Below are 230,686 nucleotides of genomic sequence, written 5' to 3'. Positions count from 1 at the left end.
GGTCGGATTCCCGAAAAGCGAGGCATCCAGGGACATTGAACGCCTGGCGGCGAATTATGCCGATGTGCCATTCAAGGACAGCGGCACTGTCCATAAGGGTGTCAAGGGTTTCGTGCAGCGTTTTCTTAAGCGAAAATAGCCGTATCATGCGGACGAATATAACTGAGGTGTAGACATCTATGAGGGCTTTTCGTGTGCTGGTGGTTGATGATTCCAAATTCATGAGACAAATCATTACGGATTTGATCCAAAAGGATTCCCGATTTCAGGTCGTCGGAACGGCTGCAAACGGAATTGAGGCATTACAGAAAGTAAGAGAGCTGAATCCTGATCTCATTACCATGGATGTGGAAATGCCGGAAATGAACGGGCTGGAAGCGCTAAAGCGCATTATGCAGGATCAGCCAAAGCCTGTAATTATGCTGTCCGGTATTAATGAGCAGGGAATGAAGGAAACCATCCTGGCATTGGAGTCCGGCGCATTTGATTTCATACGCAAGCCCTCTGTCGTGCATGACCAGGACATCAATAATGTGGCCAAGGAGCTGAACAAGCAGCTCAGTGCAGCGATTCAGGCTAAAGAGCGAAGAGCGCTTTGGGAAGAGGAGCAGAAGGTAAAGGAATCCGGTGAGCCCCGGACGCAATCTTCTCGGAATGCCACTGGGACATTACCATCTATGGATGCAGGCCCTGGTATACCCGGGAAGGACCGGCAAGATAAGGCGCAGAGCGAGCAAGGCCGAGGAGCCGGCAGCCTGAAAGACATTGAATCAAAGCCGAAAGGTCAAGCAGTACGGAAGCCTCCTGAGGCCCGTCAAGCTGCTGAGCGTCATGAGAGCACTAACGCTGGCCGCGATCACTTCAAGCGAAGCAAGCCGAAACCGACGCAGCAGGCTGACCCAGCCGCAGCCCCGGAGACGACCAGGAAGGAACGGGGTCATCAAAGTAGACCGGGTGAGCCTGTGCTAGAACGAGGTGCAGGGAGTCAGCATAAGGCACATCAGACAAGTCCGGCCCTGGAGCATATTGTTGCAGTTGGCTGCTCTACCGGTGGACCGAGAGCTTTGAGAACGCTGCTAGAGCGGCTTCCGGCAAATTTCCCGGCACCGGTCGTTATTGTACAGCATATGCCGCCTAATTTTACAAAATCGCTGGCTGCACGTTTAAACACATTCAGCCCGTTACACGTGCAGGAAGCCGAGCAGGGGATGGTTCTAAAGCAAGGCTGTGCATATGTTGCACCGGGGGGACACCACATTCGAATTGTGGAGTCGGCCGGCGGAGAATGGATCATCAGGGTTTCTCAGGAAGAGCAGGTAAACGGCCACCGCCCATCGGTTGATGTCCTGTTTGAATCACTGCTCCCTTTTCAACATATAAAGCGTCACGCCGTATTGATGACCGGTATGGGCAGTGACGGAGCCAAGGCGATGAAAATGCTGTATGACTCGGGTGTGTCTTCAACCATAGCTGAAAGTGAAGAGACCTGTGTTGTCTATGGTATGCCTCGTTCCGCCGTTGAGCTGGGCTGCGTGAGTCATGTGCTCCCGCTTCATTCCATTCCGGACAAGTTGATTCAAGCAGTGAAAAACGGAAAGTGAACTCATGGAGGAGGTGTCTCGCAATGGACATGAATCAGTATTTAAGCATGTTTATTGATGAGTCCAATGATCATCTGCAATCGCTAAATGAAAATATGCTGCAGCTGGAAGCCAGCCCGGATGATTTGAGTATTGTTCAGGTCATATTCCGCTCGGCCCATACTCTTAAGGGTATGGCAGCCACAATGGGCTTTGAGGATCTGGCCTCACTGACGCACAAGATGGAGAATGTGCTTGATCTAGTGCGGAACGAGAAGCTCAAAATGCAGGATTATATTTTTGATACGTTGTTCAAAAGCCTTGATGCACTGGAGTCCATGGTGCAGGACATCGTTGAGGGCGGAGAGGGCAAGGCCGATGTATCGTCCATTGTGTCATCTCTGCAAGCGATTGAGCGCGGTGAGGTTGCCGTGGCCGCTCCTGCCGCAGCGGCCGTCCCAGACCATAGTGCAGCAGTAACAGGCATTGAGCTGGACGAGTTTCAATTCTCGGTACTGAGCCAATCGATATCAGAAGGGCATCAGGTGCTGTACATACAAGTCAAGCTGCGGGATGACTGCATGCTGAAGGCGGTTCGGGCTTTTATGGTATTCGAGCTGCTGGAGCGCTCCGGGGAGATCGTCAAGACGTTCCCGGATGTCCAGGACATCGAGCAGGGAGAATTTGAGCAGGGCTTTACGCTCTATATGATTACACAGAAGCAAGCAGGAGATCTTCAGGACCAGATCATGAACATTTCTGAAATTGAAATGGCTCAGGTCATCGCTTTGGATCAGGAATCGCTGCAGCAGATGAATCAACGAAACTTGGCCGCAGCTGAGACGGCGGCAGCACAAGCGCCCACTCTTCCTGCTGCTGAGGAGAAACCTGCTGTACATTCGCCGGTAAACGCTCCGCCTGCAGTCAAAGCACCGGCCAAAGCCTCCTCTGCAGCCACACCATCAAGAACGATTCGGGTCGACATTGAGCGACTGGACGTATTGATGAATTTGTTTAGTGAGCTGCTGATTGACCGATCACGGCTGGAGCAGCTGGCCAATGAAGCCAAGAATCAAGAGCTGACTGATACGGTAGAGCATATGAGCCGGGTCAGCAGCGATCTGCAAAACATTGTGCTTAAGCTTCGGATGGTTCCTGTGGACACCGTGTTCAACCGCTTTCCGCGGATGGTACGCGATCTGGCCAAATCATTAGACAAAAAAATAGATCTGGTCATCACGGGTGCCGAAACAGAGCTGGATCGAACCGTCATTGATGAAATCGGTGATCCGCTCGTCCATCTGCTGAGAAATTCAGTGGACCATGGTATTGAGTCACCTGCAGAGCGGCTTGCTGCCGGCAAACCCGAGACAGGCACGGTAAATCTGAGAGCTTTCCATAGTGGTAACCACGTATTTATTGAAATTGAGGACGATGGCAAGGGAATCATCCGTGAGAATATTGTCCACAGCGCGGTCAAGAAAGGCGTGGTCACGGAAGAGGAAGCCGCGGCAATGTCCGATTCTGAGGCTCATCAGCTGCTCTTCGCTCCAGGCTTCAGTACGGCTGAGGTGATCTCGGACGTATCTGGCCGGGGGGTCGGCCTGGATGTCGTAAAGTCCAAGATCAACGCGCTCGGAGGGAACGTAACCATCTATTCGACACCGGGAAAAGGAACCAATTTCTCGGTTCAGCTGCCGCTTACGCTTTCGATCATCGCTGCTATGCTCATCAAGATGGGCAGTGAGAAATATGCGATTCCGCTGAGCTCGATTGTGGAGACCGGCATTGTGAAGCAATCCAGTATTCGTACGGTGCATGGCAGCCGTATGATTCCTTTCCGGGAGCATCATATCCCACTCATTTCCTTGAGCCGGGTGTTCAGCATTCCGAGCTATAACGAGGCAGATGAGGCGGAAACCGAAATTGTCGTCATCCGAAAGGGAGAACGGCTCGCTGCGCTGGCCGTGGACGATTTTATTGGCCAGAGCGAGATCGTATTGAAAACGCTGGGTAAGTATCTGCCCGCTGTTCAGGGGATTTCCGGAGCTACGATATTGGGAGACGGCCAGGTAGCCTTGATTCTTGATCCGAACGCTTTTATCAAGTGAACCGGATCTTGCGGGTTCTCGTAAGGACTGGTTACTCATAAGGAGGGTATTAACATGGGAGAAGAAATAAAGGTTATTGTGTTTACGCTGGGCAGCGAGGAGTACGGAATTGAGGTAGACAAGGTTCAGACGATTGAGCGTATGATGCCGATTACCCGGGTTCCCAAAACCTATTCTTTTGTCAAAGGGGTTATTAACCTTCGCGGGGTTGTAATTCCTGTCATCGATCTTCGTGGCCGCTTCAGCCTGCCGGAAGTAGAGCCTACAGAGCAAACCCGTATTATTATTGTCGCCGTCAACGACATGCAGGTCGGCTTTATCGTTGACTCTGCCAGTGACGTGGTAGATCTGAACAGCGACAGTATTGATTCTCCACCAGAGGTTGTGGGTGGAATAAAGGCTAAATATCTCCGCGGTGTAGCGAAGCTCAGCGAAGAGCGCCTTCTGGTTATGCTGAACCTGTCCGAGGTGTTGAACAAGAGTGAAATTATTCAGCTAGAAGGGCTGGAGGAGTAGCCGTGGAACTATTTAAACACGGGAAAGATTTCAAAATGGATGTGCTGAAGGAGGTCGGCAATATCGGAGCCGGCAATGCGGCGACCGCATTGTCACAGCTTCTGAATAAGCCGATTGATATGGCTGTGCCGAAGGTTCAGCTGCTTCCATTCGAAGAGATCGCTGACTGTGTCGGAGGACCAGAGGCTATCGTTCTTGCCGTGTTCCTTCGCGTAGAGGGTGAAGCTCCCGGCAACCTGTTTTTCATTATGACGCCGGAGGCCGGCAAGAAGCTGCTGAAGCGTCTCGCCGGCATTGAGGTGGAGGAGGGCGACAGCTTCAATGAAATGGAGCAGTCGGCACTTAGCGAAATTGGCAACATTTTGGCAGGCTCCTATCTCTCATCTCTAGCTGATTTTACGAGGCTGTCCATGACTCCGACGGTGCCGGGACTGGCCATTGATATGGCCGGTGCTGTTCTGGGCTATGGCTTGCTCCAATTCGGAGAAATGGGCGATGATGCCCTGCTGATCAACACGACATTTTTAGAAGGCCAGTACGAAGTGGAAGGCCAGTTTTTTTTAATCCCGGACCCGCAGACTTTTGCACAAATATTTGAAGCACTGGGAGTGCCTCTAGAGCATGATTGAAGAAAAAAGCATTATTAAGGTTGGCATGGCAGATCTGAATGTGTCCACCTCTGGCGGAATATTAAGAACCACAGGTCTGGGATCCTGTGTGGGGCTGACATTATATGATCCGGTTCAAAAGGTTGGCGGGATGGCTCATGTCATGCTGCCCTCCTCCGCCATTGCAAGAGAAGGTCAACTTAATCTGGCGAAGTATGCGGATACGGCGCTTCCGATCCTGCTGAACAAGCTGAGGGAATTAGGCGCGTCCCCGCTGAGGCTTGTCGCTAAGATGGCCGGGGGGGCGCAGATGTTCACTTTTGCAGGCTCTGGCGACAGCATGCGCATTGGTCCCCGGAATGTCGAATCATGTAAAGAGGGACTGCAGCAAATGAATATTCCGCTGATCGGCGAGGATACTGGCGGAAATTACGGAAGAACTGTGGAATTGGACTGCACAACGGGTAAATTTACCATACGCAGTGTACAAAAGGAAATAAAGGAATTGTAGCCATGAAGGAAAAAATCCGATATTTTTTGTTAGCCGGAGCAGCAGGATTCATATTTACCTTTATTGTTAGCAGCGGGAACAATCTTTGGTCGACTGCCATCACCCGTGCTTGCCTTGCGTTTGTAGTTTGGGCCCTGCTCGCGGCTGTGTTAGGCGGAGTATGGTCGGCCGTGTTCCGGCCGGGGCAGGAAGCTGATGCTCAAGATGAAGAGCGAAGCGCGGAGCCTTTAAAGGGCGCAAAGCTGGATTTATCGACTATAGAGCAAGACGATCAGGAGCTGTTAAACCTGATGAAGAATGAGCAGGAGCCTCAGAGGCAGGAGAACGGATTCACTCCACTCTCCCCACCCAAGCTGGTCACGACGAAAAATCCTGAGGAACTGGCCAAGGCCGTTCGTCACCTGAGTGAAAAATAAGGATGGTGAGGGCAATTGGACTCAAAAAAAGCATCAGCCTTGAATCATGCAGAATTATGGACGGCATGGAAGGAAGATGGAGATCTTTCAGCGAAAAAACAGCTTATCGAGAAGTATTTGCATATCGTGGATTATGTTTCGGGGCGGTTGGCCATTGGCCTCCCCCGGAACGTGTCTAAGGGAGACTTGGCAAGCAATGGAGTTATGGGCCTGATTGACGCCATTGATAAATTTGATTATAAACGCGGCCTGCAATTCGAAACCTATGCATCCTGGAGGGTGCGGGGGGCGATTTTGGATTCTCTAAGGCAAGGTGACTGGGTGCCGCGCTCAGTCCGTGAAAAAGCGAAAAAAATTGAGACAGCATACCAGCAGCTGGAGCAGAAATATTTGCGTACCGTCAGCGATACCGAAATGAGTGAATATTTACAGGTATCTGAAAAGGAATTCCGCCACATGCTTCAAGAGGTTGCCGTGATGACGCTAAACTCTCTGGAGGATCCCATTCGGGAAGAAGAGTCGGAAACGAGAATGACGCTGCTTGTGGATGAGAAGGCCAAAAATCCAGACCATAAGGTACACGAGTTTTATCTAAAAGAGGCACTAATCAAGGGCATCGGTAAGCTTACAGAGAAGGAGAAAACCGTTGTTTCCTTGTTATATTATGAGGACCTGTCTTTAAGTGAAATTGCGGAGGTCATGTCTTTATCTCCATCGAGAATATCTCAGCTGCATTCGAAAGCCATTCTACGCTTAAGGGGGGCTCTTGAGAAAGACAAAGAGCTGTTAATGCACAATGAATAAGGCGTAAGATGGAGAGGGGGGAATTATAATGTCGGTCAGCTTTGCATTGGAGCAATTCTTTCAGATCACGATTTCAGACGACAAGGCAACGGCATATATCGAGCTGGTTAACTGGGAGGAGGACTTTCACTGTGACGTCGAAAGTATGGAAGCCCTCCTAGCTGACCACCAGGTTGTTCATGGCATTCAGCGTGAAGCGCTGGAAGGCATTGCTGCCAAGCCCGCGGGGTACCAGTTTCAAAAAATAGCTGTTGCATACGCTACCCAGCCGATTCCTGGAGAACACGGTAAAATTGTTAGCATGCTTCAGAGTAAGCCGGCCGATCATCGGCCGCTTGAAACCGATGACGGAAAAGTGGACTTTAAAGAAATTACACGGCTGAACAATGTCAGTAAGGGCCAGCTAATTGCGACCCGCATACCTCCTTCGCCGGGAAAGCCGGGGATGTCTGTCACTGGAGCAGAAATGCCTCCCAAGGCCGGCAAAGAAGCGCGCTTTAAAATTGGAAAAAATGTCGTTGTGGATGCAGAGCAGGTGCATATGTACGCCGCTATTGATGGTCTGTTAACCGTGACAGATAACGGAAAAATCAACGTGTTCCCGATCTACGAAATTCACGGCGATGTGGATTACAGCGTAGGCAATATTGATTTTGTGGGAACCGTCGTGATTCGCGGCAACGTGCTATCTGGCTTTCGCATCAAGTCTGCCGGCGATATTCGCGTCACAGGCTTTGTAGAAGGGGCGGATCTGGAGGCCGGCGGCTCGATCGTAATTAACGGCGGCGTGATTGGCTATCACAAAGGCTGCATTCAAGCGGCACAGCATGTGAAATGCGCTTTCGTGCAGGACGGGAACATCGTAGCAGGCGGAGACATTACAGTATCTCAGAGCATCATGCACTCTACCCTTCGGGCTGCACAGAGCATATATTGTAATGGCACAAAGGGATTGATTGTTGGGGGAGTTATTCAAGCTGGTGAGAAGGTCACTGCCAGAACCATCGGGAACAGCATGTCGACCGTTACAGTCCTTGAGGTCGGTGTACTGCCGGAGCTTCGTAATGAGCTGAAGGAGCTGAGAGCGCGTCAGCGGCAGCAGCTTGATCATGTCTCCAAAACAGAAAAAGCGCTGAATCTTTTGAATCAGCTTGCGGCTGCGGGCCAGCTGACGCCGGACAAGCTCGGGCTTCGGATCAAGCTGAATGCTACGCAAAAGTCTCATATGTCAGAGCTGGCGGAAACTAAGGAACGTATTTTTGAAATTGAACAGACTCTGGAGGATACCACCAAAGCTCGAGTCGAGGTTCTAAATTCGATTTATGGCGGCTCCAAAATCGTCATCGGCCGCTACACCCGATTTATCAAGGATGCGTCTCAAAGAGTAGTGTACACCTATATAGATGGTGATATTGCAATGCTTCCTATCACTTGAATGGACATTTATAATTCTGATGAGGTGATGCATCGTGAGCTTGAAATCTGTTGAGATGCAAATTGCAGTGCCGCGAACCACGGAGGCTGGAAAGATCCAACAGGAGCAGCATCAGCGCCCGTCGCAGGAGCAGCTGTTCTTGTCTGCGGAGCAGCTCAAAGACAGCAAGGAAGCCGCTCAGCGCAGTACTGAGGTGGATCAGTCGTCTGATGCCATTTTGCGTGATGGCGGCAAAGGCGGATCCCAGTCTCAATCTCAGAAGCAAGGGGAAGAACTTCCAAAGGATCACAAGCTCCCGGCGGCTGATCACCCCTATAAGGGAAGAAATTTGGACATCACGCTGTAAACTATATTGAATGATAAGAAGGAGTTAACCGGTATGGGCCCATGGATTTACGTCGCCATGCTGGGATTGGCAGCTCTCATCTATGCCCGGATGCTGCCACAGCAGAAGGAACCACAGAAAGCTTCGGACCAGATTGTGAAGGAAGTTGAAGCAACGCTAGAGCAATATGCGGCTGAAATTCAGATTGAAAATGAACAGCTGGTGGAGCTGGTAGCTCGAATGAAAGAGGAGCATTCCCGTACGCTGTCTCACCATGAACAGCAGCTTCAGAGTGTTAACAATCAGCTGAAGCAAGGGGAACAAGAGATGATTATGATGCGAGAGCAGCTAGCCGGACATGAGGCCCTATTCCTCCAGCTCCAGCAGCAGCTTGCGAAGGAAGAAGCACCACCTGAGCCCGGACTGGATCCCACGATCAAGGACAGATACAGCGAGCTGTTTGCCATGTATCAGAGCGGTAAATCCATAGACAGAATTGCGAAGGATACCGGGATGCAGAAAGGTGAGGTTCAGCTTATTATTCAGCTGGCGAAGCGGGAGGAGCTGTCATGATCAAGAACAAGAGCTTTCTAAACGGCTTGGGCCTGGGCCTTATTCTGGGTGCCGTGCTGCTGCAGCTCATGTTTCTGGGACAAGCGGCTTCAAGCACTGATGAAAGTAAAACGGAGTGGACCCGGGAGGAGCTGGAGCAGGCGGCAGACAGCATCAACCTGCGCGTCCTAGAGTCACAAGAAGAGCTGATGACGGAGGAAGAGTGGTCCGAGCTTCAGAAGCAGGATGAACAGCAGCAACCAACTGGTTCTGATAATCAGCAGGGCGGCGCTGCTGCACCAAAGGCATCTCCTGCTGATCAAGGCGGCAGCTTAGAGCCTGCTGCGCCTTCCCAGCCTGAGAGTCCTGAGAAGACCACAGCACCGGAGGCGAAAGCACCTGCCCCCGCCGCAGAGCCGGCGCCGCAGAAATCAGCCCCTCCGGCGGCGCCGGAAGCACCTAAAGCTGTCTATATTAAATATAGCATTCCTCCAGGAGCACATTTAAGTGATGTCGCTGCAGGACTGAAGCAGTCCGGGGTGATTCAGGATGCCGCAGCTTTTGTGACAGCCGCGACAGAGAAGAAGATTAACCTGTCAATTCAACAGGGCACCTTCACCTTCCGCAAAGGGGAAAGCTTCGGCTCAATTATGGAGAAGATTACAAGCAAGCCTCAATCCTGACGTCCGCGGCAGCCAATGCCCGGGCGTTTTTTGCAGCTTATGCAGCCGTCAGTGGAAGGGCTCGGAAAATAAATTGCATCCCGTCCAATGATATGTTATAGTAATTGACGGTGTTAAAACACACGCTTTGGGAATTTCGTTGAGGGTGCTTTCTATGGAAAGTCTCAGCGGGAGATGAACCGGGCGGAGGGCACACAAAAAACCAAACTTAGGAGGTGTGTGAAGATGGCAGTTATCTCCATGAAACAGCTTTTGGAAGCTGGGGTACACTTCGGTCACCAGACTCGTCGTTGGAACCCGAAAATGGACAAATTTATCTTCACTGAAAGAAACGGTATTTACATTATTGACCTGCAAAAGACAGTTAAGAAAGTCGAAGAGGCATACAATTTCGTGAAAGGCCTGAGCGCTGACAACGGAACTATTCTTTTCGTAGGTACTAAGAAGCAGGCTCAAGATTCCGTGAAAGAAGAAGCTGAACGCTGCGGCATGTACTACATTAACCAGCGCTGGCTCGGCGGAACGCTGACTAACTTCGAAACCATCCAGAAGCGGATTAACCGTCTGAAGGAACTGGAAAGATGGGAAGAGGACGGCACGTTTGAAGTGCTGCCTAAGAAAGAAGTTATCCTTCTTCGCAAGGAGAAAGATCGTCTGGAGAAATTCCTCGGCGGTATCAAGAACATGAAGGGCCTTCCAAGCGCGCTGTTCATCATCGATCCTCGCAAAGAGCGTATCGCTGTTGCAGAAGCACGCAAGCTGGGCATCCCAATCGTAGGCATCGTGGACACGAACTGTGATCCGGACGAGATTGACTACGTGATTCCGGGTAACGACGATGCAATTCGCGCTGTCAAGCTGTTGACTGGTAAAATGGCTGACGCAGTTGTGGAAGCACATCAAGGCGAAGAGACTACTGCTTAATTCAAGCAGGTCACATACTATGAATTAAATGAAAAGGGTGGTTGGTAGGTGGATAACCTTTCACTGCCCTTTTTTTAAGGAATAAAAGCCTATACTTAGTTGTAAATCAGGACTGAATAGTCATAATAACCATTGGAGGGATTTGAAATGGCAGTATCCGCTAGTGCTGTAAAAGAGCTTCGTGAAAGAACAGGAGCCGGTATGCTCGACTGCAAGAAAGCGCTCGACGAAACAAACGGTGATATCGACAAGGCCATCGCGCTGCTTCGCGAAAAAGGCCTGTCTGCTGCAGCCAGCAAAGCTGGCCGTGTGGCAACGGAGGGCGTTGTTGAATCTTACATTCACGGCGGCGGCCGTATCGGCGTCCTGGTTGAAATCAACTGCGAAACCGACTTTGTAGGCAAAACCGATCAGTTCAAGGAATTTGCGCGTGATATCGCAATGCATATCGCAGCAGCAAGCCCGAAATATGTTCGTCGTGAAGAGGTTCCTACAGAAGAGCTCGAGCAAGAGAAGGAAATTCTGAAGGCTCAGGCTCTGAACGAAGGCAAGCCAGAGAAGATCGTTGAGAAAATGGTTGAAGGCCGCATCAACAAGTACTATGAAGAGTATTGCCTGATGGAGCAATCCTTCGTGAAGGACCCGGACAAAACGATCAGCGTATTGCTGAATGAGAAAATCAGCACCATCGGTGAGAACATCTCTATCCGCCGCTTCGTACGTTTTGAGCTGGGTGAAGGCCTGGAGAAGAAGCAGGACAACTTCGTTGAAGAGGTAATGGCACAAGTTAACAAATAAGCTGCTTGCAGCTGACATAGTATAAAAGAGCCGGAACACATTGTGTTCCTTCTTTTATAAAGTGGAACCAAGACGGATGCGTCAAGCTGACGTTTTAAAGTGGAGGGTATACATTTGGAACAGCCTGTATTTAAACGTGTTATATTGAAGGTCAGTGGGGAGTCTCTGTCAGGTCAAAACGGTTACGGCATTGATGCTGAAACCATATCTTCCATTGCAGAGCAGGTTCGCGACGTCGTTGAGCTGGGTGTTGAAGTAGCCATCGTATGCGGCGGCGGAAACATCTGGAGAGGCATCGCCGGCAGTGCGAATGGCATTGACCGTGCAACGGCGGACTACATGGGAATGCTGGCCACCGTGATGAATTCACTCGCGCTTCAGGATGCTTTGGAGCAGATCGGCGTGCCGACCCGCGTACAAACCTCGATCTCCATGCAGCAGATTGCTGAGCCTTATATCCGCCGCAGAGCCATTCGCCATCTAGAAAAAGGACGTGTCGTTATCTTTGCAGCCGGTACGGGTAATCCGTACTTCTCAACGGACACTACCGCAGCACTCAGAGCGGCTGAGATTGAGGCAGAGGTCATCCTGATGGCGAAGAACAAGGTAGATGGTGTATACTCAGCGGATCCATTCAAGGATGCAACCGCAGAGAAATACGAGCAGCTGACTTACCTTGAGGTCTTGAATAAAAATCTAGGCGTCATGGATTCCACGGCATCGTCCCTGTGTATGGATAACAATCTTCCTCTGATCGTGTTCAATATTACGGAGCAGGGGAACATCAAGCGTGTGGTCCTGGGCGAGAAAATTGGAACCATCGTTAAAGGGAGTGTAGATTAATGCCGCAAACGGTCAAGAAAAATGCTGAAGAGCGCATGGAGAAAGCGATTCTGTCTTTGAAGCGCGACCTGGCCAGCCTGCGTGCCGGAAGAGCAAGCACCGCGCTTCTGGACCGGATTCAGGTGGAATACTACGGTGCTCCGACACCGGTAAGCCAGCTGGCGAACATTACGACACCGGATCCGCGTACATTAATGATTCAGCCCTGGGATAAAACCTCCCTGGGAGATATCGAAAGAGCGATCATGAAATCAGACCTGGGTCTCACACCGGCAAATGACGGCAGCCAGATTCGTCTGTCGATTCCGCCACTTACGGAAGAGCGGAGAGCGGAGCTCGTGAAAATGACCAAGAAATTTGGCGAAGAAGCCAAGGTTGCGATCCGTAACATTCGCCGTGATGCCAATGACGATATTAAAAAGATGGAAAAAACAGATATTTCTGAGGACGAGTCCCGGAGACATCAGGACGATATTCAGAAGACAACGGACAAGTTCATTGCCGAGGTTGACAAGGTGCTACTTGCCAAAGAAAAAGAGATTATGGAAGTATAGAGACTTTTGGCCCCTCCGTTAGCGGTGGGGTTTTGGTCTCTTTCAAGCAGAGTGATGCTGGAGGAAATAGAATGATCAAACGGGTTCGTTCGTGGTTGAATCGTGGGGACAGTCAGCCGGAGCTGCAGCTTGCCGCTGACAATATTCCAGAGCATGTCGCCATTATTATGGATGGCAACGGCCGATGGGCCAAGAAACGCGGTATGCCGCGCATTATTGGTCATCAGAATGGAATGAAGGCCGTCAAAAGAGCAGCGATTGCAGCGGATGATTTGGGGATCAAGATATTGACACTGTATGCTTTTTCAACGGAAAACTGGAAGCGTCCTAAGGAAGAAGTCGAATTCTTAATGAAGCTTCCGCAAGAATTTCTGGCTATTGAGCTGGAAGAGCTGATTGACAAAAATGTTCGCGTAACGATGATGGGACATCCGGAGGATCTTCCATCGCATACGCTGGAGGCAATGAAGGAAGCTGTAGCAAGAACGGCAGATAATGACGGAATGGTCTTGAATTTTGCGCTGAATTACGGCAGCCGCAAAGAGCTCACCCGTTGTATTCAGGAGATGGGTCAGGATATACACCGGGGAAGCCTTAAGCCGGAGGACATCACAGAGGAGATGATCGGCTCACGTCTGCTGTCAGGCAGTCTGCCAGACCCGGACCTGCTCATTCGTACAAGCGGAGAACTGCGTCTGAGCAACTTTATGCTATGGCAGCTGGCCTATAGTGAGCTCTGGTTCACTGATATTTTGTGGCCGGAGTTTACGGGTGCTCATCTTCAGGAGGCCGTGGCAGAATATCAACACCGAACACGCCGTTACGGCGGGTTGACCTAGTAATGGAGGTAGCTTCGGAATGAAAGAGCGGATCGTAACAGGTATTGTGGCCGGTGCCCTGTTTCTGGGGCTGTGCTTGGCTGGAGGGCTTTGGTATCATTTATTGATTTTGGCCATGTCACTGGTCGGTTATTATGAATTTGCCCGAATGGCAAAGCTTGCTCCTTTCGGTGCGACAGCCATCGTCGGTTATTTGGGAGTGCTATGGTTTGTGTTTCCTTGGTCTCTCCTTGAAATTCAGCTGCAGGTGTCATTCATCCAGATCATGTGGACATTGCTGCTTCTGTTCCTGCTGGTGACCGTATTTAGCAAGAACAAAACAGGGATCCAGCTGGTCTCAGTCATGTTTCTGGGGGTTGTCTATATTGGTACTGGCTTTTCCTACATTGCCGAATCGCGTGCTGCCGCTGACGGAAACGGGTTATTCTGGACCTTTCTCCTGTTTGCTTCAATCTGGGCCAGTGATGCCGGCGCCTATTTCGTAGGGAAAAAGATCGGCAGAACTAAGCTGTGGCCAGCGATCAGCCCGAACAAAACGATTGAAGGCGCGCTCGGGGGTGTGTTCATTGCGATCCTCACCTCACTTGTGTTCTCGGTATTCTCCGGCGGGATCCTGCCTGTAGGCCAGGCGCTGCTCATTGGTCTGGTTAGCGCTGTGATTGGACAACTGGGTGACCTGATTCAATCTGCTTATAAACGCGTGTACGGCATTAAGGATTCAGGCAGCATTCTGCCTGGACATGGCGGGATCCTGGATCGCTGTGACAGCTGGATCATTGTGTTTCCGTTTGTACATATTTGGGGGCTGCTGCCTTACTGAGAAAGGATAGATAACTGCTCATGAAGAAAATCAGCGTGCTCGGTTCCACGGGCTCGATCGGAACACAAACCCTGGATGTTGTCGCTAGCTACCCCGAGCATTTTCAAATCGAGGGCCTGGCTGCCGGAAACAATATTGAGCTGCTGCTGCGCCAGGTGCAGGAATTTAAACCGAAGAAGGTATCCGTATCCACGCAAGAGCTGGCTGATCGTATCGCTAACGATCTTCCGGCAGGCACCAAGCTCTATTACGGCAGCGAGGGTATGATTGAGGTGGGCGCCGGGAGTGAAGCGGATACGGTCGTGACCGCGGTGGTAGGCAGCATGGGGCTGCCTTCCACGCTGGCTGCAATTGATGCCGGCAAAAGCATCGGTCTTGCGAACAAGGAAACGCTGGTGACCGCAGGCCATCTTGTAACGGCACGGGCGCGAGAGAAGGGTGTGTCTCTGCTTCCTATTGACAGTGAACATTCTGCCATCTTTCAGTGCCTGAATGGCGAGCGGATGGAAGATATTGATTTCATCACCTTGACTGCATCCGGCGGCTCGTTTCGACATTTAAGCCGGGATGAGCTTAAAAATGTCACTGTGGAGGATGCGCTGAAGCATCCTAACTGGTCTATGGGCTCCAAAATAACGATTGATTCGGCAACGATGGTGAACAAAGGGCTTGAAGTGATCGAGGCGCATTGGCTGTTTGGACTGCCCTATGATTCGATCAAGGTGCTGCTGCATCCCGAAAGCATTGTCCACTCCTTCGTTCAATTCCGCGACTCCAGCATTATGGCTCAACTGGGGAATCCGGATATGAGAGTTCCGATTCAGTACGCCTTGACGTATCCGGAGCGCTGGCACTCAGCCTCGCCGCAGTTATCCCTGGCTGAAGCCGGGAAGCTGCATTTCAAAGAGATGGACTTCGAACGTTTTCCTTGCTTAAAGCTGGCCTATGAATGTGGTAGAATAGGGGGTACGGCAACGACCGTATTTAACGCAGCCAACGAGGTTGCGGTGTCCCGTTTCTTGAACCGCGGCATAGCCTTCCTTGATATTGAAAGAATCATTGAAGCTGTGCTGGATCAGCATGAATCCATTGCTGAGCCTTCGCTAGAGACCATTGCCCACAGTGATGCATGGGCCCGAAAAGTGGCTGCTGAAATCTAGAGGCACGGGCGGTGTACTCCGGTCATGTCCAAGTTTCCCCTAAAAAAGCTAAGCGTCTTTGATTCTCTTGTCCGAGACGTGAGAATAATGATAATCTAGAAGAACCTGCTGCGTTCTCAGATGAAAAGGGGGATGTCAATTTTGGAAATGGTTCAGGTTGTTTTTTTGACGGTGCTGATGTTTTTCGTCATCGTCACGGTGCACGAGTGGGGACATTATTATTTCGCCAAGCGCGCCGGGATATTGGTACGTGAATTTGCGATTGGTTTCGGTCCGAAACTGTTCTCGTATAAACGTAATGAAACTCAGTTTACGCTGCGGCTGCTGCCGTTTGGGGGCTACGCCCGCATGGCCGGGGAGGACCCGGAGCTGGTTGAGATTCAACCGGGGCAGACGATTGCCGTTCGACTGGACAAGGACCAGAAGGTAAAGCGGATTTATCTGGATCAGCTGGACACCCGCAAGAATGTGCTGCGCGGGGAAGTTCAATTCATTGATCTGGAGGAGCGCTTGTCGCTGCGTCTGGACGTAGACGGAGAGCTTCAGCAATATGAGGTGCATCCTCAAGCCATGATGGTAGCCAAAGGCACAGAGACGCAGATTGCACCAAAGAACCGTCAGTTTGGCAGCAAGACGGTGGGACAGCGATCGCTGGCGATCTTTGCCGGACCGCTGATGAACTTTTTGCTGGCCTTTGTGCTCTTTGCTCTCCATATCCAGATGGCAGGAATTCCGATTGAGAATCCGACATATGTACAGATCGGCGAGATTACAAAAGGGATGCCGGCTGACGAGGCGGATTTGCGTGAGGGAGATATCATTGAAACGATTAACGGTACGGCTATCGGACCCGATTACGCCAAGATGATCGAGCTGATTGCCGCATCGAAGGACAAGGCGATGGATTGGACCGTGCGCCGGGGGGATGAAGTGTTCAATGTGACGCTGACACCGCGCTCCATGGAAGGCCAGGAAGGCGGCAAAGTCGGCATCATACCAGAGCTTCCCAGCCGCTCAGCCGGCTTTGGCGAGACCGTTGGCGGGGCAGGAAATGCAATGGTGGATACCACCGGCATTATTTTTCAAGGGTTCCGCCAATTAATTCAGCAGTTTAATATGGATGATCTTGGCGGTCCGGTGCGCACCTTTGAGGTGACGGGTCAAATTGCGAAGCAGGGCATTGAGCAGCTGACCTATTGGGCAGCCATTCTCTCTCTGTACCTGGGCATCTTCAATCTGCTTCCGATTCCTGCGCTTGACGGAAGCCGCCTGATTTTTTTGGGAGTGGAGGCGCTGCGAGGCAAGCCGATTGATCCCAACCGGGAAGGCATGGTCCACTTCGTAGGCTTTGCTATGCTGTTCCTGTTGATGATTGCTGTAACCTATAACGATATTTTACGCCTGATTAACGGGTAGTGTAGATGTGCGGCTGGTTCGGCTTCGCCGTTCCGGCCGTCTTTTGTATTTATATTTGAGGGCCATATGGGAGGACAAGAATTCTTATGTCAAAGGATAAAGCGTTTGTGACCGAAATTACGCCGCAGGGAGAGGATTTTTCCCGCTGGTATATTGATGTCATCAAAAAAGCAGATTTAATGGACTACTCGCCGGTACGCGGCTGTATTGTCTTCAAGCCGGACGGCTACGAAATCTGGGAGCATATTAAGGAAGAGCTGGATCGCCGATTCAAGGAAACCGGTCACCGCAACGCATACTTCCCTCTTTTCATTCCCGAGAGCTTCTTTCAGAAGGAAAAAGAGCACGTTGAAGGCTTTAATCCGGAATTGCCTTGGGTTACAGAAGCCGGTGGCGAGAAGCTGGAGGAGCGCCTGGCAATTCGTCCGACCTCGGAAACGATGATCGGCCATATGTACTCCAAGTGGATTCAATCCTATCGTGATCTGCCGGTGCTCATTAATCAATGGGCCAACGTCGTTCGATGGGAGAAGCGGACAATGCCTTTCCTCCGTACGAGTGAATTCCTCTGGCAGGAAGGACATACTGCCCATGAAACCGAGGAAGAAGCGCGTCAGGAAACGATGCAAATGCTGGACATCTACACGGAGTTTGTGGAGAATATCCTTGCTATTCCGGTTATCAAGGGCCAGAAGACGCCGTCCGAGAAATTTGCGGGTGCTGTGGATACGTATTCTATCGAAGCGATGATGAAGGACGGACGTGCTGTTCAGGCGGGAACGTCCCACTATATGGGGACCAATTTCTCTAAAGCGTTCGAAATTCAATACTTGAACCGTGAGAACACACTTGAGTTTGCCCATACGACCTCCTGGGGAGTGAGCACGCGCTTGATCGGCTCTCTTATTATGGTGCACGGTGATGACCGCGGACTGGCATTGCCGCCGAAGGTAGCGCCAACCCAGGTCATTATGGTGCCGATCGGCCCTCCAAAAACCTGGGATGCTGTCGTCGAGCGTACGGACGAGCTGTATCGTGAGCTGAGAGCAGCCGGAGTGCGCGTTCGGGTCGACGATAATAAGGACGCTCGTCCAGGCTGGAAATTTAACGAATATGAAATGCGCGGCGTACCTGTTCGTCTGGAAATCGGACCTCGCGATATGGAGAACGGAGTCTGCGTTCTGGTCTCCCGCATTACCGGTGAGAAGAAAATCATTCAGCAAAGTGATCTGGTCCAGGAGGTTCAGGATATGCTGGAGCAGGTACATCAGGAAATGTTTGCACGTGCGAAGCAATTCCGGGAAGACCATTTCTATGATGTAGATACGCTGGATCAAATGAAGGAAAGCATGGAAGAAAAGCGGGGCTTTACGCTTGCCGGCTGGTGCGGCTCTGAAGCCTGCGAGGATACGGTAAAGCAGGAAACCGGAGCGACAAGCCGGAATATACCATTCCAAGCAGCTCAGCACAAAACACACTGTCTGGTTTGCAAAGAGCAGGCAAAACATACCGTCCTGTTCGCAAAAGCTTACTAGTATGTTAAAGTAGTAACTAAACGCATATCTTCCGGAAAGCTTCTGGATGGCATAACGCTCTGTAGGGTAGAGGAGCTTGCGGTGCTGCCCGGAAGCTTTTCATTTTTATAAGTAAGTGAACCAAGGATACAGCAGGGAGGGAGCCATGGGCACAGCGGACATAAAGGAAAAAAGAAACAGGTTTGAGCTATTGATGAGGCAGGGCGAGGTGCCGGCCGGCTTGGTGGATCCGTATTTTTTGGACGGAATCATTGAGAAGGTTGAGATCTCGCAAGAAAACCGGGAGTGGCTGATCACCTTGCACAAAGACAGCTTGGTGCCTGCTGAGGTATATCGGTCCTTCTGTCTTCGTATTCAGGAGAAGCTGAATCATATTGCAAAAATCCGGTTTCAATTCGTGTATCAGGGATCAGTAACACCAGCTGAGGTGATTCAGGAGTATTGGCGGCTGTTTCTGGAGTGGGTACACCGCCAAATCCCGTCCGTGAACGGATGGATGGCGCGGGCAAGCCATGAGCTGAATGACGGGCTGCTGACTGTTCAGATGCCCGATAGCATGGCGCTGGAGCTGGCACGGAAGAAGCAGATCGACGAGGCGCTGATGACCTTTTTCAAGCAATATTTCGCACTGGAGCTCAGGGTGAAGCTGCAGCTGGGTGAACAGCAGGATCAAGCCGCCCTGGCCGAGTTTGAGCAGAAGAAGCGGGAGGAAGAGCGGGAAGTCATTGAGCGCATGATGTCCACGCTGGAGGCAGACCCGCTGCCGGAGGAAGAAGAAGGAGAGGTAAGGCTGCAGATTGGCTATGACATTAAGGATCATCCGGTGTCCATTCAGAATATTCAGGATGAAGAGAAGAAGATTACGATTCAAGGTACCATCTTCGGGCTGGACCGTAAAGAGCTTCGTAATGGCAGCACACTGTTTACGTATAATGTGACCGACTTCAGCGACTCCCTCCAGATGAAAATGTTTGCCAAAACTAAGGATGACCTCAAGGTCATGAGTCTGCTGGAGAACGGCAAGTGGGTTAAAGCACGGGGACGGGTGGAGTATGACCGGTTTATGCAGGTGCCCGAGCTGGTCATGATGCCGTCGGATCTGGTGGAGGTGAAGGCTCCTGCTGCACGTAAAGATCAAGCGGAGCTCAAGCGGGTAGAATTTCATCTCCATACGACAATGAGCACGATGGATGCTGTTACTCCGATCGATAAGTATGTCAAAACAGCAGCAGCCTGGGGGCATAAAGCGATTGCGGTCAGCGATCATGGCGGGGTCCAGTGCTTTCCCGATGCAGACAAGCATGCCAAGAAGAATGGCATCAAAATGATCTACGGCATTGAGGCGAACGTCGTAAATGACGCGGTCAACGTAGTCGAGCAGGCCAAGCCTTTGGAATTGCATCATGCCACCTATGTTGTATTTGATATCGAGACGACCGGCTTATCCATCACGCAGAACAAAATTACGGAGCTTGCCGCCGTAAAAATGCAGGAGGGTAAGGAAATTGACCGCTATGCTACCTTCGTAAATCCGCACGAGAAAATTCCGTACCATATCCAGCAGCTGACGAACATTACTGATGAAATGGTCAAGGATGCTCCGGATCTGGAGCCTGTGCTGGAGGAGTTCGTGAAGTTCGTAGGCGATGCGGTGCTGGTTGCGCACAATGCGAGATTCGATATGGGCTTCATTCAGGCTTCCTTGAAAAATGCCGGCATGAATACGCTGGATAATCCGTACCTGGATACGCTGGAGCTGGCCCGGATGCTGCATCCCGGCATGAAGAACCACCGGCTGAACACGCTGGCTGACAAATACAAGGTGCTCCTCGAAAGTCATCACAGGGCCATTGATGACACTATAGCGCTCGCGGGTATCCTCAATGGATTGCTGTCTGATGTTGAGAAGCTGAAGGGCATCAAGATGCTGGACCGACTGAACGATTATGTCGGTACGGATCTAAGTAATACGAGACCGTTCCACTGCGGCATTTACGCCCAAAACATGATCGGGAAGAAAAACCTGTACAAGCTCGTATCCATGTCGCATACTCAGCATTTTAAGCGGGTGCCGTGCATTCCAAAGTCAAAGCTGGTCGAGATGAGGGACGGTTTGATTATTCTCTCCGGGTGCGAGAAGGGCGAATTTTTTGAATCGGTACTGAACAAGACTGTAGAGGAAGCAGAGGAGGTTGCCCAGTTCTATGATGTGCTGGAGGTGCAGCCGCTGACGATGTACATGCACCTTGTGGACAAGGGACTGGTCGGCAGTCCGGAAGAGCTGAAAACAGCGGTCCAAAAAATTATCGCCATTGGAGAAAAGCTGGATAAGCCCGTCATTGCTACCGGGAACGTTCATTATCTAGAGCCTCGGGACAAGCTGTTCCGCGACATTACGATCCATGGCATTACCGGCTTCAGCCCGCTGAAGGATCTTCGAAAGCCGGATGCCCATTTCCGCACGACCCAGGAGATGCTGGATGAATTTCAATATTTGGGAGCAGAGAAGGCCTTTGAGATTGTCGTCAAAAATACCAACGATCTGGCAGACCGCTTCGAAGAAATCGAGCTGTTTCCGAGCAAGCTGTTTACACCAATTCTGGACGGAGCAGACGAGGAAATCCGCAACACCTGCTATGAAACCGCGAAGTCTATCTATGGAGAGGATCTGCCGGAGGTTGTGGTCGCCCGTTTGGAGAAGGAGCTGGAGCCTATCATCAAATACGGCTTCTCTGCGAACTATCTAATTTCCGAGAAGCTCGTTAAAAAATCAAACCAGGACGGATACTTGGTCGGCTCCAGGGGCTCTGTAGGGTCCTCTGTAGTAGCTACCTTCCTAGGCATTTCCGAGGTTAATCCGTTGCCTGCGCACTATATCTGTCTGGATAAAGAATGCAAGCACAGCGAGTGGTTCCTGGACGGCAGTGTCCCGAGCGGCTTCGATTTGCCGGATAAGGCTTGTCCGAAGTGCGGAGGGCGATTGAAGGGCGAAGGGCAGGATATTCCGTTTGAGACCTTCCTTGGCTTTAAGGGAGATAAGGTGCCGGATATAGACTTGAACTTCTCCGGCGAATATCAGCCTGAAGCGCATAACTACACGAAGGTCATGTTCGGTGAGAAAAATGTGTTCCGAGCGGGAACCATTGGTACCGTTGCGGAAAAAACCGCCTTCGGCTTTGCCAAGAAATATGAGGAAGAGCATCAGAAGCGCTGGCGCGGCGCTGAGTTGAACCGGCTGGCCGGCGGCTGTACCGGCGTTAAGCGCAGCACCGGCCAGCATCCGGGCGGGATCGTGGTTGTGCCGGATTATATGGAGGTTGAAGATATTACCCCCGTCCAGTTTCCGGCGGATGACGTCAAGGCGGAATGGAAGACCACGCATTTCGATTATCATGCCTTTGATGCCAATTTATTGAAGCTGGATATTCTGGGCCACGATGATCCAACGATGATGCGGATGCTGCAGGATTTGACTGGCGTAGATCCGACAACGATTCCAATGAATGATCCCAAGGTTATGAGCATGTTTAACTCTACAGAAGCGCTGGGTGTAACTCCGGAGCAGATTCGCTCTCCGGTAGCAACCTATGGGGTGCCGGAGATGGGTACCAAGTTCGTTCGGCAAATGCTGATTGAATCGCAGCCATCAAGCTTTGCCGATCTGCTGCAAATATCAGGATTGTCCCACGGAACGGGCGTGTGGCTCGGCAATGCGCAGGAGCTGATCAAGAATGGAACTTGTAACATCAAGACGGTTATCGGCTGCCGTGACGATATTATGCTATTCTTGATTTACAAGGCAGGGATGGATGCCAGTCTGGCGTTTAAGATTACGGAAAGTGTACGTAAGGGCAAGGGATTGTCGCAGGAATGGATCGATGAGATGAAGCGCTGCAAGGTACCGCAGTGGTACATTGATTCCTGTCTTAAAATTCAGTACATGTTTCCGAAGGCCCATGCGGCCGCATATGTCATCTCGGCCGTGCGTACGGCTTACTTCAAGCTGTACTACCCGATCGAGTATTATGCCACGTATTTCTCAGTCCGGGCAGAGGACTTTGACATTGAGCTGTGCTGTCAGGGCTATGATGCCATTCACAAGCGGATTATCGAGATTGAGCAGCTGGGATTCCAGGCAAGTACCAAGGAGAAGAGCATGCTTTCCATACTGGAGATGGCTCTGGAAATGACGGCTCGCGGGTTCACCTTCAAGAACATTGACCTGTACCGCTCTGACGCACTTCGCTTTACGGTTGAAGGCGACTGCCTGATTCCGCCGTTCTCCGCCCTGCAGGGAATTGGTGATAACGCGGCCCGTAACATCGCTGCGGCTAAGGAGCAGGGAGAGTTCTTATCCATTGAGGATTTCCAGCAGAAGTCTAAGGCAAGTAAGACGGCGGTGGAGCTGTTGACACAGATGGGCTGCTTCCGCGGACTGCCGGAGAGCAATCAGCTTTCCCTGTTCTAGAGCTTTTCGGAGTGGATGATACAGCCACCCGACCATCCAGGCTAGTCAAGGACTCACACTTGTCACTATTGGCAGACTATGTTATAATTTTTTTGGTAATCATGGAGATAAAACCGTTGTGTAAAGAGTGGGGCAACCCACTCTTTACTCTTTGGTATATAGGAAATGAAGTGTTGGAGGTTATGTTCTTTGAGCACATCAAAGATTAAAAGTACTGTAGAAGAAATGGTGCAGCCGTATTTGGAAGAACACGGCTTTGAACTGGTAGATGTGGAATATGTGAAAGAAGGAAGCAATTGGTTTTTACGCGTATTTGTTGATAAGGATGGAGGCATCGATATCGATGACTGCGGCTTGATCAGTGAATACCTGAGCCAGAAGCTGGATGAGAACGATCCGGTTCCGACCGCTTACTTCCTGGAGGTGTCCTCACCGGGGGCCGAGCGTCCATTGAAGAAGAAAGAGGATGTCGCCAAGGCTGTGGGCAAGCATGTATTTGTCACGGTGTATGAAGCTCTGGGCGGCAGCAAGGAGTTTGAAGGCAAGCTCATTTCTTTTGAGAATGAGGAGCTTGAAATCCAAACCGCCAGAAAAACTTACGCGATTCCATATGATAAAGTTGCCAGTGCGAGACTGGCCATCATTTTTTAGACGGTATTTATGAAAGGGGGAACCGATTTTCAATGAGTATGGATTTTATTGAAGCGATGAACGAGTTGGAGAGAGATAAGGGGATCAGCAAGGATGTGCTGTTTGAAGCCATTGAGGCCGCGCTGATTTCCAGCTACAAGAGAAACTTCAACACGGCTCAGAACGTGAGAGTGGATATGAACCGCAATACGGGGGTAATCAAGGTATATGCCCGCAAGCTGGTAGTGGAAGAGGTTCTGGATCCGCGCACGGAAATTTCGCTGCCGGCCGCGCGTGATATTAACGCGCATTTCCAATTGGACGATGTGGCCGAGATTGAAGTCACACCTCGTGACTTTGGACGGATCGCTGCGCAAACAGCGAAGCAGGTCGTCACCCAGCGTATCCGTGAAGCCGAGCGCGGCTTGATTTACAGCGCCTTTATCGATAAGGAAGAGGATATCGTGACCGGTACGCTGCAGCGTCAGGATCTTCGCAATATCTACATTGATTTAGGTAAGATTGAAGCTGCCCTGCCGCTGACCGAGCTAATGCCGAATGAGAAATTCAAGCATGGCGATCGCATCAAGGCTTACATTACCAAGGTCGAGAACACGACCAAGGGTCCTCAGATTATTCTTTCCAGAACACATCCCGGCCTGCTGAAGCGCTTGTTCGAGCTGGAGGTTCCGGAAATCTTCGACGGTGTGGTCGAGATCAAATCGGTTGCGCGTGAAGCCGGCTTCCGTTCCAAGATCGCGGTATATTCCCGCAACGAAGAGGTTGATCCGGTAGGCTCCTGCGTAGGTCCCAAGGGCATGCGTGTACAGACCATCGTGAACGAGCTGCGCGGCGAGAAGATTGATATTGTTCGCTATTCCGAGAACGTCGAGGAATACGTGGCCAATGCGCTTAGCCCATCCAAGGTGCTGGAGGTACAGGTGTTTGAAGACGAGAAGATGGCACGCGTGATCGTTCCTGATTATCAGCTGTCGCTGGCGATCGGAATCAAGGGCCAGAATGCACGTCTTGCTGCCAAGCTGACAGGCTGGAAGATCGATATCAAGAGCGAGAGCCAAGCGGAGCAGGAGTACGGCAGACCCAAGACCTTGACCGGCGAGATGCATCAGGATTCCGTCTCCGTCGACTAGATTATAAGGGCGGGGGTGCAGGAAGTGAAACAGAGAAAAATACCGCTTCGCAAATGTGTAGCTTGTCAGGAAATGATGCCCAAAAAGCAGCTGATTCGTGTCGTTAGAACGCCTGAAGACGCAGTGCTGATCGACCTGACTGGCAAAAAGTCGGGAAGAGGCGCTTATTTGTGCGGAAAGCTGTCCTGCTTCAAGCTGGCACACAAGAATAAAGCGCTCGATCGTGCCTTGAAGGCGCCGGTGCACAGTGATATTTACGAGCAGCTGGCGCAGGATTTTACGCAGGTGGAAGAAGAATTTCTGGCACAAAAGGACCGTGAGCCTGATGAACAATAAAGCATTGTCCAGCTTAGGATTGGCGATGCGGGCGGGCAAAGTGGTTACCGGCGATGAGATCGTGCTCAAAGCCATCCGGTCTTCTGAAGCAAAAATAGTCCTTCTGGCGGGTGACGCCTCAGATAATACAAAAAAGAAGTTCCGCGATAAATGCGGTTCTTACAACATCCCTCTGGTAATCGGATTTGACCGGGAAAGTCTGGGCACAAGCGTAGGTAAACCTGAACGGGTTGTGCTGGCCGTTACGGATCAAGGATTCGCAGAAATGATCTCCAAGAAATTGGAGGTAATGTCGGAGGTGGAGTATATTGAGTAAACAGGAAAACAAAGACAATAAACTTCGTGTATATGAATATGCTAAATCGCTCAATATGAGCAGTAAAGAAATCATCACAATACTCAAGCGTTTAAACGTTCCGGTCAACAATCACATGAGCGTGATGGAGAATGACACCGTTTCGAAGGTAGAGCAGTTCTTCAAGGACATCAAGTCGAATGCGGCTGCAAAGCGTGATGGCTCCAATGCCTCTCGAGGAGAACAGTCAAAGCCGGCATCGGTTTCGGACCGCGGCTCCTCGAAGGCGGTGCAGCCACCTCGAAACGGTTCGGATAAAGTTATGGACGGCAGCCGGGGTGGGTCTGGCGGCAGCCGTAATCAAGGCCAAAAGGATTCATTGCAAACCCAGGATCAGGGCCAGACTCAAAAACAACAGGAAAAGCAGGTAGGTATGAATAGTAGAAACCAACAAACCCAAAACCAGGCTTCCGGTTCACAGCAGCGTTCAAGCAGCGGTCAGGATAACCGGAGGAATTCGTCGTCAAGTTCAAATTCGCAAGGTAACACGAATCAAAATCGCGGCAGCCGCACTGGCGGAGGCCAGCAAGGCAATCGTTCTCCGCAATCCGGTCAGCAGGGCACTCGTTCCACGCAACAGTCTGGCCAGCAGACAGGACGCAGCCAGCAAACGGGGCAGCAGCAAAATAGCCGTGGACCGCAAGGAGCAGGCGCATCAGGCGCACGTACAGACAGCAATCGCAATGCAGGTGGAAATGCAGGTTCTGCCGGCGGTCGCGGCGGCAACCGCAGCGGTGGCAATGGCGGTAATAATAGCAATGGCGGCGGTGGAAACAACAATCGCTCCAGCGGCGGCAAGCGCTTTGATGATAACAATCGTCAGGGTGGATTCCGTAATAACAATCGCGGCGGCAGAAATAACCGGGGACGCAATCAGAACAACCAGCCTCCTCGCGAGAAAATCGACAACACGCCGAAGAAAATTATCGTCCGTGGCAATATGACCGTCGGTGAAACGGCGAAGCTGCTGCATAAGGATGCTTCTGAGGTCATCAAGAAGCTGATTTTCCTCGGCGTGATGGCCACGATCAACCAAGAGCTGGATATCGATACGATTCTGCTTCTGGCCGGTGAGTTCGGCGTAGAGGTAGAGGTGAAGATTCCAGTGGAGGAAGACCGCTTTGAGACGGTAGAGGAAGTGGATGAAGCTGCCGACTTGAAAGATCGTCCTCCTGTAGTTACGATCATGGGCCACGTTGACCATGGTAAAACCACGCTCCTGGACGCGATCCGCTCTACGAATGTAACCGGCGGTGAAGCTGGTGGTATTACCCAGCATATCGGGGCATACCAGGTTGAAATCAACAGCAAGAAAATTACCTTCCTCGATACACCAGGCCACGAAGCTTTCACGGCCATGCGTGCCCGGGGAGCGCAGGTTACAGATATGACGATTATTGTTGTGGCGGCGGATGACGGCGTAATGCCTCAAACGGTGGAAGCCATTAACCATGCTAAGGCAGCGGGCCTGCCAATCATCGTAGCGGTCAACAAAATCGATAAGCCGGATGCGAATCCGGATAAAGTGAAGCAGGAGCTGACGGAATACGAGCTGGTCCCGGAAGAGTGGGGCGGCGATACGATTTTCGTCAATGTATCTGCGAAGCAGCGCATGGGTCTTGAGGATTTGCTGGAAATGATTCTGCTCGTCGCTGAAGTGAACGAGTACAAGGCGAACCCAGACAAGCGCGCACGGGGTACCGTTATTGAAGCCGAGCTGGATAAAGGAAGAGGGCCTGTTGCCCGTATTCTCGTACAGCATGGCACACTGAAGGTCGGCGACGCATTCGTAGCGGGTAACTGCTTCGGGCGGATCCGGGCTATGGTTAACGACAAGGGACGCCGTCTGAAAGAAGCCGGTCCTTCGACTCCTGTAGAAATTACAGGTCTGACTGAGGTTCCGGGCGCAGGCGATCCATTCATGGTATTCGAAGACGAGCGCAAGGCACGCTCCATTGCTGACAAGCGGGCGATAACTCAGCGTCAGTCTGAATTGAATTATGGAACTCGCGTCACGCTCGACGATCTGTTCAAGCATATTAAAGACGGTGAGATGAAGGACCTGAACGTCATCATCAAAGGTGATGTACAGGGCTCGGTAGAAGCATTGAAGGGCTCTTTGAACAAAATTGAGGTTGAGGGCGTTCGCGTGAAGATCATTCACAGCGGTGCAGGTGCGATTACAGAGTCTGATATTATCCTTGCTGCGGCATCCAATGCTATCGTGATCGGCTTTAACGTTCGTCCGGACACCCAAGGAAAGCAGACCGCCGAGCAGGAAAAGGTAGACATTCGTCTCCACCGGGTAATTTATAATGTCATTGAGGAAATCGAACAGGCGATGAAAGGCATGCTCGATCCGGAATACAAGGAGAACATTATCGGCCATGCCGAGGTCCGCAATACGTTCAAGGTTAGCAAGGTCGGAACGATTGCCGGCTGTATGGTAACCTCAGGCAAGATTGCCCGTAATGCGGAAGTTCGCCTGATCCGGGACAGCATTGTGGTTCATGAAGGCAAAATCGATTCCCTCAAGCGCTATAAAGATGATGCAAAAGAGGTCGCGCAGGGTTATGAATGCGGCATTACTTTGGCAAACTATAGCGACGTCAGAGAAGGCGACGTCATCGAAGCCTTCGTTATGGAAACCGTGGCGCGCTAAGCTAGAGAGGTGATCAGACATGGCAAAAATCCGCACAGGCCGGGTTGGGGAACAGATTAAAAAAGAGCTGAGTCAGCTTATCCAGACGGAGCTCAAAGACCCTCGGATCGGTTTTATTACCGTAACAGGTGTTGATGTTACCAGCGATTTATCGCAGGCCAAGATTTACTTGAGTGTGCTTGGAGATCAAGAGCAGAAGGCAGCTTCCTTAAAGGGATTGGAGAAAGCAAACGGCTTTCTCCGCTCCGAGCTTGGCAAGCGCATTCGGCTTCGGCACGTACCGGAGCTCATCTTCAAGTTCGATGAATCCATTGAGTACGGCAGCCGGATTGAGAAGCTGCTAGGTGAAATCGGAGAACAAGATTAACCGCTGGATTAATCGTTTCATAAAGGAGAGGGCGAATGCTGACCTATAAACAGGAGCTGCAGCAGGCAAAGCAATTTCTGCTGGAGCATGATGATTATTTGATCGTGTCGCATGTTCAGCCCGACGGAGATGCAGTCAGTTCCACCCTTGCGGTGGGCTGGCTTCTCTCGCGTTTGGGCAAAAAATACATAATGGTCAATGAAGGTGCCATTCCGAAGAGAATGAAGGTATTATGGCACGCAGATGAATTGATCAACATGACGGAGCAGCGTCCGGAAGGTGACTTCAATCATGTTATCTGTGTGGATTGCGCTGACTTTTTACGCGTCGGCCGGACCCGGGAGTTGTTTGCCGATGACGCACTGATTCTGAATATTGATCATCATCCGACCAACGACCGTTATGGACACGTTCATGTCGTTCTGCCGGAAGCAGCCGCTACCGCTGAAATTTTGTATGATCTGATTCATGAATTTGACGTAGAGTGGAATGCAGATATCGCAGCGGCGATTTATACCGGGCTTCTTACCGATACAGGGGGCTTTCGGTATTCTAACACCTCGCCTAAAGTAATGAGCATTGCTTCGAATCTGCTCTCTCACGGGGTGAATGGTCCAGAGCTTGCAGAATCCCTGCTGGAGGAAATGACTTTGCCGCAGATGAAGGTGCTCGTCAAAGCACTAAATACGCTGCAATTGTCAGAGGACGGAAAGGTTGCCTGGGTCTATGTCACCCCAGAGGATATGGCAGATACCGGCGCGATGAATGAGGACCTGGAGGGGATCGTCAATTTCCCCCGCAATATCCAGGGTGTAGAGGTAGGCATACTGTTTAAAGCGGTATCCCCGGATGCGGTCAAGGCAAGCTTCCGCTCTGCTGGCAAAGTGGATGTAGCAGCATTGGCCCAAGAGTTCGGAGGCGGCGGCCACGTCCGGGCAGCGGGCTGCCGCATTGAAGGTGGACTGGATCAGGTGATGTCACAAGTGATTAAAGCGGTGAAAAAGGCATTATGAGTGAATTTGATGGTGTACTTGCAGTGATGAAGCCGGCGGGCTGGACGTCACATGATGTCGTTGCCAAGACCCGGCGCATTTTAGGAATGAAAAGAATCGGTCATGCCGGTACGCTTGATCCGGAGGTAACAGGGGTGCTTCCGCTTTGCCTGGGTCGTGCCACTAGGGTGGTAGAGTATATGCAGGAGCTTCCCAAGGAGTATTATGCAGTGCTTCGTCTGGGCTTCTCCAGTGATACGGAAGATATTACCGGCACTGTGATCGATCAGGTTGATGAAGTGAATGTGACCCGGGAGGAAGCGGAGAAGACGCTGACCTCTTTCTTGGGAAGCATATCACAGGTTCCGCCGATGTACTCTGCCGTAAAGGTGAACGGCAAGAGGCTGTACGAGCTGGCGCGGGAGGGCAAGGTTGTGGAGCGCAAGAGCCGCACGGTGACCATCCATGAGATCCAAATGACCGGCTTTGAAGCGGCTGGCACTCACACAGACATCTCGTTCAGGGTGCTCTGCTCCAAAGGCACTTATATTCGTACCCTCTGTGTAGACATTGGCAAAGCGTTAGGTTATCCTGCCGTTATGGTCTCGTTAAAGCGAACCTTGTCTGCCGGGGTTGAGGCTTCGCACTGCCTCACGCTCGAAGAAATTGCGCAGAGGGTGGAGGCCGGAACGCTGGCCTCTTCCTTGATTCCGGCCGATGAAGCTGTGCGTCATCTAGCGGCGCATACGGTCATCGACGAGAAACGGTCTGCGGCCCTCCAGGGACAACGCCTTTCATCAAGAGCCGTTCAGCCGCCGGTGGAGCATAATGATGCTATCCGCCTGTATGATGGTCATCAGCAGTTTCTGGGCATTTTTCGCAGACAGGAAGAAACCGGTGCGATTGTGCCGGTGAAGGTGTTCCATTAAGACGCACGGGAGAATCTATTAAGTGAATTGCAGGTGAGAACCAGATGAAAATCGTTTCGCTGTCATACCCCCTTACCGAAGCACAGATTGCGGAATACGGACATCCCCAGACGGCAGCGATTGGTCAATTTGACGGGCTGCATCTGGGGCATGTCAGTGTCATACAGACCGCTGTGAATTCGTCGCGAAAGGCCGGGATCCCCGCAGCTGTTATTACCTTTTATCCGCATCCCAAGGAAGTCATGCGCAAGGGCAGCTACGACGGTTATCTAACCCCTCAGTCTGACAAGGAGGACCTTCTGGCGCAGCTGGGGGTAGATATTCTCTACGTTATTGAGTTTAATGAGTCGTTCTCCCGCATCACACCGGAGCAATTCGTAAAGGACATGCTGCTTCCGCTGTCACTGCACACCGTTGTGGTCGGCTTTGATTTCAGATTTGGCCACAAGGGCGCAGGGGATGCAGAAGATCTGCATGTGCTCGGGAATGGAGAGATTGAGGTTGTCATTGTTCCGCCGTTGCTGGTGGACGGAGAGAAGGTAGGCAGCTCCTCCATCCGCGAAGCACTCGCTGACGCCAGGCTGGAGGATGTCAACCGCTGGCTTGGCCGCAGGTACCGTATTTCCGGCACCGTGGTGCACGGTGAGAAGCGAGGGCGGCAGATCGGCTTCCCTACAGCGAACCTAGATCTTGAAGCTTCCTATGTGACCCCGTCACAGGGGGTTTACGCAGTACGTGCGAGATGCTCCTCAGATCAGGTTTGGCGCAGCGGTGTGATGAGCATCGGAATGAAGCCAACCTTTCACGAGGGCATGGCTGAACCGGTGTATGAGGTGCATTTGCTGGATTTCGACGGGGACCTTTACGGTCAAGTGATGACTGTGGATCTGGTATCGCACATCCGGGGCCAGCTCAAGTTTAATTCCATTAATGAGCTGATTGACAGGATCGGTCAAGATGCAGCAAAGGCGAGAGAACAGCTGTCCCATTTGTCTTAGGTAAATATCCAAAGTTCCGTTTTCTTTTTCAGGTAAAGTATGCTATACTCTTTAAGGCACTCGGGTTACGGGTGTAGAACCTTGGCTTGGTTATCCGATCTCACCGTCGGTGACGAGGCTAATGGCGATTATAATGAAGGAGGTGAACAGGATGGCATTGACTCAAGAACGTAAACAGCAGCTGATTGACGAGCACAAGACTCATGAGTCCGACACAGGATCCCCAGAGGTGCAGATCGCTATCCTTACGGAAAACATCACCAGCTTGACTGACCACTTGCGTACGCACAAGAAAGATCATCACTCCCGTCGTGGATTGTTGAAAATGGTCGGCCAACGCCGGAAACTGCTTGCATACTTGAAAAACAAGGATGTTCGACGCTACAGCGCGTTGATCGAGAAGCTTGGATTACGCCGCTAATTGCGATAAGGTGTATCGAAAAGCAGCCTGGTTGTCCACTGTCCTTCTTGGAACGACAGCGGCGCAGCCGGGCTATTTTTTTAGGGGATAAACAATTAGGGAATACTTAAGCAATGACTAAACTAATAACTCCTAGGAGGAGGGACTACATGGAACAACGTGTTGAAATGCAGCTGGGTGGAAGAAAGCTGGTACTCGAGACCGGCAGATTGGCCAAGCAGGCCAATGCAGCAGTCATGGTTCGGTACGGAGATACAGCCGTGCTTTGTACGGTAACAGCCTCCAGTGCTCCGAAGGACCTGGATTTTTTCCCGCTGACGGTGAACTATGAGGAAAGATTGTATGCTGTCGGCAAAATTCCGGGAGGATTCATTAAACGCGAAGGACGCCCCAGCGAGAAAGCCATTCTGGCAAGCCGCCTGACAGACCGCCCGATTCGCCCTCTGTTCCCTGAAGGCTTCCGAAATGATGTGCAGGTGCTTAATCTGGTGATGAGCGTGGATCAGGACTGCGAGCCTGAGATTGCTGCCATGATTGGTACCTCTGCCGCTCTCAGCATCTCCGACGTTCCGTTTAACGGACCGATTGGCGGAGTAGCAGTGGGACGCGTGAACGGCGAGTTCGTCGTGAATCCGACTATTGCACAGCAGGAAGCAAGTGATCTGTACCTGGTTGTAGCCGGTACCAAGGACGCTATTATGATGGTTGAAGCCGAAGCCAATGAGGTTCCAGAAGAAGTGATGCTGGAAGCAATTATGTTTGGCCACGATGAGATCAAGCAGATTGTGTCCACCATCAGTGAGCTTGTAGCTGCAGCCGGCAAGGAAAAGATGGAAGTCAAGCTGCACGCGGTTAACGAAACTGTAAACTCCGAGGTTCGGAAGTTTGCCGAGCAGCGTCTGGTAGAGGCTGTACGCATTGAAGAGAAGCATGCCCGCCAGGATGCCATCGATGCCATCAGCGATGAAGCATACACTGTATTTGAAGAGAAGTATTTGGAGACGCCGGAGCTTCTGAAGGATGTTAAGGAAGTGCTGCATGACATCGTGAAGGAAGAAGTCCGCCGCCTTATTACCCATGATAAGGTGCGCCCGGATGGCCGCGGTCTTTCCGAGATCCGTCCAATCGACTGTGATACTGGCCTGCTGCCAAGAACTCACGGATCAGGACTGTTCACGCGTGGACAAACCCAGGCTCTTAGCGTGTGTACGCTTGGCGCATTGGGAGACGTGCAAATTCTGGACGGTATTGATCTGGAAGAAACGAAGCGTTTCATGCACCATTACAATTTCCCGCCGTTCAGTGTGGGTGAAGCTCGTCCGCTTCGCGCACCGGGCCGCCGTGAAATCGGACATGGAGCTTTGGGTGAGCGCGCATTATCCAAGGTTATTCCGAATGAAGTGGAATTCCCGTATACGATTCGTCTCGTTTCTGAAGTTATCGAATCCAACGGCTCGACATCTCAGGCGAGCATCTGTGCCAGCACCCTGGCTATGATGGATGCCGGCGTACCGATCAAGGCTCCTGTTGCAGGTGTTGCCATGGGCTTGATCAAGGACGGAGAGCATGTTTCCATTCTGACTGACATCCAGGGGATGGAGGATCATTTGGGAGATATGGACTTTAAGGTTGCGGGAACCCAGCAAGGCGTTACGGCCATCCAGATGGATATTAAGATTGATGGCATCGACCGTAGCATTTTGCAGGAAGCCTTGGAGCAGGCAAGAGAAGGACGTATGCATATCCTGGGCAAAATGCTTGAAGCGATTCAGCAGCCGAGAGAGGCACTTTCTCCTTATGCACCAAAAATCATCACGATGCAGATCAATCCGGACAAGATTCGCGATGTGATCGGTGCCGGTGGCAAAATTATTAACAAAATCATCGAAGAGACCGGCGTGAAAATCGACATCGAGCAGGATGGCCGTGTATTCATCGCTTCATCCAATGCCGAAATGAACCAGAAGGCCCTGTCCATTATTGAGGGCATTGTGCGTGAGGTTGCGGTGGGTGAAATCTATACCGGAACGGTGAAGCGGATTGAGAAATTCGGCGCCTTCGTTGAGATTTTGCCGAACAAAGACGGTCTGGTACACATTTCTCAGCTTTCTACCGAGCGTGTGGGTAAAGTAGAAGATGTGGTAGCCATTGGAGATGTGATTACAGTGAAGGTTACCGAAATCGATCAGCAGGGCCGGATCAACCTGTCCCGTAAAGCTGTTCTGACGGCTGAAGCCAACTAATATTCTCTACATGAAGGACATGAAGGAAAGAGACAGATTGACTCTGGCTCTTTTTTTTATGCCGTATGCCTTGGTGAAGAGCAGGCTCTAGCACAAGGCTGTACATATTCTTCTCTCCCGGTTCATAAAATGGGACAAAGCTTATGGCTGTGGGGAGGGCGCAGGATGTTCGGAAGCGAAAGCAGGAAAAAAATAGCGGTGCTGACAGCTACGGTGGCTGGTGTTAGCAGTCTTGCGGTGATAACAGGGTCTGTGGATTATGTGAGACAGCTGTCTCATTCTGCTGTCATGTATGATGAAGTGCAGAGCACAGCGGTGGATGTTCAGCTTCTGGAACGCATTCAAGCCGAAGCGGCTCAGAACAGAGTAGAACCCATCGATGCTAAAGTGGATTCCGTATGGAAGGCCATCCCCGGCTATAACGGCCGTGAAATAGACGTGGAGGAAACCTACAGACGCGCTCTGAAAAGGAAAAGCGTTGAAGAAATTCCTTATGTGTACCGGGAAATTCCCGCCAAGGTGACCCTGCAGGACCTCGGTCCCCATCCCATTTACCGGGGGAATCCGAACAAGCCGATGGTGTCGCTCATGATTAACGTGGCTTGGGGCAACGAGTATATCAAGCCCATGCTGCATACGCTGGAGACGGAGGGCGTGAAGGCCACTTTTTTTCTGGATGGGAGCTGGCTGAGCAAGAATCGGGAGCTGGCGTTGGACATTGTGAACGGGGGGCATGAGGTAGAGAATCATGCGTATACCCATCCCAATATGAGCCAGCTCAGCGCCCCCCGTGCAGAGAGCGAGATTACGAGAACCCAGGAGCTGCTCAAAGAGAGCCTTGGCGTCACCAATACCTGGTTTGCACCGCCTTCCGGCGACTATAATCTACAAACGGTACAGCTTGCCCATGCCAGAGGCTTGAAGACCGTGCTATGGACACTGGATACGGTAGACTGGAAGCATCCTCCAGCTCAAGCGGTCGTCAATAAAATATCGGCTAAGGTCGAGCCGGGCTTCTTGATCCTGATGCATCCGACGGACTCCTCCTCGCAGGCACTTAAAGGTATGATTCAGGGAATCCGCGCAAAGGGACTGCATATCGGAACCGTATCCCAAACCTTGTCCCCGGAGCGTGTGCCGCCTGCTGAAAGTTGAGTGGATCTGGCAAGTTTGCTACAATGTGTGGATGGAAAGAATCATCTAATAGAACAATGGTGTCAAGTCAGGAGGGCCCCGCGTGAAAAAAATAGAGCTGTCGAACGGCCTGAGAATTGTGATGGAGCAAATTCCGACCTGTCGTTCGGTTTCCTTCGGGATCTGGGTCAAGACCGGATCGCGGAATGAGACGCCGGAATTGAACGGGATTACACATTTTATCGAGCATATGATGTTTAAAGGAACGGAGCGCTTTGATGCTCGGGCGATCGCGGAGCAGTTTGATGCCATCGGCGGGAATGTTAATGCGTTTACTTCCAAGGAATATACCTGCTATTATGCAAAAGTGCTGGATGAGCATTTGCCGATTGCGGTTGACGTCTTATCGGACATGTTTTTTCATTCCAAGCTGGACTCTGGCGAGCTGGAGAAAGAGAAGAACGTTATTCTCGAGGAAATCTCCATGTACGAAGATACTCCGGACGATCTGGTCCATGATTTGATGTCGATCTCGGCTTATGGCGACCATCCGCTGGCTTATCCGATTCTGGGCACGAAAGAGCGCCTGGAAGCCATGGACTCTGCGGCATTGAGATCCTATATGAATCGGCATTATACGATCGAGAACACGGTCATTGCTCTCGCAGGAAATATTGACGACTCCGTTATTGAGCTGCTGGAGCGTCATTTTGGCAAGTTCCAAAACCGGGGTGAGAACGATGTGCTGAGCGTCCCGGATTTTCAGGATGGCCTGCTGTTCCGTAAAAAGAAAACCGAGCAGAACCACATCTGCCTCTCCTTCCCGGGGAGCTCGATGCATGATGAGCTGCAGTATGCCATGGTGCTGCTCAATAATGCGATTGGCGGCGGTATGAGCTCGCGCCTGTTCCAGGAAATCCGCGAGAAGCGCGGATTGGCTTACTCGGTATATTCGTACCACAGCTCCCATGCAGACAGCGGTATGTTCACGATCTACGCCGGAACAGCTCCGAAGCAGACGAAGGAGGTCCTGGAGCTGACTCGGAATATGATGGCCGAGCTGGCTGAGAAGGGCATGTCGGAGGAAGAGCTGGCTAAAGGAAAAGAGCAGCTGAAGGGCAGCCTTATTCTGAGCCTGGAGAGTACGGGAAGCCGAATGAACCGGCTGGGCAAGAATGAGCTCATGCTGGGCAGACACTACAGCCTTGACGATATGATCTCAAGAATTGAAAAGGTGTCTATGCAGGATATGGATAAAGTACTGGACCGGATGTTTGCGGTTCCGTTCGCCCTGGCGATGGTGGGATCCAACGACAAGGCGCTGAATGGAATGAGGAGGGACGAGTTTGTTGCACTACGTACAAATTAAACGCATGCCGGGCTGCGAGGATATTCACCTCCCGGTAAAGATGACTGAGCTTGCCGCAGGATTCGATCTGCACGCTGCCTTGCAGGAGCCTGTCGTGCTAAACCCGGGGGAACGCACGCTGATTCCTGCCGGCTTCGCTATGGCGATGCCAGGCGGTCTGGAAGCGCAGATACGCCCGCGCAGCGGCCTGGCGTACAAGCATGGCATCACCTGTCTGAATACACCGGGGACCATTGATGCAGATTACCGCGGAGAGGTAAAGGTACTGCTGGTGAACCTGGGGCAGGAGCCGTTTGTCATTGAGCGCCATGAACGAATTGCTCAAATGGTGTTCCAAAGCCTTCCTCAGGTGGAGCTCCAGCAGGTCGAGGAGCTGTCCGATACGGTAAGGGGAGCCGGGGGCTTCGGTCATACCGGGAAGTAGAAGGAGCAGCATGTATGTGCTGTCATAGCTTCATCATAAGCTGCAGCCGTTCCGGACTATCCGGAACGGTTTTTTTGTCTTTCCTTGAGGTGCTGCACACCTCCGGCTGGGCCTCCGCATAAGATGCCGTATACTGCTATTGGAAAGGAGCGAGGCCCTGCATGCTGACAGGAATCCGGACGGTCTTGATTGGTGGCGATGCACGCCAGGTTGAGGTTATCCGAAAATTGGCGGAGATGGATGCTTCCGTAGCCATCGCTGGCTTTGACACACTGCAGGATTCCTTTCAGGGCGTACTCCGGGAGCCGCTTACTGCGAAGCTGCTGTCTGGCGCAGACGCTCTGATTTTACCTGTGGTAGGCTGTGACGATGAGGGATTGATCGGCGCTTTATATGCGGAAGGCTCGCTGAAGCTGGAGGAAGAGCATATCCAGGCGATGCCAAAGCATGGGGTAGTTTACACAGGTATGGCTAAGTCGTTTCTGAAATCACTATGTGCAAAGCACAGCATCAGGCTGGTGGAGCTGCTGGATCGGGACGATGTGGCGATATACAATTCCATTCCAACGGCGGAAGGCGCCTTGATGATGGCCATTCAGCATACGGACTTTACGATACACAAATCCACCTGCATGGTGCTTGGGATGGGTCGCACCGGCTTTACAATGGCCCGGAGCCTTCAAGGGCTAGGAGCCCGGGTCAAAATGGGCGTTCGCAAAAGCGAGCATTATGCCCGCGCCGAAGAAATGGGCTGGCAGCCTTTTATGATGAAGGATCTCGAGCAAGAGGCGGCTGACATTCAGCTCTTGTTTAATACGATTCCTGCCATGGTCGTGACGGCGCAGGTGTTATCCAGAATGCCGCGGGAGGCTGTCATCATTGATCTGGCCTCGGCACCTGGCGGCTGTGATTTCAGATATGCGGAGAAGCGGGGCATCAAAGCGATGCTTGCCCCCGGACTCCCGGGAATCGTTGCCCCCAAAACAGCGGGAATCATCATGGCCAATACACTGGTCGAGCTGATTTCGGAGCAAACCAAAAGTCGGGAGGAAGCTTGAGATGAACTGGAACGGAAAAACGGTCGGCTATGCCTTGACGGGCTCTCACTGTACGCTGGAGGAGGTTATGCCGCAGATTCAGCGGTTTGTTGATGGAGGTGCGCGTGTCGTTCCCATCGTATCCAATACGATCATGAATACGGATACCCGATTCGGATCATCGGAAAATTGGCAGAAACAGTTGAAAGAAATAACGGGGAATGATATTATTTCTACAATTGTTGAAGCAGAGCCGCTGGGTCCTTCCAAGCTGCTGGATGTGCTGGCGATCGCACCTTGCACCGGCAATTCCATCAGCAGGCTGGCCAATGCGATGACAGACAGTCCGGTGCTAATGGCCGCGAAGGCTCAGATGCGAAATGGGCGCCCGCTGGTGCTGGCGATCTCGACGAATGACGGGCTGGGACTTAATGCAGCTAATATCGCGAAGCTATTGGTAACCAAAAATATTTATTTTGTACCATTTGGACAGGATAATCCCCAGCAGAAACCGAATTCCCTCGTGGCCCGCATGGATCTGGTTCCGGAAACCTGCGAAGCGGCTCTGACGGGGATGCAGCTGCAGCCGATGATTATCGAACGGTTTCAATCAGCATGATTCTTAAAGCTTGACCAGAAGTTATTCATGAAGGGGAGACGTGTCAGATGAGCGAGCAAAAGTATAACGTAGCCGTTGTAGGAGCTACAGGAGCGGTAGGAGAACAGATTCTGAGCCTGCTGGAGAAAAGAGATTTTCCGGTAGCAGAGCTGAAGCTTCTGTCTTCCGCGCGTTCTGCAGGCAAGGTTCTTACATTCAAAGGACAGGACGTAGTTGTAGAAGAAGCAACCCCTGACAGCTTTAAAGGCGTGGATATCGCTTTGTTCAGTGCCGGCGGTGATGTGAGCAAGGAGCTGGCTCCACATGCAGTTTCCCACGGTGCCGTATGTATTGACAATACCAATGCATTCCGTATGGACCCTGACAAGGTACTGGTTGTGCCAGAGGTGAATCCGGAGAAAATTCAGGAGCATAACGGGATTATTGCGAATCCGAACTGCTCTACCATTCAGATGGTCGCAGCACTGAAGCCGCTCCATGATGCCTTTGGCATCGCCCGGATCATTGTGTCCACCTATCAGGCCGTGTCCGGAGCAGGACACAAGGCCATTGAGGAAATGCTGCGTCAGAGCAAGGAGATTCTCAATGGAAATGCTGACGTTCAGCCTGATATTTTGCCGGTGGGCTCCTTGCCAGTCAAGCATCAAATTGCATTTAATGCGATTCCCCAAATCGATAAATTCACAGACAATGGATATACATTGGAAGAAATGAAAATGGTCCGTGAGACTAAAAAAATCATGGGCGACGAATCTATCGAAGTGTCAGCAACCTGTGTCCGCATTCCTGTCATTAACGGCCATTCCGAATCCGTATATGTGGAATTCAAGAATGACTATGAGCTGGAGGAAGTAAAGTCGCTTCTAGAGAAGGCTCCGGGAATTACGCTGGTGGATGATCCTGCATCCCAAGCTTACCCGCTCGCTAGTGATGCGGTCGGTAAGCCGGATGTCTTTGTGGGACGTCTGCGCCGTGATCTGACTCATTCCCGCGGTCTCAATATGTGGATTGTATCGGATAATCTGCTGAAGGGCGCGGCCTGGAATGCTGTGCAAATTGCAGAAATTATCGTTTCCAACCGAAACGGCCGGGCTTAACAGCCGGCCGTTTCAGCCGCTCGGCGCCTGGTTTATCGTCTTGCGGTTCCTCAAACGGAGGAATCTTCATGCGCATCCTGGTTCAAAAGTTCGGTGGAACCTCGCTATCGACTCCGGAAGCAAGATCCAGAGTCATTCAGCACATCAGGCGGGAGCTGGAGCAGCAGCTTCATCTGGTAGTTGTAGTATCCGCTATGGGGCGGAAGGGAGATCCCTACGCTACAGATACTTTGCTGGAGCTTGCTTCGAGCAATAATGCCCTGCTTCCCGTAAGAGAGAGGGATCTGCTGCTCTGCTGCGGAGAACTTATATCAGCCGCAGTGCTGTGCGGCCAGCTATGTCGAGAAGGCATTGCTGCAACGGCGCTTACCGGCGCCCAGGCCGGTTTCATTACGGATGATCATCATGGCAATGCCCGTATTCTTTCGGTCAAGCCTGATCGTATATTACAGGAGCTTGAGGCTTCCAGGGTTGTTATCGTAACCGGGTTTCAGGGACAGAGCAAATCCGGAGAACTGACGACACTGGGAAGAGGCGGCAGTGATACCTCAGCGACGGCGCTGGGAGCCGCGCTCCACGCCGAGATGGTCGATATATATACCGATGTAAACGGAATTTTGACGGCAGATCCCCGGATTGTGGAGGATGCCCGGCCGTTAAAATACGTCAGCTATAGCGAGATTTGCAATATGGCTCAGCAGGGAGCGAAGGTGATACATCCACGGGCTGTGGAAATCGCAATGCAGTCGCAAGTCCCGCTGCGTGTCCGCTCTACGTTCTCTGACAATGAGGGCACATTGGTTACCCGGCCTGAGTCCTTCAAGGATGCTGCTGAGGCCGACATTGTGGATCGGTATGTAACCGGTGTAACCTACATGAGCCATATCACGCATATTTCAGTGGACTGTGCCTCGCTGCAGGATACGCCGCTTCGTATATTCCGAAGAATGGCGGAGCACGCCATTAGTGTAGACTTTATTAGCGTAACGCCGGAAGGCGTACGTTACACGGTGTTTGATGATGACGCACAGAAGGCGGAGCAAGCGCTCAAGGACTTAGGACTGAATCCTCACATTTCCAAGGGCTGCGCCAAGGTATCCATTATTGGCGGAGGAATCAATGGAGTGCCGGGGATCATGTCCCGCATTATAGAGGCACTGAGTGAGCATGGTATTCCAATTCTTCAATCCGCAGACTCCAACACGACGATCTGGCTGCTCGTCCGGAATGAAGATATGGGAAATGCACTTCGCTCGCTGCATAGCAAGTTTGAGCTTCACCGGTAATGTCAGCCTAGAGCTTTTGTGCCGGATAACAGTTAGGAGGAAACGATAGTGGACTTCGGAAGATTAATTACCGCCATGGTCACGCCCTTTGATGGAGATGGAAATATCCACTGGGACGAGACCGCCAGACTGATCAATTACCTGATTGAGGATCAGCTGTCCGACAGCCTAGTCATTGCAGGAACCACCGGGGAATCCCCGACCTTATCCGAGGATGAGAAGCTGAAGCTGTTCTCCTTCGCCGTGGAGAAAGCGGCTGGCCGGTGCAAGATCATTGCCGGCACGGGAAGCAACAACACCCATCATTCGATCGAGCTGACGAAGAAGGCAGAGCAGTGCGGTGTGGACGGCATTCTGCTGGTGGCGCCATATTATAACAAGCCTAGTCAGGAAGGGCTGTATCAGCATTTCCGGGCGATCGCCGAGAGCACAAGCCTACCTGTGATGCTTTACAATGTACCGGGACGTACGGGAATCAGCCTGGGAGTATCCACAACACTCCGTCTCGCAGAACTGGATAACATCGTCGCAACGAAGGATTGCGCGTCTCTGGACCAGCTGACCCAGATTGCATCCGCTGCACCTGCCGGATTTGCCGTATACTCCGGCGATGATTCCTCAGCGCTGCCGGCATTGTCTGTAGGAGCCTATGGGATCGTCAGCGTAGCGAGCCATGTTGCCGGAGCACTCATGAAGGATATGATTCAAGCGTATCTGGAAGGGCGCAACAGCGATGCTGCTGCCCTCCATCAGAAGCTGTTCCCGCTGTTCAAGGGATTGTTTGAGTGTCCTGAGCCGCTTCCAAATCCGTCTGCAGTGAAATTTGCGCTTGCGGAGCAAGGATTTCCAGTCGGCTCCGTGCGGCTCCCGCTGCTGAGCCCGAATGATCAGGAGGCCGAGTTCATCCGTAGTCTGCTGGCTTCCTTGTCCTCATAAATACAGCACTGACGGTGTAAGACAGCCGGCGCTTCTCCATTTGGAGAGCGCATCGGCTGTTTTTTTGTATTTTGCATGATCACACGCGATAAAAATTGAACTCAGCAGGGCATCCTATATCTCACTGGGTGGGCGACTTGTGTTTAACGTTTTTTTTCATGTATAATGGGTTCAAGAGACTGGGTGCGGTATATTTTAGTAAATTAATATAACATTGGTCGACGTCCAAAACCATAGGAGGGTTAGATACACTTGTCAAAAAAAAATAACAGCGATAAATTATCGATTTTTGCCCTGGGCGGCGTCGGTGAAATCGGGAAAAATATGTATGTCATTCAATATGCTAACGACATCGTTGTCGTGGATGCGGGATTGAAGTTTCCGGAAGAGGACATGCTGGGAATTGATATTGTCATTCCTGACATTTCTTATTTGACAGAGAATCGTGACAAGGTGAAAGGCATTGTGCTGACTCACGGACACGAGGATCACATCGGCGGCCTGCCATACGTGCTGAAGCACTTGAACGTTCCTGTTTACGGTACCAAGCTGACGCTTGGGCTGGTAGAGAACAAGCTGAAGGAAGCAAATCTTCTTGGCGAAACCAAAAGAGTGCTGATCCATGCCGATTCCGAGATCAAGCTCGGAGAAACACTGACAGCCACCTTCTTCAGAACCAATCACAGTATTCCGGATTCCGTCGGCGTATGTATTGATACACCAGAGGGAAGCGTGGTTCACACCGGTGACTTCAAGTTTGACCACACTCCGGTAAATAACCAATATGCAGACCTGCAGCGCATGGCGGAGATCGGCAGTAAGGGTGTACTCGCACTGCTGTCGGACAGCACCAACGCAGAGAAGCCAGGCTTTACGCCATCAGAGAAGAATGTAGGCGTGGTGCTGGAGGATATTTTCCGCAAGGCGGAGCAGCGCGTGGTAGTAGCCACCTTTGCTTCGAACGTTCACCGTATTCAACAGGTTGTGAATGCAGCCGAGGAGACGGGCCGCAAGGTAGCTGTAATTGGACGCAGTATGGTAAATGTTGTGTCTATCGCTTCGGAGCTTGGATACCTTCACGTGCCTGAAGGCATGCTGATTGAGCCGGAGGAAGTAAACCGCATGGCAGCAGACCGGGTCGTTGTGCTCTGTACCGGCAGCCAGGGTGAGCCAATGTCTGCGTTAACACGCATGGCCCGCTCGACTCACCGTAAAGTGGATATTCTGCCAGGCGACACTGTAATTATTGCAGCCACACCGGTGCCGGGAAATGAGAAGTACATCGGCCGGACCATTGATGAGCTGTTCCGTCTCGGGGCAGAGGTCATCTACAGCGGTTCCAATTCCGGCGTACACGTATCCGGCCACGGCAGCCAGGAAGAACTAAAGCTGATGCTGAATCTGATGAAGCCCCAGTTCTTTATTCCTATCCATGGTGAATACCGGATGCAGCGCAAGCATGCACTGCTGGCAGAGACCGTCGGTGTAGAGCCTGACAACATCTTCATCACGGATTTGGGAGAAGTGGTTGAGATTCAGAACGGCTCGGCTCGGAAGGCTGGTAAAGTGACAGCTGGCAATGTACTGATCGATGGACTCGGCGTCGGTGACGTCGGTAACATTGTCCTGAGAGACCGTAAGCTGCTGTCTCAAGACGGTATTCTGGTCGTTGTCGTGACTCTGAGCAAGCAGAATGGCTCCATTGTTTCTGGACCGGACATTATCTCTCGAGGGTTTGTATATGTTCGTGAATCCGAAGGGCTGCTGGAAGAAAGCAACCGCATCGTTTCCAGTACGCTGCAGAAGCTCATGAGTGAGAACGTAAACGAATGGGCTTCCTTGAAGACCAGCGTGAAGGATGCGCTGGGTCGCTTCCTGTACGAGCAGACTCGCCGCAGACCGATGATCCTTCCGATCATCATGGAGGTATAGCCGCGATACCGTTTCATTCATAAGGCACACAGTCGCCCTTTTCCGCGAGAACGTTGGACGGTTCTTGCGGAAAAGGGCTTTTTGCTGCGTTTAAGGATGCCAAGGATGATTCAGCATGCTTTCTGACATAATAGCTAGGAGGAAGGTAACCAAGCAGAAGGGCAGGGGACATGCATGAGTATGAAGCAAAACGAAATTGCACGCAAAACAGCCGGCAAGGGTGAGAGTATGCCGGAGGCTGATATGCCAAGTGAAGAGCACAAGAAGCAGGCATCTTTAGAAGCGGTTCAACAGCTTGGCCAGACGGGTGTGGCGACATCCGGAGAATCCAATATCTTCTGTATGACCATTATCGGCCAGATTGAAGGACATACCGTTTTACCACCGCAAAATAAGACGACCAAATACGAGCATATGATTCCACAGCTGGTGGCGGCGGAGCAAAATGCTAAAATTGAAGGACTTCTTATTATTCTCAATACGGTTGGCGGTGATGTTGAAGCTGGTCTGGCCATTGCAGAAATGATATCCTCATTGACTAAGCCGACGGTGACAGTGGTGATTGGCGGAGGTCACAGTATTGGTGTTCCGATCGCCGTTGCGGCGGATTACTCTTTTATTGCCGGCAGTGCGACCATGACCATACATCCCATTCGCATGAGCGGATTGGTGATCGGTGTTCCGCAAACCTTTGAATATATGGAGAAAATGCAGGAGCGGGTCGTCCGATTTGTAACTCAGCATTCCGGCATTACAGAAGCCCAGTTCAAGGATCTGATGTTCAAGACGGGAGAGCTGAACCGGGACATCGGGACCTCGGTGTCGGGAGCCGATGCGGTTAAATACGGCTTGATGAACGAGGTTGGCGGTATTGGCCAGGCACTGGCGAGACTAAACGGCATGATTGGAGAGCGTAAGACCCTGGGGGCAGGAGGGCTTACACAATGACCTTATATACAGTAATGCCACTGGAGATGGTGTTCTCTGGAGGAGAGCCTGCCGCAAAGGATTCACCGCTTGTGATCGAAATGCGGCTTAACGGCGTTCTGCTGGAGGCGGAGATCATCGACCATCAAAGCGCCAGGATCGTAAGGCTGCTGGATTGCCAGCTGTCGGATTATTTAAATCCGGCGTATATGCCTGGCAGCCAAATATCTTTTATTCCGGTCCTCCATGCATAAGGGGGGCCGTTTTTTTGACACCTGGCGAATGCCAGAGTGCACAGCTTTTTAGCGCCACCGCATTTATTTTTGCCCGCGAAACAGAACATAGGTACGCCATGGTAATGTATGCTATAATATGGCTTCGGGGGTGACATTATTGGCAAAGCGTAAGCGGAAGAAGAGGGCTGTATTTGCCTCGGTGCTGAAATATGAAATTTATGGAATTATATTGATGACCTTATCGGTTATCGCATTATCGGGAGAAGCACCGGTAGGACGTTCACTATCCAAGATGTCGGGCTACGTGCTTGGTAAATATTATTTTGTCATACCCTTGATCGGCATTTACTACGGATTAATGGTGATGATTCACCGAAAATGGCCCAAGGTCTGGAACAGCCGCCGAACCGGCGTGCTGCTGCTGCTGCTGGCACTTACACTTATGAGCACCATCAGCGCTATGGAAGCCAAGCTGGCACCGATTGGGCAGTTTACTTCCGGCAATGTGCTGTCTCAAATACATAATGATTTACAGGGTGAGCTGCTTTATGCAGAGAGTGATGGAAACCATCCTGTTCTGGGCAAGGATATCGGAGGCGGCTATGTGGGAGCTTTGCAGCTTTCAGCACTGCTGCTGTTCTTCGGAGCCGTTGGAGCACGCCTCATTATGATTGTTATGCTTATCATCAGCTTTATGCTGATCACCAACTTGTCATATGTTGAGCTGATGAGAATGCTCCGCACGAGAGCGGTAAGAGCAAGCGGCTTGCTTCAGAAAAGAATGCAGTCGTACAAGTCTGCCAAAGCCTCCGGCGTGCGTAAAGGAAATCCTCGGCTTCCTGATGATGACGATGATCTGGACGATTTGGAGGAGCCAGAGCTCGCTTCCCGTCCGGGGCGGCCCGTGTTCTTCCAGCTTTTTAATCGGGAGGGCAAGGATCAGCATTCCGGAAAAGGATCACAGACAGAGCTGCAGGATGAGGAAGCCTTCGGGCCCCAGGATATTTTGTACGGAGGGGATTCGCTGAATACTGACGATCAGGAAGCATTGCAGGAAGCATTGCAGGATGGGGCAGCCAGACACGAGACCGCAGAGGCGCCCGGCGGTGCACCGATCATCCGGGATTTCTTTGAGCATGTGAAGTATGAGGATGCCCGGGAAGAGGATGAGCTTCACGATCATGATCCATTGCCGATCCAAGACGCATTGACTCCGCTGCATGCGGAAGGCCAGTCCCAGGACGTAAGCCTGATGGATACCAAGGCGGATTCTATGGATAAGGACAGTAACGGGGAGGGTGCCGAGCCTGCGTTGTCTGCAGACGTAGAGGGTCAGCCCGAGGCGCCGCTGGCTCCGCCGAAGCCACCGCCGAAGCCTTACAGGCTGCCGCCGTTCCGCCTGCTCTCGAAGCCTGCCGGAAGCGGAAAGCCTGGAGATCAGAATGATTACAAGCAGACCGCCCGGAAGCTGGAAGCTACGATGGAGAGCTTTGGCGTTCGCGCCAAGGTGCTGGAGGTCGTTAGAGGGCCTTCTGTGACCCGCTACGAAATCCAGCCGGATATCGGAGTAAAGGTCAGCCGGATTGTCGGTCTTACGGATGATATCGCGTTAGCGCTTGCTGCGAAGGATATCCGTATGGAGGCACCCATTCCCGGAAAGTCAGCAATCGGCATTGAGGTGCCGAATCACGAGGTGTCCATTGTGACGATGCGAGAGGTGATGGAAACGCCGCTGTTCCAGGATGCGGAGTCCAAGCTGTCCATTGCCTTTGGCCGCGATATTTCAGGTCAATCCATTGTTGGAAATTTGGCGCGGATGCCCCATCTCCTCGTTGCCGGTGCAACCGGCTCCGGTAAATCCGTGTGTATTAACGGCATTATTACGAGCATTTTGTATAAGGCGAAGCCCGATGAGGTCAAGTTTCTCATGGTCGATCCCAAGATGGTGGAGCTTAACGTATACAACGGCATTCCTCATCTCATGGCTCCGGTAGTCACGGATCCTAAGCGAGCCTCATTGGCCCTGAAGAAAATTGTAGTGGAAATGGAAAAGCGATATGAGCTGTTCTCGAAATCCGGGACACGGAATATTGAAGGCTACAATACTCTGGTAAAGGATAATCCTTCCGCTGTACTGCCCTATATTGTAGTCATTGTGGATGAGCTGGCTGATCTAATGATGGTGGCCGCGAACGACGTGGAAGAGGCGATTACCCGTCTTGCGCAAATGGCCCGTGCGGCGGGCATCCATCTGATTATTGCGACTCAGCGCCCATCTGTAGACGTAATTACCGGCGTCATTAAAGCGAATATCCCATCCAGGATTGCGTTTGGTGTTTCGTCTCAGGTGGATTCAAGGACGATCCTCGATATGGCCGGCGCGGAGAAGCTGCTGGGACGCGGAGATATGCTGTTTATGCCGATGGGGGCGTCGAAGCCCATCCGTGTTCAGGGAGCTTTTATGAGTGATCAGGAAGTAGAGAACATCGTCAATTTTGTGCGGGATCAGGGTCAGGCGGAATATGATGATTCGCTTGTGCCGGAAGTGGAGGACACGATCTTAGGAGAGGATGATACCCTGGACGAGCTGTATGACCAGGCTGTATTGATTATTCTGGAAGCCAAGCAGGCTTCGGTCTCTCTGCTGCAGCGGCGAATGCGTGTTGGATATACGCGTGCGGCACGATTGATTGACTCGATGGAGGCGAGAGGCGTGATTGGTCCATATGAGGGCAGCAAGCCCCGCGAGGTCATCATGTCTCTGGAGCAGTATCAGCAAAGCAAGATCAGTTCATAATGCAGAAGAGGCTGTCCCACAAGATCTAGGATCTTGCGGGATGGCCTCGTTTGTTGTTGCGAGATGCTCGGCGTACGAAACGTTCCTCCCCTCGCTGTTGCTCCCAAATTTCTTTGAATGATTCTAGCAATGGACCGCCCTTTGGCAGAATGGAAGTGTCTAGCAGCCATCTAAAAAGGAGCGCTTCATGGCAGTGCTGGGATCGCGATCCATCGTTATTCCTCCTGCGGCAGTCGATACAGCTTGCGGTACTGGCTTGCGGTCATCTTGATCGTTTTCTTAAAGGTGCGGTCAAAATGGGTCAGGCTCTCAAAGCCGGTTTGCTCTGCGATATCAACGATCTTCGTGTCAGTCTCGCTGAGCCTTCTCTGCGCCTCCCGGATTCGGGTGAGATTGACATACGAGATGATGGTGAAGCCGGTCACTTCCTTGAACATCCGGCTTAAATAGTAAGGACTGATGTAGAAGGTATCGGACAGCAGCTCCAGCGTTATTTTGTTCTGAAAATGCTGATGAATGTACTGCACGATGTCCATCATCTTCTCATGCAGCGGATTGATCGGATAGGCTGCAGGCGCTGAAGGGCGCTGCTTGAAGCGAGAGATGAGCAGCAGCAGCTCGGTCAGCAGCAGCTGGAGATAATCCTGATAGCCGTCCTTTTGTAAGGTAGCCTCCTGAGACATTTTATTGAAAATCTGCAGGGTCTGTGCCTGCTCCTGGGGCTGCAGTGGAACGACCGGATCGCCCTGCGAGAACAGTGGCAAGGCAGTCTGCCCACCGGAAAGAGCAAACGACTCATCAAAATTGATGACTATCCGCTCATGCTCAGGTCCGCCGCTCATAAAGCTTTTATGCACATCGTATCTGTTAATCATAACCAGGCAGCCTGGCTGAATCCGATACAGCTTCTCCTTGATGAAGTAATTCCGTTCTCCGGACATGAGATAATATATCTCATACGTGCTGTGATAATGGTTATTCCGCTCGAACGGGAGCCGGCGCCTTATATGATCGAAATAGAATGAGGATTCCTCATCCCCGTAACTGGCGAGCGGCAGATCCTCTGGGTGAGCCATGGATGCTTCCTCCTCTGCGAAAAGCAAGATATGTCCTATTATAACGGAAATGAGCAATAAATGAGAAGAAAATAAACCAATGATGCTTTATGATAGAACCAAACTACAGAACTGGCGGTGAGCTTTTATGAAACCTTTTATGGATGAACATTTCTTGCTCAATAGTGAAAGTGCTAAAACGCTGTATCATGACTATGCCAAACCAATGCCCATTATCGACTACCATTGTCACCTGAGCCCGGCAATGATTCGCAGCAATCACCGGTTTCAGAACCTGACTGAGGCCTGGATTAACGGAGATCATTATAAATGGCGCGCGATGCGTGCAAACGGTGTGGAAGAAGCTTATATTACGGGCGGTGAAGGGGTCAGCGATTATGACCGTTTCCTGGCTTGGGCAAGAACGGTGCCTATGACGGTTGGCAATCCGCTCTTTCACTGGTCCCATCTGGAGCTGCGCCGGATATTCGGGATTCACCATCTGATCAATGAGCAAAATGCGGAGAAAATCTGGCAGGAGGCCAATGAGAAGCTGAAGGAAGACAGCTTTACAACCCGCGGGTTGATTCAAGCCAGCAACGTTGAGGTTGTGTGCACGACAGACGATCCGGTGGATTCCTTAGAGGATCACATTGCTTTGGCGAAGGAGCCGGGCGTTCCGTTCCAAATGCTCCCTTCCTTCCGTCCGGATAAAGCGCTGGAAATTAACCGAAATACGTTCCTTCCTTGGCTTGATAAGTTAGGGCAGGTTTGTGGAAGTGACATTCGCAGCTATGAGGATTTGCTTACAGGATTGAAAAAGCGCGTGGAATTTTTCCATCAGGCTGGCGGACGAGTGTCTGACCATGCACTGGATTATGTGCCATATCATAAAGCTACCCGGGAAGAGGCAGCGGCAATCTTTATGAAAGCGCTCAAGCAGGAGAAGGTGTCCCATACCGAAGAACAGCAATACAAGACCTATACACTGCTGTACCTGGGCAAGCTGTATGCCGAAAAGGGCTGGACGATGCAGTTCCATATGAATGCGAGCCGAAACAACAATGCTTTAATGATGCAGCAGCTGGGACCGGATACGGGCTATGACAGCATCGGTGACAGTCCGGTTGCGGCTCCATTGGCTTCCCTGCTGGATGAGCTGGAAACGGCAGGGGCCTTGCCGAAGACGATTTTGTATTCCTTGAATCCGAATGATAATGACATTCTTGCGGCGCTGATTGGAAGCTTCCAGGGCGGTGGTATTCCAGGCAAAATTCAATTTGGCTCGGCCTGGTGGTTTAATGATACGAAGGATGGCATGATTGCGCAGTTGAGCAGCCTGGGCAATATGGGACTGTTGAGCCGTTTCGTCGGAATGCTGACGGATTCGCGGAGCTTCTTGTCCTACACCCGGCACGAATACTTCCGCCGAATTCTATGTAATCTGCTCGGCGAGTGGGTAGAGCAGGGCGAAGCGCCGGCTGATATGCAGTGGCTTGGAGGAATTGTACAAGATATTTGCTACGGCAATGCAGAGCGCTACTTCCAATTCGGGGGAGCCAAGGGAGGGACTTCGCATGGATAATGTGAAGCAGGCAAGCCTCTTATCTCTGGAGCAGCTCCAGGATTCAGAAAAAAAGCAGGCCGAAGCGTTGAGAGAACAGCCGGTCAAGGTGCTTCAATTCGGTGAAGGAAACTTCCTTCGGGGCTTTGCAGACTGGATGCTGCAGCATTCCTTCAAGCAGGGACATTTTCGGGGCACGGTGGCTGTAACTCAGCCCCGCCCTACCGGACGTATGAAGCTTGAGCGGCTGCGAAGCCAGGACGGGCTGTATACACTGCTAACCCGGGGGGTACAGAATGGGGAGCAGGTTGATCAGCAGGAGGTTATATCGGTCATCAGCCGTATGATTGATCCTTATGAGGAGTGGAATGATTTTCTGGCGCTGGCAGAGCATCCGGAGCTGGATATCATTATCTCCAACACGACAGAAGCGGGACTGACTTACACACCGACTCCTTATTCCCTGAATGAGCCTATGCTGTCATTTCCGGCGAAGCTGACGCTGCTGATGTACTGCAGATATCAGTTTTTCGAAGGGGCAGGGGATAAGGGATGGATGCTGCTTCCCTGCGAGCTGATCGAGCGCAATGGAGAGCGGCTGCAGGAGATTGTGCTGATGCACGCCCGCGACTGGAAGCTGGAGGAAGGCTTTATCGCATGGGTGCAGGAGCATAATCTGTTCTTGAATTCACTAGTGGACCGGATTGTACCGGGCGCTCCTTCGGATGCCGCAAGCTGGCAGGCTCAGCTCGGCTATCAGGACCAGATGCTGAATACGGCTGAGCCGTATCATCTGTGGGTGATTCAGGGCCCTGCTTCTCTGGATGAACGCCTGCCGCTTCAGCGGGCAGGACTGAATGTACATTGGGTAGAGGATCTGGCACCTTATCAGCTCCGCAAAGTGCGTCTCCTGAATGGTACCCATACCTTGATGGCATCCATCGGATTGGTGCATGGCTGTCAGAGTGTCCGGGAAATCGCTGAGCATGCCGAATGGGGAGCAGAGGCCCGCAAGGCGATGCTGGAGGAAATGGTTCCCGCTGTGCCACTGCCCGCGCAAGAGATGCAGGTGTATGCAAGCGAAGTGTGGGAGCGGTTCCTGAATCCGTTCGTAGAGCACCGGCTGGGCGATATTTGCTTGAACAGCATGTCCAAATTTCGTGTTCGGCTGTTGCCGACCCTAAAGGCCTATCACGAGCAATTTGAGAAGCTGCCTGAAAAGGTTGTGAAGGCACTGGCATGCCTCATCTTTCTGTACGATGCACAGGAGCAGGACGGAGGATGGTCAGGCCGGACACTGGATGGCGCAAGGGTTAAGCTTTCGGATGATGAAGGCGCACTCCGCTTTATGCAGAGCAGCTGGGACGAATACCGAAACGGTGCGGTCAGCCGCTCCGGGCTCATCCAGCGTATTCTCGGCAATGAAGAGCTATGGGGTGAAGATCTAAATGAGATTTCAGGACTGCCTGAGGCCGTTTGGGCGGAACTGGAGGAATTGGAGCTGAGTCAGTCATGAGTCATGTCATACTACTACAGGACACCGATAATGTTGCAGTAGCACTTCATCCGCTGACTGCCGGCAGCGGTGCAAACTACCGTCTGGACGGCAAGGAGCATGGTCTGGAGGTGCTGAATGATATTCCGAAGGGACATAAGCTGGCTGTACGCCTTATCAAAGCGGGCGAGCCTGTAATGAAATATGGATACTCTATTGGCGTTGCTGTGTGCGATATTCCGGCAGGCACATGGGTTCATTCCCATAATTTAAAGACGGGACTGGGCGACGTTCTAGAATACCAATACGAGCCGTCAGCACCTGCACAATGCTCAGCCGAACCCGCAGCACCTCTATACTTTGAAGGGTACACACGTGAAAATGGCGAGGTCGGCATCCGCAATGAGATCTGGATTATTAATACGGTCGGCTGTATTAATAAATCCTGCGAATTGCTGGCCAAGCTGGCGCATGAACGCTACCGCGGTCAAGGGGTAGACGGGGTGTATCACTTTGCTCATCCTTACGGCTGTTCCCAGCTGGGCGATGACCTGTCTTATACGCAGACTCTGCTGGCCTCTCTGGCTCAGCATGGTAACGCTGGAGGGGTGCTCGTGGTCGGTCTCGGGTGTGAGAACAACCAGATCGAGTCCTTCAAGGAGCTGCTGGGAGATCTGGATCCCGATCGGGTGCGCTTTCTGAAATCGCAGGCGGTAGAGGATGAGATTGAAACCGGACTTGAGCTGATTGATCAGCTGGTGTCCCGTGCCTCGCGCTATCAACGGGAGCCGCTGCCGTTCAGCAAGCTGAAGATCGGCCTGAAATGCGGCGGATCGGACGGATTATCAGGAATTACAGCCAATCCGTTAGCGGGACGCATCGCGGATACGATTACGAATCAGGGAGGAACCGCTCTGATGACGGAGGTGCCGGAGATGTTTGGTGCCGAAACCATCTTTATGAACCGCGCAGTAAATAAAGAGCTGTTCCAGCAAGTATGTCATCTGGTAAATGATTTCAAGCAGTATTTCGTGGATCATAACCAGCCGATCTACGAAAATCCTTCACCCGGCAATAAGGACGGCGGGATAACGACACTGGAAGAGAAATCGCTTGGATGTACGCAAAAAGGCGGTCAAGCCCCCGTTACCGGGGTACTGAAATACGGAGAACGTGCGAGTCTGCCGGGCTTGAATCTGATTCAGGGTCCTGGCAACGATCTGGTATCCGTTACAGCATTGGCCGCTTCCGGGGCTCACCTGGTGCTGTTCACCACCGGCAGAGGCACCCCCTTTGGGGGCCCGGTCCCGACGGTGAAGATTTCCACCAATTCCGAGCTGGCCAAGCGCAAAAAGCACTGGATTGATTTCAATGCAGGCACGCTCCTGGAAGGTCAGAGCATGGATGAGCTTCATCAGGATCTGCAGGAATATATTGCAGCACTCTGTTCTGGCAAAGTGGCGGCTGCCAATGAAAATAACGGCTTCCGTGAAATCGCGATCTTCAAGGACGGAGTTACCTTGTAATACAGACCGTTTTGGTCGCCATGGATCAACGATGTGTCTATTCATTCATCATTGCACACGAAACACGAAGCCGGGCTTATGCTGCCCGGCTTCTTCCTGCTTCCTTGGCGGAGCTGCTTGAAATTGCCGTTTATGGTGCATAGGAACGCAGCGCCCTTGTCATAATAAGGTCAGCGAGCATTGCAAACCACCATAGAAAGGTAGAGTGCAGCATGAACAATACCAAGGTATGGCTGCTGATCGGCATTGCAGTCATTGTATCCGCCGCCGTATTCCGCACCGAGCCGGCAGACCAGCCTGCTCCTACTCCTATAGCGCAGGTCCCATCTATGCAGGAAGAGCAGGAGCTACTGCCTGTGTTTAGCCAGGAGGCTGTGAAATACGGCTCCACTGGTGAGGATGTCTATGAGCTGCAGGGCAGATTAAAGCATCTGGGTTTCTATAACGGCAAGATTGACAGTGTCTTTGGGCCTGACACCCTGAAATCGGTGAAATGGTTTCAGTCTAGGTTCGGCATGAAGGTTGATGGCATTGTAGGCCCGAAGGTCAAGCTGAAGCTGTACAATGCTACGAAGGACTTCCGTCCGACTGAGCCGAAGCTGCATGAGAACGACGGCAAGAGTGCAGGTGAGCAGGAGCAGGGTGGAGCCGCCAGCTTGGCCTCTGGCAATACAATGGGCCTTTCAGACAATGAGCTGAAGATTATGGCGAATGCTGTTTATGGAGAAGCCCGCGGCGAGCCCTTTGAGGGACAGGTTGCTGTCGCGGCAGTAATCCTGAATCGGGTCAAATCGCCCACCTTCCCGAATACGCCATCCGGCGTTATTTTCGAGCCCCGGGCCTTTACTGCGGTAGCAGACGGACAAATCTGGCTGGAGCCGAACGAGCAGGCCAAGAAGGCGGTGATCCAGGCGCTGAACGGCTGGGATCCTACGGGCGGCTGCACCTACTATTTCAACCCGGAAACGGCCACATCACCGTGGATCTGGACCCGGCCTCAAGTAAAAACCATAGGCCAGCACATCTTCTGCATGTAATGGTTTGAGTGAGAGCAGCCGAGGCTTGTCTTCGGTTGCTTCTTCTCTTTGAAGTGGGTTAGAATGGAAGTTAACGATATGCCAATGAAATAAGAAATCTACGTGGTAAGGGAGTTTTGGACGTTGACGACAATAACGGGATTTGAACACGGCCAGGTCGGCGGAATACGGATCCATGTGCTGCCCACCCGGCGCTTTAAGACTTTTGCCATCTCGCTGTATGCCGGTACTTCCCTATCGGAAGAAACTGTGACTTCCACTGCCTTGACTCCATTCGTGCTGCGCCGCGGGACGGTCAGCTATCCGGAAACCCGGGCTTTCCGTGAGCGTCTGGAGCAGCTGTACGGAGCCGGCTTCGGCTTTGACGTCTATAAACGGGGCGACCATCAGATTGTTCATTTTCGGATGGATACGATTAATGATTCATTCGTGCAGAGCGAGGAAGGCCTGCTGGAGTCTTCCTTCGCCTTTCTAGGGGAAGCATTGTCCTCTCCGGTGCTGGAGCAGGGAGTGTTTCGCAGCTCCTATGTGAAGACAGAGCGTGACACCGTGCGGAAGAAGCTGGAAGCGATTATTAACGACAAGATCCGTTATGCCGCTGAACGCTGCGTGGAAGTGATGTGCAGTGATGAGCCTTACCGCCTTCATCCTTTGGGTCAGCGGAGCGATCTGGACAGCATCACACCGGAGAGCTTGTACGCAGCATACACACAATGGCTGAAGAATGCTGTCTTTGATTTATACGTGGTTGGCGATACCGATCTATCGCAAGTAGAGAAGCTCGTTGCGGAGCATTTTCAGATAAATCGCACTGAGTCTTCCCAGTATGAGTCCTCGGTCGTGACGACAAGATCCCGGGAGCCGCAGACCGTGGTAGAGAAGCTGGATGTCAACCAGGGCAAGCTGAATCTCGGGCTGCGAAGCACAATCACATACCGCGATGAGGATTACGCTGCTGCACTCATGTATAACGGAATACTAGGCGGTTATCCGCACTCCAAGCTGTTTGTGAACGTCCGTGAGAAGGCTAGTCTGGCGTACTATGCATCCTCCCGTTACGACGGTCACAAAGGGATTGCTACGATTCAGTCCGGCATAGAGATTCCGAATTATGAGAAGGCTGTGGAGATTATTAAACAGCAGCTTCAGGATTTGGCCTCCGGGCAAATTACAGAGATGGAAATGACGCAGACCAAGGCGATGATCCGCAATGTCGTGAAGGAAATGCAGGATTCTGCATTTGAGATGATTGCTTATGATTTTAACCGGGTCATTTCCGGAAAAGAACGCACGGCCCAAGAGCTGCTGGAGCAGGTTGAGTCCATTTCTGTAGATGATGTTCAGCGCGCCGCGAGCTCTTTTCAGCTGGACACGATATATTTCCTGAAGGGTCAAAAGGAGGAGTAGCCGGTGGAACGCATACAATACGACAACCTGCAGGAGACACTGTATTACGAAGTGCTGGATAACGGATTGCATGTTTATGTGCTGCCGAAGCCCGGCTTCCAGAAGACCTATGCCACCTTTGCCACGAAATACGGATCGGTCGATAACCGATTCCAGGTGCAGGGCCAGGAAGAAACCTCGGTGCCGGATGGCATTGCACATTTCCTGGAGCACAAAATGTTTGAAGAGCCGGAAGGCGGTGACGTCTTCGCCAAGTTCGCATCCAAGGGCGCATCGGCGAATGCGTTTACGAGCTTTGATCAAACGGTTTATCTGTTCTCGGCTACCGAGCATGTCCTGGATAATCTGGAGACCTTGATTGACTTCGTGCAGACTCCGTACTTTACGGATGAAAATGTAGAGAAGGAGAAAGGTATCATTGGCCAGGAAATCAATATGTATCAGGATAATCCGGACTGGCGTTTATATTTCGGTTTAATTGAAGCGATGTACAAGGTGCATCCAGTTCATATTGATATTGCAGGAACGATTGAGTCGATCGGAACGATTACGAAGGAAGATCTGTATACCTGCTACAATGCCTTTTATCACCCTAGCAATATGCTCTTATTCGTCGTGGGCGGGGTAGACCCGGAGCAGACCATTGCGATGGTCAGAGAGAACCAGAGTCGGAAGTCGTACCCGCCGCAGGGTCAGATTCGGCGTATTTTTGACGAAGAGCCGCAGGCGCCGTTCCAGGAGCGGAAGGTAAGCAGATTGGCTGTCTCGCTGCCTAAATGCTTGTTTGGCTTCAAGGAGAAGGTCACGGGACTTGGGGCCGAGGAGCAGCTGCGAAGAGATCTGAGCAGCAAGCTGATGTTGGATCTACTATTCAGTCCCAGCACGGAGCTGTATCAGAAGCTGTATGATGAGGATTTAATTTCGGATAATTTCTCTCACGAATTCAGCAGCTCGGTACAGTATGCATTCTCTGCGGCCGGCGGGGACACGAGAGATCCGGAGCTTCTGCTGAGCCGGATTCGTCAAGAGCTGGAGTCTCTGAAGGCAAAGGGATTTCATGCTGAGGATTTTGAACGGGCCAAAAAGAAAAAAATGGGCGGGTACCTGCGCATGCTTAACTCGCCGGAGAACATTGCGCATGAGTTTACCCGCTACCAATTCCGGGGCGCAAACCTGTTTACTGTCTTGCCGATCTATGAATCCATTACACTTGAGGACGTTAACCAGCGGCTTCAGGAGCATGTGCAGTGGGATCAGCTGGCCGTATCTCTGGTACTCAGCCCGGAATGATCTCACGGGCAGAGGTGAAGCCGATCGGGGAGATGACGGTGCTGGTAACGGGGGCCAGCCGGGGCATCGGGGCTGCAATTGCGGAGCGGTTTGCTGCGGTCGGCATGAATATCGTCATCCATTATTCAGCCTCCCATGAAGCGGCCAATGAGGTCGCGCGCAAATGCATGGCGAGCGGTGCGAAGGTGCTGACGGTCTCTGCCGACCTAAAGGATAAAGAGCAGATTCTGCGAATGAAGGAGAAGCTGCTGGACCACGGGATGGAGCCGGATATTCTAGTGAATAATGCCGGCATTGCCCATTATGGCCTGCTGTCAGACGTTTCCGAAGAGGAATGGGATGAGCTGATGGCTGTCAATCTGAAGGGGCTGTTTCTGTGCGCTCAGGCTTTTATGGGCCGCATGGTTTCCCAGCGCTATGGACGCATTATTAATGTGTCCTCGGTCTGGGGACAGTCCGGGGCAGCCTGCGAGGTGCTGTACTCCACCAGTAAAGGCGGAGTGAATGCATTTACGAAAGCGCTGGCCAAGGAGCTGGCTCCTTCAGGTGTTACCGTGAATGCGGTGGCCCCGGGCGCAGTGGATACTTCAATGCTGGATCATCTTCAGGGAGACGATTTGAAGCTGCTGGAGGAGGAAATTCCTGTCGGGCGCCTGGCCCAGCCAGATGAAATCTCTTCGCTGGTGTACTTTCTGGCCCTGCCGGAATCCGGTTATATTACAGGGCAAGTCATTAGTCCGAACGGTGGCTGGATGACCTGATCCATCAAGGTGAAGCATGACTTGGATGCTGCGGGTGGCGGATTTACCCACGCATAGCTGAGGAAGAGGGCGGACATATTAGTATTGTTCATCCCTAACACCCAATGCGAAATCACAAGGAGGCTTACATCATGTCATCCGTACTCAAGAACTTCGATTCCTGGAAAAAGTTTCTCGGCGAGCGTGTCGTTCAGGCCGAAAAAGCAGGCATGGACGAGAACACCATTTCTCAGCTGGCCTATGAAATCGGTGATTTTCTAGACGAAAAGGTCGATCCCGGCAACCATTCCAACCGCGCTCTGAAGGAAATTTGGGATGTGGGCAACGAGGAAGAGCGCCGCACGATCGCGAAGCTGATGGTCAAGCTGGCCAAAAATAACGCCTAAATCACCGCTAAGACCGGTGCTTTGCAAAAGTCATGAAAAGCCCCCTTGCTTCAGGGGGTTTTTTTATCCCAGGTTACAGAGTTGTCCTTGCCTTTCATTTTCATTTTATATATCATTAACGTGACCCGTTTCTCGACTTTTTACCTTTGAAGTTTGTCGAAATGTGATGGGAAAGAAGCAATGATGAGGTGTAATTGTGGAACCTAAACAATGGTATATGGAGTACAAGATACATAAGAACCGGCCGGGCCTGCTGGGTGATATCGCATCCATGCTAGGGATGCTGGAGGTCAATATTCTGACCATTAACGGGGTTGAGGGACAGACCCGGGGCATGCTGCTCGAGACAAGTGATGATGAGAAAATCTCTCTGATGGGCCAGATGCTGAATAAAGTAAGCAACATTACAATTACTGCCCTGAGACCGCCTAAGCTGGTGGACATTCTGGCGGTTCGACACGGCCGCTACATTGACCGGGATTCGGACGATCGCAAAACGTTCCGTTTTACACGTGATGAATTAGGACTTTTGGTGGATTTTTTAGGAGAACTGTTTAAGAGAGAAGGCAATCAGGTGATTGGACTTCGGGGTATGCCCCGTGTCGGCAAAACAGAGTCTATTATCGCCGGCAGTGTCTGCGCGATGAAGCGCTGGACTTTTGTATCCTCTACGCTGCTGCGTCAAACGGTTCGCAGTCAGCTGTCGGAGGAAGAGCTGAATCCATCCAATGTTTTTATTATTGATGGGATTGTGAGCACGATTCGCTCGAATGAGCGGCACTATCAGCTGCTTCAGGATATTATGAGCGCCCCGAGCACGAAGGTGATTGAGCATCCGGATATTTTTATTCGGGAATCGGAATACAGCTATGATGATATTGATATTATTATTGAGCTTCGAAACAACCCGGGCGAGGAAATACTCTATGATACGTTTACCGGCACATATAGTGATGATCTATAGAGGGTGATCTAGCACCGTAAAATCCAAGGGGAGGTGATGGCATGTCCGAACTGGGACAACAATTGAGAGAAGCGCGTCTTCAAAAAGGAATGAGTCTGGATGACGTGCAGGAGATAACGAAAATACGCAAACGCTACCTGGAAGCCATCGAGGCTGGCGATTATAAGGTGCTTCCCGGCAGCTTCTATGTACGGGCCTTCATCAAAACCTACGCGGAGGCGGTGGGTCTGAATCCGGATGAGCTGATGGAGGGACATAAGCAGGATATGCCGAAGGCTGCACCGGAAGCCACGATGGAGCCCGTTATTCAGAAGCGCTCGAGCCGAGCTTCCTCGGATCGCAACACAAGCTGGCTTCCGACGGTATTGATGTGGACTTTTCCGGTATTAATCGTTGCAGTCATCGTATACTACGCTTTCCTCGCGAACAAAAGTGATCCGAATGAAGGCTATACAGCTGTGCCGCCTGCCCAAGAACAGCCAAGCGGCGAAGGCGCGTCCGGAGAGGGCGGCGGCGGGGAGCAGCCTGCCGAGCCATCGGATAACGGGGAAGCGGGAACAGATAATGCGCCTGTTGATGAGGAACCGGCTGAGGGCTCCGGAGAGGATGCTGAGGGCAACGGAGACGGTGCAGAGGACGGCAATTCGGAGGAAGAACCCGCCGAGGAGGAACCTGTGAATGTGTCTGTTACGCAGGACCGCTCGGAAGGAAAGTATACGATCTTTAAAGTGGCATCCCCTGCGGGTGCCGGTGTACCGGTTGAGATTACAGCCAGCGGAACGAGCTGGGTTGAAATTTACCGGGGCTATAATTCTCAGGGTGAGAATTTATATTATGGCAACATGAATGCGGGCGATGTTTTCACCGATGAGATGGATGCTCAGGGGCTGTACATCAAGTCAGCCTACTCTCCAGCGACAGTTATTAAAGTAGGAGGACAGGTCGTTACTGACGGCAAGTCCACCTCGAGACTGTTTTTTGAGCCTGTGGATGCTGAAGCTAGCGGTGAATGATCTCTCCGGTGATGATGGTGCTGGCAACGGGCTTGAATAAGGCTGGCATACACCGGGAAGAGTAATAGGTATAAGGTTTGCGATGCAGACCTGCCTGTACTCTCTTGGAAAAGGATGGCCTTGTTATGACTGTGAGCTGGATCGTTACGGGGCTGGGCTTCATTGTCAGCCTGTTAGGCTATTATCTGATCCCTTCGGATTGGGGCTACGGCATTCTGGGCTTCGGTCTTGCGCATATTGCGCTTGGTGTTCTGGATATGTTCCGTCAGCCTGCCCGCAGCGGCGAAAAGTCCTAAACTGCAGCAGCCCTGTTTCCGTTGAAGGAGACGGGGCTGCTGTTTATCTCTGTCCGTTCTGCTGTATATATTTAGGGGCATTAGACTTCATGCCTAAGAATCTCTTATAATAGATAAATATTATGTCGTTGAAAGGAATGGTCACAGCTAATGGCTTCAGAAAATTCGTTTGATATTGTATCCAAGATGGACATGCAGGAGCTGAACAATGCCGTCACTCAAACGGAGCGGGAGATTGAGAACCGCTTTGACTTCAAGGGCAGTAAGAGCAGCCTGAAGCTGGAGAAGGACGCATTGGTTATTGTTTCGGATGATGAGTATAAATTGAATGCGGTCATTGATATTTTACAGACCAAGATGGTCAAGCGCGGCTTGTCGCTGAAAAATGTCGAATACGGCAAGCTTGAGCCGGCCTCCATGGGCACGGTGCGTCAGCGTCTGTCCTTGAAGCAAGGAGTTGATCAGGAGAATGCGAAGAAAATTAACATTCTGATCCGTGATTCTAAGCTGAAGGTAAAGAGCCAGATTCAAGGGGACCAGATTCGTGTAACCGGCAAGAGCCGGGATGATCTGCAGGACGTTATGCAGCTACTGCGTAAGGCCGATCTGCCGCTGGACCTTCAATTTACGAACCTGAAATCATAATGTAGGCTCACACGGAAGAAACTCGTTCTCTTTTTGACACGGTGCAGTGCTTAATATTATACTGAAACTCGGCATTGAGGCATTCAGTAGGTTATGCATTTACATACAACTACGGCGCTGGAAGCCGATTCGCTTGAAGCTGACGGCACGGCTCGTTAGAAGAAGAACCCCATTGCAGGGAGGCTGTTTCATGAATTTACCGAATCGCATAACGATCGCGCGAATTTGCTTGATTCCCGTTATGATGATTTTTCTGCTCGTCGATTTTGATTTTTATCCGGAGCCGATTGTGTGGGAGGGCTTCTCGCTGCCCTTTAATCAGCTGATCGCAGCCTTGATATTTATTCTGGCTGCAAGCACGGACTGGATAGACGGGTACCTGGCCCGGAAGCACAATATGATTACCAACCTGGGAAAGCTGCTTGATCCGCTGGCTGACAAGCTGCTCGTTGCGGCGGTACTGATTTCTCTGGTCGAAATGGGCAAGGTAGAATCATGGATCGTGGTCGTCATCATCAGCCGGGAGTTTGCGGTTACAGGCCTGAGGCAGATTGCTTTGCTGGACGGCGCAGTAGTAGCTGCAGGAAATTCTGGAAAGCTGAAGACGATTGTTCAGATTGTGGCGATCTCGGCGCTGTTGATCAACAATTTTCCGTTCGTATTTGTCGGAATTCCGTTTGATCGCATTGCCATCTGGGCTGCAGCGATCATAACGATTTACTCCGGAGTCGAATACTTTGTAAAGAACAAGCATCTTTTGCGCGGTGTTGGCGCGTCATAGCAATAGGAGAAATCCTATTGCTTTTTTCTTCCATAAAGTGCCCATCGTATAGCTTTAAAATTTGAGATCACGACATACAGAGAGGCTGGGAGCTATGAAGGCTGAAATTATTGCTGTAGGTACAGAGCTGCTGCTGGGGCAGATCGTGAACACGAACGCACAATTTTTATCCAGAGAGCTGGCTGGAATGGGGATCGATGTGTATTATCAGACTGTTGTGGGCGACAACCTGTCACGTCTGAAGGAAGCGCTGCAGCTATCCAGCGCGAGAGCCGACATTGTCATTCTCTCCGGTGGACTGGGTCCGACCCAGGATGACTTGACGAAGGAAGCGGTGGCTGAATACTTGGGCACGAAGCTTCACTATGACCGTCTTGCGCTGGATAAGCTGGAGCGCTTTTTTCAGGATCGTAGCAAGCCGATGACGGAGAACAACAAGCGCCAAGCGCTAGCCATTGACGGCGGTACCCCGCTGGACAATGAAACCGGGCTTGCAGTAGGCAATGCGGTGTCTAAAGATGGCAGACATTATATAATGCTGCCGGGACCACCCAAAGAGCTGATCCCCATGTTTCAACAGGAGGTCAAGCCGTGGCTGCTGCAGCATGTTTTGACCGATGAGCTGCCTATTTACTCCAAGATGCTGAAATTCGCCGGCATTGGAGAGTCGGCATTGGATGACCGTCTTACAGACCTGATTACGGGCCAGAGTGACCCTACGATTGCGTTATACGCCAAAGATGGAGAGGTTACGGTTCGTATTTCCACGAAAGCAGACAGTGAATTGAAGGCGATGGAGAAGCTGGATCAGCTGCAGGCTGAGATTGAAGCCATCGTGCCGGATCACATGTATGCCAGCCAGGATGTGCCGATCGAGCAGGTGATCGTAGACCTGATGGCCGATCAGGGCCTGACACTGAGCGCTGCCGAAAGCTGTACCGGGGGGCTCGTTATGGAAACGCTGACGTCCATTCCGGGAAGTGCCACAATGCTGCGCGGAGGTGTGGTCTGCTACACGAACGAAATGAAGCATAAGCTGGTAAACGTACCGTTACATTTGCTGGAAGGGGAGAACGCGGCAGGAGCGGTCTCAGCGGAAACGGCCGAGGTGCTCTGTGAGCAAATCCGAATGATTACAGATAGTGATTTCGGTTTGTCGATCACAGGGGTGGCTGGTCCGGGATATGCGGAGCGCAAGCCGATCGGGCTTGTATATATCGGGATTGCCGAGCGCGGTAAGAAGACAGAGGTTCACGAGCTGCACATCAAGGGAAATCGGGAGACGATTCGGGTTCGGGCGACCAAAGCATTGCTGTATCGTTTGTGGAGACGCTTGAAAGCAACCGAGCAGTAAAATTTTAACATTTTACTTGCCGCATTCTCCTCAGACAGGTATAATGGAGATACGGAAGAACCGTGGCATTCTATAGAGGAAAGCCGCGGTTCTTATTTTTTTGTCACGTGCCGGGGCTCCTTGAGGGGGTAAACAGCGGCACACAAAAAAACGAATGTATGTTCGAAAAAAAGCTTGGCAAACGTATCAAAACAAGGTATTATTATGTTATCAACATTTGAAGGGTTGTGGATGAATTGTCAGATCGTCGTGCTGCGCTGGATATGGCGCTCCGCCAGATTGAGAAACAGTTCGGTAAAGGCTCCATCATGAAACTCGGTGAGTCTACTCATATGCAAGTTGAAATCGTGCCAAGCGGCTCCTTGGCGTTAGATATAGCTTTAGGTACAGGCGGACTTCCAAGAGGCCGTATTGTTGAGGTATACGGACCGGAATCCTCGGGTAAGACAACAGTGGCACTGCACGCCATCGCTGAGGTTCAGAAGGTGGGCGGACAGGCTGCATTCATTGATGCGGAGCATGCGCTGGATCCATCTTATGCAAACAAACTGGGCGTTAACATTGACGAACTGCTGCTTTCCCAGCCGGATACGGGAGAACAGGCTTTGGAAATTGCCGAAGCACTGGTTCGCAGTGGGGCGGTTGACATTATTGTCATTGACTCTGTAGCAGCACTGGTGCCGAAAGCGGAAATCGAAGGCGATATGGGTGATTCCCACGTGGGTCTGCAGGCGCGTCTGATGTCACAGGCTCTGCGTAAGCTTTCGGGTGCTATCAGCAAATCCAAGACCATTGCAATCTTTATCAACCAGCTGCGCGAGAAAGTTGGCGTCATGTTCGGTAACCCGGAAACGACGCCGGGCGGACGAGCTCTGAAGTTTTACTCTACGGTACGTCTGGACGTTCGCCGGATTGAGAGCATCAAGATGGGCAACGACGTGGTGGGTAACCGTACCCGTGTCAAGGTAGTCAAGAACAAGGTAGCGCCTCCGTTCAAGCAAGCGGAGCTGGATATTATGTACGGTGAAGGTATTTCCAGAGAGGGCAGCCTCATTGATATCGGCACGGAACTGGACATTGTGGACAAGAGCGGTGCATGGTACTCCTTCTCCGGTGATCGTCTGGGACAGGGCCGGGAGAATGCGAAGCAGTTTTTGAAGGAGCACCCGGAAATTGCTGAAGTGATCGAGAACAAGATTCGTGAGGCCAGTAACCTGACAACGAATGTTCCGGTGCAGAGCGATAGCGAGAAAGCACAGGAAGATATGGAAGAACAGGAATTGTTCAAGGCAGAATAATTGATCTCCTTTTCATGGTAGATCGTGTGAAAATCCCGCACCGTGTTGAAGAACACGGTGTTTTTTTTCATCTGTAACGTGGAGTCATGGTACAGCAAAGCTGGAAGGAGAGGACTCATGCATCGTTATCAACAGGAACAACAGCTGGAAGGAACGGATTTATCGGATTTTCCAGAGGGAGAGGACCTAATCATTACAGCTGTAGAAGCTCTTCGCAAGCCAAGACATCGCTATCTTATATGGTTTGGACCGTATAGTATGTCTGTGCATGAGGACGTGATGATCAAGTATGTGATGACGAAGGATGCTGTCTTCCATAAAGCAGAGCTATTGGACATCGTAATGGCTGACGAAGAACAGCGTGCCTATGTGGAATCATTAAAATTTCTGGAACGAAAGCCGAGAACGGCGAAGGAGATTCAGCAGCGGCTGATGCAGAAAGGAATGACCGAGGATGCCATTCAGAAATCACTGCAGCGGCTAAGCCAGGAAGGTCTCATTAATGATGCCTGGTATGCAAAGCAGTGGGCCGAGCAGCGGATATCCGGTCACAAGAAGGGCAAAATGTGGGTAAAGCAGGAGTTAAGACAAAAGGGCATTGACAGCGAGATCATTACGGAGGCCCTGGATGAAGTGGATGAAGAAGCAGAGCTGGAGAGCTGCTATATCATCGGACGAAAGAAGTGGCAGCAGAGTAAAGGGGAGATCTTTGAGCGCAAACGGAAGACTGGAGCCTTTCTGATGCGCCGGGGCTTCACGGGCGACCAGGTGCGCAAGACCGTGAATCGGCTGGTGCAGGAGGAAGGGCAGGATGAAGAACTGGAGGACGAGTCCTTTCATTGAGCAGCCGTTCGGGCAGCTGGAGGTTTCCCTGTGCTTTCCCTTGACAATATCTTTTCCTAAATACTAAAATAAATAGTGAATCGTTATCATTCATAAAGCCTTTTTCCTTCCCAAAAAGCGACTTTTATGAAAGATTCATATTCAACCAATTCATAGTGAAGTGCAATGCTGCCGCAAGGCAGGCTATGCACGGTGGTACGTCCGTGTGCTGCGTGGACGGCAGAGGCTTCTGCCGCAATTTTATGAATGAAGTTAAGGTGTTTTGACAACTGCACATTCCCAAGGAATGCCTTGGAGGAACCAACGAGGAGGTGACACAGATGCAGATGCCAGTATGGGGCTGGATCCTCGTTCTCTTGGTAGCCGCTATATTCTTTGGGTTCGGTTATTTTATTCGCAAATCCCTTGCAGAAGCTAAAATTTCCAGTGCGGAACATGCCGCCGTCCAGATCGTCGAAGATGCGAAGAAGGAAGCGGAAGCGCTGAAGAAAGAAACGGTTCTCGAAGCGAAAGATGAAGTGCACAAGATTCGAGCCGAAGCTGAAAAAGACACCCGCGAGCGCCGCAATGAAATACAGCGGCAGGAACGGAGATTGTTGCAAAAGGAAGAGTCGCTGGATAAAAAATTAGAATCTTTGGAACGTAAAGAAGAGCAAGTGGCGAACAAAGAGAAACGAATCGATGAAACCCAACAGCAGATTGATTTGATTTATAAGAATCAAGTCACAGAGCTGGAGCGGATCTCCAATCTGACGATGGAGGATGCTCGCAGCATTATTCTTAGCAATGTAGAACAGGAAGTTCGCCATGAAACGGCACAGATGATTAAAGAGATTGAGCAGCAAGCGAAGCAGGAAGCGGATAAGAAATCGCGTGAAATTATTACGCTGGCTATTCAGCGCTGTGCTGCCGATCATGTTGCAGAGACAACCGTTTCTGTAGTCACACTGCCGAATGAAGAGATGAAGGGCCGAATTATCGGTCGTGAAGGTCGGAATATTCGAGCACTGGAAACGCTGACGGGTATTGATCTTATTATTGATGATACGCCAGAGGCCGTGATTCTGTCTGGCTTTGATCCGATCCGGCGCGAAATTGCTCGCACCGCCTTGGAGAAGCTGGTCGCGGACGGACGTATCCATCCGGCCCGCATCGAAGAGATGGTGGAGAAATCCCGGAAGGAAGTGGATGAACGTATCCGGGAGTACGGGGAACAGGCCACCTTCGAGGTTGGCGTTCACGGATTGCATCCAGATCTGATCAAAATTCTCGGTCGCCTGAAATTCCGTACAAGCTACGGCCAGAACGTGCTGAAGCACTCCATGGAGGTCGCGTATCTCACAGGCCTGATGGCTGGCGAGCTGGGAGAAGATATTACTCTGGCGAAGCGGGCAGGCTTGCTGCATGACATTGGTAAGGCGCTGGATCACGAGGTGGAAGGATCACACGTGGAAATCGGTGTCGAGCTCGCGAAGAAGTACAAGGAGCATCCGGTGGTCATCAACAGTATCGCATCTCACCACGGTGATTGCGAAGCCACATCCGTGATTGCAATGCTCGTCGGAGCAGCAGATGCTTTATCTGCAGCGAGACCGGGCGCAAGACGAGAAACGCTGGAGACGTACATCAAGCGGCTGGAGAAGCTTGAAGGGATTACAGAATCCTTTGATGGCGTGGAGAAGTCCTACGCGATTCAAGCGGGCCGTGAGGTTCGCGTCATGGTTCAACCAGAGAAGATTGATGATGCGGAAGCATTCCGCCTGGCACGTGACATCACGAAGAAGATCGAGAATGAACTGGATTATCCAGGTCATATCAAGGTTACGGTCATTCGAGAGACGCGCGCGGTGGATTACGCTAAATAAGCAATGGACCCCTGAAGTGGCCGAGGAATTCGGCCACTTTTTTAAATGTCTGAGCTGAGACGTAAGAGATGAACCCACAAGGAGTGATTGGCATCAACGTATTATTTATCGGTGACATTGTAGGCAGCACAGGACGAAAAGCACTTCGAGCGACATTGCCGGCACTGAAATCCAAGTACAATCCGCATATTATTATCGTTAACGGTGAAAATGCAGCATCCGGCAGAGGGATTACCTCAGCCATTGCGAATGAGTTCTTCAATTGGGGCGTGCATGGCATTACGATGGGCAACCATACGTGGGATAATCGGGACATTTTTGAATTTATTGACGATGAGCCGCGTTTGATTCGCCCTGCTAACTTCCCGGCAGGCACTCCAGGTAGAGGCTACACGGTCGTTAAAGCTAACGGCAAGGAGCTGGCGATCATCAACGTGCAGGGAAGGACCTTTCTGCCGGCGATCGAATGTCCGTTTCGGACTACCGATGAGATTGTGGATGAACTGAAGCAGAAGCACAAGCATATCCTGGTGGATTTTCATGCCGAGGCGACTTCGGAAAAAATTGCTATGGGCTGGCATCTGGATGGACGGGCATCCATTGTCGTTGGAACTCATACGCATGTGCAAAGCAACGACGACACAATCCTGCCGGAAGGAACAGCTTATATTACAGACACCGGCATGGTTGGCTCCAAGGAAGGTGTGCTGGGAATGCAGCGGGACAGTGTGCTGTATAAATTCAAGACACAGCTTCCGGCACGCTTTGTGGTGGATGAAGGGAAATGGCATCTTCATGGTGTGTTCGTGAAGCTTGACGATGCAACCGGCCGTGCCATAAAAATTGAAAAAATCCGCCGTTACGAAGATGAATGGCAGATGGATTAAAATATTCTCCAGCGGTTAAAGAGTAAATAAGGGCAACTGGCAAAAAGAAGGAATTTTTTGGACATCCGCGAATAACATGGATATAAAATAAACTTTATTTTATATAAGCCATGAAGCCATGAAAGCCATGAAAGCAAACCATCACTCAACATTCCCAGGGGAGGTACTTACCATGGAAGTATTAAAAGTTTCAGCAAAATCCAATCCAAATTCAGTTGCAGGAGCGCTTGCAGGTGTGCTTCGTGAGCGTGGAGGTGCAGAGCTTCAGGCGATTGGAGCCGGAGCCCTGAATCAAGCCATTAAAGCCGTAGCGATTGCCCGGGGATTTGTAGCACCGAGCGGGGTGGATCTAATCTGTATCCCTGCTTTCACGGATATTGTTATTGATGGAGAAGACCGGACCGCGATTAAATTGATCGTCGAACCAAGATAAGGGACGGAATGTTGAGAGGATGAGCCTGTTTACATGAACTTGGTAAACAGGCTTTTTGCTATGACTAAAAGCTGTAAGGGGGGCGCATATGACAAAGGTTGTGGATTTTCACTGTGATGCACTGAGCAAGCTGTGGGAGAAGCCTGGATTGGCTTTTTTAGATGCTAAAGAGCTGGATGTATCCTTCAAAACGATGGAGCAGGGCGATGTAGCTCTGCAGGTGTTTGCGGTGTTTTTAGCCGAGCGGTTCGGCAGGCCCAGCTTTGAACGCGTTCTGGCTCAGCTGGACATATTCCGGAATAAGCTGGCCGCAGGACCTCTGGAGTGGCTGAAGTGGAAGGAACAGATTGCAGAAATCAGAAGCGGCAGGCAGCGCTTTGGCATGCTTTCGTTGGAAGGGCTGGACGGGCTGGAGGGAAATTTGTTTTATGTGCAGCTGTGCTATGAGCTCGGAGTGCGGTTTATGGGCTTGACGTGGAACCATGCAAACTGGGCTGCTGACGGGGTGATGGAACCGCGGGGCGGTGGACTGACACGCAAAGGCCAGGAGTTCGTTGAGCTCTGCCAGCAGCTAGGGATATTACTGGATGTGTCTCACCTTTCCCCTGCCGGCTTCTGGGAGCTGGCTGAGATGAGCCGGCGTCCGCTGATTGCCTCTCACTCCAACTGTATGTCGGTATGCAGCCACCCGCGGAATCTGAGTAATGAACAAATTCAAGCGTTAATCGCCATGGATGGCTTGATCGGACTGACCTTCGTACCCTGGTTTATCCGAAATGAGGCCAAGGTGGTTACTCCCGAGGATCTGCTTCCGCATATTGAGCATGTCTGCTCCTTAGGAGGCGCAAAGCACCTGATGTTCGGGTCGGATTTCGACGGAATTGATGAGTGGGTAAACGGGCTGGAGAATGCGTCTCGCTATCCGGAGTTTATCAACGTGCTGCTGAGGCATTATCCGGAGGAGCTTGTCAATGACTTCATTTCTGGCAACGCGCTGACCTTCCTGGAGAAGCATCTTCCATCACAAAATGGATAGCAGAACACAGCTAGAAAATATTTCTTGCCATTTTCACATTAAACCGATAAACTTTATCGTAATTAAAAAAAGCAATGGTGATATGACGCTTCAGAACTTATAATAGAACAAGTGCAGAACAGCTGCGACGCTGAGATGATGCATGGATTGGAAAAGGAGTGGAATTGTTTGATTAACCAGTTATCGTGGAAAATTGGCGGCCAGCAGGGTGAAGGTGTCGAGAGTACAGACCGGATTTTCTCAACAGCTTTGAATCGTCTGGGCTATTATCTTTACGGCTACCGTCATTTCTCATCCAGAATTAAAGGCGGTCATACGAATAATAAAATAAGAATCAGCACGGATCCCATTCGCTCAATCTCGGATGATCTGGATATTCTCGTGGCCTTTGACCAGGAAAGTATTGACCTCAATGCGCATGAGCTGCGTCCGGGCGGCGTAGTAGTAGCAGATTCCAAGTTCAATCCGACCGTGCCGGACGGTACCCAGATCCGCTTGTTCTCTGTACCCATTACGGCCATTGCTGAAGAGCTTGGAACGTCACTGATGAAGAACATGGTAGCTTCCGGAGCGTCGTGGGCGCTTCTGGGACTGCCGTTAGACGTATTTAACCGCGCGGTGGAAGAGGAATTTGGCAGAAAGGGCCCGGCTGTCGTAGAGAAGAACCTGGAGGCTGTGAAGCGAGGCTCAGACTATGTCCTGGAGCTGGCCGGAGGCCCGCTGGATGAATTTAAGCTGCTCCCAGCAGATGGTAAGCAGAAGCTGTTTATGATCGGCAACGATGCCATTGGACTTGGCGCGGTAGCAGCAGGCTGCCGTCTCATGAGCGCATACCCGATTACCCCGGCTTCTGAAATCATGGAATATTTGATTAAGCAGCTTCCTAAATTTGGAGGCACAGTCGTTCAAACCGAGGATGAAATTGCTGCGGTGACCATGGCGATCGGTGCCAATTACGCTGGCGTCCGGACGATGACAGCGTCCGCAGGCCCGGGCCTTTCGCTCATGATGGAAGGTATTGGTCTTGCAGGCATGACAGAGACACCGGTAGTTATTGTAGATACCCAGCGCGGCGGACCGAGTACAGGCCTTCCAACGAAGCAGGAGCAAAGTGATATCAATGCTATGATTCACGGAACACACGGTGAAATTCCGAAGATCGTGCTGGCGCCAAGCTCTATTGAAGAGTGTTTTTATGATACGATCGAGGCCTTTAATTTGTCGGAGAAATACCAGGTGCCGGTCATTCTGGTAACCGATCTGCAGCTGTCGCTGGGCAAGCAGTCCTGTGAGCCGCTGGATTACAGCCGGATTGTGATCGATAGAGGAAGCCTAGTAGCCCAGGCGCCGGAGCTGGAAGAGAAAGAGCTGTTCCCGCGCTATGCGCTGACTGAGAATGGAATTTCGCCACGGGTACTGCCAGGACAGAAGAACGGCATTCACCACGTGACCGGAGTCGAGCATGACGAAACCGGACGTCCGTCCGAATCAGCGATCAACCGAAAGAACATGATGGATAAGCGTCTTGGCAAGCTGTCGGGTCTTGAAGTCAGAGATCCGGTTCTGGTAGATGCGCCTTATGAGACACCGGACCTGCTCATTATTGGAATGGGTTCGACGGGAGGTACCATTGACCAGGGCAGAGAGCTGCTGGAGAAGGACGGCATCAGCACCAATCATTTGACGGTACGCCTGCTGCATCCGTTCCCGGTGGAGGAAGTGCTGCCCTATGTGGAACAAGCCCGACAGGTTATCGTGGTGGAGAACAACGCCACTGCACAGCTTGCCGGCCTGGTGAAGCTGCATTGCGGACATGGAGACAAGATCAAGAGCGTACTGAAATATGACGGGAATCCGTTCCTGCCATCCATTATTTATCATGAGTGCAAGCAGATCTGCACAGCAAGCAAGGAGCTGGTATAATGGCAACCTTTAAGGAATTTCGTAACAATGTGAAGCCGAACTGGTGCCCTGGCTGCGGAGATTTCTCCATTCAGGCTGCGATCCAGCGGGCCGCAGCGAACACAGGATTAACACCGGAGGAGCTGGCGGTAATTTCGGGCATTGGCTGCTCCGGACGGATCTCGGGCTACATTCATGCCTATGGCCTGCATGGTATTCACGGCCGTGCACTCCCGATTGCGCAGGGAGTCAAGCTCGCGAACCGAGACTTGACGGTTATCGCTTCCGGCGGTGACGGAGACGGCTTTGCGATCGGGATGGGTCACACCATTCATGCTATTCGCAGAAATATGAACATCACGTATATCGTAATGGACAATCAGATTTATGGCCTGACCAAGGGACAAACCTCTCCCCGCAGTGCAGAGGGCTTCGTGACCAAGAGCACGCCTAGCGGCTCGATCGAGACGACCTTGTCGCCATTGGAGCTGGCCTTGTCGGCTGGCGCTACGTTTGTGGCTCAATCCTTTTCCAGTGACATTAAGCAGTTAACGGCATTAATTGAAGAGGGCATCAAGCATGAAGGCTTCTCAATTATTAATGTATTCAGTCCATGTGTGACCTTCAACAAGGTGAATACCTACGAATGGTTTAAAGAGAATATTGTCAATCTGGACTCTTTCCCGGATTATGATCCGAGCAACCGGATCCAGGCAATGACGAAGCTGATGGAAACGGGTGGATTGCTGACCGGTCTGATCTATCAAGACCAATCACGCAAAAGCTATGAGAATCAGATTCAAGGCTTCAAAGAGACGCCTCTGGCCCAACAGGACCTGGCGTTAACCGAGGAGCAATTTGACCATTTGATGGCAGAATTCAGATAATTGTTTGAACAGGCAGTGCGGCTTCCGTGCTGCCTTTTTATTTTTGGGTAATAGAGAGTATAATGGACGTTGGCATGACAGCATATAGAGAAAAACAAGGAGTGAGACAGATGAGTAAAACTGTTCCGGTGGGGGTTTCCGCCCGCCACATTCATTTGAGTCAGGAGCACATCGAAGCATTATTTGGAGCCGGCTATCAGCTGACAGAATTCAAGCCGCTCTCGCAGCCGGGTCAATTTGCTGCCAATGAAACTGTAGCTGTGATCGGCACCAAGGGTCAATTTGACAAGGTTCGTATTTTGGGTCCTGCCCGCAAGGCATCCCAGCTCGAAATATCCCGTACCGATTCCTTCGCAATCGGTGTTAAGGCACCTGTTCGCGAATCTGGCTATATTGATGGTACGCCGGGGATTACAATCAAAGGTCCGGCCGGTGAGGTAACCCTGGAGCAGGGAGTCATCGTGGCCGCGCGCCATATTCATTTTCACACCTCAGATGCAGAAAAATGGGGGATACAGGATAAAGATCTGCTTAAAGTTCGCTTGGGTGGAGAGCGGGGCCTCGTTCTTGAACATGTAGTAGCCCGCGTATCCCCGGACTTTGCACTTGATATGCATATTGATACCGATGAAGCCAATGCTGCCGGTGCGTCCACTGGAGATACAGCAGAAATCATCGACTAGCGGTTCCCTGCGGTGCAGCCGCCTTGACCTAGAGCAAGCCTTCGGGCTTGCTGAGGCCGGGGCGGCTTTTTCATGTTAACGTGTGGAGTAAATAAGCAGCTGATGCTGTGGCGCAGCATGTTTGTCAGGGGCTCAAGAATAAGGACCCCGGCAGTAGCCGGATGGGGAAGATCATGATATAATCAGAGACAATGCCTTTATTGGCGGTAATGTCGTTTAAGGGACTTTTACGGATTTAAGGAGTGACCAGCTGAATGTCCAAGGAGAAGAAGGATTACTCCAAGTATTTTGATTTTTCCGATGCGAAAGTGCTCTCCGAGGATGAGCGCGGCAAAAGAATCCGCATTCGCGGCCGGGAGATTAACATACTATCGGAGCCTGATCATAGACAAGAGAAGCAGCGCGGGAAACAAGATGTACAGGTACTGTACAATACAGAGGTGCCTGAAGAGTTTAAACATATCGGCAAAGACAAGTACTATTTGGTATATACGTATGGCTGTCAGATGAACGAACACGATTCAGAGACGATCAAGGGGCTTCTGGAGCAAATGGGCTATATGCCGACAGAGGACCGCAAGCAGGCAGATATTATTCTGCTCAACACCTGTGCGATCCGCGAGAATGCGGAGGATAAGGTGTTTGGTGAGCTGGGGCATATGAAGCATCTGAAGGTGGAGAAGCCGGATCTGCTGCTGGGTGTCTGCGGCTGTATGGCGCAGGAGGAAGGCGTAGTCAAGCGGATTTTGCAAAAGCATGGCTTTGTGGATCTGGTCTTCGGCACACATAACATTCATCGCCTGCCACACCTCATTCAGGAGGCTCTGCTCAGCAAAGAGCTCGTTGTGGAGGTATGGTCCAAGGAAGGCGACATCGTCGAGAATCTGCCCAAGAAAAGAGAAGGTCTGCGCGGCTGGGTTAACATCATGTACGGCTGCGACAAATTCTGTACCTATTGCATCGTGCCTTACACCCGTGGTAAAGAACGGAGCCGCCGGCCGGATGATGTGATTGCCGAGGTGCGTGAGCTGGCCAGACAGGGCTTTAAGGAAATTACGCTGCTGGGCCAGAATGTGAACGCCTACGGGAAGGATTTTACGGATATTCAGTACGGTTTCGGAGACCTGATGGATGAAATCCGCAAAATTGATATACCTCGAGTGCGCTTTACGACCTCTCATCCGCGGGACTTTGACGATCATCTGATTGAGGTGCTGGCGAAGCGGGGCAATCTGGTGGAGCATATTCATCTCCCGGTTCAATCCGGCAGCAGTGAGATCCTGAAGAAGATGAGCCGCAAGTATTCGCGGGAGGTTTATCTGGAGCTGGTCGGAAAGATCAAGCGAGCCATTCCGGACGTTGTTCTGACTACAGATATCATTGTGGGCTTCCCGGGCGAAAGTGATGAGCAGTTCGAAGAGACGCTCTCCCTGGTCCGTGAAGTAGGCTTTGATTTCGCCTACACCTTTATCTATTCTCCGCGGGAAGGAACGCCTGCAGCGGTTATGGAGGATAATGTTCCGATGGCTGTCAAGAAGCAGCGTCTGCAGCTTTTGAACGATGCAATTCATGAATACAGCCGCAAGAGCAATGACCGGATGAAGGATGCCATTGTGGAGGTTCTGGTAGAAGGGGTCAGCAAGAACAAGGATCATATGCTGTCCGGGAGAACGCGCAGCAATAAGCTGGTCCATTTTGAAGGCACCGAGGATCTGATTGGCAGTTTGGTGCATGTTCGTATCACTGATCCAATGACCTGGTATATCAAGGGCGAGATGATGGAGCCTGTCATTCCTGCAAGCGATGCGGTTTAGGTTGTGCAAGTGTGGATTGATAATACTATGAATTGGAGCGATGAACGTGACTCAGGAACAGCGTGTAAATAATTACGGAATGGCTTCCTTTGACAGCCGCGACCTGGTAATCCGGGAAGATATTATGAAGAAAACGAAAGAGCTGGCAGAGCTCATTTCGACAAGTGAGGAAGTCAAAATGTTTCAGCAGGCGGAGGAGAAAATCCGCAGTCATGAGCATGTGCAGAAGCTGATTCAAACGATCAAGAAGAAGCAGAAGGAAATCGTGGCGTTTGAAACCTTCCAGAATCAGGACATGGTAACCAAAATCGAACGTGAAATTGATGAGCTTCAGGATGAAATTGACGCTATTCCTGTTGTGTCCGAGTTTCAACAGAGCCAAAGCGATATTAACTATTTGCTGCAGCTCGTGATGTCAGTCATTCATGATACCGTCTCGCAGAAGGTAAATGTCGAGACAGGTAAAGAAGCGCCACCGAGCAGCTGCGGCTAGAAAAGGTGCGGACCTGGGGTCCGCACCTTTTCTCTGTCTTTCCTTAACAACATGAAATGTAATGTCTAAGGGTATCGTAAGGAGCAAGGAATTCTCAGGAAGGGCTTGACAGTCCAGATTAGTATGTCATAATGATATTATCAAATTAAAAGTAATGGTGATCACATGACGCAAAATGCAGATCCATCTCAATCTACTACGAAGCGCTACCGGACTCCCGATGGCGTACCGGCCGATATTGTAATGTTTACCCTGACGAAGCGGGAGCGAAAGACCGTCACCAAGACCCTGCCGATTCGTGAGCTCAAGGTGATGCTGATCCGCCGTAAATCCTGGCCTTGTGCCGGCATGTGGGCGCTGCCTGGAGGATTTTGCCGGGAAAGCGAATCTATATATGATGCTGCGACACGAGAGCTTAAGGAAGAAACCGGAGTCGATGGCGGCCATCTGGAGTACCTTGGCGTATATAGTGACCCTGGGCGGGATCCACGCGGATGGATTATCAGCCATGCCTTTTACGCCTTAGTCGAGGAATGGATGCTGGAGCACCGGCAGGCTGCGGATGATGCGGAAGAGGTCGGACTTTTCACCGTGAGCCAGGCTCTGGATGAGCTGGAGCTCGCTTTTGACCACCGACGCATCATTCTGGATGCTTACCGCCAAATTCAGCAGCAAATGCTGCAGACGACGATTGCCAAGCAGTTCCTGCCGGAGGAGTTTACGTTAAGCGAGCTGTATCAGGTCATTCAGACGGTCGTGCCGGAATTTAAGGAGCCGAACTTTATTCGTAAGATCACATCTACACGCAGCCGCCAGGGAATTCTGGAGGAGGTGCGGAATGAGGACGGAAAGCCGGTGAGCTCCAATCAGTATTCCCAGCGTCCGGCACAGCTGTACCGATTCACAGACCATACACCACTGCTATCCATGTACACTTAATCTTTGGAAACTGAAACGTGCTGAGGTATCGCTATATCTTGTAGCGAGCCTGCGCAGAAGCAAAGTGCTTTTGAAATAAGGTGAATAAGGAGTGTGTATAGACATGAAGGCATTAATCGTAATTGATTTTACCCATGATTTCGTAGACGGCAAGCTCCCGGTAGGAGAAGCAGCTGTCGCGATCCAGCATACCGTGGCTGAGCTAACCCGCCGCTATGTGGAGCAGCAGGATTTTGTCGTCATGGCCGTAGATTTGCATGAAGAGAACGAAGCCTACCACCCTGAAGCCAAGCTGTTTCCGCCGCATAACCTTCGCGGGACCGAAGGCAGAAATCTCTTTGGTGCACTGGAATCGGCATATAAAGAGAACAAGGAACAGATCTACTGGATGGACAAGAGCCGGTACAGTGCTTTTTGCGGAACGGATCTGGATGTCAAGCTGAGAGAACGCGGCATTCGGGAAATCAGCCTGATCGGTGTCTGTACAGACATTTGTGTGCTGCACACGGCTGTGGATGCGTACAATCTGGGCTATAACATTACGGTATATAAGGATGCAGTAGCCAGCTTTAATGCTGCAGGACATGATTGGGCCTTAACACATTTTGAAGGAACTCTGGGCGCGAGGGTAATAAACAGCAACTAAAACCCGGGACCGGCTCTTGAACGAGGCACCGGGCAGCGGACGAAGGAGGAGCATCACATGAAGGCTGGACTGGCTTTGCATACGGATAAATATCAGATCAATATGATGTACGCACATTGGGTTAACGGCTCTCACGAGACTCGGGCCGTATTCGAGGCTTATTTCCGCAAGCTTCCCTTCGGCAACGGGTATGCTGTGTTTGCCGGCCTGGAGCGAATTGTTAACTATATTAATCAATTGCAATTCAGTGAAGAGGATATCGCTTACTTAGCCAAGCAGGAGGAGCAGTACGAGCCTGCCTTTCTGGAGGAGCTGCGTCATTTCCGGTTTCAAGGAACGATACACGCCATGAAGGAAGGCTCACTGGTCTTCGCCAACGAGCCTTTAATCCGGGTAGAGGGACGCATTATGGAAACGCAGCTGGTGGAGACAGCCATCTTGAACTTCATGAATTTTCAGACGCTGATTGCAACTAAAGCTTCCCGGATCCGCCAGGTTGCGAGCGGAGATACCCTGCTGGAGTTCGGAACCCGCCGTGCGCAGGAAGCAGATGCTGCCGTATGGGGAGCCAGGGCTGCATATATTTCGGGATTTCATGCTACCTCCAATATGCTGGCCGGTGAGCAGTTCGGCATTCCAACGAAGGGCACGCACGCGCATTCCTGGGTGCAGACGTTTCATAATGAGCAGGAGGCATTCGATATTTTTGCCCGGGTGATGCCAGATCAGGTGACGCTGCTGGTTGATACCTACGATACCTTGTCCAGCGGTGTGCCGAACGCAATCCGGACGGCGAAGAAGCTGGAGGCTCAAGGGAAACGAATGAACGCTATCCGCCTGGACAGCGGAGATCTTGCGTATCTATCCATCAAGGCGCGTCAAATGCTGGATGATGCGGGCCTATCTTATGTCAAGATTGTCGCCTCCAATGATCTGGATGAGAATACAATTCTGGATTTGAAGGCACAAGGTGCCAAGATTGATATTTGGGGCGTAGGCACCCAGCTGATAACGGCAGCGGATCAGCCTGCTCTGGGCGGCGTATACAAACTGGTGGAGCGGGAAGTAGATGGAGCCATGAAAGCCACCATTAAAATTTCTGCCAATCCGGAGAAGGTGTCCACCCCTGGCAAAAAGGAAGTGTACCGAATTATCTCCAAAGGGAGCGGGAAAGCCATTGCAGATTACATCTGCTTCCCTGAAGAGAGCATGCCGCCGGAGGGAGGCAAGCTGAAGCTGTTTAATCCGCTACATCCTTACATGCGCAAGAATGTCCGGGACTTTCAGGCGGTGCCGATGCTGACGCCTATATTTGACCAAGGCCAGCTCGTGTATGAGCTGCCGACACTGGAGGAGATCCGTGAGCATCATAATGGACAGCTGCAGCAGTTCTGGCCAGAATATCTCCGCAAGCTGAACCCCGAAATCTATCGTATTAATTTAAGCGAGCAGGTATGGGAGCTGAAGCAGCGCTTGATCGCGGAGTATATGGAGGAGCTGGGACAGGATCAACAGGATGAGGATTAAAGGTAGATGAGGAGGGACCTGCTGAGGCAGGTCTTTTTTTTGCGGCGTGCCCAGCTAAGCACGCATTCTCTAGCCGGTGAAAGTCCGGTCACAGGAGGGACCAAGCCCCTGTGTAGCTAGGATACCTGCGTATGGCGAAATCTGTGCGTAGAAGCGTATCGACATAAGTACCTGTCAGAGACAGGGCGAGCAACATACCAGGCTGTAACATAAAGTGAATCCTGCCGCGTCGTCAAAAAGGCCTCGCAAGAGGGGAAGAGGAAGCCGAGTCTCGCGCATATGGACGAAGGCCATGGAAGCTGTTCAGAACTTGGAACGACAGTGAAGAATCCTCCGGCGTAAGGGGATCGGCATGGTATGAAAGAGGATGCAGTGAACTGGGGAGGCCCTCCCCTGCACGTTTTTTTTTTGAAACCGTAAAGAGACGCTCTATAAGCCTAAAAGGTGAAGTGAACCGTCTGCAGGAAGGGAGTCCGAGGGGCTCATAGTACCGAAGAATGCAGGACAACACAACCTGCAGGAGGGAAGGAGCCCTGCTTTGTTCAAGTTTCTTAAGGAGGTACGAGTCAGTGAATGCCAAACGGCTAACAACACCAAAGGAAAACGTTCAACAACTCCAAGAGAAACTAGGTCATGCGGCCAAGGAAAACAAGAAGCGAAGGTTTCACGCGTTGTACGACAAGGTCTACCGGCTGGACATTCTTTGGGAAGCATGGCGAAGAGTACGAGCTAATAAGGGCTCGGCAGGAATAGACGGAGAGACACTGGCAGACATCGAGAAACAAGGAGAAACATGCTTTGTACACGAATGTCAACGGCTTCTTAAAGAAGGCGAGTATCATCCGCAACCCGTAAGGCGCTACTACATTCCGAAGAAGGATGGCAAAAAGCGACCGCTCGGCATTCCCACAGTGAGAGACCGCGTCATCCAGATGGCAGCGAAACTCGTCATGGAACCGATCTTCGAGGCGGATTTTCAGGAAACGTCATTCGGATTCAGGCCAAAACGAAGTGCAAAGCAAGCGTTAGATCGCATTCGGAAAGCATGCAACCGCAAAGGGAATTGGGTGGTCGACGTCGACATCCAAGGGTACTTCGACAACATTAATCAGGAGAAACTCATCAAGCTGGTAGAAATGCGAATCAGCGATAGACGAATTCTGAAGCTGTTGAGGAAGTGGCTAAGTGCGGGTGTCATGGAGGAAGGCAATGTCAGACGCTCAGATTTGGGTACACCACAAGGTGGGGTCATTTCACCACTGCTGGCGAATATCTACCTGAATTACTTTGATCTCCTGTGGGAACGGCATGGCAGTAAAATGGGGGAACTCACACGTTACGCGGACGATCTGGTGGTCATCTGCAAAACAAAGAAGGATGCAGATCGGGCGTACGAACTCATTAGAGTTATTATGGACCGCCTAGAGCTAACGTTACATCCAACCAAGACACGCATCGTTGGACTATGGACAGGAGAAGAAGGCTTTGATTTTCTAGGCATGCACCATCGAAAGACGAAAGCCGAGACATCCAAAGGCAAAGTATACTATACGACCCAGCAGTGGCTGTGTCGCAAGGCGGAAGAGCGAATCCGAGAGGTCGTGAAGGAGCGACTTGCTCCGCCGAATATGCGTCACAAGACTTTCCAGGACCACCTGGAATACTTAAACCCTAAAATACAGGGGTGGCGCAACTACTACTACACAGCTTACAGCCAAAAGAAGATGGCGAAACTGGACTGGTACATCCTCCAGCGACTAGCCAAATGGGTTGCCAAGAAACGTCAACGCACGCGATGGATGAGCTCATTACGCGAAGTGAAAGCACTGTCCTCACAATGTGGACTTAAAACGCTCTTGTGATCTGCATGCACATGAATGACGAACATCGGAAAGCCGTATGAGGGAAAACCTCACGTACGGTTTGATGAGGAGGGGCAGAATTTATCTGCCCTTTACTCTAGTAAAGGCTTTTAAAGCAGCAGCATGTAGATCATTATTTCTCGGGAAAGCGCAGAAGACGTCATTTCTCGGGAGCTTTACAGGCAATTCGACAGCTCACATTACCATCTTGAGAAGAACTGTACTACAATGGGTATATTAAAAATGAAAGCAAATGGTCAGGAGGAATTAGACATGGGGATACCTGAAGCTTTTCAAGCGTATGTGGTAAATAAGGATGAACAAGGATTTCGGGCTGGCGTGACACAGCTGGGTCCGGAGCAGCTGCCGGAGGGTGATGTATCGATCCAGGTCTCCTACAGCAGCGTCAATTACAAAGACGGCCTTGCTTCTATACCAGATGGAAGAATTGTGCGGCGCTATCCGTTCATTCCAGGCATTGATTTGGCGGGGACGGTGGTGCAGTCCAGTCATCCTGAATATGAAGCAGGCGATCATGTGCTTTGCACAGGCTATGACCTTGGAGTCAGCCATGAAGGAGGCTTCAGCGAATATGCGCGTCTGAACGGCGATTGGCTGGTGAAGCTGCCGGCCGGCTTGTCAGCGAAGGAAGCTATGGGCATCGGTACGGCGGGCTTCACTGCGGCACTGTCGGTTCATGCTCTGATTCATAATGGACTGAAGCCGGAGCATGGTCCGGTCCTAGTGACGGGTGCAACCGGGGGAGTAGGCAGCTTCGCAGTGTCTATCCTATCGCGGCTTGGTTATGAAATTGTGGCATCCACGGGTAAAAAAGAGAAGGAGGAGGCCTGGCTGAAAGCTCTCGGAGCGCATGAGGTCATCTCCAGAGACGAGCTTCCCCCGGAGAAACCAGGACCGATTTCCGCTGAACGATGGGCAGGTGCTATTGATCCGGTTGGCGGCGAGAGGCTGGCAGATACTTTGAAGCAGCTGAAGTATGGAGGCTCTGCAGCATTATCCGGCTTGACGGGAGGAACCGATTTCCCCGGTACGGTATATCCGTTCATCCTTCGAAATATCCGACTGCTCGGCATTGACTCGGTCTATTGCCCGATGTCTGTAAGAAAGGATGTCTGGTCTCTGCTGGCAGGACCATGGAAGCCGGAAAGTGTGCTGGCTGAGGGAATTCGCGAAGTAGGTCTTGCAGAGCTGCCAGCCACCCTGGGGCAGATTCTGCAGGGTCAGGCCGTCGGAAGAACGGTGGTTTCGATGTCATAGAAGGAGGATGCCTAAAATGATGAAATCTTGGGGTAAAGCGGCAGCGGCAGGTTTATTGGCCTTTGGAATTGCAGGCTGCAGCCAGGACGTTGTTGAGCGCGAGGTGGAGCAATATAACGGACAAGCCTTCGAGGAAGGAACGCAGGAAGCAGCGCAAGAAGGACGCGGATTGAATGGGAAGTTCCTGACGATCATGAAGGAGCGCTTTCAGGATGAAGGCATGGAGCTGACGAAAGAATCGTTTACTGAAGCTCAGGATGGAAGCATCCAGTATCAGTATCTGATTAAGGATGCAGAGGATCAGCAGATCAAGCTGTTCGTTTATCCGGATGAAGAGACACGTATGGCTCAGATGAAGGAGCTGTATGGCGGAGCTGTGGAAGAAGACGGTGAAGGCTTGGACGCCGTACTTGTCGAAGAGAAATCCTCAGCCTTCGTCTACTTGTCTTCCGGTGAGAATCAAGGCCAGTATGAGGAACAAATCAAAAGGATTGCGTCCGAGCTGTTGAAATCCAATGAGCTTCACGCAGGGGACCATATGAATGAGTCGGATGATAACAAATAATAACACCACAACAACGCTCCGGTATGCACCGGAGCGTTGTTGTGTTAAGTGAGAAATACAGGAATGCAGATATGCTTGGGTATTCAGCTTATGAGCTTATGATACCGGCTTTTTCAGCTCTCGCACAACGTGTCTGAGCTCGGGCAGCAAAATCTTGTCCATAGCGAGTCTAACGGCATTGACCGATCCCGGCATGGAGAAGATAGCCGTGTCCCCGATCGCCCCTCCCACAGCGCGGCTTAAAATCGCTGCGGAACCGATCTCCTGATAGCTGAGGAAACGAAAAACCTCCCCAAATCCGGCGAGCTCCTTACTCAGCATGGAAGCCACGGCTTCATACGTTGTATCTCTTCCGGAGATACCTGTACCGCCAGTAAGCAAGACGGCGTCAATGTCAGGACGGCTGGAAGCGTCATATAGAAGCTCGCGGACTTGTTCATAATCATCCTTTACGATTGTTCGTCCAGCCACGATATAACCTTGAGTCTCCAGGAGCTCACATATCAACCGACCGCTCTGATCTGTTTCTAATGTACGGGTGTCCGAGACGGTAATAACCATACAGCTGACCGAGGCCGGTGCCTCTTTACGATGTTCTTCTACTGAGTTCATGGTATGTACTCCTTTCTTGAATCAAACATTAAAAATATGAATCCTTGGTTGCTCTTCGTCTTTCACTTATAGTACACTCGCTAACAGAACGTGTGGAAAGGAAAGAGAACAATATGCGAAACAAGATGACTCCTGTATACATATTATCAGGTTTTCTAGGGAGCGGTAAAACGACTCTGCTGACTCGGCTGCTGCAGCATTGGAAGCAGGAGGGCCTAAAGCCTGCCGTCGTTATGAATGAGATTGGCGAGGTGAACATCGACAGCCTGGCGGCGGGGGCAGACGTCCCTACCTCTGAGCTGCTCAGCGGGTGTGTGTGCTGTACCATCCGGGCGGATTTTGCCGCGGAGCTCGGCATGCTGCTGCAGCGCGATCGTCCGGATGTCATCGTGGTGGAGGCGACCGGAGCCGCGAATCCGATGGAGATCCTAGACGGTGTCGCCGAGGCTTCCCTCTATTTAAATATTGAGCTTCAGCAGATGATTACGGTTGTAGATACTCCGCACCTTCTTCACCTTCACCGGGAGCAGCGGGCCAAAACCTATCGGCTGATGCAGGAACAAATTCGCTGCGCCAATGTGTTAATCCTGAACAAGACAGACCGGCTAAGCCAGGACGAATTGTCAGAGGTTACAGAGATTGTGGAGAAGTGGAACCGGTCTGCAGCCGCCTTCGAGGCTGTTCGATGTCATGTCGATCTGGAGCCGATGCTGAGTGCGGTTAGCCGTTCAGAACAAAGTGCCGCTGTACCTGAGGGAGCGGTGGATGATGAAATAATGAATACACCAGGCCGCAGCTTCAAAGGCGGAGCAGCTTCTCATGACACCCATGCTCATGTCATGTCCTATACCCATCATCTTCAAGGTCCGCTGGATAGCCGCAAATTCGAGGCATGGATTCGCGAGCTACCGCGTGATATATACCGGGCCAAGGGCATCCTGACGTTTCAGGATACGGCGAGCCGTTACCTGTTCCAATATGCCTTCCGCGAGACGGATTACACCCGGCTGCCACAGGAGGTGGAGCTGCGAGATGTGCTGGTCTTTATCGGGGAACAGTTTGATCGTACAGCATTGAAGCAGCAGCTGCAAAAACTGTCAGAGCCAACTTGATTCAGCGGCTTAGATTTTCGTTTAATACATTTTCATCAGACATTATCATGGGAGGTAAACATACATGAGTCAAGAATTACAGTATAAAGATTGTATTGAGGCTTGTTTTGAAGCCGTGAATGCCAGCAACGTCTGCTATGTTTCCTGCCTGAAGGAATATGATATTGCCATGCTGCGTGAATGTATTGAACTGACTCGGGAGTGTTCAGATATTTGTTCGTTTGCAGCGGATGCCATGAGCCGGATGAGCCCGTTTGCCTCGGACATTTGCAGCCTGACGATCCAGATTTGTGAAGCCTGCGCTGCAGAGTGTGAGAAGCATCCGCATCAGCATTGCCAGGACTGTGCAGCCGCTTGCCGTCGCTGCGTGGAGGTATGCCGCGAGATGTGCTGTGTCGCCTAATTTACAAATTAACTTCATCATCTAAAGCTTCACAACCTGAACTTGTCATGGCCAATGGACGGGTTTAGGTTTTTTTGTGATTGAAGGAGGGGGAATCTTCCTATACCATAGAAGGTGAACACGATAAACACGAAATAGCAGCGATGTATAGGAGGACTCTATGAATCAGACACGTTTGCTGGACAGCGAACACTCCAAAGAGCTGTTAACCTATTTCGGTTTGGCGGTCTATTATTCCCAGGCTCTGGAGCAGCAGTTGGCGAATTTGCTCATGCTGATCAAGCTGTCCAAGGGTCAGGTGCCTTCGGAAGAAGATTTTACGCAGCTGTATCAGCGTAAGCTAAGTAGCTCGCTAGGTCAGCTCGTTCAGGAAATACAGCACTATTTTCCTTTTTCCGAGGAAGAGACGGTTCAGCTGAAAGAAGTATGGAAACAGCGCAATTATATTGTCCATGATTATTTTAAAGAACGAATTCATGATACGTTTAGTCCGGCGGGCCGTTCCCGGATGATTCGAGAGCTGAATGCCTTCAAGGATCAGGCGCAGGCTCTGGAGCAGAAGCTTCAAGGCTATTCGGGAGAAATGTATATCAAGCTCGGTTTGGACGGGGATCGGCAGGATGAGTCAAGTCCGTCTTAGCTGCAGCCGGGAAACAAAAACGCGATAAACTGAAACATCTGGCTGCCCGATGGCGTCTGTAAGGTATAGGAGGTGCATATTATGAAAAAATCAACCAAGATGATCTCAGCGTTACTTATGTCATCCGCTCTGGTGGGCAGTATGTCAGCTTCTGCGTTTGCTTTTTCCGATGTGGAGGATAGCAGCCAGCTCGCCATCGTGAAGGATCTGCAGCGCGCCGGAGTGATTAATGGGATTTCAGAGGACCGATTTGCTCCGAACCAGTCTCTTACGGCCGCACAAGCGGTGCAAATGATCGTGAATGCGACAGAGCTTCAGGTATTTCCGAATTTCAGCGGTCAATCGTTCAGCTCAGTGCCGGACGGTGCCTGGTTCAGTGAAGCAGTGAACATTGCAGCGATGCACGGGCTGCCGGTCACGAACGAGATGGTGTGGAATAAGCCAATCAACCGGGAGACCTTTGCCGGATTGCTGCATGCCGCTGTACAGTCTACCGGTGATTATCCGATTATCGCGATCCATATAGAGGTTGCCGATGAGGAAAAGATCTCCGAGGAATTCCGGGGCGCGGTGCAATTTCTGCTCATTACGAACATGGCCGATTTGAATGACAAGGATGAGTTTCAGCCGAAGGAAACCTTAACGCGTATGGAAGCCGCCCAAATGGTGCATGCTGCAAGGGACTTTCTGAACGGCTTTCCGAATGAGAAGCCGCCTGTTGAAATTCCGCCTGTTGAGGGAGGAGATCAGGTCTCCAGCGATGTAATCAGGGTGGACGAGAATGTGAACAAGGTAGTCATTACGAAAAGCGATATGCCGCATCCTGGCTACGGCCTCATGGTATCCTCTATAGAGTTCGTAAGTGATTGGGAAGCGGTGGTGTATTACTCGGTCACTCCGCCGGATCCAGACAAAATGTATCTTCAGGTGATTTCAGAAGCGACGGCGGAAGCCTACGTTCCTGCACCGTATAAGGTTACCGTGAAAGAAGCACCGTCTTCACCGTAGATAACCACATCTAAATTGGAAAAGGGCTGTCCCAATAGGGACAGCCCTTTTCCGTTCAAACGAATTAGCTGTTTAGAGCTATTATAGCTTCACGGCTGCTTTTTTCATGATGGCCGGTACAGGTAGAGCTTCACGCTCACGCTGAATGCTGCCGCCCGCAGCCTCCGTTGAGCCTTGCTGCAGCTGATACATGTTAAAGTATTTGCCGCCCTGTGCCATCAGCTTATCATGGGAGCCCTGCTCCACAATTTCACCGCGATGCAGAACGAGGATCTGGTCTGCATTTCGAATGGTCGAGAGGCGATGGGCAATGATAAAGGTAGTTCGGCCCTGCTTCAGCACCTCCAGCGCCTGCTGAATGATCGCCTCGGTTTCGGTATCAATGTTGGCTGTGGCTTCATCCAGAATCAGGATCGCCGGATCGAAGGCGAGAGCGCGGGCGAATGAAATGAGCTGGCGTTGACCGGCAGAGAGCGTACTCCCTTTTTCGATGACGGGTTCGTCAAATCCGAGCGGGAGATGGCTCAGCAGCCGGTCGGCACCGACCGCCCTTAACGCCTGATCCACCTGTTCCCGGCTAATCCGCGGATCACCGAGACTAACATTGCTGGCAATAGTGCCTGTAAAGAGATAAGGGTCCTGCAGGACAATGCCCATATGCTGGCGGAGCCACTGCTTCGGAATTTCCGTGACCGGCTTTCCATCAATCGTAATGCTGCCCTTTTGCGGATCATAAAATCGGAACAACAGGTTAATAATCGAGCTTTTGCCGGAGCCGGTATGACCGACGAGCGCCACGGTTTGGCCCTTGGCTGCCTGGAAGGAAATATTCTTCAGCACGTAATCCTTTTTGTAGGCAAAGGAGACATCTTTGAATTCAACATCTCCCTGATATCTTGGCATGGAGCCATCCGTCACGGCTTCGCCGGGCTCATCCATGAGCTCGAAGGCTCTTTTGGCAGATACGATGGAGGAGTCCAGTGCAGCAAGCTGGTTGACCATTCCGGTAATCGGCTGGAACATCCGGCCCATCAGATCGACGAAGGCGTACAGCACCCCAATCGAAATGATTCCCGTTGACGACAAGGACGCAGACCCGAAATACCACAAGATGACGACGAGCGCGATGTTTCGTAAGACGTTAACCAGATTGTGCGTCGTCAAGGAGTTCAGATTCAGCATTTTATTCTGATGAGCCATATAATCGCGGTTGAGCTCCTCAAATTCCTCGCGGGTCGCTTTCTGGCGGCGGAAGACCCGAATGATCGGCATGCCTTGGATGGATTCATTAATGATGGCATTAATTTCACTTAAGCGCGAGCGAATTACCACATTGTAACGGGTGGCAAATTTCCGGTAAAGGACAATCCAGATGAGAAGCATCGGAATAATAAACAGGCTGATCAAGCCAAGACGCACATCCAGCAGGAACAAGGCAATGTACACACCGGTAATGTAGACGATGCCGGATGCAAAGTTAGACAGCACGGCAACGAACAGATCCTTCACGGCTTCAGTGTCATTGGTAACGCGGGATACGACCTTGCCGGCCGGCAGATTGTCGAAATAATGGACAGGCAGGCGCTGAATATGGGCATAAACGTCAGTGCGCAGCTTCTGAATGACACGGTTGGCTGCCGACTGCATCCAGAAGGTACGAGTAAAGACGGCCAGCATGGAAATGAATATGGCAATCATAAACAGTCCGACCAGCTTGTAAACGCCGGGCAGCTCCGGCTTGTAAAAGCTGAACAGCTCGCTTGTGCTCAGCTTGACGGCAGGATAGCTTTGTGTGGAATCGCCGTACGTAATGCTCATGATTCCGTCCTGAAAAGAGCGGCTGCCTTCGGCACGTTCTACAGGCTCGTTAATGAAATAAAAGCTCGTTCCGCTCTGCAGCAGCCGTACCTCTGCACCGCTGTTTTCTTCGGCGCTTAATCGGTCTGCTCTTTTATAGTAAGTGCCTTGATATAGTGCGGCTCCTTCCGGGGAGTCGGTTTCGTAATAGGGCTGTTCGATGCCGAGCACGTGCTCGTCGATCATCGTCTTGGCGATGAACGGTCCGGCCAGCTCGGCGGCGACACCGATTGCGAGCATGAGAAGCGCTGCGATAAACGTTGCCTTGGCTGTCAACGCGTAACGGAAGAGCCGTCTGGCTATTCCGGTCGTATTGGGTATGGATTGAGATTGGTTTCCGCTCAAGCAGAACACCTCCTAGGATGAAAGATGATTTTCGAGCTGCTGCCGTTCATATTGCTCCCGGTACCAGCCATTGGCTGCAAGCAGCATTTCATGCGTACCCTCTTCGGTAATGGCTCCGTCCTCCAGTACAACAATCCAGTCTGCATGTTGGATCGCAGAGAGGCGATGTGTGGAGATGAGAGTGGTTTTGCCGGAACGCTGGGTCCGGATATGTTCAATGATTTTGGCTTCCGTGCGGGCATCAACGGCGGATAAGGCATCGTCCAGAATGAGGATCTCCGGGTCTGCGATAAAAGCTCTGGCCAGAGACACGCGCTGCTTCTGACCGCCGGACAGCGCGACTCCTTTCTCGCCGACAAGCGTATCCAGCCCGTCGGATAAGGTGTGCAGATCCTGATCGAATGCTGCCGTTCGGATGGCTTCCATAATGGTTTCGTCATCGGCATCTTTTTTGCCAAATTGAATGTTCTGTCTCACGGTCTTGGAGAACAAGATCTGCTCCTGCGGGACATAGCCGATCCAGGCATGCAGCTGCTCCTTGGACAGATTCTCTACCGGTACGCCGGCAAACAGCAGCCTTCCCGTGCCAGCAGGATACTCATGCAGCAGCTGCTTGAGCAGGGTGGATTTACCACTGCCGGTCCGGCCGACAACGCCAAGGGTCTGCCCACGTTTCAGGGTCAGCGAGATGTCCTTCAAGTTATCCTCGCCAGAAGAAGGATAGCGGAAGCTGAGGTGGTCAAAGACGACGCTATCCGGTGTGCGGACATGCACAGGCTGCTCCGGCTCGGGCACGTCTGGCGGAACAGACAATGTGCTGTTCACACGGTCCAGGGAGGCGTTCCCCCGCTGCATAATGTTAATGAGCTCTCCGATGGCGAACATGGGCCAGATCATCATGCCCAGATACATGTTGAAGGATACCAGGCTGCCCAGCGTGATCTCGTTCTGGAAAACCATATAAACCCCGTAGGATAGACCGATCACATAGCTGAGTCCAATGGAGAAGTTAATCGTTGGCTCGAACAAGGCATCGACCTTGGCTACCGCCAGATTCTTACGGTAAACATCATCCGTAATGTCCTGAAATTTCTGCTGATCCTCACGCTCCTGCACATAGGCCCGGATCACGCGGACGCCGGCAACCGACTCCAGCACCTGATCATTCATCACGCCGAAGGCATCCTGGGCGGCAGTGTAGCGCTTGTGTATAGCTCTGCCATAGATAACCATACCGACGGCAATCAAAGGAAGCGGCAGAATGGCAGCTAACGTTAACTTCCAGCTGACCAGAAAGCCCATCGCAAACAGGATGACGACCAGGAAGAAGGTGGAGTCGGTCATGACGAGCATGCCAAAGCCCGCTGTAGCAGCGACAGAGCGCAAATCATTCGTGGCCTTGGCCATAAGATCCCCGGTCCGGTTCTTCTCGAAAAAGGGGGGCATCATGCCCAGCAAATGATTCATATAGCGGGTGCGCAGCAGGCGCTCCACCAGATTCGCTCCGCCAAAGATGCGGTGCATCCACACATATGTACAGAGATAAATGACGGCAACAAGACCGAGAATAAGCAGCAGATATTGAGTCAGCCCTCCCCAGGAAATGGAGCCTGTTACAATGTCATCAATGGCATTACCGAGCAGTAGAGGCGGCAGGAGCTCCAGGCCTCCGCACACAATGAGGAAAAACAATCCGACGAGATATCGTTTCTTCTCCAGCTGAAAAAACCAGCCTAAATTTTTTAAAACGGCAAACATATGATTGGTTCCATCCTTTCATCATCCAAATCAACAAGCTTCTGACGGGTATTTACAGCCAAAAAAAGCATATCCTCCGAAAACCGGATGATATGCTCGGTGTAAACCTATCATGACCACGGAAGTGTATCAACGTACCGCGGCGTCATCGTAGAAGGATACCAGGGCTAAACTGGCGACTTCCGAATGAGTGAAGCATGCAGCGGGGCGTTGTCAATATTCAATTGGTTCACTGTACGGCCAGGATGTGTATACATAACAATGACTGTGTTGAACACTTGGATCGCCCCTTTCTTTAAGATTTGACAATTATTTGAATTCATTTGGTTCGTCTGAATTTTATCACCATGTCTTTCAGAATGTCAAACTTATTTTTTAGCCGCATGACAGGGTCAGGCCTCCTCGCGGGTTCACAGCATGTCCTGAAGGCGCCAAAAACATTTGTAACCTCTACATAGAATGCGTTATGATAAACATTATATATGTCAGGTGAGATGGTCAAGGAGAGTGAAAGATATGAGGATCCAAGTCAGTCAAGAAGCCGCTTCCTGGTTTATTCGAGAGCTGGAGCTGCAGGCCGGAGCCAAGGTCCGATTCTTTCCGCGTTATAGTGCAAGCGGAGGGCTGCATCCCGGCTTTACATTGGGACTGGCTATAGAGGAGCCGCAGCATTCGGGCATCGACGCCAAAGTGAATGATGTTACGTTTTATATGGAAGAGCGGGACCTTTGGTACCTCCGCGGCTTTGACCTTGAGGTCAAATATGAGGAATCACAGGAGGACATTTCGTATACGTATACAGAAGAAGGCGCGGGGCATTAGAGAGCTGCTCTTACAATTCGCGCATTGAAGGGGCAGGGGAGGTTCCGGGTAATGAGCGTGTATAACCGAGATATTCGTCAATATATCGGCCGCAGTGTGGTGTTTAAGATCAAGGCAGCTGTCATGGCAAGGAATGAGGCTGGCGAGGTGTTGCTGCTGAAGAGGCCGGGGCGTGATGTGTGGGGCTTGCCGATCGGCGGGATTAAGCCGGGAGAGTCGATGGAAGAAGCGGCGGCCCGGGAGCTGTGGGAAGAGAGCGGACATCATGCCGGGGAACTGGAGCTGCTGGATCTGCTATCCGGACGGGATTATGTGAAGAAGCATGTCAATGGTGACGAGGAATATTACGTCATCGGGGTTTATGCTGCTCACGGGCTTAAGAGTGTCATCGATCTGCCGGAGGAAAGCGACACCTCGATGAAATATTTCGCGGGGGATGCGCTGCCCGTCACAGACGGCTTGACCACCCGTATTTTGCACAAGCTGTTAGGGCAGCCTGACGAAAGCTGAATGAAGGCATAAAAAAATCCCCGCAAGGGGAATTTTTTATGTGCTTGAACGCTTACACCTGAGCAGCATCGTCATCCAGGGCAAAGTCAAAATCGTCAATATCAAATACCTGTACAGGCACCTCGGCACTGATCATGCGCTGTATCAGCTCGTACTGATCGGTAAGCAGCGGCACAGAAAGCCGGGCAGCGGCGGCTAGCAGCTCGGTTTCCACCGGGTCAAACAATTCGCCGTAGGGTGCATGATCAATCGCATTCATGACGATCACGACCGTTCTTTCGCCGACAGGGATGGATGGACTCTTAGCCCAAGGCGTCTGCAGCGCTTTGTCTATTTTCTTCTTGTTCAGGGGCTCCTCAAAATAATGAATCAGTTCATTGATCTTGGTGCGCACATGCTGGTCATCAGCAGGCGTATGCATCAAAGGCTCATCGCTGCTGCTGAGCTCGTACAACTCCAAAATGGTGGTATAGGGTATGATATATTCTACCGGTCTGGGCGGGGTCAACAGCTGACCGTAAATGGCCAGCATCACCGCTTCCGTCACAAATATCGTGCTCATTCTCATCCTCCTGCGAAGCACAAGCCGTTTCCAACATGCTTTTTATGAAATACGTTTCCAAAATATCAAAGCATTGACGACGCCAAATGTCAACCTGTACAACCGGAATTCACAACCAGAAAGGGGCTGCCGACAGCATTTGAAAGCCTGGAAAATTTATTATCCCTTTGTAAAGCCTTATATCAAGTGGATTGTATTTACTTTGTTCATTGGCATGATCAAATTTACGATTCCGCTTCTGCTTCCCCTCATCATGAAGTATGTGGTGGATGACCTGCTCACCAATTCTGATATGACGCCGCAGCAAAAGATAGAGCAGCTTATGCTCATCCTGGCAGGTACACTCGTGCTGTTTATCGTCGTACGGGGACCCGTTGAATATGTAAGGCAGTATTTTGCTCAGTATATTACAAGCCGCATCCTGTTCGATATGCGTAATCGACTGTATGCCCATTTGCAGAAGCTGTCGCTGCGTTATTACCAGAATACCAAGGTCGGCGAGGCTATTTCCCGGTTCATTAATGATGTTGAGCAATCCAAGAACCTGGTTGAGGTCGGCATGATGAACATCTGGCTGGACATGTTTACACTGACGTTCGTGTTAATCGTGATGTTCTTTATGAACCCGGTGCTGACTCTCGTCTCCATTGCCGTGCTTCCACTGTATGCCATTGCAGTAAACCTGCTCTACAAGCGCTTGAAAAAGCTGACGAAAGACCGCTCGCAGGCACTCGCGGGCATCCAGGCGTACCTGCATGAACGTATTCAGGGGATCTCGGTCATTCGCAGCTTTACTTTGGAGCGTTATGACCAGCGCAAGTTCGAAGGCATCAACGGCAATTTTCTGAAAAAAGCAATGGCGCAGACGCGCATGAACGCCCTTACCTTCTCCATTATTAATACGTTAACCGACATCGCCCCGATCCTCGTCATCGGCTATGGCGGATACCGGGTTATTCAGGGAGATCTGACGCTCGGTACATTCGTCGCGTTCTTCGGTTATTTGGACCGTCTCTATGCACCGCTGCGCCGATTGATAAATTCCTCCACCGTGCTGACACAGGCTACCGCTTCTCTGGAACGGGTCAAGGAGCTGATGGACGAGCCTTACGATATTGTGGATCAGCCTCATGCGAAGACGCTTCGTACAGCCGGAGATATCCAGTTTGACCGGGTGTGCTTTAAATACAGCACCGGCACGGACTGGGTGCTGAAGGATATTAACCTGCACATTAAGCAGGGACAAACCGTTGCATTTGTCGGAATGAGCGGAGGCGGGAAGTCGTCGCTCATCGGGCTCATTCCCAGATTTTATGATGTACAGGAAGGCAGGGTGCTCGTCAGCGGGCAGGATATTCGGACGGTATCCCTGGAAAGCCTTCGAAGCTCGATCGGGATGGTGCTGCAGGATAATTTCCTGTTCAGCGGCTCGGTGCGGGAGAATATTATGCTTGGGAACCCGGAAGCCGATGAAGAGTCTGTCATGGCTGCTGCACAGGCTGCAAACGCCCATGAGTTCATCATGAGCCTGCCTTTAGGGTATGACACCGAGGTGGGAGAGCGGGGCGTCAAGCTGTCCGGCGGACAAAAGCAGCGGCTGGCGATCGCTCGGGTGTTTCTGAAGGATCCCGATATTCTGGTGCTGGATGAAGCGACCTCGGCGCTGGACCTGGAATCCGAGCATCTGATCCAGCAGGCACTGCAATCTCTGTCCAGTAACAGAACGACGCTGATCGTCGCTCACCGTCTGTCTACCATTACGCATGCCGATCAAATCGTCGTACTGGAGAACGGTCAAATTACAGAGCAGGGTACCCATTCCGAGCTCATGGAGCGCGAAGGCAGCTATGCCCGATTATATAATGTGCAGCATTTCGATACTGTAAGCTGATGTAAACCTGTTCATACGAAACAGCCTCCACCGCAGACATGATCGCAGGGTGGAGGCTGTTTTGTGATGCAGTATGATTCAGGATTTACCGAGAAACAGCGATAGCAGGCCGGCCGCAATGAGAGGACCTACCGGAACTCCGCGGAACAGCGCAACTCCCAGAACGGTACCGATCAGAAGACCGGCAACAATCGTGGGCTGCGTCCCCATCAGATGGGCTCCGCGCCCGCCCAAATAAGCAACGAGCATACCAATGCCGATGGCAAGCAGTGATTTCCAGCTCAGAAAGGATTGGAGGATGGTGTCCAGGCTGATCTTCCCGCTGGCTAACGGAGTCATGACGCCAATCGTGAGAATGATGATTCCGAGTGTCAAGCCATGCTTCTCCAGCCAGGGAAAGGCCTGCTGCAGGCCGCTTACCCGAAGCAGCAGCAGCACAATCATAGCGATCGTGATGGAGGTATTGCTGCTCATAATCCCGAGCGCCGCCAGTCCCAGCAAAATTAAAGCGGTCATGTCCATGAACCTTCAAGCTCCTCTCCTGGCCAAGGCCTCATGATTCCGCGGGATGGCCAGCAAGGTGCTCGGCGATGAGGCGGCCATGATATCGTCCGGTCTCAATGAATACTTCATTCGCGTTGCGACCTGAAGCAATGACGCCTGCCACGAACAAGCCCGGTACCGTCGTTTCCATCGTATCGGGATTGAACCGGGGCTTCTCCATTTCCTCGTCGAGTTTCACTCCGGAGGAGGCAAGCAGCTGCCGATCCGGCCGAAAGCCGGTTAGTGCCAGCACGAAGTCATTCTCAATGATCTGCTCTTTTCCTGACAGGGAAGAGATAGTCACCTGAGCCTCCTGGATGTCTGTTACGCTGGATTCCAGATGAAGCGCGATTTTCCCCTTATGCACCATGCCTTCAAATAACGGGCGTACCCAAGGCTTGATATTCGGCGAAATTTCACTGCCGCGGTAGACGACACTGACCTTGGCACCGACCCGGACGAGCTCCATAGCGGCATCGACGGCGGAGTTGCTGCCTCCGATAATGACCGTGTTCATGCCGGCATAAGGGTGTGCCTCTCTAAAATAGTGAGATACCTTGTCGAGGTCCTCCCCGGGGATTCCTATATAATTCGGGTGGTCAAAGTATCCCGTAGAGATGACGACATTTCGGGCCGTGCGGGTCCCCTCGGTGCCATTACGCTTGCGGGTGCTGACGATAAAGCTGTCGCCTTGCTTTTGGATAGAAAGAGCTTCTTCATACGGGGTGATCGCTAGCTGATAATGCTCGGCCACTCGGCGATAATATGCCAATGCCTCATCGCGGTAAGGCTTGTCATTCGATAGTGCGAACGGCACATCGCCAATCTCAAGCATTTCAGCGGTGCTGAAAAACTGCATATGCGTCGGATATAGATAGATGGAATGCACAAGATTATGTTTGTCAATAAGCTCTGCGGACAGTCCGCGCTTCTGACATTCGATCGCCGTAGACAGGCCGCAGGGCCCTGCCCCGATAATTAAAACGTCTAGCATATATGGCTGCGCCTCCTTATGTGGTTAGCTATGTGTGGAAACAGTATTATTTATCCTACCGCAAAAAGAGACCGAAATCCAACGGCATCCCTATAAAAATTTCAAGCAGTTTAAATTTTTTTGTCTTTCTATATATTGAACTGGGATTAGCTGGAATCAAATTGCATCACTAGATATGGATAAAGTTAGCACTATAAAGCATTTTTCACTGCGGATTGTTGCTCATTCGGGCCCGGTTTGTCCTGTTTCCAAGCGTTTAAGAGCCGGGAAGTACGGTTAAATAAAAAATACCCGCAGTCAGGAAATATTTTCCCTTCCTCCCCCGGTTGATGATCCTAATGTCGCTTTGAATGATGAATGAAAAAGTCAGGAGTGAGAGGCATGTCCATTGATCGTTTTATCTTAAGAAAATTGGGCACCTGTCAGGAAGCTAACACAACCTTCAACCTACTAAAGCTGTTTCAGATTCGTGTTCTTAAAGCTCAAGCCGAGGAGGAGCAGCGGATCCGCCATGCCTAGCACGGCGGTGACCGCCAGGTTCTTCTACACAAAAAAAGGCTATCTCTTAGAAAAGAGATAGCGCAAGAGAATCATTTTCGCTTTTGCTGTGAAGAATGGCCTCAGAGCCCTCGATCTCGATGCTGATCAGGGAGTTGAGGCATTTTTTCAGTGCCTTTTTCCCGTTATTGATTTTATCGTCCAGGGCGCTGGTCAACAGCTTTAGAACTTTTTGTACCGGCTGCTTATTATCCGTGGTGAAATATACAGGAACCGGTTTGTTTTGGAACATAATTAGCATTTTCATGTGATCACCTCACGAAAATATAGTTTCATGATAGTTGCATTATAAACGTCCAAACTTAAAATAACCTTAAAATGAGATATTTAATCACCAACCTATGGCTGTCCGTGACATTTTTGTGAATGAGCTGACAAGGAAGGAGCTGAATTTCAATAATATTGCATTTTTTTGCTATCTATATTGATTTATATAGTAAAATAAGGGTGAATGGATGAATATGGACTGGATTTCCCTGTTTCAATATCTGCGCTGGTGCTTTTGGACTAGGGTGTTCGAGGTCATATAGGGAGAAAGGAATATGACACAAATTGACAGGGTAGACTCACTGATGATATAGTTACAACAATGTAACCAATTAAATATAATGCAGAAGGGGTGGCATTCCTGCATGATTTTGACGGTAGTCAGCGGACGCAGAAGTGATGAGACCTTTGATATAGATGTACCTGACAGCTGTACCGTCCATCGTCTAAACGAGCTGCTCGGACTCCGGCTGTTCCAGGAGCTGCCCGAGCCGGGCGTACAATATATATTGGAAGCCAAATTTCCGGAGGGACTATGGTTTCAGGTTCAGGAAGGAAGTAGCCTCGTCGAGGCAGGCCTTCGGGAGGGCTCATACATCCGCCTGCAGCGGGCATTTTCAACAACGCTGGAAACCGCCCCGGTATACGGACGAAGAAGCTTGTTCCAGGAACCGTGAGGATGTAATGAAGCAGCTTACATAATGTGATATTGAGGAGGCGCCCCATGAACGTCTTGTATCAGAGATCTCCGCGGATTAAACCCGCTCTTCAGCAAGAGGATATGGAAATATTCAGGCCTCCCACAGAACCTAGCAAGCCATCATTTTCTATGATTTCGATCATCATTCCCGTCATTATGACTGCATTGATGATCGCATTTTATGTCTATATGAATATGTCAGGACGTATGGGCAGCGGCGGATTTATGATGTTTCAGATGATCATGATTCCGATGATGCTCATGTCCTATACCCTGCCCTTCTTTATGTATCTCAGCAATAAGAAGGTTTATCGGAAGCGGCTTGAAGAAAGAGACCGGATGTATCGCGCCCAGCTGGAGCTGCACCGGGAAGAGCTGAAGGAGCGTCAGCGGGAACAGGTAGAAACCATGTTTGAGATTCATGGTGATCCCGAGGTATGCAGCCAGATCGTCAAAAGCCGCAGCAGCAGGCTCTGGGAAAGATCTGTGGAGGATAGTGATTTTCTGGAGCTGCGGGCCGGAAAGGGTCAGGTCCCTTTCTTCGTCCACATCAAGCCGCCCAGATCAGATGGATACGAGAAAGATCCGCTTATTGAAGCGGCGGAAGTCCTGGCAGCTGATTTTGCGGTCGTTGAAGATGCTTCAATTACGCTGCCGCTGAATCAGTCCAAGGTGATCGGGGTGGTTGGTCAGCGGGAGCATGCTCTGAATGCCTTGCGCGTGCTTGTCGCTCAGATGACCGTGCGCCATTCGCCGGATGAGGTGAAGCTCGCGGCTTTTTACGAGGAAAAGGAAGCGGATGAATGGGACTGGATGAGATGGTTCCCGCACTGCTGGGATGATGACCGCTCTGCACGATATCTGGCAGATCGGCGCAGCACCGCTCATCAGCTGGCCGACGAGCTCTTCATGCAGCTCAATCGCCGCCGCCGAAGCGGCAGCGATTATGCCGCTCGCTCGATGAATATTCCGGCCTACATGATTCTGCTGTCATCCGCCCAGCTGATTGAGGAAGAGCCGCTGCTGCCGCTCCTCATGGAGGAAGCGGAGGCGGTGGACGCTATAACGATTGTGCTGTCTGACCGAAAGGAATCCCTGCCGATGCAGTGTCAGCTGATTTTGGAGGCGGGCAAAGACCGAGCCGTGGTTACGGTCAAGGAAGATGGAAAGGCGAGACAGCAGGGCTTTGATATCGATCATGTATCTCGGGACCAGATGGAGGCTTTGGCTCGATATATGGCTCCAATTCGACTGAAGCGCTCGTCCGCTTCAGACATTCCTTCCACCTTAACGCTATTTGAAATGATGGAGATTGAGACCATTGAAGAGCTGGATCTCCACCGCAGATGGCAGCAGAACCGTTACCCGGACTCACTGCCGGTAGCGATGGGTGTGCGGGCTGGCAGCAAGAGGATCAATCTGAATCTGCATGACAAAATTGAACGCGGCGGCCATGGCCCCCACGGGCTGATTGCCGGAACTACAGGCTCCGGCAAAAGTGAGGTTATCCAGTCCATAGTTGCTTCTCTGGCGGCAGAGTTTCATCCGCATGATCTGGCCTTTATGCTTATCGATTACAAGGGTGGAGGCATGTCGAACACCTTCCTTCACCTGCCTCATGTCGTTGGAACCATCACTAATCTGGATAACAACCTGATCGAGCGTGCAAAAGTGTCCTTAAAAGCAGAGCTGGTGCGCCGGCAGAAGCTGTTGAACGATGCTGGCAATCTCCAGCATATTGATGAATATTACAAGCTGCTCCGCAGCGGGCAGGGCGTACCCCTGCCGCATCTAGTCATTATTATTGACGAATTCGCACAGCTCAAGAAGGACCAGCCCGAATTTATGGATGAATTAATCAGTATTGCGGCAATCGGACGGACACTCGGCGTGCACTTGATTCTTGCTACGCAGAAGCCGGCCGGGGTTGTCGACGATAAGATCTGGAGTAATTCTCGCTTTCGAATCTGTCTGCGCGTCCAAAGTGAAGGCGACAGCCGGGACATGCTGAAAATCCCGAACGCTGCCTGGATCAATAAGCCGGGTCGCGGCTATTTTCAGGTCGGTAGTGATGAAGTGTTCGAAGAGATGCAGTTTGCCTGGAGCGGTGCGCCATATACAGTACATCAAGATGATCAGGATGCTGCTGTTCAGATCCGTGAGCTGCGCCTGAATGGGAAATATGAGCCGATGCTTGCGCCCTCGCAGGCATCGAAGGTGCATCAAGAAGAGCCCATGAAGCAGCTGCAGGTGTTCATTAACCAGGCAGCCGAGGCTGCAAGTGCTCATGGAATCTCACGGCTTCCGGGACCATGGCTCCCGCCGCTGCCGGAAACGCTGGAATTGGAGGAGGTCGAAGCCCTGGCTGCTCAGGAGGATCAGCTTGCTTCGGCAGGTAGTCTTCCTTTAACAGCTTCTGCGGGGCTTGTAGATGATCTGACTCAGCAATGCCAGCGGCCGCTCTTGCTAAATCTGGAACAGGGCCATTGGGTCATCTATGGCATGCCGGGACTCGGCAAGACCACGCTGATCCAAACGATGCTGATGTCCCTGGCCGCGCAATATCAACCTGACCAATGGCATGGATATATCGTGGATATGGGCCGGACGATGCGAGACTTTGCCGGACTGCCGCATATCGGTGCAGTGATGACGACGGAGGATGACGACCGGATCAAGCGGTTATTCCGTTTCCTGGCCCGGACCGCAGCCACTCGCAAGGAATGGATGGCCGAGGCCGGCGTCAAAACCGCGTCGTCTTACCGGCGTTCAATGTCAAGTGCTTTGCCGCAGCTGATCGTTGTGATTGATGGCTATCTTAATTTCAGAAATACGTATGCCGATGAAAATGATATGCTGGAGTATTTGCTTCGGGAGGGTGGAAGTCTCGGCATCACCTTTATCATCTCAGCGAACCGGATCTCCGATATATTTGAAAAGGTTCGCAGCAATATCTCGCATGCATTGAGTTTCGAGCTGGCAGATCCATCGGATTATTATTACGCAGTCGGACGTCCGACCAAAGCACCAAGTCAGCTGCCGCCGGGCCGCGGGCTGGTAAAGGGACAGGTGCCGCCGCTGGAATTCCAGTCAGCTCTTCCGGCCCCGGGCCGGGATGAGGGGGAGCGTTCGGCAGCGCTGCGTAAGCAAATTCAACAGCTAAGCCACTCCTGGAGTGGAGAGAAAGCACCCGCTATTTTGTCACTGCCGGAGAAGATCCAGCTGCATGAGCTGCTGGACATGGATCAGCCTTACAGTCAAGCCGCACATCAAGCGTCGCGTCAAGTGACGCTCGGTCTAACCACCGATGATTTGGATCCCTTTAACCTTTCGCTGGAGGAGGGCCCGCATTTCATCATTGGCAGTCCCATGGAGGGAGGAAAGACCTCCTTTATGCTGAGCTGGATGCTGTCTATGGCTCTTCATTCTTCTCCAGAGGAGCTGGAGCTATATACGGTAGATACCCGCTATGGGAGCCAGGGCCTTGCTTCTTTAAGTCAGCTGCCTCATGTCAAGGGGACTGCTTCAGATGAAGAGGAGCTGACGGCATTGATCTCCAAAATCTACGAAGCCGTTCAGCTGCGAACGAAGGAAGAAGAGCATAGACCCATTGTGCTTATGATTGATGATGCGGATGTGCTCAGTAAGCAGCTTAATGATTTCACAGTGAAGGATCAGCTGTCCTCCATTGTACGGCTGGGCAGAGACCGTAATGTTCATGTCATCATTTCCGGAGTGCCTGCTGATTTCCCGACATACGGCGTGGACTGGTTCTCGGATATTAAAGCAGCCCAAGCAGGATTTCTGTTTGGTACTTTGGACTCTAACGATTTGTCCTTCTTTAGAATTCCTTTTTCGGAATCCAACCATAGTGCTGGAGGACTAAAGCTCCTTCCTCCGGGACAAGGGTACTATATAAAACGTAAATTTTCCAGAATCAAAGGCGCAGTTCCTTTTACAGAGGTCTGGAATCCAGAAAAATGGGTCAAGGAAATTCGTGACCGATGGCATGTTGTAGTTTGAAGGGAGGTGACTCATAATGTTGACGATTCCTGCTTCTAAACAGGAGACGATTACACTTGATGATAAAGAGTTCTTTTTCCTAGCAGGTATTCTTGGCTCTGATCGCCTGCTCGGCGTCAAAGATCCTTTCAGTGGATACTTAACGGAAGAGATTGCGCTGGAATGGGAGTCAGCAAAAACCTCCTTGCTGGAGAAAAATTATTTAATATTAGAGGACACTGGAGAGCTTTCGATCCCTCCTGAGGTGTTTTCTAGGGTAGCTGTAGCCGGTCTTGCTGAAAGAGCGTGCTGGCTGAAATATGAACATCTGGGAACCAGCTTCGAAGGGTATCTCCATGTTGTCGGAGACCAGGTGATCCAGGTGTGTAAGTGCGGCGTAAACGACCAGCAATATGCCCTGACTGAGCTGGGCACCGTGGAAAGCACCTGCCAGAGACTGGTAAACGATTTAGCTCTCAGTGAGGCTCCTCTTGGTGAAATACCGGCCCTGCTTCTGAGCCGTAAAGAATTTAGTGATATATTCACATCCTCTGCGACGGCTTCCGGTGATGCGATTGCGGACCGGCTGGCCAAGCTTACAGATGATGCCGAAGGCTCATTGGCTCTCGCCAAGTGCATGAAGAACAAGGTCTCCTCGGGAGAGCTTCAATTGTCAGTTTGGAATGAATATCGCTGGGAGAGCCAGAATGCGGCCTTTATATCTGATGAATCCATGTGCTGGTTGCTGCGTATGAGTCTCCAGGGTGATCAGGACTGGCTGACGGCTGCGCCGGCAACCCGTGAACATTTTTATCAGATGCTAATGATGTGGTTAAAACAGTGAGTCAGCCCGAATGAAAGGTGAGGACCTATGCGTATTTCTGTCGAACCGGAACGGCTCCGGTCATTAAGCCGGCAGCTCCTGCACTCCGGTAGTCAATTTGCAGGGATGAGTAATCAGCTCGGTGAGGCCATGAATTCCCTCGTCTGGGAAACCTCGCTTAAGGCAGCAGTGATGGACGAGTGGCATCTCGCCCAGCGGTTGGGCATGCAAGTGGGTTCTCTGCTGGAAAGGCTGGGCCAGGAGCTGGCGGGAAAGGCCGATTTGTTTCAGGAGACGGATCATCAATACAATTCCGTGCTGAACCATGCCCTCGTAGGAGGAGTTTCGCCGGTTTCTCTTTTTGCAGCCTCCCGGCAGGAAATGTCCCGTTCCATTCTGGCTCCAGCGGGAAGCTCGCCCGATATTTCCAATCCAAGCTCTGTAGTTCAGGCGGTTGGCATGGCGACAGCGGAAGGCAAGGAATCGGCCAAGCAGGCGGCTCTTTCGGGACAGGGCTGGACCTTCGCAGATCCGTCACGCTTAGCGCCTGCTAATTAAATCATCCTGAACAGTTTCAAATATGGGTCATTGGTGGTAATTGGAAAATGGGTCGGATGACATTTTGATATTGAATGTGATCTGGGCTACGATGTTTTCAGCAGTTAAATATGCATTCATATTAAAGGAGGAAACATACATGGCAGGTCGTATTTTAATTACCCCGGAGCAAGTAGAGCAGGTAGCCAATCAATTTAAGCAGAGTGGTGATCAGAGCCAACAGATCGTCAACAGCCTGACGCAGTCCGTCAACAGCATGGAAGGTCAATGGGACGGTATGACGAAGCAGCGTTTCTTCCAGGAGTTCCAGGAGGCCAGCCGCCTTATGAACTCATTCGTTCAAACACTGGAAAGCATCAGCAGCGAGCTGAAGGCAATTGCGCAGAAGTTCCGTATGGCTGATCAGACACGCTAGTAGAAGTGAACCAAGCTATAGCATATCAGGATATGAAAGCAGAAACCGGGTGGTTATGGACTCCCGGTTTTTCTCTAATTTGATCTATGAAACAGAATCTTAATTTTGACAATAGAAAGGGGGAGCTGCAATGGGTTTTCAGCCTGCACCCGGAGATCAGATTACAATTAATAATACGGCGTACAGGGTAGGGCAGCATCCTGCGGCCCCGGGACTTGCATATGCACAGGCAGGAAGGCAGGGGATCGTTTACCAGCTGCTGCCTGTAAATGGCTCACCGTATGAAGCTAAAGCGCTGAAGGTGTTTTTTCCTAAATTTCGTATGCCGGCGATGGTCTATCAATCGGATCATATGGCTGGCTATAAAGAAATACCTGGTCTGCAGGTTTGCAGCCGAGAGGTGCTCACTCCCGAAAGAAACGGAGAACTGATAGCCCGGTATCCTGACCTGCTGTATGCTGTCATCATGCCCTGGATTCATGGGATGACCTGGTTTGATGTCATTAGCGACCAGCGAAGCCTGAGCCGGAGCGAAAGTCTGACGCTGGCCAAGGCACTGGCCGCGATCGGCTCCAGTATGGAGCAAAAGGGTCTTGCGCATTGTGACCTTTCCGCGCCTAATGTCATGCTTCCGTTTTTTTCGGAAGTGGAGCTTCCTGAAGGAGCCGCCGCTGTGGAGCTGGTGGATGTTGAGCAAATCTATAGTCCCAAGATGGACCGGCCAGACGTTCTGCTGGCAGGCTCGCCAGGGTATGCCGCGCATCGGGCGGTTCAGAGCGGTCTTTGGAGCTCTTACGCAGATCGCTTTGCAGGTGCTGTCATCGTTGCGGAGATGCTTGGCTGGAGCGATGTCGCTGTCGTAAGCAAGTCCTGGGGCGAAAGCTATTTCGACCAGCATGAGATGCAGACCGGCTGCGAGAGGTATTTCTTATTGAAGAAGTCGCTTGGCCAGCGGTGGGGGGCAGCCATTAGTGATCTGTTTACCCGAGCGTGGGACAGTCAGGATCTGAGCAGCTGCCCTACCTTTGGGGAATGGCTGGTTGCGTTATCCGCCGTTTCTGTTGAAGAGCCGGCTTCGGTGACGAAGCAAGACTCTGCCCACGAGGCGCCTGAGGCCGTTGCGGGAGCCGTTCGCAAGCCTGTCATTGATGAAGCGCTAGCGGCTCAGCATGCCCAGGATGCTGCTGCCAATCTGGGACTTCAGCCGGATACCGGCGAGGTGAATGATCATGTTGTCGCGCGGCTGTTTCATCAAGCCCGGGATCTGGAGGCCGCAGGCAATCTGACAGGAGCGCTGGAGATTTTCCGTTCGGCGTATCATTTTGTTCAAAAAGACAGTCCATTAGAGGTTGAGCTGGCGGCTGCTATTCATGATCTGGAGTCACAGCTCTATCCTCCACAGGAAGAGAAGAAGGGCTGGAGAGCCATCGCAAGCTCCAGGAAATTTATGATATCTACGGCTGCGGGCATTGCTGTCCTGGCTGGCTCTGTATTTACAGTGAACCAGATTCTGGCGGACCAATCAGAGGTCCGACAGCAGCAGGAAGCCTCAGCAGCCACGCAGCAAGAAGATGAAGAAAAGGAACGTGCAGCAGCAGAAGCCGCAGAAAAGGAAGAAGAGGCTGCCAGACTGGCTGCGCAAAAAAAAGCCGAGGACGCTGCTCGCCTGAAGGCAGAGGAAGAAGAGAAGGCGAAGCAGGAGGAAGCCGACAAGCTCGCTGCCGAGAAAGCAGCACTGCAGGAAAAGTATGACAAGCAGGCGAAATATGAAGCGTATCTCGCTCAGCTGGAGGCCAAAAAAGAAAAGCAGGCTCTGCAGGAAAAGTACGACAAGCAGGAGAAGTATGAACAGTATCTGGCTTTGCTTGAGGAGAAGAAGCAGCGGGAGGCTGAGGAGAAAGAGGCAGCAGCTGCCCGTGCCGCAGAAGAGTCGCGAGCAGCAGAGGCAGCCCGGACTGCAGAGGCAGAGCGCCAGGCGGCGGCCAAGCGGCAGGAGGAAGCTCGTAAGCAAGAGGCTGCTGCCAAGGCCGAGCAGCTCAAGAAGCAGAGAGCGGAAAATGTGGTGACTCTGATTGCTTACTATAACAAAGCTTATAACGCTCAAGTAACCGACAACTTACCGAGAGCAAGAAATTTCGCCCGGAGCTTTCAGACGATGTATCAGAAGGATGCGACCTATTACAATTCAGTCGGCTCCATGAAATCACGCAGCAGCAATATTAATTTATTCTTGAACAACAGCGGGTTCTGGCTGCCAAGCCTTTAACTTCAATGACATTGACGCAGGGGTGTATGAGGTGAATTATAGTATTCAGGCTTCACAGCGGACACCGGCACTCATCATTTATTTAATTGATATCAGTGCCTCTATGAATATGCTGATGGAGGGCAAGCGCCGCATTGATGTCGTCTATGACGCGCTGTCCCTGGCCATTCGGCAGATGGTATTTCGTTCTACCAAGGGAAATCGACTGACGCCTCGCTATCGCATTGCTATTCTGGCATACAGTGATGACGTCTATGATTTGCTGAACGGCATCAAGGGTATTGACGAAATTGCAGCGATTGGCTCGCTGCCAGACCTGACCCCGAAGCGGTTCTCGGATTCTGCCAAAGCCTTTCTGCAGGCCGAAAGAATCCTGAAGGCTGAAATTCCGAATATGCAGGACTGCCCGGCCCCTCTCGTTTGCCATATGACTGATGGTGTAGCCACGGGGGAGGATCCTGAGCCGATTGCGAAGCGGATCATGAGTATGAGTGTCCCGGATGGCAATGTTCTCGTCGAGAATATATGTATATCGGACCATTTGCTGAATCAGCCGGTAACAGAGCCGCGCCGCTGGAAAGGGATTCATTCCGACACTCCTCTTGAAGATGAGCATGCCCTGAAGCTCCGGGCTATGTCCTCCGTACTGCCGGACAGCTACCGGGAAATGCTGCTGGAGGCAGACTATCAGCTGGCGTCTGGTGCGCTTATGATGCTGCCTGGCACCTGTGCTGAGCTGGTGTCGATCGGATTCCAGATGTCAGCGGCGACCCCGGTTCGTTAACGCTATGCGATTATCACCAAACCGAAAGCTTGCCGGGAAACAAAAAACAGGGCCTGTTGATGGCTTCACGTATGTGAGTGGACAGCATGAGGAGCAGCCGGTCTCCAGCCTGAAAAGCAGGTTCAATTGCCGTTATGCCTATGGCCGAGCCTCGGAGACGGCTCAGCTGCAAGAGCAGGGTCAGGATTATATGGCCTTTGCCGTAGATGGAAGAACCTGCAGCTTCGTGCTGTGTGACGGTGTGAGCATGAGCTACCGCGGAGATTTCGCAGCTCGTTTTCTGGGAGAGGGTCTTCTATCCTGGCTGCGAACGGAGGCAGAGCCAAGCCGCCATCTGCTGCAAAAAAGGCTGGTGCAGCTGTCTCAAGCTGCCAGGCTGGAGGAGGAAGCTTTGTCTGTAGATCAGAATGCTCCGCTCTTGCTGAGAGACATCCTTCAGGAGAAGAAACAGAACGGCAGTGAAGCGATGTACTTATGCGGCCGGATTGAGCTCCCTGGCAAATTGGGGCGCAAAGGCCGGCTGTGGCTGGCATGGCAGGGCGATTCCCGGCTGCGTTTGTTTCAGCAGCAGGCCGAGGTGGCTTCACCCTTCTCGGGAACCTTTCGAACCGGTGATCGCTGGTCTACACGGACTGGACCGAAGGGCACACCGAATGTCTATGAATGCCGTCTTCACGCTGCAGGGGCTTATCGCTTGCTCTTGTACAGTGACGGACTCAGCGATCTCGATGGTATTTCCGAAGTGGTGCCTGATGAGGATCTTCAGGTGTTGATGGATGCGAGGCATACAGAAGGGCTGGAGGATGACGCTTCTTTTTTGGAAATATCATGGTAAGAGCTTACTGAACTGCAGATGCAAAATATAGGGACTTCTTTTCGGCTGCAAGCCGGAAGGGAGTTCTTTTGCTGTGGAATGATTATTACATCACGATTTGGGTAATCTTGTGACAGATGAAGCTTACTGCTCATTATATGAAAGGAGATGAATGGGATGAACCAGGAACCTAGTCGTTTTCAAGGAAAGACGGCCATTGTTACCGGAGCGGGCTCGGGGATTGGAAGGGCTACTGCGGTAAAGCTGGCCAAGCAAGGGGCCAATGTCGCATTATTTGATCTGGTGGATGAGCGGACACATGAGGCGGAAGTCGAGCTGAACGGGATTCGTGAAGGCTGTGCTAAATCCTATGATGTTGATACCTCGGATCCAAAGCGTGTGGAGCAGGCCGTGAAGGAAGCGGCAGAAGCGTTTGGAGGCATTGATATTGTGTTTGCAAATGCAGGCATTAACGGGGTGCTCTCACCAATTGATGAGCTAGAGCTTGAGGATTGGCAGAAGACGCTTCAGGTCAACCTGGACGGTACCTTCCTGACCATCAAGCATACCGTGCCCTATTTGAAAAAGCGCGGGAAAGGCAGCATCATCATTACCAGCTCAGTCAACGGCACCCGGGTATTCACAGGCTTCGGCATGATTGCCTACAGCACCACCAAAGCCGGACAGGTCGCTTTTGCCAAAATGGCAGCGCTGGAGCTGGCTCAATTCCAGATCCGCGTGAATGTCATTTGTCCCGGCGCGATTTCTACGAACATTGGACAAAGCACGAAGGTAAAAGGGCATGTGGATGAAATTACGATCCCGATCGAATACCCCGAAGGCGGTCAGCCGCTTCAGCACGGCTCGGGTGAGCCGGAGGATGTCGCTGATCTGGTAGCCTTTCTGGCCTCGGACGAGTCCCGGCACATTACCGGAGCACAAATCTTTATAGACGGCGCAGAGTCCCTGCTGCGCTAATCAGCCGAAACCATTCATGCAGAGAAGCGGACCTGACATCCGTGATCTCTGCATGATTTCGTTATAACAGGTTTAGCACATCCGGTGTCAGCATAACAGGCTCTTTAGGTACATGTTCCATGGAAAAAAGCGGAATCAGCTCTTGCGGGCTCAGCTCCTGAAGGCTGCCTATTAATCCGGTGATCCAGGCGAGCCAGCCGACAATTCGCCGGGGGCTCACCCCCCGCTGACGCAGCTCCCGTATACTGAGACCTTGTGTACGCTTAGCCAGGCGGTTGCCCTTTTCGTCCAGAAGCAAAGGAAAATGGGCAAAGCGTGGAGGTGTCAGTTCCAAAGCCTCATATAGCATAAGCTGCCTCGGCGTAGAATCCAGCAGATCAGCGCCCCGAAACACATCAGTGATGCCCATCGCGGCATCATCCACCACGACGGCCAGCTGATATGCGTAGATGCCGTCTGCCCGCCGAACCACAAAATCACTGCTTGCATAACCGTTGATCTCAATGGGTCCAAGAATATCATCCTGAAAGCCTGGAAATCTCTCCTTCACTTTGAAACGAAGAGAGGGCGTTTTGGTTCGGGCTTTAAGCTGCTGCTCGGATTGGCTTAAATGCCGGCAGGTTCCAGGGTAAAGAGGGCCTTCGGCACTCAAGCCATGAGGCGCGCTCGGGGCGGCCAGAATGTCTGCCCGGCTGCAATAGCAGGAATAAAGCAGCCCCTGTGCTTGCAGCTTATCCAGTGCTTCCCGATAAAGCTCCAGACGCTGGCTTTGAACATAGGGCCCGGCATGTCCGCCCGCGTCTGGACCTTCATCCCAATCCAGCCCGAGCCAGGTGAGGTCATGGACAATGCTGTCTGCAAAATGCTGCCGGGAGCGGCCAGTATCTACATCCTCCATTCGGAGCACAAAGGCTCCTCCTTGGCTGCGAAGCTGCAGCCATGACAGCAGGGCGGCCATGGCATTACCAACATGCATATGTCCCGAGGGGGTAGGGGCAAAGCGGCCCCTGGACAAGATATCTGATTCAGGCTGTAACACAAGCATCACCTACTCTAGCGAAATGATCTGTCATCCTTAAACCGATTCTTTGAAATTCATGCCTTCTATTGTAACGCAGACATTGTACAGAAGCTATTGATCAATAGTGATCCACCGTCTACAATATCTGCATGCCTGTTGTCAGCAGCATTACAAGCTTCCTCAGGCATGAATCTAATGAATAAAGTAAAGGAACAGGGACCACCTCATGAAATCGGAACAACTACCCATTGATCAAATACTGCCTACGCTGCTGCATCATTTCAGAGACAACACAAGCGGCGTTTTAATTGCAGAGCCAGGGGCGGGAAAGACGACACGCGTGCCCCTAGCTTTTCTTACGGAGACGTGGTCAAAAGGGCATAAAATTATCATGCTCGAGCCGCGGCGTCTGGCCGCCAGGTCTGCGGCTGCATTTATGGCGAATGCCCTTGGCGAGGCTGTCGGGGCCCGGATCGGATACCGGGTTCGAGCGGACTCCCGGGTCAGCCCGGAGACTGTTATCGAAGTCGTAACCGAAGGCGTGCTTACCCGTATGCTTCAGGAGGACCCGGAATTAACCGGTGTCGGGATGATTATCTTTGATGAATTTCACGAACGAAATCTTCATGGAGATCTGGGTCTGGCTCTGGCCCTGGAATGCCAGAGCGTGCTCCGCGAGGATCTGAGGCTGCTGGTGATGTCAGCTACGATGGAGGCTGAGCCGGTATCCAGGCTGCTGGGCGGGGCAGAAATCATAACTTGCTCCGGCAGGAGCTACCCGGTAGAAACGTTTTATATGCCTCCGCCTTCCGGTCAAGCGCTGGAGGTATCTGTCGCGGCCGCAATCATTCGCTCTTTGCACGAAACGTCTGGAGATATCCTCGTATTTCTGCCCGGCATGAAGGAAATTGAACGCACGGGCAGAGCATTGCGAAGTGCAGGGCTGCCTGAGCATGCTGTAGTGCGTCAGCTGCACAGCCGTCTGCGTCAGCCGGAGCAGGAGCTCGCGGTTGCACCGGACGCTGCTGGCCGCCGCAAGATCATTCTGTCCACCTCTATATCTGAGACGAGCCTGACAATACCGGGTGTAACAGCTGTTGTGGACAGCGGCTGGATGAGGACAGAGGAGTACTCCCGCCGTACCGGACTTCCGCAGCTCGTCACGCGCAGGGTATCCAGAGCATCTGCCGACCAGCGGCAGGGACGTGCCGGCCGTGTTCAGGCAGGAGCTTGCTACAGATTATGGAGTCCGGAGGAGCATGCTGCACTTCAAATTCATACGCCTGCCGAGATCCTGCGCAGTGATCTGTCCTCGTTGACGCTGGAGCTGGCTGTATGGGGAATTCAGGACCCGGCGGAGCTGCATTGGCTCGACGAGCCGCCTTCTGCTTCTATGGACGCTGGAAGAGAGCTGCTGTCTCTGCTGCAGGCCGTAGACGCCGCTGGCAAGGTGACACCGCATGGACGTAGTCTTGCAAAGCTCGGTCTTCATCCGAGGCTGGCTCATATGCTGATCAAGGGAAAGGAGCTTGGCCAAGGGTCACTGGCGTGCCTGCTGGCGGCTTTTTTGCAGGAAAAAGAGTCTGGTGCAGACACAGGCGGCAACCCGGATCTTGCCGTCAGGATAGAGCGGCTTATAGATCAGCTATCCAGGGATACGGCAGACTCCAGCCACAATGATGGAACTCCGTGGTCAGGAATCAGTCGGGAAATGAGACGTCTGATGAGCAAGCTGAACGTCAAGCCGGTGCTGCCCATGGATGCTGACGGAAGCAGCCTGCTGCTGGCGTTTGCCTACCCGGACCGGATTGCAGTACAGCGTGAACAGGGACATTTCGTGCTGCGAAGCGGCCGCGGTGCCGTGTTCCGAGGAGACACTCCGCTTGCGAGGCTTCCACTCATTACCGCCGCCGTTGTGGATGACCGGGGAACGACGGCCACCATTCAGGCTGCAGCGAGCCTGGAGCTCCATGTCCTGGAGCGGCATTTTAAGGAACAGCTGTACATGAAGAAAAGTGTTAACTGGCATGAAGAAGCAGGACGAATTAAAGCGGTTCAAGCTGTGATGCTGGGGCATCTAAAGCTGTCAGAGCGCATGGACCCGCATCCAGACGAAGCGGCTGTGATTCAAGCTGTGGTGGGCGCGGTTCGCAGGGAAGGCTTAGGACTTCTGTCCTGGAGCACGCAGTCATTGCAATGGAAGCAGCGTATGCAGTTTATGAGCAGTCATAACCCTGATTGGCCGAGCGTGGACGATGAAGCTTTACGGGATACGCTGGAGGAATGGCTGGCCCCATACTTAAGCGGTGTGCGAAGCAGGCAGGATCTCAAGAAACTGAAGGCGGGAGAACTGCTTGCCCATAAGCTGAGCTGGGACCAGCGGCAGAAGCTGGAGGAATGGGCGCCCACGCATATTCAAGTGCCGAGTGGATCCCGGATTCCGATTCAATATGAAGATCCGGCGGCACCCTATGTGGAGGTCAGGCTGCAAGAGGTATTCGGGCTGCAGCAGACGCCGCGTCTGGGAGCCTCCCGAACGCCGCTTACCTTTCATCTGTTATCTCCGGCACGGAGGCCGGTGCAGATTACGAAAGACCTGGAGAGCTTTTGGCAGCATGCCTATTTTGACATTAAAAAAGACTTGAAGGGTCGATACCCGAAGCACTACTGGCCGGAAAATCCGTTTGAGGCAGAGGCCACGAACAAAGTCAAGCCAAGAACGTCCCGTTAACGTTTGGCCAACTCCGGCGCGGGGTAATAGATGTCAGACTACACCCGAACAAGGAGGCGTTAACGATGGAAAAGCATGTCGTAGGGGTATTTGAAACCGAGCAAGAAGCGATCAAAGCCATTCAACAGCTGCAGGATCGAGGCGTTTCAGGGGAACGTATATCTGTATTATCGAAGGATAAGCAGGAGATGGAAACGGTATCGGAGGAAACCGGTACGAAGGCACCGGAGGGTGTTGCAGCGGGAGCAGCTACAGGCGGAATTCTGGGCGGCGTAACCGGCCTGCTGGCCGGAGCGGGAGCTCTTGCCATTCCGGGGATCGGCCCGATCCTGGCAGCGGGACCTATCGCGGCAACCTTAACAGGCGCTGCTGTTGGAGCCGGCGCAGGCGGCCTGGTGGGCGGCCTGATCGGCTTAGGTATTCCGGAAGAGGAAGCCAGGGAGTATGAGGGTTATATTAATGAGGGCCGGATCCTGGTATTGGTCGATGACGAGGAGCGGCATGACGATGTGCATGATATTTTTAACTCTAACCGCTCCCTTAATTCAGATCGGTATTCTCGTACAGATAGCCGGACTATTGACGGACTGCCCAATAACAACACTCTGCTGTAAAATAAGGCTTAACCCTAAAGAAGTGGCGGACGAAATCGTACCGCCGCTTCTTTTTTACTTCTGATAATACTATTTCAACATATGAAAAATTCACAAAAACAAACTCTAAAAATAATCGTGTTCATTTTACACGATGTAAATCCTTCTCCCGTTTCTAGAAGCAAGCAGGAGGTTTAAAAGGGAAAGTGAGGCGAGATTAGTCAAGCATAGGACAGATAGTATACAATATGAGACATATAGAGTGTGAAATGGGGGGAGGGGTCGAAAGATGGCCTTTATGATCGCTCAAAGGGCGTTTATCAAAGTGTATTTAATTACCATGGTAGAGCAGCAGCGGGGATACGGGTATCAAATGCTGGAAGAAATGCGGCAAGAGTTCAAAAGCCATGGCTATTCGCCGCCGCAGAGTGAAATCTATCGTGCCCTGCATGAGCTGGTTCAGGAGGGCGTTTTCTACCGGACCAAGCAGCTTAAGGGCAGTGATCCCAAAGTCGATTTTCAGGAGATCGTGCTGTATCACTTTACAAGTGATGGGGCGGAGAAGGCCAGGCTGTATAAGAAGCAGGTGAAGACGGATTTGGACCGCTGTCTGGGTATATTGAACAAAGCAGTAAGAGACAATTACTGACCTATAGCAAGGAGGTTTTTTTCCGTGAGCACGAAATTACGTTTTGGTATTATGAGTACAGCAAAAATTGCCCGGAATTCCATGATACCCGGCATCCTGAAATCGGATCGCTGTGAGGTCACTGCCATTGCCAGCCGGAATGCGGAGAAAGCCGCTGAGGTCGCTGAGCGTTTTGATATCCCGAGATCATACGGCTGCTATGATGAGCTGCTAAATGATCCCAATGTGGATGCTGTCTATATTCCGCTCCCGAACCATCTGCATAAGCCATGGTCTATTAAAGCCATGCAGGCGGGCAAGCATGTGCTGTGCGAGAAGCCGGCTGCCCTGAATGAGCTTGAAATTCGTCAGGTTGCGGAAGCGGCGCAGGAGCATAAGCGAGTATTTGCCGAGGCGTTCATGTATCGTTATCATCCGAAGCATGCCCGGGTACGGGAACTGATCGAAAGTGGAGAGATTGGTCAGATCCGCGGCATTCATGGAAGCTTCACCTTCAATAATGCCGGAGACAAAAGTAATGTGAGATACAGCCGGGAAATGGGCGGAGGCTCTGTGTACGACGTCGGCTGCTATCCGATCTCCGCCGCCCGCATGATCTACGGGATGGAGCCCAGAGCCGTCACTTGTCATGCGATGTTCTCCGAAGAGCATGATGGAGTCGATATGATGGCTCACGGCATGCTGGAGTTTGAAGAAGGGTTGGGCTTGACCTTTGAGTGCGGTATGTGGGCTTATTCAAGGTGCAGCCTCGAAATTGCCGGCACGGAAGGACGCATCGAGCTTCCATCTGCGTTCGGCTGGGAACGGATGGAAGACCAGGCTCAAATTCTGATTCATACGCCCCGGGGCACCCGGGAAGAAAAGCTGGGGGCGCATAATCACTTTGCGCTGCAGGCGGATGCTATGGCTGCAGCAGTGCTGGACGGAGTTCCGCTGCCCTACGGCATGGACGATGCCATTTATAACATGAGGGTCATTGATGCCTGTCAGCGGGCTATTCACACGTCAAGCCGGGTTCTTATTCCTTAACCTTCTTAGGGCTATGAAACATACGCAAACAGCCGGCAGATGGACTGCCGGCTGTTTGCAAGCCTTGAAATGTCATTATTTACGCCTTGCCTTCATTGTGGTAATCATCCTCACCGGGCTCGACATCCATCGCCGGCGAGGTCGCTGTTCCGTATTGCTCCACCGAATCCCAGGCCCCTGCATCATCGAATTTTCCTTCAGCCTGCTGGCGGTGAATACCTGCTCCGCCGGGAGGTGTCGTGATGACCTCTTCTTCGGCAGGGCGCCGGTCCGATCGATTCTGCTCCGGGGTATGCTCTACACAATAAGCGGTATATGGGATGGCTTCCAGCCGCTCATAAGGAATATCCTGTCCACATTCAGCACAAGTGCCGTACGTGCCTTCTTCCATACGCTCAAAAGCGTTCTCAATGTCATCCTGCTCCTGGGTCAAGCTTTCGTCGATCGCCAGATCCCGGCTGCGTTCAAAGGTTTCGGTACCGATATCCCCGGGATGATTATCAGCAGAGCTCAGTTCTCCTGTAGACTCTCTTAACGATTCATCAGACAGCCTCTCGTCCTGATCTCCTTCCTGCGGGCCGAAATGCTGCTCCAGCCGCTCTTTTTCTTCCTGAAGGCGCGCTTTTAACGTTTCCTGTTGTTTTTCGCTCAAATGGCTCATATCTATAACCTTCCCTTCCATATTATAATAAGAGGTGATGCCGGACTTTCATGTAGTCTCCTTACCCCGAGGAAGGGCAGTGCAATCATTCAGCGAAGAAAAGGCGTGGATACTCTATGAACGAGAGCAGATGGTCTACATAGAAAGCAAGCATGATTTTGATATGTTCTGGATCAGGTACAACAATGCTCGGGTACAGTCAGCAAGCTGTTCCCGAAAGTGGAGGGATTATTGATGGATGAACACATGAAACGAAGATTAGACAAGCAAAGAAAGCTGTTCCGTCAGCTGGGCATTCAGATGGATGCCCTGTCCATACACGAGAAGGAATTCAATACGAAGCTGAGAGGCTATGACGCTCAAGAGGTGGATACCTTTCTGGACGATGTCATTAAGGATTACGAACGCTTTTATGCAACCATCTCGGATTTGATGGATAAATGGCAGGAGCAGCAAATGATTATTCGTGATCTGAAAGCCGGGCTGCGTCCAGAGCAGGAGAAGCCGGGCATTGACCCGGCAGTGATGGAGGAGGCGGTGAGCCGCCTGGAGGCAGATCTTGCACTCCTCAAGAAAGTGATTCGACCCGAACCGAAATACTATATTGACTAAATGAGCAGATCGACATTACAGGGGGAGGCCAGTCCTTTGCCGCCGAATCGCCGTGCGTTTAATATCAGAGTAAAAATTATTATCGGCTATCTGCTGGTGATCGCCTGTCTGGGCGCATTCCTGTGGGTCGTCTCCGGCCGTATGGCCGTGCTGCATCAGGAGGCCGATTTTATCGGCCGCCATGACATTGAGGTGCACCGCCTCGCCCATGAAATCGAGAAAAGCCTGCTGGAGCTGGAGAATGGACAGCGTGGCTTCGTGATCACTGGAGATCCGGAATATCTGGAGCCTTATGAGGAAGCCTTGTCCACCTGGGAGTCGGATTATAACAAATTGATCCGGCTGATTGAGAACAATGACAATCAAATTAACGATCTTGCAGCGATCAAGAACAATATTGAGAAGTGGATTGAAACCGCAGGGCAGCCTGCCGTTCGGATCAAGCAGGCCGGACAGGATGAAGAAGCTCTGCAGTTCTTTATCAATGATCCCGGGAAGTCCACGATGGATGTGCTGCGAAATCAGTTTACCGTCTTTCGCACAGCTGAAAGAGAGCTGACGGCAGCAAGGGTGGATCAGATGAAGAGCCGCAACCTTGAGCTGCTGTGGACCATGTATGGCCTTTGGAGCGGGATCGCACTGGCTACCTTGGCCGGAGCTTTCATTATTTCCAGAACCATCGTGAAGCCGATCAACCAGGTGTCGGAGACGATCCGGGAGATCGCCAAGGGAGGCAATCTGTCCCGCAGAATTGTAGTTACGACCCGGGATGAGGTATACACGCTCGCCGAGGAAACCAATAAGCTGCTGGAAAGCGTAAGCCGTCAGGCCTGGATCAAGGATCAGGTGACCGCCATGACGACACTCCTTCAGAACGCCGACAAGCTGGACATGCTGACCCGGTTTTTTACGCACCGTGCAGCGAGAGTGCTTGGCGCGCCTTATGCCGCGCTTTTCCTGCAGCATGAGGATCAGCATCTCATGAAGGCGTCCGCGTTTGCCGATCCCGACGGCGAGCCCTGGAATAAAGTGAGAGACCGGTTCCAGCCGGGTGAGGGACTGGTAGGACAGTGCGCGGTGGAGAAGAGGATATTAACCTTTGAGGACGTACCGTCCAACTATGTCCGGATTGAATCCGGACTGGGGGATGCTGAGCCAAGCTGTTTGATCGTAGCGCCGATTATGACGGATGACGATGTGGAAGCCGTGCTGGAGCTTGCCTTGTTCAAGCCATTAGATGCCGCCTGCATGCAGCTTCTGGAGCAGCTGCTGCATGTGTTTGGACAAGCGCTGGGATCCATGAAGAGCAAGCTGGAGATTCAGAAGCTTTACCGCGAATCCCAGGCCCTGAACGAGGAGCTGCAGCTGAAATCGGAAGAGCTGCAGGCTCAAACCGAAGAGCTGCAGAGCCAAACCGAGGAGCTGCAGGTTCAGTCGGCCGAGACGCGTCAGCTGAACCATGAGCTGGAAGCGCAGAAGAACGCTGCCCTGTTTGCTGCCAGCGAAATTGAACGCTATGCGGAGCAGGTGGAGCAAGGGTCTAAATACAAATCGCAATTTTTGACAAACATGTCCCATGAGCTCCGCACTCCGCTGAACAGCATGATGATTCTGTCACAGATTCTGTCCGAGAACAAGAACGGCAATTTGTCGGAGGAGGAGCAGAACTATGCTTCGGTCATTCATAAATCAGGTACGGAGCTGCTGAATCTGATCAATGACATTCTGGACTTATCGAAGGTGGAGGCCGGCAAGCTGCAAATCGAGATGGATATGGTTAATGTAACGGAGCTGCCGGAAATGGTCGTGAACCAGTTCGGCAAGCAGGCAGAGGAGAAGAATTTGCAGCTGAGCGTGCATATTGAGCCTGATGTTCCCGATGCCTTTTGCTCGGATGGACTGCGGCTTCATCAAATTCTGCGGAATTTGCTGTCTAACGCCATTAAGTTTACAGAGTCCGGCGGGGTTGCGTTATCCATCGCAATGCTGGAAGAAACGGCAGCAGAAGGGTCGATGCCGCAGGGCAGGATGATCGCGTTCAAGGTTACGGATACCGGCATCGGAATTGCGGAGGAGAATCTGGCTCCGGTGTTCGAGGCGTTTCGTCAGGGAGATGAATCCACGGCCCGGAAATACGGCGGCACAGGGCTCGGGCTGACCATATCGCTTCAGCTGGCCCGAATGCTGGGTGGTCATCTCGAGGCGCAGAGCAAGGTAGGCGAAGGCAGTACATTTACGCTGCTCCTCCCGGCAAGGCCGCCGGCTCTGCTGGATCAGCAGATGTTCTCGCAGCCGGAGGCTGCAACGAGCCTGGAGAGCGGCAGTCCTCCTTCAGATTCTGAAGGGTCGGGGGATGAAGACGGAGAAGAAGGCTTCTCCGATGAGCCTGTAAATTACAGGTTTGAGGGACAAACCGTACTGATTGTGGATGATGACATTCGTAATGTATACGGGCTCGCGAACGCGCTGGAAAAGGCCAATTTGAACGTGCTTACTGCTCAGCATGGGGATGAAGGTCTGGACATTTTAGCCTCCGGCGAGCAGGTGGACATTGTTCTGATGGATCGAATGATGCCGAAGCTGGACGGATTACAGGCCTTAACGCGCCTCCGCCAGGTAGAAGCCTATGAACAGCTTCCTGTTATTATGCTGTCAGCGCGGGCAAATGATGAGGATGAGGCGCAGTGCAGGGCTGCCGGCGCGGATGCATACATTATGAAGCCGATTCAGCTGAGCGAGATTTTTGCAGAGATGCATACTCTCATGAAGCGTGCGGATTCCGAGATGCCTGGATTGGCAGATGGGTGACCATGTGGCGATCACCTTGGTGAGTGGCGTTGGACTTTATGAATCTCTTTCAGCCGATGGATGCTGCATAAATGAGCAGTACAATCAGTCCGGCACCGGCAATAATTAGATGAATCCAGCCCAGTGAACGCACGGCGGCTTTATCTCCCTGACTCTTGGTCGAGAGCAAATGTCTGTCAAACATAAATAACAATAAAGCACTGATCACAAGAATACCGACAATGTACCAGGGGTAATGTGTCTGGCTCATAAGAGGCCCATCCTTTCTTTGCAATACAGGTTCTATGAGCCAGTGTTTGTCGTTTTCCTTGATTTTATGTAGTTCTATGATATTCCGGAAATTCAGCGTCAGAAGGAGCGCTGGTTTCCGGTTTTTTTGCAGATTAGCCTTACTTGCCTAAAGACATAATAAGCTTCACAAGCCGTTACACTTTAGGCAGGAGGAATGAGCAGGATGAGCAACACAAAAGCAGCAGCAAAGCCCGGCGTCAAGGAAGACAAGCAAACCTTAAAGTGGTGGCAGCTTTCACTGCTTGGTGTTGCTTCTACGATTGGCACTGGATATTTCTTGGGCTCGAGCCTCGGCATCAAGCTTGGCGGACCATCCATCTTGATTGCTTTTCTGCTCGCGGCAGCCGGAACGTTTATTGTATTTGATGTGCTGGCCAGGATGACCGCAGAGGACCCGCAGGAGGGCTCCTTCCGATCCTATGCCAAAAAAGCATACGGCCGCTGGGCCGGCTTCTCTACAGGCTGGATGTACTGGTGCTCCGAGGTGTTAATTATGGGAAGCCAGATGACGGCGCTTGCGCTGTTCACAAGCTTCTGGCTGCCGCAGGTGCCGATGTGGATGTTCGCGTCCGGCTATGCGGTGCTGGGACTGCTCGTCATCTGGATCGGAAACAAGGTCTTTGATCGATTGGAAAATGTGCTGGCGGTGCTCAAGGTCGCTGCGATCGTCATGTTTATTGTGATCGGTGTTATTGCGCTCCTGGGCTGGCTATCGGGCGGCATCAAGCCTAATGTCCCGTTGTCAACAGCCGAGCTGTTTCCGACCGGAGGTCTCGGGCTGTGGTCCTCGCTTATTTTTGCCTTTTACGCCTTTGGAGGGATTGAGGTTATGGGCGTAATGGCGATCCGGCTGAAGGATCCTAAGGAGGCACCTAAATCCGGGCGTGTTATGATTATCGTGCTGACGATCATCTATATTTTCTCTTTGGGGCTGGCCTTAACATTGCTGCCGTGGAACCAGTTCTCCACCACCAAGAGCCCGTTCATCGTCGCTCTAGGGTCTTACCAGCTGCCCTTTGTCCCCCACGTCTTTAATGCGGTGCTGATTGTGGCCGGCTTCTCAACGATGGTGGCTTCTCTGTATGCAGTTACGACGATGCTCGTCACGTTGTCGGAGGATCATGATGCCCCTGGGCTGTTCAGCAAAAAAATGTTTAAGCAAAAAACGCCGCTCTATGCACTTAGTCTGACGGCTGGCGGACTCCTTCTGTCCATCGTGCTCTCTTTGCTGATGCCCGGCAAAATTTATGAGTACCTGACGACGGCTGCCGGATTAATGCTGCTGTACAACTGGTTCTTCATTCTGGTGTCGGCAGGCCGCAACTTGAAGCTGACCAAGTGGGGACAGGTCAAAAGATATACGGGCATGCTGCTCATACTGCTCGCTGTGAGCGGCTCTATTTTTCATCACACCAGCCGGCCGGGCTTCTGGATCAGCCTGGGCTTTATTCTGCTAATCCTGGCCGTTGTGCTTATCATGCAATCGGTATGGCGCAAGGCAGAGAAGCTCCAAGGGAAGGGGAAAGCAGCCTCGAAGCTGCGGGCCAAGCCGGTTCGATAGCCTTACCCAAACAGTGCTGCAGCTGCCCGCCAGCCGAAATACAGGCCAAAGCCGATAAGGGATAAACCTGAAAGCACTGAAATCCAGGTAATGGCCCGGTCACTTAGCATCTTGCGGAAGGAGCTGGCGATTGCGGCCATGACCACATCCCAGATCAATACGCCGAGGATGATGGCACCGCTGAAGAGCAGCAGGTCGCCGGTACCATGATCTGCAGCGGTCTTGACCATGACCGAGCCGTAGATGCCGAGCCAGAACAGAATGGTCATAGGATTAGACAGGGACATGATGAAGCCAGAGCGCACGGAGGCAAGCAGCGAATCGTCCTGATGATGGGCGCTGATGGATACCTTGCCGTCAGACAGAACACTTTCAATGCCGGTATACACCAGCACGAAGGCGCCGAAGGCCCATAAGAACGTCTGCACAAACGGCGTGCTTACAAAGTGAACGACACCCATATAGACCAGCACCATATACACAATATCTGCGAGAACGGCACCAACGCCGAGCAGCCAGGAATGCAGAAATCCTTTCTTCAGCCCTTTATCCAGCTGTGCGGCATTGATCGGACCAATCGGAGCGGACAAGGACAATCCAAGAAAAATATAGCTGAGCAACACACTCATGCGCTTCTCTCCTTCGCATTGACTAGAATAGGCTTGCCATTGACAGCCTGTACTCAATATATTCAGGATGCTGGCCACTCATTCTAGATTTGAAATGAAGAGAAATGCGTGCACGGTTTAGGAGGCTGATATTCATGATCTTTCGTATCGGGGTCGTGGCGGACACACATATGCCAAGAATGGCGAAGCAGCTGCCGAGCAGGCTGACAGAAGAGCTCTCCGCCTGCGACCTGATTATTCATGCGGGTGACTGGAGCCATCCTGACGTCTTTCAAGCATTATCCATGCTCGCTCCTGTGGAGGGCGTGATTGGCAACGCAGATCCCGAAGAGCTTAAGCAACAGCTGGGGCTCACCAAAGTAATTGAAGTGCAAGGTGTCGTGATCGGAATCGTTCATGGTCACGGCTCCAAAGGAACGACCGAGCAGCGTGCGCTGCAGGCCTTTAAGAATATGGATAACATTCAGTGCATTATCTATGGTCACTCCCATATTCCGGTTTTACGGGAAGAAAGGGGGATCCTGTTGATGAATCCCGGTTCGCCGACAGACAAGCGAAGACAGCCGCAGTATTCATGGGGGATCCTGGAGATTGAGGAGGGGGTGCTGTCCGGCAGGCTTGTTTTTCATGGGGACAAAAATTAACTCAGGCTGCTGTTCATTTTACATAGCGCTAATGCTGTGGTAACAGCCCTCCTGTATCGTACTGGTTAGATGCAAGTCTTAACCGTAGGGGGAATCAGGATGGCGGCTGAAGCCATAAAGGAGCTGGAAGACTTTCTGGAGCTGGTCAGCAGGCATGAGCGAAAAATCCGGGACCTGCTGGAGCGTTCCTACTTAACCGAACAGGAAATCCGGTTTATACTGGATCATACATTGGTCATTCCTGGGAATGGCGATAGTCTTTAAATGCATATGATGTGTCTAGCATGCCCGGGACCGGGCATGCTTTTTATTTGCTTGAGAAGTGAGGGCACAGTCAGCAGCTTTTGAAGTGACTGTAAAACGGTTAATATAAAATGAATTAGGACAAGGCAGGGAGTGAGGACCATGGAACAAGCTTCTCCGAGCCATATTCATATTGGCTTGTCCGGCTGGGGAGATCATGATGATCTGTACGAGGCGGGTACAAAGGCAGGAGAGAAGCTGGCTGTGTATGCCCGGCATTTCGACCTCCTCGAGATGGATAATTCTTTCTATGCAATCCCTTCACGGGAGCGAATGCAGAAGTGGAGCGCACTAACGCCGGACACATTCGGATTTATCGTCAAGGCTTACCAGGGCATGACCGGTCATGAGCGTGGAAAACATGACTACGATGATTCCAGATCCATGTTCACAGCCTTTCAGAACTCCGTAAACGTGCTGAAGGAGGAAGGTAAGCTTCGAACGGTCCTGTTTCAGTATCCGCCGTGGTTTGACTGTGATAAGAAAAATGTGGATATTCTAAAAAAAACCCGAGAATGGATGCAGGACTATCCGGTAGCGCTCGAGTTTCGGCATCAGAGCTGGTTTGCGCCGGAATTTCGCGAGAAGACACTTGACTTTATGAGGTCTGAGGGCTGGATTCATAGCATTGCAGATGAGCCGCAGGCCGGAACAGGCTCCGTACCGCTCGTGCTTCAACCGACTCAGGAGCATGCGGTCATGGTTCGGCTTCACGGCAGAGATCCTTCCGGCTGGCATTCCAGCGGGCAGGATAACTGGAGGGAGACCCGGTATCTATACCGTTACAGTCAAGAAGAGCTGGAGGAATGGAAGGCGCATGTGGAGCAGCTTCTGGGCAGCACCAAGGCCTGCTGGATTATTTTTAATAACAATTCCGGCGGAGACGCTGCTGCCAATGCCAAGCAGCTTCAGAAGCTGCTTCGGTTGCCTACAGGTCCTGCAAAGCTGGAGCAAATGCAATGGAATGTGTAAGAAGCCGTTATGGATTCATCTGTTTCCGAGATCAATATTATATAAAAGCGCTATTTTCGGACGGGATGCTATTTAGAGTATAATGTGAATGTAAAATGTTTAGGAAATTCCGTCCATAACCATCAAAATAATCTGACGGAGGGAGTCAGCAATGAAGACCCTTGACCGAACAGCAGAGGGACCCTGGGAGAAGTACCACGGTCCGAATTTAGGGTACATCCAAGAGCAGTATGAGAAATTTTTGGAGGATGCGGAGTCTGTAGATCCTGCTTACCGCGAGCTATTCGCGAACTGGGGACCGCCGCCATCCTTTGCAAAAGGTGAAAAGAAAGCGGATTCGCAGGCAACGGCAGCCGGCTTTAACCGTGAAATGCTGAAGAAAAGTGTAAATGCCGGGAAATTGGTGTGGAATATCAGAACGTATGGTCATCTGGCCGCAGACATTGATCCTATCGGGATCTCAGCCGAAGCGGATACTCGTCTTCTGCAGCCTGAAACCTATGGACTCAGTCAGCAGGACCTGACAGCACTGCCTGCGGAGGTGGTGTGGGAAGAAGCTCCAGAGGATGTTAAGAACGGCTGGGAAGCGATTCAGAGACTTCATCAAATATATACAGGCACCATCGCTTATGAATTCAGTCATGTGCATGAGGAAGAAGAGCGGAACTGGCTGAACAGCCATGCTGAATCCGTGGTGCATCAGATTGTCCTGAGCAAGGAAGAACGTCATCACCTGCTCAAGCGTCTGTTTGAAGCGGAGCAGTTCGAGGATTTCCTTCATCGTAATTTCGTAGGTGCTAAGCGCTTCTCTGTAGAGGGCAATGATGCTTTGGTTCCAATGCTGGATGAGATCGTTCGGGAAATGGCCCATGAGCATGTCGATTCTGTATTGATCGGTATGGCTCACCGGGGACGCCTGAACGTGCTTGCTCATGTTCTGAAGAAGGAATACAGCAAGATTTTCTCGGAGTTCATGCATGCTCCTACGAACAAGCATTTAGTGCCTTCTGAAGGCACAATGGGCATTAATTATGGCTGGACCGGCGACGTGAAGTACCATTTGGGAGCAGACCGCTTCGTGAAGGAAGGGGAAGCGCATGAAATGCGTGTTACCCTCGCGAACAACCCAAGTCACCTGGAATATGTGAATCCGGTCGTTGAGGGCTTCACCCGCGCTGCACAAGAAGACCGCACACAGCCTGGATATCCGAAGCAGGATGAGAACAAGGCCGTTACGATTATTCTTCACGGGGATTCTGCGTTCCCAGGCGAAGGCGTCGTTGCGGAAACATTGAACTTTAACAAGCTGCCGGGCTTCCGTAACGGGGGAACCATTCACGTCATCGTGAACAACCGGATCGGCTTTACGACAGAAGGCCGGGACTCCCGTTCGACTTACTATGCGAGTGATCTGGCTAAAGGCTACGAGATTCCGATTATCCATGTCAATGCGGATGATCCGGAGGCTTGTATTTCTGCTGCCCGTCTCGCAAGCGAATACCGCAACCGATTCAAGAAGGACATTCTGATCGACCTCGTGGGCTATAGAAAATACGGCCACAACGAGACCGATGATCCGGAAACGACGCAGCCTCTCATCTATCAGAAGGTGAAGAATCATGCCAGCGTCTCCAATCTTTATGTAGATACACTGATCCAGCAGCAAATGATTACTGCGGAGGAAGTCGATCAGCTGAAGGCTAAGGTTCAGAGCAGCCTGAAAGAGGCGTACGATATCGTGAAGAACAGCGAGTCTTCTGATCACGTGCTGCTGAACATCAAGCCGAGCGGAGACAAGAAGAAGCCGAAGGCGAAGACGGGCGTGGCTCTGGAGCAGCTGCGGGAGATCAACCGGGAGCTGCTGAACTGGCCGGAGGGTTTCACGGTCTATCCGAAGCTTAAGCGTATTTTGGAGCGCCGCAGCACGGCGCTGAATGAAGGCGAGAAGGTAGATTGGGGCCATGCGGAAACCTTGGCTTTTGCCTCTATTATTGCCGATGGCAATCCGATCCGGATTACCGGTCAGGACGCTGAACGGGCAACCTTTGCACACCGTAACCTGGTGCTTCACGATTCCGTGAACGGCTCAACATTCTGTCCGCTGCACCGCCTGCCGCAGGCGAAAGCATCGTTCGCTATTCATAACAGTCCACTCTCTGAGGAATCTGTACTGGGATTTGAATATGGCTACAACGTATATTCACCTGAAACGCTCGTCATCTGGGAAGCTCAGTATGGTGATTTCACAAACTGTGCCCAGGTCATTATTGACCAATTCATTACTTCCGGCAGCTCCAAATGGAGACAGAAGTCAAGCCTCGTTATGCTGCTGCCTCATGGCTATGAAGGTCAGGGTCCAGAGCATTCCAGTGCAAGACTGGAGCGTTTCCTGCAGCTGAGCGGTGAAGATAACTGGATGGTCGCTAATCTGACTACGGCAGCACAGTATTTCCATCTGCTGCGCCGTCAAGCCAGTCTGCTGAACACAGAGGATGCGAAGCCGCTCGTATTGATGGCTCCGAAGAGCTTGATTCGGAACCCGCGTGCAACCTCTGCTATCACAGACTTTAGCGAAGGCTCCTTCCAGGAAGTCATTCCGCAGCCGGGTCTCGGACAAACTCCGAAGAAGGTAGAGCGTCTGATCCTGTGCTCGGGTAAGGTAGCGATTGATCTGGAAGAAGCACTTGATAAGCAAGAGGGAGAAGATTTCTCCTGGCTGCACATTGTACGTGTAGAACAGCTGTATCCGTTCCCGAAGGAAGAGATTGCAGCCATGCTGAAGCCGTTGACGAGCCTGAAGGAAGTACTGTGGGTTCAAGAGGAGCCGCAGAACATGGGAGGCTGGAGCTATATGGAGCCGCGCATCCGTGAAGTTGCCGGCAAAGAAGTAGAAGTACGCTATAATGGACGTCCGGAGCGCTCAAGTCCTGCCAGTGGATACCAAGATGTGCATGCTTATGAGCAACAAAGCATCACGTCCTTTGCTCTGAATCGTAAAACTATCAATCATCAGATCTCATTGGGGAGGTAACGGCTGTGAGCGAAATTACTGTACCGGCTATGGGCGAATCAATCACTGAAGGAACAATTTTTAAATGGCATGTTAAAGAAGGGGATCAGGTTCAGGTAGGCGACGTGCTGCTGGAGCTGGAGACGGATAAGGTAAACCTTGAAATCAGCGCAGAAGACCAGGGCGTCATCGAGCAAATCCTCCGCCAGGAGGGTGACAATGTGACAATAGGCGAGGTCATTGGCCGCATTTCAGCGCAAAGCAATGACGCTGTGGCGCCATCCAAGCCTGCCGAGACCCAGGCTGCGCCTGAGGGTGCAGTGACGAAGGAAGCGGTAGAGAAGCCGGTTCAGCCGGCTGCTGCTGCTGAGCCTGCAGACAATAGCGGTTTGACCGCTTCTCCTTCAGCCCGCAAGCTTGCGAGAGAGCGCGGCATTGATCTGAACCAGGTTCAGGGACGCGATCCGAACGGCCGGATTTACCATGAGGATGTCAAGAACCACAATGAGTCCAGCAGCAAGCCGTCTGCATCTGCACCTAAACAGGAAAGCAACCCGGCTGCAGCTGCTCCAGCAGCTTCAGAGTTTGGCGGCAAGCCGGTCGAGCGCAAGCGGATGTCCCGCCGCCGTCAGACGATTGCGAATCGTCTGGTGCAGGCACAGCAGACCGCAGCAATGCTGACAACCTTTAACGAAGTGGATATGACTGCGATCATGGACGTCCGTAAGCGCCGGAAGGATGCTTTCAAGGATAAGCATGACGTGAACCTGGGCTTTATGTCCTTCTTCACAAAAGCAGTGGTTGGCGCCTTGAAGCGTTACCCTCTGCTGAATGCTGAAATTGATGGGGATGACATCGTAGAGAAGAAGTTCTATGATATCGGCATTGCCGTATCTGCTAAGGAAGGTCTTGTAGTTCCGGTTGTTCGCGATGCGGATCGGATGGGCTTCGCTGCCATCGAGAAGGAAATTGTGAATCTCGCGAATAAAGCGCGCAGCAACACCCTGTCCTTGTCCGAGCTTCAGGGAGGCACCTTTACCATCACGAATGGCGGCGTGTTCGGCTCTCTGCTGTCCACTCCAATCCTGAATGCTCCACAGGTCGGTATTCTGGGCATGCATAAAATCCAGCTTCGTCCGGTAGCCATTGATGCCGAGCGTTCCGAGAACCGCCCAATGATGTATATCGCTCTTTCCTACGATCACCGGATCGTAGATGGAGCAGAAGCGGTAGGCTTCCTCGTAACGGTGAAAGAGCTACTGGAGGATCCGGAATCTTTGCTTCTGGAAGGCTAAGATTTGAACTCATAAATATTCAATTTTTAAATACAGCCTAAATAAAGACCGTCCATGGCCATCCACTCCCTTTCTGTAACAAATCAGGGGAGTGGATAGCGGGACGGTCTTCTCTTTAAGATTACATAGCTCACGCCCCGAGAAATGTTCTCGGGGCGTGACAGGAACTTTATTCGTTGGTTGGGGAACTGGAGGTGTTCTCTTCGCTGCGCGGATTCCAGTTTTCTGCCTGCGGCTCGATGTCACTTCCGTTCTTCACTTTGTTGCGCTGCTCCTGGGAGTCGGTTTCCGTGCTTTGTTCATTTCTGACTTCTTCTCCAGATGGCTGATTCATGGAAAATTCCTCCTTCAAGGGTTATGATAACGTATGTCTGTACAGTCTGGTCAGTTTGATCCGATTCGATCCGAACCCAAAGTGTCCAGCCTGTATAGATGTACATACCCTGTCTGATCTCGCGGCAAACAGCAGCTGCATTGATTTTGAACGACGATGAAGTGTAACATAACATGAGAACAAGGAACGCGGTGAAGCCATAGCTTACGCGAAAGCTGAAAGGAGAACTTAACGATGATGAGAAATACAAGCAATGAAGGCAAGGTATTGGTGTTTACAGGTGCTTATGCTGAAAGCCATGAGACGGGAATATGCGTGTATGCGTTTCATCCTGAAAGCGGGGATTTAGAGCTGTTGGATCAGCAAGCAGGCATCAAGAATCCTACCTTTTTAAATGTAGATCCGAAGCGAAGACTGCTGTATGCCATTGGTGAGACGGAGCAGGATGGACAGAAGCGCGGCGAAGTGGTGACCTTTGCCATTGATGTCGACGCAGGTACATTGAAGCTGCTATCGCGCAGCAATTTCAGCGGCAGCTCCACCTGCCACATCCAACGAGATGAGAAGGGACAATACCTGCTGCTTTCCAGCTATCATGGAGGCTTTGTCGATCTGGTATCTCTGGATGAGAACGGAATTCCATCACAGCTATTGGAGGAGTATAGTCACACCGCTTTTCAAGCGACAGAGAATGACAAGCCTAAAGCTCACTCTGTCTTCTTCAGCCCGGACGAGCAGTACATTATGGCTCAGGATTTAGGGCTAGACAAAATCATGGTATCTCAGATTGATGCAGAGGCTGGTAAGCTGAGCAATCGTCATGTGGTTGATCTGAAGCAGGGAGCCGGTCCGCGTCATTTGGCATTTCATCCTGACGGGCAATATGCATACGTCATTAATGAGCTGAATTCTACAATCACAGCGTTCAGCTACAAGGCAGCAACCGGTGAGCTGACAGAACAGCAGACCGTTTCTACATTGCCTGCAGGGTTTGAAGGAGAGAATGGGTGTGCAGAAATTGCGGTGTCGAAGGATGGTCGCACCCTGTACGGCTCAAACCGCGGACATGACAGCCTGGCCGTTTATAGAATACACCCGGAAAACGGCAAGCTGGAGCTTCTTCAGCATATTTCTACGGAAGGTGGCCACCCGCGCCATTTCTGTATGCTGCCAGGTGAGAGCTTCTTGACCGTGGCGAATCGGGACGGCAATAACCTGGTTATGTACCAGGTGAATCAGGAGGATGGCACGCTTACCTATACTGGAAAGACTGTTGCTCAATCCAAGCCTGTATGTGTGAAGCCTGCGGTCTTTGAATGATCTGGACTATGAGAGTGATAGAGATTCTGAAATTGAAATGGTTTATGACCTAAATTATTAATTTTGATGGTCATTATTACAATTATTGTAAGATGACAGATTCAGAGAGCAAGCCCTTAGGGTATGTAATAACATGCTGTTGAAATGTTATGACTATCCAAGGAGGGTGTTGTACTCATGTCGTCAGAGAAACGTTTGGAAGGTAAGGTTGCCGTCATCACCGGCGCTGGCTCAGGAATCGGACGTGCAGCTGCCCTTCTCATGGCCAAGCATGGGGCTAAGGTATTGTTAATCGACATTAATTCAGATTCCGTAAAAGAGGTCAGAGAAAAGATCGTCTCTGAGGGTGGTGAAGCTCTGAGCGGAAATTGTGATATTTCGAAGCCGGAGTCCCTGGTGGAATGCTATAAGCAGGCCATTGAACAGTGGGGCGGCATTGATATTGTGTTCGCCAATGCAGGGATTAACGGAACCAAGAGCCCGATCGAATCATTGGAGCTGGATGAATGGGATCAGACCATTAACACGAACCTGAGGGGCACCTTTGCCACCGTTAAATATGCGATTCCTCATCTGAAAGATCAAGGCGGCAGCATCATTATTACGAGCTCCATCAACGGAAACCGGACCTTCACGAGCTTTGGCATGTCTGCCTATAGTACGACGAAGGCCGGGCAGGTTGCTTTTATGAAGATGGCTGCGCTGGAGCTGGCTCAATTCAAGATTCGGGTTAACGCGATCTGTCCGGGTGCGATCTCCACCAACATTGACGAATCGATGGAAGAGAAGCCCGAGGTTGAAGAGGTTCGAATTCCGATTGAGTATCATCAGCCGTTGGCGGAAGGTCCTGGTCAGCCGGAGCAGGTTGCGAAGCTGGTTCTGTTCCTGGCCTCCGATGACGCCTCCCATATTACCGGTACAGAAGTCTACATTGACGGAGCAGAATCGCTGCTTCACTAATGCTCTCTACACAAGCCTCCCCTTGCAGGAGGCTTTACCATTTCTAGATTTGACATTAAAAATCCCCCTACCTATAATGGGGGTGGTGATGTTATGGGAATTGTCATTGTAGAAATCTGTGATAGTAATCTGATGAGTGCTCTGGAGCTGGAACGGCTGGAAGAGCTGTACCCCGAAATCGCCGTCATGCGTGCAGACTGTATGAATCTGTGTGGACTATGCAAGCTCCGTCCTTATGCATTGGTCAATGGCAAAAGAGTCATTGGTGCAACCACGGAGGAATGTGTAGAGAACATCAAGCGTGCGATTGAGGGAGAGCTAGCCCTCTATCTGGAGCCATAAAAGAACAGGGATGTCGACCCGATCCGGGCTGACATCCCTGTTTTGAATGTATGTCCAGTGAATGAACCAGATTAGCCTGCGGCTACGGTTTCCTCACAGGATGTACTGCAGAAGCCATGATGCTGCTCTTCGCAGGCTTCACAGCAAATGTGCTGCAGATGGCAGGCATCGTTGGCACAGTTGATAAAGGTATCAGCAGGCTTGCCGCAGTGATGGCACTTGCCGACCACAACATCCTCATCCGTGTTATTAATGCGTACCGAAATTCGCTCATCAAATACATAGCATTTACCGTCAAACAGCTTGCCCTGGACCTCGGGGTCTTTGCCGTACGTTACAATGCCACCCTCCAGCTGAGCAACATCCTGGAAGCCCTCCTTCATCATGAAGCCCGTCAGCTTCTCGCAGCGGATGCCGCCGGTGCAATACGTAAGAATCGTCTTGTCTTTGAATTGCCCCATATTCTCGCGGATCCATTCCGGGAATTCACGGAAGGAGTCTACATCAGGCCGGATTGCGTTACGGAAATGACCCAGGTCATATTCGTAATCAGTGCGGCCATCGAGTACGATAACATCCTCGCGCTGCAAAGTCTCATAGAACTCCTTCGGGGACAGACGTTTACCGCTAACTACGTTAGGATCCAGCTCTTCATCGACACGGAAGGTAACGAGCTCTTCCCGGTGACGAACGAAAATTTTGCGGAAGGCGTGCTCCTCGGCAGGATCAACCTTGAATACCATATCGGCAAACAGCGGATTTGCCTTCATATGGCGCATATAAGCTTCGGTCTGCTCTACAGTTCCGGAGATTGTTCCGTTAATGCCTTCTGATGCGATCAGAATCCGGCCCTTGACGCCCAGCTCCTTGCAGTACTGAAGATGCTCATCCTTAAAGGACTCCGGATCCGGAATCGTTACAAACTTATAATACAGCAAAATCTGATACGGAGGCTGATGGCTTTGAGATTGTTCGTTATTCATCTATATCACCTGTTCTATGGTAGATTTCCTTCTTCTTGGCTTCGGTCTGACAGGCATGAAACATGCTCATAAAATTGTAGTGAAAATCCTGGTCTTAGTCAACTTTAATGTATAGAAACTTTGGGAGGGGATGCCTTTGAATCCCGCGGCTCAGCTTAGAAGCCGAAGTTACCCCCGTTTGAAAATCACATTGACGGAATCGGCGTTAAACCTTTAAAATGACTTAATAAACCGTTGTTCAAAACTTTTTTACGCGCCAATGCTTTGATTGATAAAAGCGTCTCAGCGGTGTCGCTTTTTGTCTTTCATGAAACAGGATAATGTAGAAGAGAGAGGGGTTCATTCACAATGAAAAAGAACAAGTTATGGTTATCTTTAAGCTTATCGGCTCTGCTGCTGACTGCAGTAGGCTGCGGTGACAAGCCGGATACAAGCAGCGGGTCCACTGATGAAGGCTCAAATGAGCAATCTTACAGCATCGCAATTTCCCAGTATGTAGAGCATCCGTCACTGGATGCAACCAGAGAAGGAATTCTGGCGGCGCTGAAAGACAATGGCATCACCGAAGACGATAACCTGAAGGTCGATATGAACAATGCGCAGGCGGACCCGACGAATAATCTGTCCATTGGTCAGAAGCTGAAGAATACGGACGCTGATCTTGTGCTTGCGATCGCTACACCATCTGCAATTGTCGTAAAGAAGAATGTTACCGACAAGCCGGTCCTGTTCGCAGCGGTTACTGATCCCGTGGATGCGAAGCTGGTTTCCGATCTGAAGCAGCCGGGCGGCAATGTTTCGGGCGCATCGGACACGAACCCGGAAGCAACAAAGCAGCTGATGACCTTTATCCATGATCATTTTCCAGAAATCAAAACGGTCGGCTTGATCATTAATGAGGGCGAGGCTAACGCGGTAGTCATGTCCAAGACTGCGGAGGAAGCCCTTTCGGAACTCGGCATGACCCTGATCAAGGCCCCGGTAACGAACACCTCGGAGGTGAAGCAGGCAGCCGAGTCGCTCGTAGGGAAGGCAGACGCCTTCTTCATTACACTGGATAACAATGTCGTCAGCGGTGTGGATACAATCATCCAAACTGCGAAGGAGAACCAGATTCCGTTCTTTTCCAGTGACCGCGATACCGTTGAGAAGGGCGCCATTGCTACGGTAGGCTTCAAATATTTTGACCACGGCTACCAAGTGGGATTAATGGCCGTTGAGGTGCTGAAAAATGGCAAGCAGCCGGCAGAGATGGAGGTTACCTTCCCGGATAAGCTGGACTTGATCCTGAACGTCAAGGCAGCAGCGGACTACGGAATTACGATTTCGGATGACATGAAGCAGGAAGTGAAGGATCCGGAGAATAACATTATTGAGTAAATAGTGAGGCGCGGGAGCTGAAACTGCCCGCGCCTTCCTTAATCCTGAAGGAGGTTTCCACATTTGTTTGACTTCATCTTTGATTTTATAAGCAACCTGGATGGTCCGATTGAATTGGGATTGCTGTATGCGCTTATGGCACTTGGCGTGTATATTACGTTCCGCATTCTTGACTTTCCGGACCTGACGGTAGACGGGAGCTTCACGACAGGCGCGGCCATCGCGGCGGTGATGATTACTCACGGTGTGAATCCCTGGATTTCGACGCTCGCGGCATTCGGCGGCGGCATGCTCGCCGGTGTCTGCACAGGGCTGCTTCATACGAAGGGTAAGATTAATGGACTGCTGTCCGGTATTATTATGATGATTGCCCTGTACTCCATTAATATGCGTATTCTGGGCAAGCCGCTGATTTCTTTAAGCGGCAGTGACGACATCTTTTCCACATGGGATCCGCTTTGGCTGATGCTGATCATTGTCGTCGCGGGCAAGCTTTTGCTGGATGTTTTTTTTCGGACGGATCTGGGCCTTGCGCTTCGCGCGACCGGGGACAATGCCCGGATGATCCGCAGCTTCGGCGTTAACACTGACATGACCAAGATTCTGGGCCTAAGCCTCTCCAATGGTCTGGTGGCGCTGTCGGGCGCGGTGGTTGCGCAGCAGTCAAGCTTTGCTGATATTTCGTCCGGCATTGGCATGATCGTGATCGGACTCGCCTCCGTCATCATCGGTGAAGCCATCCTGGGGACGGGATCGATCTTTCGCACTACGCTGGCGGTTGTGGTCGGCTCTGTGATTTACCGAATTGTGGTCGCTCTGGCCTATGAAATTGATTGGCTGGAATCGTCCGATCTGAAGCTGATCACCGCTTTGATCGTTATTATCGCGCTGGTAGTTCCAACCGTTCGCCGATCAATGAGGCAGCGCTCAATGGCGCGCAGGCGATCAGAAGAAATTCTGTCGGGTTCCGGCAATGGAGGTGCTTGATTGTGCTGAAGATGAATCATGTATCCAAGCTGTTTAATCCCGGCACTGTTGATGAAAAGGTGGCTCTGATGGACATCCGCCTGGACATGAAGCCTGGCGATTTTGTAACGGTCATTGGCAGTAATGGGGCGGGTAAATCAACGCTCATGAATATCATCTCGGGCGTGATGAAGCCGGATGCCGGTGAAGTAAGCATCGACGGACATTCAATCTCCCATCTTCCCGAGCACCGCCGAAGCCGCTGGATCGGCCGGGTGTTTCAGGATCCGATGGCGGGAACGGCGCCCAATATGACCATTGAGGAGAATCTGGCGATGGCCTACCGCCGCGGAGCCTCCCGGGGCTTCAGCGTAGGCGTTACCTCTTCCCGGCGAGCCATGTTCAAGCAGGAGCTGGAACGGCTTGGCATCGGGTTGGAGCATCGCTTGCGGGCCCGTGTCGGACTCTTGTCCGGCGGCGAGCGTCAGGCGCTCAGCCTGTTGATGGCTACCTTTACAAGACCTCAGATTCTGCTGCTGGATGAGCATACAGCGGCACTGGATCCTGCGAGAGCCGAGCTGATCACAAAGCTGACGAATGAAATTGTGCGAGATATGAACCTCACAACATTAATGGTGACGCACAACATGGAGCAGGCCATTCGTCTCGGAAACCGTCTGATCATGATGAACAAAGGAGAAATCATTCTGGATGTGGATGAAGAACGGAAGAAGGGATTAACGGTAGAGCAGCTCCTCGGCGAATTCGAGAATATTAGCGGCCACAAGCTCGCTGATGACCGCATCATGCTGGGAACCCAATAAGCACGCTCTAATCGTGGCCGGACTGGATCGTTTGGTCGGCACCTGGAAAATCCCGAGGATCGTTTTCGTGCAGCTCCCGGTTCTCATAATCAAAACGGTTCGGCGGCCGCTGCTCCTCACGCCAAGGCGTGCTTTTACCCATGGAAGGCTCAAGTGAAGATCCGTAAGGACCATCCGGAAACTCTTCAGCCACCGTATCATTGCGCTGGGATTCCACAGTAGAAAGATCGACATCGTAATGGGAGGATGTGTCTGGAATCTTTTTCATCATGTACCTCCTGTATTAAGCAGAGTTGTAGAAAGTATAGCCGGTATCCGGCATATTATTCAGAGGCTCTGCAGCAATCTGCTATGAGCTGTTGAAACCGCTCCTTGTCTTTGAGGGTCCCACACGACACTGCCCTCATATTGACAGGGGCGGTTTTTGGCGCTTTACCGACGATCTATGGTGTCCGGAGTAAAACATCTTCTTTTGGTTTAATGTATTAGGTAAAAAGTAGCGAAGGAGATGGAGATCAGAGATGAAGGACTGCATCATTGTTGGTGGCGGAATCGCAGGCCTCCAGGCTGCAATTCAGTTAGGGAGATATGTGGATTATGATGTTTTGGTCATTGATCAGGGACAGGGCCGTTCGACGCTCTGTAAGAAATATAACAATATATTGGGCTGGACTGAGGGGATTTCCGGTGAAGAGCTGCGCCGGCGGGGACGTGAGCAGGCGAAATCCTTCGGGGTATCGTTCGCGGAGGACTCTATTGAATCCGCTCAATCTACGTCAGACGGCTTTATCTTGACGGGAGCGCAGGGTTCACGATATGAAGCCAGAACGCTGCTGCTAGCGACCGGCTTGAGTGACCGGATTCCGGAAATCGAGGATCTGTATCCAACGCTGGGAGAGAGTGTCTATGTGTGTCCAGACTGTGATGGCTATGAGATTCAGGACCGGAGGACGGTTGTGCTGGGCTCCGGCTCATCCGGGGCGGGCATGACACTCTTGCTGCGGGAGCGGACGAAGGACCTGATCTATATCAATCACGAGCAGACTCCGGTAGATCAGGAATTGCTCTCGTCCATGGAAGCTTACGGCATACAATATATGGAGCAGCCTGCTGCGAAAATCCTGCAGGAGCAGGGGAGGCTGAAGGGGGTTCAGCTCCAATCGGGAGAAATGATAGAGGCCGAGCGCGGCTTCGTCTCTTTTGGCGGCAATCAGGTGCATTCCGGACTTGCGAAGCAGCTCGGGGCAGAGCTGGCGCATAACCGCCATGTCATCACAGACCCCCGCACCAAAATGACGACAGCTGAGCATGTATGGGCTGCCGGGGATCTCGCCGTACATTCCGAGCTGGCTACAGCTGCGATGGGAGACGGGGTTATCTCTGCCATATGGATTCACAAAGCGCTGAAGAAGCTCAAAGCCTCTTCGTAAAAGGTACGTTTTCAAGAAAAAAGCCTATAAAACTATTAAATCCGATAAATAACATCGGAAAAGTAAAAAATAGATTGCCATTTTCTTGGATGTGTATTATGATGTTCTAAATTGTAGCCCGCTATAATTGAACTCTACAACTTTATATGAGAGAAACAGGTGCGAAAGAGAGTACTCTTTTGCTTAAAAGGGAAGACCGGTGTAAATCCGGCGCGGTCCCGCCACTGTAACGGAGAAGCAGCCTGGCCATTAAAGTCACTGATCGGCATCCTTGTCGATTGGGAAGACGGCCAGATTGCGATGATCCCGAGAGCCAGGAGACCTGCCTGTTTCGAAAACACTGCAATACCTACGGGAGATAGGGAGGTGTAAGAAGCACGCAGCTTTCATTTCAGGCGGGCATCTTTACCTATGTCTTTAGGTGAGGATGCCCTTTTCTTGTTTTTTTTTTACACAAAGCAGTTACATTGGGTTGATATTTGGGGAGGGGAAACTATGACAAACGTACAAAGTGCAAGCTTGGGGTATCCAAGAATCGGAGAGAACCGGGAGTGGAAGAAAGCATTGGAGGCATTCTGGGCCGGAAAGCTGGAGGAGCAGGAGTTCCTGCAAACGATGAAGTCTATTCGCCTGAAGCATCTGAAACTGCAGCAGGAGAAAGGGATTGACTGGATTCCGGTCAATGATTTCTCCATGTACGATCATGTGCTGGATGTGTCGTTTATGTTCGGACTCATTCCACAGCGCTTTGACAGCCTGGGCGATAAGCCGTCCCTGAAGCATTACTTCGCGATGGCTCGGGGCAGCGATAATGCCACAGCCTGTGAAATGACGAAGTGGTTTAATACCAATTATCACTATATTGTGCCGGAGCTCGGAGAGAAGCAGCCGGTGCTGGTTCACAACCGTCCGCTGGAGGCATATCTGGAAGCGAAGCAGGAGCTTGGCATTGAAGGCAGACCGGTGCTTGTCGGGCCTTATACTTTTGTCCAGCTGTCCAAGGGGTATCAGCCGGAGCAGCGTCAGCAGGTTCTGGATGGGATTCTTCCACTGTACGTTCAAGTGCTCGCAGAGCTGCAGGCTGCCGGCGTGCAATGGGTTCAGCTGGATGAGCCTGCCCTGGTGACGACGCTGCCGGAAGAGGATCTGGCCAGCTTGAACCTAATTTATAGCGAGCTGCGCTCGGCTGCTCCACAGCTGAAGCTGATGCTGCAAACGTATTTTGATGCGGTAGAGTACTATCCTGCGGTGACTCAGCTTCCGGTTGACGGCATCGGCCTGGATTTTGTTCATGGCAAAGCAGACAATGTCCGCGCGCTGGAGCAGCATGGCTTTCCGCAAGACAAGGTGCTGGGAGCGGGGATCATTGACGGACGGGGTATCTGGAGAGCGGATCTTAATAGCGAGCTGAATCTTCTGGAGACCATTGCCAAGCAGGTGGCTCTGGACCGTGTCTTGATTCAGCCGTCGAGCAGCCTGCTCCACGTGCCAGTGAGCACAAAAGGGGAAAGCAAGCTAGAGCCTGTTCTTCTGGACGCCCTTGCGTTCGCAGAGGAGAAGCTGGACGAAATTAGGATTCTAAAGCAGGCGTTGCAGCAAGGAAGAGAAGCCCTGCAGCAAGAGATTGATATCGCTGAAGCGGCCGTGAAGACCTTAAATCAATCACTGCATCGCCAGAAGACCCATGTGCAGCAGCTTGTCGCGAACCGGCATGAGGAGCCGTCCAGCCGTACTTCGCCGTTTGAGATTCGTTTTGACAAGCAGCAGGAGAAATGGCAGCTCCCCTTGCTTCCGACGACGACCATTGGCAGCTTCCCGCAAACAACGGAGGTTCGTAAAGCGCGTCAAAGCTGGAGAAAGGGTGAATGGTCTCAAGAGCGGTACCAGACGTTCATTCAGGAGGAGATTGCCAAGTGGATCAAGATCCAGGAGGACATCGGGCTCGATGTGCTGGTGCACGGCGAATTTGAGCGTACAGATATGGTTGAGTTTTTCGGAGAGAAGCTGGGCGGGTTCGCCTTTACCTCCGGCGGCTGGGTGCAATCCTATGGCTCGCGCTGCGTGAAGCCTCCGGTCATTTATGGCGATGTGGAATTTCTGAAGCCGATGACGACGGAAGAAACCGTGTATGCCCAATCTCTGACCACGAAGCCCGTTAAAGGCATGCTTACCGGTCCGCTGACCATTCTGAACTGGTCCTTTGTGCGCAACGATATTCCCCGTGAGGAGACGGCATTCCAGATTGCATTTGCACTGCGTCAAGAGGTTGAAGCCTTGGAACAGGCAGGGATTGAAATGATTCAGGTTGATGAGCCGGCGCTCCGAGAAGGTCTTCCTTTGAAAAAGAGCCGTCACCAGCACTATCTGGAGGAGGCTGTTCTGGCCTTCAAGCTGTCCACCTCCACCGTGAGTGATACGACTCAAATTCATACTCATATGTGCTACTGCGAATTTCACGATATTATTGATTCCATCCGGGCTCTGGATGCGGATGTCATCTCGATTGAAACCTCACGTTCCCATGGCGAGCTGATCTCTCATTTTGAAGAGCATACGTATGATCTCGGGATCGGACTCGGCATGTATGATATTCACAGCCCGCGGGTGCCATCCGTGGAAGAAATGGTATCCATGATGGACCGGGCGTTATCTGTTCTGGACCATAAGCTGTTCTGGATTAATCCGGACTGCGGACTGAAGACGAGAGGACTTGCGGAGACCGTGGCGTCGTTGGACAATATGGTGAAGGCCGCACAAATCTACCGTAAAAAAAGCGCAGCTGTCCTGAGCTAGTCCAGCTTAAAGCGGTGCAGCTGATCCTCTTGTCCGGCCTGCCGAAGAATCTCTCTCTGCCTGGGTCCGATCAGATCAAAATGCGGATAGGGCATTCTTCGGTGGATATACGCCGGATCCAGGTCATGTGCGAGGCACCACTCTGCAAGCCGGTTCAGGTCACTGCAGCCGACCTTTGTCACCGTAGTGAACTGCGGAAACCTGGGATCATACCAGTAATGGGTCAGGAAGGATATGACTCCGGCTGCGGTCTGCTGCTGCCAAGCTCTTAATTCTTGTCTCGTAATGCCGAAGGCCATGTGTGTATCATCCTTTGCAAGCTGTATATTTCCCCATTATACCAGCATATATATAGAACCGTACAAGTTGCTGGACCTGCTGACGAACCGAGACTAGATAAAAGGTCCATGGCAGATAAGGGGGGAACGTCAATGCTGCTGCAAAAGCTGGTGCTGCACGTCAGCCCGGAAAATCACAATGATTTTGAAAGCGCGGTTCGCTCCATGTTTGAGCATATTGCCGGGATGCGCGGCTACATGGGTCATGAGCTGTACAAATGTGTGGAGAACGAGCATGAATATATGATTATGCTTCGTTTGGGATCTATTCAGAATTATGCTGACGGCCTCCATCGCTCTCAGGAGCTGGGTGATTGGCTGAAGGCCCTGCAGCCTTTTTTCAAAGTGAATCCTGCACAGTCCTGCTACATTGATATTCGTGTCGAAAGCAGAGCTCAGCTGGAGCAATCCTTGCTTCAGGAAGCTCCGCCTCCATCGACATAGCCCATGCTGCACATCAACAGGCTTGTCCTGCGGCTCCTCTACACAGAGGAGCTTTTTTTCGTGAGAAAAAGGATTGCAGTAACCCCATGGCGAATGAGGGGAGAACGACTTCACCAGAAGGGGTGCATCATCATTCATCATATGGATATACAATCACTGTCGGAATCCATCCGCTCAAACGTTTCCAGCGTCATTGTGGGCAAGGATGACCTGATTGATAAGCTGTTCATCGCTCTGGTTACGTCCGGTCACGTTCTGCTGCAGGATGTGCCGGGCACCGGCAAAACAATGCTGGCTAAAGCTTTGGCAAAATCGGTGGAATGTGAGTTTAAAAGAGTCCAGTTTACACCGGATCTGCTGCCCTCGGACGTAAGCGGCATTTCGTACTTTAATCCCAAATCCTCGGAGTTTGTGTTCCGTCCGGGACCGTTATTTACGAATATTTTACTGGGCGATGAAATCAACCGTGCATCACCCAGAACACAATCAAGCCTGCTGGAATGCATGGAGGAGCGGCAGATTACGATTGATGGCATTACGCATACGCTGGAGGAGCCCTTTATGGTCATTGCCACCCAGAATCCACTGGAGCAGCAAGGCACCTTCCCATTGCCTGAGGCGCAGCTGGATCGTTTTCTGTTTCAGCTTTCGATGGGATATCCTGAGACGGACGAGAGCATCCAGATCCTAAGGCGCTTTATAGAAGGGAAGCCGCTTCAGGAGCTGCAAGCCGTCGTTACGGTGAAGCAGCTGATCGATGCCAGGGAAACGGCACAGGGTGTGCATGTCAGCGATCCGATGCTGGAGTATATCACGCAGCTGGCCGAACGAACGAGAGGGGATGAGGCAGTTGTGATCGGCATTAGCCCACGGGGCTGTCAAGCCCTGCTAAAAGCAGCTCAGGTGCAGGCGATTCTAGGAGGCCGGGGCTACGTCATTCCGGATGATGTGAAGACACTGGCTATTCCGGTATGGGCACATCGTCTCGTACTAAAAGGGACATATCTGAGCCGATCCAGCTCCTCGGCATCAGAAGTGATTTCCCGCATTCTGCAGGAGGTCCCGGTGCCTACAGAAGATCCGGAAGCCCTATAGGAGCAGAGCTATGGGAGCTTACTGGGTTCTGTTCATTGCCGCTTTGCTTCTGCTGCTGCAGGCTTATTTATTTCGCAGATTTGCGTTATCCCGGCTTCAGTATTCCCGTATTTTTCAGGTGACCACCTGCTATGCCGGGGATGCTGTGGAGCTCATCGAAAGAATCGAAAACAAGAAAGCGCTGCCTGTTCCCTGGCTGCGAGTAGAATCACAATTCAGGAGCGGACTGTATTTCAAGGGACAGCCCAATCTGGATGTCAGTGAAGGGGAGTATCATCAAAATCACAAAAGCTTTTTCAGCCTGATGCCCTGGACTCGAATCATTAGACGACATCAGGTGATAGCCCGGCAGCGCGGAGTCTATGTACTGGGCACCGTATCCATGACGGCTGGAGATTTGATCGGTATGTCCAAGGTGGTCAGAAGTCATCAGTTGAACGGCGTGCTGTATGTCTACCCCGTACCACTGGATATTTCGCAGATGGAGCTGCCGGTGAAGACGTGGATAGGAGACATGCTGGTCAAGCGGTGGCTGCTTCCGGACCCGTTTCAAACCTCCGGTATTCGGGAATACCGGGAAGGCGATGACGTCAAGGATATTCACTGGAAAGCCAGTGCCCGCAGCGGAGAGCTTCAAGTGTACCGTAAAGAAGCTACGGCTGACAGCAGGATCATGATCTATCTCAATGTGGAGGACCATGAGCATATGTGGAGCCGAGCTACCCATACCGAAGCGCTGGAATACGGGGTTTCTCTGGCTGCAGGCATTGCCGTCCATCTGCTGTCACAGGGCATGGTTGTGGGCTTTGGCAGTAATGGAACGACGGACCGTGACTCCAAGCTAACGACCTTGATTCCCGCTGGCGGCGGTCCTGCACAGTGCGAGGATATTCTGGCAGTGCTTGCTGCCCTGGACTTTCGCCGTGCCGGATCATTCCATGATTATCTGGAGCTGGAGCTGCCACAGTCCGGCTGCGGGCATGATATTGTGCTGCTGACCTCGTATAAGAATGAAAAGCTGGAACGTTTAATGGATCAATACCGTCAGGATGGATATACCATACAGCTTCTTACACTGGACAATCACAGCATCACGAAGCAGGAGGTGCAGCGATGAGAATTCGTGCCGGACGAGCTCTGCTTCGCGTACTGACTCAAGGAGCAGTGGAATGTCTGTTGTTCTTTCCGCTGCTCTGTATACCGGGTATGCTTGGGAAGCAACAGATCTCCTTTACGTTTCTGTTTGCTCTCTTGCTGGTTATTGGATATGGCGCGGGCTGGGGTATTCATCAAGGAATCAAGCAGAATCACCGTTGGAAGAGGGCTGCAGGCGCCTTGCTCTGGACGCTCAGCGTCTCCAGCCTGACCTTCGGAATGACATGGGTGTCGATGGCCGCAGCTCCTTTCATATGTATTTCGTTTTACCGGGGGGGACGCATGGGGTCTGAGAAATGGTCCGTGATGTTTCCAGGCAGCTATTTTTTGAGTGGCTTGATCTTGTACGGATTGACAAGCCTCTGGATCCAGTTCTCCCCGCCATTTCAACAATATCAGGCCCTGCTGACCTGGATGGGCGCAGTGGCATTAACGATTACATTGCTGTGGTCTAACCGAAGCTATGTGGAGGAAAATACGCTATCAGATCAGGAGCAACCGGTCTTGGAGAAAAAAGTGCTGCTGCACAACCAGATCTGGGTCTGGCTGCTTCTGGTGCTCATTGCAGCCGTTGTGCTGCTGCCTCAGCTTAGAAGCCTCGCGGAAGGGGCATGGCACAGCCTCTTATCCTGGCTTGCTTCTTGGCTGAAGCAGCCGGAGCAGGTCCCTCCAGCAGAACCGCGTCCTCTGCCTGAAGGACCTCCGCCAATGCTGCCCGGCGAAGAGGAAGCTTCACAGCCTCCGGCCTGGATGCGTTGGGCAGAGCGTTTTTTTATGAACGCTGTATTGGCTATAGCCGGGATCGGGGCACTTTATATCCTGTATAAGCTGATGCGAAATATGAATGGGTGGCTGTCCCGGCTGTCAAGATGGCTGCAGCAGCTGCAGCAGCGTTCCCGAGAGCACGGTCTTGCTGAAGGGTATGAGGATACGGTGGAGGTAATTAAGCCAGAGCGCAAGGTGACAAGGCACCGCCGGCGTTCCAGGCCAGAGCGGAAGAAGGCGGCCGGCGCATGGGCGAAGGACCACAGAATGGCAGTGCGGCAGTTGTATCAGCAACTTTTGCTGAAAAGTATGTCCAGGGGTTACCGGTTCAAGCGCTATATGACGCCTCGGGAGACCCTGGAGGATCTACGAAACTTTGAGTCTGCCAAAGTGAATGCCCCGGAGGAGCTGACTGCTCTGTACGAGAAGGCGAGATATGGAAATGAACCTATAAATCAGGAGCATATTCAGCATTTGAAGCAACTACTGAAGAAGACGAAGAAGCAGGAGAAGCAGGAGTGAGCAACAACCATGTCCGTTCTTTGGGATCCGCCGTACAGCGCATTATCTTTTGACTAAATCTAAATGAATTCAGGGTGGATAGATTCACCCTGAATTCTATGGGGAGGAATTTATGCGTAAAATGTTACTAATCCCTGATATTAAAGCAAATTGTAACGACAGAACAAAAAGTAATTTCCCAAGATTTGAACTTTATTACTTATCAATTTAAGGTTTCAATCCCTGAGGATTATCTTGATAAACATAACATTTCTGGATTCAACTTTTCTCTTCATGCAGATCAAGTTAATTCAACATCCAGAAAAACTATTTTTAGGGCTTTTATTCCTTTAATATTAGTTGATTTTAACATCAAGCCAGTTGATTAATCAAAATATGTAACTGCAATCATTCATACTCAATGGTCATCAGACGTTGTATGCTTATCATCGATTTAACTGGGAGTCTATCCAAAAGCAACAAGCGAGCATAACGAATAAATAACGTGAGAATATTTAAAAGTCTTTTGGTGACCGCTAATGAGGTTTAGTGGACATCGGGGTAAAGTAAAAGAATCTCATTTTCAAGCTGCATAGAGTCCTTAGCGTATATTTTCGTTAAAATGGTTTGCTGGACCCCTACATCGAGATTACCACATCTAAACGTAAGTGGAGAGGGCTGGTATATAATAATGAAAAGAACGAGAAAAATTATTTGGGTTCTATCTCTTATTCTACTTTTTGGTTTTTTTATCTTTGTTTTTTTTGGAAACCCCATAAAATACTACACTCTCAAAGGAGAATTCGAAAAATTCTTAGAAGAAAAACACGACCAAGAATTTATTGTGGGTAGGATTAGCTTTGATATCATGCACAGAACCTATCATTCCTACGCAACTCCCAAGAATGATCGGAAACTAAAGTTCTATATAGGACAAAACAATATAACCAGAGAAATTGATGAAGCATATGAATATGAAAAAAATAGACTTTATGAGAGTAATAAAGGAGCCATTCCTGCAATTAAATGAATGGTCATGGAATGGGACACATTCACTGCCCGAATACAAGGAGGACGCCGGGCCATCGACTTTCGTGAAATTGAGTCGGCAAGCTATATACCTGGAAAAAATAACGTGAGGTCCCGGATTTCACCTAATGAGATCGTGGGCTTCTTTTGTTGTCCACGGTCGATCAGGCCGTTTACATACACATTCACAACTGCATATTTGGCGCTCCGGATCTCGAAAAAAATGAGAGGCTGAGGACTTATTTTTTTGTCTAAATAGGCGGGCCAACGTGGAGAGCAGTGAGCACTAGGCAAAAACCGCTCAAGGCGAAGTTGGAATCCGATGTAGAGCACGTAGTGCCGCCGAACCGTAAATACCAGACGGACCCACGTATACTCGTTAAGGGGTAGTACCAGCGTAGCTGATACCATCCGCGAACGTATGGATTAAATAGGAAATTTGTTAATAGCCTCGTTATATTCTAATTGTGCATCAGCAATTGCCAATTTCGAATACACTTCCAACGATTTTCTACTTTCGTGCCCAGAATACGGTTGAATCAGAGCGTCGTCGATCCCTTGCCAGACAGATTATGAGATAACTTGGCCTCCTTCGAGTATTTGGTTAAATTCTTACGAATGCCTCTATCCGTGTATTTCTTTTTCTAAGACGACTCGAATAAATAGACAGCTTGCTTCTTTTTCATTGAATCTGTGTGCATGGCCAACAACTCTTTGAATGATTCGGGGAACGGGATAATGCGGTCTTTACTGTCCTTTCCTTTGTTAATCCGTATCTGGCAGTAATGAAAGTCGATGTCGGCCAACTTAATATAGATTGACTCACTGACCCGGACGCCGGTACATCAGAGTCTTTACGATCATCATTTCCTGAAAATCTTTGGCTTTTCAAACTACTTCATAGTAACGTTTCAGTTCTTTTTCTGTCGGTACATAGGGCGGTTTTTTAGAAGGCTTGGGAACCTCGATTTCAAGTTCACTCCTCAAATGCTGAAAAAGACTCTTCAAATAAGCATACTCTGACCGTTCTGCGCGAAAATATTTCGCCAGTTCACGTGCTTTCTTTTTCGCGGATACGCGTTTTTTAATCATGGGAGTTCACCTTCCAATTGCAGTCTTTCCTTCATGTCTAATCGGAATGTACCATATGGATTAACATGTGTATAGAATAAGGGCGTTACCGCACGTAAATCTTCCAATATCATTAGATCAAACCACTTCTTCTCTGATAAGACGTTCTGAAACATGATGGTATTAATGTTAGACCAGACAATTTTGCAACAGATGAAGAGATAAATCGGCCATCTCTTGATTTTCCATAGGATTAGTGGTGATTTCTCCAACCTTGTCATAGAAGATAAACCTATTCGTTAATTTGAGCTAATGTGAAAAAGACTGCTATACACTAAAACGTAATATCAGTACCGCACGCGGCTAAATATTAGCTTCATAATTCGACAAAATATTTCGAGTCTGATTGAGTATTTGTGACCATTCATAGAAATATTGAAAAATGATAGGATAGACCTAGAAATGAAAGGGGTTGTTATCAAGTAAGTTGAACTTCTTCTGTGAACTAAATTCTAAATTCAAAGTTAAGTGTTGTTCTAAGACTATGGATGTGTTTTTCATGTTGAAAAATTTGTGTAAATTGTCGCGCTAGACAAGGTTTTAAAAATTTGATGTATTCAACTCCGAGACTTACACAACCACACCAATATCAAAAGATTTCCCCCTGTCATACTCAGCATCTCAATAACATCTGTAGTTTTTTGAAATTATAATCGAATATACTAAATAGAGCCGGGGATCATAATCTCCGGCTTTTGGCTTAAAACATTAATCGTGCCCGGTTCGTTTAGAAAGTGAGGGACAGGAGAGGTGAATTAATAGATGAAAATCAATAAATTAAATTCCATTATTCTGCTACTTGCAGTTGCATTAGGTTTTATACTTGGGTGGCTCTTGATGCCTAGTGTTGTAAATGATAAATGGACTCCGGATAAGATCAGTCTTTACTATAATGAAGAACAAAGCCAAGTTACAAAAGTAGAGCAGCCACAAATTTTCGATCAGATCATTCATTTAATTATATTTGAAAAAGGAGATATGATGTCAGGAGGAAATCCTCCATTATCTGAAGAAGAGATCAATGAGATGAAAAAATCTGCAGTAGAATACTTCTATAATAAACCGATCTCCATACAGATCAATAACGGAGATGGTAAATCCGAAAAAATAAAATTCAAATCTATTCTTTTTCCAATAGATGAAAAATGGAACGGTGCGGCATATATACAAACAACCGATTCAACTTATTTGTATTTCGTATCAAGGCCGAATTTAGATTTCATATTAAGGCATATCTAATATTGACTCTTACGGTTCATTTTTTTATTGCGGTGTAGTCTTAAAGGTGGTTAGTACAGATACTTAAAATGAAACTATTCTAGACAATAAAAATATCCAATATAATCCATGTGTTTGCGGGTGGTGTCAGCTACGCTGGTACTACCCCATTAAGGCGTAACCATGCCTGAGCAAGAGTGATGGATTTTTGTTTTTTTTCAGAAAAGACTAATCTTTTATTCGACAAAATCCGATATAAGAATTACATATTTTTCATCAAAGTGTAGACGTAAGGTGGAAAATATTATAATATGAACACTTGTAACGTGAATTTTATAGTAAAGGCGGTGCTAAACCACTTCAAAAGTGTCATTTTATTAATCTAATTATGACAATATCGTAACTGTCTCGTCCTGTCGTACTGTTTATCTTAACCCTACATCGGAGGCGACATTTTGAAAATAAAATATTTAGTATCCAGTGCTCTCGTCGTAACGCTCACCATGACGGCTACCTTTACCGGAGCATTCGGGAAAGCCCAAGCGCAGTCCGGGACTCAGAGCTACAGCGCATCAGCCGGTTACAGCAGTACAGCGGGCCAAGATCCATGGAGATATCAGAAGCTGTCCGGCACCGTGTTCTCAGACCTGGGCTATAATTCAGCCACTCGTCGCTGGGATCATAGTGGCTCTTATCCATGGGTATCGTCCAATGCGGGGCATCCTGGCAAGGATTTTGATTCTGTTCGAACATGGGTAGCGCCGGCAGACGGCAAGATTTCGATCAGCGGCACGGTGGCCAAGGGGGATTCGCTGGGAGATGGTATCCGAGCCATCATACAAAAGGACTCGGTAAAGCTATGGAGTGCTCATGTGACGTCTAAGGCGGAGGTAACCCCTAGCGGAGTATCGGAGGTTCCGGTGAAGCAGGGAGCGAAGATACATTTTATTATCAACAGGGTGAATTCGATCAACAATGACCATACCTTATGGAATCCCCGCGTTGACTTTACTCCGGCACAGTCGCCAGCAGCAGGCATATCTGATTCAAGCGGAGCTACGGCAGAGACCCCACCTGTTAATCATCTAAATGTTGAGGGATTTGGCGCAGTTGCCAATGACAACAAAGATGATTATGCAGCTTTTGTAGCTGCATTGGATCAAGCGAAGAAAGAGGGCAAGAGCGTGTATGTTCCGGCCGGAAGCTTTCACTTAAGCCGGATTCTCACACTGGATGGTGTTAGCTTGAAGGGCGCAGGGCCTCAGGTGACTACGTTGATATCAACGAATCCCGAGAACGGGTCCATTGATATGAAAGGCGTCGGGGTTCAGCTAAGAGATCTCAAGCATACGTACAGCACCGTCGTTCCTCGCGGTAATGGTGCCAATGAGAAGAACAGCATTACAGTTCGCGGTGCGTCTCAATTTCTAATTGACAATGTTTATGTATACAAAGCAAGCACTGCCGGCATTCTTGTGCAGGGGCAGGCGAAGCAGGGTGTCATCTCGAACAGCAGAGTAGAAGCAACAAATGCGGATGGCATTCATGTCACCGATGGCAGCAGCTATATTACAGTCTCGGGGAATACTGTGAAAGGTGTAGGAGATGATACGATCGCTGTCGTCAGCTATCTGCAGGATGGAGCAGCGGTTCATCATGTGACCATCAAGGACAATGATACAGGATATGGCTCGAAGGCGCGCGGAATTGCGGTTGTCGGTGGATTCCATGTAGATATTCAAGGCAATAGTGTCAAGGATACGAACATGGCAGGCATTTATATTGCCGTGGAGGGCAGCTATAATACGGCTAACGTAAACCATATCCATATTAATAATAACGTGGTGGACCATACAGGAATTAGTGCACCGCAGAAGCATCCTAATGCGTTGGTATATGCTTCCCAAGGCAGCATCGACAACGTTACCTTCAGTAACAATATGTTCCGGAATGCCGCCCATCGGGGCCTTGGCGTATGGGGCGACGGAAACATCAAGAACATTTACTTTACCAAAAATACGCTCATCAACAGCGTAGGTGCCAATACAACATTCAGCAATGGAATCATCCATTTGATGCAAAATATCGGGTTTTAACCAGGCTGCCAAGGCCGATGTAAAGCTTCTCTTGAAAAATAGTACAGAAAATGTCGGGATCAGGTAGCGCTGATGCCGGCATTTTTTATTTTTCAAGAAAACGTCGTAACGTTATTAACCGAGAGTACTCATTGTGAAACAGAAAATGACGATAATTGTCGAATTGATTTAAATTCGTTTACAGTGCTCCAGAGTCAGGTAAAAGTATAGGGACTAAAGTCATCATCGACAAAGGAGGCGCTGCATGCGTATTAGTAAACCCCAAAGAAGACTCTGGCTCACGGGCCTGGGGGTCGTTGTGCTGATCTCGGTGATTCTGGTGAGTGTCAGGATATTGGGCAGCCAGACCCTGTCCATTGAGGACTGTGGTGCGGTCGCGGATGACGGCCAGGATGATGTCGAGGCGATTCAGGCATGTATTGATCAGGCTCAAGACCAAAGAAAGCCGCTGCTCATTCCCGAAGGACAGTATGAAATGAGCAGGAGCATCACGTTAACCGGAATGATCATGAAGGGAGAAGGAGCCGGGTCGATCCTGGTTTCCACAAATCCTGCTCAAGGCTCAATCATCCTGAGGGGCGAGGGCGTCGAGCTGCGTGATCTGACACACCGCTACGCATCGATCGTGGCGCGGGGAGATGGTGCGAATGAGAAGAACAGTATTACGGTGACGCAAGCGGAGAAGTTCGGGATCCATCAGGTTACGGTACATAAAGCGAGTACAGCCGGAATTTTGGTGACAGGAGGGTCCCGGAATGGACAAGTTATGAACAATGTGATCCAGGATACCGGGGCAGATGGAATTCACATTACAGGCGAGAGCAGTAACATTACCGTGGAAGGCAACAAGGTCTCCGGAACAGGCGATGATGCCATTGCTGTCGTTAGCTACAAAAAGGACAAGGAGGCCGTACGCGACATTCAGATCCGCAAGAACAATGTCGGTTACGGCTCCAATGCCCGGGGAATTTCTGTTGTCGGCGGGAAGCAGGTGGTCATTGATTCCAACACAGTACAGGATACAAGTATGGCTGGAATCTATCTCGCTTCGGAGAAAAACTGGAATACCGCAGATACGCTTGATATTACAGTGACTCACAATAAAATTCACCACACGGGCACTCGAGCAGGAAGTGGACACCCCAATCTGTTGATTTATGCTTCACATGGGAAGGTGGACCGGATCAGGGTAGAGGACAATATCTTGAGAGATGCGGAGCATGACGGCATCGGAATCTGGGGCGAGGGGGAGATCGGAGAGATTCAATTCAGCCGTAATCAGGTGGAGGGCTCCCGGCTTTCTCCAACAAAATTCATGAAAGGAACGGTATCCAGCGATCATAACCTGGGCTTTTAAAAAAAAAATTGCGTGCTGATGACCTTCCTCTGCTGAAAAAGAGGGGGGTCTTTTTATTTGTATTTGCTTGTCTGCTTGCTTATAAAAAACCTTCTATATATATCGTGCTCAATAAATAGCCATATTGTTAATTTAAAGCGCTTACATCAATTTTCCATATCCTTCACCACATCCACTTAATAGTTCTTAAGTTGTTAAATATTTGAATGTTTCAGGGACTTAAGAGGGGGTTAAACCTAAAACTATCGCAGGACATAAGAGGTAAAAAGTCCTTGCAAATCCTAGAAATATAGGATTAGAGGTATACGCTCCGGCATCCTCATGTACGGCCGCTCCCGGTCGTAGATGTGACCATACATAGATGCATTTTGAGAACAGCAACACCAAATTCAGATGACGGAGGGAAAGCGATGGAGTTAAAGGAGTATTTCAGGGTGATCACCCGGAAATGGTGGATTCCTGTGATTACCGTATTCTGCTGTCTGGCGCTGGTGTATGTGTACACCACGTTTTATGACAAGCCTGTGTATGAGGCTTCAGCAGATCTGATTGTGAACCAGCCTGCAGGTGCCGATGCAGGGGAGTCGCTGGTAAATCCGAATTCGATCAACACCAACCTGATGCTGATCAATACGTACAGGCAGATCATGACCTCAGAAGCGATTACGAAATACGTATCACAGCAGCATCCGGAGCTGGGATTAAGTCCTCAGGAGCTCAGCAGCAAGGTCACCATCAATACGATGAAGGATACCCAGGTCATTAATCTTTCGGCCAGGGATGCATCGTACGAACGTGCGGCTGTCATCGTCAACGCGGTATCGCAGGTGTTCATTGAGCGAGTGTCCACCATCATGAACGTGGATAATGTCAGCATTTTAAACGAAGCGAATCTTAACGCTTCTCCAGACCCGGTAAATAACCGGGCAGTCATTCTTTATCTGTTCGCAGCGATGCTGGGACTTGCGCTTGGTTACGGCATTCTATTCCTGATCAGCTATCTGGACGACTCCATTTCTTCCGAGCAGGAAATCGAGCAGGTGCTGGGATTGACCGTGCTGGCTAAGACACGGAAAGCCAAAAAGCGCGATTGGGTGCAGCAGAACAAGCAGGATGCCAAGCCGGCAGCCTCCCCAGCAGCCGCCAAAACCATGAACAAAGCGAACGCAAGGCATCTATAACCAGAGCGGAGGGAATGGAGCGTTGGAAGCCAGAAGAAGCATTCTGATCTATCGAGATCATCTGTTGCCCCCTTCAGAAACGTTCATTCGGGCACAGGCTGAAGGTCTTGTAACCTATCGTCCCTACTACATGGGCTCCCGGCTGGTCCAAGGGATTGAGATCGAGGAGGAGGCGCGTTTTGTTGTCAATCGCGGCGGCGCTCTCGGGCGGTTCAAAGAAATCGGCTTCAAGCTGACTGGCTTGAATTGGGGGCTTGCCAGAGAGCTAAGGAAGCTGCAGCCGCAGCTCATTCATGCCCATTTCGGAACGGATGCCGCACTTGCACTGCCGCTGGCCGACCAATTGAGGGTTCCGCTGATTTCAACCTTCCACGGGTATGATGCCACAACGAGGGATGAGTACGCCAAGAAATCATATTATACCCATCGAAATTATCTGAAAAAAAGATCCCGCCTTCAGCAGGAAGGAGCTCTGTTTATCGCCGTTTCTGACTTTATCAGGCGCAAGCTGATGGATCAGGGGTATCCTGCCCACAAAATTGTAAAGCATTACACCGGCATTGATCCTGCCCGTTTCTGTCCCGATCCGGCTATCCAGAGAAAGCCCATTGTTCTCTTCGTAGGGAGACTGGTAGAGGTAAAGGGCTGCAACTACCTGCTTCAGGCGATGAAGACCGTGCAGGAGCAGCTGCCGCATGTGCAGCTGGTAGTGATCGGGGATGGCCCGCTGCGCTCAGAGCTGGAGCAGACTGCGAAGCAATCGCTTAGAGATTATCAATTTCTCGGCTTGCAAAGCCCGGCTGAAATCAAGCGCTGGATGAATCAAGCGCAGGTGTTCTGTGCCCCGAGTGTGTCTGTAGAGAGCGGTGCAGAAGAGGGGCTGGGTACCGTCTTTCTGGAAGCAAGCGCAATGGGGCTGCCTGTAGCCAGCTTTGCAACAGGAGGCATTCCTGAAGCGGTGAAGCATGGTGAAACAGGACTGCTGGCGCCAGAGAAAGATATCAAAGCGCTGAGTGAGAACATTCTTTCGATGTTGACCAATGAACTGCAGCGCAAGCGGTTCAGTGAGCAGGGACGTCAATGGGTCAGCGAGCAATTTGATTTATTGCGGCAGAACCGAAAGCTGGAGGAAATTTATCAGTCTGTGTTTCTGTAATTGTCCGCTCTATCATGCTATGAAACGATCAAATATGGGAGGCGAACATCTATGGCCACAGCTGCCGTGGAGCAGGGCCTGATTACAAGCGTGAATCCGAATTCTTCGCTGTCTGAGGCTTACAAAATGCTCCGAACCAACATTCGATACTCTTCCGCGGAGAAAGCGTATAAGGTGCTGCTGATCACCTCCGCTGTAAGCGGAGAAGGGAAGACGACAACGGCGGCCAATCTGGCCGTGACCTATGCCCAGGAAGGACATAAGGTGCTGCTGCTGGAGGGAGATCTGAGGCAGCCTTCGCTGCAGCAGTTCTTTCGGAAGCCACTGGGTCGTCAAGGGCTGACCGATCTGCTGACCGGGCACCACCCCCTGAGCGAATGTATCTCGGAATCCGAGATTCCTGATCTGGATGTGCTTCCCTCAGGAACTGCTACGCCCAAGCCCTCTGAGCTCTTGGGATCGGAACGATTGAAGAGAATCCTCAGTGAGCTGTCTCAGACCTATGACCTGATCATTATGGACTCTCCGCCGTCGATTGCCTATGCCGATGCCCAGATTCTCGCAACCTTATCGGATGGGGTCGTCCTTGTCATTGGAGACGGGATGGCTTCCAAAGCCCAGGTGAAACGGGTCAAGCACAGCATGGAGCATGTGCATGCAGAAATTATCGGAGCTGTATTCAACCAAACCTGACATTTCAAGACACAAGATCGGAGGCTATGACGCAATGAACATGATCAACAATGAAGCCAAGTCGATGGAGTACACCCGCACAGCGTCTTCTAAGCTGGCCTGGGATAAAGGCATTCTGTTTCACTTCACCAAACGAAGCATGGATCTGATCCTCGCGCTTGTAGGCTTGATAGTGCTTCTGCCTGTATTCATCCTGCTGGCCATTATTATCAAGGCGAAGGAGCCTTCCGGCCCTGTTTTTTTCAAGCAGCCCCGTGTCAGTAAGGATTTCAAGCTGTTTCATATTTACAAATTTCGTTCCATGGTGACCGATGCAGAAGTCAAATTAAAGCAAAACCCGGCGTTGTATGAGAAGTATCTTGCCAACAATTACAAGCTGGAGCCTGAAGAAGATCCGCGGATCACGAAGCTGGGACGGTTCTTGCGAAAGAGCAGTCTGGACGAGCTGCCTCAGCTGATCAATGTAATCAAAGGCGAGATGAGTCTTGTCGGACCGCGCCCGGTCGTCGCGAACGAGCTGGTTGAATACAAGGAGAAGAAAGCGGATCTTCTCTCCGTCAAGCCCGGGATTACCGGTTACTGGCAGGTGAGCGGACGCAGCAGTGTCGGTTATCCGGAGCGGGTTCATCTGGAGCTGTATTACGTCTATAACAAGTCAATTCTGCTGGACATTAAGATTTTATTTGCAACCGTATGGAATGTGCTGCTGAAAAAGGGAGCTTACTGAGGTGCAGATAAGACAAGGGAAAGGAGACACAGCATGAAGGTTGCAATTGTACATGATTGGCTGACCACTTATGCAGGCTCGGAAAAGGTGCTGGAGCAGATGCTGGAGCTTTTCCCGGAAGCAGATCTCTTCAGTACGGTTGATTTCCTGAGCGGCTCAGAGCGGCAGTTTCTGCGGGGCAAGGAAGTGCATACCTCTTTTATTCAGAAGCTGCCGCTTGCCAAAAAGAAATATCGGCAATATCTTCCGCTTATGCCCATGGCTGTTGAGCAGTTTGACTTATCTCCGTACGACCTGATTCTGTCGAGCTCTCACGCGGTGTCGAAGGGGGTCATCACCGGGCCGAATCAGCTTCATATTTCTTACGTGCATTCACCAATCCGCTATGCCTGGGACCTGCAGCACCAATACCTGAAGGAATCCGGACTTCAAAAGGGCCTGAAGGGAATGGCTGCCAAATGGATGCTTAGCAAAATAAGAATGTGGGATTACCGCACCTCCAATGGAGTGGATTATTTCATCGCGAACTCCGGATTCATCTCCAGCCGGATCTGGAAGGTCTATCGCCGTGAATCCCAGGTGATCTATCCGCCGGCTAACGTCTCGGCCTTCGCTTATCAGGAAGAGAAGGACGATTTCTATCTGACCGCCTCGCGAATGGTTCCATATAAGAAGATGGATCTCATCGTGGAAGCATTCTCGAAGATGCCGGATAAACAGCTGGTCGTGATCGGAGACGGACCGGAAATGGAAAAGGTTCGGCAGCGGGCTGGCAGCAACGTTCAGATCTTGGGCTACCAGGAGGATGAGGTGCTCATTGAGCGGATGCAGCGGGCGAAGGCGTTTGTGTTCGCTGCCGAAGAGGATTTCGGTATTACGGTCGTGGAGGCCCAGGCTTGCGGAACCCCAGTCATTGCTTATGGAAAAGGCGGCTCTCTGGAAACGATCCAGGGGCTGGATTCGCCGAATCCAACCGGCGTGTTCTTCGAGGAGCAAAGTGTTGGCTCTATCATTGCAGGCGTACAGCGGTTTGAAGCAGAAGGCCGCAGAATCTCACCGGAACAATGCCGGAGAAACGCAATGTCCTTCACTCCGGATGCCTTCAAGCGGAATTTGAAGGATTTCATTGACGCCAAGCTGGCTGTAAAGAGTGCGTCCCGCTTGCGGAGCACAGACCTTGAAATACCACAAGTACTATAAAGAAAAGGAGAAGATCAGATGAACTTGACGTTTATTGGAACGGGTTATGTAGGGCTGGTATCCGGCGTGTGCTTCTCCGAGATTGGCAATCAGGTGACCTGTGTGGACAGTAATCAGGACAAAATAAAGCAGCTGAACCGGGGGCATGTCCCGATCTATGAGCCGGGACTGAAGGAGTTAATCCAGAAGAATCAATCCCAGGGCCGACTGAAATTTACAAGCCGGCTGTCAGAGGCGGTGCAGGAGGCAGACATCATATTTATCTGCGTAGGAACCCCGCCCCTTGCAAGCGGTGAGGCTGACCTGACCTATATCAAGCAGGCGGCTCAGGACATTGCACTGGAGATGAATGGCTACAAAATCATTGTCACCAAGAGCACCGTTCCTGTCGGCACGAATGACTTGATCTCATCCATCATGCAGCAGCTGTCCCAGCATCCCTTCGATGTCGTATCTACACCGGAATTTCTGCGGGAAGGGACGGCCGTGCAGGACACTCTTCATCCTGATCGGGTCATTATCGGGACGGAGGACGAGCGCGTCGCCGCGAAGATGGCAGAGCTGCACCGGCCCTTGAGCAGCAATATTATGATCACGGATATCCGCAGTGCAGAGATGATCAAGTATGCGTCCAATGCTTTTTTGGCCACGAAAATCTCATTCATTAATGAAATTGCGAACATCTGTGAAAAGGTGGGGGCCGATGTGACCGAGGTCGCGGCAGGCATGGGACAGGACCGGCGGATTGGCTCTTCCTTCCTGCAAGCCGGCATCGGCTATGGCGGCTCTTGCTTCCCTAAGGACACAGATGCATTGATTCAAATTGCCGGAAACGTAGACTATGAGTTCAAGCTGTTGAAATCAGTCGTTGAGGTCAATAAGGATCAGCGCTTCAATGTCATTGCGAAGCTCAAGCACTGCCTTGGTGATTTGAAGGACAAGCAGATCGGAATCTGGGGGCTGGCTTTTAAGCCGAATACGGACGATGTGCGAGAGACGCCAGCCATGGAGATAATGGAGGAGCTGCTGCAGGAAGGCGCCATCGTGAAAGCCTATGATCCCATCGCGGCAGACAATTTCCGCAAAAGCTTCCGTCATGAGGATTTAGTAATATGGAGCCCTGATGCGAAGGCGGCTGCTGCCGAATGTGATGCCCTGTGTCTCCTGACCGATTGGGCGGAGTTTCAGGATCAGGATCTGAAGGAGCTGCAGCAGCTCATGAAGCAGCCTATCCTGATTGACGGCCGGAATGTCTATTCCCGCGAGCAGGTCAGCCAGACAGACTTTCAATACTATTCGATCGGCCGGCCAGACATCGGAGGATTATATCCTTACAAGGAAGAGAGCATGATGCTCAGCTAATCTAGCCGCTGTGCACCAAGGGAGCGATGTCATGAAAGCAAGAAGCTTATCCATCTGGTGGATGAACCCGACGTACTTGTTCCTGCTGCTGATAAGCATCGTCGTGGCAGGAGCCTACCTGATTCCAGGAGACAGCTATATTACCTTTTATCGGGTAGACAAATATATCCATGATGGCAACCTAGAGTTCCTGATTCTGCCGGCAGTCTGCTTTATCGCGGGAAGCGTAATTGCTTCCCTGACTGCTGGAGCAAGAAGGCCTGCGCGGGAGCAAGTGTTCTCAAGCATGCTGAAGCATCAGGAAGGATACATAAAGGCCTGGATCAAGCTGCTATTCACCTTGACCCTGTTCGGATACGCAGCCTGGTTCCTGATTATGCTGCAGAACGGCTTCACGCTGTCCCTTTTTCTCAATGTAGTGAAGGGCGAGCCGGGCGCAATTTATGATATTACCGAGAACTTCAAGAGCATCACCGGCGTGACCTCTTTTACGAATTTCGGAATTCCGTTTGTCATCCTGGCCGTGTATTACCAGGTCTCAAACGGCAAGAGAACTTTTAACGGGATGCTGGCCATTGTCGTGCTGCTGACGCTGGTCCGGGCCATCTTCTTCTCCGAGCGTCTCGCGCTCATGGAGATTCTGCTTCCGGCGATTATCATTATGCTGGCGGTAAAGCAGAAACAAGGTAAAAAGCTGCGGCTGGTGCATTACTATCCCTTGATCGGTCTGGCTGCACTGATCGGATTTTTTGGAATTAGCGAGTATTTCAGATCCTGGCTCAGCTTCTATGTGAATGTGTATCCCTCCTTCTGGGAGTTCATTGTCACTCGCTTCTTCGGCTATTACGTAACGGCGCTGAACACAGGGACACTGTATCTGGAGCAGCTTGGATTCCAATCCGTTCCCTTTCCGTATTTCACGCTGGAGTGGATCTGGAAATTTCCCGGAATGAGCGGAGATGCCTACTTCTCTGCATTCGGCATTAATCCTGAGGCGGGAATCAATACCACGCTGGAGAGCTGGGGCAACCCCGAATTTAACAATCCGTCCGGCTTGATGCTTCCTTATCAGGATTACAGTCTGGGCGAGGCGCTGCTGTTCTGGGGTCTGATCGGCTATGTCAGCGGCATGCTGTATGCAGGATTTAAACATGGAGGGACCCTGGGCATGGTCCTGTATCCGATCTGGATGGTCGGAATCCTGGAGATTCCACGATATTTGTATTTCAGCAGCGGCCGGTTTTTCCCATGCTGGATTGTCCTTCTGACGTTTACATTCATGCTTCACTATAATGCCAAAAAGCTGGTCAGCTGGCAGCCAGCCGGAAGGAGAGCATAGCCTGTGACTCAAACCATCTACATCAACGGCCGTTTTCTAACTCACCCCGTGACGGGAGTTCAGCGTTACGGACTGGAGCTCATTCAAGCCCTGGATGATCTGTCCTCTCGCAAGGCAGAAGGCTTTGAGCATTATGAGTTTATTGTTTTGACTCCTAAAGTGGAGCTGCCGGCATTGAACCTGTCCGTCATTCGGATCAAGCAGGTGGGGGCGCTCAAAGGGCATCTGTGGGAGCAGCTGGAGCTGCCCGTGCATGCCTTCCGTCATCTGCTGCTTAATCCGTGCAACACCGCACCTTTGTTCAAAAGAAAGCAGGCGGTCACCTTGCATGACGCTGCTGTGTATGCCGTACCGGACACGTATTCCCGCTTGTTCCGTCTTTGGTACAAGATCATGTTTCCGGCTTTAGGGCTTCTGTCCCAGCAGATCTTAACCTGTTCCACCTTCTCCAAGGATCAGCTGATTCGCTATTGCGGGATCCCTTCGAGCAAGATGAGGGTCATTCCGCACGGCCGGGAGCATGTGCTGCGAGCCGCTGCTGATCACGAGGTACTGAAGAAGCATGGGCTGGACAAGCCCTTTGTGCTAGCTGTCAGCAGCATGAGCCCAAACAAAAATTTCGGCTCTATTGTCAAAGCCATTCAGCATTTGAATGTGGAGAATGTGGATTTCGTCATCGCCGGCGGGAGTAACCCGAAGCTGTTTCAGGAGCAAGGAGAGCTGCCCGACAGCGTGAAATACCTCGGCTATGTCGAAGAGGAGGAGCTCAGGGCGCTTTATGAGCATGCCGCCTGCTTCGTATTTCCTTCCTTCTACGAAGGCTTTGGCTTTCCGCCACTGGAAGCCATGACCTGCGGCTGTCCGGTCATCGCATCACACACGGCCTCGATTCCGGAAGTGTGCGGAGAGGCTGCGATTTACTGTGATCCTTATGACTGGAGGGATATAGCGAGCAAGATTCAAAGGGTGCTGGAGGATCCCGATTTGCAGGATCAGATGAGAGCCAGAGGGTTCGAGCAGTCCAGCAAGTTCTCTTGGGAACGCTGTGCCAAAGAAACGTTCGCGGCCATCACGGCCGATCCCCGGACCCATGAAATCCCTATCAACAATGCCAGCCGAAGTGAAACCGGATAGGAAAGGAGGAGTGTCACGTGAATATCATGTTCGCTAGTCATACTTATATGGGCGGAGACTTCGTGGTTGGCTCCCATCATCTCGCCCGGGAAATGAACAAATTAGGACATCGCGTCATGCATGTCAGCACACCGCTCAGTCCCTTCCATGCCCTGAAATGGAACAATCGTGATATACAGAACCGCTTCAGGCTGTGGAGAGGACGTGCCCGGAGCTTGGAGGAAGGGCCTGTGAACGCGGTGCCGATGTCCTTGCTTCCTTGGGAGATCGCAGGTCCTTTTTACAAAAAAACAAAACGGAACTGGATGCTTCCCTCCCTGCGCGGCTTGATGAAGCAGCACGGGATGGAAAATATTGATCTGCTGCTTATGGATCAGCCGCGATTCGTCGGGCTGGACCAGCTGCTGCAGCCGAAAAGAACGGTATACCGGCCAACGGATATTTACAGCAAAATGACTGGCGATCCCGTTGTGGCCCAGGCAGAGGCGGAGCTGTTAGGCCGCGTATCTGCGCTGGTATCCACTTCCGCGCCAGTCCATGACGAGCTGATTGCCTATAATCCCCAGCTTCCTTCCATGATTCTGGAGAATGGCGTGGAGTATGAGCATTTCTCCACCCCGGCGGACGAACCGGAGGAGCTGAAGTCTATTGCGGGTCCACGCGCGATTTATGTGGGAGCGATTGATGAACGATTGGATGTGGAAGGTCTTGCAAGACTGGCACAGAACAAGCCGCACATCAGCTTCGTCATTGTCGGCCCCTGCCCGGAAGCAGCGGCCCGTGCATTTCAAGGATTAACTAATTTGCATCTTCTCGGGGCCAAGCCTTACTCGCGAATCCCGGCCTTCCTGCAGCACTCAGATGTGGCGCTGCTGCCGCTCAGTCACCATCCGGCGAACGCCGGCCGAAGTCCGATGAAGCTGTACGAGTATATGGCAGCAGGTCTCCCGGCAGTCGTGACGAAGACGCCAGAGCTGTCGCGCAGAGATGAACAGCATCTGTATTTCTATCATGACTTGGATGATATGGCTGCCCAGCTTGAGAGGGCGTTAAGTGAGAGAAGCTCCAGGGAAGAGGTTCAGCGACGTGCGGCTTCTCAGGCCTGGCATTCCAAAGCAGCGCAGCTGCTTGCTTTTATCGACAACCTATAACAGTAACGAGGAGTAGTGACTTGCATGTCTTTAAAGGCTAAAGGGATTCATGCTATGAAATGGTCCAGCCTCGGTACGGTGGTGTCGATTATCGTGCAGCTGCTGCAGCTGATCATGGTGTCCCATTTGCTCTCGCCGAAGGATTATGGACTCATGGGAATGATTATGGTGATTGTCGCTGCCGCCGTAAATTTAACGGACATGGGCATCTCCAATGCCATAATTCACCGGCAGGATGTCACCCGGAATCATCTGTCCAGCCTGTATCTTTTGAATCTGGGCATGAGTGCTCTTATTTCCTTGCTCATCTGGTTATCTGCCCCTTATGTGGCTGCCTTCTACGAGGAACCGGCGCTCATCAATCCGATAAGGTGGATGTCGCTGCTCTGCCTCATTCCGGCCTTTGGCCAGCAGTTTGAGGTGCTGTGCCGCAAGGAGCTGGAGTTTGACAACATTTCAAAAATTCAGATCGCGGCTTACGTAGGCGGGTTTATCATTGCCCTGGCCGGTGCCTATTTCGGATTTGGCGTATATGCGCTGGTCGGCTCCTATTTAGGCAATGCATTGATTAAATCGGTTGGACTTCTGTTTCTGGGCTGGCGCCGATGGACGCCAAGATTACATTTTGCGAGAAAAGATTTGAAGGGCTATCTCCGGTTTGGTGTCTATCAAATGTTCTCCAATCTGCTGCAGTCCCTGATCTACAATCTGGATTATATGATCATCGGACGGATGTTCGGAGCCCAGACCCTGGGATATTACAGCTTTGCGTTTCAGCTATGCAATATGCCCATTCAGAAGCTGTCGCCGCTAATTAACACCGTCAGCCTGCCGATCTTTGCCAAGATGCAGATGCAGCAGGAGCTGCTTCGAAACGGATATGTGAAGGTCATGAGCTATGTCAGCTACTTGAATGCGCCGATCTATATGGGGATTCTGGTCACCGCTCCCGCTCTCGTTCCTTTCGTGTTCGGAGAGCAATGGATTCCAAGTGTCCTTATTATTCAGATTCTGTCGGCGACACTCCTGGTACGCACATTGACGCTGCCGGTGCAGCCGCTCCTTCAGTCTAAGGGCCGCACCGATGTCTATTTTCAGTTCACCCTGATCAGCATGGTCATTCAGGCACCGGGCCTGTTCATCGGAGCGTATCTGGGCGGTGTAATTGGCGTGGCTGTCGCTTATTTACTCGTTCAAACCGCCCTGGTCGTAGTGCAGTACCTGTTCGCTGTCAAGCGAATGCTGGGACCGTGCGGAGCCGACTATGTCAAAAGCATGCTGCCCGGATTAAGCTTTGGAGCCGTCATGGTGGCCGGGGTACTGCTGCTCAACCGGCTAGCCGATTGGCTTTTTGCAAGTGAGGTTCATTTCATCATCCAGGTGGCTTGTGGAGTGCTCTTCTACGGTGCCTCCATTCTCCTATTTAATCCCGGCCTGATCGCCAGTGCGCGGCAAATCATTCATCGCAAGAGTATTCCATAACCCCAGAGGAGGGCTTTTCAATGACAAAGGTAACGAAAGCAATCATTCCCGCTGCAGGACTAGGAACCCGTTTTTTACCGGCCACCAAAGCAATGCCCAAGGAAATGCTGCCGATCGTGGACAAGCCAACGATTCAGTATATCGTCGAGGAAGCCATCTCTTCAGGGATTGAGGATATTATTATCGTGACAGGACGGAGTAAGCGGGCGATTGAGGATCATTTTGACAAAAATATCGAGCTGGAGGCTGATCTGGAGGAGAAGAACAAGGATGAGCTTCTGGAAATTGTCCGCAGCGTCTCCAATCTGGTAGAGATCCATTGTGTTCGTCAGAAAGAACCGCTCGGTCTGGGACATGCCATCTGGTGTGCGCGTAAATTTATTAACCACGAGCCCTTTGCAGTTCTACTAGGGGATATGATAATCGACCATGAGGTGCCTTGCCTGAAGCAGATGATCGATGTCTATGACCAGCACGAGTCCAGCATCGTCGCGGTAGAGAGTGTGCCCTGGAAGGATGTGAGCAGCTATGGCGTCATTGAAGGGGAAGCTGTGAATGGTAAAATGCAGCGGATCACAAACCTGGTCGAAAAACCGAAGGTGAACCCTCCCTCCAACCTGGCCATGATCGGCAGATATATTCTCCATCCGGAAATTATGGATCTCCTGGAGCATCAGGAGGCCGGTGTAGGCGGCGAAATTCAGCTGACAGACGCATTGAAGGCGCTGGCGCAGCAGCAGGAGATGTATAGCTTCTGTTACGAAGGCAAGCTGTATGATGTCGGCAGCAAGCTCGGATATTTGAAGGCCAATATTGACTTCGCGCTGAAGCGGGACGGGATCGGACTGCCGCTCAAAAATTACTTGCTGGAAACCATTGTTGAATCAGAGCAGTCCAAGGTAGAGGCGCAGAGCAGTCTGAAGATCGTATGATGGATCATACTTACACGATGGAGGGATGGAAATGAAATTAGTATTGCTGTCCGGAGGCTCCGGTAAACGGCTGTGGCCATTGTCGAACGATGCCAGATCCAAGCAATTCCTGAAGGTGCTGGAGAATGAAGACCTGGAAATGGAGTCCATGGTCCAGCGAGTCTGGGGACAAATCAAGGCGGCCGGCCTGGATCAATCGACGCTGATTGCTACCAGCAGCAAGCAGGTGGAAATTTTGCAGAATCAGCTTGGCCCGGTGCCCATTATCGCTGAGCCGGAACGCCGAGATACGTTTCCGGCGATTGCCCTGGCAGCCTCTTATCTGTATTCCTTGAAAGGGGTATCGCTGGACGAAACGGTATGCATATTGCCGGTGGATCCTTATGTGGAGGACCATTTTTTCGAGAAAATCAAAGAGCTGGAACAGGTGCTGGAGAATACTGATGCCGGGATTGCCCTCATGGGCGTGACTCCGACCTATCCGTCCTCGAAATACGGCTATATTATTCCTGAGAAAACCTCCACGGCCAATGGTGTCATGCGCGCAGCAGGCTTTACGGAGAAGCCGACAGAGGAGAGAGCGGAGGAGCTGATGGCGGAGCAGGCGCTCTGGAATTGCGGCGTGTTTGCTTTCAAGCTCGGCTATATGATTGACAAGCTGTTTCAATCCAAGATTCCGGTTCAATATGAGGAGCTGAATAAGAAATACAGCCAGCTGCCGAAGATCAGCTTCGATTATGAGGTGGTGGAGAAAGAGAAGCATATTGCTGTGCTGCCTTATGAAGGCTGCTGGAAGGATCTTGGCACCTGGAACACGCTGACGGAAAATATGGGCGTCCAGCAGATCGGAGAAGGAAGAATCAGTGAGGACTGCGACAACACGCATCTAATCAATGAGCTGGATATTCCGGTGACTGTTATTGGCCTCTCCAATGCTGTGGTTGCGGTAAGCCCGGACGGCATTCTAGTGTCTGACAAAAGCGCAAGCCCGCGCGTCAAGGATATGGTAGCGCCGGATCAGCAGCCGATGTATGAAGAGCGAAGCTGGGGCTGGTACCGGGTGCTGGATTATACGAAATATGAGCAGGAGGAGGAGGTCCTCACCCGGCGCATTTGTCTCTGGGAAGGGAAATGCCTGAGCTATCAGAAGCACTGCCAGCGGAGCACCACACTGAACATTGTTAGCGGAGAAGGTGTGCTGGTCTTCAATGATGAGGTGTTTGACATCAAGAGCGGCGATGTCTTTACGATCCCTTCTCACGTCTATTATGGAATTAAGGCGGATAGTGATGTGGAGTTTATCGAGGTCCAGAAGGGCTCCGTGCTGCAGGAGGATGATATTATCGAGATGTATAGCACCTGGGAGGAAGTTGAAGCGCACTGCTCTGCCAGGAAGATTCCCTCATGAAGCGCTGGAAGAAGCTGATTCTCATAATCAGCGCAATTATATTGATAGGAGGCTGTGTATACAGCCTCTATTTATATCAAGCTGTAAAGGGCACCATGAGTGCGATCTATGAGCCGCTGGATTTGGAAACGCCGGTAACCTCCAGTCCCTCTGTAATGGAATCGGTGACGACAGTGCCGCCATCCCAGCCTTCCATGCCTGCTGCGCAGAAGAACAGGACTGCTGCAGAGGTGCAGCCTGCTGCTGAAGCCGCCGGATCTGTCCGGCAGGGCCCGCCAGAGCTCAGCAAGAGAGACCCCTTTACGCTGGCCATTCTCGGCGTGGATGAGCGGGAGAATGATGTGGGACGATCAGATGTGATCGTGGTGCTGGCCGTGAATCCGGATAAGCACTCCGTGAAGATGATTCATATTCCCAGGGATACTCGTACCGAGATCGTGGGCCGTGGCACCGTGGATAAAATCAATCATGCCTACGCCTTTGGCGGTGTCTCTATGTCAATCCGAAGCATTGAGCAGTTTCTGGATGTTCCTATGGATTACTATGTAAAAGTGAATATGGAGGGCTTTGCGCAAATCATTGATCTTCTGGGCGGCATTGTGGTGGACAATCCCTTTGCCTTCTCCATAGATGGTGTGGATTATCCGGCAGGCACGCTGTCCTTAAACGGTGAGGAGGCGTTGCTATTCTCAAGAATGCGTTACGGTGATCCCCGCGGTGATCTCGGTCGGAATGCCAGACAGCAACAGGTTCTCGCCGCCATTATGGATCAGGCCAAGCGGCTGTCGAGCGTGACTAAAGTGACAGACATTTTGGAAGAAGTGAAGGTCAGCACCAAAACGAATGTAACCCTGGAGGATATAAAGTGGTTGTTTACTGAATACAGGCCTGATCTCGACACCATTGAGAGGGACGAAATCCAGGGGGACGGAGCCATCATAAACAATATCTACTATTATATAGTGAGTCCGGGAGAACGACAGCGAATAACGACTTCAATTTTGCAGCAGCTGCAATCTTCAAGCTGAAGTCTTGGCATGAGAGGAAGGAGAAGCATATGGCCGTAAATTTATTTTTTGTCCCCCATCAGGATGATGAAGCCCTGACGTTTGGTGCGGGCATCCGCAATCATCTGGATCAGCATGATGAATGTCACGTCATTTTATATACAGATGGAGCGTCCTCCGGCGTTAGAAGGCAGCTGAACGGGGAAGAGAAGAGCTCGCTGCTCAAGAAAAAGCTTGACCCCCATAACGAAGGCTATGCGATACTCGATGAAGCTGCCTTTTCCGTCTGCCGAAATGTCGAATTTGAGCGCTCCTGTAAAGCGCTGGGTCTTCCGCCGCAGTGGATTCACTATTCCTCCTATCTGATGCAGGACGGGACTACCACCGTGGAAGGCTGCAAGCAGGTCATCATGGAGTTTCTGGATCGTTATCCGCAGGCCAGAGTAAAGACCTTCACGTATGCCGGCGGAAATCACCGGGATCACGCCAATATGGGCTTGGCGGCTCAAGGCCTATATGAGCAGGGCGTGATTCAGGATCTGAGGTTCTATGTGGAGCCTTACAATCTAAGAAAAGCTTTAAAGGAAAAGGGCAGGCGTCACATTTTGAAAGAAACGACGGTGAAGAGCAGTCACCTGGTTGTAGCTTCCCTGAAGGAATATACGATATGGGAGCCTACTGAGGGACGCTTTGCCATTGGCTATCATTCGGTCAAGAAGTGTATTGACACCGTTATGAAAAAACCGGTCTCCTATTATCACAAGCCCTGAGCACAAGCTCGGGGCTATTTGCAATTACCAATAACTACACAGTGCGTCCTCTTTCATTTCTTTGATATGGTAGTAGGATCAGAGTGATGAACATAGAAGAGAGGCGTTACTATTTGAAAAAGATCATGATGCTTCTGCTGGCAGGGATGCTTCTATTTACGAGTGTGGTCCACGAAGCTGCTGCATCTGTAAAATTTACAGATTTGGAAGGGAGCTATGCCCAAGCTGATATACACAGCCTGGCTGCAAGGGGCATAGTGTCGGGGGATGGCCACGGACATTTTTTTCCGAAAAAGCCGGTTACAAGGGCTGAATTTACGGCCATGCTGGTCCGGCTGTTAGCATTGGAGCCGGTCTACAGCAGCATCCGTGCCTTTGATGATGTCACCCCTCAGTCCTGGTCATACGGATGGATTCATGCTGCTGTTAACCTGTCCATGGTGAAGGGCAAGGAAGAGCGGAGATTTGATCCTACCAGCCGGATTACACGGGAAGAGGCAGCCGCACTTGCGGCAAGAGCGATGAAGCAGCCCTCAGATCCGGCAGCCGGGCAAGGCAACCTGACTCTCCGCTATAAGGATATGGACGACATCTCCGGCTGGGCCCGGGAAGAGGTGAACACCGTTACATCCTTGGGCTGGATGCAGGGCAGTCAAGGCTATTTCCGGCCAGGGGCTGCAATCACGCGACAAGAGGCTGTCATGCTGCTGAGTAATATCCTTCAATCCGGGAGCGTGAAGAGAGCACTGGATTCATATGGTCAGACTGCAGCTTCAGACATCTCCATGGGCTGGTTTTATCAGGGTACGGCAGCACAATATATGGCCTACGCAGAGCGGGCAGGGCTGAATACGGTGTCCCCGAGATGGTACTTTCTCAATGAGGACGGATCAGTTTCCAATCATACGAATGATCAGATTCTGCAGTGGAGCCGCCAAAAACGTGTGGCCGTGTGGGCAATGCTGGGGAATCGGTTCAACAAAGAGTCCACCCACCGAATGCTTCAAGATGCTGCTCAGCGCAAAAGTGTCATTCAATCTGTTGCCGGATATGTGTCGCGGTACCAGCTCGCCGGCATTAATCTGGATTTTGAGAATGTATCTCCGCAGGATCGGGAGCTGATGACCCTGTTCGTGTCGGAGCTGTCGGCTGCGCTGCATCCAATAGGAGCCGTCTTGTCGGTGGATGTCTCTCCCGATCTCGGCACGGACTGGACAGCAGCCTTTGATATGGAGGCTATTGGCTATGCCGCCGATTATACCGTCCTTATGGCTTATGAAGAGCACTGGAGCGGTTCTCAGAAGGCGGGATCCGTTGCCTCTCTTCCCTGGGTTACCTCTGCGGTAGATCAGTTATTAACGCAGATGCCAGCTTCTAAGATTATTCTTGCGCTGCCGCTATATACAAGGGCCTGGAATAGAAGTGACCCGGCTTTATCACGGGATATTACGTTAACCGAGCAGCAGCAGCTGTCGGCGCTCCCTTCTGCACGTCTGCGCTGGGACGCCCTTGCCGGGCAGTATATCGCTGACTACACCCAGAAGGGTACCGCCTACAGCATATGGACGGAAGAAGAAAGATCTCTTACGCTCAAGCATCTTCTTGCAGCAGATCGAGGACTCGCGGGAATCGCTTATTGGTACTCCGGTGCTGAAAATAAAGAGCTATGGAGCGCCGTCCGAAATGCGCGGAAATATCAGAGCTATGATTTCAAGTTCTAATGTAACAACTGTTTATTAGCAGGAAAATATTACAACTTGCCAAGCAGATAGTAATCATGATACATTAATGTCTCAGGTTCATTACATCTGTTATGGCGGTCGTGGCGAAGGGGTTAACGCACCGGTCTGTGGCTCCGGCATTCGTGGGTTCAAGTCCCATCGATCGCCCTTTAAAGTGGAAATGGAGAGCGGAAGCTCTCCATTTTGCTATACTCATTTCCTGATGATAAGGGGATAACCATCATGGTTTCAGCATTAATTGGAAGCTTTATCTCGGCGATGGCTACGGTTCTAGGAGCCATTCCGCTTCTGTTTGTCCGGACACTTTCGGAGAAATGGAAGGATGTGCTGGTCGCCTTTACAGCGGGAATTATGGTTTCGGCGTCCACGTTTGGCCTGATGCCTCAGGCATTGGATGAAGGCGGGATGATCTCCCTGACCCTGGGCCTACTGGCAGGTATTTTTGTGCTGGATCTGATCAGTGAGAAAATACCGAATCCGGAGACTGCCAGTTCAAAGCGCTGGGCAGAATTTGATCCCTCATCGTTACTGGTCATCATTGCATTATTTATTCATAACATTCCGGAAGGGCTGAGCACAGGCTTCAGCTATGCCAGTGAGAATGAAGGCCTGGGGTTAATGGTAGCCATTTCCATTGGGGCTCAGAATATGCCGGAGGGCCTGATTCTCGCCGTGTTCCTGATTAACAGTCAGGTGAGCCGTATGCGGGCGCTTCTGATCGTATTTATGACCGGGATTATGGAGCTGATCTCTGCGGTTGCCGGCTACTTTGCTGCGAGCTATATCGACTGGATGATCGGGTATGGTCTGGCCTTTGCTGCCGGAGCCATGATGTTTATTGTATATAAAGAGCTGATTCCGGAGAGTCACGGACACGGCTATGAGCGGCCCTCGACGTACTCTTTTATCGCGGGCCTGCTGGTAATGGTGTACATCAGCTTCTTTTTTGGCTAAGGACAACGGTTCATAAGAAATGGAGAGGATTGACATGGCTGCAAAGCATAACAGAAGGCGGACAGAAGCCGCCCCGAATAGAAATGAAGATAAGCCCGCAACCTTGAAGGATTTACTGAATCCGGAACTGCTGGAGCAATTAAAGAAGACCTCCGCCGAGCTCAAGGCGTCGGAAGCGCAGCAGCGGGAGCAGGAGCGTCTGGAGCGCGAAGCGGCGAAGAAGGCGGAGCAGAAGCGCCTGGACAATGATTTTGAGCATTTGCTCAATAACAGCAAGATGGATTGGCATAAATATAAATAGGCGGGCGGCTCTTTAGAGCCGTCCTTTTTCATGCTCATATGTTTGTTATCATATATAAAGCATGTTACAATTAGTAAGTTATAAATGCAGAAACAGCTATGGAGGGGTGCAATATGAAAATTGAAGTATGGTCGGACGTGGTATGTCCTTTTTGTTATATTGGCAAGCGTCATCTGGAGAAGGCACTAGAGAATTTTCCTGGCAGAGAGCAGGTGGAGGTTGTATTCCGCAGCTTTGAGCTGAGCCCGGGTGCGTCCTTTGAGCCTGGCGTGTCCATGACCGAGCTGCTGGCAGCGAAATATGGCATGACCCTGCAGCAGGCGGAGGACGCGAATCGGAGTGTGACGGAGCAAGCGGCACGTGCAGGCTTGACCTACCATCTGGACCGCGTTATTCCTGCGAATACGTTTAATGCGCACCGTCTGGCGCAATATGCGGACAAGGAAGGCAAGCTGGACGAGATGACAGAGGTGCTGTTCAAGGCATACTTCACCGATTTGAAGGATCTGAACGATGCAGAGCAGCTTGCAGACCTTGCCGTACAGGCCGGCTTGAATCGGGATCAAGCAGTCTCTGTGCTGGAAAGTGAGGAGTTCTCCTCCGAAGTGCTCGCAGATGAGCAGGCGGCTCGTGAAATCGGCGTCCGTGGAGTTCCGTTCTTCGTACTGGACCATAAGTTCGCTGTATCCGGCGCACAGCCGGTCGAGGTGTTCACCCAGGCACTGCAGAAGGCGGCGGCTGAAGCATCTCCGCTGGTGTTCGTTGAGGATGCCAACGCGGCTCCAGGCGGCAGCTGCAATGATGATGCCTGCTCCTGATTGAATCACGGCTGGCTTCCATAAAAAAATGTTGTGAAAACATCTCTAAAATCCGTTACACTATTCTTATTGAAGATTGGTAAGAAGGTGAACCTGCTTTGAATGAGATGGCTGCGGCAGACGGAATCATGTCACTGCTGAGTGAAGAATCCCTTGCCTTATTTTTAGATACCTTTCGGGAGCTTGGACCACTTCCGGGTGTTCTGCTAACCTTTATGAAGTCTTTTGTGCCCCCCTTGCCCACGGCTCTGATTGTAGGCTTGAATGCGGCGGTCTACGGGCTTTGGGCCGGATTCCTGTACTCCTGGATCGGGATTGTCAGCGGCTGTGTGCTTACCTTTTATCTCGTGCAGAAAGCCGGCAGCATCCCGCTGATCCGGAAATGGGCAGCCAAGCCCAAGGTACTCAAGGGTCAGGCCTGGATCCAGCGAAACGGCTTCAGCTACGTATTTCTTCTCAGCATTTTACCGATAGGGCCTTTTGTGGCAATTAACATCGCTGCCGGCCTGGGGGGGATGAAAATGGGCTCCTATCTGACAGCATTGATCCCCGGGAAGGGCTTGATGGTGCTGCTCGTTTCCTTGATCGGCGCCAATGTGGAGAGCTTTATCCAGCAGCCGCTGTGGGTTCTGGTGGTGCTGGCTGCGGTGCTGTTCCTGTTATGGGTGAGCAAGAAGGTGGAGGCCATCGTTCTGGGGAAGCAGAAGAGCATGATCGGCTGAGTGAACAGGGTGCTGAAGAAATTCGTTTCAAAACAACGCAAAAAGGTCGAGGACGGCTCCGGTCGGAGCTGCTCTTCGGCCTTTTTGTGTACCTGGCGTTATGCTAAAGTGCTTGAGCTTTCTTCTCTCTGAACATGAAATAGTACATGAACGATGCAGCAATATATAATACGCCGGTGATACAGAATGTAATAGCATATCCCCAATAGCTTCCGTAGTGGGTCACGAGCGCCGCCTGTACGGGTCCCATCGTTGCCCAGCCCATCATGAAGGCGGTTTGGGTGAAGGAATTTGCAATGCCCCGCCGGTGATCCGGTACACGTTCCACGAGAATAGACGCCTGAATCGGATTGGCTGCGTTCATAAGAGCCTGACGAAATAGAAACCCGATGGCGGCTACGGCAAATATATTAGTGAAGCCTGTGATCAGCAAAAATGGAAGCGACAGCAGCTGAAAGCACAGTACGGAAGTCACAGCTCCTAGTCTTCGGACGAGCCACGGTCCAATGAGCATCGAGAAAATGGTCATGATCTGTCCCAGTGAGATCAGGATGCCAACGGCGGACAACGAAACCTCGAAACGGTTGGTAAAATACAGATTGAGATAAGGAACCACCAGCCCAGAGCCGAGGCCAATGAGGAGCTGGGCAATCGTAAATTGGCCAATAACCTTGAGATCCTGACGATCGCTTTGACGCCTTTGTGCTTCAGTTTGTACGGGCGCAGGAGCTTCCTGCGGTTCCTTCTCAGCCACAGCCGAGACTTCCTGCGTAAACAGCAATGGAAGGAACGCGGCCAGGGCGCTGACGCCGCCGATCATAAGCACGATGCTGAGGCTCGTCACGCGGCTAATGCCGGTGAATTGAAGCAAATCAGCCAGAAACCCGCCGCCCATTCCCCCGAGCACTTGAGCTCCCAGCATGAGAGAAGCATGGTAGCTGAAAATTCTCATTCGTTCGGACTTCTTTGTGTTCTCAGCCAGAAACGGAATGGCGAGCACCTGAAACACAGAGGAAAAGATGCCGGTTACAACCGCTAATCCGAGCAGACCGGTAGATTGCTCTGTCCAGGCGCGGACGATCAGGCTGATTCCGCTGAGCATAGCTCCAATCACAAGCAGCTGTTTCCGGCTGCCGCGGTCACCCAGAAAACCAATCGGAATAAACATAAGGGCAGTCGCCAAGGATTGGACACTGACAACCGTGCCGTTCATCGCATCGGAATATCCAATATCCCGGATGTACAGGTTATACAACACTCCAAACATCCCGGTTCCAATCTGATAAAGAACATTGGCGAGAAAGAACAAGCGAATATTAATGGGAAGATTCATAAAACGTGATGCCGGCCTCTGAAAAATGCGCAAGATGCAACCTCCTACCTGATTCGACAGCTTTATTATTCTATCAGGTTCTTGGAGTTCAAGAAAGTATGAACTAAAAATTATATCTTTTCCGCACGCAGGCCAGTTCATATAAAAAGGCTTCACCGAGGAGAGTCATCGGTGAAGCCTTGTGTAAATCTATGCAATTGCGGCAATCTGATTTAAGAAGTTGTTGAACGCTGGAGAGAATTTCCGGATGCGCTCGATGTGTTCATCACGGAGCTGCCTTGGCTCACGGATGATTGGCTTGATTCGGCATTAGAGAAATACTTACCCTTCAGATCCTGAAACTGGTTCATGAGCTTCTGACGGCTGTCCTTGTTACGCAGCAAGTATGCTGCTCCTGCACCAACGGCGGTCCACAATGCTGTTTTTCTCATATCGTAATTCCTCCTTCATTTCATTTCAATTTTGTATATGCTGTGATTCAACTGCTGTACAAGAAATTACCCGCTCTTCACATGATTAAACAGCCATATTTATGAAATCGTTCCCATTTGCGCGCTGGCTTAGCATCATATATTATTTATTCTAATAGAAGACAGTATCTAACAGATGAAAGCGAGTTGTATCATGCCTATGAGATCATTAGCCTGGGTAACCGACAGCACCAGTACCTTAGATCCCAGCTTTATGGAACAAAACCATATTTATATGGTGCCTCTCCGCCTGATTTTGGGCAATCAGGAATTTCGGGAGCAGGTTGATATTTCAGCAGAGCAATTTTATAAGAAAATGCTGAACGAGCCAAAGGTAGGCAGCTCGCAGCCGCCAATCGGCGAATTTATTGAGCTGTATGAATCCCTGAAGGAGCGCTACGATGATATTATAGCTGTGCATTGCTCCTCCGGTCTGAGCGGAACCTTGAATACCTCGATCCAAGCGGCAGAAATTGCTGAGGCAGACGTGATTGCCATTGACTCCAAATTCGGCGCGTTTCCAGTCCGGGAGATGATCCAATCCGGGGTCCAGTGGCATCAGGACGGATGCTCGGCTGAGGAGATCGCAGAGCGCATCCGCAAAATGAGAGAGATGACGAAATTTTATCTCATCCCGTTTAGCCTCCAGCGACTGCATGCGGGCGGGAGAATGTCAGGCACAAAGCTCGTATTCAGCCAGCTGCTAAAGATTCATCTGCTCTTGCGGTTTGATGACGGAAAAGTCATTGTTGACGAGAAGATCCGTACGTACAAAAAAGCACGGCAGCGTATGCTGGATTACCTATCCAATGATATTGCTTCAACAAGCAAGATATGTATTATGCATGCCGGTAATCTGGAGGAGGCGCTGTCCGTACAGCGGGAGCTGGGTGAGCTCTACCCCGAGGTCCCCAGCGAGATTATGACCTTTATTCCTGTAGCCGGAATTTATGCAGGAGAAGGGACCATTGCGCTGTCCTGGATTTTGAAATCTTAATCACACACATCCTAACCGCCTGGGGCTATTGCCCGGGCGGTTTCCCTATACAGCGCGATCATTTCAAATAACTCAATTTTGTAACATAAGTTTCTAAGTCTCCGCTTTGGTTGTAATAATATTAACGTGTAGAGCCTTAAGGTTTACATCAAGCTTCCATGAGAGACGTATCTTATGTAAAGAAGCTGCCGGATCAAGCTGAACAGGAGGTCGATATCATGAAGATCATCATCACGCAAAAAGAAGCGCTGGATCGACATATTTGGGACAAGCTGATCCTCATGTTTGGTCTGCAGGACAAAGAGGATGACGTGTGGGAGAACGAGCAATTTATTCTCACGGAAGAGCAGGCGAGAGAGCTTGGTCTGATCTAGTCCTGATCCTCTAATTATATTTGAAAGGTAAGAAGTCATGAAGCGTACCTTACATATCTGTTTGTTTATGTTGGTGTTGCTGCTGGGGGTCGCTGGCTGCGATTCCTCCACCGAGGTACAGCCGGCTTCTTCGCCCTCGAAGCAAGCCGGGAACGTCTCGCCACCTGATCATAACGCTGCAGGCGATGAAGCCGGAACGTCCGGTGGAGCCCCGCCAGTTTCTCCTCCGAAGAGCGGTCTCACCGATGAGCCGGGATCAGACACTGCGAACGCTCCTCCAGCTGTGAAGCAGGGTCTAAGCCATGTAGAGCAGTGGATGCAAGAGCTCACCCTGGAAGAAAAGGTAGGCCAGCTCGTTGTAATCGGGCTGGAGGGTACAGTTCCTGATGCAACGGCGCAAAGGCTGCTAGAGCAGTATTATGTGGGTGGATTTATTTTTTTCGGGGATAATATTGAATCCGTTGACCAGACGCTGGAGCTGACCGGCAGGCTAAAGCAGCTAAACGGTGATCATCCTGTTCCTTTATGGCTCAGCCTGGATGAAGAAGGCGGAAGAGTGTCCCGGCTGCCTCCAGAGCTGGGCAGGCTGCCTTCCAGCGGAAAGCTGGGACAAACGGAGGATCCAAAGCTGGCTGCGGATGCCGGTACTCATATTGCGAGGCTGATGAAGGCGCTGGGGATGAATCTGGTCTATACTCCCGTGCTGGATATAAACAGTAATCCCGATAATCCGGTCATTGGAGACCGCTCTTTCGGCAGTGAAAGCGAGCGGGTGTCGCAGCTTGGGCTGGCACAAATGAAAGCGATTCGGGAAGAGGGCGTCGTTCCTGTCGTCAAGCATTTTCCTGGACATGGAGACACGGGTGTCGATTCTCATTCCGGACTTCCGGTGATCTCTCATCCTTGGGAACGCTTGAAATCTAAAGAGCTGGTCCCGTTTCAAGAAGCGATTGAGCAGGGTGCTGAGGTCGTCATGGTAGCCCATTTATTAATGACGAGTATTGATCCGGATACTCCTGCTTCTCTTTCCAAACGTGTCATTCAGAATCTGCTTCGAGAGGACATGAAGTATGACGGCGTGATTATCACGGATGACTTGACCATGGGGGCTATATCTGAAGCTGGCTATGATATTGGTGATGCCGCTGTTCAATCAATCCTCGCTGGTTGTAATATCGTGCTTGTGGGTCATGATTATAAGCTGGAGGAGGCTGTTCTGAAATCCCTGCTGGAAGCTGTGCAGCAAGGCGAGATTTCAGAGGAAGTTCTGGATGAGCGCGTCAAAGCCGTGCTTCAGCTGAAGCATGCCGCAAATCTTGGAGCCATGGATGAGGAATTACAAGATCTATCTACATTAAATCAAGAAACCAAGCGGATCTGGAATGCAGTGAAGCCATAATACTAATCTTTTCAGATCGGACCGAACGGAGGTGTTGGCCATGTCAAACCTATATATTGAACCACTCTCTTATGTGGAGCACTCCCGTCATGGTGAGTCCTTTAATAGTTCTTCAGATCTGTTTCATTTTCAGCAGTCGGAGCACCCAAATCCGGTTAATCCGGCTTCTCTATTTCCACGAGATGCATCGAGCTTAGGCAGAAAAAGGGAGCAAGTGACAGAGAGCGGGCCGCGTATGCTGAACATTTTGGTAGCTGAGGATAATGTGACCAATCAGCTGGTCATTACCAAGATGCTGGAAAGACTCGGGCATATGGTAACGATCGCAGAAAACGGAAAAGAAGCATTAAGCAAGGCACAGAGTAGCCATTATGATCTCATATTCATGGATATCCAAATGCCCGAAATGGACGGCGTGGAGGCGGTCCGGCAAATGCGGCTGCAGCTGCCCGCCGATCGAATACCTATCATTGTGGCTGTAACAGCTAACGCGCTGATGGGTGACCGAGAGCATTGCCTGACAGCAGGTATGGATGACTATCTTACAAAGCCTTTAAAAACCTCCATGCTATCAGAAGTCATCAAGCGTTATTTCGGTGAAGATGAATAAAGCAATAGGAACGTAAAAAAAACCGGCCTATGCATAGGCCGGTTTCAATCAGATCAAAAGTTGATAACTCACTCAAAATATGATAGAATGAAGGATAACTAATTAGTAAAGTTATGTAGTCACACATATCTAGATTAGCATATTCTATCAGAAATGTCAACAGGGGGGCATAGAATGGAAAACCGTAGCAGTGCGGATTTTGCACTGGATCGTGAGACCGTGGAGCCGGACAAGGCGGCCAGTTCTCCAAGTGAGGATTTTTCGGTGCACGATGATCTTTCGCTTCCGCCTGGCATCAAGATTAGCGATCCGGTTCGTATGTATCTTAAGGAAATTGGCAGGGTTCCTCTTCTGTCTGCAGAAGAGGAAGTCGAGCTGGCTAAGAGAATTAACGAGGGGGACGAGGAAGCCAAGCGTCGTTTGGCCGAAGCGAACCTCCGTCTCGTAGTCAGTATCGCACGCCGTTATGCAGGCAGAGGTATGCAATTCCTGGATCTGATTCAGGAGGGGAATATGGGGCTAATCAAGGCTGTTGAGAAATTTGATTACTCTAAAGGCTTCAAGTTTAGTACGTATGCCACCTGGTGGATCCGCCAGGCCATTACGCGATCCATTGCGGATCAAGCCCGCACAATAAGGATTCCGGTTCATATGGTGGAAACCATTAATAAGCTGGTTCGGATCTCGAGACAGCTGCTGCAGGATTTAGGCCGCGAGCCGACACCGGAGGAGATTGGCAAGGAAATGGACATCAGTCCGGAGAAGGTGCGTGAAATTCTGAAGGTGGCGCAGGAGCCCGTTTCTCTGGAAACACCGGTCGGAGAAGAGAGCGATTCAAATCTGGGGGATTTTATTGAGGATCAGGATGCTCTTGCTCCGTCGGATGCTGCAGCTTTCGAGCTGCTCAAGGAGCAGCTGGAGGAAGTGCTGGATACGTTGACAGAGCGGGAGGAGAACGTGCTCCGTCTGCGCTTTGGACTGGAGGACGGCAGAACTCGAACCCTGGAGGAGGTTGGCCAGGTGTTCGGTGTGACCCGGGAGCGTATTCGCCAGATTGAAGCTAAAGCGCTCCGCAAGCTTCGTCATCCTAGCCGAAGCAAGCGATTGAAGGATTTTCTGGAATAAAGAGTATGGCTTTGCTTAGTAATTTAAAGGTTCCCTGCCTTGCTCGGTGCAGCATGGCGGGGGCTTTTTCATTTTGGTCATAAATGGTCATGGATAGTCATGGATGTCTTCAAATTGACACCCGCGTCTGCGTTCTATCATAATATTGAAGGAAAGCCTACCAAAGGATGTGACTCTCACCTATGAACCTGCAATCATCCGTTATTGAGCAGCTGTGCAGACGGCAAACTCCTCTTGCACCCTATTCTACCTATGCCATCGGAGGGGAGGCCGGTTTTCTGGCAGAGCCGGAAACGACAGAAGAGCTCATTACCCTGTACGAGGCCGCTTTTGCCAGTGGACTGCCCTGGTACTCCTTTGGCATGGGATCCAATCTATTATTTCCGGATGCTCCTGATCCGGACCTGTTATTTATTTCTCTGAAGCGCCATTGCGAAATCCGGGAGCAGGACGGTAAATGGTATGTATCAGCCGGCACTCCGATGTCTCTGCTCTCTCTGATCGGGCTGCGGGGTGGGGATTCCCGTATGGAGCTCAGCTTTCTTCTTCCGGGCTGTCTGGGAGCAGGAATCTATATGAATGCGAAGTACAATCAGCTTCAAATAAGTGAACTGCTGGACACGGTTTATTACGTGGATACCAGCACTGAAGGATTATCGGTTCAGTCTATTCATGCGTCGGCGTGCGGGTTTGGCTATAAGCAGTCTATTTTTCAGCAGAAGCCGTGGATCATTGTCGGTGCCAAGCTCAATGTAGATATTGCAGCAGAGGAGCAGCTGCTTTATGCCTCGCAATTGGTACATTCGTGGAAGACAAGAGGCTGCCATTCCTCCTCATTGCCTCAATGGTTCTCTTACATATTGGGGGAAGTTCATGCCCTGGCCGGAATCGGAATTCCAACGCCGCCAGCGATGCTGGACATCATTAAATACCGCACCAGCCGGCATCATTTCGATGCTCCTTCCTGCGGATCGGTGTTTAAGAATAATTATGATTATGGCGTTGCTGTCGGCTCTCTCGTAGAACAGTTGCAGCTGAAAGGCTTGAGCCGCGGAGGGGCTGTGATATCACCGTATCATGGCAATATGATTTTGAATCACAATCACGCCAGTGCCTCCGATATTTTATACTTGATGGATGTTATTTCAGAAGGTATAGAGCGGAAATTCGGCTTTCTGCCCGAGCCAGAAATCGTTATCGTTTAAAGTTTCAAATGAAAATCATGGTAAAGTAATTGGAATAAGGTGAATTTACAGTTATAATCGTTAGAGAATGAACAAGCTTCGCCATTTCGGTGGCACATACACAACACTATATGAACTTTAATTGGAGGGCTTAGAACATGAGTAATATTCTCGTATTTGGTCACAAGAACCCGGACACGGATACCATTTGCTCCGCGATCGCCTATGCAGAGCTGAAGAAGGAGCTGGGTATTGGGGCTGAGGCTGTACGTCTAGGTGAGGTTAACGGAGAAACCAGCTATGCACTGAACACGTTCCATGTTGATGCACCTCGTCTGGTTGAGACGGTTGCCGGTGAAGCGAAGGACGTCATTCTGGTCGATCACAATGAACGCCAGCAAAGCGCGGCTGACATCGATCAGGTTCGAGTACTTGAGGTTATTGACCATCACCGTATTGCGAACTTTGAGACAAGCCACCCGCTGTACTACCGTGCTGAGCCGGTCGGCTGCACCGCAACGATCCTGAACAAGCTGTACAAGGAGAACGGTGTGGCGATTCGCAAGGAAATTGCCGGACTGATGCTGTCGGCGATTATTTCCGATTCATTGCTATTTAAATCTCCAACCTGCACCGAAGAAGATATTGCTGCAGCCAAGGAACTGGCGGAGATTGCAGGCGTTGATGCACAGAGCTATGGTCTCGAAATGCTGAAGGCAGGTGCGGATCTGAGCGACAAGACAATTCCTCAGCTGATCTCTCTGGATGCGAAGGAATTCAGTATGGGTAACGCCAAGGTGGAAATCGCCCAGGTAAATGCCGTGGACACGAATGATGTGCTCTCCCGTCAAGCGGAGCTGGAAGAAGCCATTTCTGCCATTATTGCGAATAAGGGACTGGATTTGTTCGTATTTGTAGTGACAGATATTTTGAACAATGATTCCGTTGCACTGGCACTAGGCAAGGAAGCTGCAGCTGTAGAAAGAGCGTATCAAGTACAGCTGGAGAACAATACCGCTCTCCTCAAAGGGGTCGTTTCCCGGAAGTCGCAGATCGTTCCTGTGCTGACCGAAGCCTTCCAGTCTTAATCTCAAGGTGGAGCTAAAGGTGTGGCATTATTGTCATTAAATTCAGAAGCTTTTGAAATTCATTTCACCTCCAATCGGCATATACTTAGTGTTGTTGATTATTCTGTTTGAGGCCGATGGCCTTCGGGTAATGAAGCGTATATGTCACTTGCCTCCAATTCTAAAGGTAGGGAGAGGGCTTGAATGAAATCAAGAGCGGTAAAATGGTTCCTGCTGTGCGGGTTAATTCTGATGATGACAACGACAGTCGGAGCTGCGTCTGGCAGCTCGCAATATACACCGGTAGAGCATTCAGAGCATCAACGTGCTGTATTTATGCAGTCATTCACCATGATGAACGGACAGCTATACGCCGTGGTAGATCGAATTGAATGGTATGAGGGTGAAGAAGCAAACGAGATCTTCCGTCAACGGGAAGGTGATTCAGATCTGACTGAAGCGCCAGACGGGTATTACATTGTGAATGATCAAGAGGAACAGATTACTCTTCCTGTCAGCGACTCTGCACGAGTATTCTTGCAGCTGTATGATCATACCGGGTCTTGGGAGGATGCCCAGATTATCTGGAATCAGGAAGTGAGTGTTACCAAATTCCATTCCATTTTCCAAAACGACAAGCTGATTGATATGGGTTGGTTTCCATACCATCTCACTGTTGAGAACGGTGAGGTGACTCAAATCATTCAGCAATATATACCTTAAATTTGAAGTGCCGGGCGGCTGGAATAGCCCGGTGCTTTTTTATGCTGCTTAGAGCGCGGAGATGGCCAGCCGCCTTGGCGATCCATAAACAGCTCGGCTGCCTGCTCAAAATCTGCTCCCCCGCCTAAAGGAACAGGGGCGTGTAGTGACCGTTCTTCCATAAGGGCAATTAATTTCAGCTTTAAGGCTTCTCGCGGAATGCCCTTAGACTGTGCAATTTCAGCAAGAGTGGAGGTCTGTAACGCCTCGCGAAGCTCATACGGCTTCATGTTCAGATAGGTGGCAAGCTGTTTGAACAGCCCTTCCTTCTGAGATGGCTGGGCAGGAGAGGCAGCTTGAGGGTCTGATGCCGAATCGAAGAGCTCTATAACAGTAAAAGGCGCAGTAGCATTTACCATAGTGGATGTATGCATGATATGCTCCTCAGCAGCTAAGCTAAGAGTACCAGCAAGCACACCGAGCTGGATGCAGAGGAGTAACGGGATGGACATGGAAGCAAAGCACCGCCTTTATAAGTGGAAATCATGCTATTTATAATGGATTGAGATCCATAAAATTATGCTCCTTCCAGCGCAGACTGGAGGAAGGCAAGGTTTGAAATAGGAAGAAGGAAGAAAGGAGCATCGTCATGGAATTAGAGTATTTTGGAGCGCAGGACCCTGCTGATCTATCGGAAGAACAGCTGGAGCAATCGTACGAAGCCCTGTATCAAAATATCGGACACTGGGTAAAGCAGTCCAAGTGTATCACCCGGGTTCCTTGCAGGAGCGAATTCTCAGATGATGAAGATTGTGAAGTTCAACATGATTTCTAATCCGGAGTGAGTATTCTTTGAGATCCTAGAGGACAGCAGCGGATAACGAGGACAGCCCCTTGCGAATACACTGGAATCAATCCAGCAGGGGGAGGTGCAACAAATATGCAATGTATCAATCCATTGTCACCGGACGGCTGTCGTCCATATATTGGCCAGCAGGTCTGTGCCGTGCTTCATGATGGTACAGAATGGATGGGAACGCTGAAGAGCGTTGATCACAACGGAATTGTATTAGAGCCGCCGGGACAGGCGCATATTCTATCTCATAAGCCCGGTAAATCCGGAAAATCCAACAAGCCGGTAAAAGCCTCCGCATACGGATATTATCCATATTATAATCCTTATGCGGGTTTAGCATGGGCTAGCTTGGCCTTTCTCTTCCTCGTTCCTCTCTTTTTCATCTAATTCAGAGTACTGCGAATGCCTGGGGCTATTCTTAGCTCCGGGCTTTTCGCTGTAGAGGACTTGTGATTTAATGGTTTATGAAAAAGGGTAATAGACAAGGAATCCACTGCAATGCCCAGACATAAACAGATTGTTTTTTAGGAATGACATGAAAGGAGCGTTAATAATGTCCAATCGTATTTTGGTCACTCCGGAGCAGCTGGATGACATCTCTTCCCGGTTCTCACTGGCAAGCCAGCAGGGCGGAGAGCTCGTGCGGCGTCTGGAGTCCAGTATCCATCAGATGGAGAGTCAATGGGAAGGCATGACGAGGGAACGATTCTTCGGAGATTATCAGCAGGCCAGGAGCACGATGAATCAGTTTGTAGCATGCTTACATAATGTTTCAACCGAGCTGAAACAGATCTCTCATCGTTTTCGATCCACAGATCTATCGAGTACGGGTACCGCTGCAGGAATAGGAGCCGTTGGAGTCAGTGCTGCTGCAGGAACGCTGGGAGCGGCTTCTTTGGCGGGAGCCGCGGGCCCTGCTGCTGCGTCTCCAGCTATGAGCAGCGAAAAGCTAAGCAAGCTGCTTCTGGATGGCGCTGAGGCTGAGGGCAGTGTGGTGGAGCGACGGGAAAGCGGCTGGTATGGCAAAGGAATTACGGGCTCGGCATCGGCCGGGTTAACAACCGGGGTGAGTGCAGAAGGCGCCATGGTTGAGGCAGGATATGAGAATGACTATGTTCAGGGCTCCGTCAGTCTTGCCAAAGCGGAGGTCGAGGCCCAGGTGAAGAACGGAAATCTGGAGATTGGTGCCGAGGCGACTCTGAACAAGTATGAAGGCGGATTTAATATTCCGCTGCCGTTTACAGATAAGGAGCTCAATATCGGCGGCTCGGCATCGCTGGGAGTCGTTGGCGGCTCTGCCGAGGTCGGAAAAAGCGGCTTGAAATTTCATATCCCTCTTGGCCCTGGAGTCAGCCTTGTCGGCGTAGGTGGCAACGTGACCGTCGAATAAGGAAGATCCACAGCAAGGGATGGAAGGGAGAGGCCAGGCCGTGCATAGCCGGTTTAAAGTAATTATGATCAGCATCGCTGTCGTCGGCGTACTGGGCACCATCATTCCCAATTTGGCTGATCCAGCGCTGCAGGTTAGAGAAAAGGCCGTAATTTGCATTTCCTTGGGGGTCTTCATTCCCCTTGTGGCTGCCGCGGTATACAAAGTAGGAACAATGCTCATGAAGGAGAAATGAACATGGAAGCTGTACAAGAGAAGCTGCTGCCGATCGGGTCGGTGGTCAAATTTAAGGACTGGGATCAGAATCTCATGATCTACGGGCGAATGCAGAACGACTCCAAGAGCGGAAAACGTTGGGATTATGTCGCCTGCTTTTATCCGCATGGAAATTTAACGGCGGATTCCAATGTATTTTTTAATCATAAGGATATATCTGAGATCGTCTTTCAAGGCTATGTCAATGAAGAGGAGCAGCAGTTCCGGGAGGCTCTGCTGGAGGGCATTGCGAAGGCGGATCAATCCAGCTCGGTGCAATAACTATTGAACATCACTTAGATTATGGTGTCATGAAAAAAGCTTATATTGGTGTTATCTGTGTGAACCAAGCACAGCACCAATATGAGCTTTTTATTTATTTTTAATTCATTCCGTAAAAACTTTAAAACAAACATAAACAAGTATATTCAAAATTATACGGGCGTGTTATGATGAGATAAATCCGAATATTGAGGTGGAGAGGAGATCGTCAATGAGTAATATTGATAATTCAAATGTTTTCAAAGATATTCAAAACAACAGCCAGCTTGAAAAGCTGGTAAGGCGCTCTAACCAAATTGGCTCAGACCGTACGGTTTGCAACTGGGGAGGAGGGAATACCTCCAGCAAAATGGTTATTCAAGATTTCCGGGGGCGGGACGTTGAGGTCATGTACGTCAAGGGAAGCGGGTCGGATCTAGCTAGTATGAAGGCTTCCAACTTTACAGGTCTTCGTATGGAGGATATTAAACCGCTCATGGAGCGGGACAGCATGACAGATGAAGAAATGGTGTCTTATCTCGCGCAATGTATGGTAGATGCCAAAGCTCCAAGAGCGTCCATTGAAACGCTGCTGCATGCATTCCTTCCCTTTCAGCATATTGATCATACCCATCCCGACTCCATTATCAGCTTATGCTGTGCAGATCGAGGCAAGGAGCTCGCCCAAGAAATTTTCGGAGATCGATTTGTTTGGGTTTCCTATATTAGACCGGGCTTTACTCTCTCCAAAATGATTGCAGAGGGTGTAGCTGGAAACCCGAACGCTGAGCTTGTACTTATGGAAAAGCATGGACTGGTCACTTGGGGAGATACCTCGGAAGAATGCTATGCCCAGACGATCAAGGTTATCAAAGAGGCAGAGGCTTTTATTGAAGCTCATGTGGAGCAGGAGCAGCTGTTTGGAGGCGAGAAATATAAGGCACTGCCTGCCGAAGAGCGGAAGCGAGTTGCTGCAGCTATTATGCCTGTAATTCGCGGTGCAGTATGCGATAGCAAAAAAATGATTCTTACATTCGACGATGCAGAGGATGTGCTGACATTCGTCGGTGGGAAAAATTCTGCAGAGCTGTCTCAGGTCGGCGCAGCCTGTCCAGATCATCTCGTTCATACCAAGGTCGTTCCTCTGTTTGTGGACTGGACACCTGACACTGAAGATGTAGAAGGACTGAAGTCCAGGCTAATTGAAGAAATAGAAGCCTACAAGCAGCGCTATGCCGACTATTTTGAGCGTAATCATAACGATGGGGATGTCATGTTCGAGGCCGCACCGCGCGTAATTCTAATCCCAGGCGTCGGCATGATTAACACAGGAAAAAGCTGGGCAAATTCACGGGTAAGTGGTGCATTATATCATCGTGCAATTGCAGTTATGCGCGGTGCTACCACGCTTGGGAATTTTGTATCCTTGACTGAGAATGAGTCCTATAACGTGGAATATTGGCCACTCGAGCTTTACAAGCTTTCTTTAGCTCCTGCGGAAGCGGAATTTTCTCGAAAGGTTGCTTTTATAACGGGGGGAGCTGGCGGGATCGGCAGTGAGACAGCTAGACGTCTGGTACAAGAAGGGGCACATGTGGTGCTGGCGGATCTGAATGCAGAAGGTGCCAAGCAGGTTGCTGAAGAAATTAATGCAGTGTATGGAGAGAACATGGCTTATGCTGTGAAGATGGATGTGACGGATGAAGAAGCGGTTCGCCAGGCTTACACGGAGGCTGCGATACAATACGGCGGCGTGGATATCCTTGTCAACAATGCGGGCTTGGCGACATCCAATGCATTTGAGGAAACCTCGCTCAAGGAATGGAACCTGAATATGAACGTACTCGGAACAGGTTATTTCCTGGTCGCACGGGAAGGTTTCAAAATGATGAAGGCTCAAAATACTGGGGGCAGCATGGTATTTGTCGGCTCTAAAAACTCTATATATGCCGGCAAGAATGCCAGTGCATACAGCTCTGCGAAAGCGCTTGAAGCGCATCTGGCTCGCTGCATTGCTGCCGAAGGGGGACCCTACGGTATACGAGTGAACACCGTTCTCCCGGATGCGATCCTGCAAGGTTCTGCCATCTGGAATTCCAGCTGGCGAAATGAACGTGCAGCGGCGTATGGTATTGAACCGCATGAGCTCGAAGAATATTACCGGAAGCGCACCACGTTATTGGTCAATATTTACCCCCGGGACATTGCAGAGGGCATTGCATTTTTCGCCTCCTCCAAAGCCGAGAAGACGACGGGCTGCATGCTGACCATCGACGGCGGTGTACCCGCTGCGTTCACTCGGTAAATACCGTTATTGGGAGGGACTAAAGTTGAGGAAAGAAACTGCTCAAAGCTATGATTATGCCAAGCAATTGTATGCAGCCCATGGAATTGATACGGAGAAGGTGCTCCAGGAGCTTGAAAAGGTCAAAATCTCGATCCATTGCTGGCAGGGCGATGATGTGCGTGGATTTTTATTCCGAGATAAAGAACTCACCGGAGGCATATCCGTTACTGGACAATATCCTGGAGCCGCCCAGACGGCAGTGCAGCTTCGTCAGGATTTGGAGAAAGCGTTATCTTTAATTCCGGGAAAGCATAAAATCAATCTTCATGCGATTTATGCCGACACAGAGGAAGAGGTTGATCTGGATTCCTTGGAGCCTAAGCATTTTCAAAATTGGGTGAACTGGGCAAAAGAACAGGGGCTGGGCCTGGATTTCAATCCAACCTGCTTCTCCCACAAAAATTCCAGTGATGGATTTACCCTTAGCCACAGCGATCCGAAGATTCGCAGATTCTGGATTGAGCATTGTCAGGCTGCGCGTAGAATTGGTGCCCATTTTGGAGAGCAGCTGGGGCAGACCTGTGTGACAAATATATGGATTCCAGACGGCTATAAGGATGTTCCCGCAGATCGTCTGGCTCCTCGCCAGCGGCTGAAAGCATCGTTGGATGAAATATTCAAGGAGGAGCTTGACCCGCAATACAATCTTGACGCGGTAGAGAGTAAGCTGTTTGGAATTGGCTCAGAGGCCTATGTTGTCGGGTCCCATGAATTTTATATGGGCTATGGAATACTGAACAAGAAGCTGATTTGTCTGGATTCCGGTCATTTTCACCCTACAGAAGGCATTGCCGGTAAGCTTTCTTCGCTTTCATTGTTTACAGAGGGGATTCTGCTGCATGTCAGCCGTCCGATGCGTTGGGACAGCGACCATGTCGTGACGATGGATGACGAGCTTGTAGAGATCGGAAGAGAGCTGGTTCGTGGGAACCTTCTGGATAAAACGCATGTGGGTCTGGATTTTTTTGATGCCAGTATTAACCGGATTGCAGCCTGGGTGATCGGGACACGCAATACATTGAAAGGCATACTTAGAGCCATGCTGGAGCCTATCGAGTTACTGAAGGCTGCAGAGCATGAGGGAGATTATACGACACGCTTGACACTTCTGGAAGAGTTCAAGGCCTACCCTTTTGGTGCCGTGTGGGATTATTATTGTGAATCGCATGGAGTGCCCGTCCGGGAAGAGTGGCTGACAGAAGTAAAGACTTATGAGAAAAATGTTCTGCTGCCACGGAATTCGTGATGTAGCTCATTCTATGGAAGCGTTAGAGAGGGATGACAAGCATGAGTACGGCATTGGCATTTGATCTGGGCGCGAGCAGTGGCAGAGCACTGCTGGGTCGATTGGACGACGGTAGATTGTTCGTTGAAGAGCTGCATCGGTTTCCCAACGATCCAGTCCATGTTTCCGGAAGGCTGCACTGGGATATTCTCAGGCTGTACCATGAAATAAAGCAAGGCCTGCTGGCGGCTAAGGAGCACCTAAGCGCACCGAGCTCGGTTGCCATTGATTCTTGGGCTGTCGATTTCGGATTCATCGGAACAGACGGAGAACTACTGCGCAATCCATACCATTACCGCAATTTTCATAGCCCAGAAATGATGGAAGAAGTTCTAGGCATGGTCTCCAAATCAGAGATTTACAGCAAGACCGGCATTCAGTTTCTGCCCTTTAATACGATCTATCAGCTGTACTCTATAAGAAAACATCAGCCCGAGCTGCTTGCCGGTGCAAAAAAGCTGCTCATGATTCCTGATTTGTTACGTTATTTCTTGACGGGTGAAATGTACAGTGAGTTTAGTAACGCCTCGACGACACAAATGTATAACCCGCTTCTGGGAAACTGGGATCAGGAGCTGATCAGCAAGATTCAGCTTCCATTGAATATTTATCCTCCGGTACTTCAATCCGGAGAGAACGCGGGGAATATTCGGGCTTCAGTTATTCAGGAGCTTGGCCTCAACGGCATGACACTTTATACTGCAGCGGAGCATGATACAGGCTCTGCTGCAGTATCTGTACCTGCTCTGCAGAACCAATTCGCTTATCTAAGCTGCGGAACCTGGTCCCTAATCGGAACAGAAATTGACCATCCTATGATGACTCCCGAGGCGCTGGAGCTAAACTTCACCAATGAAGGAGGGGCTTGTGGAACATACCGTCTCCTCAAAAATATTATGGGCTTGTGGATCCTGCAAGAAAGCAGACGTGTCTGGGCGAACAAAGGGGCTTTGTATTCCTTTCCGGAATTAGTTAAGATGGCAGAAGAAGCGGAGCCTTTTGTTACCGTTATCGACCCCGATCATGATCTTTTTCTAACCCCGGGAGATATGCCGTCACGCATTCAAGAATTAGCTAAGCGAACGGCACAGCCGGTACCAATAACGCCGGGCGAAATCACACGCTGCATTTTAGAGAGCCTGGCCCTGAAATACCGCTTGACACTGGACGAAACGGAGCGGGTGTCTGGACGTGTGTTTGATGGACTCCATATGGTAGGCGGAGGCATTTACAATGAGCTGCTGTGTCAATGGACAGCGAATGCCATCGGCCGACCCGTATGGGCAGGCCCCGCTGAAGGCAGCGCGATCGGGAATCTTGCGGTCCAGTTTATTGCACGAGGCGAGTTCTCCGGTATGATGGAAGCGAGAAGAGTGATCCGTAATTCTGTTGAAGTCAAGGAATATGAGCCTCAGCAAATACAGAGGTGGGAGGAAGCTTACCAAGCATTTCGACAGAACGCTGGAATTTCTAAATAAATTTATTGATAAAGGGATGGAACGGGATGTTGGTTGTAGAGCGATACGAAAAAATAGTGCAGCTTGTCAATGAGCGGGGCAGCATTCGAGTGAGCGAATTAAGTGAGATTTGTGGAGTGACAGAGGAGACGATCCGGCGTGATCTGGACCGACTTGAAGGATCCGGTCAGCTGCGCCGTTCTCATGGAGGCGCGGTCAGCGTTCATAGTCATTCTGCTCCCGGACGATCCCAGCCAGAGACGCCATTTTTCGAAAGGGAAGTCGCGAATGCAGCGGAGAAACAGCGGATCGCTGAAGCGGCAGTCAAGCTGATACAGCCACATCAGAAAATACTGTTAGATGCCAGCTCTACTGCGTGGTACGTTGCTCAACTTATCCCGGATATTCCGCTTACAGTGTTGACCAATTCAATGAAGGCCGCAGCTGAATTAGGAGGCAAGGAAAAGATTGAAGTCATATCCGTTGGAGGGATTATGGCACATCATTCTCTTTCTTTTGTGGGGCCTCTAGCTGAGCGGGCGCTCGATTCCTATTACGTAGATTTGGCGTTTATGTCTTTCAAAGGAGTGCATTTAGAGCGTGGGTTAAGCGAATCCAATGAGCTTCAAGCCAGAGTCAAGCACAAGATGATCGGAATTGCCGAGAAGGTTGTATTGCTGGCTGATTCAAGCAAGTTTGGCATTCTTGCATTTAAGCAGGTGGCAGATCTGAAAAGCGTGGATACGATCATTACAGATGAGCGGGTGCAGCCCGAGAGCCTGCAAGCCTGCAAAGAGCTTGGGATTACAGTGATTCCGGTATAAATTAAAGTGGAGGTGCTCCGCATGAAAATATCGATTTTTGCGACCTGCTTGAGCGACACTCTTTTTCCACATGTCACGACGTCCATGGTGCGCCTGCTCGCGCGCTATGGGCTTGATTTGAATTTCCCGGAGAGTCAGACCTGCTGCGGACAGCCGGCGTACAACAGCGGTTATTGGGATGACGCGAAGAAAAGCGCGCGTTCCATTTTGGATGCGTTTACAGACAGTGATTTTGTGATTTCTCCCTCCGGCTCGTGCACGTATATGATCCATCATTACAGCAGTCTGTTCAAGGATGAACCGGAATATCTTCACAAAGCCAAGCTCCTTCAAGACAAAACGTATGAATTTACGCAATTTTTAGTCAACGTTCTCGGTATTACAGATGTAGGTGCGATCTTTCCTCATAAGGTAACGTATCATCCATCCTGTCATGGCAGCCGCCTGCTTGGCGTAAAAGAAGAGCCTGTACAACTTATGAGCCAGGTCGCGGGTCTTGAGCTGGTACCTCTGCCGTTCGCGGAGGACTGCTGCGGGTTCGGGGGCACATTCGCGGTCAAGATGGCCGATATTTCCGGAGCCATGGTCACGGAAAAAGGAGATCATGTCATTGAAACCGAGGCCGAGGTGCTGGTCGGTCTGGACATGGCCTGTCTGATGAACATCGCTGGACACCTTCGCTTCAGAGGGGAGAAGATTCGGGTGATGCACCTCGCTGAGCTGCTATACGAGGGGCTTGAGAAGCAGGAGGTGAAGCAGGCATGAGTTCAGCGCCTAAGGGTAGTGTGAAAAAGCGCTCGCGACTTGCCCTGGATAACGATTTCCTCCGCAGTGCCGTAAGGTTTACGACGGAGCGGCTGCGCAGCGGCAAGATTAAAGCCTCTGAAGAGCATGGCAATTGGGATGCATGGCGGGAGCGCGGCAGGCAGATCCGGCTGCACACCATTGCTCACCTGGATTATTACTTGACCCAGTTCGCAGACAATGCCCGAGCGAACGGGGTGCATGTGCATTTTGCAGACAATGCGCAAGAGGCGGTGGAGCTCTCGCTTAGCATTGCGAAGCAAACCGCTGCGAGGTCAGTGGTTAAATCGAAATCGATGGTGTCTGAGGAGCTGCATTTGAATCGGGAACTGGAGTCCATCGGTGTAGAAGCGATCGAGACAGATCTGGGAGAGTACATTATCCAGCTGGCTAATGAAGCTCCATCTCACATTATTATTCCTGCCATTCATAAGAACCGATATCAGATCGCAGAGCTTCTATCCAAAGAAGCAGGTGAGACTCTTCCCCCTGAAACCTCTATTCTGGCCGGATTTGTCCGGAGCAAGCTGCGGGAAAGGTTTCTTGAGGCTGATATTGGCATGACAGGGTGTAATTTTGCCATCGCCGAGACCGGTTCCATTGTGCTGTTTGAGAATGAAGGCAATGCGCGTATGGTAACTACGGTTCCGAAGACTCAGATCACCCTGATGGGAATGGAGCGGATTATTCCTTCCTGGAATGATCTTGAAGTCATGGCTACGCTTCTGCCCAGATCCGCGACCGGGCAGAAGCTGACGGTTTACATGTCAGGAATTACAGGTCCTAAACGCGCAGAAGATGGAGATGGACCGGATGAAATGCATATTATTATTCTGGATAATGGCCGCTCTCTGCAGCTCGGAGATCCGGAATTTCAGGAGCTGCTGAATTGTATCCGCTGCGGCGCCTGCCTGAATGCATGTCCGGTGTATCGCCAGATTGGTGGTCATGCTTATGGAGGCACTTACAGCGGCCCCATCGGAGCGGTTCTGACCCCTGCACTGAAAAAAAACGTCGCAGAGTGGGATGATATTGCGAATGCGTCCAGTCTCTGCGGTGCCTGCTACGAGGCTTGTCCTGTCAAGATTCCATTGCATGACATGCTTGTCTATTTACGAAGGCGCAAGGTAGAGGCGGGACGTGGCAGCAAGCTGGAGGCGATCGGAATGAAGGGCTTTGCCGCCGTCATGAACAATTCCAGGCGCTACCGTGCTGCAGTCCGGCTGGGACGGGTCGGGCAGAAGCTGGTGGCACGCTCAGGCGAGATTACTATTCAAGCGGGGCCTTTGAAAGGGTGGAACACATACCGTGTCACGCCGGCGATTCCGGACCAATCGTTCAGGCAGCAGTGGCCCAATCTGAAGCAGGAGCTAGAGTCAGAGCAACAGAACATGCCGCAAGAGCTGGAGCAAAGACTTGCTTCAGAGCTGAAGAAGCGGCAGCGCGGAGGTGATGAGTCTTGAAGCAGAATCGATCCAGCTCGCACAATGTGAATGCCGATCAATCTGGTGCCGGGAGTCCGAATTCCCGAGAAGCTTGGCTAGCCGAGCTTCAGGCTGCCTCTCTTCTGAAACAGAAGTCATTTATGGAAGGCATTGCAGCCAGACTGAACAGACCGCGTATTCAATCCAAGCCGGAGCAGCCCTTTCGCGGAGCACCTGAATTCTGGAACTCCTTTCAATGGACCACGGAAGAACAGCTGCAGCAATTTACAGCCAATTTTCAGGCTGCAGGCGGACAGGCTGTACATCTAGCAACCTCGGCGGAAGCTGCGAATTTCATCGTAGGCCTTGCAGAAGAAATGAAGGCTACCCGCATATTAATGCATCATCAGCCTGGTCTTGATCGGTTAAGGCTCGCACAGCAGCTGCAGCATGCACAGGTTTCAGTCTGGAATGACGAAGTGGACATCAATGGGATCGAGCATGCGGCGCGGGCTGAGATTGGGGTAATCGAAGCCGATCATGCCGTAGCCTATACAGGCTCGCTCGTTACTAAATCCTCGGCGCACCAGGGTCGATCCGTCAGTTTGCTGCCCGCAGTGCTGATTGCGATTATCCCTGTAAGCCGGCTCGTGACCAGGCTGGGCGAAGTTCTTGCGGAGCTGGACAGTGCGGGACGAGAGAAACTTCCGGCAGGTATTCATTTCATATCCGGGCCAAGCCGGTCGGCAGACATTGAGAACGATCTCACCATTGGTGTTCATGGTCCAGGCATTGTGTATGCCCTGCTCGTTGATCAGTGGTAAATAGTTGCTTCAATTATACCGATATATTCATCGTGCCACATTTTTTAGGTGCAAAGAGCGAATTTTTGGGTAATGACCAGATATGCTCTTTTCTTGTTGTGAACCTGCAGGGCGGCTGCCGGGTATAGGCAGGTCCGAAATAGGGTAAACATACAAAGACCATCATCCTAGTTCCTAGTGAGGTTACGCCATGAAATTATCACGTATGATTGATCAGCTGAAGCTAAAGCGCATAACTGGGGACCTTGAGATTGATATCAGCCAGATTGAGATCGATTCACGAAAAATAGAGCCGGGCGGCATGTTTATTTGCATTACCGGTTTTCAGCAGGACGGACATCAGTACGCGGAGGAGGCTATCCGCAACGGAGCGGCAGCCATTATGGCGGAGCGCTTCATTCCCGGTGTACCACCGGAAGTGAGTCTCGTCATCGTGCCTGACACCCGGCGTGCGCTGCCGATCATCGCCAATGCTTTTTATGACAATCCATCCTGTGGACTTCGCCTGATCGGCATTACCGGGACGAACGGCAAAACAACCACCGCCCATATGGTGGAGCATCTCCTTAATGCATCCGGCCGCAATGCGGGTAGTGTTGGCACCTTGAGTATGACCTATAAAGACATTCAGGAAGAAGCCGTGAACACAACGCCGGATCCATTGCGACTTCAGAAATTCTTAAGAACGATTGCGAATGCCGGTGCCGAGTACGCGGTCGTAGAGGTATCCTCTCATGGTCTGGATATGGGGAGAGTGCTGGGCTGTGGTTTTCAAACCGCTGCATTTACAAATCTCGCCCACGATCATCTGGACTATCATCATCATATGGACGAGTATCGAGGCTCTAAGGAGCTGCTGTTCTCAAGACTTGGCAATAGCGTAGACGATATGCAGAAAACCGCGGTGCTGAACGGAGACGATGCTGCATCCGCATACTATGCCAAAAGAACGGCCGCACAGGTGGTTACTTATGGCCTCGGTGAAGACTGTCATCTTCGCGGCATTCAGGTCGAAAGAGCCGAGCAAGGCACCAGGTTCACAATTCAGACCTACACGGGGGATCAGTACCCTGTAGTATTGAAGGTTCCAGGACTTCATAATGTGTACAATGCTCTTGCAGCGGCTGCGATCTGTTCATGCGAAGGGCTGTCCTGGGATGAGATTACCCGAGGGCTGCAATCCTTTACAGGAATATCCGGAAGATTTGAGGATGTATCGACGGGCCAAGACTTTAATATCACCATAGATTATGCCCACAATCCGGAAGGGCTGAAGGCTGCGCTGCTAACGGCTCGAGAGTGCACTTCAGGCAAAATTATTTGCGTCATGGGCTGTCGAGGTGAAAGAGACCGATTGAAGCGTCCCGTCATGGCCGGTATTGCGGCTGATTTGGCAGATGGTGTTGTGTTCACTTCAGACAATGTATACTCAGAGCAGATTGAAGATATTTTTCTCGATATGAGGCAGGGGCTGTCGGAGCAGCATTTGTCTAAGAGTGAATTTGTCGCGAACCGTCAGGATGCGATTCTCCAAGCCATTCATTCGGCGAATGCAGGCGATCGGATTCTGATTACCGGGCGCGGACACGAGAAATTCCTCTACACTTCTGACGGGTTGCAGCAGATGAGTGATGCCGACATTGTTCAGTCTCATATGGTGCGGGTGTAAATGTTAAATACTGCCGGAAATCCGGCAGTATTTTTATTTATCGAAACAGAGGAGGTTCAGCACATGAAAAAATCCTGGATATGGTTACTGTCCGCGGCGTTATTGTCCTCGTGCTCATCCAGTCCGGTACAGGATGAGTCATCCGGGGACCAGGAAGCCCCTGTGGATCAGCATTCTTCCGGCAGCCAAGCGCCGAAGCAGAATAGTGAGCAGGAAAGCTCCGACGGGTCGTACACGTACAGCGTAGTCGCAGAAGAATTGCAGATTCCATGGTCCATTGCGATCTCCGGGAAGGATATTTACATCAGTGAACGGGAAGGACAGATTGTATCGCTGAAGGATGGTCATCGGGAGCGTCTTCCGGTGGATACGAAGCAGCCTGTTAAGGCGCAGGGTGAAGGAGGGCTATTGGGCCTTGTGCTGGCCCCGGACTTTGCTAGCAGCCGATTAGCTTACGCTTATCACACGTACGAGGAAGGCGGCGAAATGAAGAATCGCGTCATACTCATTCGACAAGAGGAAGAGGCTTGGCAGGAGGTCGAGGCGTTCATTGAGGACATCCCGGGCTCTAATGTGCATAATGGCGGACGCATGAAATGGGGGCCCGATAAGAAGCTGTATTTGACTACCGGGGATGCAGGTGAAGGAGAGATGGCACAGAATGTCGAGAGCCTGGGCGGCAAAATATTACGTATGAACCCGGATGGCTCGATCCCGGAAGACAATCCTTTTCCGAACTCCTATGTGTATTCTTACGGACACCGCAATTCTCAAGGTCTTGCCTGGGATGCGGCAGGGCGCATGTTCAATTCCGAGCATGGTCCCAGCGGCCGTGTTGGCGGGCATGATGAGATAAACAGCATTGAGCCGGGCAGTAATTATGGCTGGCCGGATAACATCGGGGATGAGCAGCAGGAAGGGATGGTGCCTCCTTTGCTTCATACCGGCGAGGAAGCCATTGCCCCTTCGGGAACTCTTTATGAACAAGAGGATATGCTTCTGATTGCGGGTCTGAGGGGAGAAGCATTATACCGCTTTGATCTTGAAAAGAAGAAGCTGAACACTGTACTGGACGGTGTCGGCAGAATTCGCGATGTACAGATGAGTGAGGATGGAGTCTACCTCATTACGAACAATACTGACGGACGCGGGACACCATCTCCAGGAGATGACCGCCTGCTGCTGCTTCAGCCAAAGCAAGAGCAGAAATGATTAAATTTGCAGGATCTGTTTAATGATAAAGGAGACCTGTCCAGGGCAGAATAAATCTTTTACAGGAAAGGAGCACATCTTATGTCAACCATATCACCTGAAAAGCTTCAGCAATGTATTGACGAGTGCCTGCGCTGCATGCAGGCATGCAATCGCTGCTACAGTGCCTGCCTGGAGGAAGAAGACCTGCAAATGATGAAGGAATGTATCCGAATGGATCGGGAATGTGCAGAGCTCTGCGCTTTTGCAGCTCAAGCAATGTCGATGAATAGCAGCTATATGAAGCAAATTTGTGAGGCCTGTGCTGAAATGTGCGAGGCTTGCGGAAACGAGTGCAGCAAGCACGAGCATGAGCACTGCCGTCAATGTGCGGAGGCCTGCTTCTCATGTGCCAAGGCTTGCCGGGAGATGGCGGCCTAACTAATACGCTATTATGAAGTCCTATAAACAGCCCTGAACACTTCCTATTGAATGTGTTTGGGGCTGTTTTTGTCATGCTCCAAGCCCTGACTTCAACCCATGACAAATTAGTTACAAAAATGATTGACAGCTTGTCCTTTGATGTACTACATTAAGGGAGAGAGTTACAAAAAATTCATTAATATGCCGAATTTCGATATAGAAAACGGGGGAACCACTGCCGGGTGAATTATTCTTGTTTGAGAGGGAATATAGGGGACCCTTAACCGAACCCTTAGCTAACTCCGTAGGCACCGAAGGGAGCACTATCTTTTGAAGAAGCTGCTATTGTCTGTACTAGGTTCTGCTTTAATCTTTTCATCGGGTGCGGTTACGGCATTCGCAGATCAGGGGCCGAAGCTTCAAGCTGAAGTGACTAAGCTTGTCGGAACCCCTTATAAGTGGGGCGGCACGACCGTAAGTGGATTTGACTGCTCCGGATTCATTTTGTACATATTCAGCAAGTATAATGTAGACCTGCCACGTACCTCCGCAGCCCAGGCTACCGTAGGTGTGAAGGTAGAGCGTGATGATTTAAGGCTTGGTGATCTGGTATTCTTCAATACGTCGGGCAGAGGCGTATCTCATGCCGGAGTCTACATTGGTAACGGTCAATTTGCGCATGCTTCCACCAGTAAAGGTGTAAGAATCAGCAAGCTGAGCGAATCTTACTATGACAGCAAGTACGTGACTGCACGCCGGGTGATCGACCAGAAGGATTACATCCAGATGGTGGGCGAAATCAGCTAAGCAAGAGGTATTATGATTGGAATCAGGGGCCTGCGATGAACTTCGCAGGCTTTTTGTGTATCATGGAGATATGAAGAGGGGGTGATTCCATGCTCAAGCGACTGAAGTCATATCTGAATCAACGCCGGAAGTCCGCTTCTAACCTTGAGCCGGAGCTCGTGATCACAACGGAGCGGGACGAAGAGCGCACCCTGCTTCTCATTAAATCCGGTGTGCAGAGGTCGGTAGAGCCGATCATCGGGGAGACCGTTCTTCAGATCGCGGAGATGCATCAGGTTGAATGGAACTCCTTTTGCAAACGTGGAACCTGTGCGCGATGCCGCTGCATCATACTGGAAGGAGAGGAGCTGCTCTCCTCTCCGAACGAGGCTGAGGAGGCTCGGCTCGATCCGGAGGAGCTGGAGGAAGGCTACCGGTTAGGCTGCCAAGTCAAGGTGAAGCAGCCCGGAGATATGACGATTCGGCACGCGCCTTATTTCTAGGAATAAGGAGAGCGCCAGATGCCGCATGCTATCTTGTATAACGGTTAGGAGGGAATGTGTATGACTCGAAACCTGCAAAAGGTGCCCTATGGATATGTCCCCCCTGTGGAGACAACCAAAGGCACACTGATCTATTATGATCCTTTTGAAGAAATCGGCAGAGAGCAAGGGCTGTCTCAAGCGGTACAGGTGAAGAGCGAGCAGGCATTTCAGCGGCTCGTGCTTTATCCACTCCATGAACAGACGATGAAACGAATGTATAAACGGGAGGGGACCTCCTTTTATAAAAGAGAAAACGCATTACAGGACTGGATTCAGGAGCATAGCGTAGGTGATATCGAGCTGGACGCCTGGGAAGGCAAACGGAAAAAATACGTCCCGATCGAAGCCGCCCTCCGCCACCTGACCGAGAAGAATCCAGCTCCGTATTTTCTGCTGGTGTCTGGAGAAACAGCCAATGCCTTCGCCTCTTATCATGTGTTTCAGGAGTGGATTGTCAAGATCCGCTTGCTGCTTCTGGACGAGCCCGCTTCACTTCATCCTCGGCTGCAGCAGTATGACAGCCGATGGAGCAGGATCACTTTATAATATCTAATGCCAAAAGTGATCGTTAGGCCGATTTCCGCGGAATTAGCCGGGTAGAAAGCATGATCGTTTCCACCGGTGCCCCCGGGCGATGCAGGCGCCGTTCCAGCGCTTCAATGGCCCGGGCACCCAGCTCTTCCTTGCTCAGCTGAATCGTTGTAAGTGTCGGAGAGGAGAGTGAAGCCCCCCACACATTATCTATGCCGATGACCCGGCAGTCCTCCGGAATGGAGTAGCCGTGTTTTTGCAAAGTCTCCATCCACTCCAGCGCGATATCATCGTTCGCCCCAATCCATCCGTCAGGACGCTCGTCCTCCGGGATCTGCTCCAGAGACTTCAGCACTTCATCTCCCCAATGACCTCTTTCGTAGGGCACCTGCCATTCCAGCAGAGTCGTGCCTTGCTGCAAAAAGTCACCACCCACACCTAATTGCACACCGATCCTTCGCTGCAAAAAGCTCGCCGAGCGTCCATCGTCGGTAATGAAGCCAATACGCCGACAATGCTGTGACTGGAGAAACGTAGAAGCTGTGGCTCCGGCATTCACATCGTCATGGCGAACCGTATCACACTGCAGCAGCGGCTCCTGATGATCCACAAGGACTAAGGGAAGCTGGATATCTGCCATTCGCTGCAGCAGCGGATATGGAAAAGCCCCCATAACAATGATGCCAATGCATTGATCCCAATGGACATGAGGGGCAATGAGCTGCTCTGCCGGAACGTCTGCAGGCGACAGCTCCTGCGGCGGAGATACGATTGCATGCAGCCATCCTCGCTCCTCACAGGCTGCAAGCATGCCTGAAAGCACCCGCTCCCAATAGTTCGGCTCGCCGCGGTTCTGCTGCTTCATGCAGATCAGCACGAAGGAAGACTCCCGGCTGTCATCCGGCGATTCCTGGTTGTCAGGCTTAGCTATAGCTATTGAAGTGCGATAGCCTGATGCTCTGGCTAGCTCCAGCACCCGGCTGCGTGTCGCTTCACTGACGCCTGACTTTCCGCTCAATGCTCTGGAAACGGCATATTTGGACAGGCCAAGCTGGTCGGCCAAGGTTTGAATCGATACTTTTCGTGACATATTCATTTCTCCTCTATGTTGATTCCAATTCTTCATGAAATCGCATTGACGTTTAATACGCTCCGAAGTACACTAAAGGCTAATAACGTTATGATAGTTGATGATAACAAAAATAACAATATATAAAGAAGGCATTATATGCTTTATACTCACTTCTTCAAGTCACGAAAGGACGGCAGCCTATGATTTACATCCAGCGGTTTATTCAGTTTTTGTCAGATAAGCAGTGGAGAGAAGGCATTGAGATTACGGAATGGACTATGCAAAAGGCTAAATACATCATGCCCGGGGTGTATGAAAGGTTGACGGAGCAGCCGGAGCTGACCTCCGTGAATCCGTTGAACAGCCAGCATGGGATTACGTATTTTCTAAGCAAGCAGGTGGAAATTCCATCTCACTGGCAAGGTGCAGAGGCTGCTCTTGTATTTGAGGCGGGTGGCGAAGGTCTGTTGAAGGTGAATGGAGAGCCGTATCATGGCCTGGATCGTAACCATTGGTTTGTACCGCTGCCTGCGGCGAGGGTAGGGACTGCACCACAGCTGGACATCGAGCTGTATGATCCCATACCGGAGCCCGTAGATCCTTTAAATCAGCAGGCGGTGATTCAGCCTGTCATTTCAGGCATTACGAGCCGGCTGGTCTGGGTTAATGAACCAGTTCAGAACCTCCTGCATTCCGTAAAAGTTGCGTATGAAGCCTGCCGCTATCTCCCAGAGGAGGATTTACGGCGTCTTCGCATTCACAAGCAGTTGACGCAGGTGATGGATGAATTGTATGGCGCTGCAGATGCAGTGCTGGCTGACGGGCAGCGCATCTCGGCGATTGAGTCCAAGCTCATGGACAAGGTACGTCAAGAGAAGCCGGATGAGGGCTTGAATGGCGTCATGCATATGGTAGGACAATCCCATATTGATATTGCCTGGCTATGGCCGGTCCGGGAAACGGTACGCAAGGTCAGCCGGACCTTTTCCACGGTTACCACGCTGATGGAGAAATATCCGGACTTTAAATACAGTCAGAGCCAGCCTATTTTATACGCTTTTGTCAAAGAGCATTACCCGGAGCTGTATAGCAAAATCAAGCCGCTCATCGCGGAAGGCCGATGGGAGCTCGTCGGCGGGATGTGGGTTGAGCCGGATCTCAATATTCCAAACGGCGAGTCATTGGTGCGTCAAATGCTGCACGGCCAGCTATTTTATGAACAAGAGTTCGGGAAGCGTTCCGATATTGAGTGGCTGCCGGATACTTTCGGGTACTGTGCTTCACTTCCACAGCTGCTGAAGCAGGCGGGAGTACGCTACTTCATGACGACGAAGCTGGGCTGGAATGATACGAACAAATTTCCGTATGACTTGTTTTATTGGGTCGGTATAGATGGAACAGAGCTGCTTTCCTATCAGAATCATGGCGTGAATGAGCATACACTGCCCAAGGATATTCACGAGCACTGGCAGTCCTTTGGTCACAAGGATCAGCAGGATGAGCTGATGCTTCTGTATGGACATGGTGATGGCGGCGGCGGTGTGACTCATGAGATGGTAGAGTATGTGCGGCGCGGTGATCTGATGCCGGGGCAGCCGAAGGTGCGCTTTGCGACGGCGGCAGATTTCTTCCAGAGTATCGAACAGAAGCAGCCTCAGCTGCCGAAGTGGCATGGCGATCTGTATTTGGAGCTGCACCGGGGCACATATACTACTCATGCCAAGAACAAGCGCTATAACCGTTATGCTGAGCGGCTGTATCGGGATGCCGAGCTCTGGGGAACCATGGCTTCACTGGATGTGTCTTCAGCCCTTCCCGCCCAGAACCTGGAGGAAGGATGGAAGCTGATTCTGCTGAATCAATTCCATGATATTATTCCGGGAACAGCTATACCGGAGGCGTATGAAACGTCAACGGCGGAGTACGGGCGTATTTTTGAAATTGGAGAAGGGTCTTTGAAAAACTCGCTTGCGGCGATTACCGCTCAGGTAGATGTCTCTTCACGGGATGGAGGGGCATATGTCATCTATAACAGCCTGGGCTGGAGCCGTAACGAGACGATCGAAATTCAAGGCGGCAAAGAGCTGCGCCATGCTGCCGTTTATGATGCGCAGGGTCCCCTTATGTTTGATGTGAGCCAGGGTACGGGAGCGGGCGTAACCTTAACGATCCAGGTCAAAGAAATTCCGGGATTTGGATATAAGACAATCTGGGTCCAGCCGGCCGCTGCATCGGGCTCTGACCCGGCAATCGAAGCTGCTGCAATCCATGAGGATTTGGGAGAGGGGATAGATACCCCGTTTTACAAGCTGATCTTTAATGAACTAGGTGAAATTACCAGCTGGTATGATAAGCTCAGTAACCGGGAGCTTATCTCTGCAGGCTGCGTTGCAAATGAGCTGCAGCTATTCCATGACCGTCCAACCTACTGGGACGCGTGGGACATCGATCCCCGTTATGAGACGAAGCGGGCAGATCAAGTGACGCTGATTCAGAAAAAGGTATTGCTGAGAGGACGGGTCAAGCAAGTGCTCAGCTTCACCTGGAAATTGGGACAATCAATCATCACCCAAGAAATGACCTTCTATGAAGATCGCAGACGGGTGGATTTTAAGACGCATGTGGATTGGAAAGAGGATCATAAGCTGCTGAAGGTCGCTTTTCCCGTAGATCTGGTGGCGTCCAAAGCAAGCTATGAGATTCCGTTCGGCGCACTGGAGCGGCCGACCCATCGCAACACCAGCTGGGAGCAGGCGCAATTCGAGGTGTGCGGCTACCGCTGGGCAGATGTGTCGGAGAACGGATTTGGAGTCAGCCTGCTGAACGACTGCAAATACGGCTATGACATCAAGGATGGGGTGATGCGCCTGTCCTTGCTGCGCGCGCCATCCTGGCCGGATGTCGCGGCTGACCGCGGAGAGCACGAGTTCACATACGCGCTGTACCCGCATGAAGGAAGCTGGAGTCAGGCTCATACAGTCCGAGAGGCTGCTGAGCTGAACACGCCGGTTCACATCGTTGAAGCCCTAAAAGAAGCCGCGGCTTCGACACCAGCACGGCCTGCTGAGCTATCCTGGCTGAAGCTGAGCAGCCGCCATGTGATCCTCGATACCGTAAAGCCGGCCGAGAAGGGCGGAGGCACCATCGTGCGGCTTTACGAATCCTCAGGAGGCCGGGAAACCGTGACCTTGAGCTGGCCTTACCCAGGCATCAGAGTCACTTCTGTCAATTTGCTGGAGGATGAGCTGGATCAACAGGCGCTGAAGGTGGAGGATGGCAGCATTACTCTGGATTTCAAGCCTTTTGAAGTAAAATCGATCAAAATATAATAAGATGCTCAAAAGACCCATGAAGATGTGCTTCATGGGTCTTTTGCTGTACTTGCCAGCTCATCCGCCGATTATCAATGCCTTTCATTTCGCTTGTCGTACGTGATTCGCGCTATCGCATCATGAAGGTGGATCGATTCCTCGTTCCTACACTCAACGGTAAAGGCTTGTACCTCTTCAATCTCATATAAATCGGCAGCCACAAGGCGAACCATATCTTCTACGAAGCGGGGATTCTCATAGGCGTGCTCCGTTACTTTTTTCTCGTCCGGACGCTTTAAAATGGGGTGCAGGGCACTGCTGGCATTAGATTCCGCAGCATGCAGAAGCACGGTTTTCCAGTCAAAGCCAGGAGCCATCAAGGGGTCCACGACCACCGATAGGGTGACAACACCGCGCTGATTATGGGCGCTGTATTCACTAATTTCTTTGGAGCACGGACACAGTGTTGTAACAGCAACGCTCAAGCCCATGTTAGCGGTGAAAGGCTTTCCTTCCTCATAAATCACCTTCATGCTCACATCAGCATGACTTAATCCGCTCAAACCCGACACAGGCGCAGTCCGCTCGAAAAACCACGGAAAAGTCACCGTGATCTCGGCATGATGGGCCTCCATATATTGGGACAGCTCTTCTGTAAACCTACATAGCAGCGAGAGGTCAGCCGTCAGGCCTTTATGGCGATAGGCCTCCAAATGCTCTGTCAATCGGCTCATATTAATTCCTTTGGATTCCAGCTTGAGGCTTGTTGTTAATTCAAGAGTCGCAATGCTTGTCTGTACAAAGGGGGCCAGGCTTGACTGGATTTGTATGGGATGGCGCACTCGACTGATGCCAACCTGATCGAGAGGAAACAAGTAATTATCTTTTTGATTCTGTAAATCAATCATATCCTCTTTAGTAGTAGGCTTATGACCTGGAGTAGGGTCTACCGAACCGAAAATAGTATGCCTCCGGCTCTTGTCCGGTAAAACAAAAGGGTGATTTGAGTTCATGGGCTTCTCCTTAGTATGATCTGTAGTGATCGTAATACTTACGAATTAATTTTTATTATAAATGAGAGTAGAAATAGATGTCAAAGCACCTTGCCATTGACGCGGAGGAGTGGAGTTGTTAAAATATTATTCGTAATTGTTACTATTAATAATCGTAATGTTTACGTATGAAATATAGCTGCTAGGATGTAGTTCGTAAGGCTCGTAAGGGGAAAGGTGGTTTCAAAGAGATGGCAACGATCATATCGATGAATAATGTGGAGTTTGGCTACGAAGATGTTCCTTGTCTGGAGGAAGTCAGTGTACATATTGATGAGGGTGAATTTATAGCTGTTACCGGACAGAATGGAGCTGCCAAATCGACTTTACTCAAGCTGATGCTGGGCTTGCTGAGGCCTTGGAACGGAAAGGTACAGCTGGCGAAACGTAAAGAGGATGGGACCAAGCTTAGAATCGGCTATGTTTCCCAGCAGGTGGCTGCCTTTAATTCGGCCTTCCCCAGCACTGTGGCTGAATTTGTGCGCTCCGGCCGGCATGTGCACGGCTCCTGGATCCGCAGATTGAACACCAAGGATCATGAGATGGTGGAAGACGCGCTCAAGCAGATGGGGATGTGGGAGCTTCGACAAAAGAGAATCGGGGAGCTGTCCGGAGGACAGAAGCAAAAGATTTGTATTGCCCGCGCGCTCGCTTTGGAGCCCGACTTGCTTCTGCTGGATGAGCCGACGACTGGAATGGATTCCGAGAGCCGGGAAGATCTTTATCGGTGCTTGCAGAATCAGGTCGTAGGACAGGGAAGAACAGTTGTAATGGTCACCCACGCATTGCAGGAGATGGAGCAGTATGTGCATCGTATTGTGAAGCTGGAGCGAAAGGAGGACCGGGGATGGAAATGCTGCACTACGACTTCATGCAGCGGGCATTTTGTGCCGGCGGCATCATTGCAATAGTAGCATCTGTACTCGGCGTTTATCTGATGCTTCGGAGACAAGCGCTGATGGCGGATATGCTGGCACATGTGTCTCTTGCCGGTGTAGCGGGCGGAGTGTACCTGGGGCTTAACCCGACAATAACAGGAATCGTCATCGTTGTGATCGGGGCCGTCGTTGTGGAATATGTCCGCAAAGCCTATAACACGTACAGCGAAATCTCGATCGCCATTATTATGATCGGAGGTCTTTCGTCCGCTGTGATCTTGATGAGCCTGAGCAAAAATGTAAGTACCGGATTTACATCCTACTTGTTTGGGTCTGTCGTTGCCATTAATCAGATGGAGCTGTTTATTATGAGTGCGGCCGCCGTCATCGGCGGGATCTTTTTCTTCCTGATGCGAAGGCCGCTGTATCAAATAATCGTTGATGAAGAAGCAGCTACAGCGAATGGATTACCTGTTCAATGGATCTCGCTCGGTTTTAGTATCGTCACCGGAATGATCGTTGCGGCTGCCATGCCAATTGTTGGAGTTCTTCTCGTTTCCTCGCTCATTGTGCTGCCGGCATCCCTTGCGATACGGATTGCGTCTAGCTTTGCGGCTGCCCTGGTCATTTCCATGCTGGTAGGTGTATCCGGCGTTTTCCTGGGTTTGACTGCATCATACGAGCTGAGCACGCCGCCGGGAGGCACCATTGCTTTTGTATTGCTGTTGATGCTTATTCTCAGCACGGGAATGAAGCGGCTGGTATCGGCGTGGAAGAAAGGAACTCAACGGAAAGAAAGAGGAATGGAGAACGAGAAGGAGCAGCCGGCGCGGCATACGGACCGTGCTGCAGTAACGGATCAATAAGAATTAAATTTTGAATTGTAATTGGGTAGAACAAAGGAGAGTTTATGATGAATAGATGGAGCAAATGGTTGAGCAAAACAGCATTCGTCTCGTTAGGTCTTGTTGTGATGCTGACAGGGTGTGGGAATGAAGAGAAGGAAACGGTCACCGGTGAAAACGGCGAAGCTGAGAGATTAAATGTGGTGACGACCTTTTATCCGATGTATGAATTCAGCAAGCAGATCGCAGGTGAACATGCAGACGTTGTTGCGCTCGTGCCTGCAGGAGTGGAGCCCCATGACTGGGAGCCCAGCCCGCAGGATATGGCCAAAATTAAGGAAGCAGATATTTTTGTATATAACGGCGGCGTAGAAGGCTGGGTAGAAGATGCATTATCCAGTGCATCGAGCGAAAAGCGAATTGTTGTCAAAGCCAGTGAAGGCATCGAGCTGATGGAAGGGGAAAATGACGGTCACAATCACGGGCATCATCATGGTCATGAGGAAGGGCATGAAGGCCATGAGGAAGGTCACGGCGAAGGCCATGAAGAAGGCCACGAGGGTCATGATGAAGGTCATGATCACGAAGGTGAGTCCGCGGGTGAGCATGAAGAGGAGCACGACCATACAGCCGAGGATAAGCACGACCATGAAGAGGGTGATACCATCTTAGATCCCCATGTATGGCTGGATCCATCACTTGCCCAGAAGCAGGTTGCCACCATTCTGGAGGCCTACGAGCAAGCCGATCCCGCTCATGCTGCAAGCTACGCAAGCAACGCAGAAGCTTACATCGCCAAGCTGCAAGAGCTGGATCAATCTTTTGAGGAGGCCTTGAAAGCTGCCAAGCGAACCGAGTTTATTACGCAGCACGCAGCGTTTGGATATCTCGCGAAAAGGTATGGCTTGACACAGATTGCGATTGCCGGTCTTTCTCCAGATCAGGAGCCTTCTCCGGATCGAATGGCGGAAATTATTACGTTTGCGAAGGAGCATGACGTAAAAACGATATTTTTCGAGAAGCTGGTTCAGCCCAAGGTGGCCCAGACCATTGCCAATGAAATTGGAGCCAGGACCGATGTGCTGAATCCGCTGGAAGGCTTAACAGAAGAGGATTTGAAGCAAAATCTCGATTATATCGGCGCTATGGAAATGAACAGAGATGCTTTAAAGAAAGCTTTGGTGGAATAGAGAGGACAGTATATGCGGAAGTGAGGTAGACAGGGATGGAACCAGCAGATGAAATGAAGGAAATGCTTCAGCTTCTGTCTAACAACGGGTATCGAATCACAGAACAACGCCAGAAATTGCTAGCCATTTTGATGGAGGAACAGGGTTTCCTGTCACCGAAAGATGTTTACGCTCGCATGCTTGTCGATTTTCCAGGCGTTAGCTTTGATACCGTATATCGCAATTTGCGTATTCTTCACCAGTTAGGAATGGTAGAGCCCTTTAATTTTATGGAGAATGGGGTCAAGTTCAAAATCAGCTATAGCAAAAACCAGCACCATCATCATCTGGTATGTTTAGCTTGTGATAAAATTGTTCCCTTTGACTACTGTCCCTTAGATCGACCTATACATTTTCCGGAAAAAATGAAAGTGATGTATCATCGCTTCGAGGTTTACGGCTTATGTGAATACTGTCAGTAGATCCACCCCGGAAGGAGCACCAATAATGACAACAAAAGTGCCGATCGTCATTCTGTCAGGCTTTTTAGGAAGCGGGAAGACGACCTTACTTACCAAAATGCTTCAATTTTATACCAGCCGGCAGCTTACTCCAGCCGTCATCATGAATGAGGTAGGCGATGTGAACTTAGATGGCTTGCTGGTCGGTGAAGACATTGCTATGCGGGAGATGCTGAGCGGATGTATTTGCTGTAGTATCAGCGGCGATCTGGGATTAGAGATTAGAGATCTCATACAGGAAGCTTCTCCGGACTTAATCTTGGTCGAAGCGACAGGGGTAGCTAATCCCATGGAGACGTTTGATGCCGTTACAGATGCTGCGATACTCATACCGATTGAAATGCATGCCATGGTTTCTGTGGTGGATGCTAACCACTTTCTACATTGGCATCGAAAAGGAAAAGGAAGAACATACCATCTCATGATGGATCAAATACGTTGTGCTTCGATCCTGCTCCTTAACAAATCCGACTTGATCAGCCCGGCTGAGCTGGATGAAACGAGGCAGCTGCTGGTCAAGCTGAACCCGCATGCAGCTGTGCATGTCACAACATACTGTCAAATTGAGGATGAGCTATTGGAGCAAGTGCTGGAGATTCCTACGCGCCCAATTGCATATGAGGATATACAAAAGAACGATCACGCTGCTACGAGCTCTGATCATGATCACCACTCTTCACCAGAGCAGCCTGGTCACCACCACACTCATAGTCATGTGATGGCTTACACGTATTATTTTGAACAGCCGATTGACCAGGAAAGCTTTACGAATATGATCACTCAGTTACCAGAGCATATTTACAGAGCCAAAGGCGTGTACACCGCAGCAGATACAGGGGAGCGGATGCTGTTCCAATATGCTTATCAAAAGGTGGACACCTTCCGCATCAATCCTCAGGGAAAGGTTGAGGATGTGGCAGCCTTTATCGGCGAACAATTTTCTAAAGACAGCTTGAAAAAGCAGCTCGACGAAATCACAAGCTACCGTAAAATGTAATGTTAAATATTCCTCCTGAAGAGGGTTCCCGAGTTCATGATGGGAATCCTCTTTATTTATGTATCGACAGCCACAGGGCTTGTTCGTTACATATATTTACAGGGGGTGAGAGTTCCCGTAATATGGAAGGGGGGCGCGTTTATTTCTCAATACTTGTAATCCCGTCTTGTTATAGAATAATGCGTTGGATGCTCATAATTGGAGATAAACATATACAGAGAAAGTTAAGGTGACTTTAAATGGGAGTTAAATATCAGGTTGTTGAAGCTTGCCCAGTTGAAGAAGTCATTGACGTTTTCCGTTCTTCGGGGATTCGAAGACCTATTAATGACTCGGAACGCATTGCTACAATGATTAAAAACTCTGATGTTATGGTTACCGCGAGAGAGAACCAGCAGCTTATTGGGTTTTTAAGAGCGATTACAGATTATTCCTATTGCTGCTACATTTCTGATCTTGCAGTGTCTAAGAGCTCGCAAGAAAAAGGTGTCGGAAAACAACTGATTGAGACACTAAAAAAACATTTAGGTGAGGTGGATGTTCAATATATCTTACTGTCAGCACCTAGTGCATTAGGATTTTATGGCAAAATAGGTTTTGAAAGAGCAGATAAAGCTTTTGTTATTAGGAGAAAAAGCAACTGATCTATGAAACTTATAAAAGTTAACATGCAGTACAAAAAAATTACAGGAGGCATTTCAATGATTCCGGAACGAGTAAGCTTAATCACAATCGGGGCGAAGCAGCTTCCGCAATTGAGACAGTTCTATCAGCGGTTAGGTTGGCGTGAGCTGGAATTTAGCTCAGACAGCTATTGTGTTTTTAGAACGGCAGGCGTGCTGCTTTCCTTGTTTCCATTGACGGAATTGCTGAAGGATGCAGGGCTTAGTCAAGATTACAGTATAGAGGGCTTCAAAGGGATTACGTTAGCAATCAATGTGGATCAACCGGGCGAGGTGGACACATATATGGAAGAAGTTCGAGCTGCGGGTGGAACGGTGATACGCGAGGCAAGTGATGCGTTTTGGGGAGGCAGAACCGCTTATTTCTTAGATCCTGAGAGTAATGCTTGGGAAATCGCGTGGAATCCAGACTCCGTCTTTGATGAAAAAGGGGCTATGATCAGCTTTTAACCCGTCAAATGACATGGCAGATGTCATGAGCTTGCAAGGGAGCGTACAGTATGAAATTTTTAACGAAAGAATGGTATGAACTGATGCAGAAGACGAGCTATCATCTAGGATTGGAAGAAGAACCTAGAGCAGAGAAGTATTCGGAGCGCTTGTATGAGGAGGTTTACAGTCAAGAGCTAGAAAAATGGCTGGAGCTGCATCAGCAGATTGATTTGTTATCTCAGGCTGACGAAATCAGCCAGCCATTACACGCCGATCAGGAAGCCGTGCGTTTTCGTGAAATTCAGCTTTACAAACAAGAAATGTTTAGACGTTCCCTGCCATCCGCCATTCTGAATCAGATTGCAGACCTTAGAGTATTTGCACTTGAAAAAGCATCCGCAAGCGTAATTTCTGCGCTGACTCAATTTTGTGAAGAGAATCATCAACTGGTGCAAAAAGCAAGCGAACAGTATATAGCTTTTCTGCACTCGCTTTCCACCGCTATAGAACGAGAACTGCTGCAAAACTTCAGCTTCCATGATTGCGTAATTACCGGCGTGGAACAAAATGAACAAGCTTTCACCATTCATTTAGATCCCACCGGTGGATTCACTGACATATGCAAGGTGACATTCGAGGATTACGTGATTTTGGAGCTGGATGGTAATATTCAAGGGGCGTGGTGGCTGTATGAAGAAGTATACCCGGTAAATGACAGCTATGAATTTCACGCATTATTGCAATCACCCCATGCCGGATTAACATATCTCACGATATCAGCTAAGAACGCAAATTTCACATCAAATTAAATCGCTTTAACGTGGTTGAGCAAGACAGGGACAGGTTATTATTAAATGAGTTCGCTGACATAGTGATCCATTTTAGAGGACAACACGTATCCTTTATAAACACATCAAAGATGCTTCGGTATCTAGAGGAGGGAGGTGAAACTCTTTCATGCAGAGACTGAAGGGTTCTTCTAACTGGCAAAGGTTATCCGCAGTCCTGATTCTGATCTGTGCCAGCTTCTGGATTCAGTCGGTAACCGCACCCACGGCCTCGGCGCTGCTTAAGGAAATCGTTGAACCTGTCTTGAAACCGGTAAGACCCGCTCCAGACCCATCAGAGCCAGCCGCGTCAAATGCAGAGAATGCGGAACAGAAGGGAATTCCATTAAAGGTACCCTCTATTCAGCTGGATACACCCATTGTAAAGGTAAAGACACCTGAGGTCGTCATTGAGGCAGAAATAAGTCAACCGGCGGTGAGGATCAATACCTCAACGACGACGGTGGAAGCGCCTCTAGTGACAACCCAGCTGGGTGAGATTTCTGCGGACGTGAAGCCTGAGGGACGGCTTTTGCCGCAAGTGAAGGTGGAGGCTCCCTCGGTTCAAGTCGAGACGCTCGGCATTCAAGCTGAAGCTTCCAAAGCGACGGTTGCAGTGAAGCCTGATGAGGGGATCGTGCCTTCGGTTCAGATTCAATCTCCAGCCATTAAAGCGGTGACACCTGAGCTGAAGGCGAGTGTTCCAAGTGTGGATGTCAAGGCAGAAGAGCCGCGGTCCAAGAGCAACCCGCCGGCTCAGTCTGTTCCAACGCCTGCAGATTCTGCGGTTCCTGTAGCATCTCTACAGAAAGATACTTCTTTTAGCCCGCAGACGTCGAGCAAAGCTCAAGAGGACGAAGTGGAAATCTCTGACACGGAAAATGAGGAGCGTAATGAACTCCCTAACCCGATCACAGAGGCTCCAGTACTTGTAAACGTTACGGATCAAAGTGATTCAGATCTTAACGTAGGCGAACCTGAAGCTGCTGTAAATGAGCAAGCGTTGGTGAGTGAGACCAGGTCGACTCCTTATCGTGGTAATGCTCGGGCTGGTGAGAACCAATCCAATGAGCCTGTGGCTTCAGAGGAAAAAATATCTTTGGCTGAGGAGACAAGTGGAAATACTTCCACCGATCCAACTCAGAAAAACACACGTCCGAGCGTTGCGCTGGTGCCTTTGAATACGTCCACCGGCTCGGCAGGCTCCAACACTGCTTCCAATTCTCTTGGAAACAGCGGTTCATCTTATCCCATAACTAACTTAACAGATAAGATTAGTGGAGTTTATAACGTAACCTCCGTTGTGCTTCAACAGCAGTATCTCCTTGGCAGTGACCAGTGGTCTCAACCACCGCCGGGTCAACCGCCGCAACAGCATACATTTCTCTCACCAATTGAAACCCAAACATTCAATTAAAAATGAGAAGGAGTGTATGTTAAATGAAAAAGGTACCGCAATGGGCGAAAATGTCGGTGTTGTCTGCAACTTTTGTACTTGGTGTCATGGGTGTTTCTCAGGAAGGCTATGCTTCATCCTATAGCAAGGGGAATTCTTCATTGGGGCTGGGTCTTGATACTAAGATTGGAATTCAGGTGGGCTCCCAGCATCATTCAAAGACCAGTCACGACAGTTCTGGATATGCGTCCAAGAACCAGAGTGGTTTAGGTCTGGGGCTGGATCTGAATGCAGATCTTCAACTTCAGGCAGAGAGCGATGCCTCTCGCAGCCATCATGAGGAAGGACATTCTCAGCACTCAAAGACTACCAGCAAAGCAGGCTTGGACGTGAACCTTGCGGCAGACGCTTCAGCACATCAATCTAGCTGGAGCCAGAGTGAGTATGGCAATAGCCATCATCATACCTCGGAATCTATGCAAAAGCAGCAATCCCAAAGTCAGCTCGGACTGGACATCAATGCCAGCAAGCAGCTGGAGTCCTCATCCAGTTATTCCACTGTAAACAATGAGGATACTGGTCATCGGGAGATCCATCGGGAAACGAAGCGTCAATCCAGTCAAGATGTCGGGTTGAGCTTAAATGCTGCAAAAGAGCAGGAATCTATGTCTCGCACCAACACGAGCTCAGAAACTAACGCAGAACAAGCTCGCCGTGAATCCAGCACCGAGACGTATACCAAGAGCTCGCGCAATTTGGGCCTCGACTTGAACGCTTCTAGCGAGAAAGAAACGGCTAGCAAGACGACGAAACGCGAGAGTGTAGAAGGCCGCAACGGTCAGGCTGAGCGTGAAGCAACTAGCGAGACGTACAGCCGCACTGACAAGGACTTCGATCTGGCGCTGAACAACGAGAAGGAATCGGAAAAGATGACGTCTTGGACGAAACGCGAGAGTACAGAAGGCCGCAACGGTCAGGCTGAGCGTGAAGCATCTAGCGAAACGTACAGCCGCACTGACAAGGACTTCGATCTGGCGCTGAACAACGAGAAGGAATCGGAAAAGATGACGTCTTGGATGAAACGCGAGAGTGTAGAAGCCCGCAACGGTCAGGCTGAGCGTGAAGCATCTAGCGAAACGTACAGCCGCACTATGAAGGACTTCGACCTGGCGCTGAACAACGAGAAGGAATCGGAGAAGATGACGTCTTGGACGAAGCGTGAGAGTACAGAAGGCCGCAACGGTCAGGCTGAGCGTGAAGCATCTAGCGAAACGTACAGCCGCACTGACAAGGACTTCGATCTGGCGCTGAACAACGAGAAGGAATCGGAAAAGATGACGTCTTGGACGAAACGCGAGAGTACAGAAGGCCGCAACGGTCAGGCTGAGCGTGAAGCATCTAGCGAAACGTACAGCCGCACTATGAAGGACTTCGATCTGGCGCTGAACAACGAGAAGGAATCGGAGAAGATGACGTCTTGGACGAAGCGCGAGAGTGTAGAAGGCCGCAACGGTCAGGCTGAGCGTGAAGCATCTAGCGAAACGTACAGCCGCACTGACAAGGACTTCGATCTGGCGCTGAACAACAAGAAGGAATCGGAGAAGATGACGTCTTGGATGAAGCGCGAGAGTGTAGAAGGCCGCAACGGTCAGGCTGAGCGTGAAGCAACTAGCGAGACGTACAGCCGCACTGACAAGGACTTCGATCTGGCGCTGAACAACAAGAAGGAATCAGAGAAGATGACGTCTTGGATGAAGCGCGAGAGTGTTGTTAGATTCTAACAGATAGTTTCACGAGACAGCTCACTTGACTGTAATATGAAGTAATGAAATAAAGACATGGTGGAGTCTGGGAGTTAAGCCCAGTACCGCCATGTCTTTATTTTGGTGTATTGCCGCCTTTTTCAACACGTCGCCTCACAGTTGTATCACGGTCTATTTAAAGCTACGGCTTTAAAACAACCTTGATGCATTCATCCTCATGATCATTAAAGACCTTATAGGCTTCGCTGGCTTGATCAAGAGGGACTCGATGGGTAATGATCTCAGTGGGGTCCAGCTTGCCTTGATTAATCATATCGAACAGCATCGGCATCAGATGAATGACAGGGGCTTGTCCCATTTTCAGCGTTAAATTCCGCTCAAACATATTTCCTAGCGGGAACATGTTATATTTAGAGCCATATACCCCGGTTAACTGAATGGTGCCGAATTTACGAACAGCGACCATAGCCATCTCCAGTGCGCTGATTGTGCCGCCCTGCAGCTTCAGCCTTTGGCCTACGGCTTCAAGCGCACTCTTTTTACCATCCATTCCGACACAATCAATGACGATGTCTGCGCCGCCTTTTGTGATCTCGCGTAAATATTTACCGGTATCGTCGTATTCCTCAAAATTAATGGTTTCCACCTTATTCATTTTTTCAGCATGACGTAAGCGATAGGGAACATGATCGACCGCAATAACCCGCTTTGCGCCTTTCATCCAAGCGAATTTCTGAGCCATCAATCCCACTGGACCGCAGCCCAGCACAATCACGGTGTCGCCTGGCTTCATACCGGAATGCTCGACACTCCAGTACGCAGTGGGCAGTACATCTGACATAAACAGTACCGCCTCGTCCTCAAGCTCACTGGATTCAGGAATGACAAAGGGCATGAAATTTCCGTAAGGCACCCGCAGTAACTCGGCTTGTCCTCCCGCGTAGTCTCCATACCGGTCCGTATATCCAAAGTATGCCCCTGTATCAAACTCCGGATTTCCATTCGCACGGTCGCACTGGCTCTCCATTTCATGGGTACAGTAGAAGCAGGAGCCGCAGGAAACGTTAAAAGGCAGCACGATCCGGTCTCCTTTTTTCACCTTGCTAACCTCGGGACCTACCTCCTCCACAATGCCCATCGGCTCATGTCCAATTACAAAATCCTTCTCGGTCGGAATAGCACCTTTATAAATGTGAAGATCAGATCCGCAAATGGCGGTAGACGTAATCCGGACAATAATATCATCGGCTTGCTGAAGAACGGGGTCCTGCACTTCTTTAACCTTTACATCATGTGCGCCTTGAAACGTCACTGCTTTCACGTGAAATCCCTCCTATTCAATTCAAAAGCCTACCTGTGATATACCCAATTCTTCAAAAAATATGTTATTAGATTCCACTTTTATAGCTTTACACAATCCTTGATTCTTGGTTATTGAGCCCTAAAAAATTATTTTTATGTAAAATCAAGCTTCTATACAAAATATTTTTGACAAAAATGTGGCTCATATGTGTCTAAATTATGTACAATGGGGGTATATATAATGTAGAATAGGATGTAAGCACTTGCACTAATGGAGATCATTACACACTTGAAATGGAGTTGACTACATGATGAAGTATGAAATCAAATATGCCACGCGAATGAAAGAAGTTATCTTTATGTCTTTTCTGTTTAGCGTTGTCATGTTTCAGATCGGGGTATGGACGAAATCCTCGTACCCGATTTTCTTTTACGCTCAAATTGCCGTGAATTTGGTGCTTGTGGGGGCTTTATTGATTGAAATGTATGCCCGCTTTGTAAGAAGAGGTGTTATGATCCAGAGCGATCAGAAGAGTATTGTCATTAACGGCGAAGTGATCCGTGCTGAAGATCTGGAAGAGATTCGCATTTCCGGCTGCCGCAGTGCAGCATTCGGCCTCAAGCTTAAGGAAAGCAAGCGCATGCGTTATACATTTAAATTTCTGGATTCCAAATGTGAAGGTGTCCGCGAAATCGTGAAATTTGCGGAAATGAACGGGGTTAACGTCATCAAGACTGGACCACAATCCCCGCTGATCGAAGCGATGTAGCATCAAACCCTCTAAGAAGAGAAAGACTTCGACTGAATATTCGGCCGAAGTCTTTTTTTATGGAAGCTATTCCTGCTTGATATGTGTTACAAACCAGTTCACGATATGTGATAAACGCTGCACCCGAAGCGCAGGATGTCCGCTTCGAGACAGGTTATGGTCAGCACCCGGGAAGCGAACCAGCGAGGTCGTCTTGCCGAGCCGCTTCAGGGCGATAAATAGCTGTTCACCCTGTTCGATGGGACAACGCAGATCCTGCTCTCCATGCAAAATAAGCAGCGGGGTATTGACATGCTGTACATACGCGAGAGGAGAATGCTCCCAGAGCTTGCTCAGATCTTGCCAAGGGTTGCCCTGAATCATGTCCTCCGTGAAGAAATACCCGATATCACTGACACCATAAAAGGATATCCAGTTTGAGATCGATCTCTGCGTCACCGCCGCCTGGAATCGATCTGTATGGCCGACGATCCAGTTAGTCATGAACCCGCCGTAGCTCCCACCGGTAACCCCAAGGCGGGAAGGATCAACACAATCATAGGCTTCAATGACGTAGTCTACCAGCTCCATCAAATCCTGATAATCCCGGCCGCCATAATCGCCTCGCACCGTATTGACATGTACCTGGCCGTAGCCGTGACCGCCGCGTGGGTTGCTGTAAATGACGGCGTATCCGGCCGCCGCAAGCAGCTGGAATTCAAGCATGAAGGTATGTCCATACATCGCCTGGGGACCGCCGTGAATTTCAAGCACAGCAGGTGCTTTTTGCCCCTCTTTCAAATGGGTCGGCTTCATGATCCAGCCTTGAAGGCTCCATTCATCCTGTGTCTTAAACGTAAACGACTCCGGCAAGCTGAACTGCAGCTCTGACCATAGCTCGTTATTGACATTCGTTAATGAGATTTCTTCGGAATGTGAATTCTGGAGCACATATAAATCACCCGGATGAAGCGGATCGGCGGAGGCCAGTATCAATCGACCGTCGTGTGCGACACCGAATTCATATACTTCCCGCTCGCCAGTGGTTACTACGTTCATGCCAGAGCCATCAAGCTGGTATGCGGCAACGTGAACACTTCCCTGTTGACTGATCTGGACATATACAGTGCCGCCATCGGTGCTGAATTGTGGCTTGGAGCCGGCACCCGCTCTCATATCACTGACACCGCTGTGCCCGATCTGAATATCCAGCTCACTGTACATAGCTGTACACGATCCACCCTGCAAGGGAAGCAGGTGAATCCGGTTGAGTGTCGCCAGGCCGCAGCTCAGATCATCGGCTAACAGCAGGAGCTGACTGCCATCCGGAGTGAAGGAGACGGAGTGAATAGAGAGGCTGCTGTCAGTCATCTTTTGTGTAGATAAATCCTGCAGCTGGACTGTAAATACATCATCTATACGTGAGAGATCTGCATCACGGCAAGCCTCTGAAGAGACAGAGGTCACATAGGCAACACTAGAGCCGTCGGGTGCCCAAGCATAATCCGTGACATCAAAATCTCCTGAGGTGATACACCGGGTCTCCCGTGTTCCTGACAAAGATACCAGGACCAGATGTGACCTTCGGTTATTCCATAAGCCGCTTCCGTCCGATTTATATTTGATCCGATTGAATACCTGTGCCTCTGGCAGCTTGACTTGATCGTCGGCTGCAGGATCATCCTCTTCGCCAGATGCAATCTGACTCTTCACGAGCAGTGCGGTCCCGTCTGGCGACCATTGAAAAGAGCTGGCCCCGTGCTTCAATGATGTTACACATTCGGCTTCGCCTCCACTCATGGGCAGCATGAACACCTGTCGGTTTGATCCGCTCTTGCGAAGAAATGCAAGCTGGCTGCCGTCCGGGGACCAGGCAGGGGAAGAGTCCTGTTCTCCTTGTGTAAGCACCCGTTCCTCCGCACCATCATGGGAAATCAGACGGATGTGCGAGGTATAGCCTTCTCTGCTTTCTGATACTTCCTTATACACATAAGCGGTTAGATCCTGAACAGGAGAAACCGCCGGTTCACTAACCCATTTCATGCGGTATAAGTCCTCGGGGGTAATCATTCTCTTGGTCGTCATGTCATTCTCCTCTCAGACAAGCGTGATGTTTTACAGACATAGCCACATTATTACAGAAAAATATATGAATTACTACTCCACATCCTTTATAAACAAAGAAAAACCAGCCCATTAATCATCAGCTGGTCAAATCTTTTGTATAAAATTAGCTGCTGCAGCCTCCGCCGCAGCTGCTGCAGGAAGAGCCGCCGCTATCCGAGCCGGAGGAGCCGCTGTCGCTTGATTCTGAAGAAGAGGAGCCATTGTCATTGCCGCTGTCACGATCTCTGCTGTCATTGGAGCTGCAAGCGACGCCTGTGCTGCACGACGAATGACTCTGGGCTCCTTTACGGGCTTCTTCCTCCATCATCATGAAGCTGCTGTATTGTTCCGGCTCATGCCAGGAGAAATATACGGCAGATGCCAGCAGGAGCTCTGGCTGGTTCAGACTGAGCCTTTCTTTGCCAGGCTGCCAGTTCTGCTGATCGGCCTGAACAAGACGCTGATGCAGTCTCTGGACAACAGCTTCTATAGCTGTTCTTGCTTCAGGCATATGATCATACTGCAGCTGATTGAACCTCCCAGGGGGAGATGACATGTCTTCGAGGTGGAGATAAGACTCCAGCTCTTTCTTAGGCAGTGGATTCTTGAAAAAGCTTCCCCAAATGCTTTGACTGTAAGCATTTAATCCGAACAGCTCTGTGTAGACGGTATCGAACCATGCCCGCTCGTCCGGTATAGGGGCAGATGGTGCTGCACTTGGCGCATGGTGAAGCATATCACCGAGATATTGCTGCGAGAATGCCTGATAATCCCGGGTAAACATCAGCATCTCGTGCCATATTTCATCGACCTTGGAGCTAAACATCGGCACCTGCTTCAGCACAGCACAGAGGATAAAGAAACGCTGAAGCTCTACCCAGCGCCACTCGTATTCCTGATCGGAAAGGGCCGGGTGGTCATTCATGACCCTGTGCTTGACACGATCTATGTAATCTTGCGGCAGGGACTGACTGAGCTTGACGCTTAACCAATAAGCGGGGCTGTCCCGATCGGCCACGGGTGGAGGGGCCGGCGCATTTTTCCACAGAATCTCGTGAGAGGCAGCTGAACGGCGGGAGAAGGAGGAATTGTTTTTTTTCTGACGCATGCCATATACAATCATGATCACGCATACCACAATAATGATAAGGACAATGGTAAAATCATTCATGAGCACAAGCTCCTTTCAAGGGGTCTTGCTAACATTATCCCAGAATGAGAATTGTACTGTAAAGCTGAAATGAGGAGGGTAAGCGGAAGTCTGCAGTGTGCCGTGCTTGAAAAGCTGTGATCTAATGTGGGTATAATGGAGGTATAAACAGTCTTGTCGGGAAGAGAAGGCGGCAACTACAAGAGGGGGGTGTAAGCATGAATAAGCCATGGCTGGCAGTTCAGCCGTATTACAAGGTTGTCAGACGCGTAGAGGCTACAGAGCAGATTGTACAAGAGGAGGACCGGGAGCTGCTGATGTCCCCCCAGTGCATTGAAAGCCAGAATCGGACCTTTAACATGAAAGACGTGTTTGATATTTCGTATCGGAATCTGGGAGCGTCAGGGGGCATGCTGTATTTACATACCCGCTTTGGTGTGTATTCTTATCTCGTCAGAGAAGATCCAAGCCCCTTCATCAAGGAATTCAAGGAATTGCCTACGGCTTCTGAATAATACGAATGTATTCCCGAGGCTGAAAAGGAACGTCATGGTCCTGAAACGATTCGCTGCGGGGAAAAGAGGTTATAGTGTAATCAGGATCTTCAGATTCTCTATGTGCTGGTAATGAAAGCTGCTCATGCATCCAGGCAGCCCCGGCAAACAGCAGTATAAAAAGAAAACCGCAGATTATGGCCTTTTTCTTCATATTATGAATCACTCCTTCATATAGAGTGATGTCCAGCCACATGACTTTTCATTCATGCGCTTTGACAAAGCTATGATTTATAGGCTATACTGGTCTTCGGTTTAAACTTAGCGTTCATGTACAAATACATATGCTAGTCCCGGAGGAGCCTGCCAAACGTGGGCTCTTTTTGTGTTTTTTAGGGTTTTTATGGATTGAAGTGGAAATACTTTGGAAAGACATTCATTTCTTAAGGAGGAATCATCTTGTCGCTTCTTCACATTGCCATTTTGGCACCCCTTTTGTATGCCGCTGTGGCTGGCATGTTCGGCTTAAAGGTGAAAAGACTGCACACCGGCTGGATTGTCCTGCCGCTGCCCGTTGTCATATTTGCCTATTTCCTGAGCCGGATTCCGGTCGTTCAGCAGAAAGGAGGGGAACTGTACGAAATTCCTTGGATTCCGTCTCTGAACATTCAATTTTCTGTCGTATTGGATGGGCTTAGCCTGCTCTTTTCCCTGCTGATCTCCGGAATCGGGATGCTGGTGGTTCTATACTCCATCTATTATATGGATAAAAAGAAAGAGGCAGTGCACCGCTTCTACGTCTATCTGCTTCTGTTTATGGGAGCCATGCTCGGTGTCGTACTCTCGGACAACATGATGGTGCTGTACGGGTTCTGGGAATTAACGAGCATTTCCTCCTTCCTCCTGATCGCGTTCTGGTACCACCGGGAGCGGTCCAGATATGGAGCTATGAAATCCATGCTCATCACGGTGTTCGGGGGACTCGCGATGTTCACCGGCTTCCTCATGCTCTCGATCATGGCGGATACGATGAGCGTGAGAGAGCTGATCAGCCAATCGGCTGAGATCATGAACCATAGCCTCTTTATACCGGCCATGCTGCTGCTCCTTCTCGGCGCATTTACCAAATCGGCTCAGTTTCCGTTTCACATCTGGCTGCCGGATGCGATGGAAGCCCCGACGCCGGTCAGTGCATATCTTCACTCGGCTACGATGGTAAAGGCCGGCATCTATCTAGTGGCACGGTTTACACCCGTGTTTGCCGGACAGCAAGTGTGGTTCTGGCTGGTCTCCGGAGCAGGTCTGTGCACCTTGATCTATGGCTCAGTGAAAGCCGTCAAGCAGACAGACCTGAAGGCGCTGCTGGCGTTCTCTACCATTAGCCAGTTAGGACTGATCATGTCGCTGTTCGGACTGGGCTCGGTATCCGCTTATTACAGCGGCACGCCGGAAGCACTGTATTACACGAAGGCGACCACAGCGGCGATCTTCCATCTGATTAACCACGCCACCTTTAAGGGAGCGTTGTTTATGGTTGTCGGGATCGTCGATCATGAAACCGGCACGCGGGATATCCGCAAGCTCGGCGGCTTGATGGCACTCATGCCGATTACATTTACGATCGCGGTCATTGGAGCCTTTTCCATGGCGGGCCTGCCTCCGTTCAATGGCTTCCTCAGCAAAGAGATGTTCTTTACCTCTGTCCTGAATGCAGCGAAGCTGGATTTCTGGAGCCTGGACACCTGGGGCGTGCTCATTCCTGTCGTGGCCTGGGTAGCGAGTATTTTCACATTCGTATACAGCATGATGCTGGTATTCAAAACCTTCAGAGGCACGTATAAGCCTAAGGAGCTGATGAAAACCCCGCATGAAGCGCCGCTTGGCATGCTGATCCCGCCGGTTGTGCTAGCTTCTCTGGTCGTGATCCTGGGCTTCTTCCCGGGCCTGGTTTCCCATTCCCTGATCGAGCCGGCGATGGCTGCGGTTATGCCAAGCCTGCTGTCAGAGGGAGAGCAGTTTGATGTTCATATTACATTCTGGCATGGCTGGAATCTGGAGATTATGATGACGCTCGGAGTCATTGTGTTCGGCTTTATCATCTATCAGCTGCTGGGCAGATTCCGGCTGTTAAGCACACCGCTTTCGGACCGCTTCACGCTGAATCGGCTGTATGACCGGTCGCTTGAAGCTTACAACCGCGGCAGCCGCCGAATTACGAAGATCTATATGACCGGATCGATTCGGCATTATGTTATCTACATTTTCGCTGCCTTTGTGCTGCTGCTGGCCTATTCAATCGTCCAGTCCGGCGGCCTGTCGGTGGATGTATCAGGCTTTGCCCCGATTTCTTTTTATGAGGCTGTTGTGATCATCGCGCTGATCGGCTCTGTGCTGGTGCTGCCGTTTGTGCAGAACCGGTTGATTGCCATTATTCTCACAGGGATGTCCGGGTATATGGTGACCCTGTTCTTCGTTCTGTTCCGTGCGCCGGATCTGGCGTTAACCCAGATGATTGTGGAGACGGTCTCTGTCATGCTGTTCCTGCTCTGCTTCTATCATTTGCCGAAGCTGAGCAAGGAGCAGGTGAAACCCAGCTTCAAGTGGGTCAATGCGGTGATCTCGGTTGCGGTAGGCATCATGGTTACAATGCTGGCACTGGGCGCAGCCAGCAATCCGATGTTTACAGCCATTTCCGATTATTATTTGGAGCAGAGCAAGCCGCTGGCCGGAGGCAAGAATGTCGTGAACGTCATCCTGGTGGACTTCCGGGGCTTTGATACGCTGCTTGAAATCATGGTGCTTGGCATCGCGGCACTCGGCATTTATGGACTGATCAAGATCGATTCCGGAGACGAGATTTTGGGCTTCGGGGCAAGACGGGTGGATACGCTGCTGCCAGGCAGCAATGATGTAATTCTGCGCACGATTTCGAAGCTGGTCGTGTTTATTATTTTGACGTTTGCACTTTATCTGTTCCTGTCCGGGCATAACAGCACCGGCGGCGGCTTTATTGGCGGCTTGATGACGGCGGCAGCGCTCGTGCTTCTGTCCATGGCCTTTGGCCTGAACATCAGCCAGAAGATCATTCCCGTGAATTACCGCACATTGATCGGAGCGGGCCTGCTCATTGCGCTGCTGACGGGGATCGGGTCATTCCTGTTTGATGCTCCGTTCCTCAGTCATACCTTTGATCACTTTATGCTTCCGCTCCTGGGAGATACCGAGCTTGCGACGGCCGTGCTGTTCGATCTGGGTGTATACCTCGCGGTTGTAGGCGTCACGATGACGATCATCTATTCCATCGGGAGGGACAATTAGTTATGGAATTATATATGGCAATAGCGATCGGCGTTCTGTTCGCCGTGGGATTGTACCTGATTCTGTCCAAGAGCCTGCTGCGCATCATTCTGGGCACTTCACTGCTAACGCATGGCATTCACCTGCTGCTGCTGACGACGGCGAAGCTGAAGACGGGAGCGGCCCCGCTGCTGGGCGAGAAAGCAGAAGCTTATGTAGATCCACTACCCCAGGCACTGATTCTGACTTCCATCGTGATCAGCTTTGGAGTAACCTCCTTCTTCTTCGTGCTGGCCTACAAAGCATACCAGCGCCTGGGCACGGATGATATGGAAGAGCTGAGGGGGAACGAGGATGAATAATTGGGTTGTGCTTCCACTGCTGCTTCCGCTCGTTACAGCAGTGATTCTGATCTTTCTGTCCAAAAAGGTTCGGCTTCAGCGCGGAATCAGCCTCGTCAGTGTGCTGATCAATCTGGCTGTCACTGTCCTGCTCGTAGGTCAGATCAGCCGAGACGGCATTCAGACCTTGTATATGGGCGGGTGGCTTCCGCCATACGGAATTGTTTTTGTCGCTGATATGTTTGCAGCACTTCTGGTACTCATTACACTGGCAGCGGCTGCAGCATCCCTGTTGTTCGCGTTTCGAACCATCGGAGAGAAGAGGGAGCAATACTACTTTTACCCCTTTGTACAGTTTTTGCTGGCCGGAGTGATTGGCTCTTTTCTGACGGGAGATTTGTTTAATCTGTTTGTCTGCTTTGAGGTTATGCTGATCTCGTCCTACGCTCTCATTGTGCTGGGCGGAACCAAACGGCAGCTGCGCGAAACGCTGAAATATATACTGATCAATATTTTATCTTCCACCCTGTTCGTCGCTGCTATGGCTTATCTGTATGGAGCGGTAGGCACGCTGAATATGGCTCACTTGTCGGAAAGGGTGGCAGAAGCGCAGCAAGGAGGCATGCTGAACAGCATTGCAGTCATGTTCCTCATCGTCTTTGCACTGAAAGCCGGACTGTTTCTATTCTTCTGGCTTCCCGGGTCTTACAGTGTACCGCCAACCGCGGTAATTGCCCTGTTCGGTGCATTATTAACCAAGGTCGGCCTATACGCGCTGATTCGCACCTTCTCGCTCATTTTTTATCATGATCAGGGCTTCACCCATTCGCTGATTGGCTGGCTGGCTGCTGCCACCATGCTGCTGGGTGGCCTTGGCGCAGCGGCATACAAGGATATTCACCGCGTGCTGAATTATAATGTGATTATCAGTGTTGGTTTTATCGCGTTCGGCTTGTCTGTCGGTACCCGTGAAGCCTTTGACGGAACGGTGCTGTATCTGCTGCATGACATGATTGCTAAAGCCTTGCTGTTCTTGCTGGGAGGAATGATCATTTCGGCAGCGGGGAGCAGCAGTCTGAATCAGATGGGAGGGCTGATCAAGACTTATCCGGCAGCAGGATGGATGTTCTTTATCACCGCTCTGGCGCTGGTCGGTATTCCTCCGTTAAGCGGCTTTGCAGGGAAGCTGCTCATCGTCTCCGGCGGAATCTCCGCTACGGATTACTGGCTGACGGGGATTGCCGTGTTCTCCAGCCTTATGGTGCTGTACTCCCTCATGAACGTCTTCATTGGAGCTTTCTGGAGAGATGATCCTATGCTGCCGGCCGTAGAGCGCAAGAAATGGCCCGCACCCGTATATGTTTCAGTTACTGCGTTATTAATTATTGTCCTCGGCTTCGGACTAGGAGCGGAATGGGTGTATTCTTTTGCCGGGCAAGCGGGTGAAGTGCTCTCCAATCCGTCACTTTATATCGATGCCGTGCTAAAGGAGTAATGCTGATGGGTCATCAAATCCTGCTCAATATTATTATTGCTGTTGTCTGGATGTTCTTGTATTCCGATTTATCCGCTGCCCGCTTTATACTAGGCTATATCATCGGTGCCATTCTCATTGGGATGCTGAACCGCTTTTGGACTCAGGATTTCTATTTGAAAAAGCTATGGTCTCTATTCAAGCTGCTCCTGCTCTTCCTCTCCGAGCTGTTAAAATCCAGCTTCGCGGTCATTGCGCAGGTGCTTCGCCCCCGGCTTGATATTCGCCCCGGCATTTTTGCTTATGATACGGAGCTGAAATCGGACTGGGAGGTGACCGTGCTGTCACTGCTGATCTGCCTGACGCCGGGCACGCTGACAATGGAGGTATCGCCGGATAAGAAAACCTTATACATTCACGCTATGGATATTGATGATGTGGATCAGGTGTCCAGCCAAATCCGGAACACGTTTGAAAAAGCCATTATGGAGGTGACCCGCCGATGATGGACGTACTGCTGATGGCCTCACTTGCCGTGCTTTCTCTGGCTGTACTGGGCTGCGTATACCGCCTTATTGCCGGTCCCTCGATGAATGATCGGATTATTGCCCTGGACACGATCGGAATCATTCTGCTGTCCATCGTGGCGGTTCTTTCGATGCTGCTGGAGACGATGTATTATTTCGATATTATTCTGCTGATCGGCATTCTGACCTTTATCGGCACGACGGCTCTGGCGAGATATATAGAGAGGGGGGACGTCATTGAACGCGACAATGATTAAAGAAGTCGGGGAGCTCTTGATCGGCTTGATTGTGCTGGCAGGTGCTTTGCTTAGCGCGGTCAGTGCCTTCGGGCTGATTCGTCTGCCGGATGTGTATCTCCGTTCCCATGCCGCGACCAAGAGCGCCACACTTGGCGTGCTCCTGATTCTTACGGGAGCCTTCCTGTACTTTATGGTTTATGTCGATCATATTAGCGCGAAGCTGATCCTCGGGATCATATTTGTATTTATTACATCCCCGGTGGCTGGTCATCTTAACGGCAGGGCTGCGTACCGCTCGGGAATTCCGCTGTGGGAGAAGAGCCAGCATGATGAGCTCGGTCCGGTAATCCGCAAGCAATATCAGGATCAGGCCGATGCTTCCCCCAAGAAGCGGACCACTCGCAATGACGTGACCAGAGGTTAATGTCAACTTATCATTAGTGAATAAGCCCGTTAGAGCCTTCCGCCGCACGGATGGTTCTAACGGGCTTATTTGTAAGCTGATCCATGTTAAGCGTGATGATAACGGTTCTCCAGTTTCTTGCCGCCAAGCCAGAGTAAGCCCAACACAGCAACGGCGACTAGAATACGCCACGGCTGTTGAATAAACCCCTGCCAATCATGGCCGATAAAGGCAACCATGAAGATCATAACAGCCTTGCCGGAGAGAACTGCAATCATAAACGTCGTCACGGGAACTGAGCTGATGCCGGCTGCAATGTTAACCAGCGAGGACGGAGTGAAGGGGAAGCAGTACAGGATAAAGATGGGGGTGAAGCCCTTATCCTCAATCCAGTGAAAAAAACGCTGAGCTCCCGGCATCCGTCGCTGTATCCATTCCCCCAGCCGGCCCCCGACCTTGCGCACAAGCCAGAATACAGCCAGCGCTCCCAGGGACACGCCGATCCAGGAATACAGAAAGCCCAGCCACAGGCCGTATGCGGCAGCATTGCCCATGACGATAACAATCAAGGGAAGGAAAGGCAGGAAGGCCTCGAAGAAAGAAATAAGAATGCCGGGGAGCGGGCCCAGGCGGGAATACTCTTGCAGCCAGGCCTCAATTTGACCCATATTCAAGTGTTTAAGTGTTCGTAGTGCTTCCTGTAACCAATCCAGCATGATGAATCTGATCGCTCCTGTTCTTGTCCGATAAATTCATGTCTTTAATCCAAACATACCCTGAGTGTTAAGCCTTGAAGCTGCTGCTTACACGGGGAGATCCAGCGGCGGGCGGGCGTGGCATTTCCGGCATACCGGTACATACGATTCATTGCCGCCAATTTCAATCTGTTCACCGGAATATATAGGCTGACCGTTTTTTAATCGCAGATTCATGATCGCTTTGCGCTCGCAAAACCAGCAGATCGTCTTCATCTCTTCAATCTTGTCAGCATAGACGAGCATCCAGCGGCTGCCTTCGAACAGCTCGTTGCGGAAATCATTCTTCAGTCCGAAGCCCATCACGGGAACATGTAGCTCATCCACAATCCGAACGAGCTGCAGGATGCTATCCTTGGACAGGAACTGGCATTCATCAACCAGCACACAGAAGGGCTTTGGAGAATGCTGGGAGACGATTTCATAAACATCTGTCTGCTCTGAGATCGGAGTGGCCTTTCGTCTGAGGCCGATTCGAGAGGACACAAAACCCACCTCATCCCGGTCATCTAACGCAGAGGTGAAGATCAGCACAGGCTTGTTCTGCTCCTCGTAATTATGGGCGACCTTCAAAATTTCGATCGATTTTCCGCTATTCATGCTGCCATATTTAAAAAATAACTGAGCCATGTGACAATCCTTTCTTTAAACCGCCTAATTTCTTCATACCAGCTTATGTAAATGCTTAAGGCAGGGACTATTGTACCTGTATGCTTACCCTAAAGTCAAAGATAGAAATGAAATTGAGTCCCTGGGCGTAGACAAAGGTTTGCATTTGCTGTTCAAAGCCATGCCCGAAATGAAGTAAGCTGGTCCCTGGGATTTGGAATTCATGAACGCTGCAGGGACAAAGGGGTTTGAAGTCCTGATGCTGAATACCTATTCACTCTAGCTAGAAGCTGTTTCGAAGCTTACACATGATAACAGGAATGTTTTTTTCTATCCATTTCCCGATGAATTTGTTATAACTGATAATGGAAAAGCTTGTGCAATGACAAACAACTTCTATGGAGTGAGTCTGTTGTCCATTCATAAATTCAAATTAATGTTTATCCCGCCGATCGTGCTATTTATCATTATAGCTTCTTCGGTGCTGGATCTGGAGAGCAGCCTGCCGCTAATGCTTCTCTCCTCGGTGCTGCTGACCGGCAGTATGTGGCTGGAGAAAAGATTTCCTCATATCCTGCTGCTTCAATTCGGCCTGCTCGGCATTTTTCATTATGCCAGTCAATTAAACTGGTGTCTGCTGCTTTATTACATTCAGATTACCGGCGTCATCCAGTACAACTGGAGATTCAAGCATATGCTGCCCTGTGCGGCCCTCATTACGATTCAATATACGGCCATTCGATTAACTTACTCGCCTCTCACCACGTATTCCTTACTGGTATCGGTATTCGATATTATTTCATCACTAGTCATCATATCTACTTTCCATAACATCATTCGCATTGAAACCGAGAAAAAAACATTAGCAAAGCAAAACAACTATCTCATGAATCACGATCCGCTCACCGGCTTCCTCAATTATGAAGGCTATATGAAAAGAGTGCAGCAGCTTACACTGAGCCGCACCGCGTTTCGTATCGTTCTGCTGGACATTAACAATTTCCAGTCCCTGAACGCCAAGGATATGACGTCGGCTAATGACATCCTGGTCCGCTTCTCGGTGCATATTCGCCGCCATTTCGCCGAGATGCTTGCCGCGGCGCGTTATGCCGGAGACCGATTTGCAATCTTAATTCCGGCATACAGTGAGGTGAATGGCCTGGACTCCTTTGAGGATTTAGGAGTTCAGATCACCTACAGTGTAACCACGTACCCGGAGGAAGCAGGGACGTTTCAGGAGGTTATCAGTAAAGCCGAGGATCGAATATTTCAAATGCGGCGCGAGACCTGGCTGAAGAGCCAGGAGGAATTTATCCGTTCTGCCAAAATGAAAACCGTCGGCGAGCTGGCTGCCGGCATGGCCCACGAAATCCGGAATCCGCTGACAGCAATCCGTGGCTTTGTCCAGCTCTCCAAGGTGCAGAATTATAATATTCAGCCTTGGTACAACGTTATCATGGGGGAAATCACACGGGTTGGGGAGCTGACCGCCGAGTTCCTGCAATTTTCCAAGCCGCATATGAGTAATATGAAGCTGGACAGCTTGAGCGGCTGTATGAGCAGAGTGTTCTCGCTTTGTGAATCCGAAGCCGCTTCAAGAGGCCACGCCTTTACGATGGAGCAGGTGGAGGGTGAGGTGACGGTTTATATGGATCGTGACAAGATCATCCAGGTCCTCATCAATTTGATTCGCAATGCGTTTCAGGCCATGGAAAATACGGGTCACGTCCATCTCTCGTTACTCACGGGGGATGAGCCCTGGGCTCTAATCTCCGTCAGGGATAATGGCACCGGGATTCCATCTGAAGTGCTGGACCGGATATTCGATCCTTTTTTCACGACGAAGGAGGAGGGAACAGGGCTCGGATTATCCCTGTGTCAAAAAATCGTTGAAGATCACGGAGGCTACATCACGGTTGAAAGCACACCTGGGGCGGGCACCACGTTTACCGTGAAGCTGCCTGTATCCTCCAGAGGCGGGGATGGCGGGCACGTCAGCTCTGAAGCATCTAATGAATATTGAAAAAAACCAGCCCATTCAGGGCTGGTCCATAGGATACAATCCGCACGTGATTTAAAGCTCCACTTCAACCATCCAGCCGAACGGATCTGGCACGAGGCCTCTTTGGATGCCGGTCAGCGTAACGTACAGTTTGCCAGAGATCTCTCCGGTTACGCCTCCACCAATAACCGCCTTCTCATCCTTCCAGTTCAGCTCACCGATCGGGGAGATTACGGCTGCCGTGCCGGTTCCAAAAGCTTCTTCAAGCGCTCCGCTTTGCGCGGCGGCAAACAGCTCTTCAATGGAGATCGCAGTCTCTTCTACCGTCAGCCCCCAGTCTCTTAACAGCTGAATGATGGAGCTGCGGGTGATGCCGTTCAGAATGCTGCCATTCAAAGCCGGGGTGTACACAACACCGTTAATTTTGAAAAATACGTTCATGCTGCCGACTTCCTCAACATATTTGCGGTGTACTCCGTCAAGCCAGAGCACCTGGGAGTAGCCCTTCTGCTTGGCGATCTCCTGCGCCTTCAGACTGGCTGCATAGTTGCCCGCAGTCTTGGCTTCGCCAACACCGCCGCGTACGGCGCGGACATATTCATTCTCGACATAGATCTTGACCGGATTCACGCCCTCCGGATAATAGTTGCCAACCGGTGACATAATGATCATAAATTTATATTCTGCGGAGGCATCCACGCCGAGTGCCGGCTGGGTTGCAATCACATAAGGGCGGATATAGAGGGAATGACCGCTTTCTTCAGGAATCCAGTCCTGATCGACCTTGATCAGCGCATTCAGCGCCTCGAGTGCAAGGTCTTCATCAATATGTGGAACGCCCAAGCGGTCATTGGAACGGTTCAAGCGTTCCATATTCTTTCTCGGTCTGAACAGAAGCACTCTTCCGTCTCCGGTCTTATAAGCCTTCAAGCCTTCAAAAATCGTTTGTCCGTAATGAAATACCTTCGCCGCAGGGTCCAGGGAAATCGGCTGGTAAGGGACGACACGCGGGTTATACCACCCTTGGCCCTCTGCATAATCCATAATAAACATATGATCTGAAAAATAAGTGCCGAAGCCGCGCTCATTCGCAAGCGGTTTCGTCTTTTTGTGTGTGCTGAGTTCAATACTAATGCTAGTGCCCATACTGCCCATCGCTCCCTATGACATTATTCTTAATTGAATGCTACCATGTTAAGAAGTATATTAAAAGTATCTATTTAGTTTCTGTATTATACCCTGACGGTATGAAAGAAGGAGAAGGTATGGATATACGGCAGCTGAAATATTTTTTGGCCATCGCTCGTGAAGGTCAAGTCACCCGTGCGGCCAAGAAGCTGAACATGGAGCAGCCCCCCTTGAGCCGGCAGCTGAAACAGATCGAGGAGGAGCTGGGAGTTCGACTGTTCGACCGGAGCTCCCGGCATCTGAAGCTGACCTCGGCCGGCGTGCTCCTGAGGCAGCGGGGAGAGCTGCTGCTTACTCAGTTCGAGGAAGCCTTAAATGAAGTGAAGGAAACCGAAGAGGGTGTGAGAGGCATGCTCTCCATCGGCTCCGTCGTTTCCTGTGTATCCCTGCTGCCCGGGCGCATCCAGCGAATGCGGGAGGTGTATCCCCGGCTGACGTACAAGATCGTGGAAGGGGATCATACCTATCTCGGGGACCTGCTGCAAAAGCGGGTTATTGAGCTTATTGTAGCCCGCCTGCCCTTTGAAGCTTTTCACTATACAGATCCCTGTGAGGTGCTGCCGCTTCCTTCGGACCCGTTCGTGGCCGTGATCCCGAGCGCCTGGGCTTCGCGGTTCGGCGGCAAGTCCGCCATTAAGATGACGGAGCTCGCGGAATGTCCAATCCTAACCTTAAAGACAGACTATACAACGCGAATGCATGAATCCGTCATGAACGAATGCCGAAAGCATGGCTTCGAGCCCCAGGTTATTTGTGAATGCTCCAGCGTTTCTATTATTATGTCACTGGTGGCTGAAGGCATTGGCGTGACCATTTTTCCAAAGTCCGTCATGTCCATGTCGATGGGGCGCTTGGTGACCATGCTGGACATTGAGGATGCAGCACTGCAGTCCGAGGTGGGCATCGTATGGCTCAAGAACCACTATTTATCCAAAAGTGCAGAGCGTTTCATCGACAGCTTCAGATCCGATCCAAACAATAATCCTCAGATCCGATCCAAACAATAATCCATAGAGGTGATTCTGATGATCTTGCATATTATGAACACGGTAGCCTGGAAAAATGCACTCGTCGCCGGCGAATACGCGCCTCCCAGTCTAAAGAAAGAGGGCTTTATTCATTGCTCTACTCCCGAGCAGCTGCTGAATGTGGCGAATACGTTATATAAGGGCCAAAAAGGACTGTTTCTCCTCTACATTGATGAAAGCAAGGTGATTCCTGACATCGTCTATGAGGACTTATATAAGACAGGCAAGAAGTTTCCGCACATTTATGGTCCTTTGAACCTGGATGCCGTGGAGCGAATTGTGGAATACAATCCAGATCCTGACGATAACGTTCTTGGAGATGAACTGCCCCCATCTTAAGAGAAGTCTGGAGAAAGAGGCCTTTTTGCGGCAGTTTGATGGGATGAGGTACAATAGACAAAGCCGGTGGAGACTAGCAATCGGCAAGATGCAACTAAACCGAGGTGCTTAATTATGACAACAACCGTCGTTATTGGCGGAGGAATAACAGGATTATCGACGTGTTATTATTTGCAGCGGGGGGATCGCCCATCTGAGGATGCCATGAAACTGATCTTGGTGGAGGCAGAGCCGGAGCTGGGAGGCAAGATCCGCACGGTGTATAAAGAAGATTTTATCATGGAGACCGGAGCTGACTCGATCGTGGCACGAAAAAGCAATGTGCTCCCTTTCATTCAGGAGCTGGGGCTCGAGGATGCGGTCGTTTATAACGGTACTGGAACCTCCTATATATACACAAATGCGGGCTTGAAGAAGATTCCCGCTGATTCATTGTTCGGCATCCCGGTGGGAGTGCAGGCCTTAGTCGAGAGTGAGCTGGTTTCTTCGGAAGGAAAGCTGGAGGCATTAAAGGATCTATACACACCCAATGAAGTTTTTACCAAGGATGACTCCCTGGGCTTGTTCCTGGAGGCTTTTTTGGGACAGGAGCTGGTGGAGAAGCAGATTGCTCCCGTTATTTCCGGAGTGTATTCCGGTCAACTTCAGGATTTGACGATTGCATCCACGCTGCCGTTTCTTTTGGATTATAAGAATCAGTACGGCAGCATCATGCAAGGACTTTATGAGAACAGGAAGCTTTATCTGGGTGCCGCGAACAAGAAATTCATCTCCTTCCAGGGGGGCATGTCTTTCTTGATTCAAAGGCTGGAAGAAAGGCTTTCCTCCGGAGGAGCTATCATTTATAAAGGGGTAGCCGCTGAAAGCATGGAAGCGTCCGGACAAGGCTATAAGCTGAGGCTGTCGGATGGATCTGTACTGGAAGCGGATCAGGTGGTGCTTAGCGGAGGCAGCGCTCCAACCCAGGCATTGCTTCAAGACCGAGAGCTAGATGAGATGTTTCAAGGCCTGTTGACGAAATCCATGATTAGCATCTATCTGGCGTTTGATATTCCTGATCACCGTCTGCCAAGCGATGGGACAGGCTTCATTAATGCGTCTGAGTTCGGATTAATATGTGATGCGAGCACCTGGAGCAGCCGGAAGTGGGAGCATACCTCCAAAAGCCGACGCTTGTTAGTCCGTTTATTCTATAAAAGCTCCAATCCTCAGTATGATAAGCTGCGTGGCATGTCGGATCAGGAATTGGAGGATCTTGCGCTGCAGGATGTAACTGCTTCTTTAGGTTTAAGTGAGAAGCCGGTGGAGGCTGTCGTTACGAGATGGCAGGATAATATGCCGAATTATCATTTAGAGCATCGCCGCATCGTAGAGAAGCTGGAGGCCGCTATGCAAGAGCGGTGGCCCGGCGTTTATCTAGCCGGCTGTTCCTACTATGGAGTCGGTATTCCGGATTGTATCCTGAACGGGCAAAAGACAGCTCAGCAACTGCTGGATTTGTTATCTGCGCAGCAAAGCTAAAGTGTTGGTGGTTGTATCATGTTAACCCGGCTATTGAGGATAGAAGCACCTTTTCAAGAGAGGTGCAGCTGTCCTTGCTAGCTGGGTTATTTTACAAGTTGCTGTGAGCGTGGATGTATGTTAAATTATAAATCTGCTCAAGAAATTGCAGCAGGACAAGCAAGCCAAGAGCTTGATCGCTAGGGCTGAGGATCGTATGGAAAGTTAGTCGTTCACACGAGGCTCTAAATCTTCTCGAAAAAAGTGCTTGCTAATTAGATAGACAGTGTGTTATGATCTAATTCCGGGTCGAAACAAGAGACTTCGGAAATGAGAAACAGAATTGATCTTTGAAAACTGAACAACGAGTGAGTTAAACCGATCTTGCCTTACGGTGAGATCAACAATGAGATTATGTAATCTCGTCAGTTTTGAAATGAGCAATTGAACTCAACTTTCATGGAGAGTTTGATCCTGGCTCAGGACGAACGCTGGCGGCGTGCCTAATACATGCAAGTCGAGCGGACTTGATGAGGAGCTTGCTCCTCTGAAAGTTAGCGGCGGACGGGTGAGTAACACGTAGGCAACCTGCCCTCAAGACTGGGATAACTACCGGAAACGGTAGCTAATACCGGATAGTTGATTTCGCTGCATAGCGAGATCTGGAAAGGCGGAGCAATCTGTCACTTGAGGATGGGCCTGCGGCGCATTAGCTAGTTGGTGGGGTAACGGCCTACCAAGGCGACGATGCGTAGCCGACCTGAGAGGGTGAACGGCCACACTGGGACTGAGACACGGCCCAGACTCCTACGGGAGGCAGCAGTAGGGAATCTTCCGCAATGGACGAAAGTCTGACGGAGCAACGCCGCGTGAGTGATGAAGGTTTTCGGATCGTAAAGCTCTGTTGCCAGGGAAGAACGTCTTCTAGAGTAACTGCTAGAAGAGTGACGGTACCTGAGAAGAAAGCCCCGGCTAACTACGTGCCAGCAGCCGCGGTAATACGTAGGGGGCAAGCGTTGTCCGGAATTATTGGGCGTAAAGCGCGCGCAGGCGGTTTGTTAAGTCTGGTGTTTAAACCTGGGGCTCAACCTCAGGTCGCACTGGAAACTGGGAAACTTGAGTGCAGAAGAGGAGAGTGGAATTCCACGTGTAGCGGTGAAATGCGTAGATATGTGGAGGAACACCAGTGGCGAAGGCGACTCTCTGGGCTGTAACTGACGCTGAG

General features: G+C 50.9%; 219 protein-coding genes, 1 tRNA gene, 1 rRNA gene, 1 pseudogene and 2 riboswitches (2 of these 224 running past the window's edge). Of the genes and pseudogenes, 192 read left to right on the top strand and 30 right to left on the bottom strand.

Going from position 1 to position 230,686, the window contains the following annotated elements:
- The 45 genes from E6C60_RS12285 to E6C60_RS12065 all read left to right on the top strand — a co-directional run.
- Positions 1-139, top strand: the 3' end of a protein-coding gene (locus tag E6C60_RS12285) for a MinD/ParA family protein (RefSeq protein WP_138226110.1). It extends 743 nt beyond the left edge of the window; the window shows 139 of its 882 coding nt (coding positions 744-882); its start codon lies off the left edge, out of view; it ends in the stop codon at positions 137-139.
- Between the two features lie 40 nt (positions 140-179).
- A complete protein-coding gene (locus E6C60_RS12280) occupies positions 180-1,601 on the top strand; it encodes a protein-glutamate methylesterase/protein-glutamine glutaminase (protein ID WP_138226109.1) in 1,422 nt (473 codons plus the stop codon).
- Between the two features lie 23 nt (positions 1,602-1,624).
- Positions 1,625-3,691 carry a chemotaxis protein CheA gene (locus E6C60_RS12275; protein ID WP_138226108.1) on the top strand — a complete coding sequence of 689 codons (2,067 nt, stop codon included), beginning with the start codon at positions 1,625-1,627 and terminating at the stop codon, positions 3,689-3,691.
- A 54-nt stretch (positions 3,692-3,745) separates the two neighbouring features.
- The gene (locus E6C60_RS12270) at positions 3,746-4,207 is read left to right on the top strand and encodes a chemotaxis protein CheW (protein ID WP_138226107.1); all 462 of its coding nucleotides are present in this window, start codon (positions 3,746-3,748) and stop codon (positions 4,205-4,207) included.
- Between the two features lie 35 nt (positions 4,208-4,242).
- Entirely contained in the window at positions 4,243-4,836 is a 594-nt protein-coding gene (locus E6C60_RS12265) for a chemotaxis protein CheC (protein WP_397331908.1), read from the top strand.
- The gene (locus tag E6C60_RS12260; protein WP_138226105.1) at positions 4,829-5,326 is read left to right on the top strand and encodes a chemotaxis protein CheD; all 498 of its coding nucleotides are present in this window, start codon (positions 4,829-4,831) and stop codon (positions 5,324-5,326) included. The genes E6C60_RS12265 and E6C60_RS12260 overlap by 8 nt, the downstream gene beginning before the upstream one ends.
- A gap of 2 nt (positions 5,327-5,328) precedes the next feature.
- Positions 5,329-5,742, top strand: a complete 414-nt coding sequence (locus tag E6C60_RS12255; protein WP_138226104.1) for a hypothetical protein — start codon at positions 5,329-5,331, stop codon at positions 5,740-5,742.
- A gap of 15 nt (positions 5,743-5,757) precedes the next feature.
- Positions 5,758-6,546, top strand: coding sequence for a FliA/WhiG family RNA polymerase sigma factor (locus E6C60_RS12250; RefSeq protein ID WP_138226103.1), 789 nt, complete (start codon positions 5,758-5,760; stop codon positions 6,544-6,546).
- Between the two features lie 28 nt (positions 6,547-6,574).
- Positions 6,575-7,981, top strand: a complete 1,407-nt coding sequence (locus E6C60_RS12245; protein WP_138226102.1) for a flagellar assembly protein A — start codon at positions 6,575-6,577, stop codon at positions 7,979-7,981.
- Between the two features lie 34 nt (positions 7,982-8,015).
- Entirely contained in the window at positions 8,016-8,327 is a 312-nt protein-coding gene (locus E6C60_RS12240; RefSeq protein WP_138226101.1) for a hypothetical protein, read from the top strand.
- A 33-nt stretch (positions 8,328-8,360) separates the two neighbouring features.
- Positions 8,361-8,879: a hypothetical protein gene (locus tag E6C60_RS12235; RefSeq protein WP_138226100.1), complete on the top strand. Its 519-nt coding sequence runs from the start codon at positions 8,361-8,363 to the stop codon at positions 8,877-8,879.
- Entirely contained in the window at positions 8,876-9,541 is a 666-nt protein-coding gene (locus E6C60_RS12230; RefSeq protein ID WP_138226099.1) for an endolytic transglycosylase MltG, read from the top strand. Before E6C60_RS12235 ends, E6C60_RS12230 begins: the two co-directional genes overlap by 4 nt.
- A 225-nt stretch (positions 9,542-9,766) precedes the next feature.
- Entirely contained in the window at positions 9,767-10,465 is a 699-nt protein-coding gene (gene rpsB, locus E6C60_RS12225; protein WP_138226098.1) for a 30S ribosomal protein S2, read from the top strand.
- Between the two features lie 147 nt (positions 10,466-10,612).
- Positions 10,613-11,263, top strand: coding sequence for a translation elongation factor Ts (gene tsf / locus E6C60_RS12220; RefSeq protein ID WP_138226097.1), 651 nt, complete (start codon positions 10,613-10,615; stop codon positions 11,261-11,263).
- Positions 11,264-11,377: 114 nt separating this feature from the next.
- Positions 11,378-12,106, top strand: a complete 729-nt coding sequence (gene pyrH, locus E6C60_RS12215) for a UMP kinase (protein WP_138226096.1) — start codon at positions 11,378-11,380, stop codon at positions 12,104-12,106.
- Positions 12,106-12,660, top strand: a complete 555-nt coding sequence (gene frr, locus E6C60_RS12210; RefSeq protein WP_138226095.1) for a ribosome recycling factor — start codon at positions 12,106-12,108, stop codon at positions 12,658-12,660. Before pyrH ends, frr begins: the two co-directional genes overlap by 1 nt.
- A 71-nt stretch (positions 12,661-12,731) precedes the next feature.
- Positions 12,732-13,499, top strand: a complete 768-nt coding sequence (locus tag E6C60_RS12205; RefSeq protein WP_138226094.1) for an undecaprenyl pyrophosphate synthase — start codon at positions 12,732-12,734, stop codon at positions 13,497-13,499.
- Between the two features lie 19 nt (positions 13,500-13,518).
- Positions 13,519-14,319 (top strand): phosphatidate cytidylyltransferase, encoded by an 801-nt coding sequence (locus E6C60_RS12200; RefSeq protein ID WP_138226093.1) that lies wholly within the window; start codon positions 13,519-13,521, stop codon positions 14,317-14,319.
- Between the two features lie 20 nt (positions 14,320-14,339).
- A complete protein-coding gene (locus E6C60_RS12195; protein WP_138226092.1) occupies positions 14,340-15,479 on the top strand; it encodes a 1-deoxy-D-xylulose-5-phosphate reductoisomerase in 1,140 nt (379 codons plus the stop codon).
- A 147-nt stretch (positions 15,480-15,626) separates the two neighbouring features.
- Complete coding sequence (gene rseP, locus E6C60_RS12190; RefSeq protein ID WP_407669161.1) at positions 15,627-16,895, top strand: RIP metalloprotease RseP; 1,269 nt, start codon at positions 15,627-15,629, stop codon at positions 16,893-16,895.
- 86 nt (positions 16,896-16,981) lie between these two features.
- Positions 16,982-18,430 (top strand): proline--tRNA ligase, encoded by a 1,449-nt coding sequence (proS, locus tag E6C60_RS12185; RefSeq protein WP_138226090.1) that lies wholly within the window; start codon positions 16,982-16,984, stop codon positions 18,428-18,430.
- Between the two features lie 145 nt (positions 18,431-18,575).
- A complete protein-coding gene (locus tag E6C60_RS12180; protein WP_138226089.1) occupies positions 18,576-22,898 on the top strand; it encodes a PolC-type DNA polymerase III in 4,323 nt (1,440 codons plus the stop codon).
- 189 nt (positions 22,899-23,087) lie between these two features.
- Positions 23,088-23,549: a ribosome maturation factor RimP gene (gene rimP / locus E6C60_RS12175; RefSeq protein WP_138226088.1), complete on the top strand. Its 462-nt coding sequence runs from the start codon at positions 23,088-23,090 to the stop codon at positions 23,547-23,549.
- A 32-nt stretch (positions 23,550-23,581) separates the two neighbouring features.
- Positions 23,582-24,679, top strand: a complete 1,098-nt coding sequence (gene nusA, locus E6C60_RS12170) for a transcription termination factor NusA (protein WP_138226087.1) — start codon at positions 23,582-23,584, stop codon at positions 24,677-24,679.
- 24 nt (positions 24,680-24,703) lie between these two features.
- Positions 24,704-25,015 (top strand): RNase P modulator RnpM, encoded by a 312-nt coding sequence (gene rnpM, locus E6C60_RS12165; RefSeq protein WP_138226086.1) that lies wholly within the window; start codon positions 24,704-24,706, stop codon positions 25,013-25,015.
- On the top strand, positions 25,005-25,331 hold the full coding sequence (locus E6C60_RS12160; RefSeq protein ID WP_138227783.1) for a YlxQ family RNA-binding protein: 327 nt from the start codon (positions 25,005-25,007) through the stop codon (positions 25,329-25,331). The genes rnpM and E6C60_RS12160 overlap by 11 nt, the downstream gene beginning before the upstream one ends.
- Complete coding sequence (gene infB / locus E6C60_RS12155; protein ID WP_138226085.1) at positions 25,324-28,032, top strand: translation initiation factor IF-2; 2,709 nt, start codon at positions 25,324-25,326, stop codon at positions 28,030-28,032. Before E6C60_RS12160 ends, infB begins: the two co-directional genes overlap by 8 nt.
- A 19-nt stretch (positions 28,033-28,051) precedes the next feature.
- Complete coding sequence (rbfA, locus tag E6C60_RS12150; protein WP_138226084.1) at positions 28,052-28,399, top strand: 30S ribosome-binding factor RbfA; 348 nt, start codon at positions 28,052-28,054, stop codon at positions 28,397-28,399.
- A 35-nt stretch (positions 28,400-28,434) separates the two neighbouring features.
- Positions 28,435-29,412, top strand: a complete 978-nt coding sequence (locus E6C60_RS12145) for a DHH family phosphoesterase (protein ID WP_138226083.1) — start codon at positions 28,435-28,437, stop codon at positions 29,410-29,412.
- Entirely contained in the window at positions 29,409-30,320 is a 912-nt protein-coding gene (gene truB, locus E6C60_RS12140; RefSeq protein ID WP_138226082.1) for a tRNA pseudouridine(55) synthase TruB, read from the top strand. The genes E6C60_RS12145 and truB overlap by 4 nt, the downstream gene beginning before the upstream one ends.
- A 44-nt stretch (positions 30,321-30,364) precedes the next feature.
- Positions 30,365-31,318, top strand: coding sequence for a bifunctional riboflavin kinase/FAD synthetase (locus tag E6C60_RS12135; RefSeq protein ID WP_138226081.1), 954 nt, complete (start codon positions 30,365-30,367; stop codon positions 31,316-31,318).
- A 151-nt stretch (positions 31,319-31,469) separates the two neighbouring features.
- The gene (gene rpsO / locus E6C60_RS12130) at positions 31,470-31,739 is read left to right on the top strand and encodes a 30S ribosomal protein S15 (protein WP_138226080.1); all 270 of its coding nucleotides are present in this window, start codon (positions 31,470-31,472) and stop codon (positions 31,737-31,739) included.
- A 149-nt stretch (positions 31,740-31,888) separates the two neighbouring features.
- Complete coding sequence (gene pnp / locus E6C60_RS12125) at positions 31,889-33,982, top strand: polyribonucleotide nucleotidyltransferase (protein WP_138226079.1); 2,094 nt, start codon at positions 31,889-31,891, stop codon at positions 33,980-33,982.
- 165 nt (positions 33,983-34,147) lie between these two features.
- A complete protein-coding gene (locus E6C60_RS12120) occupies positions 34,148-35,137 on the top strand; it encodes a polysaccharide deacetylase family protein (RefSeq protein ID WP_138226078.1) in 990 nt (329 codons plus the stop codon).
- Between the two features lie 82 nt (positions 35,138-35,219).
- Positions 35,220-36,485, top strand: coding sequence for a M16 family metallopeptidase (locus E6C60_RS12115; RefSeq protein ID WP_138226077.1), 1,266 nt, complete (start codon positions 35,220-35,222; stop codon positions 36,483-36,485).
- Complete coding sequence (dut, locus tag E6C60_RS12110; RefSeq protein WP_175415285.1) at positions 36,463-36,909, top strand: dUTP diphosphatase; 447 nt, start codon at positions 36,463-36,465, stop codon at positions 36,907-36,909. Before E6C60_RS12115 ends, dut begins: the two co-directional genes overlap by 23 nt.
- Before the next feature lie 161 nt (positions 36,910-37,070).
- Positions 37,071-37,967 (top strand): dipicolinate synthase subunit DpsA, encoded by an 897-nt coding sequence (dpsA, locus tag E6C60_RS12105; protein ID WP_138226075.1) that lies wholly within the window; start codon positions 37,071-37,073, stop codon positions 37,965-37,967.
- A gap of 1 nt (position 37,968) precedes the next feature.
- Positions 37,969-38,565, top strand: coding sequence for a dipicolinate synthase subunit B (locus E6C60_RS12100; RefSeq protein WP_138226074.1), 597 nt, complete (start codon positions 37,969-37,971; stop codon positions 38,563-38,565).
- A gap of 47 nt (positions 38,566-38,612) precedes the next feature.
- A complete protein-coding gene (locus tag E6C60_RS12095) occupies positions 38,613-39,662 on the top strand; it encodes an aspartate-semialdehyde dehydrogenase (protein ID WP_138226073.1) in 1,050 nt (349 codons plus the stop codon).
- 68 nt (positions 39,663-39,730) lie between these two features.
- The gene (gene dapG, locus E6C60_RS12090) at positions 39,731-40,948 is read left to right on the top strand and encodes an aspartate kinase (RefSeq protein ID WP_138226072.1); all 1,218 of its coding nucleotides are present in this window, start codon (positions 39,731-39,733) and stop codon (positions 40,946-40,948) included.
- Positions 40,949-40,996: 48 nt separating this feature from the next.
- Positions 40,997-41,884: a 4-hydroxy-tetrahydrodipicolinate synthase gene (dapA, locus tag E6C60_RS12085; protein ID WP_138226071.1), complete on the top strand. Its 888-nt coding sequence runs from the start codon at positions 40,997-40,999 to the stop codon at positions 41,882-41,884.
- A 252-nt stretch (positions 41,885-42,136) separates the two neighbouring features.
- A complete protein-coding gene (locus E6C60_RS12080) occupies positions 42,137-43,816 on the top strand; it encodes a ribonuclease J (RefSeq protein ID WP_138226070.1) in 1,680 nt (559 codons plus the stop codon).
- A gap of 228 nt (positions 43,817-44,044) precedes the next feature.
- Positions 44,045-44,764 (top strand): ClpP family protease, encoded by a 720-nt coding sequence (locus E6C60_RS12075; RefSeq protein ID WP_138227782.1) that lies wholly within the window; start codon positions 44,045-44,047, stop codon positions 44,762-44,764.
- Positions 44,761-44,997 carry a YlzJ-like family protein gene (locus tag E6C60_RS12070; RefSeq protein ID WP_138226069.1) on the top strand — a complete coding sequence of 79 codons (237 nt, stop codon included), beginning with the start codon at positions 44,761-44,763 and terminating at the stop codon, positions 44,995-44,997. Before E6C60_RS12075 ends, E6C60_RS12070 begins: the two co-directional genes overlap by 4 nt.
- A 118-nt stretch (positions 44,998-45,115) precedes the next feature.
- Positions 45,116-47,776: an FtsK/SpoIIIE family DNA translocase gene (locus E6C60_RS12065; protein WP_233280995.1), complete on the top strand. Its 2,661-nt coding sequence runs from the start codon at positions 45,116-45,118 to the stop codon at positions 47,774-47,776.
- Between the two features lie 215 nt (positions 47,777-47,991).
- Here E6C60_RS12065 and E6C60_RS12060 read toward each other — a convergent pair whose 3' ends face one another.
- Positions 47,992-48,852 carry an AraC family transcriptional regulator gene (locus E6C60_RS12060; RefSeq protein ID WP_138226067.1) on the bottom strand — a complete coding sequence of 287 codons (861 nt, stop codon included), beginning with the start codon at positions 48,850-48,852 and terminating at the stop codon, positions 47,992-47,994.
- A 127-nt stretch (positions 48,853-48,979) separates the two neighbouring features.
- Between E6C60_RS12060 and uxaC the strand changes: the two genes are divergently transcribed.
- The 32 genes from uxaC (at position 48,980) to E6C60_RS11905 (ending at position 82,308) form a co-directional block, all read left to right on the top strand.
- The gene (uxaC, locus tag E6C60_RS12055; protein WP_138226066.1) at positions 48,980-50,416 is read left to right on the top strand and encodes a glucuronate isomerase; all 1,437 of its coding nucleotides are present in this window, start codon (positions 48,980-48,982) and stop codon (positions 50,414-50,416) included.
- On the top strand, positions 50,409-51,911 hold the full coding sequence (locus E6C60_RS12050) for a tagaturonate reductase (RefSeq protein WP_138226065.1): 1,503 nt from the start codon (positions 50,409-50,411) through the stop codon (positions 51,909-51,911). Before uxaC ends, E6C60_RS12050 begins: the two co-directional genes overlap by 8 nt.
- On the top strand, positions 51,908-53,416 hold the full coding sequence (locus E6C60_RS12045) for a UxaA family hydrolase (RefSeq protein WP_138226064.1): 1,509 nt from the start codon (positions 51,908-51,910) through the stop codon (positions 53,414-53,416). Before E6C60_RS12050 ends, E6C60_RS12045 begins: the two co-directional genes overlap by 4 nt.
- Before the next feature lie 20 nt (positions 53,417-53,436).
- Positions 53,437-53,559, top strand: coding sequence for a hypothetical protein (locus tag E6C60_RS21460; protein ID WP_267900149.1), 123 nt, complete (start codon positions 53,437-53,439; stop codon positions 53,557-53,559).
- A 69-nt stretch (positions 53,560-53,628) separates the two neighbouring features.
- The gene (gene sleB, locus E6C60_RS12040; RefSeq protein ID WP_138226063.1) at positions 53,629-54,453 is read left to right on the top strand and encodes a spore cortex-lytic enzyme; all 825 of its coding nucleotides are present in this window, start codon (positions 53,629-53,631) and stop codon (positions 54,451-54,453) included.
- A 123-nt stretch (positions 54,454-54,576) separates the two neighbouring features.
- Positions 54,577-55,860, top strand: a complete 1,284-nt coding sequence (gene yfmF, locus E6C60_RS12035; RefSeq protein WP_407669119.1) for an EF-P 5-aminopentanol modification-associated protein YfmF — start codon at positions 54,577-54,579, stop codon at positions 55,858-55,860.
- 3 nt (positions 55,861-55,863) lie between these two features.
- Entirely contained in the window at positions 55,864-57,150 is a 1,287-nt protein-coding gene (yfmH, locus tag E6C60_RS12030) for an EF-P 5-aminopentanol modification-associated protein YfmH (RefSeq protein ID WP_138226062.1), read from the top strand.
- A complete protein-coding gene (gene ymfI / locus E6C60_RS12025; protein WP_138227780.1) occupies positions 57,147-57,911 on the top strand; it encodes an elongation factor P 5-aminopentanone reductase in 765 nt (254 codons plus the stop codon). Before yfmH ends, ymfI begins: the two co-directional genes overlap by 4 nt.
- A 131-nt stretch (positions 57,912-58,042) precedes the next feature.
- Positions 58,043-58,297, top strand: coding sequence for a DUF3243 domain-containing protein (locus tag E6C60_RS12020; RefSeq protein WP_138226061.1), 255 nt, complete (start codon positions 58,043-58,045; stop codon positions 58,295-58,297).
- 196 nt (positions 58,298-58,493) lie between these two features.
- On the top strand, positions 58,494-59,261 hold the full coding sequence (locus tag E6C60_RS12015) for a DUF3388 domain-containing protein (RefSeq protein ID WP_138226060.1): 768 nt from the start codon (positions 58,494-58,496) through the stop codon (positions 59,259-59,261).
- Positions 59,262-59,302: 41 nt separating this feature from the next.
- A complete protein-coding gene (locus E6C60_RS12010) occupies positions 59,303-60,274 on the top strand; it encodes a helix-turn-helix domain-containing protein (RefSeq protein WP_138226059.1) in 972 nt (323 codons plus the stop codon).
- A 125-nt stretch (positions 60,275-60,399) separates the two neighbouring features.
- Entirely contained in the window at positions 60,400-60,570 is a 171-nt protein-coding gene (locus tag E6C60_RS12005; protein ID WP_138226058.1) for a DUF4175 domain-containing protein, read from the top strand.
- A 150-nt stretch (positions 60,571-60,720) separates the two neighbouring features.
- On the top strand, positions 60,721-61,215 hold the full coding sequence (locus tag E6C60_RS12000) for a YajQ family cyclic di-GMP-binding protein (protein ID WP_138226057.1): 495 nt from the start codon (positions 60,721-60,723) through the stop codon (positions 61,213-61,215).
- A gap of 190 nt (positions 61,216-61,405) precedes the next feature.
- On the top strand, positions 61,406-61,996 hold the full coding sequence (gene pgsA, locus E6C60_RS11995) for a CDP-diacylglycerol--glycerol-3-phosphate 3-phosphatidyltransferase (protein WP_138226056.1): 591 nt from the start codon (positions 61,406-61,408) through the stop codon (positions 61,994-61,996).
- A 94-nt stretch (positions 61,997-62,090) separates the two neighbouring features.
- Positions 62,091-63,350: a competence/damage-inducible protein A gene (locus E6C60_RS11990; protein WP_138226055.1), complete on the top strand. Its 1,260-nt coding sequence runs from the start codon at positions 62,091-62,093 to the stop codon at positions 63,348-63,350.
- A gap of 236 nt (positions 63,351-63,586) precedes the next feature.
- On the top strand, positions 63,587-64,648 hold the full coding sequence (recA, locus tag E6C60_RS11985) for a recombinase RecA (RefSeq protein WP_138226054.1): 1,062 nt from the start codon (positions 63,587-63,589) through the stop codon (positions 64,646-64,648).
- A 117-nt stretch (positions 64,649-64,765) separates the two neighbouring features.
- Positions 64,766-65,491, top strand: a complete 726-nt coding sequence (locus tag E6C60_RS11980; protein WP_138226053.1) for a regulatory protein RecX — start codon at positions 64,766-64,768, stop codon at positions 65,489-65,491.
- Between the two features lie 326 nt (positions 65,492-65,817).
- Complete coding sequence (gene rny / locus E6C60_RS11975; RefSeq protein ID WP_138227779.1) at positions 65,818-67,356, top strand: ribonuclease Y; 1,539 nt, start codon at positions 65,818-65,820, stop codon at positions 67,354-67,356.
- 68 nt (positions 67,357-67,424) lie between these two features.
- Positions 67,425-68,243 carry a TIGR00282 family metallophosphoesterase gene (locus tag E6C60_RS11970; protein ID WP_243895989.1) on the top strand — a complete coding sequence of 273 codons (819 nt, stop codon included), beginning with the start codon at positions 67,425-67,427 and terminating at the stop codon, positions 68,241-68,243.
- 172 nt (positions 68,244-68,415) lie between these two features.
- Entirely contained in the window at positions 68,416-68,676 is a 261-nt protein-coding gene (locus tag E6C60_RS11965) for a stage V sporulation protein S (protein ID WP_006211249.1), read from the top strand.
- Between the two features lie 88 nt (positions 68,677-68,764).
- The gene (locus E6C60_RS11960) at positions 68,765-69,712 is read left to right on the top strand and encodes a dipeptidase (RefSeq protein WP_138226052.1); all 948 of its coding nucleotides are present in this window, start codon (positions 68,765-68,767) and stop codon (positions 69,710-69,712) included.
- A 168-nt stretch (positions 69,713-69,880) separates the two neighbouring features.
- Entirely contained in the window at positions 69,881-71,635 is a 1,755-nt protein-coding gene (locus E6C60_RS11955) for a 2-oxoacid:acceptor oxidoreductase subunit alpha (RefSeq protein ID WP_138226051.1), read from the top strand.
- The gene (locus tag E6C60_RS11950) at positions 71,635-72,501 is read left to right on the top strand and encodes a 2-oxoacid:ferredoxin oxidoreductase subunit beta (protein WP_138226050.1); all 867 of its coding nucleotides are present in this window, start codon (positions 71,635-71,637) and stop codon (positions 72,499-72,501) included. The genes E6C60_RS11955 and E6C60_RS11950 overlap by 1 nt, the downstream gene beginning before the upstream one ends.
- A gap of 110 nt (positions 72,502-72,611) precedes the next feature.
- Positions 72,612-73,184: a phosphate propanoyltransferase gene (pduL, locus tag E6C60_RS11945; RefSeq protein ID WP_138226049.1), complete on the top strand. Its 573-nt coding sequence runs from the start codon at positions 72,612-72,614 to the stop codon at positions 73,182-73,184.
- A gap of 254 nt (positions 73,185-73,438) precedes the next feature.
- Positions 73,439-74,998 (top strand): tRNA (N6-isopentenyl adenosine(37)-C2)-methylthiotransferase MiaB, encoded by a 1,560-nt coding sequence (gene miaB, locus E6C60_RS11940; protein WP_138226048.1) that lies wholly within the window; start codon positions 73,439-73,441, stop codon positions 74,996-74,998.
- A 79-nt stretch (positions 74,999-75,077) separates the two neighbouring features.
- Positions 75,078-75,491 carry a YlbF/YmcA family competence regulator gene (locus E6C60_RS11935; RefSeq protein WP_138227777.1) on the top strand — a complete coding sequence of 138 codons (414 nt, stop codon included), beginning with the start codon at positions 75,078-75,080 and terminating at the stop codon, positions 75,489-75,491.
- 165 nt (positions 75,492-75,656) lie between these two features.
- Entirely contained in the window at positions 75,657-76,430 is a 774-nt protein-coding gene (locus E6C60_RS11930; protein ID WP_138226047.1) for an NUDIX hydrolase, read from the top strand.
- 103 nt (positions 76,431-76,533) lie between these two features.
- Positions 76,534-77,076, top strand: a complete 543-nt coding sequence (locus tag E6C60_RS11925; RefSeq protein WP_138226046.1) for a cysteine hydrolase family protein — start codon at positions 76,534-76,536, stop codon at positions 77,074-77,076.
- A 57-nt stretch (positions 77,077-77,133) separates the two neighbouring features.
- On the top strand, positions 77,134-78,603 hold the full coding sequence (locus E6C60_RS11920) for a nicotinate phosphoribosyltransferase (protein ID WP_138226045.1): 1,470 nt from the start codon (positions 77,134-77,136) through the stop codon (positions 78,601-78,603).
- A 569-nt stretch (positions 78,604-79,172) separates the two neighbouring features.
- Positions 79,173-80,465 (top strand): group II intron reverse transcriptase/maturase, encoded by a 1,293-nt coding sequence (gene ltrA / locus E6C60_RS11915; protein WP_138226044.1) that lies wholly within the window; start codon positions 79,173-79,175, stop codon positions 80,463-80,465.
- Between the two features lie 273 nt (positions 80,466-80,738).
- Positions 80,739-81,743 carry an acrylyl-CoA reductase family protein gene (locus E6C60_RS11910; RefSeq protein ID WP_138226043.1) on the top strand — a complete coding sequence of 335 codons (1,005 nt, stop codon included), beginning with the start codon at positions 80,739-80,741 and terminating at the stop codon, positions 81,741-81,743.
- A 16-nt stretch (positions 81,744-81,759) separates the two neighbouring features.
- A complete protein-coding gene (locus E6C60_RS11905) occupies positions 81,760-82,308 on the top strand; it encodes a hypothetical protein (protein ID WP_138226042.1) in 549 nt (182 codons plus the stop codon).
- A gap of 96 nt (positions 82,309-82,404) precedes the next feature.
- Here the strand turns inward: E6C60_RS11905 and E6C60_RS11900 are convergent, their stop codons facing one another.
- Positions 82,405-82,920 (bottom strand): MogA/MoaB family molybdenum cofactor biosynthesis protein, encoded by a 516-nt coding sequence (locus E6C60_RS11900; RefSeq protein ID WP_138226041.1) that lies wholly within the window; start codon positions 82,918-82,920, stop codon positions 82,405-82,407.
- 113 nt (positions 82,921-83,033) lie between these two features.
- Here E6C60_RS11900 and E6C60_RS11895 point away from each other — a divergent pair, with 113 nt between their 5' ends.
- From E6C60_RS11895 to E6C60_RS11880, 4 genes are all read left to right on the top strand, one after another.
- Positions 83,034-84,032, top strand: coding sequence for a CobW family GTP-binding protein (locus E6C60_RS11895; RefSeq protein WP_138226040.1), 999 nt, complete (start codon positions 83,034-83,036; stop codon positions 84,030-84,032).
- A 64-nt stretch (positions 84,033-84,096) separates the two neighbouring features.
- The gene (locus tag E6C60_RS11890) at positions 84,097-84,435 is read left to right on the top strand and encodes a four-helix bundle copper-binding protein (RefSeq protein WP_138226039.1); all 339 of its coding nucleotides are present in this window, start codon (positions 84,097-84,099) and stop codon (positions 84,433-84,435) included.
- 160 nt (positions 84,436-84,595) lie between these two features.
- The gene (locus E6C60_RS11885) at positions 84,596-85,075 is read left to right on the top strand and encodes a hypothetical protein (protein WP_138226038.1); all 480 of its coding nucleotides are present in this window, start codon (positions 84,596-84,598) and stop codon (positions 85,073-85,075) included.
- An 81-nt stretch (positions 85,076-85,156) separates the two neighbouring features.
- The gene (locus E6C60_RS11880; RefSeq protein ID WP_138226037.1) at positions 85,157-86,083 is read left to right on the top strand and encodes an S-layer homology domain-containing protein; all 927 of its coding nucleotides are present in this window, start codon (positions 85,157-85,159) and stop codon (positions 86,081-86,083) included.
- A gap of 81 nt (positions 86,084-86,164) precedes the next feature.
- On the opposite strand, the gene E6C60_RS11875 is transcribed toward E6C60_RS11880, so the two are convergent.
- A complete protein-coding gene (locus E6C60_RS11875; RefSeq protein WP_138226036.1) occupies positions 86,165-88,285 on the bottom strand; it encodes an ABC transporter ATP-binding protein in 2,121 nt (706 codons plus the stop codon).
- A gap of 12 nt (positions 88,286-88,297) precedes the next feature.
- On the bottom strand, positions 88,298-90,043 hold the full coding sequence (locus E6C60_RS11870; protein WP_138226035.1) for an ABC transporter ATP-binding protein: 1,746 nt from the start codon (positions 90,041-90,043) through the stop codon (positions 88,298-88,300).
- Positions 90,044-90,559: 516 nt separating this feature from the next.
- Between E6C60_RS11870 and E6C60_RS11865 the strand changes: the two genes are divergently transcribed.
- Both E6C60_RS11865 and E6C60_RS11860 read left to right on the top strand, forming a co-directional pair.
- Entirely contained in the window at positions 90,560-90,865 is a 306-nt protein-coding gene (locus E6C60_RS11865) for a HesB/YadR/YfhF family protein (protein WP_138226034.1), read from the top strand.
- Between the two features lie 51 nt (positions 90,866-90,916).
- Positions 90,917-91,375, top strand: a complete 459-nt coding sequence (locus E6C60_RS11860; RefSeq protein ID WP_138226033.1) for an NUDIX domain-containing protein — start codon at positions 90,917-90,919, stop codon at positions 91,373-91,375.
- A gap of 52 nt (positions 91,376-91,427) precedes the next feature.
- On the opposite strand, the gene E6C60_RS11855 is transcribed toward E6C60_RS11860, so the two are convergent.
- The gene (locus E6C60_RS11855) at positions 91,428-91,937 is read right to left on the bottom strand and encodes an ADP-heptose synthase (RefSeq protein WP_138226032.1); all 510 of its coding nucleotides are present in this window, start codon (positions 91,935-91,937) and stop codon (positions 91,428-91,430) included.
- 139 nt (positions 91,938-92,076) lie between these two features.
- On the opposite strand from E6C60_RS11855, the gene E6C60_RS11850 reads away from it, so the two are divergent.
- Positions 92,077-93,828: an ABC transporter ATP-binding protein gene (locus E6C60_RS11850; RefSeq protein ID WP_138226031.1), complete on the top strand. Its 1,752-nt coding sequence runs from the start codon at positions 92,077-92,079 to the stop codon at positions 93,826-93,828.
- Positions 93,829-93,906: 78 nt separating this feature from the next.
- Here the strand turns inward: E6C60_RS11850 and E6C60_RS11845 are convergent, their stop codons facing one another.
- Both E6C60_RS11845 and E6C60_RS11840 read right to left on the bottom strand, forming a co-directional pair.
- On the bottom strand, positions 93,907-94,350 hold the full coding sequence (locus tag E6C60_RS11845; protein WP_138226030.1) for a DUF441 domain-containing protein: 444 nt from the start codon (positions 94,348-94,350) through the stop codon (positions 93,907-93,909).
- A 31-nt stretch (positions 94,351-94,381) separates the two neighbouring features.
- Entirely contained in the window at positions 94,382-95,365 is a 984-nt protein-coding gene (locus tag E6C60_RS11840; RefSeq protein ID WP_138226029.1) for a YpdA family putative bacillithiol disulfide reductase, read from the bottom strand.
- A gap of 381 nt (positions 95,366-95,746) precedes the next feature.
- Here E6C60_RS11840 and E6C60_RS20950 point away from each other — a divergent pair, with 381 nt between their 5' ends.
- Entirely contained in the window at positions 95,747-95,884 is a 138-nt protein-coding gene (locus tag E6C60_RS20950; RefSeq protein ID WP_175415284.1) for a hypothetical protein, read from the top strand.
- Positions 95,885-95,930: 46 nt separating this feature from the next.
- On the opposite strand, the gene E6C60_RS11835 is transcribed toward E6C60_RS20950, so the two are convergent.
- A complete protein-coding gene (locus E6C60_RS11835; protein ID WP_138226028.1) occupies positions 95,931-96,170 on the bottom strand; it encodes a hypothetical protein in 240 nt (79 codons plus the stop codon).
- A gap of 385 nt (positions 96,171-96,555) precedes the next feature.
- On the opposite strand from E6C60_RS11835, the gene E6C60_RS11830 reads away from it, so the two are divergent.
- From E6C60_RS11830 to E6C60_RS11790, 9 genes are all read left to right on the top strand, one after another.
- On the top strand, positions 96,556-96,867 hold the full coding sequence (locus E6C60_RS11830) for a hypothetical protein (RefSeq protein ID WP_138226027.1): 312 nt from the start codon (positions 96,556-96,558) through the stop codon (positions 96,865-96,867).
- Between the two features lie 47 nt (positions 96,868-96,914).
- Entirely contained in the window at positions 96,915-100,913 is a 3,999-nt protein-coding gene (gene essC / locus E6C60_RS11825) for a type VII secretion protein EssC (RefSeq protein WP_138226026.1), read from the top strand.
- A 16-nt stretch (positions 100,914-100,929) separates the two neighbouring features.
- Positions 100,930-101,736, top strand: a complete 807-nt coding sequence (locus tag E6C60_RS11820) for a hypothetical protein (RefSeq protein ID WP_138226025.1) — start codon at positions 100,930-100,932, stop codon at positions 101,734-101,736.
- 27 nt (positions 101,737-101,763) lie between these two features.
- Positions 101,764-102,273, top strand: a complete 510-nt coding sequence (locus E6C60_RS11815; RefSeq protein WP_138226024.1) for a WXG100 family type VII secretion target — start codon at positions 101,764-101,766, stop codon at positions 102,271-102,273.
- Positions 102,274-102,412: 139 nt separating this feature from the next.
- Positions 102,413-102,688, top strand: coding sequence for a WXG100 family type VII secretion target (locus tag E6C60_RS11810; protein WP_138226023.1), 276 nt, complete (start codon positions 102,413-102,415; stop codon positions 102,686-102,688).
- Between the two features lie 130 nt (positions 102,689-102,818).
- Positions 102,819-104,954 (top strand): serine/threonine-protein kinase, encoded by a 2,136-nt coding sequence (locus E6C60_RS11805; protein ID WP_138226022.1) that lies wholly within the window; start codon positions 102,819-102,821, stop codon positions 104,952-104,954.
- Between the two features lie 31 nt (positions 104,955-104,985).
- On the top strand, positions 104,986-105,738 hold the full coding sequence (locus E6C60_RS11800; RefSeq protein ID WP_138226021.1) for a vWA domain-containing protein: 753 nt from the start codon (positions 104,986-104,988) through the stop codon (positions 105,736-105,738).
- 4 nt (positions 105,739-105,742) lie between these two features.
- Positions 105,743-106,573, top strand: a complete 831-nt coding sequence (locus tag E6C60_RS11795) for a PP2C family serine/threonine-protein phosphatase (protein WP_233280993.1) — start codon at positions 105,743-105,745, stop codon at positions 106,571-106,573.
- A gap of 156 nt (positions 106,574-106,729) precedes the next feature.
- Positions 106,730-107,530 carry an SDR family oxidoreductase gene (locus E6C60_RS11790; protein WP_138226020.1) on the top strand — a complete coding sequence of 267 codons (801 nt, stop codon included), beginning with the start codon at positions 106,730-106,732 and terminating at the stop codon, positions 107,528-107,530.
- Between the two features lie 61 nt (positions 107,531-107,591).
- Here the strand turns inward: E6C60_RS11790 and gluQRS are convergent, their stop codons facing one another.
- On the bottom strand, positions 107,592-108,575 hold the full coding sequence (gluQRS, locus tag E6C60_RS11785) for a tRNA glutamyl-Q(34) synthetase GluQRS (RefSeq protein WP_138227775.1): 984 nt from the start codon (positions 108,573-108,575) through the stop codon (positions 107,592-107,594).
- Positions 108,576-108,777: 202 nt separating this feature from the next.
- On the opposite strand from gluQRS, the gene hrpB reads away from it, so the two are divergent.
- From hrpB to E6C60_RS11765, 4 genes are all read left to right on the top strand, one after another.
- Positions 108,778-111,282 (top strand): ATP-dependent helicase HrpB, encoded by a 2,505-nt coding sequence (gene hrpB / locus E6C60_RS11780; protein ID WP_138226019.1) that lies wholly within the window; start codon positions 108,778-108,780, stop codon positions 111,280-111,282.
- 65 nt (positions 111,283-111,347) lie between these two features.
- Entirely contained in the window at positions 111,348-111,896 is a 549-nt protein-coding gene (locus tag E6C60_RS11775) for a general stress protein (RefSeq protein ID WP_138226018.1), read from the top strand.
- Positions 111,897-112,164: 268 nt separating this feature from the next.
- Positions 112,165-112,524: a replication termination protein gene (locus tag E6C60_RS11770; RefSeq protein WP_138226017.1), complete on the top strand. Its 360-nt coding sequence runs from the start codon at positions 112,165-112,167 to the stop codon at positions 112,522-112,524.
- A 24-nt stretch (positions 112,525-112,548) separates the two neighbouring features.
- Positions 112,549-113,553, top strand: coding sequence for a Gfo/Idh/MocA family protein (locus tag E6C60_RS11765; RefSeq protein WP_138226016.1), 1,005 nt, complete (start codon positions 112,549-112,551; stop codon positions 113,551-113,553).
- Positions 113,554-113,632: 79 nt separating this feature from the next.
- On the opposite strand, the gene E6C60_RS11760 is transcribed toward E6C60_RS11765, so the two are convergent.
- A complete protein-coding gene (locus E6C60_RS11760) occupies positions 113,633-114,214 on the bottom strand; it encodes a TraR/DksA C4-type zinc finger protein (RefSeq protein ID WP_138226015.1) in 582 nt (193 codons plus the stop codon).
- Positions 114,215-114,448: 234 nt separating this feature from the next.
- Here E6C60_RS11760 and E6C60_RS11755 point away from each other — a divergent pair, with 234 nt between their 5' ends.
- A complete protein-coding gene (locus E6C60_RS11755; protein WP_138226014.1) occupies positions 114,449-114,826 on the top strand; it encodes a DivIVA domain-containing protein in 378 nt (125 codons plus the stop codon).
- A gap of 36 nt (positions 114,827-114,862) precedes the next feature.
- Positions 114,863-117,634: a CHASE3 domain-containing protein gene (locus E6C60_RS11750; RefSeq protein WP_233280991.1), complete on the top strand. Its 2,772-nt coding sequence runs from the start codon at positions 114,863-114,865 to the stop codon at positions 117,632-117,634.
- A 49-nt stretch (positions 117,635-117,683) separates the two neighbouring features.
- Here E6C60_RS11750 and E6C60_RS11745 read toward each other — a convergent pair whose 3' ends face one another.
- Positions 117,684-117,884 carry a hypothetical protein gene (locus tag E6C60_RS11745; protein ID WP_138226012.1) on the bottom strand — a complete coding sequence of 67 codons (201 nt, stop codon included), beginning with the start codon at positions 117,882-117,884 and terminating at the stop codon, positions 117,684-117,686.
- 204 nt (positions 117,885-118,088) lie between these two features.
- Here E6C60_RS11745 and E6C60_RS11740 point away from each other — a divergent pair, with 204 nt between their 5' ends.
- The gene (locus tag E6C60_RS11740) at positions 118,089-119,486 is read left to right on the top strand and encodes an amino acid permease (protein ID WP_233280990.1); all 1,398 of its coding nucleotides are present in this window, start codon (positions 118,089-118,091) and stop codon (positions 119,484-119,486) included.
- A gap of 2 nt (positions 119,487-119,488) precedes the next feature.
- Here E6C60_RS11740 and E6C60_RS11735 read toward each other — a convergent pair whose 3' ends face one another.
- Entirely contained in the window at positions 119,489-120,115 is a 627-nt protein-coding gene (locus E6C60_RS11735; RefSeq protein ID WP_138226010.1) for a LysE family translocator, read from the bottom strand.
- A gap of 134 nt (positions 120,116-120,249) precedes the next feature.
- Here E6C60_RS11735 and E6C60_RS11730 point away from each other — a divergent pair, with 134 nt between their 5' ends.
- The 5 genes from E6C60_RS11730 (at position 120,250) to odhB (ending at position 126,339) form a co-directional block, all read left to right on the top strand.
- Positions 120,250-120,759 carry a metallophosphoesterase family protein gene (locus tag E6C60_RS11730; RefSeq protein ID WP_233280989.1) on the top strand — a complete coding sequence of 170 codons (510 nt, stop codon included), beginning with the start codon at positions 120,250-120,252 and terminating at the stop codon, positions 120,757-120,759.
- 99 nt (positions 120,760-120,858) lie between these two features.
- Positions 120,859-121,023 carry a hypothetical protein gene (locus tag E6C60_RS20945; RefSeq protein ID WP_175415282.1) on the top strand — a complete coding sequence of 55 codons (165 nt, stop codon included), beginning with the start codon at positions 120,859-120,861 and terminating at the stop codon, positions 121,021-121,023.
- 141 nt (positions 121,024-121,164) lie between these two features.
- Positions 121,165-122,034: a DUF72 domain-containing protein gene (locus tag E6C60_RS11725; protein WP_138226009.1), complete on the top strand. Its 870-nt coding sequence runs from the start codon at positions 121,165-121,167 to the stop codon at positions 122,032-122,034.
- Between the two features lie 151 nt (positions 122,035-122,185).
- Complete coding sequence (locus tag E6C60_RS11720; protein ID WP_138226008.1) at positions 122,186-125,065, top strand: 2-oxoglutarate dehydrogenase E1 component; 2,880 nt, start codon at positions 122,186-122,188, stop codon at positions 125,063-125,065.
- A 5-nt stretch (positions 125,066-125,070) separates the two neighbouring features.
- Positions 125,071-126,339, top strand: coding sequence for a 2-oxoglutarate dehydrogenase complex dihydrolipoyllysine-residue succinyltransferase (gene odhB / locus E6C60_RS11715; RefSeq protein ID WP_138226007.1), 1,269 nt, complete (start codon positions 125,071-125,073; stop codon positions 126,337-126,339).
- A 169-nt stretch (positions 126,340-126,508) separates the two neighbouring features.
- On the opposite strand, the gene E6C60_RS20940 is transcribed toward odhB, so the two are convergent.
- Positions 126,509-126,673: a hypothetical protein gene (locus E6C60_RS20940; RefSeq protein WP_175415281.1), complete on the bottom strand. Its 165-nt coding sequence runs from the start codon at positions 126,671-126,673 to the stop codon at positions 126,509-126,511.
- Between the two features lie 237 nt (positions 126,674-126,910).
- On the opposite strand from E6C60_RS20940, the gene E6C60_RS11710 reads away from it, so the two are divergent.
- The 3 genes from E6C60_RS11710 (at position 126,911) to E6C60_RS11700 (ending at position 129,295) form a co-directional block, all read left to right on the top strand.
- Positions 126,911-127,993, top strand: coding sequence for a lactonase family protein (locus E6C60_RS11710; RefSeq protein ID WP_138227773.1), 1,083 nt, complete (start codon positions 126,911-126,913; stop codon positions 127,991-127,993).
- Between the two features lie 177 nt (positions 127,994-128,170).
- Positions 128,171-128,953, top strand: a complete 783-nt coding sequence (locus E6C60_RS11705; RefSeq protein ID WP_138226006.1) for an SDR family oxidoreductase — start codon at positions 128,171-128,173, stop codon at positions 128,951-128,953.
- Between the two features lie 93 nt (positions 128,954-129,046).
- Entirely contained in the window at positions 129,047-129,295 is a 249-nt protein-coding gene (locus E6C60_RS11700) for a YuzB family protein (protein ID WP_138226005.1), read from the top strand.
- Between the two features lie 71 nt (positions 129,296-129,366).
- Here E6C60_RS11700 and trhO read toward each other — a convergent pair whose 3' ends face one another.
- Entirely contained in the window at positions 129,367-130,278 is a 912-nt protein-coding gene (trhO, locus tag E6C60_RS11695) for an oxygen-dependent tRNA uridine(34) hydroxylase TrhO (protein WP_138226004.1), read from the bottom strand.
- A gap of 348 nt (positions 130,279-130,626) precedes the next feature.
- Here trhO and E6C60_RS11690 point away from each other — a divergent pair, with 348 nt between their 5' ends.
- The 3 genes from E6C60_RS11690 (at position 130,627) to E6C60_RS11680 (ending at position 133,448) form a co-directional block, all read left to right on the top strand.
- Complete coding sequence (locus E6C60_RS11690; RefSeq protein ID WP_138226003.1) at positions 130,627-131,658, top strand: ABC transporter substrate-binding protein; 1,032 nt, start codon at positions 130,627-130,629, stop codon at positions 131,656-131,658.
- Between the two features lie 75 nt (positions 131,659-131,733).
- Positions 131,734-132,645, top strand: coding sequence for an ABC transporter permease (locus E6C60_RS11685; protein ID WP_138227772.1), 912 nt, complete (start codon positions 131,734-131,736; stop codon positions 132,643-132,645).
- A gap of 2 nt (positions 132,646-132,647) precedes the next feature.
- A complete protein-coding gene (locus E6C60_RS11680; RefSeq protein ID WP_138226002.1) occupies positions 132,648-133,448 on the top strand; it encodes an ABC transporter ATP-binding protein in 801 nt (266 codons plus the stop codon).
- Between the two features lie 7 nt (positions 133,449-133,455).
- On the opposite strand, the gene E6C60_RS11675 is transcribed toward E6C60_RS11680, so the two are convergent.
- Entirely contained in the window at positions 133,456-133,716 is a 261-nt protein-coding gene (locus E6C60_RS11675; protein ID WP_138227771.1) for a hypothetical protein, read from the bottom strand.
- A gap of 253 nt (positions 133,717-133,969) precedes the next feature.
- Between E6C60_RS11675 and E6C60_RS11670 the strand changes: the two genes are divergently transcribed.
- Together E6C60_RS11670 and metE are read left to right on the top strand one after the other, a co-directional pair.
- Positions 133,970-134,878 carry an NAD(P)/FAD-dependent oxidoreductase gene (locus E6C60_RS11670; RefSeq protein ID WP_138226001.1) on the top strand — a complete coding sequence of 303 codons (909 nt, stop codon included), beginning with the start codon at positions 133,970-133,972 and terminating at the stop codon, positions 134,876-134,878.
- Between the two features lie 140 nt (positions 134,879-135,018).
- A riboswitch (cobalamin riboswitch) is annotated at positions 135,019-135,222 on the top strand.
- 151 nt (positions 135,223-135,373) lie between these two features.
- On the top strand, positions 135,374-137,671 hold the full coding sequence (gene metE / locus E6C60_RS11665; RefSeq protein ID WP_138226000.1) for a 5-methyltetrahydropteroyltriglutamate--homocysteine S-methyltransferase: 2,298 nt from the start codon (positions 135,374-135,376) through the stop codon (positions 137,669-137,671).
- Here metE and E6C60_RS11660 read toward each other — a convergent pair.
- Entirely contained in the window at positions 137,668-137,970 is a 303-nt protein-coding gene (locus E6C60_RS11660) for a hypothetical protein (RefSeq protein WP_138225999.1), read from the bottom strand. The genes metE and E6C60_RS11660 overlap by 4 nt on opposite strands.
- A 132-nt stretch (positions 137,971-138,102) precedes the next feature.
- Here E6C60_RS11660 and E6C60_RS11655 point away from each other — a divergent pair, with 132 nt between their 5' ends.
- From E6C60_RS11655 to E6C60_RS11635, 5 genes are all read left to right on the top strand, one after another.
- Positions 138,103-138,453, top strand: a complete 351-nt coding sequence (locus tag E6C60_RS11655; RefSeq protein ID WP_175415280.1) for an antibiotic biosynthesis monooxygenase family protein — start codon at positions 138,103-138,105, stop codon at positions 138,451-138,453.
- 141 nt (positions 138,454-138,594) lie between these two features.
- The gene (locus E6C60_RS11650; protein WP_138225997.1) at positions 138,595-139,548 is read left to right on the top strand and encodes an AAA family ATPase; all 954 of its coding nucleotides are present in this window, start codon (positions 138,595-138,597) and stop codon (positions 139,546-139,548) included.
- A gap of 10 nt (positions 139,549-139,558) precedes the next feature.
- On the top strand, positions 139,559-140,665 hold the full coding sequence (locus tag E6C60_RS11645) for a DUF58 domain-containing protein (protein WP_138225996.1): 1,107 nt from the start codon (positions 139,559-139,561) through the stop codon (positions 140,663-140,665).
- On the top strand, positions 140,662-141,990 hold the full coding sequence (locus E6C60_RS11640) for a DUF4129 domain-containing protein (RefSeq protein WP_138225995.1): 1,329 nt from the start codon (positions 140,662-140,664) through the stop codon (positions 141,988-141,990). The genes E6C60_RS11645 and E6C60_RS11640 overlap by 4 nt, the downstream gene beginning before the upstream one ends.
- A 670-nt stretch (positions 141,991-142,660) precedes the next feature.
- Positions 142,661-142,999, top strand: coding sequence for a YfjL-like protein (locus E6C60_RS11635; RefSeq protein WP_138225994.1), 339 nt, complete (start codon positions 142,661-142,663; stop codon positions 142,997-142,999).
- A gap of 643 nt (positions 143,000-143,642) precedes the next feature.
- Here the strand turns inward: E6C60_RS11635 and E6C60_RS21325 are convergent.
- The 3 genes and pseudogenes from E6C60_RS21325 to E6C60_RS21315 all read right to left on the bottom strand — a co-directional run.
- Positions 143,643-143,804 carry a site-specific integrase gene (locus E6C60_RS21325; RefSeq protein ID WP_233280988.1) on the bottom strand — a complete coding sequence of 54 codons (162 nt, stop codon included), beginning with the start codon at positions 143,802-143,804 and terminating at the stop codon, positions 143,643-143,645.
- Positions 143,805-143,886: 82 nt separating this feature from the next.
- Positions 143,887-144,090 (bottom strand): hypothetical protein, encoded by a 204-nt coding sequence (locus tag E6C60_RS21320; RefSeq protein WP_233280987.1) that lies wholly within the window; start codon positions 144,088-144,090, stop codon positions 143,887-143,889.
- Positions 144,087-144,366, bottom strand: a pseudogene (locus E6C60_RS21315) (Tn3 family transposase); the annotation flags it as partial. The pseudogene E6C60_RS21315 and the gene E6C60_RS21320, both read right to left, overlap by 4 nt.
- A 525-nt stretch (positions 144,367-144,891) precedes the next feature.
- On the opposite strand from E6C60_RS21315, the gene E6C60_RS11625 reads away from it, so the two are divergent.
- From E6C60_RS11625 to E6C60_RS11515, 23 genes are all read left to right on the top strand, one after another.
- A complete protein-coding gene (locus tag E6C60_RS11625; protein WP_138225993.1) occupies positions 144,892-145,368 on the top strand; it encodes a hypothetical protein in 477 nt (158 codons plus the stop codon).
- 434 nt (positions 145,369-145,802) lie between these two features.
- Positions 145,803-147,443, top strand: coding sequence for a right-handed parallel beta-helix repeat-containing protein (locus E6C60_RS11620; protein ID WP_233280986.1), 1,641 nt, complete (start codon positions 145,803-145,805; stop codon positions 147,441-147,443).
- 244 nt (positions 147,444-147,687) lie between these two features.
- Positions 147,688-148,800, top strand: a complete 1,113-nt coding sequence (locus tag E6C60_RS11615) for a right-handed parallel beta-helix repeat-containing protein (RefSeq protein WP_138225992.1) — start codon at positions 147,688-147,690, stop codon at positions 148,798-148,800.
- Positions 148,801-149,210: 410 nt separating this feature from the next.
- Positions 149,211-149,981, top strand: coding sequence for a YveK family protein (locus E6C60_RS11610; protein ID WP_138225991.1), 771 nt, complete (start codon positions 149,211-149,213; stop codon positions 149,979-149,981).
- A gap of 22 nt (positions 149,982-150,003) precedes the next feature.
- A complete protein-coding gene (locus E6C60_RS11605) occupies positions 150,004-151,137 on the top strand; it encodes a glycosyltransferase (RefSeq protein WP_138225990.1) in 1,134 nt (377 codons plus the stop codon).
- A gap of 51 nt (positions 151,138-151,188) precedes the next feature.
- Entirely contained in the window at positions 151,189-151,830 is a 642-nt protein-coding gene (locus E6C60_RS11600; RefSeq protein ID WP_138225989.1) for a CpsD/CapB family tyrosine-protein kinase, read from the top strand.
- 64 nt (positions 151,831-151,894) lie between these two features.
- Positions 151,895-152,557, top strand: coding sequence for a sugar transferase (locus E6C60_RS11595; protein WP_233281238.1), 663 nt, complete (start codon positions 151,895-151,897; stop codon positions 152,555-152,557).
- A 33-nt stretch (positions 152,558-152,590) separates the two neighbouring features.
- A complete protein-coding gene (locus tag E6C60_RS11590; protein ID WP_138225988.1) occupies positions 152,591-153,757 on the top strand; it encodes a glycosyltransferase family 4 protein in 1,167 nt (388 codons plus the stop codon).
- 18 nt (positions 153,758-153,775) lie between these two features.
- Positions 153,776-155,119, top strand: a complete 1,344-nt coding sequence (locus E6C60_RS11585) for a UDP-glucose dehydrogenase family protein (protein WP_138225987.1) — start codon at positions 153,776-153,778, stop codon at positions 155,117-155,119.
- Positions 155,120-155,150: 31 nt separating this feature from the next.
- A complete protein-coding gene (locus E6C60_RS11580; protein ID WP_138225986.1) occupies positions 155,151-156,458 on the top strand; it encodes an O-antigen polymerase in 1,308 nt (435 codons plus the stop codon).
- A gap of 3 nt (positions 156,459-156,461) precedes the next feature.
- The gene (locus E6C60_RS11575; protein ID WP_138225985.1) at positions 156,462-157,592 is read left to right on the top strand and encodes a glycosyltransferase family 4 protein; all 1,131 of its coding nucleotides are present in this window, start codon (positions 156,462-156,464) and stop codon (positions 157,590-157,592) included.
- Between the two features lie 26 nt (positions 157,593-157,618).
- Positions 157,619-158,743, top strand: coding sequence for a glycosyltransferase (locus E6C60_RS11570; protein ID WP_233281237.1), 1,125 nt, complete (start codon positions 157,619-157,621; stop codon positions 158,741-158,743).
- 24 nt (positions 158,744-158,767) lie between these two features.
- Positions 158,768-160,225 carry an MOP flippase family protein gene (locus tag E6C60_RS11565; RefSeq protein ID WP_138225983.1) on the top strand — a complete coding sequence of 486 codons (1,458 nt, stop codon included), beginning with the start codon at positions 158,768-158,770 and terminating at the stop codon, positions 160,223-160,225.
- A 20-nt stretch (positions 160,226-160,245) separates the two neighbouring features.
- Positions 160,246-161,157 carry a UTP--glucose-1-phosphate uridylyltransferase GalU gene (gene galU / locus E6C60_RS11560; protein WP_138225982.1) on the top strand — a complete coding sequence of 304 codons (912 nt, stop codon included), beginning with the start codon at positions 160,246-160,248 and terminating at the stop codon, positions 161,155-161,157.
- Positions 161,158-161,188: 31 nt separating this feature from the next.
- Positions 161,189-162,565 (top strand): sugar phosphate nucleotidyltransferase, encoded by a 1,377-nt coding sequence (locus E6C60_RS11555; protein WP_138225981.1) that lies wholly within the window; start codon positions 161,189-161,191, stop codon positions 162,563-162,565.
- Complete coding sequence (locus E6C60_RS11550) at positions 162,562-163,593, top strand: LCP family glycopolymer transferase (protein ID WP_138225980.1); 1,032 nt, start codon at positions 162,562-162,564, stop codon at positions 163,591-163,593. The genes E6C60_RS11555 and E6C60_RS11550 overlap by 4 nt, the downstream gene beginning before the upstream one ends.
- Before the next feature lie 29 nt (positions 163,594-163,622).
- Entirely contained in the window at positions 163,623-164,342 is a 720-nt protein-coding gene (locus tag E6C60_RS11545; RefSeq protein ID WP_138225979.1) for a PIG-L family deacetylase, read from the top strand.
- Between the two features lie 113 nt (positions 164,343-164,455).
- Positions 164,456-166,063: an S-layer homology domain-containing protein gene (locus E6C60_RS11540; protein ID WP_233280985.1), complete on the top strand. Its 1,608-nt coding sequence runs from the start codon at positions 164,456-164,458 to the stop codon at positions 166,061-166,063.
- A 95-nt stretch (positions 166,064-166,158) separates the two neighbouring features.
- A tRNA-His gene (locus E6C60_RS11535) sits at positions 166,159-166,231 on the top strand.
- A 75-nt stretch (positions 166,232-166,306) separates the two neighbouring features.
- Complete coding sequence (locus E6C60_RS11530) at positions 166,307-167,038, top strand: ZIP family metal transporter (RefSeq protein ID WP_138225977.1); 732 nt, start codon at positions 166,307-166,309, stop codon at positions 167,036-167,038.
- Positions 167,039-167,072: 34 nt separating this feature from the next.
- Positions 167,073-167,339, top strand: coding sequence for a YqkE family protein (locus tag E6C60_RS11525; RefSeq protein WP_138225976.1), 267 nt, complete (start codon positions 167,073-167,075; stop codon positions 167,337-167,339).
- Positions 167,340-167,452: 113 nt separating this feature from the next.
- Positions 167,453-168,157, top strand: a complete 705-nt coding sequence (locus tag E6C60_RS11520) for a DsbA family oxidoreductase (RefSeq protein ID WP_138225975.1) — start codon at positions 167,453-167,455, stop codon at positions 168,155-168,157.
- A 107-nt stretch (positions 168,158-168,264) separates the two neighbouring features.
- Positions 168,265-168,879: a TVP38/TMEM64 family protein gene (locus E6C60_RS11515; protein ID WP_138227768.1), complete on the top strand. Its 615-nt coding sequence runs from the start codon at positions 168,265-168,267 to the stop codon at positions 168,877-168,879.
- Between the two features lie 103 nt (positions 168,880-168,982).
- On the opposite strand, the gene E6C60_RS11510 is transcribed toward E6C60_RS11515, so the two are convergent.
- Complete coding sequence (locus E6C60_RS11510) at positions 168,983-170,245, bottom strand: MFS transporter (RefSeq protein WP_407669118.1); 1,263 nt, start codon at positions 170,243-170,245, stop codon at positions 168,983-168,985.
- A 179-nt stretch (positions 170,246-170,424) separates the two neighbouring features.
- Positions 170,425-170,643, bottom strand: a complete 219-nt coding sequence (locus tag E6C60_RS11505; protein ID WP_138225974.1) for a hypothetical protein — start codon at positions 170,641-170,643, stop codon at positions 170,425-170,427.
- Between the two features lie 199 nt (positions 170,644-170,842).
- On the opposite strand from E6C60_RS11505, the gene E6C60_RS11500 reads away from it, so the two are divergent.
- The 8 genes from E6C60_RS11500 (at position 170,843) to E6C60_RS11470 (ending at position 178,161) form a co-directional block, all read left to right on the top strand.
- Positions 170,843-171,679 carry a DegV family protein gene (locus E6C60_RS11500; protein ID WP_138227766.1) on the top strand — a complete coding sequence of 279 codons (837 nt, stop codon included), beginning with the start codon at positions 170,843-170,845 and terminating at the stop codon, positions 171,677-171,679.
- Between the two features lie 218 nt (positions 171,680-171,897).
- Positions 171,898-172,053, top strand: a complete 156-nt coding sequence (locus E6C60_RS20935; protein WP_175415279.1) for a hypothetical protein — start codon at positions 171,898-171,900, stop codon at positions 172,051-172,053.
- 67 nt (positions 172,054-172,120) lie between these two features.
- Complete coding sequence (gene nagZ / locus E6C60_RS11495; RefSeq protein WP_233281236.1) at positions 172,121-173,452, top strand: beta-N-acetylhexosaminidase; 1,332 nt, start codon at positions 172,121-172,123, stop codon at positions 173,450-173,452.
- Positions 173,453-173,492: 40 nt separating this feature from the next.
- Positions 173,493-174,062 carry a response regulator gene (locus tag E6C60_RS11490; protein WP_138225972.1) on the top strand — a complete coding sequence of 190 codons (570 nt, stop codon included), beginning with the start codon at positions 173,493-173,495 and terminating at the stop codon, positions 174,060-174,062.
- Positions 174,063-174,236: 174 nt separating this feature from the next.
- The gene (rpoD, locus tag E6C60_RS11485) at positions 174,237-175,187 is read left to right on the top strand and encodes an RNA polymerase sigma factor RpoD (protein WP_138225971.1); all 951 of its coding nucleotides are present in this window, start codon (positions 174,237-174,239) and stop codon (positions 175,185-175,187) included.
- Between the two features lie 182 nt (positions 175,188-175,369).
- Complete coding sequence (locus E6C60_RS11480) at positions 175,370-176,392, top strand: UDP-N-acetylmuramate dehydrogenase (protein WP_138225970.1); 1,023 nt, start codon at positions 175,370-175,372, stop codon at positions 176,390-176,392.
- Positions 176,393-176,529: 137 nt separating this feature from the next.
- The gene (locus E6C60_RS11475) at positions 176,530-177,459 is read left to right on the top strand and encodes a manganese-dependent inorganic pyrophosphatase (RefSeq protein WP_138225969.1); all 930 of its coding nucleotides are present in this window, start codon (positions 176,530-176,532) and stop codon (positions 177,457-177,459) included.
- A 183-nt stretch (positions 177,460-177,642) separates the two neighbouring features.
- Entirely contained in the window at positions 177,643-178,161 is a 519-nt protein-coding gene (locus tag E6C60_RS11470; RefSeq protein ID WP_138225968.1) for a hypothetical protein, read from the top strand.
- Here E6C60_RS11470 and E6C60_RS11465 read toward each other — a convergent pair.
- Positions 178,158-178,574: a hypothetical protein gene (locus E6C60_RS11465; protein ID WP_138225967.1), complete on the bottom strand. Its 417-nt coding sequence runs from the start codon at positions 178,572-178,574 to the stop codon at positions 178,158-178,160. The two genes, E6C60_RS11470 and E6C60_RS11465, sit on opposite strands and share 4 nt — an antisense overlap.
- 215 nt (positions 178,575-178,789) lie before the next feature.
- Here E6C60_RS11465 and E6C60_RS11460 point away from each other — a divergent pair, with 215 nt between their 5' ends.
- The 18 genes from E6C60_RS11460 (at position 178,790) to E6C60_RS11375 (ending at position 195,027) form a co-directional block, all read left to right on the top strand.
- The gene (locus tag E6C60_RS11460; protein WP_138225966.1) at positions 178,790-178,975 is read left to right on the top strand and encodes a hypothetical protein; all 186 of its coding nucleotides are present in this window, start codon (positions 178,790-178,792) and stop codon (positions 178,973-178,975) included.
- 105 nt (positions 178,976-179,080) lie between these two features.
- Positions 179,081-179,383 (top strand): hypothetical protein, encoded by a 303-nt coding sequence (locus tag E6C60_RS11455; RefSeq protein WP_138225965.1) that lies wholly within the window; start codon positions 179,081-179,083, stop codon positions 179,381-179,383.
- A gap of 166 nt (positions 179,384-179,549) precedes the next feature.
- Positions 179,550-180,386 carry a WXG100 family type VII secretion target gene (locus tag E6C60_RS11450; protein ID WP_138225964.1) on the top strand — a complete coding sequence of 279 codons (837 nt, stop codon included), beginning with the start codon at positions 179,550-179,552 and terminating at the stop codon, positions 180,384-180,386.
- A 19-nt stretch (positions 180,387-180,405) separates the two neighbouring features.
- Positions 180,406-180,621: a hypothetical protein gene (locus E6C60_RS11445; protein ID WP_138225963.1), complete on the top strand. Its 216-nt coding sequence runs from the start codon at positions 180,406-180,408 to the stop codon at positions 180,619-180,621.
- 2 nt (positions 180,622-180,623) lie between these two features.
- On the top strand, positions 180,624-180,923 hold the full coding sequence (locus tag E6C60_RS11440; RefSeq protein WP_138225962.1) for a DUF4176 domain-containing protein: 300 nt from the start codon (positions 180,624-180,626) through the stop codon (positions 180,921-180,923).
- 211 nt (positions 180,924-181,134) lie between these two features.
- Positions 181,135-183,207, top strand: a complete 2,073-nt coding sequence (locus tag E6C60_RS11435; RefSeq protein WP_138225961.1) for a bifunctional aldolase/short-chain dehydrogenase — start codon at positions 181,135-181,137, stop codon at positions 183,205-183,207.
- A gap of 25 nt (positions 183,208-183,232) precedes the next feature.
- Positions 183,233-184,495: an L-rhamnose isomerase gene (rhaA, locus tag E6C60_RS11430; RefSeq protein WP_138225960.1), complete on the top strand. Its 1,263-nt coding sequence runs from the start codon at positions 183,233-183,235 to the stop codon at positions 184,493-184,495.
- 41 nt (positions 184,496-184,536) lie between these two features.
- Positions 184,537-186,012: a rhamnulokinase gene (locus tag E6C60_RS11425; protein ID WP_138225959.1), complete on the top strand. Its 1,476-nt coding sequence runs from the start codon at positions 184,537-184,539 to the stop codon at positions 186,010-186,012.
- Positions 186,013-186,038: 26 nt separating this feature from the next.
- A complete protein-coding gene (locus tag E6C60_RS11420) occupies positions 186,039-186,815 on the top strand; it encodes a DeoR/GlpR family DNA-binding transcription regulator (protein ID WP_138225958.1) in 777 nt (258 codons plus the stop codon).
- 21 nt (positions 186,816-186,836) lie between these two features.
- Positions 186,837-187,580: a (Fe-S)-binding protein gene (locus tag E6C60_RS11415; protein ID WP_138225957.1), complete on the top strand. Its 744-nt coding sequence runs from the start codon at positions 186,837-186,839 to the stop codon at positions 187,578-187,580.
- Positions 187,577-189,082: a LutB/LldF family L-lactate oxidation iron-sulfur protein gene (locus tag E6C60_RS11410; RefSeq protein ID WP_138225956.1), complete on the top strand. Its 1,506-nt coding sequence runs from the start codon at positions 187,577-187,579 to the stop codon at positions 189,080-189,082. The genes E6C60_RS11415 and E6C60_RS11410 overlap by 4 nt, the downstream gene beginning before the upstream one ends.
- Before the next feature lie 26 nt (positions 189,083-189,108).
- Positions 189,109-189,867: a LutC/YkgG family protein gene (locus tag E6C60_RS11405; protein ID WP_407669160.1), complete on the top strand. Its 759-nt coding sequence runs from the start codon at positions 189,109-189,111 to the stop codon at positions 189,865-189,867.
- 190 nt (positions 189,868-190,057) lie between these two features.
- Positions 190,058-191,536 carry a UDP-N-acetylmuramoyl-L-alanyl-D-glutamate--2,6-diaminopimelate ligase gene (locus tag E6C60_RS11400; RefSeq protein WP_138225955.1) on the top strand — a complete coding sequence of 493 codons (1,479 nt, stop codon included), beginning with the start codon at positions 190,058-190,060 and terminating at the stop codon, positions 191,534-191,536.
- Between the two features lie 63 nt (positions 191,537-191,599).
- Positions 191,600-192,748, top strand: a complete 1,149-nt coding sequence (locus E6C60_RS11395; protein WP_138225954.1) for a PQQ-dependent sugar dehydrogenase — start codon at positions 191,600-191,602, stop codon at positions 192,746-192,748.
- 81 nt (positions 192,749-192,829) lie between these two features.
- Positions 192,830-193,168, top strand: coding sequence for a four-helix bundle copper-binding protein (locus tag E6C60_RS11390; RefSeq protein WP_175415278.1), 339 nt, complete (start codon positions 192,830-192,832; stop codon positions 193,166-193,168).
- 174 nt (positions 193,169-193,342) lie between these two features.
- A riboswitch (cyclic di-AMP (ydaO/yuaA leader) is annotated at positions 193,343-193,476 on the top strand.
- Positions 193,477-193,480: 4 nt separating this feature from the next.
- Positions 193,481-193,957 (top strand): C40 family peptidase, encoded by a 477-nt coding sequence (locus E6C60_RS11385; RefSeq protein ID WP_138225953.1) that lies wholly within the window; start codon positions 193,481-193,483, stop codon positions 193,955-193,957.
- An 89-nt stretch (positions 193,958-194,046) separates the two neighbouring features.
- Complete coding sequence (locus tag E6C60_RS11380; RefSeq protein ID WP_138225952.1) at positions 194,047-194,439, top strand: 2Fe-2S iron-sulfur cluster-binding protein; 393 nt, start codon at positions 194,047-194,049, stop codon at positions 194,437-194,439.
- Positions 194,440-194,499: 60 nt separating this feature from the next.
- Entirely contained in the window at positions 194,500-195,027 is a 528-nt protein-coding gene (locus E6C60_RS11375; protein WP_138225951.1) for a hypothetical protein, read from the top strand.
- Between the two features lie 22 nt (positions 195,028-195,049).
- Here E6C60_RS11375 and E6C60_RS11370 read toward each other — a convergent pair whose 3' ends face one another.
- Entirely contained in the window at positions 195,050-196,102 is a 1,053-nt protein-coding gene (locus E6C60_RS11370; RefSeq protein ID WP_175415277.1) for a LacI family DNA-binding transcriptional regulator, read from the bottom strand.
- A 182-nt stretch (positions 196,103-196,284) separates the two neighbouring features.
- Here E6C60_RS11370 and E6C60_RS11365 point away from each other — a divergent pair, with 182 nt between their 5' ends.
- On the top strand, positions 196,285-199,413 hold the full coding sequence (locus E6C60_RS11365) for an alpha-mannosidase (protein WP_138225949.1): 3,129 nt from the start codon (positions 196,285-196,287) through the stop codon (positions 199,411-199,413).
- A gap of 74 nt (positions 199,414-199,487) precedes the next feature.
- On the opposite strand, the gene folE2 is transcribed toward E6C60_RS11365, so the two are convergent.
- Positions 199,488-200,408 (bottom strand): GTP cyclohydrolase FolE2, encoded by a 921-nt coding sequence (gene folE2 / locus E6C60_RS11360; RefSeq protein WP_138225948.1) that lies wholly within the window; start codon positions 200,406-200,408, stop codon positions 199,488-199,490.
- 230 nt (positions 200,409-200,638) lie between these two features.
- Here folE2 and E6C60_RS11355 point away from each other — a divergent pair, with 230 nt between their 5' ends.
- The 10 genes from E6C60_RS11355 to E6C60_RS11310 all read left to right on the top strand — a co-directional run bounded on the left by E6C60_RS11355 (position 200,639) and on the right by E6C60_RS11310 (position 209,976).
- Positions 200,639-201,358, top strand: a complete 720-nt coding sequence (locus tag E6C60_RS11355) for a metal ABC transporter ATP-binding protein (protein WP_138225947.1) — start codon at positions 200,639-200,641, stop codon at positions 201,356-201,358.
- Positions 201,295-202,191 carry a metal ABC transporter permease gene (locus E6C60_RS11350; protein ID WP_138225946.1) on the top strand — a complete coding sequence of 299 codons (897 nt, stop codon included), beginning with the start codon at positions 201,295-201,297 and terminating at the stop codon, positions 202,189-202,191. The genes E6C60_RS11355 and E6C60_RS11350 overlap by 64 nt, the downstream gene beginning before the upstream one ends.
- 47 nt (positions 202,192-202,238) lie before the next feature.
- Positions 202,239-203,360, top strand: a complete 1,122-nt coding sequence (locus E6C60_RS11345; protein ID WP_138227763.1) for a metal ABC transporter substrate-binding protein — start codon at positions 202,239-202,241, stop codon at positions 203,358-203,360.
- Positions 203,361-203,395: 35 nt separating this feature from the next.
- On the top strand, positions 203,396-203,821 hold the full coding sequence (locus E6C60_RS11340; RefSeq protein WP_138225945.1) for a Fur family transcriptional regulator: 426 nt from the start codon (positions 203,396-203,398) through the stop codon (positions 203,819-203,821).
- Positions 203,822-203,846: 25 nt separating this feature from the next.
- Positions 203,847-204,857 carry a CobW family GTP-binding protein gene (locus E6C60_RS11335; RefSeq protein WP_138225944.1) on the top strand — a complete coding sequence of 337 codons (1,011 nt, stop codon included), beginning with the start codon at positions 203,847-203,849 and terminating at the stop codon, positions 204,855-204,857.
- A 239-nt stretch (positions 204,858-205,096) separates the two neighbouring features.
- Positions 205,097-205,501: a GNAT family N-acetyltransferase gene (locus E6C60_RS11330; protein ID WP_138225943.1), complete on the top strand. Its 405-nt coding sequence runs from the start codon at positions 205,097-205,099 to the stop codon at positions 205,499-205,501.
- 57 nt (positions 205,502-205,558) lie between these two features.
- A complete protein-coding gene (locus E6C60_RS11325; protein ID WP_138225942.1) occupies positions 205,559-205,990 on the top strand; it encodes a VOC family protein in 432 nt (143 codons plus the stop codon).
- Between the two features lie 50 nt (positions 205,991-206,040).
- Entirely contained in the window at positions 206,041-206,781 is a 741-nt protein-coding gene (locus E6C60_RS11320) for a DUF4085 family protein (RefSeq protein ID WP_138225941.1), read from the top strand.
- Positions 206,782-206,929: 148 nt separating this feature from the next.
- Positions 206,930-208,216 carry a hypothetical protein gene (locus E6C60_RS11315; protein WP_138225940.1) on the top strand — a complete coding sequence of 429 codons (1,287 nt, stop codon included), beginning with the start codon at positions 206,930-206,932 and terminating at the stop codon, positions 208,214-208,216.
- A gap of 23 nt (positions 208,217-208,239) precedes the next feature.
- The gene (locus E6C60_RS11310; RefSeq protein WP_138225939.1) at positions 208,240-209,976 is read left to right on the top strand and encodes a hypothetical protein; all 1,737 of its coding nucleotides are present in this window, start codon (positions 208,240-208,242) and stop codon (positions 209,974-209,976) included.
- 163 nt (positions 209,977-210,139) lie between these two features.
- Here E6C60_RS11310 and E6C60_RS11305 read toward each other — a convergent pair whose 3' ends face one another.
- The gene (locus E6C60_RS11305) at positions 210,140-211,279 is read right to left on the bottom strand and encodes a zinc-dependent alcohol dehydrogenase (protein WP_138225938.1); all 1,140 of its coding nucleotides are present in this window, start codon (positions 211,277-211,279) and stop codon (positions 210,140-210,142) included.
- A gap of 289 nt (positions 211,280-211,568) precedes the next feature.
- Here E6C60_RS11305 and E6C60_RS11300 point away from each other — a divergent pair, with 289 nt between their 5' ends.
- The gene (locus E6C60_RS11300; RefSeq protein WP_233280984.1) at positions 211,569-212,030 is read left to right on the top strand and encodes a hypothetical protein; all 462 of its coding nucleotides are present in this window, start codon (positions 211,569-211,571) and stop codon (positions 212,028-212,030) included.
- A gap of 66 nt (positions 212,031-212,096) precedes the next feature.
- Here the strand turns inward: E6C60_RS11300 and E6C60_RS11295 are convergent, their stop codons facing one another.
- Together E6C60_RS11295 and E6C60_RS11290 are read right to left on the bottom strand one after the other, a co-directional pair.
- Positions 212,097-214,094 carry a S9 family peptidase gene (locus E6C60_RS11295; RefSeq protein ID WP_138225937.1) on the bottom strand — a complete coding sequence of 666 codons (1,998 nt, stop codon included), beginning with the start codon at positions 214,092-214,094 and terminating at the stop codon, positions 212,097-212,099.
- Between the two features lie 145 nt (positions 214,095-214,239).
- Positions 214,240-215,286 carry a glycine-rich domain-containing protein gene (locus E6C60_RS11290; RefSeq protein ID WP_138225936.1) on the bottom strand — a complete coding sequence of 349 codons (1,047 nt, stop codon included), beginning with the start codon at positions 215,284-215,286 and terminating at the stop codon, positions 214,240-214,242.
- Between the two features lie 197 nt (positions 215,287-215,483).
- Here E6C60_RS11290 and E6C60_RS11285 point away from each other — a divergent pair, with 197 nt between their 5' ends.
- The 7 genes from E6C60_RS11285 (at position 215,484) to mnhG (ending at position 222,061) form a co-directional block, all read left to right on the top strand.
- Positions 215,484-215,780 carry a hypothetical protein gene (locus tag E6C60_RS11285; protein WP_138225935.1) on the top strand — a complete coding sequence of 99 codons (297 nt, stop codon included), beginning with the start codon at positions 215,484-215,486 and terminating at the stop codon, positions 215,778-215,780.
- Positions 215,781-216,218: 438 nt separating this feature from the next.
- Positions 216,219-219,077: a Na+/H+ antiporter subunit A gene (locus E6C60_RS11280; RefSeq protein WP_138225934.1), complete on the top strand. Its 2,859-nt coding sequence runs from the start codon at positions 216,219-216,221 to the stop codon at positions 219,075-219,077.
- Positions 219,078-219,079: 2 nt separating this feature from the next.
- Complete coding sequence (locus tag E6C60_RS11275) at positions 219,080-219,418, top strand: Na(+)/H(+) antiporter subunit C (protein WP_138225933.1); 339 nt, start codon at positions 219,080-219,082, stop codon at positions 219,416-219,418.
- On the top strand, positions 219,411-220,892 hold the full coding sequence (locus E6C60_RS11270; protein WP_138225932.1) for a Na+/H+ antiporter subunit D: 1,482 nt from the start codon (positions 219,411-219,413) through the stop codon (positions 220,890-220,892). The genes E6C60_RS11275 and E6C60_RS11270 overlap by 8 nt, the downstream gene beginning before the upstream one ends.
- Positions 220,893-220,897: 5 nt before the next feature.
- Entirely contained in the window at positions 220,898-221,377 is a 480-nt protein-coding gene (locus tag E6C60_RS11265; RefSeq protein WP_138225931.1) for a Na+/H+ antiporter subunit E, read from the top strand.
- The gene (locus E6C60_RS11260) at positions 221,374-221,655 is read left to right on the top strand and encodes a Na(+)/H(+) antiporter subunit F1 (RefSeq protein WP_138225930.1); all 282 of its coding nucleotides are present in this window, start codon (positions 221,374-221,376) and stop codon (positions 221,653-221,655) included. The genes E6C60_RS11265 and E6C60_RS11260 overlap by 4 nt, the downstream gene beginning before the upstream one ends.
- Complete coding sequence (gene mnhG, locus E6C60_RS11255; RefSeq protein WP_138227761.1) at positions 221,648-222,061, top strand: monovalent cation/H(+) antiporter subunit G; 414 nt, start codon at positions 221,648-221,650, stop codon at positions 222,059-222,061. Before E6C60_RS11260 ends, mnhG begins: the two co-directional genes overlap by 8 nt.
- An 86-nt stretch (positions 222,062-222,147) precedes the next feature.
- Here mnhG and E6C60_RS11250 read toward each other — a convergent pair whose 3' ends face one another.
- Complete coding sequence (locus tag E6C60_RS11250) at positions 222,148-222,756, bottom strand: TVP38/TMEM64 family protein (protein WP_138225929.1); 609 nt, start codon at positions 222,754-222,756, stop codon at positions 222,148-222,150.
- Between the two features lie 87 nt (positions 222,757-222,843).
- Entirely contained in the window at positions 222,844-223,425 is a 582-nt protein-coding gene (locus E6C60_RS11245; RefSeq protein ID WP_138225928.1) for a thymidine kinase, read from the bottom strand.
- Between the two features lie 391 nt (positions 223,426-223,816).
- On the opposite strand from E6C60_RS11245, the gene E6C60_RS11240 reads away from it, so the two are divergent.
- Positions 223,817-225,427 carry an ATP-binding protein gene (locus tag E6C60_RS11240; protein ID WP_233280983.1) on the top strand — a complete coding sequence of 537 codons (1,611 nt, stop codon included), beginning with the start codon at positions 223,817-223,819 and terminating at the stop codon, positions 225,425-225,427.
- A gap of 51 nt (positions 225,428-225,478) precedes the next feature.
- Here E6C60_RS11240 and E6C60_RS11235 read toward each other — a convergent pair whose 3' ends face one another.
- Positions 225,479-226,552 (bottom strand): branched-chain amino acid aminotransferase, encoded by a 1,074-nt coding sequence (locus tag E6C60_RS11235; RefSeq protein ID WP_138225926.1) that lies wholly within the window; start codon positions 226,550-226,552, stop codon positions 225,479-225,481.
- 119 nt (positions 226,553-226,671) lie between these two features.
- On the opposite strand from E6C60_RS11235, the gene E6C60_RS11230 reads away from it, so the two are divergent.
- The 4 genes from E6C60_RS11230 to E6C60_RS11215 form a co-directional block, all read left to right on the top strand.
- Positions 226,672-227,601 (top strand): LysR family transcriptional regulator, encoded by a 930-nt coding sequence (locus E6C60_RS11230; protein ID WP_138225925.1) that lies wholly within the window; start codon positions 226,672-226,674, stop codon positions 227,599-227,601.
- Between the two features lie 18 nt (positions 227,602-227,619).
- Positions 227,620-227,961 carry a DUF952 domain-containing protein gene (locus E6C60_RS11225; RefSeq protein ID WP_138225924.1) on the top strand — a complete coding sequence of 114 codons (342 nt, stop codon included), beginning with the start codon at positions 227,620-227,622 and terminating at the stop codon, positions 227,959-227,961.
- Between the two features lie 114 nt (positions 227,962-228,075).
- Positions 228,076-229,482, top strand: a complete 1,407-nt coding sequence (hemG, locus tag E6C60_RS11220; protein WP_138225923.1) for a protoporphyrinogen oxidase — start codon at positions 228,076-228,078, stop codon at positions 229,480-229,482.
- Positions 229,483-229,917: 435 nt separating this feature from the next.
- A 16S ribosomal RNA gene (locus E6C60_RS11215) occupies positions 229,918-230,686 on the top strand; it runs 786 nt beyond the window's last position.

It is taken from the genome of Paenibacillus algicola (genome assembly GCF_005577435.1).
In the GTDB taxonomy this organism is placed as follows: Bacteria; Bacillota; Bacilli; order Paenibacillales; family Paenibacillaceae; genus Paenibacillus_AQ; species Paenibacillus_AQ algicola.
The sequence above is the reverse complement of the archived record's forward strand: the minus strand, read 5'-3'. Positions and strand labels throughout refer to the sequence as shown.

Excerpts from the sequence above, each read along its gene's own strand:
- E6C60_RS12280 (WP_138226109.1), top strand. The coding sequence starts at position 180 with ATGAGGGCTTTTCGTGTGCTGGTGGTTGATGATTCCAAATTCATGAGA.
- E6C60_RS12275 (WP_138226108.1), top strand. The coding sequence starts at position 1,625 with ATGGACATGAATCAGTATTTAAGCATGTTTATTGATGAGTCCAATGAT.
- E6C60_RS12270 (WP_138226107.1), top strand. The coding sequence starts at position 3,746 with ATGGGAGAAGAAATAAAGGTTATTGTGTTTACGCTGGGCAGCGAGGAG.
- E6C60_RS12265 (WP_397331908.1), top strand. The coding sequence starts at position 4,243 with ATGGATGTGCTGAAGGAGGTCGGCAATATCGGAGCCGGCAATGCGGCG.
- E6C60_RS12260 (WP_138226105.1), top strand. The coding sequence starts at position 4,829 with ATGATTGAAGAAAAAAGCATTATTAAGGTTGGCATGGCAGATCTGAAT.
- E6C60_RS12255 (WP_138226104.1), top strand. The coding sequence starts at position 5,329 with ATGAAGGAAAAAATCCGATATTTTTTGTTAGCCGGAGCAGCAGGATTC.
- E6C60_RS12245 (WP_138226102.1), top strand. The coding sequence starts at position 6,575 with ATGTCGGTCAGCTTTGCATTGGAGCAATTCTTTCAGATCACGATTTCA.
- E6C60_RS12235 (WP_138226100.1), top strand. The coding sequence starts at position 8,361 with ATGGGCCCATGGATTTACGTCGCCATGCTGGGATTGGCAGCTCTCATC.
- E6C60_RS12230 (WP_138226099.1), top strand. The coding sequence starts at position 8,876 with ATGATCAAGAACAAGAGCTTTCTAAACGGCTTGGGCCTGGGCCTTATT.
- rpsB (WP_138226098.1), top strand. The coding sequence starts at position 9,767 with ATGGCAGTTATCTCCATGAAACAGCTTTTGGAAGCTGGGGTACACTTC.
- tsf (WP_138226097.1), top strand. The coding sequence starts at position 10,613 with ATGGCAGTATCCGCTAGTGCTGTAAAAGAGCTTCGTGAAAGAACAGGA.
- frr (WP_138226095.1), top strand. The coding sequence starts at position 12,106 with ATGCCGCAAACGGTCAAGAAAAATGCTGAAGAGCGCATGGAGAAAGCG.
- E6C60_RS12205 (WP_138226094.1), top strand. The coding sequence starts at position 12,732 with ATGATCAAACGGGTTCGTTCGTGGTTGAATCGTGGGGACAGTCAGCCG.
- E6C60_RS12200 (WP_138226093.1), top strand. The coding sequence starts at position 13,519 with ATGAAAGAGCGGATCGTAACAGGTATTGTGGCCGGTGCCCTGTTTCTG.
- E6C60_RS12195 (WP_138226092.1), top strand. The coding sequence starts at position 14,340 with ATGAAGAAAATCAGCGTGCTCGGTTCCACGGGCTCGATCGGAACACAA.
- rseP (WP_407669161.1), top strand. The coding sequence starts at position 15,627 with ATGGTTCAGGTTGTTTTTTTGACGGTGCTGATGTTTTTCGTCATCGTC.
- proS (WP_138226090.1), top strand. The coding sequence starts at position 16,982 with ATGTCAAAGGATAAAGCGTTTGTGACCGAAATTACGCCGCAGGGAGAG.
- E6C60_RS12180 (WP_138226089.1), top strand. The coding sequence starts at position 18,576 with ATGGGCACAGCGGACATAAAGGAAAAAAGAAACAGGTTTGAGCTATTG.
- nusA (WP_138226087.1), top strand. The coding sequence starts at position 23,582 with ATGAGTATGGATTTTATTGAAGCGATGAACGAGTTGGAGAGAGATAAG.
- E6C60_RS12160 (WP_138227783.1), top strand. The coding sequence starts at position 25,005 with ATGAACAATAAAGCATTGTCCAGCTTAGGATTGGCGATGCGGGCGGGC.
- rbfA (WP_138226084.1), top strand. The coding sequence starts at position 28,052 with ATGGCAAAAATCCGCACAGGCCGGGTTGGGGAACAGATTAAAAAAGAG.
- E6C60_RS12145 (WP_138226083.1), top strand. The coding sequence starts at position 28,435 with ATGCTGACCTATAAACAGGAGCTGCAGCAGGCAAAGCAATTTCTGCTG.
- truB (WP_138226082.1), top strand. The coding sequence starts at position 29,409 with ATGAGTGAATTTGATGGTGTACTTGCAGTGATGAAGCCGGCGGGCTGG.
- E6C60_RS12135 (WP_138226081.1), top strand. The coding sequence starts at position 30,365 with ATGAAAATCGTTTCGCTGTCATACCCCCTTACCGAAGCACAGATTGCG.
- rpsO (WP_138226080.1), top strand. The coding sequence starts at position 31,470 with ATGGCATTGACTCAAGAACGTAAACAGCAGCTGATTGACGAGCACAAG.
- pnp (WP_138226079.1), top strand. The coding sequence starts at position 31,889 with ATGGAACAACGTGTTGAAATGCAGCTGGGTGGAAGAAAGCTGGTACTC.
- E6C60_RS12120 (WP_138226078.1), top strand. The coding sequence starts at position 34,148 with ATGTTCGGAAGCGAAAGCAGGAAAAAAATAGCGGTGCTGACAGCTACG.
- dpsA (WP_138226075.1), top strand. The coding sequence starts at position 37,071 with ATGCTGACAGGAATCCGGACGGTCTTGATTGGTGGCGATGCACGCCAG.
- E6C60_RS12100 (WP_138226074.1), top strand. The coding sequence starts at position 37,969 with ATGAACTGGAACGGAAAAACGGTCGGCTATGCCTTGACGGGCTCTCAC.
- E6C60_RS12095 (WP_138226073.1), top strand. The coding sequence starts at position 38,613 with ATGAGCGAGCAAAAGTATAACGTAGCCGTTGTAGGAGCTACAGGAGCG.
- dapG (WP_138226072.1), top strand. The coding sequence starts at position 39,731 with ATGCGCATCCTGGTTCAAAAGTTCGGTGGAACCTCGCTATCGACTCCG.
- E6C60_RS12075 (WP_138227782.1), top strand. The coding sequence starts at position 44,045 with ATGCCGGAGGCTGATATGCCAAGTGAAGAGCACAAGAAGCAGGCATCT.
- E6C60_RS12070 (WP_138226069.1), top strand. The coding sequence starts at position 44,761 with ATGACCTTATATACAGTAATGCCACTGGAGATGGTGTTCTCTGGAGGA.
- E6C60_RS12065 (WP_233280995.1), top strand. The coding sequence starts at position 45,116 with ATGGCTTCGGGGGTGACATTATTGGCAAAGCGTAAGCGGAAGAAGAGG.
- E6C60_RS12060 (WP_138226067.1), bottom strand. The coding sequence starts at position 48,852 with ATGGCTCACCCAGAGGATCTGCCGCTCGCCAGTTACGGGGATGAGGAA.
- uxaC (WP_138226066.1), top strand. The coding sequence starts at position 48,980 with ATGAAACCTTTTATGGATGAACATTTCTTGCTCAATAGTGAAAGTGCT.
- E6C60_RS12050 (WP_138226065.1), top strand. The coding sequence starts at position 50,409 with ATGGATAATGTGAAGCAGGCAAGCCTCTTATCTCTGGAGCAGCTCCAG.
- E6C60_RS12045 (WP_138226064.1), top strand. The coding sequence starts at position 51,908 with ATGAGTCATGTCATACTACTACAGGACACCGATAATGTTGCAGTAGCA.
- E6C60_RS21460 (WP_267900149.1), top strand. The coding sequence starts at position 53,437 with ATGGATCAACGATGTGTCTATTCATTCATCATTGCACACGAAACACGA.
- sleB (WP_138226063.1), top strand. The coding sequence starts at position 53,629 with ATGAACAATACCAAGGTATGGCTGCTGATCGGCATTGCAGTCATTGTA.
- ymfI (WP_138227780.1), top strand. The coding sequence starts at position 57,147 with ATGATCTCACGGGCAGAGGTGAAGCCGATCGGGGAGATGACGGTGCTG.
- E6C60_RS12020 (WP_138226061.1), top strand. The coding sequence starts at position 58,043 with ATGTCATCCGTACTCAAGAACTTCGATTCCTGGAAAAAGTTTCTCGGC.
- E6C60_RS12010 (WP_138226059.1), top strand. The coding sequence starts at position 59,303 with ATGTCCGAACTGGGACAACAATTGAGAGAAGCGCGTCTTCAAAAAGGA.
- E6C60_RS12005 (WP_138226058.1), top strand. The coding sequence starts at position 60,400 with ATGACTGTGAGCTGGATCGTTACGGGGCTGGGCTTCATTGTCAGCCTG.
- E6C60_RS12000 (WP_138226057.1), top strand. The coding sequence starts at position 60,721 with ATGGCTTCAGAAAATTCGTTTGATATTGTATCCAAGATGGACATGCAG.
- pgsA (WP_138226056.1), top strand. The coding sequence starts at position 61,406 with ATGAATTTACCGAATCGCATAACGATCGCGCGAATTTGCTTGATTCCC.
- E6C60_RS11990 (WP_138226055.1), top strand. The coding sequence starts at position 62,091 with ATGAAGGCTGAAATTATTGCTGTAGGTACAGAGCTGCTGCTGGGGCAG.
- E6C60_RS11980 (WP_138226053.1), top strand. The coding sequence starts at position 64,766 with ATGCATCGTTATCAACAGGAACAACAGCTGGAAGGAACGGATTTATCG.
- rny (WP_138227779.1), top strand. The coding sequence starts at position 65,818 with ATGCCAGTATGGGGCTGGATCCTCGTTCTCTTGGTAGCCGCTATATTC.
- E6C60_RS11970 (WP_243895989.1), top strand. The coding sequence starts at position 67,425 with ATGAACCCACAAGGAGTGATTGGCATCAACGTATTATTTATCGGTGAC.
- E6C60_RS11965 (WP_006211249.1), top strand. The coding sequence starts at position 68,416 with ATGGAAGTATTAAAAGTTTCAGCAAAATCCAATCCAAATTCAGTTGCA.
- E6C60_RS11960 (WP_138226052.1), top strand. The coding sequence starts at position 68,765 with ATGACAAAGGTTGTGGATTTTCACTGTGATGCACTGAGCAAGCTGTGG.
- E6C60_RS11950 (WP_138226050.1), top strand. The coding sequence starts at position 71,635 with ATGGCAACCTTTAAGGAATTTCGTAACAATGTGAAGCCGAACTGGTGC.
- pduL (WP_138226049.1), top strand. The coding sequence starts at position 72,612 with ATGAGTAAAACTGTTCCGGTGGGGGTTTCCGCCCGCCACATTCATTTG.
- miaB (WP_138226048.1), top strand. The coding sequence starts at position 73,439 with ATGTCCAAGGAGAAGAAGGATTACTCCAAGTATTTTGATTTTTCCGAT.
- E6C60_RS11935 (WP_138227777.1), top strand. The coding sequence starts at position 75,078 with ATGGCTTCCTTTGACAGCCGCGACCTGGTAATCCGGGAAGATATTATG.
- E6C60_RS11930 (WP_138226047.1), top strand. The coding sequence starts at position 75,657 with ATGACGCAAAATGCAGATCCATCTCAATCTACTACGAAGCGCTACCGG.
- E6C60_RS11925 (WP_138226046.1), top strand. The coding sequence starts at position 76,534 with ATGAAGGCATTAATCGTAATTGATTTTACCCATGATTTCGTAGACGGC.
- E6C60_RS11920 (WP_138226045.1), top strand. The coding sequence starts at position 77,134 with ATGAAGGCTGGACTGGCTTTGCATACGGATAAATATCAGATCAATATG.
- E6C60_RS11910 (WP_138226043.1), top strand. The coding sequence starts at position 80,739 with ATGGGGATACCTGAAGCTTTTCAAGCGTATGTGGTAAATAAGGATGAA.
- E6C60_RS11905 (WP_138226042.1), top strand. The coding sequence starts at position 81,760 with ATGATGAAATCTTGGGGTAAAGCGGCAGCGGCAGGTTTATTGGCCTTT.
- E6C60_RS11900 (WP_138226041.1), bottom strand. The coding sequence starts at position 82,920 with ATGAACTCAGTAGAAGAACATCGTAAAGAGGCACCGGCCTCGGTCAGC.
- E6C60_RS11895 (WP_138226040.1), top strand. The coding sequence starts at position 83,034 with ATGCGAAACAAGATGACTCCTGTATACATATTATCAGGTTTTCTAGGG.
- E6C60_RS11890 (WP_138226039.1), top strand. The coding sequence starts at position 84,097 with ATGAGTCAAGAATTACAGTATAAAGATTGTATTGAGGCTTGTTTTGAA.
- E6C60_RS11885 (WP_138226038.1), top strand. The coding sequence starts at position 84,596 with ATGAATCAGACACGTTTGCTGGACAGCGAACACTCCAAAGAGCTGTTA.
- E6C60_RS11880 (WP_138226037.1), top strand. The coding sequence starts at position 85,157 with ATGAAAAAATCAACCAAGATGATCTCAGCGTTACTTATGTCATCCGCT.
- E6C60_RS11870 (WP_138226035.1), bottom strand. The coding sequence starts at position 90,043 with ATGTTTGCCGTTTTAAAAAATTTAGGCTGGTTTTTTCAGCTGGAGAAG.
- E6C60_RS11865 (WP_138226034.1), top strand. The coding sequence starts at position 90,560 with ATGAGGATCCAAGTCAGTCAAGAAGCCGCTTCCTGGTTTATTCGAGAG.
- E6C60_RS11860 (WP_138226033.1), top strand. The coding sequence starts at position 90,917 with ATGAGCGTGTATAACCGAGATATTCGTCAATATATCGGCCGCAGTGTG.
- E6C60_RS11855 (WP_138226032.1), bottom strand. The coding sequence starts at position 91,937 with ATGAGCACGATATTTGTGACGGAAGCGGTGATGCTGGCCATTTACGGT.
- E6C60_RS11845 (WP_138226030.1), bottom strand. The coding sequence starts at position 94,350 with ATGGACATGACCGCTTTAATTTTGCTGGGACTGGCGGCGCTCGGGATT.
- E6C60_RS11840 (WP_138226029.1), bottom strand. The coding sequence starts at position 95,365 with ATGCTAGACGTTTTAATTATCGGGGCAGGGCCCTGCGGCCTGTCTACG.
- E6C60_RS20950 (WP_175415284.1), top strand. The coding sequence starts at position 95,747 with ATGTCCATTGATCGTTTTATCTTAAGAAAATTGGGCACCTGTCAGGAA.
- E6C60_RS11835 (WP_138226028.1), bottom strand. The coding sequence starts at position 96,170 with ATGAAAATGCTAATTATGTTCCAAAACAAACCGGTTCCTGTATATTTC.
- E6C60_RS11830 (WP_138226027.1), top strand. The coding sequence starts at position 96,556 with ATGATTTTGACGGTAGTCAGCGGACGCAGAAGTGATGAGACCTTTGAT.
- essC (WP_138226026.1), top strand. The coding sequence starts at position 96,915 with ATGAACGTCTTGTATCAGAGATCTCCGCGGATTAAACCCGCTCTTCAG.
- E6C60_RS11820 (WP_138226025.1), top strand. The coding sequence starts at position 100,930 with ATGTTGACGATTCCTGCTTCTAAACAGGAGACGATTACACTTGATGAT.
- E6C60_RS11815 (WP_138226024.1), top strand. The coding sequence starts at position 101,764 with ATGCGTATTTCTGTCGAACCGGAACGGCTCCGGTCATTAAGCCGGCAG.
- E6C60_RS11810 (WP_138226023.1), top strand. The coding sequence starts at position 102,413 with ATGGCAGGTCGTATTTTAATTACCCCGGAGCAAGTAGAGCAGGTAGCC.
- E6C60_RS11805 (WP_138226022.1), top strand. The coding sequence starts at position 102,819 with ATGGGTTTTCAGCCTGCACCCGGAGATCAGATTACAATTAATAATACG.
- E6C60_RS11795 (WP_233280993.1), top strand. The coding sequence starts at position 105,743 with ATGCGATTATCACCAAACCGAAAGCTTGCCGGGAAACAAAAAACAGGG.
- E6C60_RS11790 (WP_138226020.1), top strand. The coding sequence starts at position 106,730 with ATGAACCAGGAACCTAGTCGTTTTCAAGGAAAGACGGCCATTGTTACC.
- gluQRS (WP_138227775.1), bottom strand. The coding sequence starts at position 108,575 with ATGCTTGTGTTACAGCCTGAATCAGATATCTTGTCCAGGGGCCGCTTT.
- hrpB (WP_138226019.1), top strand. The coding sequence starts at position 108,778 with ATGAAATCGGAACAACTACCCATTGATCAAATACTGCCTACGCTGCTG.
- E6C60_RS11775 (WP_138226018.1), top strand. The coding sequence starts at position 111,348 with ATGGAAAAGCATGTCGTAGGGGTATTTGAAACCGAGCAAGAAGCGATC.
- E6C60_RS11770 (WP_138226017.1), top strand. The coding sequence starts at position 112,165 with ATGGCCTTTATGATCGCTCAAAGGGCGTTTATCAAAGTGTATTTAATT.
- E6C60_RS11760 (WP_138226015.1), bottom strand. The coding sequence starts at position 114,214 with ATGAGCCATTTGAGCGAAAAACAACAGGAAACGTTAAAAGCGCGCCTT.
- E6C60_RS11755 (WP_138226014.1), top strand. The coding sequence starts at position 114,449 with ATGGATGAACACATGAAACGAAGATTAGACAAGCAAAGAAAGCTGTTC.
- E6C60_RS11745 (WP_138226012.1), bottom strand. The coding sequence starts at position 117,884 with ATGAGCCAGACACATTACCCCTGGTACATTGTCGGTATTCTTGTGATC.
- E6C60_RS11740 (WP_233280990.1), top strand. The coding sequence starts at position 118,089 with ATGAGCAACACAAAAGCAGCAGCAAAGCCCGGCGTCAAGGAAGACAAG.
- E6C60_RS11735 (WP_138226010.1), bottom strand. The coding sequence starts at position 120,115 with ATGAGTGTGTTGCTCAGCTATATTTTTCTTGGATTGTCCTTGTCCGCT.
- E6C60_RS11730 (WP_233280989.1), top strand. The coding sequence starts at position 120,250 with ATGATCTTTCGTATCGGGGTCGTGGCGGACACACATATGCCAAGAATG.
- E6C60_RS20945 (WP_175415282.1), top strand. The coding sequence starts at position 120,859 with ATGGCGGCTGAAGCCATAAAGGAGCTGGAAGACTTTCTGGAGCTGGTC.
- E6C60_RS11725 (WP_138226009.1), top strand. The coding sequence starts at position 121,165 with ATGGAACAAGCTTCTCCGAGCCATATTCATATTGGCTTGTCCGGCTGG.
- E6C60_RS11720 (WP_138226008.1), top strand. The coding sequence starts at position 122,186 with ATGAAGACCCTTGACCGAACAGCAGAGGGACCCTGGGAGAAGTACCAC.
- E6C60_RS20940 (WP_175415281.1), bottom strand. The coding sequence starts at position 126,673 with ATGAATCAGCCATCTGGAGAAGAAGTCAGAAATGAACAAAGCACGGAA.
- E6C60_RS11710 (WP_138227773.1), top strand. The coding sequence starts at position 126,911 with ATGAGAAATACAAGCAATGAAGGCAAGGTATTGGTGTTTACAGGTGCT.
- E6C60_RS11705 (WP_138226006.1), top strand. The coding sequence starts at position 128,171 with ATGTCGTCAGAGAAACGTTTGGAAGGTAAGGTTGCCGTCATCACCGGC.
- E6C60_RS11700 (WP_138226005.1), top strand. The coding sequence starts at position 129,047 with ATGGGAATTGTCATTGTAGAAATCTGTGATAGTAATCTGATGAGTGCT.
- trhO (WP_138226004.1), bottom strand. The coding sequence starts at position 130,278 with ATGAATAACGAACAATCTCAAAGCCATCAGCCTCCGTATCAGATTTTG.
- E6C60_RS11690 (WP_138226003.1), top strand. The coding sequence starts at position 130,627 with ATGAAAAAGAACAAGTTATGGTTATCTTTAAGCTTATCGGCTCTGCTG.
- E6C60_RS11675 (WP_138227771.1), bottom strand. The coding sequence starts at position 133,716 with ATGAAAAAGATTCCAGACACATCCTCCCATTACGATGTCGATCTTTCT.
- E6C60_RS11670 (WP_138226001.1), top strand. The coding sequence starts at position 133,970 with ATGAAGGACTGCATCATTGTTGGTGGCGGAATCGCAGGCCTCCAGGCT.
- metE (WP_138226000.1), top strand. The coding sequence starts at position 135,374 with ATGACAAACGTACAAAGTGCAAGCTTGGGGTATCCAAGAATCGGAGAG.
- E6C60_RS11660 (WP_138225999.1), bottom strand. The coding sequence starts at position 137,970 with ATGGCCTTCGGCATTACGAGACAAGAATTAAGAGCTTGGCAGCAGCAG.
- E6C60_RS11655 (WP_175415280.1), top strand. The coding sequence starts at position 138,103 with ATGCTGCTGCAAAAGCTGGTGCTGCACGTCAGCCCGGAAAATCACAAT.
- E6C60_RS11650 (WP_138225997.1), top strand. The coding sequence starts at position 138,595 with ATGGATATACAATCACTGTCGGAATCCATCCGCTCAAACGTTTCCAGC.
- E6C60_RS11645 (WP_138225996.1), top strand. The coding sequence starts at position 139,559 with ATGGGAGCTTACTGGGTTCTGTTCATTGCCGCTTTGCTTCTGCTGCTG.
- E6C60_RS11640 (WP_138225995.1), top strand. The coding sequence starts at position 140,662 with ATGAGAATTCGTGCCGGACGAGCTCTGCTTCGCGTACTGACTCAAGGA.
- E6C60_RS11635 (WP_138225994.1), top strand. The coding sequence starts at position 142,661 with ATGAAAAGAACGAGAAAAATTATTTGGGTTCTATCTCTTATTCTACTT.
- E6C60_RS21320 (WP_233280987.1), bottom strand. The coding sequence starts at position 144,090 with ATGATTAAAAAACGCGTATCCGCGAAAAAGAAAGCACGTGAACTGGCG.
- E6C60_RS11625 (WP_138225993.1), top strand. The coding sequence starts at position 144,892 with ATGAAAATCAATAAATTAAATTCCATTATTCTGCTACTTGCAGTTGCA.
- E6C60_RS11615 (WP_138225992.1), top strand. The coding sequence starts at position 147,688 with ATGCGTATTAGTAAACCCCAAAGAAGACTCTGGCTCACGGGCCTGGGG.
- E6C60_RS11610 (WP_138225991.1), top strand. The coding sequence starts at position 149,211 with ATGGAGTTAAAGGAGTATTTCAGGGTGATCACCCGGAAATGGTGGATT.
- E6C60_RS11600 (WP_138225989.1), top strand. The coding sequence starts at position 151,189 with ATGGCCACAGCTGCCGTGGAGCAGGGCCTGATTACAAGCGTGAATCCG.
- E6C60_RS11595 (WP_233281238.1), top strand. The coding sequence starts at position 151,895 with ATGGAGTACACCCGCACAGCGTCTTCTAAGCTGGCCTGGGATAAAGGC.
- E6C60_RS11590 (WP_138225988.1), top strand. The coding sequence starts at position 152,591 with ATGAAGGTTGCAATTGTACATGATTGGCTGACCACTTATGCAGGCTCG.
- E6C60_RS11585 (WP_138225987.1), top strand. The coding sequence starts at position 153,776 with ATGAACTTGACGTTTATTGGAACGGGTTATGTAGGGCTGGTATCCGGC.
- E6C60_RS11580 (WP_138225986.1), top strand. The coding sequence starts at position 155,151 with ATGAAAGCAAGAAGCTTATCCATCTGGTGGATGAACCCGACGTACTTG.
- E6C60_RS11570 (WP_233281237.1), top strand. The coding sequence starts at position 157,619 with ATGTTCGCTAGTCATACTTATATGGGCGGAGACTTCGTGGTTGGCTCC.
- E6C60_RS11565 (WP_138225983.1), top strand. The coding sequence starts at position 158,768 with ATGTCTTTAAAGGCTAAAGGGATTCATGCTATGAAATGGTCCAGCCTC.
- galU (WP_138225982.1), top strand. The coding sequence starts at position 160,246 with ATGACAAAGGTAACGAAAGCAATCATTCCCGCTGCAGGACTAGGAACC.
- E6C60_RS11555 (WP_138225981.1), top strand. The coding sequence starts at position 161,189 with ATGAAATTAGTATTGCTGTCCGGAGGCTCCGGTAAACGGCTGTGGCCA.
- E6C60_RS11550 (WP_138225980.1), top strand. The coding sequence starts at position 162,562 with ATGAAGCGCTGGAAGAAGCTGATTCTCATAATCAGCGCAATTATATTG.
- E6C60_RS11545 (WP_138225979.1), top strand. The coding sequence starts at position 163,623 with ATGGCCGTAAATTTATTTTTTGTCCCCCATCAGGATGATGAAGCCCTG.
- E6C60_RS11530 (WP_138225977.1), top strand. The coding sequence starts at position 166,307 with ATGGTTTCAGCATTAATTGGAAGCTTTATCTCGGCGATGGCTACGGTT.
- E6C60_RS11525 (WP_138225976.1), top strand. The coding sequence starts at position 167,073 with ATGGCTGCAAAGCATAACAGAAGGCGGACAGAAGCCGCCCCGAATAGA.
- E6C60_RS11520 (WP_138225975.1), top strand. The coding sequence starts at position 167,453 with ATGAAAATTGAAGTATGGTCGGACGTGGTATGTCCTTTTTGTTATATT.
- E6C60_RS11515 (WP_138227768.1), top strand. The coding sequence starts at position 168,265 with ATGGCTGCGGCAGACGGAATCATGTCACTGCTGAGTGAAGAATCCCTT.
- E6C60_RS11505 (WP_138225974.1), bottom strand. The coding sequence starts at position 170,643 with ATGAGAAAAACAGCATTGTGGACCGCCGTTGGTGCAGGAGCAGCATAC.
- E6C60_RS11500 (WP_138227766.1), top strand. The coding sequence starts at position 170,843 with ATGAGATCATTAGCCTGGGTAACCGACAGCACCAGTACCTTAGATCCC.
- E6C60_RS20935 (WP_175415279.1), top strand. The coding sequence starts at position 171,898 with ATGAAGATCATCATCACGCAAAAAGAAGCGCTGGATCGACATATTTGG.
- nagZ (WP_233281236.1), top strand. The coding sequence starts at position 172,121 with ATGTTGGTGTTGCTGCTGGGGGTCGCTGGCTGCGATTCCTCCACCGAG.
- E6C60_RS11490 (WP_138225972.1), top strand. The coding sequence starts at position 173,493 with ATGTCAAACCTATATATTGAACCACTCTCTTATGTGGAGCACTCCCGT.
- rpoD (WP_138225971.1), top strand. The coding sequence starts at position 174,237 with ATGGAAAACCGTAGCAGTGCGGATTTTGCACTGGATCGTGAGACCGTG.
- E6C60_RS11480 (WP_138225970.1), top strand. The coding sequence starts at position 175,370 with ATGAACCTGCAATCATCCGTTATTGAGCAGCTGTGCAGACGGCAAACT.
- E6C60_RS11475 (WP_138225969.1), top strand. The coding sequence starts at position 176,530 with ATGAGTAATATTCTCGTATTTGGTCACAAGAACCCGGACACGGATACC.
- E6C60_RS11470 (WP_138225968.1), top strand. The coding sequence starts at position 177,643 with ATGAAATCAAGAGCGGTAAAATGGTTCCTGCTGTGCGGGTTAATTCTG.
- E6C60_RS11465 (WP_138225967.1), bottom strand. The coding sequence starts at position 178,574 with ATGCATACATCCACTATGGTAAATGCTACTGCGCCTTTTACTGTTATA.
- E6C60_RS11460 (WP_138225966.1), top strand. The coding sequence starts at position 178,790 with ATGGAATTAGAGTATTTTGGAGCGCAGGACCCTGCTGATCTATCGGAA.
- E6C60_RS11455 (WP_138225965.1), top strand. The coding sequence starts at position 179,081 with ATGCAATGTATCAATCCATTGTCACCGGACGGCTGTCGTCCATATATT.
- E6C60_RS11450 (WP_138225964.1), top strand. The coding sequence starts at position 179,550 with ATGTCCAATCGTATTTTGGTCACTCCGGAGCAGCTGGATGACATCTCT.
- E6C60_RS11445 (WP_138225963.1), top strand. The coding sequence starts at position 180,406 with ATGGAAGGGAGAGGCCAGGCCGTGCATAGCCGGTTTAAAGTAATTATG.
- E6C60_RS11440 (WP_138225962.1), top strand. The coding sequence starts at position 180,624 with ATGGAAGCTGTACAAGAGAAGCTGCTGCCGATCGGGTCGGTGGTCAAA.
- E6C60_RS11435 (WP_138225961.1), top strand. The coding sequence starts at position 181,135 with ATGAGTAATATTGATAATTCAAATGTTTTCAAAGATATTCAAAACAAC.
- E6C60_RS11425 (WP_138225959.1), top strand. The coding sequence starts at position 184,537 with ATGAGTACGGCATTGGCATTTGATCTGGGCGCGAGCAGTGGCAGAGCA.
- E6C60_RS11420 (WP_138225958.1), top strand. The coding sequence starts at position 186,039 with ATGTTGGTTGTAGAGCGATACGAAAAAATAGTGCAGCTTGTCAATGAG.
- E6C60_RS11415 (WP_138225957.1), top strand. The coding sequence starts at position 186,837 with ATGAAAATATCGATTTTTGCGACCTGCTTGAGCGACACTCTTTTTCCA.
- E6C60_RS11410 (WP_138225956.1), top strand. The coding sequence starts at position 187,577 with ATGAGTTCAGCGCCTAAGGGTAGTGTGAAAAAGCGCTCGCGACTTGCC.
- E6C60_RS11400 (WP_138225955.1), top strand. The coding sequence starts at position 190,058 with ATGAAATTATCACGTATGATTGATCAGCTGAAGCTAAAGCGCATAACT.
- E6C60_RS11395 (WP_138225954.1), top strand. The coding sequence starts at position 191,600 with ATGAAAAAATCCTGGATATGGTTACTGTCCGCGGCGTTATTGTCCTCG.
- E6C60_RS11390 (WP_175415278.1), top strand. The coding sequence starts at position 192,830 with ATGTCAACCATATCACCTGAAAAGCTTCAGCAATGTATTGACGAGTGC.
- E6C60_RS11380 (WP_138225952.1), top strand. The coding sequence starts at position 194,047 with ATGCTCAAGCGACTGAAGTCATATCTGAATCAACGCCGGAAGTCCGCT.
- E6C60_RS11375 (WP_138225951.1), top strand. The coding sequence starts at position 194,500 with ATGACTCGAAACCTGCAAAAGGTGCCCTATGGATATGTCCCCCCTGTG.
- E6C60_RS11370 (WP_175415277.1), bottom strand. The coding sequence starts at position 196,102 with ATGTCACGAAAAGTATCGATTCAAACCTTGGCCGACCAGCTTGGCCTG.
- E6C60_RS11365 (WP_138225949.1), top strand. The coding sequence starts at position 196,285 with ATGATTTACATCCAGCGGTTTATTCAGTTTTTGTCAGATAAGCAGTGG.
- folE2 (WP_138225948.1), bottom strand. The coding sequence starts at position 200,408 with ATGAACTCAAATCACCCTTTTGTTTTACCGGACAAGAGCCGGAGGCAT.
- E6C60_RS11355 (WP_138225947.1), top strand. The coding sequence starts at position 200,639 with ATGGCAACGATCATATCGATGAATAATGTGGAGTTTGGCTACGAAGAT.
- E6C60_RS11350 (WP_138225946.1), top strand. The coding sequence starts at position 201,295 with ATGGAAATGCTGCACTACGACTTCATGCAGCGGGCATTTTGTGCCGGC.
- E6C60_RS11345 (WP_138227763.1), top strand. The coding sequence starts at position 202,239 with ATGAATAGATGGAGCAAATGGTTGAGCAAAACAGCATTCGTCTCGTTA.
- E6C60_RS11340 (WP_138225945.1), top strand. The coding sequence starts at position 203,396 with ATGGAACCAGCAGATGAAATGAAGGAAATGCTTCAGCTTCTGTCTAAC.
- E6C60_RS11335 (WP_138225944.1), top strand. The coding sequence starts at position 203,847 with ATGACAACAAAAGTGCCGATCGTCATTCTGTCAGGCTTTTTAGGAAGC.
- E6C60_RS11330 (WP_138225943.1), top strand. The coding sequence starts at position 205,097 with ATGGGAGTTAAATATCAGGTTGTTGAAGCTTGCCCAGTTGAAGAAGTC.
- E6C60_RS11325 (WP_138225942.1), top strand. The coding sequence starts at position 205,559 with ATGATTCCGGAACGAGTAAGCTTAATCACAATCGGGGCGAAGCAGCTT.
- E6C60_RS11320 (WP_138225941.1), top strand. The coding sequence starts at position 206,041 with ATGAAATTTTTAACGAAAGAATGGTATGAACTGATGCAGAAGACGAGC.
- E6C60_RS11315 (WP_138225940.1), top strand. The coding sequence starts at position 206,930 with ATGCAGAGACTGAAGGGTTCTTCTAACTGGCAAAGGTTATCCGCAGTC.
- E6C60_RS11310 (WP_138225939.1), top strand. The coding sequence starts at position 208,240 with ATGAAAAAGGTACCGCAATGGGCGAAAATGTCGGTGTTGTCTGCAACT.
- E6C60_RS11300 (WP_233280984.1), top strand. The coding sequence starts at position 211,569 with ATGATGAAGTATGAAATCAAATATGCCACGCGAATGAAAGAAGTTATC.
- E6C60_RS11295 (WP_138225937.1), bottom strand. The coding sequence starts at position 214,094 with ATGACGACCAAGAGAATGATTACCCCCGAGGACTTATACCGCATGAAA.
- E6C60_RS11290 (WP_138225936.1), bottom strand. The coding sequence starts at position 215,286 with ATGAATGATTTTACCATTGTCCTTATCATTATTGTGGTATGCGTGATC.
- E6C60_RS11285 (WP_138225935.1), top strand. The coding sequence starts at position 215,484 with ATGAATAAGCCATGGCTGGCAGTTCAGCCGTATTACAAGGTTGTCAGA.
- E6C60_RS11275 (WP_138225933.1), top strand. The coding sequence starts at position 219,080 with ATGGAATTATATATGGCAATAGCGATCGGCGTTCTGTTCGCCGTGGGA.
- E6C60_RS11270 (WP_138225932.1), top strand. The coding sequence starts at position 219,411 with ATGAATAATTGGGTTGTGCTTCCACTGCTGCTTCCGCTCGTTACAGCA.
- E6C60_RS11265 (WP_138225931.1), top strand. The coding sequence starts at position 220,898 with ATGGGTCATCAAATCCTGCTCAATATTATTATTGCTGTTGTCTGGATG.
- E6C60_RS11260 (WP_138225930.1), top strand. The coding sequence starts at position 221,374 with ATGATGGACGTACTGCTGATGGCCTCACTTGCCGTGCTTTCTCTGGCT.
- mnhG (WP_138227761.1), top strand. The coding sequence starts at position 221,648 with ATGATTAAAGAAGTCGGGGAGCTCTTGATCGGCTTGATTGTGCTGGCA.
- E6C60_RS11250 (WP_138225929.1), bottom strand. The coding sequence starts at position 222,756 with ATGCTGGATTGGTTACAGGAAGCACTACGAACACTTAAACACTTGAAT.
- E6C60_RS11245 (WP_138225928.1), bottom strand. The coding sequence starts at position 223,425 with ATGGCTCAGTTATTTTTTAAATATGGCAGCATGAATAGCGGAAAATCG.
- E6C60_RS11235 (WP_138225926.1), bottom strand. The coding sequence starts at position 226,552 with ATGGGCACTAGCATTAGTATTGAACTCAGCACACACAAAAAGACGAAA.
- E6C60_RS11230 (WP_138225925.1), top strand. The coding sequence starts at position 226,672 with ATGGATATACGGCAGCTGAAATATTTTTTGGCCATCGCTCGTGAAGGT.
- E6C60_RS11225 (WP_138225924.1), top strand. The coding sequence starts at position 227,620 with ATGATCTTGCATATTATGAACACGGTAGCCTGGAAAAATGCACTCGTC.
- hemG (WP_138225923.1), top strand. The coding sequence starts at position 228,076 with ATGACAACAACCGTCGTTATTGGCGGAGGAATAACAGGATTATCGACG.